Here is a 230,686-nt window from a genome sequence, read left to right on the forward strand (position 1 = left end):
CCTCGTACGACTCCTCGGCCGTCCCGGCCGCGGCCTTGGCGGCGGCCCAGTACCGCACCGTGACCTTTGCCATCTGCTGGTTCCTCAATGTTTGACAGTGGACACGGTCAGGCTAGCCCGCCCGGGCCGCGGCCCAGTCCCCTATCCGGTGCAGCAGTCCGTCGAGGGCCGCGTTCTCCGCGTGTCCCGTGCGCGATCACGAACACGAGGTCATGGGAGGGCGGCCGCGGGATGTTCTTCCCGGTCACCCTTTCGGCCGCGGCCGGGTTGTATGCAGAATTGATCCGCACGCCGTCCACCGTGCGCAAAAACGTCCGAAAAGACGTACCGCCCCAGGTAACTTCACGCCTCACACCGCGTATCTTGAAATGCGGACCATTGGTGGAAGGTGCCACATGACCTGACGGACCGGTGCTCATGTCGGCTATTCTGCTGGGAAGAGGACTCGGGCAGTGAAGCCCCCGGGTCCTTTTGTGCTTTCGGAAGCGTTGTATACGACGCGGGAAACCGCCGGTGTACGGGCCGTCGAAACGCACGAAGCAGTGCCGTAAACGTCCTCGCAGGGACCGAGGAGGAACCAGACGTTATGGGCGAGCGAACCGTGCACGTACGAATGACGACCCGGTCGTGGGCAGCACCACGACCCGAGCCCCGGGGCCAGGACCGCGTCCTCGACGGACTCGAAGGAGGGGTGCGATGAGTTCACTGCTCCTGCTGACCAACGCCCTCCAGCCGTCGGCGGAGGTACTCCCCGCCCTCGGCCTGCTGCTCCACCAGGTGCGCGTGGCTCCCGCCGAGGGCCCCGCCCTGGTCGACACCCCCGGCGCCGACGTCATCCTCGTCGACGGCCGGCGCGACCTCCCGCAGGTGCGCAACCTGTGCCAGCTGCTGCGGTCCACCGGCCCCGGCTGCCCCCTCGTCCTCGTGGTGACCGAGGGCGGCCTCGCCGCCGTCACCGCGGACTGGGGCATCGACGACGTCCTCCTCGACACCGCGGGACCGGCGGAGGTGGAAGCCCGGCTGCGGCTCGCCATGGGCCGGCAGCAGATCGTCGGCGACGACTCCCCCATGGAGATCCGCAACGGCGACCTGTCCGTCGACGAGGCGACCTACAGCGCCAAGCTCAAGGGGCGCGTCCTCGATCTCACGTTCAAGGAGTTCGAGCTCCTGAAGTACCTCGCCCAGCACCCCGGCCGCGTCTTCACCCGCGCCCAGCTGCTGCAGGAGGTCTGGGGCTACGACTACTTCGGCGGCACCCGGACGGTCGACGTCCACGTACGGCGGCTGCGTGCCAAGCTCGGCCCCGAGCACGAGTCGCTGATCGGCACCGTGCGGAACGTGGGTTACCGATTCGTTACCCCGGACAAGGGTGAGCGGGCCGCCGAGGACGCCAGGGCGAAGGGCGACCGGCGGCAGGCCGGGTCCGACCGCCAAAAGGCGGCGGATGCGGACGAGACGGTCACCCTGGACACCGCCGAGGCCCCGAGCCAGGCGTGAACGGCATCCGCACGAGCGCCGCGCCCGCACACGCGAGCCGTTTCCGTGCTGTTCACAAGGTCGTTCACGCTCTGCCCCGACCGGTTATATCCGCGTAGACTCCGCGCGTGGCCAAGGTGACTAGGGATGATGTGGCTCGGCTGGCGGGTACGTCCACCGCCGTCGTGAGCTATGTCATCAACAACGGACCGAGGCCGGTCGCCCCGGCCACGCGCGAACGCGTACTCGCCGCGATCAAGGAGCTGGGATACCGGCCGGACCGGGTCGCCCAGGCCATGGCGTCGCGGCGGACGGATCTCATAGGCCTGATCGTGCCGGACGCGCGCCAGCCCTTCTTCGGGGAGATGGCGCACGCGGTCGAACAGGCCGCCTCCGAGCGCGGAAAAATGGTGCTGGTCGGGAACTCCGACTACGTGGCCGAGCGCGAGGTCCACTACCTGCGGGCGTTCCTCGGCATGCGCGTCTCCGGCCTGATCCTGGTCAGCCACGCGCTGAACGACCTCGCCGCCGCGGAGATAGACGCCTGGGACGCCCGGATCGTCCTGCTGCACGAGCGCCCCGAGGCCATCGACGACGTCGCCGTCGTCACCGACGACCTCGGCGGCGCCCAGCTCGCCGTCCGCCACCTGCTGGAACACGGCAACGCGTACGTCGCCTGCGTCGGCGGCACCGCGGAGACCCCCGCGGTGGGCGACCCCGTCTCCGACCACGTCGAGGGCTGGCGGCGGGCCATGGAGGACGCGGGCATCCCGACCGAGGGCCGCCTCTTCGAGGCCCCGTACAACCGCTACGACGCCTACCGCGTCGGGCTCGACATCCTCTCCGGACCGGACCGCCCGCCCGCGATCTTCTGCTCCACCGACGACCAGGCGGTCGGCGTGCTGCGCGCGGCGCGCGAGCTGCGCATCGACGTGCCCGGCGAGCTGGCGGTCGTCGGGTTCGACGACATCAAGGAGGCGGCGCTCACCGACCCGCCGATGACGACGGTCGCCTCCGACCGCCCGGCGATGGCGCGTGCGGCGGTCGACCTCGTCCTCGACGACGGGCTGCGGGTGACCGGCTCGCAGCGCGAGCGGCTGAAGATCTTCCCGTCCGAACTGGTGATCCGCCGCTCCTGCGGCTGCGGGTAGCACCGGACCTCCGGCGGCCCCGTCGTCTCCACGGGGCGGCCCCGCCGTCTTTATATCGGGCATACGCGGTTCTGTCGGGCTTCTCAGCGAGCACTCAGGGTGCTCTCATCGTCGGGCGTCAGGCTCGTCGACATGACCGAGAGCCATCGCCGCAGCAGCGAGTACGAGAGCCCCCGGACGGGCGGCCACCAGCCCTACTCCTCCCCCGCGGACCCGCAGTGGCCGGCCCCGCCGGCCTACGCGCCGGGGCAGCCGATCACCGCCGCACACCCGGCGGGCCCTGCGGACCCGACGACGGCGACGCACCCGATCGCCGCCGCGCACCCGGCGACACCCGCGGACTCGCCCCACGCGTCCGAGCCGGCCGCTCCCCACCCCCGCCGGAAGCGGAACCGGGGCCCGGTCCCGCTGCTCGCCGCCGTGGCGATCGTGGCGGCGGCCGTGGGCGGCGGCACCGCGTACGGCGTCCAGGAGCTGACCGGCGGCACCACCGTCGCGTCCGCCGGCTCGGCCGCCACCGGCGTGGTGCCGACCGGCCAGAAGGGCACGGTGTCCGGCGTCGCCAAGGCGGTCGGCCCGAGCATCGTCGAGATCAACGCCACCTCCAACGCCGGATCGTCCACCGGCTCCGGCGTGATCATCACCAACGACGGCGAGATCATCACCAACAACCACGTCGTCGCCGGTGCCTCCTCGGTCAAGGTGCGGACCAGCGACGGCAAGACGTACACCGCGGACGTCGTCGGCACGGAGAGCTCGAAGGACCTCGCGCTGATCAAGCTGAACGACGCATCGGGCCTGACGCCGGCCACCCTCGGCAACTCCGACGGCGTTCAGGTCGGCGACGAGGTCGTGGCGATCGGCTCCCCCGAGGGCCTGACCGGCACCGTCACCAGCGGCATCGTCTCGGCGCTCAACCGTGACGTGACCGTCTCCACGGACGAGAGCCAGGGGCAGCAGCAACAACAGCAGGGGCAGCCCGGCGGCTGGCCGTTCGAGTTCGGCGGCCGGCAGTTCAACGGCGACACCGGCGGGTCCACGACGACGTACAAGGCGATCCAGACCGACGCGTCCCTGAACCCCGGGAACTCCGGCGGCGCGCTGATCGACATGAACGGCGCCATCATCGGCATCAACTCCGCGATGTACTCGGCGAGCGGCAGCGGCTCCTCCTCCTCGGCCGACGCCGGCAGCGTGGGCCTGGGCTTCGCCATCCCGGTCAACACGGTCAAGGCGGACCTCCCGACGCTGCGGGCCGGCTCCATGAACTGACGTGACGACGCGGCACTCACCCGAGGAGTCCGACATGATCCAGCAGATCCCGCAGGTCACCCACCGCGTACCCGACGCCGGTACCGACCCCGCCGGTCTCGCCCTCGCGTTGGAGGTCGCGGCCGAGCTGCGCGCGCCGGCCCGACGGGCCCCGGAAGTCACCCCGCCCCCGCCCCACCGGAAGCCCAGCCCCGGTCGCGGCGGCCACCGACGTGCCGTGCGCGGCTGATCCACGGCTGACCCGCGGCCGGCCGGGGCCGCCCGCGCCCCGGGGGATCGTGCGAGCCTGAGAGCTTGAGAGGCTGAAGCCCTCAGGCCCCAAGCCCTGCCCCCGCGCCCCCGCCCCATGCAGACAGAGGAACCCGAGCCATGAGCCCCGCAGAAGGCGACCGTGACCCCCAGCGCATCCTGATCGTCGACGACGAGCCGGCGGTGCGCGAAGCGCTTCAGCGCAGCCTCGCCTTCGAGGGATACGGCACCGAGGTCGCCGTCGACGGCGCGGACGCCCTGGAGAAGGCGGCGGCGTACCGGCCCGACCTGGTCGTCCTCGACATCCAGATGCCCCGGATGGACGGCCTGACCGCCGCCCGCCGCATCCGGGCCACCGGCGACACCACGCCCATCCTGATGCTGACCGCCCGGGACACGGTCGGCGACCGGGTGACGGGACTGGACGCCGGGGCGGACGACTACCTGGTCAAGCCGTTCGAGCTGGACGAGCTGTTCGCCCGTATCCGCGCGCTGCTGCGCCGCAGCTCGTACGCGGCCGCCGTGGCCGGTGCCGCCGAGCACAGCGACGTCCTCACCTTCGCCGACCTGCGCATGGACCTGTCGACCCGCGAGGTGACCCGGGGCACGCGCCAGGTGGAGCTGACCCGTACGGAGTTCACGCTGCTGGAGATGTTCATGGCGCACCCGCGCCAGGTCCTCACCCGGGAGCAGATCCTGAAGGCGGTCTGGGGCTTCGACTTCGAGCCGTCGTCGAACTCCCTCGACGTGTACGTCATGTACCTGCGCCGCAAGACCGAGGCGGGTGGCGAGCCGCGCCTGGTGCACACGGTGCGGGGCGTCGGCTACGCCCTGCGGCAGGGCGGCACGGAGTGAACAGGCTGGTCCGCAGGTTCCGCTCGCTCCCGATCCGGGCGCGGCTGTCGCTGCTGGTGGCGGCGGCGGTGGCGTTCGCGGTGGCGGCGGTGTCGGTGACCTGCTGGTTCATCGTGCAGGGGAAGCTGTACGCGGAGCTCGACGACGACCTGCGGTCCTCGGTCGTCGAGCTGGACGAGAACCAGCTCGCCAGAATCGTCGACACCTGCGGCCGGACGCCTTCGCAGACGGACGCCTTCGGCCCGCAGAGCGGAAGTTACGGCCAGTTGGTGAGCACGGACGGCACCGTGTGCCTGCTGCCCTTCGCCTCGGCCGCGGTCAAGGTCACCGGCGGCGACAAGGACATGGCGAAGGACCCGGACCCCCGCTCCGCGCACTTCCGCAACAGCGTCGACAGCGACGGCCACCAGGTGCGCGTGCTGACCACCGCGGTCACCGTCAAGGTGCCCCTGGGCCGGGGCGTGGCCAACGGCTACGCCTATGTCGCCGCCGTTCCCCTCGACAGCACCCGGTCGACGCTGGGCGACCTCGCCCTGATCCTGCTCCTCGTCTCCGGCGTCGGAGTACTGGGAGCGGCCGCCGCCGGCCTCGCGGTCGCCCGTGCGGGCCTGCGCCCCGTCGACGAACTCACCGAGGCCGTGGAACACGTGGCCCGTACGGAGGATCTGGGCATCCGCATCCCCGTCGAGGACGACGCCGAGGACGAGGTCGCCCGCCTCTCCCGCTCCTTCAACTCCATGACGTCCGCCCTGGCCAGCTCCCGCGACCTGCAACAGCAGCTCATCGCGGACGCCGGCCACGAGCTGCGCACCCCGCTCACCTCCCTGCGGACCAACATCGAACTCCTCACCCGCAGCGAGGAGACCGGCCGCCCGATCCCTCCCGACGACCGCAAGGCCCTCCTCGCCTCGGTGACGGCGCAGATGACCGAACTGGCGTCGCTCATCGGCGACCTGCAGGAACTGTCCCGCCCGGACACCGGCCAGCACGCCGACCGGGCGCAGATCGTCGCCTGGCAGGACGTCGTGGAGTCGGCGCTGCGCCGCGCCCGGCTGCGCGGCCCGGAACTGACCATCACGGCGGACGTCCGGCCGTGGTACGTCCGCGCGGAGCCCTCCGCGCTGGAGCGGGCCATGGTCAACGTCCTGGACAACGCGGTGAAGTTCAGCCCGGAGGGCGGCACCGTCGAGGTCCGCCTCGCCGACGGCGTCCTCACCGTCCGCGACCACGGCCCCGGCATCGCCGCCGACGAACTCCCCCACGTCTTCAACCGCTTCTGGCGCTCCCCCACCGCCCGCGCACTCCCCGGCTCGGGCCTCGGCCTGTCCATCGTGGCCCGCACGGTCCAACAGGCGGGCGGCACGGTCACCCTGACCCGCGCGGAGAACGGCGCCGGGGGCACGACGGTCACGATCCGCCTCCCGGGGGCGCCGACCCCGCCGCCCGAGGTGCCGTAACCGGAGGTTCCGTAACCGGAGGAGGAGCGGCAACTTTTCGGTACCGGGCGGCAACCGACCGGCGACTCATCCCCCACACGGATCGGATCGCCGTATGAGTGAGAACCCTCGCAGCGTCCGGCACCGCAGCGGTACCGGGGCACGGGCGGCCACCCTCCCGCTGGCCCTGGCCACCGCGGCCGCCGCCCTGGCCTACGGAGCCGCCCCGGGCGCGGCCGCCCCCGCCCCCGCTCCCGTCCCCGTCGCGGCTGCCGCTGCCCCCGCCTGGGCCACCGCCACCGCCGACGGCTTCGCCTCCGTCGACGCGCTGGGCCAGAACGGCACGTACGGCGGCCGGGACGGTGCGATCGTCACCGTCCGGACCCAGGCCGAGCTGGAGCGGTACGCGACCGCCGCCGAGCCGTACGTGATCGTCGTGGCCGGGACGATCACGATGAACCCGGTGGGCAAGGAGATCAAGGTCGCCTCCGACAAGACGATCGTGGGCTCGGGCACGTCCGGGCACATCGTCGGCGGCGGCTTCTTCCTCGGCCAGGGCGTGCACAACGTGATCATCCGCAACCTGACGATCCGGGACGCCTACCAGGGCATCTGGAACGACAAGGACCACGACTTCGACGCCGTGCAGATGGACGGCGCGCACCACGTCTGGATCGACCACAACGACCTGCGGAACATGGCGGACGGCCTGATCGACGTCCGCAAGGACAGCACGTACGTGACGGTCTCCTGGAACGAGATGAGTCACAACAACAAGACGTTCGGCATCGGCTGGACCGAGAACGTGCTGACCGACATCACGATCCACCACAACTGGATCCGCGAGACGGAACAGCGCAACCCGTCCACGGACAACTGCGCGCACGCGCACCTCTACAACAACTTCCTGGAGGACACCCCCGGCACGGACATCACCTCCTCCTACGGCACCTACTCACGCGGCGGCACGCGCATGGTGCTGGAGAACAGTTACTTCCAGGGCTTCAAGAACCCGGTCATCAAGGACGCGACGGCGACCGTGGTGCAGCGGGGCAACGTCTTCTCGGGGACGTCGGGCCGCAACGAGAGCGGGGGCACGGCGTTCGACCCGAGGGCGTACTACGCGTACACGCCGGACGCGGCGGCGAACGTCCCGTCGCTCCTCAAGTCGGGTACCGGCCCTCGCGGTTCCATCGGTACGACGGCCGCCGCGGGAGCCGCCACCCGGGCGGCCGCCGCGACGACCCTCACGGTCGCCAAGGACGGCACCGGCCAATACACCACGGTCCAGGCCGCGGTGAACGCCGTACCCGCGAACAACCCGTCCCGCGTGCTGATCTCCGTCAAGCCGGGCACGTACCGGGAGACGGTCCAGGTCCCGTCGAACAAGCCGCACATCACGGTGCAGGGCACCGGCGGCAGCCGCAAGGACACCGTGATCGTCTTCAACAACGCGGCGGGCACCCCGAAACCGGACGGTTCGGGGACCTACGGCACCTCGGGCAGCGCGACGGTCGCCGTGCAGGCCGACGACTTCCAGGCCCGCAACCTGACGATCGCCAACGACTTCGACGAGCGGGCCAACCAGTCCCTCGCCGGACACCAGGCCGTGGCCCTGCGCACCGCCGCCGACAAGGTCCTCCTGGACGGTGTCATCGTCGAGGGCGACCAGGACACCCTGCTCCTCGACACGGCCGCCAAGGAGCGCCTCGGCAGGGTGAAGGTCACCAACTCCTACGTCGTCGGCAACGTCGACTTCATCTTCGGCCGGGCGACGGCGCTGATCGACCGTTCCGTCATCACGCTGAAGAAGCGCTGGGACGGCAGTTCCGCGGGCTACGTCACCGCCCCGAGCACGGCCGCCGGCCGCAACGGCATCCTGATCGCCAACTCCACGGTGAACGGCGACGTCTCGGACCGCACCTTCCACCTCGGACGCCCCTGGCACGCGGGCGGCGACGCCTCCCTCGACCCGCAGGCCACGGTCCGCGACACCTACCTCAGCGCCGCCGTCCGCACCGCGCCCTGGACCGACATGAGCGGCTTCTCCTGGAAGGACGACCGCTTCGCCGAATACCGGAACACGGGCCCCGGCGCCGGCTCCGCCTCCACCGACCGCCCCCACCTGACCGACGCCCAGGCGACGGCCCAGGCCGTCAACACCTGGCTCGGCGACTGGACCCCCACGGCGTCCTGACCTGCTCGTCCGGGGCCTGGAGACGACGTGCCGGGCCCCGGCACCTCACCGAAGACTCGATTCGTCCCTGATCCCCGTCAGGAACAGCTCCCACGCAGCCGAGCCGAAGACGAGCACCCCGCCGTCCCGCACCTTGCTGTCGCGGACCGGGGCGATGCCGGCGCAGCCGTCGGCGACCTCGACGCAGTTGTTGGCTCCCCCGTCGCTGTGACTCGACTTGCGCCAGGCGGCGTTGCTGAGGTCAGGGGCCTGCTTCATGGTCTGTGCTCCTCCAGTACGTCCCGGATGAACGTCAGCGAGTCCGACGGGGTCAGCGCCAGATCCCGCAGTCGATCGTAGGACAAACGGTGGTGCAGTACGTCCTCCGGATCATCCATCAGTACACCGCTGCTGCCGCCCTCCGTATAGGCCACGGAGCTTCCGTCCTTCTGCCACAGCAGGGTCAGCGATCCCTTCCCCATGAGGTGATGGATCCCCGCGGAGAACGGCAGTACGTGAATCACGATGCTGGGCCACTGCGCGACCGCTTCGACGTGCCTCAACTGGCCCTCCCACGTCTCCGGGCCGGCTGCGGGCCGACGGAAGGCGAGTTCGTCGATGACGAAGCGGGCACTCGGCGCCGGGCTCTTACCCAGCAGGAGTTGTCGTCCCAGGCGAGCGGCCACCTGCTCCTCAACAGCCTCACGGTCCCGGCCCGTTGCCTCCGGCTCGGACAACACCTCGCGGGCGAAATCCTCGGTCTGCAACAGCCCCGGTACGTTCGGCGTGTACACGTGGATGACGCGTGCTGCCGCTTCCAGCCGCATGTACTCCTTGTACTTGTCCTTGAAGGCGTCGATCCGGGCCAGTTTCCAGAGGCTGACCAGCAGGTCGCCCGACCTGTAGTACCCGTCGAGATCCTCCATGACCGTCACCTTGGACAGTCGCTCGCCCGACTCCAGGCGGCACAGATAGCTCTTGTCGTACCCGGACTCGTCGGCCAGCCGCCCCAGCGACTTGCCCTCCTTCTCCCGCAGGAAACGAAGCGTCCGTCCCAGCACCACGCGTCCCGACTCCGTCTGCGTGTCCACCTGTTCGGCCATGTCGCTCCTGTCCGTGGTCCGGGGTGACGGACAACGCCGGCCCCCTTCCGCAGCGTACGTGCCGTAAGTGACGATCGAGGCACAAGCAGTAATCGCCGTCGGCCGCCATCCGGCCCTGCGGCCCGCACGGACAGGGGGCACTCCCACCATCGAGGACAGTCACCGGGCAGCTGTCGAGTACGCGCCCGTACGAGCGCGATGCGCACACCGCACGCCCTTGTGCGCTCACGCCAGAGGAACGACACCGTCGCCGCCAGAGAATGGACGTCTCCGCATGAGCAACACTCCGCTCCGCCTTCTCCCCTGGACCACTCCCGAAGGCAACCCCTGTTATCTGAGCACCGACAGGGACGACAGCAGGCTCTCCCGGCTCGCCGACGACGTCGAGGCGGACCAGCTGGACTCGGGCGAGCAGGTGCTCGCGGGCGCCAGGGCCGTGCTCGGCGACCCGAAGGCCGGTGAGCGGGCGATGCGCTTCGCCCTCACCAGGGCGACGGAGTCCCTGGAGGACGTGCTCCGTGTCGCGGTCAGCCGGGGAGGACGCGTCAGGGCGGGTGGCGGCGGGTGACACGTCCGACCGGCTCCGTCCGGCGTCTTCCGCGTTCTACCGTGGACCTCCGGCCCTCCCCCTGTCACACCCCGGCCGGAGATGAGGAGCCGACCATGGCCCACGAGGTGGATCCGAACTCCTGCGAAAGAACACCCGAGGCGATCCGGGCGGCCCTGCAACGGCGCCCGGACTGGCTGCGGGCCTTCGAGCAGGAGTGGCTGAGCGCTGCCGCCGACTTCGACCAGCCGGCCCTCGACGCCGCGATCGACAAGTGGTTCCCCTTCGCCTGCGCCTGCGCCACACCCGGGTATCTCGACGCCGTGGAGCAGACCGTCAAGCGCATGACGGAGGACGACACCGAAGGCCTCGTGTTCCGCGACGCGGAGGGCCACGCCTATGACGCGGACGGTCGGTCCGTCGATGCGGGCGGGCGTCGGTGAGCGCCTACCTCATCCGCTACGTGGACCGTGCGGCGGAGCGAAAGGCCGCCCTACCGGACTCCCGGCGGACGTCGCTCGAGAACCTCGAGAAGCTGCTCACCCTCAACCCGTTCGGTCCGCCGGCGCTCAGCAACCGCGACAACAGCTGGTCGGGGGCCTTCCGGGGCGGCTTCGTCACGTACGTCGTGTCCAACCGCCACGTGGTCGTCAACGTCATCGACCTCGTGGCCCTCTGACACCGAGGGCGCGTATGACACGCTGGGATCATGAAAACACCACCGGACGGACTGCCCGCGTACCGCGTACTGACCGGTCCTGATGATGTGGCGTTCTGTCATCGTGTGAGCGAGGCCCTGGCGATGGGGTACCGACTCCACGAAGGGCCGGCGGTCACGTTCAACGGCGACCGGGTGATCGTCGCGCAGGCAGTTGTGTGGCCCGGGGCAGGGAACGCCACTTCGGCGTGACGGGTCCGGGCCGGGCGTGCGGGAGGCCGTGGGCGTCGCTGATGGCGGTCGCCGCCTCCGTGACGTCCCAGTCGATCCCGGTCCCCGCACCGGCAGGCTCGAGCAAGCGCCCCCGCACCGGTTCGCTGCGCCCTACAGCCGTACGGAAAGGTTTCCCACGGTGGCAGTTATCGTCAGCTCGCCACCGATCGCGTTCAGGTATGCGGCCATGGTCGAGGTGTCCAAGTGGGCGGCGCCCCGCTCGATCTGACTCACCCGCCCCTGGGTGACCCCCATCGCTGCGGCGACCTGGACCTGCGTGAAGCCCTGAGCCTTACGGAGAACGGCCAGTTCATGGCCCCGCTCGGCATCGACCAGTTCGGCCTTGGCGGCGTCGATACGCTCGCGCTGCTCGGGAGTGATGTCGGCCGTCAGGTCGGCCATGGTGCCGAGTTTCATCTGTCCTGCCCTTCCTTCTTCTCCTGCTCCAGCGCTTCAAGGTAGGCCGCGTACTTTCCATCCGCTTCCCTGATCGCCCTGGGGTACCAGCTTGCCCACTGCCGTCCGGCAGCCTTGTTACCCGCCACCAGGAAGATTGCCCGGCGTTCGGGATCGAAGACGAACAACATCCGGATGCTCACCGTGCCGCCACTGCGTGGACGCAGCTCCCGCATGTTCCGATAGCGACTCTTCTCGATCGCACCAACCGTCGGACGACGTAACGCCGGACCCACTTCCTGGAGCCGCTCCAGAGCCGCTATCACATGGAGGTGGCTGTCCGAATCTTCTTTGGCAAGCCTCTTGATCCAGTCCAGCACGTCATCAAAGAACCGCAGCTCATAAGGTTCGGCCACATGAATAAATTAGCACGCACTAATATTTTGGCAAGTGGAGTCTGCCGAACCTCGGGCCTCCGGAACCCGGCTTGGTACGCCTCAGGGCCCGGAGGTCGCTTCCGGGCCCTGAGGGTGGGGCGTGCTACTGCACGATCGTGATGCGGTCCGCCGCCGGTGGTGCGAGCGGGTTCGAGGCCGAGGAGTTGGCCGTCAGGTACCGCTCCAGGGCCGTGAGGTCGTCCTCGCCGACCAGGTCGCCCGTGCCCTCGCCGAGGGTGGTGAAGCCGTCGCCGCCGCCCGCGAGGAAGCTGTTCGTGGCCACGCGGTAGGTGGCGGCCTCGTCGATCGGCTCGCCGTTCAGCTCGATGGAGTCCGTGACCACCCGGTCCGCGCCCGTCTTCGTCAGGTCCAGGGTGTAGGTCAGGCCGGAGGAGACCTGGAGGATCTTCATCGAGGCCTGGTTCGGGCCGCTCACCTGCTCCTTGAGGACCTGGATCAGCTGGGCGCCGGTGAAGTCCTGGAGGTTGACCGTGTTGGCGAAGGGCTGGACGGTGAAGCCCTCGGCGTAGGTGACCACGCCGTCGCCCTCGGCGGCGCTCGCCGCGTAGGTGAGGGAGGCGCGGATGCCGCCCGGGTTCATCAGGGCCAGGTCGGTCTCCGGGTCCAGCGTCCTGCCGTACTCCAGCTGGGCGTCGGCGATCAGGTCGCCGAGCGGGGACTCGGTGCCGTCCTTGACGATGTCACCGGAGAGGTGACCGATCGTGCGGTTGCCGATGGGGGCGGCGAGGGTGTTCCACCGGTCGATCAGCCGGGTCATGTCCGGTGCCTTCGGGACGTCCCGCGTCACCACGTGGTTCGCCGACTTCACGGCCGTACGGGCGATGTCACCCGTGCGGCGGTCGTACGTCAGCGTCGTGTCCGTGTAGAGGCGGCCGAAGGACGCGGCCGAGGTGACCATGCGGGGGTTGCCCGCCGGGTCCGGGATCGTGCAGACGTACGCCGCGTGGGTGTGGCCGGTGACCAGCGCGTCCACCTGGGGCGAGACGTTCTTGGCGATGTCCGCGATCGGGCCGGAGACGCCGTCGCCCGCGCCCGGGGAGTCGCAGTCGTAGTTGTACGCGGACGAGGCCGGGAAGCCGCCCTCGTGGACCAGGGCGACGATCGACTTCACGCCCTGGCGCTGGAGCTCCTTGGCGTACTTGTTGATCGTGTCGACCTCGTCCTTGAAGGACAGGCCCTTGACGCCCTCGGCCGAGACGATGTCCGGGGTGGCTTCCAGCGTCACGCCGATGAAGCCGACCTTGACGCCGTTCTGCTTCCACACCCAGTACGGCTTGAGGACGGGCTTCCCGGTCTTCTCGTTCAGGACGTTGGCCGCCAGGTACGGGAAGTCGGCGCCCTTGAACTTCTTGTCCGTGGAGCAGCCGTCGGTGGGGTGGCAGCCGCCGTTCTGCAGCCGGGCCAGTTCCCGCACGCCCTCGTCGAACTCGTGGTTGCCGACGGACGTGACGTCCAGGTCGAGCTTGTTCAGCGCCTCGATGGTGGGCTCGTCGTGGAACAGGCCCGAGATCAGCGGGGACGCGCCGACCATGTCGCCGCCGGCCGCGGTGACGGAGTACCGGTTGCCCTTGCGGGCCTCGCGCAGGTGCGTGGCGAGGTACTCCACACCACCCGCGTCGATGTTCTCCGTCGTCCCGTCCTCGTGGAGGTGGGTGACCCGGCCCGAGGAGCCCGTCGGGGGTTCGAGGTTGCCGTGCAGGTCGTTGAAGGACAGCAACTGCACGTCCTGGTAACGGCCCTTACCACCCTTACCGCCCTTTTCGCCCTTGCCGTCGTCGTGCCCCTTGTGCAGGCCGTGCGACGTGCCGCCCTTGCCCTCACCGGCGCTCGCCGCACCGGCGGGCAGGGTGGCCGCGGTCAGCGCGCCGACGGTGAGCACACCGGCCGCGGTCGCGAGAAGACGGTTCGTACGGCGTCTGCGGCGCTGTACCGACGAGGCCGGCGATGCGGGTGTGGCTGGCATGTGCCCCCCAGAGGGTCTGCGTGGGTCCGGGTGAGTGTGCGTGCGTGCTGCGAGATGCGTCGGGGTCGGTCGGGGCCGGTCCACATGGGTCCGAAGGGGATCCGGGTGAGGCACGCCGACCGCCCGGAAGCCTAAGGTCAACGCGCGTAGCGCGACAGGGGTTTCGCGGTTACATCCTGGTTATCTTTCCCGCCGCCGGTGGTGTCCGGGGCCGATCGGCTGGCACGGCGTGCTCCGTGTCCCGTCCGTTTTCGACGGGCTCGGCTTACCCTCGTACGCATGACCAGCGACGACACCGCACACTCCGGCCGCACCCGCTCGCTCCAGAGGTACGCCGCGCTCTCCCCGGAGCAGGTCGAGGCGGTTCTCGCCCTGCTCGGCGAGGCCGCCCGGACCGACGGACAGCAGGCGGTGTCCGAGCAGGGGCGGTTGCAGCTGCGCGGCGGGGAGCGGGCGGGCGTCTCGCATCTGCTGCTCTCCCTCACGGGCGAAGGAGACAGCGCCGACTCCGGTGAACTCGTCGGCTACGCCCAGTTGGAGGACACCGACCCGGTGGAGCCCCCGGCCGCCGAACTCGTCGTGCACCCCTCGCACCGGGGGCAGGGGCACGGGCGGGCGCTCGGGTCCGCGCTGCTCGCCGCCTCCGGCAAGCGGATGCGGGTGTGGGCGCACGGCGGTCACTCCGCCGCCCGGCACCTCGCCCAGGTCCTCGGCCTCACGCTTTTCCGCGAACTGCGGCAGATGCGGAGGTCGTTGACGGACCTGGACCTGCCCGACCCCGTCCTCCCCGAAGGCGTGACCGTACGCTCCTTCGTCCCCGGCCGGGACGACGCCGCCTGGCTCGCGCTGAACGCCTCCGCGTTCGCCCACCACCCCGAGCAGGGCTCCCTCACCCAGCGCGACCTCGACGACCGCAAAGCCGAACCCTGGTTCGACCCGAAGGGCTTCTTCCTCGCCGAGCGGGACGGCCGCCTCGTCGGCTTCCACTGGACCAAGGTGCACCGGACGGAGAACCTCGGCGAGGTGTACGTCCTCGGGGTGAGCCCGCAGGCCCAGGGCGGCGGGCTCGGCAAGTCCCTCACGACGATCGGGCTGCGGCACCTGGCGGGGCAGGGACTGCCGACCGTCATGCTGTACGTCGACGCCGACAACAAGGCGGCGGTGGCCGTCTACGAGCGACTGGGCTTCCTGACCCACGAGACGGACCTGATGTACCGCACCGAGACCTGAGACCCGAAGCCCGATCGGCCCCCGAGCCCCCGAGCCCGGGGCCGCGAGGCCCGCGTGCTCCGCTCCGGGCCCGGCCCCGATCCCGCGGACCTCAGGAGCGGGACCCGAGGCCTCCGCCGATCCGCCTCCGTACCGGCTCCGCCCCGCACACCGCCCACACCGCCAGGGCCGCGCACAGCAGTACCGTCCACCGGTCGTGGGCCGCCGCCCACCTCTCGTCGTCCGGCGCCACGAACAGGGCCCAGCGCTCCGGCCACAGCAGGGACGCCGGCACCGCCGTCGTGAACAGGGCGCTCGCGACGGCCTGGCCCGGCCGCGTGCTGTCCGACCGGCGGACGGCGAACGCCGCTCCGGCCAGGGCGAGGGCGAGGGCCGCCGCCGCTTCGAGGGTGACGCCGCCGACCGGGGGCCGTACGCCCGCGGGGACCAGCAGCAGCGCGACCGTCCACCCCAGGGCCGCGACCGGGACGACGGGGGCGAGGCGCAGGGTGTGCCGCACGGCACGCCGGGTCGGTACGGCGGCGGTGGTGTGCCGGGCCGGGTCGTCCAGCAGGAAGGCCGCGCCGAGCGCGAAGGCGAGGGCGGACATCCGCAGCGCGTTCAGCGCCAGCCGGCCGGTCGCGTCCTCCCCCAGCAGCCGGGGCGCGGCGGCGAACAGCAGCCCGAGGCCGCCCGCCACCCCGATCGCCCGCCACGGCAGCGTCCGTACGACCGGCCGCACCAGCGCGCGCCACGTCCCCGCGGCCCGGCTCGTGTCCCCGCTCGCGGCCCGGCTCGTGGCCCGGCTCGTGTCCCCGCTCACTCCTGGCATTCGTCCGCCTCCTCCGGCGCGTCCAGACCCAGCAGTTGCGCGGTCCGGTCCGTCGTCACCTCCGGGGTCGTCAGCTCGGCCCAGTGCGCCGTGACCTTCGCGCCGATCTCCTCCCGCGGCCGGTCCAGCAGTTCGCGGACGAGTTCGGTGTGCGCCGCGGTCATGGACAGCGGCTCCGTCTGCGAGACGACGACCGCCGAACCGGACGTGCTGTCGTCGACGCGGATGTCCCTCAGGTCGGACAGCGGGTCGGACCCGCCGGCCAGCGCCAGCCACATCACGGTGACGAGACGGCCGTCGCACAGGGTGCCCGCCACCGCCTCCTTCCCGGTGACCAGCACACCGGCCACGGCGACGGCGAACTCGGGGACGCGGTTGCCGCCCCACATCGTGCCGACGCTCACCTGGTCCGGGGCGGTGAGCGGGTCCATCGCCGCGTCGGTGGTCAGTCCGTACCGGGCCTCGACCCGCTGCCGTACGAGCAGCGACCGGTCCTGCACGGCGTCGCCCGCGAGGGAGTTCACCCGGTCCACGACCCCGGCCCAGTCGTCGGCGCGCGAGGTCCACTCCGGGAAGGCGCAGTAGGTCGTGCCGTCCCGTTCGACGCACTTCTGCAGCTCCTGCGGGGCGGTCGAGTACCGCGTACGGGCCTTCTCCGTCTCCGCCGGCACGCCGCCGGTCTGCATCACCGCACCCAGCAGCATCAGCGCCACCGCCCCGGCGAACCCGGCATGAACACCCCGGTTGCCGACGAACCGGCCCCGGAGGGCCCGCCCCGTGCCGGAAACGGAACCGGAACCGGGGCGGGCGCCGGCGCCCTCGCCGGAGACCAGCACCGCCGCCAGCGCCACGCTCAGCGCGAGCCCGGCGAGGTACAGGGCGTGCCAGGCGGCCGGACGGCCCAGCAGTTCGGACGGCAGGGTCCTGATGCTGTAATCGTCGACCACCGGCATCAGCCACCGGGTCGCGTCGCCTTCCTGGAACATCGCGGTGAACAGGGAGAAGAAGAGCAGCACGACGAGCAGCAGCGGCGCCGCCGCGAAGGCGGAGGCGAACAGGCGGGCGAACAGCACCCCGAGCGCCCCGAGCAGCAGCACGGACAGCGGCCCGGCGAGGAGTTCGCCCGGCGAACCGTTCCCGAGCGCACCGGGCTTGAGCGCCTCCCACCCGAACTGCCCTCCCACGCACACCGCGACGAGCAGCACCGCCGGTACGAGGGACAGCAGATGCGCGACGGTACGGCGCCACGGCGGCAGCACCAGCACGGCGAAGTGCCGCTCGGTGTCGTACCGCCGCGCCCGCAGCACGGCCTGGTTGACGGAGAGCAGCACCGCGAGTCCCACGAGCAGGGGGGCGGTCTGGGTGGCGCGGTCGGCGTCCTGAAGGGCGGGGAAGCCCTCGTAGGAGGTGCGCGTACGCCACACGGTCCAGCCGATGTACACGGCGAAGGCGAGGAGGACCGGCAGGCGCGTCAGCAGTATGCGGGCCTCGAAGCCGGCGAGGGCGAGCACGGCCGCCCAGGACGCGCGCGGTCCGGTCGGCGCGGTCTCCTCGGGCGGGGTCACGGTCGCGGTGGTCGTCGTGGTCATGCCGCCGCCTCCGCGCCGAAGCCGCCGCCCCTGCCGAGGCCACCGACGCCGCCGATGCCGTCGAGGGTGAGCAGGTAGCCGTCCTCCAGGGTGGGTTCGAGGAGAGCGGCGCCGTCGGGCGGATCGCCCACATTGCGGAAGGTGCCGAGGCCGGTGCGCCACCCCGCCTTCGCGCCGGGGTCGCGTTCGGCACTGCTCCACACCCGTCCGCCGGCCTGGGCGGTCAGCTCGGCGGGGGTGCCGTCGAAGTGGACGGTACCGGCGGCCATGACCACCACCCGGTTGCAGAGCATCGCCACGTCCTCGGTCTGGTGGGTGGACAGGAGGACGGTCCGCCCCTCACCGGCGTGGGCGATCAGCTCGCGGAACCGCATCCGCTGTTCGGGGTCCAGGCCGACGGTCGGCTCGTCGAGGACGAGGAAGGCGGGGTCGCCGACCAGGGCCGCGGCGAGGGCGGTCCGCTGGCGCATCCCGCCGGACAGCTTCCGCAGCCGCTTTCCGCGTACGCCGGTGAGCCCGACCTCGTCCAGTACGCGCCGCACCTCACGGTGGCGGGCGGTGCGGTCGGTGAGCTCCTTGAGGATCGCCACGTAGTCGACGAACTCGAAGGCGGTGAAGTCGGGGTGGAAACCGGGCGCCTGCGGCAGATAGCCGAGCCGGCGCCGGACCTCCTGACGGCCGCGCGAGGTGCCGGGGTCGTGGCCGAGCACCGTGAACACGCCCCGGTCGGCCGGAACCGCGGTGGCGAGCACCCTCAACAGGGTGGTCTTGCCCGCGCCGTTGGGCCCGAGCAGGCCGGTGACACCGGTGGACAGCCGCAGCGACACGTCGTCGAGGGCCCGGGTGCCACCGAAGTGGAGACTCAGCCCGGAGGCGGAAACGGTCGGGGTCATACAGAACTCCCGTACAGGTCGTGGAAGAAGCGGAAAAAGCAGAAGAAGTGGAAGAAGTGGTGGAGGAGGAGGAGCGGCGGCCTTCAGGCCATGCCGCCGCTGCCACCGCCCGTGCCCCTCGCCCGATTGAGGTCGAAACGGTCGCGGAGCAGGAAGAGCAGCCCGGCCGCCAGTACGGCGACCAGCGCCGACACCCCCTGCCCGGCCGCGGTGAACGGGGCGAGCGGGTCGGTCACGCCCTCCCGGCCCGTCCGCGCGACGAGCAGCAACGTGATCCAGGCGCCGCCGACGAGGGACGGCGCCAGCACCGGACCCAGGCGTGCCGTCAGGGCGAGGCCGGTGGCGCTGAGCGCGAGGGCGGGCAGCAGCCACGCCAGCGCTGCCGCCCCGTACCAGGGCAGGGCCAGCGTCGCCAGGCCGTTGAGGCCGAGCACGGCGCCGAGCACCGCCACCGTACGGATCATCAGCAGCCGGAACCCGGGCATCGGGGCGACGACCGCCATCTCGTACGTCGGGTCCAGCGCGGGCCCGTACGACAGCGCCACCCCGAGGAGCGGCAGCAGCGGCGCGAGGGCGAGGAAGAGGGTGGGCGAACCGGCGGTCGCGCCGGAGCGGCCCGCGACCACGGTCAGCAGCAGCACCGCGACGACCGCGCCCAGCCAGGAACGGCGCAGTACCGGCGTGGCCGCGAGGAGGCGCACGGTGTGATCGGCGACGCCGAGGCGCAGCAGCAGGGATTCCAGGAAGCCCGGCCGGGGTGCGTCCAGCTCGGCGTCGAGCCGTTCCCAGCCCGCGTCGAGCGCGACGGGGTCCGCGGCCTCGGCGAGGACGCCCCGGCAGTGCGCGCAGGCGGTGAGGTGGGTGTCGGCGGACCACAGCATCGGCGCCGCCAGCTCACCCCGCGCGTACGCCCGCAGGTCCTCCGCCGGCACGTGCCACCGCGAGCCGCCCCCCGGCCCCCCGGAACCACCGTTCGCGCCGTCCGTCGAGTCGTACGTCATGCCAGCGCCTCCCGCAGTTGCTTGCGGGCCCGCATCGCCCGCGTCTTGACCGTCCCCGGCGGTATGCCGAGCAGCACGGCCGCCTCACGGGTGGTCAGCCCGTCGACGACGGTGGCCTGGAGCACCGCGCGCAGTTCCGGCGACAGCCGGACCAGCGCACCGGCCAGGTCCCCGTGCTCCACCCCCGCGAGCACGCGTTCCTCCGCCGAGACCTCGTCCCGGTGCCGCAGCCGGGCCAGCGTCTGCCGCAGCCGGCCGCGTGCCCCGGCACCGCGCAGCGCGTCGATCAGCCGGCGCGAGGCGATCCGCCACAGCCACCCGGCAGCGTCCCCATGCGCCCCACGTGCCCCACGTGCCCCGCTCGCCCCGCTCGACGTGCCGGCGGCGGACACGGCGGGCGCCGCGTCCTCCCGGTACCGGGCCGTCCCCCGCCACACCGCGAGGAACGTCTCCTGCACGACGTCGTCGACGATCCCCGCATCGGCGCACCGGCTCCGCATCCGGGCGGTCAGCCACGGGGCGTAGCGCCGGTACAGCTCCTCGAAGGCACGCCGGTCAGCATCCTCGGCAACGGCACGCAGCAGCTCACCGTCGCTTCTCGTTTCGCTCACGTCCCCTCATCGGACGAGCCCAGCGGATCGGTTCACGCCCTCGCAGCCGTCCTCCGCCACCCGCCCAAGCCCTCGCCCCCTCACCCAGGCCCTCGCCGCCCCCGCCCCCGCCCCGCTCCGGGCCCCCGTCGCACCCCCACACCCGGCCCCTCCCCCGCCCAGCGCATACGGTCGCCCCGGGGACACCCGACCGGAGCGACACCCCACCGGCGTGGCCCCACCGGCGTGCGGGCGTCCGGTGCGCGCGCCGGGGTCCGGCCTCCGCGCGCCCGCCTCGGCCCCGGTGGGCCGCGCCCCGATAGCCCGCACGTCATGTCTCCGTAACCGGGGATTCAGACAGTCTTGCGACGCTCGGCGAATGCATCCCGTCGCGCCAGAGCCGCCCCCGCCCCCCAAGGGGAACGGGGCCGTCCCAGGGGCACGATCCTTCCCGCCCCCGCCGTCCGGCGCGCCTATAAGGCCCGTGGCGCGGAACAATGGATTCATGAGCCAGTCGAACGCCAAAATTGGCGCCACCGCCAAGGGTCAGGTACAAGCCACGGGCCAGGTACAACACACGCAGCCCTCCGTGGGCTCGATCGCCGCCCACCGGCCGCACACCGTGGCCGGGACGGTCTCCGATCTGGAACCGGACATCGACTCGGACCTGGACGTCTACGAGGACTCGGACACGGGCGGCGAGCCGCTCCCCCAGGGCAGGTTCCTCGACCGGGAGCGCAGCTGGCTCGCCTTCAACGAGCGCGTTCTGGAGCTCGCCGAGGACCCGAGCACCCCCCTCCTCGAGCGGGCCAACTTCCTCGCGATCTTCGCCAGCAACCTGGACGAGTTCTTCATGGTCCGGGTGGCCGGTCTCAAGCGCCGTATCGCCACCGGTGTCGCCACCCGCTCCGCGTCCGGCCTCCAGCCGCGCGAGGTGCTGGAGATGATCTGGTCCCGTTCGCGCGAGCTGATGGCACGGCACGCCGCCTGCTTCCACGAGGACGTCCTCCCCGGGCTGGCGGACGCGGGCATCCACCTGGTCCGCTGGAGCGAGCTGGCGGAGAAGGAGCAGGCCCGCCTGTTCACCCTCTTCCGGCACCAGATCTTCCCCGTGCTGACCCCCCTGGCGGTCGACCCGGTGCACCCCTTCCCGTACATATCGGGACTGTCGCTGAACCTGGCCGTGATCGTGCGCAACCCGGTCACCGGTCACCGGCACTTCGCCCGGGTCAAGGTGCCGCCGCTGCTGTCCCGCTTCCTGGAGAGCTCCCCGGGCCGTTACGTCCCCGTCGAGGACGTCATCGCCGCCCACCTGGAGGAGCTGTTCCCGGGCATGGAGGTGCTCCAGCACCACGCCTTCCGGCTCACCCGCAACGAGGACCTGGAGGTCGAGGAGGACGACACCGAGAACCTCCTCATCGCCCTGGAGAAGGAGCTCATGCGGCGCCGCTTCGGGCCGCCGGTGCGCCTCGAGGTCGAGGAGTCCATCGACCGTGACGTCCTGGACCTCCTGGTGCGCGAACTGAAGATCAGCGAGGCCGAGGTGTACCCGCTGCCGGGGCCGCTCGACCTCACCGGCCTCTTCCGCATCCACGGGCTCGACCGGCCGGAGCTGAAGTACCGCGCGTTCATCGCCGGCACGCACCGCGATCTCGCCGAGGTCGAGTCGGCGTCCGCGCCGGACGTCTTCGCCGCGCTCCGCAGCCGGGACGTGCTGCTGCACCACCCGTACGACTCGTTCTCCACTTCGGTGCAGGCCTTCCTGGAGCAGGCGGCGGCCGACCCGGACGTCCTGGCGATCAAGCAGACCCTGTACCGGACCTCCGGCGACTCCCCGATCGTCGACGCGCTCATCGACGCGGCCGAGTCCGGCAAGCAGGTCCTCGTCCTGGTCGAGATCAAGGCCCGCTTCGACGAGTCCGCCAACATCAAGTGGGCGCGCAAGCTGGAGGAGTCCGGCTGCCACGTCGTCTACGGCCTGGTCGGTCTGAAGACCCACTGCAAACTGTCCCTGGTGGTCCGCCAGGAGGGCGAGACGCTCCGGCGGTACAGCCACGTGGGCACCGGCAACTACCACCCGAAGACGGCCCGGCTCTACGAGGACCTCGGCCTGCTCACCGCCGACCCGCAGGTCGGCGCGGACCTCTCGGACCTGTTCAACCGCCTGTCCGGCTACTCCCGCCGCGAGACGTACCGGCGGCTGCTGGTCGCCCCCAAGTCCCTGCGCGACGGGTTGATCTCCCGGATCGACAAGGAGGCCCAGCACCACCGTGCCGGACGCCCCGCGTACGTCCGCATCAAGGTCAACTCGATGGTGGACGAGGCGATCATCGACGCCCTGTACCGGGCCTCGCAGGCGGGGGTGCCGGTGGACGTGTGGGTGCGTGGCATCTGCGCGATCCGGCCGGGCGTCGAAGGGCTGTCGGAGAACATCCGGGTCCGGTCCGTCCTCGGCCGCTTCCTCGAGCACTCCCGCGTCTTCTCCTTCGGCAACGGCGGCGAGCCCGAGGTGTGGTTCGGCAGCGCGGACATGATGCACCGCAACCTGGACCGCCGTATCGAGGCGCTGGTCAGGGTCGCCGACCCCGCCCACCGGGCGTCCCTGAACCGGCTGCTGGAGACCGGTATGTCCGACGCCACCACGTCCTGGCACCTCGGCCCGGACGGCGAGTGGACACGGCACGCGACGGACGCGGACGGCCGGCCCCTGCGACATATCCAGGAGATGCTCATAGACGCCCGGAGGCGCCGGCGTGGCACAGCAACACCTTGACCCGACGGACCCGAGAACCGGCTCAGGACCGGGCTCGGGCCCCGGCTCCGAGTCCGGCCCGAAGACCGGACTGACAACCGGACCGGACACCGGTCCGGTGCCCGGTCCGGTGGCCGCGGAGGCCCTGGCGGGTTATCTACGGGCCCAGGCCACCGAGTTCCTGCGCGCGCTGCGTCTCCACCGGGAGGCGGGGGCGGGCGCGGCGGCCTCCGAGGGTTCCGTCGAAGCGGCGCTCGCGCTGCGCCGGTCCGCCCGCCGGATCAGCGGCAGCCTGCACACCTTCCAGGCGGTCCTGGACCCCGACTGGTCCGAGGCGATGCGCCCGGAGCTGGCCTGGGTCTCCGGCACCCTGGCACTGGAACACGCCTGCTCGGCACGTCTGGAGCGGCTGCTCCAGGCACTGCACCGGCTGTCCGGCACGGCGGTGCTCCCGGCCCAGGGACCGGCCGGGGCCGGTCCGGCGGGCGGCCCCGGCGGCTCGGCCCGGTCCTCCGCCCCGGCCGCCGTCACCGCCACGGCCCCGGCCACCACCGCCGCCCCCGGGCGCGGCAGCCTCACCGTGGGCGCCGCCAAGGCCGGCGCCCTGCTGGACCGGCAGCTCACCCTGGCCCGGACCCGGGCGCACTCCACAGCGCTCCAGGCCCTCGGCTCCTCCCGGTTCCACGCCGTCGCCGACAAGGTCGCCGTGCTGGCCAGCGAGGTTCCGCTGACCCCGGCCGCCGACACCGCCGACCTGCGCCCGCCGGCCGAAGCCGCGCGGGAGCGGCTCGTCGACGCCGTCGCGGCGCTGCCCCTGATCACCGCGGGCAGCCCGTACAACGCGGAGGCGCTGGCCCACGGGCTGTCCCCGGACCCGGCTCCGCATCCGCAGGACGCCCCCTGGCACCAGGTCCGCCTGCTGCTGCGCCTGCACCGGTACGCCCTCGAGGTGCTGTACCGGGCCGCCGGAACCGCAGCGGCCGCAGAGCCCACCGCTCCCACCGCCGCCACCGTCCCCACCACCGCCTTCCCCACCACGACCCCCGCCGCCCCGCCCCCCGACCTCCTTCTGCTCGCCGCCGGCGAGGCCCTCGACCGGCACCGGGACGCGTCCGAGGCGTCGGCGGCCGCGGCGCACGCCGCCCGTACCCCGCGCATCGCCCCGGCCACGGCGTACGCGCTCGGGGTGCTCCACGCGGACCAGCGGCACGAGGTGGAGGCGGCACGGTACGCGTTCCAGCGCAGCTGGCAGAAGGACGTCCTCGGCTCGTTGTAGGGAGACCCCGGTGGACCCGACCCCGTCCGACCACGGCCACCGCGGCCCGCGCACGGCCTGCCGCCTGACCGTCCAGGCGGCGGGCTGCGTCCTGTGGCGCCGTTCGCCGGTCACGGGCACGCTCGAAGTGTGTCTCGTCCACCGCCCCAAGTACGACGACTGGTCCTGGCCCAAGGGAAAGCTGAAGCGCGGCGAGGACGCGCTCGCGGGCGCGCTGCGCGAGGTCGCCGAGGAGACGGGACACTCCGCCGTGACGGCCGCCGAGCTCCCGTCGGCGCACTATCTGGCGAACGGCCGCCCCAAGCGCGTCCGCTACTGGGCCGCCGAGGCGCTCTCCGGCACGTTCACCCCCAACGACGAGGTGGACCGCGTCCTGTGGCTCCCCCCGCACATGGCCCGCCGCCGGCTCACCGAGCCGAGGGACGCGGACCTGGTGGACGCCCTCCTCGCCACGTTCCGCCCGCCGGCATAACGGCTGCCGGCGCCTGCCGACGCCTCACCCGCGCACATGCCTTCCCCCACCGGACCACACCGGTGCCCGCACCGGTTCACCCCGTGTCCGCACTGTCCCACTGTCCCGCTCCTGCCCGACATCCGCCCGGTATCGTCCCGTGTCCTCGACGTAAGCGTTCCGTGACCTCACCGCACCGTCCATAGGGGTTCACCTCCCGTTCATGTACGACCACGGGCTGCTTCACCTCTTCTGCCTACTTTCGGCCTTACGGGATGCGAACCACCCGCCGAACGGGCACTCGCATCACTCGGACTGACTTCGTACTTCGCACGCCGCCGGAATTCAGGACGGCGGCTCCTGGAAGGAACTCAAGTGAAGCTTCAGCGCAAGAACCGGCGGGCCCTCGCTCTCGGTGCTCTCGCCGTCTCCGGCGCCCTGGCCCTCACGGCGTGCGGCTCGGACGACACCAGCGGTGGCACCGGCGGCGACGGCGGCAACAGCTCCGCCAGCGCTCAGGCCGGCAACATCGACTGCGCCGACGCCAAGGGCCAGCTCCAGGCCTCCGGCTCCTCCGCCCAGAAGAACGCGATCGACGCCTGGGTCAAGAACTACACGGCCGCCTGCAAGGACGTGCAGATCAACTACCGTCCCGACGGTTCCGGCGCCGGCATCACCGCCTTCCTCCAGGGTCAGACCGCGTTCGCCGGCTCCGACTCGGCCCTCAAGCCGGAGGAGATCGCGGACTCCAAGAAGATCTGCACCGACGGCCAGGCCATCGACCTGCCGATGGTCGGCGGCCCGATCGCGATCGGCTACAACGTCCCGGGGGTCGACGAGCTCGTCCTGGACGCCGCCACCATCTCGGAGATCTTCGACAGCAAGATCACCAACTGGAACGACGAGAAGATCGCGAAGCTGAACCCCGACGCGAAGCTTCCCGACCTGAAGATCCAGGCGTTCCACCGCTCGGACGAGTCCGGCACCACGGACAACTTCACCAAGTACCTGAAGGCCGCCGCGCCGAAGGCCTGGCCCTACGAGCCGGGCAAGTCGTGGGAGGCCAAGGGCGGCCAGTCCGCCCAGGGCTCCTCCGGTGTGGCGCAGCAGGTGAAGCAGACCGAGGGTGCGATCTCCTACTTCGAGCTCTCCTACGCCAAGGACATCAAGACCGTCGACGTGAAGACCGAGGCCGCCGAGCCGGTCAAGGCCACGATCGAGAACGCCACGGCCGCCATCGGCGCCGCCAAGGTCGTCGGCACCGGCAAGGACCTCGCGCTGGAGCTGGACTACACCCCCGAGGCCGAGGGCGCCTACCCCCTCGTCCTGGTGACCTACGAGATCGCCTGCGACAAGGGCAACAAGGCGGACACCCTGCCCGCCACGAAGTCCTTCCTGAACTACATGGCCTCCGAGGACGGTCAGGGCCTGCTGGCCGACGCCGGCTACGCCCCGATGCCCGAGGAGATCATCACCAAGGTTCGCGAGAACATCTCGAGCCTGAGCTGACCCGAGTGCGGTCCGGCTCCGCCACCCGGAGCCGGACCGCACCGTCCGGTGCACCGCCGCCAGGGGGATCCTCGAACAGCGAGGGATCCCGCAGACCGGAGACCCTGATGGACATATCCACACAGCAGACCGCCCCACCCCCCGCCCCCCTGCCCTCGCCGGCCGAGCGGAAGCGCGCCGCCCGCGGCGCCACCCGGCCCGGCGACCGGATCTTCCTCGGGCTCTCCCGGGGGTCCGGCATCCTCGTGCTCGCGATCATGGCCGCGATCGCGGGCTTCCTCACGTACCGCGCCGTCCTCGCGCTCGGCAACAACGAGGCCAACTTCTTCACGTCGTTCGACTGGAACCCCAGCGGCAACCCGCCGGAGTTCGGCATCGCGGTCCTGGTCTACGGCACCGTCGCGTCGTCGATCATCGCCATGGTCATCGCGGTCCCGGTCTCGGTGGGCATCGCGCTGTTCATCACGCACTACGCCCCGCGCAGGCTCGGCGGCCCCATCGCGTACGTGATCGACCTGCTCGCCGCCGTGCCGTCCATCGTCTACGGCCTGTGGGGCGCGCTCGTCCTGGTGCCGCACATGGACGGCCTCTACGGCTGGCTGAACGACTACCTCGGCTGGACCGGCATCTTCGAGTGGAACGGCGGCGCCGGGCGCTCGCTGTTCACCGTGGGCATCCTGCTCGCCCTGATGATCCTTCCGATCATCACCAGCGTCAGCCGTGAGGTCTTCCGGCAGGCGCCGCAGATGCACCAGGAGGCCGCCCTCGCGCTGGGCGCCACCCGCTGGGAGGTCATCCGCATGTCGGTGCTTCCCTTCGGCCGCTCCGGCGTGATCTCCGCCTCGATGCTGGGCCTCGGCCGCGCGCTCGGCGAGACGATGGCCGTGGCCATGATCCTCTCGCCGTCCTTCGACATCAACGCCAGCCTGCTCGACCCGGGCGGCGGCACGTTCGCGCAGAACATCGCCAGCAAGTTCAACGAGGCCACCGTGATGGGCCGGGACGCGCTGATCGCGTCCGGTCTGGTGCTCTTCGTGATCACCCTGCTGGTCAACGGCGGCGCCCGCCTGATCATCGCCCGTCGCAAGGAGTACTCGGGGGCCAACGCATGAGCCACGCAACGATCACCCCCAAGTCCGCGCACTCCCTGCACGGTGCCCGGCTCCCCAAGTGGTACGCCGTCGCCGTCGCCGCCGGCTCCGTCGCGCTGGGCCTCGGTATCAGCGCCGTGGCCGGCCTGGACAGCAGCATCCAGTGGGCACTGATCGCCGCGCTCCTCTTCGTCGTCGGCTCCTACGCCCTGTCGGCCACGGTCGAGGGCAAGCGCCAGGCCAAGGACCGCACCGCGACCAGCCTGGTCTGGGTCGCCTTCATCATCGCCGTCATCCCGCTGGCCTCCCTCATCTGGGAGACCCTCAAGCGCGGCGTGAAGGTCCTCGACGGCTACTTCCTCAGCCACTCCATGGGCGTCGTCGCCGACAGCGAGCCGGGCGGCGGTATCTACCACGCCATCCTCGGCACCCTGGAGCAGGTCGGAATCGCCTCCCTGATCTCGGTCCCGATCGGTGTGCTGACCGCGATCTACCTGGTCGAGTACGGGCGCGGCAAGCTCGCCCAGGCCGTCACCTTCTTCGTCGACGTCATGACGGGCATTCCGTCCATCGTCGCCGGTCTGTTCGTCCTCAGCCTGTGGATCATCATCCTGGACATGGGCTACTCCGGCTTCGCCGGGTCGCTCGCCCTGTGCATCCTGATGATCCCGGTGGTCGTCCGCTCCACGGAGGAGATGCTCAAGCTCGTTCCGAACGAGCTGCGCGAGGCGTCCCTGGCGCTCGGCATCCCGAAGTGGCGCACGATCCTGAAGGTCGTCCTGCCGACGTCCCTCGGCGGCATCACCACCGGCGTCATGCTGGCCATCGCCCGCATCACCGGTGAGACCGCTCCCGTGCTGCTGCTGGTCTGGGGTACGAGCGTGATCAACGCCAACCCCTTCCAGGACCCGCAGGCGTCACTGCCGATGTACATCTATCTGCAGTACCAGAACAGCGGCGGCGCCGGCGCGGCCTACGACCGCGCCTGGGCGGCGGCCCTGACGCTCATCGCGTTCATCATGATCCTCAACCTCGTGGCCCGCGGCATCGCCCGCTGGAAGGCCCCGAAGACCGGTCGCTGACGCGGCCATCAGCGACACGGACCCGAAAGAAGCAGTGATCCCCATGGCCAAGCGCATCGACATCAGCGGCCTCAACGCCTACTACAGCTCCTTCCTCGCCATCGAGGACATCTCGATGACCGTCGAGCCCCGCTCCGTGACCGCCTTCATCGGCCCGTCCGGCTGCGGCAAGTCGACCTTCCTGCGCACGCTCAACCGCATGCACGAGGTCACGCCCGGCGGCAGGGTCGAGGGCAAGGTCATGCTCGACGACGAGAACCTCTACGGCGCCGGCATCGACCCGGTCGCCGTGCGGCGCGAGGTCGGCATGGTCTTCCAGCGCCCCAACCCGTTCCCCACCATGTCGGTCTACGACAACGTGGCGGCCGGTCTGCGCCTGGCGGGCAAGTACAAGAAGTCCGAGCTGGACGGCATCGTCGAGAAGTCCCTCAAGGGCGCCAACCTCTGGAACGAGGTCAAGGACCGCCTGAACAAGCCCGGCTCGGGCCTCTCCGGCGGTCAGCAGCAGCGTCTGTGCATCGCCCGCGCGATCGCGGTCGAGCCGAAGGTGCTCCTGATGGACGAGCCCTGCTCCGCCCTGGACCCGATCTCCACCCTCGCCATCGAGGACCTGATCGGCCAGCTCAAGGAGCAGTTCACGATCGTCATCGTGACGCACAACATGCAGCAGGCCGCGCGCGTCTCGGACCGTACGGCCTTCTTCAACCTGTCTGCCGTCGGCCAGCCCGGCAAGCTGATCGAGATCGACGACACGGAGCGCATCTTCTCCAACCCGTCGGTCCAGGCCACCGAGGACTACATCTCCGGCCGCTTCGGCTGATCAGACCCCTCGCGGTGCTGCATGGCGGTGCCACCGCGAGGACGAGAAGGGCCCGCCCCCCACTACCGGGGGGCGGGCCCCTTCCTTGGTCCGTACGGTGCCGGACGCGAGGCGCGAGACGCCGGGCGCCGTCGGGCGCCGGCGCCGGCTACAGGAATGCCAGGTACACGAGCCCGTACGAGGCCGCCGCCACCAGGGCCGCCGCGGGCATGGTGATGAACCAGCCCAGGACGATGTTCTTGGCGACGCCCCAGCGCACCGCGTTCACCCGCTTCGTCGCGCCGACACCCATGATCGCCGAGGTGATCACGTGCGTCGTCGAGATCGGGGCGTGGAACAGGTACGCCGACCCGAACATGATGGTCGCGCCGGTGGCCTCCGCCGCGAAGCCCTGCGGCGGATCCAGCTCGATGATCTTCCGCCCGAGCGTCCGCATGATGCGCCAGCCGCCGGCGTAGGTACCCGCCGACAGCATCAGGGCGCAGGAGAGCTTCACCCACACCGGGATCGGGTCGCTGTACTCCTCGACGTCGGCGATGACGAGGGCCATCACCACGATGCCCATCGTCTTCTGCGCGTCCTGAAGACCGTGGCCGAGCGCCATGCCGGCCGCCGACACGGTCTGCGCGATGCGGAAGCCCCGCTTGGCCTTGTGCGGATTGGAGTTCCGGAAGATCCACATGATCGCCGTCATGACCAGGTAGCCCGCGAGCAGGCCCACGATCGGCGACACGAACATCGGGATGACGACCTTCTCGAGCACCCCGTCCCAGTACACCGTCGTCCCGCCGGCCAGCGCCGCTCCGACCATGCCGCCGAACAGGGCGTGCGAGGAGGAGGACGGAAGGCCGTAGTACCAGGTGATGAGGTTCCAGGTGATCGCGCCGACCAGCGCGGCGAACAGGATCCCCATGCCCGTCGAGCCCTCGGGGGTCTGGATCAGTCCCTCACTGACGGTCTTGGCGACCCCGGACCCCAGGAACGCGCCGGCCAGGTTCATGACGGCTGCCATCGCGAGCGCCACGCGCGGGGTGAGCGCACGGGTCGACACCGAGGTGGCGATGGCGTTCGCCGAATCGTGGAAGCCGTTCGTGTACGTGAAGAAGAGCGCGACCCCGATGGTCACGATCAGAGCGAAGGTGTCCATGAAGGGGTTCAGGACTCCTTGACGGCGATGGTCTCCACCGTGTTCGCCACATGCTCGAAGGCGTCGGCCGCCTCCTCGAGTACATCCACGATCTGCTTCAGCTTGAGCACCTCGATGGCGTCGTACTTGCCGCTGAAGAGGTGCGCCAGGAGCTTGCGGTGGATCTGGTCGGCCTGGTTCTCCAGGCGGTTGATCTCGATCCAGTACTCGGTGAGGCTGTCCATGGTGCGCAGGTTCGGCATGGCCTCGGCGGTGAGCTCGGCGGCTCGCACCAGGACCTCGATCTGCTGGTCGACGCCCTTGGGAAGTTCCTCGACCTTGTAGAGGACGACCAGGTCGACGGCCTCCTCCATGAAGTCCATGATGTCGTCGAGGGACGACGCGAGGGAGTAGATGTCCTCGCGGTCGAAGGGCGTGATGAACGAGGAGTTCAGCTGGTGGAAGATCGCATGGGTGGCGTCGTCACCCGCGTGTTCCGCAGCCCGCATACGCTCGGCGATCTCGCCCCGGTCAGGGGTGTCCGCCCCGAGCAGTTCCATGAGGAGTTTCGAGCCCGTGACGATGTTGTCCGCGGACGCGGCGAACATGTCGTAGAAGCTCGTCTCCCTGGGGGTCAGACGAAAGCGCACGTGGGGTCCTCGGGGTGCATCGGGTTCGGTGTGGCTGATGCTAGGCGCACCGTCCAGCCACGACTACGGGCCGCCCACCAGTGTCACTCATCGAGCAACACGGCGGACACGGGGGCGGCCCAGGCTGTGCCACGGCCGGTACCGACGGCACCGGCCACAGTCCCTATACCCAGCAAAGTTCGGTACCATATACCCACCAGGGGTATATGTCGCCCGCCATTGCACCAGGAGGACGCGATGACGACCACCGAGACCGGCGCGGACGTGCCCCCTTCTCCGGACGGGGCGGACGTGACGCGAGCAACGGCCGCAACCGGAACGAAAAGCATCGCCGATACCCCGGATGTGACCGATTCGACGGGCAGGTCCCCCGGTGCGTCGACCGCTTCCGCTCCCGACTCCGTGCCCGACTCCGCTCCCGGCATCGTGACCGATCACGACCGGGGCATCCACGGCTACCACCACGAGAAGCAGGAACACCTCAAGCGCCTGCGCCGCATCGAGGGCCAGATCCGGGGCCTCCAGCGGATGGTCGACGAGGACGTCTACTGCATCGACATACTCACGCAGGTGTCCGCCTCCACCAAGGCCCTGCAGTCCTTCGCGCTGCAACTGCTGGAGGAGCACCTGCGCCACTGCGTGGCGGACGCGGCCCTCAAGGGCGGCGACGAGATCGACGCCAAGGTGAAGGAAGCCACCCAGGCCATCGCCCGCATGCTCCGCACCTGACCCGCCGGCCCCGGACCCGACCGCTACGAACCGGACCGGTACGAGCCGAACCGCTACGAACCGGATCAGTACGAGCCGGACCGGTACGGACGACGCACACGCACCCCGACCACCGGCTCCGCACACACCTCGGCCACCCGCAACACCTTGTCGATACTCTCCAGGCTGAGCGGCCCCTGGGCTGCGGAAGCGGCGATGATCAGCTCTCCGCACAGTTCGATCTCGGCGAGGGCCACATGGTCCTGAACCATCCCACCCCTGAGCGGAGCCACGCCCGTCACCTCATCCATGCGGTCATGCGGTCATAGGCTCCCTAGCCTAGGCAGCCTCACGCTCCCCGCGCATGGCACGTAAGGACTAGGCACTTCCGTCCGGATGATCAGAAGGCCCGGACGAAGAAGCCGCCTCCCGACGGCTCTCACGGCCGTACTCCTTGTCCGGGTTCGTGTCGAAGTGCAGCGTCGAAGAGCGGCTCGACAGCCCCCTCGGTCCCCGTCGCCGGGAAGACTCCACTCCAGCTCACTCCCACGCCCTCCCACTCCGCAGCGCTTTCCCGGCCCGGGGCGCTCCTGACTCCGCGGCACTCCTGTTTCCGCGGCCCTGACTTCAGGGCGCTCGATTCCGCGCGACCGAATGGGGCCCCGTTGCGTTCGGGACCCCATTCGCCATTCGACCCCGGGTTCAATGACCAGAGATTCGTCACGGGAATCTTCTTCGGGTCTCCGTAAGCCGGCACCCTTCGAAGTCCGGTTCTCATCCCGTCGGCATCGATCCGATTCGATGCGCCTCGCCGCATCAACGGATCAGCGGCCCCGGGCCGGCGGATTCCGCCCTCGCTCACACCATCGGGCGACCACGGACCCATCTGAAAAGCCGCAAGCCGCCCCCCGGAACGACGAAGACGTCGGACGGGAGACGTCGTGTCCTACGGCTCCGGAAGTCGTTACCTGGTAATACGCGGAGCGCGCTGCCGCACAAGGCGGATCCTCCGACGGGCCCTGCGCACCTCACCACCGGAGCGGGGGTCGGGGCCGGCGGGACGGTTGGCGCCGGCCGGCCTCAGCGACAGGGAGGCGACGAGGAGAGCGGCCAGGTCGATCCAGCCGGAAGGGAGTTCCAGGAGGATGAGCGCCGCTCCGGCGACCAGGACAACGGCGGTGGTGACGAGTCGGCTGCGGGAAAGGAACGTGCCGCGGGCCTTCGGGCGGTTTCGCATATCGGTTGCCTTCCAGATGCGTGGAACAGGTGGAGGACCAGCGTGCGACGGTGATCCGATGTCCGTGCGCGTCCGTTCACGTCCACGTATGTCCGCGCACCTCACAGCAGTGAATCCGGACGAATTCCGAGGACACCACGGACAAGGACGACAGGAGAAGCGACGACATGCACGAAGAAGAGCGGCCCACCCAGCCACCGCGGCCCGTCCAACCACCGCGCTCCGCCCAACCGTCACGGTCCGCCCGGTCGTCGCACAAACGACTCGGCCCGGTCGAGGCGGATACACCCGAGGCCGCCGCGCTCGCGGAGTGGTTACGTAAACGCGTAAGCGGCTACTCGCTGCGCAGGCTGGAGAAGATCTTCCCTCACCACCCCCGCCGTACCCAGTGGAACCACTTCCTCAACGGCCACAAGCTGGTCCCCCTGTGGATTCTGAACGACGTCGTCTCCACTCTCGTGCCCCCACCGGAGCGGCAACTGCAGCGGGGTGTGGGGCAGCAGTTGCTGGCAGCGGCCGAAGCCGCGGAAGAAGCCAGGAACACCCAGCGGCCGGCCGGGTCCCCGGCCATCGCTTCCCCCGGGACCGTGCACGAACAGCAGATCCGGTTGAACGAGGCGCTCCAAGGCCAGCTCAAGGCACAGGAGACGGTGCAGAGCCTCACCCATCTCATCTACGCCTTCGTTACCGCGATGGCCGACCTGAACCAGCGCTGCCGGAACCTGGAAACCGAACGGGACGAAGCGCGCCTGCGGTTGACCCAGCAGGAAATGCAGACAACGACGACCAATCAGCAACGCGCGGCCGAGAACACGAGACGCGCGGCCCAGGACGCACAGCGTCTGGCCGAGACCGAACAGCGGCTGGCCGAGACCGAACAGCGGCTGGCCGAGTTCAAGGAACGACTCGCTCGTGCCCGCAGGGAGAAACAGAACGCCGAAGACCTTCGCATCGAGGCGTTCCGGCAAGCCGAGGAACGGCGTCTCGCGCTCGAGCAGCCTGTGCGGCCCGGTGCCTCTCCTGGTTCAGCCGACGAGGACATCGGCGAGCTGTCCGTGCCTCAGCCGTGGGAGTACGACCGCTTCCTCGAGGCCGCCGACGTACAACTCGACGCCCACGAAGCCGGGATGGAAGCCGTCCGCGAACAGCTCGGCAACCCCGCCCCGCCCCCGCCCGAGGGGCCGCCCACGGTCCCCGGCCGCGTCATCACCACCATGTCCACGGACAGCCCGGACAACGCCCCGACCAGCGGAAACCCTGTCCCCACAGCGTCCGCGGACATACCGGACAGGCTCGGCGGCAGCCCCGCCACCACGCCGGACGGCCCCCCTGCCAGGTCCGGGAACGCCAGCAGGCAGAGCCAGGGAGGCCCCTCCCCCAGGGGCGGAACCAAAGACCGTCCCCGACGCGGCCGCAAGGGCCTGCGCCTCGCGCTCGCAGGCGCCACCTGTCTGGCCGTCCTCGCCGGCGGAGGATGGCTCATCCAGAATTACACGGGCACCGACGGCGCCTCCTCATCCGCCGCCCCAGGCCCGTCCGGAACACCCGAGGACACCGCCCTGGAAAGACTCCAGAAAGCAAAGAGCGGCGGACCCAAGTGGAAAGTAGGCGTAAAAAGGGAACAACCAGGTCTGAGTGAATACAAGGACAAGGAGTGGGTCGGCGCAGAAATCAAGTACGCGAAGAAGCTCCTCGGCACCTTGGGCCTCAAAGAGGACCAATACGAGTTCGTAGGCGTAGCAACGAACAACCGGGCAGGTTCACTGAATGAAAAGGAGGTCGATATTTTCATCGGAACGTACGGGATCTCGGAGATCCGAAAGAAGGGCACCAGGAAAGGACAACCTGCCGTCATTTTCGCCGGACCATACCTCGAAACGCCTCAAAAAATAATGATGCAGAGGCATCCGGGCTCCAATAAAGCAATGATTCACGGAGAACCGGAAACCGTTCGTTCCTTCACGGATATTCCCCCCAGAGCCCGCGTATGCCTGGTCGATGGATCCAGTGCGGAGGCGTACGTCGAGGAAGAGGTGAAGCGAGGGAGATTCCAAAACAAAATCTCCAGGAAAAGCGACTACGATCTTTGTGTCGACGAGCTCACCGGGGACCAGGACGTGGTGATGACAGACGCCACCATCCTGCAGGGATTCCTCGAGGAGAATCCGGGGGAGTACATCCTCGCCGACGACAGTTTCGGCGAGCGCGAGAAGTACGGAATCGGCCTGAACAAGAACAGCCTGCTCCTCAAGGAGAAAGTCTGCGAAGCCATGAGGGAGACAATGGAAGAAAGGGATGAGATCTACGACACGCTGGTCGGCGGCAGGGAGGAGTTCCTGCCCAGGAAAATGACCGAGTGCTCCCCTTCCTGACGCAGGGAGCCACCGGCGTTTCACACCGGGCCGGGCCGGAGGGCCGGCACCGGAGCCAGTGGCGGTTCACTCCTTCGCGATCCGGCCCGCGTAGATGTCCTCGGCCTCCGGCAGGCGTACGTCGACCGGAGCGCCGAAGTCGTGGAGCAGGGTGGTGGAGGCGACCGCGACCGGGGCGGACCGCTCCTCGTTCACGAAGCTGAAGCGGTGCCGGACCTTGCGGATGCGTCCCTGGTCGTCGAGGTAGACGTCGAAGGGGACCTCGGAGGTGGCGAATTCGCTCGCCGCCGCGCCGAGCGTCCTCCTGTTCGCCTCCGAGGCGGCCTGCGCGGCCTCGTGCAGATCCGCGGTGCCCCGGTAGTGGCGCACCGGGACGCCCGCGAACTCCGTCCTCCCCACGTACGTCGCCGTCCGCGCCCCGCGCAGCAGCTCGGCGGCGGTGAACGGGTCGGTGACCCCGCCGGTGACGAGATTCCCGTCGGGCAGGGTCCCCGTGTCCACCCGCACCCACTTGTTGGCGGGCACTCCGGCGCCCCGGTTCTTCATGAACAAGGCGCCCGGCGCGAGCAGCTCGGTGATGGGCCGGCTCACCGGCGCCCCGGACGGGTCCTGCGGCAGCAGCACCTTCAGCCGGCCGATCCGCTTCCGGTAGTCGTAGACACCCTCCCCGCGGATGGTCACGCGGGTGCCGCCGGTGGCCATCTCCATGGACGTACGCGCCTTGGAGCTGCCCGCGTCCACCAGCGCGTCCGCGGCCTCCCGCACGGCCGCCGCCACCTCCCCGGCGGTCGTGCCGCCGCCCCCGCCGCCGGTCGCGGCCCCGCTGCGGCCGCACCCCGAGACACCCACGAGGGCCAGCCCGCAGGCCACCCCGAGAACAACGACCGCATCACCGATCCGCGTACGCCGCGGTTGCCGTCCAGCCATGGTCCGCCTACCCCCGCTACGTCCGACACGGGCTATCCCTTTTCCAGGGTTAACGACCGGTAGGGAGCCCCGTCACGGACCTCGTCACGGGCCGTGTCACGCGACCCCGCCCGGGCGGTACCTTGGTGAGGTGGAACAGCAGGACACCAAGGAGCGCTCCCCGGAGCACCGGATCACCACCGCCGAACTGGGACCTTTCTGCTTCGCCCGCTGCAGTTGCGGCTGGCGCGGCCCCGCGCGAAGAGCCAGGAGCCTCGCCCGTACCGAGGGCCGGAAACACGCGGTGGGGTGACCCCGGGTGCATACCCGGGGGTCACCCCACCGACCGATCCGCGCCCCGCGCCCCGCGTTCGGTGCGGGAGGAGGCGCGCCGCGCGGCCTACGCCGCCAGGTCCCGCCTCCCCGTCTCCGACGACCGGGCCCCTCCGTGCGTCACCCGTGCGTCGTCCTGTCGCCCTTTGATCAGCCACGCCCCCCGGCGCGACTGCTCGACCGACCGCATCAACGGGGTCAACAGCGCCATGGCGGGCGGCGAGAGCAGCAGCGCGACCGCCGTGCCGAGCGCGAGCCCGCCCACGACGTCGGTCGGGTAGTGCACGCCCATGTAGACCCGGATGAAGCCTCCCAGCACGCCGAACGCCAGGCCGATCATCCCGAGCCGCCGGTTGGCCAGGAACAACCCCACCGCCAGCGCCATGCAGAGCGTCGCGTGGTCGCTGACGAACGAGTAGTCGGTCTTGCCGTCGACCAGGACCTCGAGCCCCTCGTGGTCGAGGAAGGGTCTGCGCCGTTCCACGAACTCGCGGATCGGCACGTTGACCAGGACCGCGACACCTGCCGCGAGCGGGGCCCACACCAGGGCCGCCACGGTCGGGGCCGCGTCCTCGCCGCCCCGCTTCCTGACGCCCCACCAGCACCACATCACCATCGCGATCAGGGCGAACAGCAGGCCGAACTCGCCCACGAACTCCATGACATGGTCGAACCAGGGAGGCGCGGCCTTCGCCAGGCCGTTGATGTCGTACAGCAGGTCGACGTCGGGGTTCGACCCGGAATCGGCGAGTCCAGCCATTGGTGCTGAGGCCCCTTCATCATCTCTCTCGGCGCACCGTGCGATACGCCATTCCGCCACCCCCGTGGTGTGTAGATCCGCTGACTGTTCGGGCTACGACAACAGGAACGCACGGCTCCCGCATGTACGTTCCAGCTCCACCGAATGATCACGCAGACGTTATCGAAGAGAGATTCGTCATCGCAGCTCAGGGGGCCGGTTCAGCGGCCGCTCAGACCGTCGTGGGGAGTGCTTTCGCGCCATCTTCGGTGACACGGGTGGCACCAAAGTAATCAGGTGTGTCGATCGGGTCGAATCGGATCACCGCACCCGGACGCGGCGCATTGATCATGTACCCACCGCCGACATAAATGCCCACATGCCGGATCGCCCGTGAATCGGTGAGGTCGTCCGAGAAGAAGACCAGATCGCCGGGGAGCAGTTCGTCCCGCGCGGGATGCGGTCCCGCGTTGTACTGGTCGTTCGCCACCCGCGGCAGCGTGATCCCCACACTCTCGTACGCGGCCTTCGTCAACCCCGAGCAGTCGAAGCGTCCTCCCTGGTCAGCGGTACCGTTACCGCCCCAGAGATAGAGGGTGCCGAGCTTCTTCTGGGCGTAGGCGATGGCCCCGGCCGCCTGCTTGGACGGGTCGACCCGGCCGACCGGAGCGGCGAAGCTCTTCTCCAGGGAGAGGATGCGCTGGACGTAGTTCTGCGTCTCCTTGTACGGCGGCACCCCGCTGTACTTGATGACCGCGTACGCCCCGGCGTTGTAGGAGGCCAGCATGTTTTCGGTCGGATTCCCCGGGACGTCCTTCACGTAGCCCGCGAGGGCGCAGTCGTACGTCGCCGCCGACGGGATCGCGTCGTTCGGGTCCCATACGTCCCGGTCCCCGTCCCCGTCCCCGTCGACCCCGTGGGTGGCCCAGGTGCCGGGGATGAACTGGGCGATGCCCTGCGCCGCCGCGTGACTCTGCGCCTTCGGGTTGAACCCGCTCTCCTGGTAGAGCTGGGCGGCGAGCAGCGCCGGGTTGATCGCCGGGCAGAGATTGCCCCAGGTCTGCACGAGCTGCTGGTACGCGGCCGGCACGGCGCCCTTCGCCAGCGCCTTGGCGGCCCCGCCGCCGACCCCGCCCGCGAGGTTCCCCGCGACGACGTAGACCCCGACGGCGAGCAGCATGACGAAGGCGAGCACGGAGCCCCCGGCCACCCCTGCCGCGATCCAGGCCTTACGCACCGTCAACCGCCCCTCGTCGTACAGGAGTCCGCCGCTCACGTTCGTGGGTCAGTGTAGAGGCGGGCGCCCCTCTCCGGGGTGATCATGTGAAGGGAGCGACGAGCGCGTCGCGCGGGCCCGGACGCACGACGAGGTACGGCGAGGTACGGCGAGGTACGGCGAGGTACGGCGAGGTACGGCGTCAACCGCCGCACTCCGCCCACACCAACTTCCCTCCGCCCACGGCCCCCGCACCCCACGCAGACGCACACGCCCGCACCAGCGGCAGCCCCCGCCCGTTCTCGGAGTCGTCCGGCGGCGCGTCGAGCACCACCGCGCCGGTGAGACCCGGCGGCACCCACGGGTCCGTGTCCCACACCCCGACCCGCAGCCGCCCCGCCTCGGCGGCACGCACCCGCAGGGCGTAAGGACCGGTGGTGTGCAGGTGCGCGTTGGCCAGCAGCTCGGCGGCCACCAGCTCGGCCGTCGGCGCGAGCTCTCCGAGACCGTGCGCCCCCAGCACGGTCCGCAGGGTGACCCGGGCGATGCGCGGAGCGCGGGGGTCGTGCGGGAGCTGGAGGGTGTAGGACCAGGGCGGGGCTACGGTGGGCATGGAAGTCTCCGATCACTGAAGGCAGTTGATGGATTGCGTACGGTGGTGACCCAGTGGCGGTGTCGATCCGTCGATCGGTGCACTTCTGGGGCGAGGGCGCCGAAAATTAAAGTAGCGACGCTCCAGCTAACGCATTAGCCAGATGCTCGAATCTGCATTAGTTGCCACCCCTATGGGTGACAGGTGCGCCAGGGAGGCGTCAGGACCGTGAGAACCAGGCCGACCGGCCGTCAGCTCCGCTTGGGCGTGGAGCTGCGAAAACTCCGGGAGCGTGCAGGGCTCACCGCGACGGAGGCCGGTCAACTTCTCGGCGTGAAGCAAAACCAGGTCAGCAACACCGAGGCCGGACGCATCGGTGTGAGTCCCGAACGCGTGCGCACCCTGGCCCACCACTACAAGTGCGGCGATCCGGTTCTCATCCAGGCGCTCAGCGACATGACCGCCGACCGCAGACGCGGCTGGTGGGAGGAGTACCGGGAGATCTTGCCCGCCGCCCTGCTGGATCTGGCCGAAGTCGAGCATCATGCAGCCCGGCTGCGCGGTGCCGTGACCGTCCACATCCCAGGGCTGCTCCAGACCACCGAACACGCTCGCGCGCTGTTCCGTCACGTGGTGCCCGAGTTCCCGCCCCCGGACATCGAGCACCGGGTGTCGTTCCGCATCAAGCGCCAAGCCGTGCTGTACCGCGACTCGTCCACCCCCTACCAAGCCGTCATTCACGAAGCGGCCCTACGCATGCAGTTCGGCGGCCCCACGGTCGCCGCCGCACAACTGCGGCACCTGCTGGACATGAGCGAGCGGGACCACATCACCCTGAAGGTGCTGCCGTTCACCGCCGGGGGCTTCCCGGGTTCCGGGCAGTCGATCTTCTACTCGCACGGTCCCGTCCCCCAACTGGACACCGTCCATCTCGACCAGTCGCACGGTCCCGTCTTTCTCGACGCCGAGGCCCAACTGGACATGTATCGGGTGCTGCTGGAACGGCTGGATTCCACAGCACTCACCCCGGAAGGGTCCCGCAACGTGATCCACCACCTCATCCGAGACCTGTGAAAGGAAGCTCGATGTCCCACCTCAAGTGGCAGAGGTCGTCCCTGTGCGGCACGGGCGACTCATGCGTCCACGTGGCCGCCACCTCCCAGGCCATCCACATAACCGAGTCCGCCGATCCCAGCGGAGCGATACTCACCGCCACCCCTGACGACTTCCTGACCCTTGTTCAGGCACTCAAGGGGGAGCGGCAGACGGCGGAGGACCGGCGGACCGGCATCGAGGTGACCGTCGACGATGACACGGTCCGTATCCGCGCCACCGCTGCCCCCGACACCACGGTCACCACGGACCGCCGCAAGTGGGACACCTTCGTCCTGGGCGTGCGCGCGGGTGAGTTCGACCATTTTTTCGCCCGACCGTGATACACAGAGTGACGATACGACTCATCACCCACCTGCTCGCGCCCCTCCCGGCAACCGGCGCGCGCGGGTGACAGCGATTGTTCATACGAAACCCGCCAACTAATGACGCCGAGTCGGCATGCGACGACGTCATCGTCGGCGACAATGGGCCCTGACCTCTGCATGCCCGCAGAGGCACGGAACAACCCGACAGGGGCGGTGACTTACATGTTCTTCGCGGCCGACGAGGGAGACATCAACACCATCATCGGCGGGATCGCTCCCGACTGGGGTCCCTTCGGCAGCCTGGGCAACGAGGCCAAGGTCATGATCGAAGTGATCATGGCGCTCGCCATCCTCATCTGCCTCGGCATCGCCATCTGGGGCGCGGCGAAGCAGCGCATCGGTGCGACGGCCCTGCGGGACACGTTCAGCGCGGAGCAGGGCAAGGGCCTGATCATCGCCGGCCTCACCGGCGTCTTCATCATCGGTTCACTGGGCACGGTGTTCACCATCGTGTACGGAATGGCCGTGTAGGGCGCCGTCCCATGCCTCTGACCAGGCATGCCCGGCCTCCCCTCCACCCCACCCGCCCGTCGCGCCCACCGCCTGAGGTTGCGTTTCCCTGATGTCGACTCATAACACCGCGCCCGCGCGGGGACCAGCACGGCTACCGTCGTACCAGGAGTACGCGGAGTACGAGGTGTTTCCGCACGACGCTGAGGGGGCGCACGCGGTATGAGTCTCGGAGACGAGTACGAGAACACCAGTGGGTACGGCGGCACGGGCCAGACCCGCACCCGCATGCCGGAGAGCGGCGGCGGTCCGCACGGCGGCGGGCGCAGAGGCGGTCGCACGTCGTCCCGCAGCCTGGTCACGGTGGTCGGCGTGGTGGTGCTCCTGATCGCCGCGATCGCCTTCGCGAATCGTGGAGGAGACGATTCCTCAACGGACGAGGCCGACGACTCCCCGCAGGCGGCGGCAACGGCCCCCTCCGGGAAGAAGCCGGTCCGGTCGGCGAACGCCGGCATCCCCTCCGGCTTCGCCCACGACCGCCAGGGGGCGGAGAGCGCGGCGGCGAACTACTCCGTCGCACTTGGCTCAGCCGAGTTGTTCAACACTGAGCGTCGACGCGACATCGTCACGACCGTCTATGCCCCTGATGTCGCCACCGCTCGACAGGCGGACCTCGACCAGGCGTACTCCAACGCGGAGTTCCTGGCGAACATCGGCCTCGACAAGGACGGTAAAGCTCCTTCCGGACAGACCTTCATCTCTCGTGTCATCCCGGTGGGAACCAAGGTCACGAAGTCGACCGAGAACGATGCCACTGTCGAGGTCTGGTACACGTCCCTGTTCGGTCTCTCCGGCGAGGGCTCGACCAACCCTGTGACGGAGAGCTGGTACACCACCACGTACCAGCTGTCATGGGTCGAGAACGACTGGAAGATCACGGACTTCCAGCAGAAGGACGGTCCTGTCCCGGTTGGGCGCGACCAGCAAGCCTCCACCGCCGACGACATGACGAAGGCTGTCGAGGAATTCGGAGGGTTCACGTATGCGCGCTAACCACCGCTTCCTCAAGCTCACAGCAGCTGTCGTCAGCGTGCAAACCGCTGCGGTGCTGCTCGCTACCCGCGCCGTCGCCGCGCCCACGCCCACACCGGCCCCCGAAGAGAGCAACGACCCCTGCGACCTGATTCGCGGCCCCGCCAAGGACTACTGCGACCGAGGAGACGGCGGAGGCTCCGGCGGCGGCTCCGGCGGAGTTGACTCCCTCAACGACCCCACCTCCGTCCTCGACCCCCTCGGCTCCCTCGCCCAGGGCTGCGCCGATGCCGCCAGCTGGACGATCAAGAAGCTCAGTGCCGCCGTCGACGAGACGGCGACCGTGGACTTCACGAACCCGACGTTCCTGAAGCAGTACGCGGTCGTCTTCGCCGCGTCGACGATCCTGACGCTGATCCTGTGGCTGATGGCGGTCGCCAAGCGGGCCGTACGAGGCGTCCCCCTCACCACGGCCCTGTCCGAGGCGATCGGCTTCCTGTGGCTCACGGTGCTGGCCTCGGCGTTCACCCCGCTGATCCTCTACACCGTCGTGTCGGCCACGGACGGCGTGACGGACGTGCTGGCGAAGGCGACCGGCGACCAGACGAGCACGTTCTTCGGCACGTTCGCCGGCGCCCTGGAGAAGGGCGGGGACATCGGCGGCGGCCCGATCATGCTGATCGTCGTCTCGCTGGTGTCGATCGTCGCGGCCGGTGTGCTGTGGCTGGAGCTGGTCATCCGGGCGGCGCTGCTCTACGTGGGCGCGCTGCTGGGCACGGTCGTGTACGCGGGTCTGGTCGACAAGAACCTGTGGGGCCACGTCCGGCGCTGGGCGGGCATCATGATCGCGGTGATCCTGGTGAAGCCGGTCATCGTCATAGTGCTGGGTCTGGCGGGCGCGCTGTCCAACGAGGACGGCCCGAACGCGTTCTCCGCCGTGGTGTCCGGCCTGGCGATCATCCTGCTGGCCATTTTCGCCAGTGCGATGATCTACCGCTTCGTGCCGGGCTTCGGCGACGAGATCGCGAACTCGCGCAACAACCGCCTGATGCAGGGCGCCGAAGGCAAGGCGGCGGCCGTGATGAGCTCCCCGGCGACCATGGTCGCGCAGGGCATCAAGACCCACAGCACGCGCGCCGACAACAACGGCGGCGGGGGCGGCCAGTCCTCCGGCGGTGCCCGCCCGTCCAACCCCGTCTCCGGCGGGGTCGCCGCGCACAGCGCGCGCACCTCGAACGGCGGTGGCGGAGCCGTCCCCTCCGCCGCACCCGCCCCCCGGCAGGGCAGCCCGGTGAGCACGCCCCACGGGAACCGCAACAGCAGCAACAACAGCACGGGAGGTGAAGGGCGTTGACGACCGAAGCACACATGTCCCATCCGATCACGCCCCGCCGTACGTATCTGATCGGCCGGGCCCGGCCGAACGCGATCGTCGGCCGCAATCGCGAGACCGGTGAGATCGCGCTGATCGTCGTGGGCGCGTTCCTCGGCATGATGGCCGGTCTCCTCGTCCCCCTCCTGACCCTGCGGATCGTGCTGCTCGCGGGCCTCCCGATGATCGCGCTGGCGGCCGTGTACGTCCCGTACAAGGGCCGCACCTTCTACAAGTGGTTCGAGATCAACCGCAGTTACAAGCGGACCCTGCGCCAGGGCACGACGTACCGTTCGGGCGTCGTCGAGGCCGGCACCCGGCTCGACGGCCGGGAGGTCGAGATCGGCCCGCCGCCGGGGATCGGCCGGATCACCTGGCTCGCCGCCCCCTTCGGGCCCGACGAGATCGCCGTGCAGCTGCACGCGGACCGCAAGACGGTGACCGCCGCCATCGAGATCGAGGGCCCCGGCGTCGGCCTGCGCGACTCGGAGGACCAGGAGGCGCTCGTCGACCGCTTCGGCACGCTGCTCAAGCACGTGGCCAACGGCGACGGTTTCGTCACCCGCATCCAGATGCTCGCCCGCACGCTGCCCGCCGACCCCGACGCGCACGCCAAGGACGTCTCCCAGCGCGGGGACGAGAAGGCGCCGTACTGGCTCCAGCAGTCGTACGACCAGCTGCAGTCCATGGTGTCGACCAGCAGCGAGCAGCACCGCGCGTACCTCGTCGCCTGTATGCACTACACGCGCGAGCTGGCCTCCGAGGCCAACGCGATGGCGCGCGCGATCCGCACCCAGGGGCGCCGCAAGGTGGACCGGGACGCCGGGCTGGCCGTCGTCATGGCCCGTGAGCTGACCGACATCTGCTCCCGGCTCCAGGAGGCCGACATCCGCGTACGGCAGCCGCTCGGCCAGAGCCGCCTGTCCTCGCTGGTCCACTCCATGTACGACCCGGACCACCCGATCGACCACATCCAGGCGATGACCAAGCGCAACGCCTGGCCGGCCGAGCTCGACGCCATGGAGCCCACCTACCTCCAGGCCAAGACCCGCGAGTCCTCCACCCGCGCCCCCTGGTGCCACGCCACGGCCTGGATCAAGGAGTGGCCGATGACCCCGGTGGGCGTCAACTTCCTGGCGCCGCTCCTCGTCCACACCCCGGACGTGATCCGCACGGTCGCCGTGACGATGGACCTGGAACCCACCGAGGTCGCCATCGAGCGCATGCTGACGGAGAAGACCAACGACGAGGCCGAGGCGTCCCGCGCCGCGAAGATGAACCGCACGGTCGACCCGCGCGACATCGCCGCCCACGGCCGGCTCGACCAGCGCGGCGAGGACCTCGCCAGCGGCGCGGCCGGCGTCAACCTCGTCGGCTACATCACCGTCTCCTCCCGTAACCCCGAGGCCCTGGCCCGCGACAAGCGGACCATCAGGGCCTCGGCCGGAAAGTCGTACCTGAAGCTGGAGTGGTGCGACCGCGAGCACCACCGCGCCTTCGTGAACACACTCCCGTTCGCCACCGGCATTCGAAGGTAGGGGCTGAGTTCTGATGCGGGATCCGCTGTCCGTCGTCACCGACGCCTTCACGTCGTTCCTGTTCGGGAAGGTCGAGACGACACGGCTGCCGGTGCGCACCTCCACGGGCCAGGCACAGGCCGTCTACCTCCCGACCGCCGCCCCCGGCCTCGGCGACTCCGGCGTGATCATCGGCCGCGAGGTCTACTCCGGCAAGGGCTACATCTACGACCCGTTCCAGCTCTACGGCCAGCAGCTGCCCGCACCGCACTGGCTGGTCCTCGGCGAGTCCGGCAACGGCAAGTCGGCGCTGGAGAAGACGTACGTCCTGCGCCAGCTGCGCTTCCGCGACCGCCAGGTCGTCGTCCTGGACGCCCAGGGCGAGGACGGCGCCGGCGAGTGGAACCTCATCGCGCAGGAACTCGGCATCACCCCCATCCGGCTGGACCCGACGGCCGCCCTGGACCACGGCATCCGGCTCAACCCGCTCGACCCGTCGATCACCACGACCGGTCAGCTCGCCCTGCTGCGCACCATCATCGAGGTCGCGATGGGGCACGGCCTGGACGAGCGCGCCGGGTTCGCGCTGAAGGTCGCGCACGCCTTCGTCACCGAGACGATCGTCGAACGCCAGCCGGTCCTCACCGACATCGTCGAGCGGCTGCGCCACCCCGAGGCGGAGTCGGCGGAGGCCATGAACGTCGCCATAGACGACGTACGGGCCTGGGGCCTGGACGTCGCCCTGGTGCTGGACCGGCTCGTCGACGGTGACCTGCGCGGCATGTTCGACGGCCCGACGACGGTCGGCATCGACCTGGACGCGCCGCTGATCGTCTTCGACCTGTCCCACATCGACCGCAACTCCATCGCGATGCCGATCCTGATGGCGATCGTCGGCGTGTGGCTGGAGCACACCTGGATCCGCCCCGACCGGAAGAAGCGCATCTTCCTGGTCGAGGAGGCCTGGCACATCATCAACAGCCCGTTCGTGGCGCAGCTGTTCCAGCGACTGCTCAAGTTCGGCCGCCGGCTGGGCCTGTCGTTCGTCGCGGTCGTCCACCACCTGTCCGACGTCGTGGACGGGGCGGCGGCGAAGGAGGCGGCTGCCATCCTCAAGATGGCGTCCACCCGGACCATCTACGCCCAGAAGGCCGACGAGGCGCGGGCGACGGGCAGAGTGCTGGGCCTGCCCCGGTGGGCGGTGGAGATCATCCCCTCGCTCACCCCGGGCATCGCGGTCTGGGACGTCAACGGCAATGTGCAGGTGGTCAAACACCTCATCACCGACACCGAACGCCCCCTGGTCTTCACCGACCGCGCGATGACCGAGTCCTCCGTCGACCTGGCCGCCGGCGACGCCCTGCGCGCCGCCGAGCTGGAGGCGGAACAGCGGGCGGCGGCCTTCGTGGAACAGCACGTCGGCGACTCCGAATCGACGGTGGCGTAGAGGGAAGGGATTCCACGTGAGACCGGACGGGCACGGCGGCGGGCAGGGTGGCGGTCAGGGACGGGACGGCCAGGGCGGCATCCCGGACGGGCTGCTGGTCGGGCTGCTCGCGTTCCTGCTCGGCATCACCCTGCTGGTGTGGACGGCCACCGGCCTCGCGGGCCTCTTCGCCCGCGGCTCCTGGCCGTCCGGCGTCACCTTCACCAACACCCCGGTCGCCATGCGCCACCTCGTCGCCGAACCGCACGACATCCCGGGCGCCTGGCCGGACACCCCGGCCTCCGCCCTCTCGGGGTACGGGCTGTTCTGGGGCCTGTTCATCGGCCAGCTGATGCTGCTCGTCGTCCTCACCGTCTTCGTCCTGGGCACGGTGGCCCGCTGGCGGGCCGTACGAGCCCGGCAGAAGGCGGAGCGGGCGGCGGCCGCGACCGTCACCGCGGCACCGGAGCCGGAGCCGATCCGGCACGAGGTCCCGACCCCGAGAACGGCCCCCGGGCCCGGCCCCGAGCCCGTACGGGAGCGGAAAACGGCACCGCTGCCCGTCACCGCACCACCGCAGGAAGCCGCCCCCACCGAAACCCTCCCTCCCACGGCGAACTCGGCGAACTCGGCGGAGCTGCCGCACCCGGCACCTTCGACGCCCTTGGCGCCCTCGGCGAACTCGGCGTCCTCGACCCACCCGGTGTTCTACGGCTCCCCGGACACCCGTCGTGCCACCGCCGCCGCGGCCGTACGGGACGCGGAGGGCCCCGTCCTCGTCCTCACCTCGAACCCCGCCCTCTGGGAGGAGACGAAGGACGGGCGGGCCAAGCTCGGTCCCACCCACCTCTACGACCCGATCCACCGCTGCGACACCCCTGCCCGTCTCCACTGGTCGCCCATCAGCGGCTGCGAGGACAAGGACACGGCCGTCGCACGCGCCGCCGCCCTGCTGGCCCCGGTCCGCCCCGCCTCCCGGCTCGACCAGGCCGTCAGCGACACCGCCCAGACCCTCCTGCGGAGCTATCTGCACGCCGCCGCCATAGACGGCCGTACCGTCCGCCACCTCCACCGCTGGGCGCAGGGCACCCAGGTCCAGGACGCCGTACGCATCCTGCGCACCCACCCGAAGGCCGCCCCGGGCGCCGCGGGCGAACTCGAGGCGACCCTCACCGCGTACCCCGAACGCCGGGACATCGCGCAGCAGCTGACGACGCGTGCGCTGTCGGCCCTGTCCACGGTCAACGTCCGCGAAGCCTGCACGCCCGACCGAACCGATGCGCTCTCCCTGGATTCTTTTGTCCAGGAAGGGGGCACACTGTATGTGGTGGGTGAATCCATCGAGGATCCGCGCACCCGTCCGGGTGCGATGCCGTTGCTGACGGCCCTCACCTCAAGCGTGGTCGAGCACGGCCGACGCATGGCCGAACGGTCATCCTTCGGTCGGCTCGACCCACCATTCACCCTGATCCTGGACGACGTGGCGGCCGTGGCCCCCCTCCCCCAGCTCCCGGACCTCCTCACCACCGGCCCGGAGCGGGGCATGCCCACCCTGGCCCTCCTCCGCTCCCGAGAACAGTCCCGCTCCCGCTGGCCCCACGACGAACTCCCGGTGTGAACAGCGAAGACGGACCGAGCGGGAGCGTTCAGCGCTCGACCACCATCTCCAGCTCGTGCTCGTCGGGCTTCCCCTCCAACGGCACAGTCACCCCGCTCTCGGTGAACCCCGCCTTCCGGTAGAAGCCCGGAGCCCGCGTGTTCTCCGCGTGCACGATGAGCCGCACCCTCTCCAGGCTCTCCCCCACGCCCACTCCAGCGCGGCCTCGAACAGCGCCCCGCTGAGCCCGCTCCCCCGGTGCTCGAGCGCCACGTACACCCCGACGAGATGCCCCTGCCGGCGCTCGACGGGCACCCCCGCCCAGTCCGCCGTACCGGCCCCTCCTCGACCACCACGGCCACCGCGCCCACCAGGGCACCGTCCGCCGTCTCGGCGACGAACTGCCGCACTCCGCCCGCCCCTTCGGCCGCGTTCGCCGTCCGCTCCCGCCAGTACGTGTCGGGACGCACCGCCGCCACCTCGTAGGTGTCCAGGAACGCGATGTCCGCGACCGGATCCCGCAGCGCGGCCGGCCGCAACGCCTTCACCGCGGGCCACTCACCGGCCCGCACGGCCCGCACCACGTACTCCCCGAAGACGGTGCCGAGAGCTTCCCCGGACGACGTAGTACTACCGGCCACCGTAGTACCCGGGTACGACCGTCCTCACCCGGATCACTGCCCGTGGTCCGACGCTCTCGGCCCCCTCACGGAAGAGCTTCGATGCGGTGCGGCAGCCGTGCACGAGCGGCTGGAATGCCTGACGCGGCGGGAACGCGATGTCCTGGGGCTTGTCGCGCTGGGGCTGTCGAACGACGAGATCGCCGAGCGTCTGTTCGTCAGCCCGCTGACGGCTAAAACCCACGTCAACCGGGCGATGAGCAAGCTGGCCGCCCGCGACCGGGCCCAGCTGGTGGTCATCGCCTACCAGTGCGGCGTGGTCAGCCCGGCGACGCCGGCGACTCGTCCCCCGGGGGCCGGGTGAAGGCCGGCGTGGCCGCGGGGCGCGTCGTGGCCCTGTCGTAGGCCGGCCTGCCGGATACCGCGGCCGTGGTATCCGGGAATTGCTGCGCGGGGACGACGCGCAAGGGGCCGTTCCCGGGCGATGGTGGGGTCAGGAAACGGAGCCGTGTACCGGTGCACCAGCCGTACACCGGCCCCGTCGACGGCGCGATTCTCACCCCGCACGAAGGGACCCGCCATGTTCACTGCCTCCCAGGATTGCCGCACCATCGGCGACCTGCTCGAAGGACACGCCCTCAACGTCCTGGACCCCGGCGAGGCGAGCGCGGTCCGCGCCCACCTGGTGACCTGCCCCGACTGCCGGGACGAGCATCACTGCCTCGCGGTCGTGGCCGCCCACCTGTCCGCTCTGCGCACGGCCCTGGCGCACGACCTCGGCCGGCGGCAGCCGTCGTACCTGCCCGGGTTCGGGTGCCGCCATGGCTCGCGGCCCCGGCGCCGCCGGCACGGTGCGGCCCGGGGGGCCCTGGCCGCCTCGCTCACGCTGTCCCAATGGGTGAGCCGGCTTGCCTACGTCAGGTGAGCGACCGGACAGTGTGCTGATCCGTCCGGGCGGATCGTGCTGATCGGCCCGGGCGGCACCCGGGAAGTGCGCGCCGAGCGCGCCGATGGGGCCCGGCGCGAACCGCGGCGGACGCCGCCGGCGGCCCCTGACTGTGTGCACGACCAGCTGGTCCGGATGGCGAAGCGGATGGTCGTCCTGGTGCGGTGGTCGGGGGCCGTCCTCGGGTGGCGGCGTGGCCGGGTGGCTCCGTTCACCTCCAGGCACAGCGATGGCCGGTAGGTTCCGGAGGCGGTCGGTGATCACTCGCCTCGTGAATCTCGACGAAAGGTGACGGCACTTCGCAGGTGGTGTTCGTGGGCCTCGCGCAGCCCTACCGCCTGGTCGTCGCCGGCCGGGGCCGCGTTCGCCGGCGACGTCGCCGCGGTGGTGGTGCCGGCCGGATCGGCGGTCGGGGTCGGCTCCGGCCTGGGCGTGGGTACGGCGGGTCTGGTGCTCCAGGCTTCGGTGAGGAGGTCAGTGGGCGGCTTCTGCGGCCGCTCACCAAGATCTACGACAGCATGCCGCCTGCAGTCGACGGCGTGGAGGGCGGCATGTCCACGCCGCCCCCTTCGCCGGCCGGTGCAGAGGCCGGCGAAGGGGGCGGACGGGTGAGCAGGCAAGCGTGAAGGGGGCCGGCACCGGACACGCCGACCCCGTGTGTCCGCGATTCGCCCGCGGCGACAGGCATCATGTCCTTGGCCTGCTCGCGCGGTGGCGCGTGGGACCTGTTGACCCAGGACTCGAACACGGGATGGATCATGCTGGACAGTCCCGCCTCCACCCCGCGAGGCCGTGCGGAGCACGGCGGGGCGCGCGTTGTGGCCGCAGTCCTTCTCCTGGCCGATGCCGGGATCCACGCCTACGAGGCCATCGACGCGGACGTGCCCTTCCTCATCGGCGGTTTCCTCGCCACCGCGGTCGGCACCGCTACGGGCGCCCTTCTTCTTCTGACCCGCGGACCGCGGCTGGGCTGGGTCGTGGGAGGGCTCACCGCGTTGCTGACCACCATCGGCTACATCATCACCCGTGCCACGCCCGTTCCCACCGACGAGGACGACTACGGCAACTGGCTGGAACCCCTGGGCGTCTGCTCGTTGGTCATCCAGGGCATCGTCGTCGTCATGGCCGCCGTGGCGCTGAGCGGGCCCGCCCCGCTACGGCCGGGCCACCTCGTCCAGGAGGCGAAGTCGGTGACCCCCGGCCTCCGGCCCGACGACCCGGGTTCCGGTTCGCCCGACGAGCCGCCCCCGTCACCATGAACCACAGCCCGTCGCGGGCGGCGGGCACACGTCCAGGACGCTCACGTGGACCCGCCGGCCGGCCGCAGGTGCACAGTGATGGGGACCTGGGGCCGACGTCAGGTCTTCGCCCTCACCGGGACGTTCTGCAGGAACTTCACCCCGCGGACGGCAACGCGCCACGTCACCGGCCCGCCCGCGTGCTCGAAGGCCCCACCCGCCGCCCGGCAGCACAGCGGGAATACCGGTTTCACCTGCTGTGTCAACGAACGACACGCTGTGTCTGCGGGTGAACAGGCTCCGGCAAAGTCCCCCGGACAGCGTATCGGGGCATCAAGTCCACTACAGGAAAAGTCATCTGATTAACCGTCAGCACACCACGAAACGGCATGCAGGCGCCCCCTGTGACCCGATTGGAGTCAATCTACTGACCTCCCCCCATATCCCGATATGACAGACATGAGAATCGGTCAGTACGTTCATCACGAGTCGGCTGGCCAGCCGACCTCCCGAGACAGGAGAAGCGCGTGATGATCACACGTTCCAACGTCGTTACCGCGGCCGTCGCGGCCGCCGCGGCCCTGGCCGCCACCGGTATCACCTACGCCTCGGCGTCCGCCTACGAGCCGGCCCAGGCCGCCCCCGCGGTCCAGCAGGCGGCCGCCCCCGCATTCCAGCAGGCGCCCGCCCCCGCCGCGGCCCCCATGGGCGGCGACTCCGGCAAGGGCAACGAAGGCAAGGACAACGAAGGAAGGGACAACGAAGGAAGGGGCCACGAAGGAAGGGACCACGGAGGCCGAGACTTCGAAGACCGGATCCACATCAACGAGCGTTCGTTCTCCGCCCACCCGGACGGCTGCATCACCGTCGTGAGCGGCCTGGGCTCCAAGAGCTTCAACATCCGCAACGACAGCAAGAGGACCGTCGAGTTCTTCCGCGGGGCGACCTGCGACAACGGCGCCCCCGTCGCCACGGTCGGCCCCCACAGCGAAGCGAACGGCATCAAGGTGCACCACACCAAGGGGGTCAAGGTCAGGGACGGAGTGGTGGGCAGCTTCCGAGTCGTCCACCGCTTCGACGGACACGACAAGAACGACGGATTCGGCGGACGCTGACCGAACCGCCACCCCAGCACAACATGAAGACCCCGGCCCGCTGGAATCGGGCCGGGGTCCCCCCGTAACATCCCACTCCGGACACCCCGCTTTCACGCACCCACCCGGGCACCCCATCATAAATCCGGACAACGAAGCCCTGCCAGCCCAGCCGAGCCGTCGAGACGGCGCACGCCGACTTCGCCGCCCTCCAGCAGCGCGACCGCAGCCCCAAGCAGTTACTCAGCGCTACACGCCGCCTGGCGGTAGCTGTACGAGAACAGGGCCGAGTCCATTGCCCGGCTCGCCGCCGAGGCCGACGGACCTGGAGCCACGGCGTCCTCGCAGATCACGCACGGTGCCCCGCCCTCAGCGACGGATGCGAGAAGCCGGTCACGCAAGGCCCTTTCACCCCCGCAGGTACGCTCCCGTGCACGCCGAGGCCGCGGCGGCCTCGGCGAGGCGCTCGCCGCTGGTCAGCAGGCCGTGGTAGAGGGGGGCGGAGACAGCGCGGATCACCTTGTGGGCATCGGTTCCCTCAGCCGTCTCGCCCCGGTCGACGGCCTGCCGGACGCAGGGCGCCCGCTCCTTGACGCGCATATCCCACGAGGACGCCGGTTCGGGCAGCCGGAACGGGGGCGCGGAGACCGGCATGATCAGGTCGCTTCCAGTGATGCCCCATACCGGCCACCGTAGTACCCGGGTACGACCGCCCTCACCCGGAATACCGCCCGCGGTCCGACGCCCACCACCCCCTGCGCGGACGAGCATCGACGCATGATTACGGCACAGGAACTCACCAAACGCTACGGCGACCGGACCGTCGTCACCGACCTGTCCTTCACCGTCCGCCCCGGCACCGTCACCGGCTTCCTCGGCCCGAACGGCGCCGGCAAGTCCACCACCCTGCGCATGATCCTCGGCCTGGACGCCCCCACCCGCGGCCACGCCACCGTGTCCGGCCGCTCCTACGCCGCCCACCCCGCGCCGCTCACCGAGGTCGGCGCGTTGCTGGAGGCCCGCTCCGTCCACCCGGGTCGCACCGCCCACCACCACCTCCAGGCCCTCGCCCACACCCACGGCATCCCCCGGAGCCGCGTCGAGCACGTCCTCGCCCGGACCGGCCTCACCGAGGTCGCCCACCGCCGGGTCAAGGGCTTCTCCCTCGGCATGGGCCAGCGCCTCGGCATCGCCGCCGCGCTGCTCGGCGACCCGGCCGCCCTCGTCCTCGACGAACCGGTCAACGGCCTCGACCCCGAGGGCGTCCTGTGGATCCGCACCCTGCTCAAGTCCCTGGCCGCGGAGGGCCGTACGGTCCTCGTCTCGTCCCACCTCATGAGCGAGACGGCCCTCACCGCCGACCACCTCGTCATCATCGGGCGCGGCCGGCTCCTCGCCGACACCACCGTCACCGACTTCGTCCGCCGGTCCGGCACGGGCACAGTCCAGGTCGCCAGCCCGGACGCCGCCGCCCTGGCCGGCCTCCTCGCCGCCCCCGGCGTCACCCTCACCACCGACGCTCCCGGCAGCCTCACCGTGCGCGGCACGGACGCCGAACACATCGGCCGAACCGCCGCGGCCCACGGCATCCCCCTGTACGAACTCACCCCGAACACGGCCTCCCTCGAGGAGGCCTTCATGAACCTCACCCACGACACGGTCGAGTACACCGCCACCGTGGAAGGAGCGGCAGCATGACCACCACCGCCCCTGCCACCGTCGCCCCCGCATACCGGGTGACCCCGTACCGCGTCCTGCGCTCCGAATGGCACAAGCTGTGGACGCTCCGCTCCACCTGGATCAACCTCGCCGCCACCGCCGTCCTGACCCTCGGCATGGGCGCGGGCATCAGCGCCGCCTACGACGGCAGTGGCGAAGGCGGCCTCGACACGGTCGTCTTCGTCCTCCTCGGCACCCAGTTCGCCACCATCAACCTCGCCGTCCTCGGCGTGCTCGCCACCGCGGGCGAGTACTCCACCGGCCAGATCCGCGCCACGATGACCGCGGTCCCCCGCCGCCTGCCCGTCCTGTGGTCCAAGGCCGCCGTACTGGCCGCGGTCGCCTTCGTCCTCAGCCTGTGGACCAACCTGCTCACCTTCCCCCTGGCCCAGTCCTTCCTCACCGACACCGACCAGGCGGCCGCCCTCGGCGACGCGGGCGTCCTGCGCGGCCTGGTCGGCAACGCGGCCGGCCTCACCCTCCTCGCCGTCATAGCCCTCGGACTCGGCGCCGTCGCCCGCTCGATCCCCCTCGCGACCGGCGCCTACATCGGCCTCGTCATGATCGTCCCGGAGGTCCTGCGGATGCTCCCGTACGCCGTCGTCGACGACGCCGTCCGCTACTTCCCCGCCAAGGCCCTCGAGTCCCTCACCACCGCCCAGCACGGCCCGGGCGCGGCCACGCCCGGCGCCGCGCTGCTCGCCCTGACTCTGTGGGCGGCGGCCTCCCTCGCGGCAGCGGCGGTGACCATGCGCCGCCGGGACGTCTGACGCCGTGGCACCCGCCGTGTTCCGCCCGGTGTTCCACTCTGTGTCCCGCTCACTGTTCCGCCCGGCGAACGAACCGACCACCATGGACCGCGTGGCGACGGAAACAACGAGAACCACGGAGACGACAAAGACGGCGGAGGACAAGCGGACGGGCGAACGCACAGGCGCGGGCACCCGTGAGGTGGCGAGTGAACGCACCGGCGAGCGCACGGCGGAACCCCTCACCCAGTACGTCCAACGCGTCACCCGGCGGGTGCGCGCCTGGGACCGGCGCCACCCCCTGCCGTGGGACCTGCACATCACCGGCTTCTGGGTGACCGCCGCCCTCATCGACGTCCTCGGCGGTGGCTGGCTCACCACCACCCACAACCCCGACACGCCGGCCTGGCTCCTCCTGACGCTCAGCGTCGGCTTCTCCGTGCCCCTCCTGTGGCGGCGCACGCACCCCGCGGCGGCCCTGCTCGCTGTGGCCCCGTTCGCCTTCGTCAACGCATGGACCGGCACCGCCCTGCAGGCGTCCCTCCTCCAACTCGTCGTCATCTACCACATCGCCCTGCGCCTTCCGCTGCGCAACCTGTTGTGGGTGACCGCCCTCGTCCTCACCCCGGTCGCGGTCTCCGCGGCACGCCACGGGGAGGGCCGCTGGAGTCAGCAGATCGGCTCACAGCTGACGTCCGTCGTCGTGGTGGCCCTCATCGGCATCACGGTCCGCACCCGGCAGAACCACACGGAGGCCCTGGAGGACCGCGCCCGCCGCCTCGAGATCGAACGCGACCAGCAGGCCCAGCTCGCCACCGCCGCGGAACGCGCCCGTATCGCCCGCGAGATGCACGACATCATCGGCCACAACCTCTCCGTCATCACGGGCCTGGCCGACGGCGGCAAGTACGCGGCCGCCAAGTCACCGGAACGCGCCGCCCAGGCACTGGACGCCATCGGCACCACCAGCCGCCAGGCCATGAGCGAACTCCGCCGTCTCCTGAACGTCCTGCGGGACGACGAGACCAGCCATCACCCCGCCGAACTGACCCCCCAGCCCACCCTCACCGACCTCGAGCAGCTCATCAACGGCGTCTGCGCCGCGGGCCTCCCCGTCCACACCACGGTCGAAGGCCGGGCCGACCTCCCCGCCGGCCGCCAGCTCACCGTCTACCGCGTCATCCAGGAAGCCCTCACCAACACCCTCAAGCACGCCGGCCCGAACACCACCGCCGAGATCACCCTCGCCTACGGCGGCCGGGGCGCCGTCACGGCCACGATCACCGACACCGGCACAGCCGGAACGGGCACTCCCGCAGACGGCCGCGGCCTCCCGGGAATGCGTGAGCGAACCGCCCTGTACGGCGGCACGCTTGAGGCCGGCCCACGCCCCCACCCCGAACAGGGCTGGCGCGTCCACCTGTACCTCCCGGAGGAAACCCCGCAGTGACCACCGTCCTCATAGCCGACGACCAACCCCTCCAGCGCTTCGGCTTCCGCATGCTGCTGGAGAGCCAGGACGACATGACGGTCCTCGGCGAGGCGTCCGGCGGCAGCGAAGCGATCCGCATGACAGCCGAACTGCACCCCGACGTCGTCCTGATGGACATCCGCATGCCCGGCATGGACGGCATCGAGGCCACCCGCCGCATCGTCGCCGCCGGCGACCGCACCCGCGTCCTCATCCTCACGACGTTCGACCTCGACGAGTACGCCTACGCAGGCCTCCGCGCCGGTGCTTCCGGCTTCCTCGTCAAGGACGCCCAGCCGGAGGAACTCCTCTCCGGCATCCGCTCCGTGGCCACCGGCGACGCGGTCGTCGCACCCAGCCTGACCCGCCGTCTCCTGAACGCCTACGCCCACCACTTGCCGACGTCCACCCACCAGGACCCCTCCACGCCCACAGCCCCGCACAGCGACCCCCGACTGGAAGCCCTCACCGAGCGGGAACGCGAGATCCTCACCGTCATCGGCCAGGGCTGGACCAACACGGAGATCGCCACCCGCCTCCACCTCGCCGAATCGACGGTGAAGACCCACGTCAGCCGCGTCCTCGCGAAGACGGGCTCGAGGGACCGCATCCAGGCGGTGATCCTGGCCTACGACACCAAGCTGGTGGAGCCGTCATAAACACAACGGGAAACGCAGAAAGCCCCGTGCCAATGGCACGGGGCTTTCTCTGTAAGAATTGTTCGGCGGCGTCCTACTCTCCCACAGGGTCCCCCCTGCAGTACCATCGGCGCAATAAGGCTTAGCTTCCGGGTTCGGAATGTAACCGGGCGTTTCCCCTACGCTATGACCACCGAAACACTATGAAACAGACAACCGCACCATGTGTGGCACATGGGGTCGTTCGTGGTTTCAGAACCAACACAGTGGACGCGAGCAACTGAGGACAAGCCCTCGGCCTATTAGTACCGGTCAACTCCACACGTTACCGTGCTTCCATATCCGGCCTATCAACCCAGTCGTCTACTGGGAGCCTTACCCCATCAAGTGGGTGGGAGTCCTCATCTCGAAGCAGGCTTCCCGCTTAGATGCTTTCAGCGGTTATCCCTCCCGAACGTAGCCAACCAGCCATGCCCTTGGCAGGACAACTGGCACACCAGAGGTTCGTCCGTCCCGGTCCTCTCGTACTAGGGACAGCCCTTCTCAAGACTCCTGCGCGCGCAGCGGATAGGGACCGAACTGTCTCACGACGTTCTAAACCCAGCTCGCGTACCGCTTTAATGGGCGAACAGCCCAACCCTTGGGACCGACTCCAGCCCCAGGATGCGACGAGCCGACATCGAGGTGCCAAACCATCCCGTCGATATGGACTCTTGGGGAAGATCAGCCTGTTATCCCCGGGGTACCTTTTATCCGTTGAGCGACGGCGCTTCCACAAGCCACCGCCGGATCACTAGTCCCGACTTTCGTCCCTGCTCGACCCGTCGGTCTCACAGTCAAGCTCCCTTGTGCACTTACACTCAACACCTGATTACCAACCAGGCTGAGGGAACCTTTGGGCGCCTCCGTTACTCTTTAGGAGGCAACCGCCCCAGTTAAACTACCCATCAGACACTGTCCCTGATCCGGATCACGGACCCAGGTTAGACATCCAGCACGACCAGACTGGTATTTCAACGACGACTCCACCCGAACTGGCGTCCGAGTTTCACAGTCTCCCAGCTATCCTACACAAGCCGAACCGAACACCAATATCAAACTGTAGTAAAGGTCCCGGGGTCTTTCCGTCCTGCTGCGCGAAACGAGCATCTTTACTCGTAGTGCAATTTCACCGGGCCTATGGTTGAGACAGTCGAGAAGTCGTTACGCCATTCGTGCAGGTCGGAACTTACCCGACAAGGAATTTCGCTACCTTAGGATGGTTATAGTTACCACCGCCGTTTACTGGCGCTTAAGTTCTCAGCTTCGCCACCCCGAAGAGTGACTAACCGGTCCCCTTAACGTTCCAGCACCGGGCAGGCGTCAGTCCGTATACATCGCCTTACGGCTTCGCACGGACCTGTGTTTTTAGTAAACAGTCGCTTCTCGCTGGTCTCTGCGGCCACACCCAGCTCAGAGGGAAAACCTCATCACCGGACATGGCCCCCCTTCTCCCGAAGTTACGGGGGCATTTTGCCGAGTTCCTTAACCATAGTTCACCCGAACGCCTCGGTATTCTCTACCTGACCACCTGAGTCGGTTTAGGGTACGGGCCGCCATGAAACTCGCTAGAGGCTTTTCTCGACAGCATAGGATCATCCACTTCGCCACAATCGGCTCGGCATCGGGTCTCACCCTTATGCCATCCGGATTTACCTGGATGACGGGCTACACCCTTACCCCGGGACAACCACCGCCCGGGCTGGACTACCTTCCTGCGTCACCCCATCACTCACCTACTACGGGTTGGGTTCGTCGGCTCCACCACTTTCCTTTCCCCGAAGGGTCCGGAACGGCTTCACGGACTTAGCATCGCCCGATTCAATGTTTGACGCTTCACAGCGGGTACCGGAATATCAACCGGTTATCCATCGACTACGCCTGTCGGCCTCGCCTTAGGTCCCGACTTACCCTGGGCAGATCAGCTTGACCCAGGAACCCTTGGTCAATCGGCGCACACGTTTCTCACGTGTGTATCGCTACTCATGCCTGCATTCTCACTCGTCAACCGTCCACCACTGCCTTCCGGCGCGGCTTCACCCGGCAGACGACGCTCCCCTACCCATCACAGTCCCCGTTGGGGGTATGTACTGCAATGACACGACTTCGGCGGTACGCTTGAGCCCCGCTACATTGTCGGCGCGGAATCACTAGACCAGTGAGCTATTACGCACTCTTTCAAGGGTGGCTGCTTCTAAGCCAACCTCCTGGTTGTCTGTGCGACTCCACATCCTTTCCCACTTAGCGTACGCTTGGGGGCCTTAGTCGATGCTCTGGGCTGTTTCCCTCTCGACCATGGAGCTTATCCCCCACAGTCTCACTGCCGCGTTCTCACTTGCCGGCATTCGGAGTTTGGCTAAGGTCAGTAACCCGGTAGGGCCCATCGCCTATCCAGTGCTCTACCTCCGGCAAGAAACACGCGACGCTGCACCTAAATGCATTTCGGGGAGAACCAGCTATCACGGAGTTTGATTGGCCTTTCACCCCTAACCACAGGTCATCCCCCAGGTTTTCAACCCTGGTGGGTTCGGTCCTCCACGAAGTCTTACCTCCGCTTCAACCTGCCCATGGCTAGATCACTCCGCTTCGGGTCTTGGGCATGCTACTGCGTCGCCCTGTTCGGACTCGCTTTCGCTACGGCTTCCCCACACGGGTTAACCTCGCAACACACCGCAAACTCGCAGGCTCATTCTTCAAAAGGCACGCAGTCACGACGTTGAGTGCAAGCACTCAACGCGACGCTCCCACGGCTTGTAGGCACACGGTTTCAGGTACTATTTCACTCCCCTCCCGGGGTACTTTTCACCATTCCCTCACGGTACTATCCGCTATCGGTCACCAGGGAATATTTAGGCTTGGCGGGTGGTCCCGCCGGATTCACACGGGATTTCTCGGGCCCCGTGCTACTTGGGTGTCTCTTCAACGAGCCGTTGACGTTTCGGCTACGGGGGTCTTACCCTCTGCGCCGGACCTTTCGCATGTCCTTCGCCTACATCAACGGTTTCTGACTCGCCTCATGGCCGGCAGACCATGAAATAAGAGATCCCACAACCCCGCATGCGCAACCCCTGCCGGGTCTCACACGCCTGCGGTTTGGCCTCATCCGGTTTCGCTCGCCACTACTCCCGGAATCACGGTTGTTTTCTCTTCCTGCGGGTACTGAGATGTTTCACTTCCCCGCGTTCCCTCCGCATACCCTATGTGTTCAGGTATGGGTGACAGCCCATGACGACTGCCGGGTTTCCCCATTCGGACACCCCCGGATCAAAGTCTGGTTGACGACTCCCCGGGGACTATCGTGGCCTCCCACGTCCTTCATCGGTTCCTGGTGCCAAGGCATCCACCGTGCGCCCTTAAAAACTTGGCCACAGATGCTCGCGTCCACTGTGCAGTTCTCAAACAACGACCAACCACCCGTCACACACCGCTGACGCGATGCTGTACCGGGGTCGGCACTGAAGGCAGCCGATACGGCCGTGCCCTCAGACACCCAACAGCGTGCCCGGCGCTCCCTGCCGCGCTGCTCGTTCGTTCCATGCCCCGGGGGGCCGTACTGGAAAGAGCAGACGGTCGAGAGTGCCGACTAATCAACGTTCCACCCATGAGCCACCAGCACCGGACGTGCGCCGGTGTACTGGCCTCTGGCCGGGCGAACCCGGCGAGAAGTGCTCCTTAGAAAGGAGGTGATCCAGCCGCACCTTCCGGTACGGCTACCTTGTTACGACTTCGTCCCAATCGCCAGTCCCACCTTCGACGGCTCCCTCCCCACGAGGGGGTTGGGCCACCGGCTTCGGGTGTTACCGACTTTCGTGACGTGACGGGCGGTGTGTACAAGGCCCGGGAACGTATTCACCGCAGCGATGCTGATCTGCGATTACTAGCAACTCCGACTTCATGGGGTCGAGTTGCAGACCCCAATCCGAACTGAGACCGGCTTTTTGAGATTCGCTCCACCTCGCGGTATCGCAGCTCATTGTACCGGCCATTGTAGCACGTGTGCAGCCCAAGACATAAGGGGCATGATGACTTGACGTCGTCCCCACCTTCCTCCGAGTTGACCCCGGCGGTCTCCCGTGAGTCCCCAACACCCCCGAAGGGGCTTGCTGGCAACACGGGACAAGGGTTGCGCTCGTTGCGGGACTTAACCCAACATCTCACGACACGAGCTGACGACAGCCATGCACCACCTGTACACCGACCACAAGGGGGCGCCTGTCTCCAGACGTTTCCGGTGTATGTCAAGCCTTGGTAAGGTTCTTCGCGTTGCGTCGAATTAAGCCACATGCTCCGCTGCTTGTGCGGGCCCCCGTCAATTCCTTTGAGTTTTAGCCTTGCGGCCGTACTCCCCAGGCGGGGCACTTAATGCGTTAGCTGCGGCACCGACGACGTGGAATGTCGCCAACACCTAGTGCCCACCGTTTACGGCGTGGACTACCAGGGTATCTAATCCTGTTCGCTCCCCACGCTTTCGCTCCTCAGCGTCAGTAATGGCCCAGAGATCCGCCTTCGCCACCGGTGTTCCTCCTGATATCTGCGCATTTCACCGCTACACCAGGAATTCCGATCTCCCCTACCACACTCTAGCCTGCCCGTATCGACTGCAGACCCGGGGTTAAGCCCCGGGCTTTCACAATTGACGCGACAGGCCGCCTACGAGCTCTTTACGCCCAATAATTCCGGACAACGCTCGCGCCCTACGTATTACCGCGGCTGCTGGCACGTAGTTAGCCGGCGCTTCTTCTGCAGGTACCGTCACTTGCGCTTCTTCCCTGCTGAAAGAGGTTTACAACCCGAAGGCCGTCATCCCTCACGCGGCGTCGCTGCATCAGGCTTGCGCCCATTGTGCAATATTCCCCACTGCTGCCTCCCGTAGGAGTCTGGGCCGTGTCTCAGTCCCAGTGTGGCCGGTCGCCCTCTCAGGCCGGCTACCCGTCGTCGCCTTGGTGAGCCGTTACCTCACCAACAAGCTGATAGGCCGCGGGCTCATCCCTCACCGCCGGAGCTTTCAACCCCCACCCATGCGAGTGGAAGTATCATCCGGTATTAGACCCCGTTTCCAGGGCTTGTCCCGAAGTGAGGGGCAGATTGCCCACGTGTTACTCACCCGTTCGCCACTAATCCACCCCGAGGGGCTTCATCGTTCGACTTGCATGTGTTAAGCACGCCGCCAGCGTTCGTCCTGAGCCAGGATCAAACTCTCCGTGAATGCTTTCCCGTGATCGGGAGAACACCACGAGAGCGGAACGGTCGGGCGGAATAGGCCCCACCGTTCACAGCGTCCTCGCTGTGTTGTTCTTCAAAGGAACCTCGTCCCGGCCTGCTGGCCGAAGACGGGGTATCAACATATCTGGCGTTGATTTTTGGCACGCTGTTGAGTTCTCAAGGAACGGACGCTTCCTTTGTACTCACCCTCGCGGGCTTTCCTCCGGGCGCTTCCCTTCGGTCCTGCGTGTCCGACTCTATCAGATCTTTCCGATCCGATTTCCTCGGGCTGTTCGCCTTCCCGGTTCCCGCATTTCGCGTTTCCCTTTCCGGCGACTCCGACTCTATCAGATCTTCTTCTTCGACCTGACCCCCAGTCAGCGGGGTTTGTCTTTCCGGCCGTTGGGCCGTTCCGACGTCTCAAACCTTAGCGGACTCTCTCGCCGTTTCTCAAATCGGAGCCGTTCGGTTCCGATTCAGACGCCGGCGCCCCTGCGAATTGAATTCGAGCATGCCGAAATCAGTTCACTGGAGAGGTCGTGCTGGTGGTTTTGAGTGCCGCTCTCGCGGCGGAAGTGTTGCCGGAGAACCGTTACGTCCCGATGGCAACTTGACGAACTGTACGTATCGGGGAGGGGGAAGTCAAGCGCCCCCTGTCAAGATCTTTTCGGCCGTTCGTGGGGCGAGGCCGTCAGTCCAGGTCGGTGAGGCGGCCGCCGGCGTCGGGCTGGGCGTCCTCCACCCTGCGCAGGAGGCGGGTGAGCACCTCGCCCAGGGTGATCCGCTCGTCCGGGGACAGGTCCTGGAGCAGATCCTCCTCGAAGACCGTCGCCATGCGCATCACCTCGAGCCACTTCTCGCGGCCGGCGGATGTCGCCTCGACGATGACCCGGACCCGGTTCGTCTCGTCCCGTTCCCGGTTGACGAGGCCTTCGGCGACCATGCGGTCGATCCGGTGGGTCATGGCGGCCGGTGTGAGGCCGAGGCGCTTGGCCAGGTCGCTGGGGCCCATGCGGTACGGGGCGCCGGACAGGACGAGGGCCTTGAGGACCTCCCAGTCGGCGTTGGTGATGCCGAGCTCGGCGGTCTGGCGGCCGTAGGCGACGTTCATCCGGCGGTTCAGCCGGGACAGCGCGGAGACGATCTTCTCGACCTGGAGGTCGAGGCCCTGGAACTCGCGCTGGTACGCGGCGATCTGCTCTTCGAGTGTCGGCTCGTTGAGGCCGGAGGTGTCGCCCATGGCCGCAGTATGGCACGCCACCCTTCACCTTGAAGCCCTTCGCATTGAAGCCATTCGACGTGTACTCTTCACCTTCGAACTTTAGCTTCTAAGTCTTCACTCCTAACTTGTGAGAGAGGTGAACGTGACCAGGGCGATGGGCGCTGCGATGCGCCGGATCCACGTGGGCAACGCACTCAGTGCGTTCGGCCTCGGCTTCACCGTCCCCTACCTGTACGTCTACGTGGCGCAGGTACGAGGGCTCGGGGCCATGACGGCGGGGCTGGTGCTCGCCGTGTTCGCGGTGGCCGCACTGATCGTGCTGCCGTTCGCCGGACGGGCCATCGTCCGACGGGGTCCGCTGCCGGTGCTGCTCGTCGCCCTGGTCACAGCCGCCGTTGGAGCGCTGAGCCTCGGCCTGTCGAGCGGTGCGTCGAGCGTGCTGGCGTCGGCGGTGCTGCTCGGCGCCGGACAGGCCGTGATGCAGCCGGCGCTGGCGACGATGATCGTGGACTGCTCCACGGTGGAGACCCGGTCGCGTGCGTTCGCCATGCAGTTCTTCCTGCAGAACCTCGGGCTCGGGGTCGGCGGTCTCATCGGCGGACACCTCGTCGACACGACCAGGGCCTCCTCCTTCACCGTGCTGTTCTCGATCGAGGCGGCGATGTTCCTGCTGCTGGTCGTGGTGATGGCGACGGTGCGGATGCCGCGCTCGCCGCGTATCGAGGGTGCTCCGGCTCCGTCGGCCAAGGGCAGCTGGAAGCAGCTGATGGGCAACCGGGCCATGGTGCAGCTGTGCGTGCTGGGCTTCGTCCTGTTCTTCGCCTGCTACGGCCAGTTCGAGTCGGGACTGAGCGCGTACGGGGTCGAGGCGGCCGGTATCTCGCCGTCGACGCTGGGGACGGCGCTGGCGGCGAACACCCTGGTCATCGTTGTCGCGCAGTTCGTGGTGCTGCGGTTCGTGGAGCGCCGCAGCCGCACGCGCGTGATCGCGTCGGTGGGGCTGCTCTGGGCCGTGGCGTGGGCCGTGGCCGGGTACGCGGGCCTCGGGAACGGCAGCCAGGCGATGGCGACCGCCGCCTTCATCTCTACGTACGCCCTGTTCGGGCTCGGTGAGTCGATGCTGTCGCCGACGCTCGCGCCGATGGTCGCGGATCTCGCGCCGGAAGGGCTGGCGGGTCAGTACAACTCGGCGTTCGCCCTGGTGAAACAGCTCGCGCTGGCCATCGGTCCGGCGGTCGGCGGGCCGATGGGGGCCTCGCTGCACGGCCTCTACATCGTGGTCTTCGTGCTGTTCTCCCTGGCGATCACGGTGCTGGCGCTGCGGCTGGGCCGACAGCTCACGGAGGCGCAGGACCACCCGTCCGCGGCACGGAGCCGGGTGGTCACCCAGGGCGGCACCGCCCCGGCGGGCCAGTCCCCGGCACATGCCTGAGGCCGGCGCACACGTCTGAGGCCGGCGCTCCCACGGCGCACCGCTCCCCGGGGCCTGCCCCCTAGGGAGTGACCGGTTTCGGCAGGGCGAACTCGCACCAGACGGCCTTGCCGCCGCCCGGGGTGCGCCGGCTTCCCCAGTTGGAGGCGATCGTCGCGACGATGGCGATGCCCCGGCCGGACTCGTCGGCGGGTTCCGCACGGCGGCGCCTCGGCAGGTGGTCGTCGCCGTCGGTGACCTCGACGATCAGCCGGCGGTCGGTGCGGCGCAGGCGCAGGCGCATGGGCGGGGTGCCGTGCTGGAGGGAGTTGGCGACCAGTTCGCTGGCGGCCAGGACGCCCAGGTCGTGCAGGTCGGAGGGGAAGCGCCAGCTGGTGAGCACGCCGGAGGCGAAGGCACGCGCGCGGGGGGCCGCTTCGACGCCGCCCAGCAGCTCCAGGGCGGCGTTGTGGAACAGCTCGCTCTCCGGGCCCGTGCGGGCGGGGTGCTGGAGCACCAGGACGGCGACGTCGTCGTCGTGTTCCGGGGTCACACCCGCCGAGCGGACCAGGCGGTCGCAGATCACCTGGGGGGTGCCGGTCGCGCCGGCCAGGGCGCGCTCCAGGGCGGCGATGCCCTCGTCGAGGTCCTCGTTGCGGCGCTCGACCAGGCCGTCCGTGTAGAGGACGGCGGTGGAGCCGGGCCCCAGCGGGATCGAGCCGGAGGAGTGGATCCAGCCGCCGGTGCCGAGCGGGGGGCCGGTCGGTTCGTCGGCGCGCTGGACGGTGCCGTGCTCGTCGCGGACCAGGATGGGCAGGTGGCCGGCGGAGGCGTGGACGAGGGTGCCCTCGTTGGGGTCGTGGATGGCGTACGCGCAGGTGGCGATCTGGTTGGCGTCGATCTCCGTGGCGAGTCCGTCGAGCAGTTGGAGGACCTCGTGCGGGGGGAGGTCGAGGCGCGCGTAAGCGCGTACCGCCGTGCGGAGCTGGCCCATGACGGCCGCCGCGCGGACACCCCGGCCCATGACGTCGCCGATGACCAGGGCGGTGCGCCCGCCGCCGAGGGTGATCACGTCGTACCAGTCGCCGCCGACGGCGGCCTCGGTGCCGCCGGGGTGGTAGGTGGCGGCGACCCGCAGGTCGTCGGGCTCCTCGAGCTCCTGCGGGAGCAGGGAGCGCTGGAGGGTGACGGCGGTCTCGCGCTGGCGGCGCTCGCTCGCGCGCAGGCGTTCGGCGGCCTCGGCGTGGTCGGTGACGTCGGTGGCGAAGACCAGCACACCGCTGCCGTCGCCCTGGGTGACCGGGGTGCAGGTGAAGGTGTAGGAGCGGCCGTCGGGGGCCTTGCGGGACTTGACCGTGCGAGGCTTTCCGCTGCGCAGGACCTGGTCGAGGAGGGTCAGCAGGCCGAGTTCCTCGAGTTCCGGGAGCGCTCCCCGCGCGGGGGCTCCGAGCGGGCGGGCGCCGAAGGCGGCCGTGTAGGCGCCGTTGACGTAGGCGATGCGGTGGTCCGGGCCGTGCACCAGGGCGACGAGGGAGGGGACGTGGTCGAGGACCTCGCGCACTCTGAGGTCGTCGACGGCGGGCACGGGCCGTGCATGCTCGACGGCTTGTTCGGCGCGGGCCGTGGGCACGGAGCCCTCTCCCCGCCGGTCCGGGGAGACCGCGTGCTCGCCGCGCGCTGCGGCGCGGCGCTGCGTTCCGGGGAGCCGGGCGCTCCAGCGGGTGAAGTTCACGAATCCTTGCCTCGTGTAGGTGTCGGCGGCCGGGAAACGGGACCGGCCGGGGCCCCGGGGCCGCACCGGGAACGGACAGCCGCCCGCCCTCGGTGGTGGACCAGTCTGGCAGGCTGCCGACCGGGCCGACATCCGTCAGACGCCGGACCGGTCCGTGGAGTTCCTGGGTGCGGTCAGGACGACCCCTTCGGGTCGTCCGGGGGGTTCTGAGAAGGCTTTCCACCGGCCGCGAGTTCGAACTCGGCCCGCGGGTGTTCGAGTGATCCCAGGGAGACGATCTCCCGTTTGAAGAGCCCGGCGAGGGTCCATTCGGCGGCCACGCGCGCCTTGCGGTTGAAGGTGGGGACGCGGCTCAGGTGGTAGGTGCGGTGCATGAGCCAGGCGGGGTAGCCCTTGATCTTGCGCCCGTAGACGTGGGCGACGCCCTTGTGCAGTCCCAGGGAGGCGACCGACCCGGCGTACGAGTGGGCGTACGTCTCCAGGGGTTCGCCGCGCAGGGAGTGCGCGATGTTGTCGGCGAGGACCTTCGCCTGGCGGAGCGCGTGCTGGGCGTTGGGGGCGCATTCCCGGCCGGGGTCCTCGGCGGTGGTGTCGGGGACGGCGGCGGCGTCGCCCGCGGCCCACGCGTGCGGGGCGCCCTCGACGGCGAGTTCGGCGGTGCACCGCAGCCGTCCGCGTTCGTCGCGCGCCAGGTCGGTGGCGGCGAGGACGGGATGCGGTTTGACGCCGGCGGTCCACACGACGGTGCGGGTGGGGAAGCGGGCACCGTCACTGAGGACGGCAACGCGGTCGGCGCAGGACTCCAGGCGGGTCTCCAGGCGTACGTCGATGTTGCGGCGGCGCAGTTCGCTGACCGTGTAGCGGCCCATCTCCTCGCCGACCTCGGGCAGGATGCGGTCCGAGGCCTCGACGAGGATCCACTTCATGTCCTCGGGGCGGAGGTTGTGGTAGTACCGCGTGGCGTAGCGGGCCATGTCCTCCAGCTCGCCGAGCGCCTCGACGCCCGCGTAGCCGCCGCCGACGAAGACGAAGGTGAGGGCCGCGTCGCGGATCGCGGGGTCGCGGGTCGAGGAGGCGATGTCCATCTGTTCGAGGACGTGGTTGCGCAGCCCGATGGCCTCCTCGAGGGTCTTGAAGCCGATGGCGTGGTCGGCGAGACCGGGGACCGGCAGGGTGCGCGAGACGGAGCCGGGCGCGAGGACGAGTTCGTCGTACACCACCGCCCGGCCGCCGCCGCCCTTCTCACCGTCGGCGAGGGTGGTGACGGTGGCGACGCGGGCGGCGTGGTCGATGGCGGAGGCCTCGCCGATGACGATGTGGCACCGGTCCAGGACACGACGCAGCGGTACGACCACATGACGAGGGGAAATGGCACCGGCGGCCGCTTCGGGAAGGAACGGCTGGTACGTCATGTACGGGTCAGGAGTGACCACGGTGATCTCGGCCGCGCCCCGGGCGAGTTCCCGTTTCAGCTTCCGCTGCAGGCGCAGGGCCGTGTACATCCCGACATAGCCGCCACCGACAACGAGAATGCGCGCACGTTCCTTCACCCTCCCATGACGCACCCGCCGCTTGCGTTTGTCCACAGCCCCGACGAATTGTGTGACTGGAGGCGATGGGCGCGCCGAGCGGCCCGGGTCCCCGGAGCGAACGTCATGTACGCAGGTCAGCAGTGCTTTCCCGGTACTTCTTCCGGAGTGCATACGGGATCAATGTGCCCCGTACTCCGATCGGGGGGCGCTCCGTGCGGAACCTGCCCCTTCTGAATTGACTTCCTCTCAACTATGTTCGTACGTCGACGGGGTGTAGGGGGATGCGCTCATTCGGGTCCGCGACGGGCGGATCCGGCCACCGGGCATGTTTCTCGAGCCCCGGCCATCTGTGGCGGGGAGTCTCCGGGGGGAGACGTCATCACCGGGGGAAAACATATGCATGTTCAGAATTCTCATTGGTCTTCCGCGTCCGCCGTGGCGCCCGGCACCGCGCTGAGCGCGCCGTCGTCGGGCCACGGGCGTGCGGGAGGGCCGCGCACGACACCGCTGCGCGTGGACGCGCAGCGCAATCTGGAGCACGTGCTGCGCGCGGCACGCGAGGTCTTCGGCGAGCTGGGCTACGGCGCGCCGATGGAGGACGTGGCACGCCGGGCCCGCGTCGGTGTGGGCACGGTGTACCGGCGCTTCCCGAGCAAGGACGTCCTGGTCCGGCGGATAGCCGAGGAGGAGACCTCCCGGCTGACCGACCAGGCGCGTACGGCGCTCGGTCAGGAGGACGAGCCGTGGTCGGCGCTGTCCCGCTTCCTGCGCACGTCGGTCGCCTCGGGCGCCGGGCGGCTGCTGCCGCCGCAGGTGCTGCGGGTGGGCGTGGCGGACGAGCACGACCACGCGCGCGTGCCGCAGCAGCGGACGCAGCCGGCCGGCGCCGAACTGCGACTGGTGCCCGAGAAGGGGTCCGCCGCCGGGGAGGACGACGCCGGTGCGGCGCAGCTTCTCGACGTCGTCGGCCGGCTCGTGGAGCGGGCCCGCGAGGCGGGCGCGCTGCGGCCGGACGTGTCGGTGTCGGACGTGCTCCTGGTGATCGCCACGGCTGCTCCCTCACTGCCGGACCCGGCCCAGCAGGCGGCGGCCTCCGCCCGGCTGCTGGACATCCTGCTGGAGGGCCTGCGCTCACGCCCTGCGTGAGGGTGGTGGGTGCGGCCGATGGGGCCCGTCCGCACCGGGCGGGTTCCCTCCACTCCCCCAAAGGGTGACTGTCCACACGCATGTGCGACAGAAACCCTCGGACGGGTGGATGGGTCGCTCTGAGCTGTCCTGACCAAAAGCCGCTATGGCACCCTGACCCGTGATCAGGACTGTTGGGGCAGGTGGCGAGGGCTTCCGCGATGAGCGTTGACGGGCGGGACGAGTCGTACGGTGACGACGAGCCCGGGGCCGAGAGCCCACCGCAGGTGCCGAGTCAGGGGTGGCGCACGGGCGTGCCCCCCGACGACATGGACGACCCGGACGGCCTCGTCCCCGCCCAGCGCGACCGGCGCGAGGGGAGCGTCCTGCCTCCCCCGCGCGAACTGCCGCCGTCCGACGCCGCTCTCATCGCGCGCATGCGCGCGGGCGACGACTCGGCGTACGAGGAGCTGTACCGGCGTCACGCGGAAGCGGTGCGCCGGTACGCCGGTACGTGCTGCCGGGACGCCCACACCGCGGACGACCTGACCGCCGAGGTCTTCGCCCGCGTGCTCCAGGCGGTGCGCGGCGGTTCGGGCCCCGAGCACGCCGTACGCGCGTACCTGCTCACGACCGTACGACGGGTGGCGGCGTCCTGGACCCGGTCGGCGAAGCGCGAGCAACTGGTCGACGACTTCGCGGCCTTCGCCACCCAGGCCGCGCGCCTTCCGCACGTGTCCGACACCGATGCCCTGGACCTGGGCGCGGACGTACGGGCGATGCACGAGGCCGAGCAGTCCATGGCCATGCAGGCGTTCAGGTCGCTGCCGGAGCGCTGGCAGGCGGTGCTGTGGCACACCGAGGTCGAGGACGAGTCGCCGAGCACGGTCGCCGTGCTCTTCGGCCTGGACGCCAACGGCACCCGCGTCCTGGCCAGCCGCGCCCGCGAGGGCCTGAAGCAGGCGTACCTCCAGGCGCACGTCAGCGCGACCCTCACCGACGACGAGGAGTGCGCCCGCTACGCCGACCAGCTCGGCACGTACGCGCGCGGCCGGCTGCGCACCCGCGCCGAACGGGGACTGCGGGGACACCTGGACGCATGCGCGCGGTGCCGGCTGGCGGCCGTCCAGGTCCAGGAAGTCGCCGGCGGCATCCCCTCCCTGGTGCCCGTGGCCGTCATCGGCTGGTTCGGCGCCGCCGGGTACGCCAAGGCGGCCGGTCTCCTCGCCGGAGGCACGGCCGCCGCGGGCGCGGCGGGCGCGGCCGGTGCGGTCGGCACCGGTGGCTCGGGCGGAGCGGCCGGCGCGGTGGCCTCGGAAGGGCTGGCCGCGCCGGTGAAGGCGGGCCTGGCGGCCGGTGTGGTCGCGGTGGCGACGGCGGCGGCCCTCGCCTTCGCCCTCTCGGGCGACGAGAAACCCGCCGAGGAGCCGAAGGCCGCCCCGCCCGCCTCGTCCCCCGTGGTCCGCGAGGAGCCCTCGCCGCCCTCGGAGAAAAACCCGGAACCGGCACCCGCGCCTCCCGCGCCGCCCCTCGCGCCACCGACGCCCGCACCGACCCCGACCCCGACCCCGAAGCCCACCCCGACACCCACACCACCCCCCACCCCCGAGCCGGCCCCGCCCCCCAACCTCGCGCCGACCCCGAAACCCGCCCCCACGCCGACCCCCGCACCGGCCCCGGCTCCCACCCCGGTTCCACCGCCGCCGCCTCCCCCTCCGCCCGCCCCGACGGTCCACCAGTGGAGCGCACTCGTCTACGACATCAGCGGCGACGGTGACGCTCCCGAGATGCGCATCCGCGGGAGCAGCTGGGTCTGGCAGCGCTCGGCCCTGCCCATCGCCCGCCGGAGCTACTCCCCGGGCGTGACGGTCCACGGCCGTTCCTCCGTCACCATCGACCTGAACCGCCCGTGCACCGCCTACGACGCGATGATCGGCGTGGACGACCTGACGATGAAGCTGGGCAAGGTCGCCTTCTCCGTCCACGCGGACGGCGTCCCCCTGTGGAACTCCGGGCCGATCAAGGGCGGCGACCGAGCCGTCCCGGTCCACGTGGACCTGACGGGCCGCAAGACCGTACGCCTGGTGGTGGAACCTCGCAGCCCCTTCGACCGCCTGGCCCTGGCCGACTGGGCCGAGTCCCGCTTCACCTGTACGTAGGCCCTCTCAGACCCCCCGGGCCAACGCCCCCCGCTGCGGGGCGATCCCCCCGGGCACCGCCCGCTGCCGCCCGGGCGTCCCCGTCCAGCACGTCCCCCGCCGCGCCAGCAGCCGCCGCAGCCACAGCTCCAGCGCGACCAGATCCGCAAGCCCGTCCAGCGGCAGCGGCTCCCCCTCCGCCGCGGCCCGCAGCGCCTTGCGCACCACGCGGGCCTCGACCAGCCCCGCCTCCGCGAGCAGCGGCGTGTCGAACAACGTCATCAGCGTGCCGGCGGCGGCCCGCAGCCCGATCCGCGCCTCGGCAGCGGCGTTCGACTGGGTCGGCGCACCCCACCCGGTGGGCAGGTCCCGCACGCCGGACCCTTCCAGCACGCTCCGCAGGATGGAGGCCCGCGCCCCCGGCTTCACCCGCAGCGCCTCGGGCAGCCCCCGGCACGCGCGGACGACCTGGTTGTCGAGGAACGGTGTGTGCAGCCGCTGGAAGCGGATCTCGGCGGCCTGCTCCAGCACCCGTACACCGGCCGCGTGCCGGGTCAGTGCCGCACGCGCGCGGAAGTCACCGGGCCGCTGACCCGGCCCCACGTCGGACCGGCGGGTGGACGTCTGAAGGCGAACCGATACTTCAGCGAGCGCCTCCCCGGTCAGCCAGCGCGCCGCCGGACCGGGTCTTCCCCAGGTCAGCGCGGCCAGCGAGGCGTCCGCCGCACCCCAGGGGGTCCCGTCGTCCAGCTGGTGGCGCAGCAGCTGCTCCGCGAGGGTCTCGAGTCCCGTGCGGTACGGCGTACGGGCCAGGCGCCGGGCCGCGGCGTACACGCGCGCGGGCACCATCACAGACCCGTCGGCTTTCGCCAGCGCGGCGACGGGCCGTACGAGATGGCGCCGCTTGCGGTCCATGAGGAGGTCGGCGAGGCGCGCGGGATGCGCGTCGAGCACCTGCCGGGCCCCGTACCCCGTGAAGTGGTCGGCGCTGCCCGCGGCCAGCCGTGCCCGGTGCCGGGCGGCGGTGACCAGGGAGGGGGCCGGCTCGTCCGTGAGCGGCCCGTCGAGGTCGGCGTACGGCAGGGTGTCCTCGCCGCCGGGGACGACCACGTGGTGCAGCCGGGGGTTGGCGGCCAGCACCCCGGCGCGCGCGATTTCGTCGGCCCGGCCGCCGGCCGGACCGCTCCCCGCACCGGCCTGGCCCCCCGCGAGATCGTTGAACGTGACGGCGAGCAGCCGCTCGCCCGCGCCGGTGCCGTGCCCCAGCACGGTCCCCGGCATGCCCGGCAGCCCGGCGGCGAGCAGCGCCAGGGTCCCGGAGGCGGGCCCGCCGGAGAGGTCGGCCCCGATCCCGGGCACCGGCATCCCGCGCGCCGCGCGCCGTTCGGCGGGGCCCATGCCCGGCACCGGGCCGGGATCGATGTCGGCGCCAGGGACGTGCCGGGGCGCGGCGAGCCGGGTGCGTACGGCCTCGACCAGCGCGTCCCGGACGGCGTCCACCGCGCGGTCGGGGTCGGCGGGCGGCGCGGCGACGGCGAGTGAGGCGACGGGCTCGTACCCGGCGATCTCGCGCGCCCCGGCGCGCAGGATCAGCGCATGCCCCGGCGGAACGCGTTTCACGCCGTCGTACGGAGTGGAGTCGTGGAGCGCGGCCGGCACGTCGGGGGCGGCCAGGAGCGCGGCGAGGTGGCCGAAGTCGAGGTTGGCCTCGACGAGGTCGGCGAGCGGCAGCGCGGCGGTGGCGTAGGCGGTGCCGCCCTCCCACGGGGTGTGGAACACCGGCCGGGCGCCCGCGAGGTCGCCGCAGACGGTGACCCGGCGGCCCACCTGTACGACGGCGGTGTAGCTGCCCGGCCAGGCGGTCAGGTGGCGCAGCGCGCCGCCGCGCGCGGCGAACAGGGCGGCGCGCAGCTGCTCGTCGGAGGCTCCGCAGGTGCCGAGGACGGCGATCCGCGTCTCGGCGTCGCCGGTCACCACCCGCACCTCGTCGGGGCGCCAGTCGCCGACCGCCCACAGCGGATCGGGGTCGCCCCACAACGGATGGGAACCCACCGGTTGCAGTGTCTCGCCGTCGGGGCCGGTGGCGCCGGCGGAGCCGTACGCCAGGGCGCCCGCGGCGGCGCTGCTCCATCCCACCAACCACCGCATCGACGCCTCCACAGGCTGTGGACAACCGGCGCACCGCACGCACCGGTTCACCCATGCTGCCATGAAGGAGGCGCTCAGGCGGGGTGCCGGTGCCGCATGTGCTCCGTCGGATGCGCCCCGGCGGATACTCCTACCCCGATCCGAACACCCGCCCGAGGCAAGGAGATCGTCCGCTCGCGACCACCCGCCCACCTGCACCGCTGCGACGCGAATGCGCCCCCCAGCGCGCCCCAAGAACCACTAACGCGCCCTCAACTGCCAGGATAGATGGGCTGACAGCCCTGAAAGAGTGGGGTCGATTTTCGGCCAATTCGAAGAGGCGGGGACCACCTCGAACACGCTCCGTACAGGCTCTGCGCACCGCCGGGAAGCCGTGCGGTCCGGGAGACGGAGTGCGTCTCCCGGACCGTTCCGCCGCCCGCGGGGATGAAGGCGGCGGTGTCCCCCAGCCCACTGGATCCAGTACAGCGGGCCGACCCACGCAAGGACCATGGAATCGCCCCCGCCGTGGCCGGAGGAGAGCGCACGCACGGGCGCACGGCCACACGCCGGGAGCATGCAGCAACTGCGCGTATCGGACCCGTACTTCAGTACGGACCACAATCCCGCCATCCGGAAGAATGCCCCTTAACGCTTGGGATGCGGCGAACTACGCTGGGTTTACGAATGCCGCGCGGTTATGCCAGAGCGGCAGCCGTCTGTGTCGAGGGGTGGCGCATGTCCAGGGAGCTACGCGGGCCGAACGAAAAGCTCGGCACCGTCCTCGCCCTCGCGGGTATCTCCAACGCGGGCCTCGCGCGGCGCGTCAACGACCTTGGCGCCCAACGCGGGTTGACCTTGCGCTACGACAAGACGTCGGTGGCGCGCTGGGTGTCGAAGGGCATGGTGCCGCAGGGTGCGGCGCCCCACCTGATCGCCGCCGCCATCGGCCAGAAGCTCGGCCGCCCGGTGCCGCTCCACGAGATCGGCCTGGCGGACGCGGATCCCGCCCCCGAAGTGGGCCTGGCCTTCCCCCGGGACGTCGGACAGGCGGTGAAGTCCGCCACCGAGCTGTACCGGCTGGACCTGGCCGGCCGCCGCGCGGGGTCCGGCGGCATCTGGCAGTCGCTCGCCGGATCGTTCGCAGTGAGCGCATATGCAACGCCTGCCTCACGCTGGCTGATAACCCCGGCCGACAGTTCGGTCGCACGCGAGGTGAGCCCCGGAGAGGGCTCCGCCGCACCGGCCAGAGTCGGCCACAGCGATGTGCGCAAACTGCGCGAGGCCGCCGAGGACGCGCGCCGCTGGGATTCCAAATACGGAGGCGGCGACTGGCGTTCGTCGATGGTCCCCGAGTGCCTGCGGGTCGAGGCGGCGCCCCTGCTGCTGGGCTCCTACGCCGACGACGTGGGCCGTTCCCTGTTCGGCGCGTCGGCCGAACTCACCCGGCTCGCCGGCTGGATGGCCTTCGACACCGGCCAGCAGGAAGCCGCCCAGCGCTACTACATCCAGGCCCTGCGCCTGGCCCGCGCGGCGGCCGACGTCCCCCTGGGCGGATACGTACTGGCCTCCATGTCCCTCCAGGCCACCTACCGCGGCTTCGGCGACGAGGGCGTCGACCTCGCCCAGGCCGCGCTGGAGCGCAACCGCGGCCTGGCCACGGCCCGCACCATGAGCTTCTTCCGGCTCGTGGAGGCCCGCGCGCACGCACGCGCGGGCGACGCCCCGGCGGCCGGCGCGGCCCTGAAGGCGGCCGAGGGCTGGCTGGAACGTTCCCGCCCCGGTGACAGCGACCCGGTCTGGCTGGGCTTCTACTCCTACGACCGCTTCGCCGCCGACGCCGCCGAGTGCTACCGCGACCTGAAGGCGCCCCGCCAGGTCCGCCGCTTCACCGAGCAGGCGCTGTCGCGGCCGACGGAGGAGTTCGTCCGCTCCCACGGGCTGCGGCTCGTCGTCTCGGCGGTCGCCGAACTGGAGTCGGGCAACCTGGACGCCGCCTGCGAGCAGGGGGTGCGCGCGGTGGAGGTGGCCGGCCGCATCTCGTCCGCGCGCACCACGGAGTACGTCAGGGACCTCCTGCACCGCCTGGAGCCCTACGGCGACGAACCCCGCGTGGTAGAGCTGCGCGAGCGCGCCCGGCCCCTGCTGATGACTCCCGCCTGACACCCGCCCGATGCCCGTGCGCCCCGCCTGATCCGGGCCGCCGTCTGCCGGCAGCCTTCGGCAGCCCCTTGCCGCCTTCCGGGTTGTCCGGGGTTTACGGGCGTTGTCAGTGGCGCAGTGCACTATCGGGACCTGGAGGTGGTGCGGGTGGCACGGCGGGCGTACGACTGCGAGGTGCTGGTGATCGGCGGCGGCATCATCGGCCTGTCGACGGCGTACGCGATCACCCGCGCGGCACCGGGCACGCGGGTCACGGTGCTGGAGAAGGAACCCGGCCCCGCCCGGCACCAGACGGGCCGCAACAGCGGCGTCGTCCACAGCGGCATCTACTACCGCCCCGGCTCCCTGAAGGCGCGGTACGCGGTGCGGGGCGCGGCCGAGATGGTCAAGTTCTGCGCGGAGTACGGCATCCCGCACGCGGTGACGGGCAAGCTGATCGTCGCCACCCGCCGGGACGAGCTGCCCCGCCTGCACGCCCTGGTCCAGCGCGGCCGGGAGAACGGTCTGGCGGTCCGCGAACTGGGCGCCGCGCAGATCGCCGCGTACGAGCCGGAGGTCGAGGGCCTGGCCGCCATCCACGTCGGCACCACCGGTGTCTGCGACTACGCGGCGGTGGCCCGCCGGCTGGCGGCCGCCTCCGGCGCGGAGATCCGCTACGGCGCGCGGGTCACCCGGGTCGACCGCCGCCCGGACCTGGGCGTGGCCGTCCTGACCGCCGCCGGGGACGTCGTGCGCGGCCGGGTGCTGGTGAACTGCGCGGGGCTGTACTGCGACGAGATCGCCCGCCTGACCGGCGACGACCCCGGCATGCGCATCGTGCCGTTCCGCGGCGAGTACTACGAGCTGGCCCGCCCGGAGCTGATCCGCGGCCTGGTCTACCCGGTGCCCGACCCGGCGTTCCCGTTCCTCGGCGTCCACCTCACGCGCGGCATCGACTCGGGCGTCCACGTCGGGCCCAACGCCGTACCGGCGCTGGCGCGCGAGGGCTACGACTGGCGGACGGTCCGCCCGCGCGAGCTGGCGGCCACACTGGCCTGGCCGGGCTCCCGGCACCTGGCCCGCCGCCACTGGCGGCACGGCACCGGCGAGCTGCACCGTTCCCTGTCCCGGCGGGCCTTCACCGAGGCGGTCCGTCGGCTCGTGCCCGCGGTCCGGGAGGCCGACCTGGTCCCGGCCCCGGCGGGCGTACGGGCGCAGGCGGTGCTGCGTGACGGCACGCTCGCCGACGACTTCCTGATCCGGGAGACGCCCCGCGCGGTCCACGTCCTGAACGCCCCCTCGCCCGCGGCGACCGCGTCCCTGCCCATCGGCCGGGAGGTGGCCCGCCGGACCCTGGCCGCCCTGGGCGGCGCACCCCGCTGAGGCGACCGCTCCCGCGGCCGTCGGACGAATCCCTCGCGGCACCCCCGTAAAATCGTCAGCACTGTGTCTGACTCCGTGAACACCCCCGATGCACACACCCGGCCCTTCGAGCACACGCCCGGCGTGTCGGTCCGCCGTACCCGGGAGAAGGGGGAGCCCCGTTTCCCGGACGGCCCGAAGGCCGATCCCGCCGGGTCGCACTTCGAGCGGCGGATCCGGAGTTTCCAGCCGCGCCGGAGCCGGGTCACCGCCGGGCAGGCGGACGCGTTGCAGCGGCTGTGGCCCCGGTGGGGCTTCGACGTCGACGGCCGGCAGCGCCTCGACCTCGCCGCGTTCTTCGGCAACGACCGCCCGGTCGTCCTCGAGATCGGCTTCGGCATGGGCGAGGCCACCGCGCGCATGGCCGCCGCCGACCCCGGCACCAACATCCTCGCCGTGGACGTCCACACCCCCGGCCAGGGCCATCTGCTCGGCCTCGCCGACCAGCACGGCCTGGACAACGTGCGCGTCGGCAACGGCGACGCGATCATCCTGCTGCGCGAGATGCTCACCCCCGACGCGCTGGGCGGGCTGCGCGTCTACTTCCCCGACCCCTGGCCGAAGAAGCGGCACCACAAGCGCCGGCTGATCCAGCCGGCCTTCCTCGACCTCGCCGCGGCCCGTCTCGCCCCGGGCGCGACCGTGCACTGCGCCACCGACTGGGAGCCGTACGCCGAGCAGATGCTCGAGGTGCTGACCGCGCACCCCTGCTTCGAGAACACCGTGGCGGACGGCGGTTTCGCGCCGCGTCCGGAGTTCCGGCCGCTGACCCGTTTCGAGGGGCAGGGGCTGGACAAGGGACATGTGGTGAACGACCTGCTCTTCCGCCGCGTACACCACGACGACCGGCCCGGCACCCGGGCCGCCACCCGGTCCGAGGACCGGAACGCCGCCGGCGCCTGAGCCCACCTGGTGTTCCTGCGGGCAGCACCGCTCCCTCGTTAGGGTCAATGCTGTGGCCATCAGCCGTCCGTACCCGACACAGCCCGGCGCGGCCCCCGGCCCCGCAGGGCCGGCCGACGGGCCCGCCCCGCGGCACGCGCACTGGTGGCAGCGTCCCCGGGTGCGCCGCGGGGCGCTGGCGGCCCTCCTCGCGCTTTCGGGTCTGGTCATCCTGGGTCTGGTCCGCGAGCAGACCGGTACGGAGGGTTTCCTGGTCGGCCTCGGCCTCGCCGTCCTGCCGGTGCCGCTGCTCGTCGCCGCGTTCCGCTGGCTGGACCGGGTCGCGCCCGGCCCGTGGCGCAATCTCGTCTTCTCGTTCGCCTGGGGTGCCGGCGCCGCCGCGCTCATGGCGATCGTCGCCAACAGCTTCGCCACGCGGTGGATAGCGACGGAGACCGCCGACCCGTCCCGCGCGGACACGCTCGGCGCGACCGTGATAGCCCCGGTCGTGGAGGAGTCCGCGAAGGCCGCCGCCGTCCTGCTGGTCTTCCTGTTCCGCAGACGCGACTTCACCACGATCCTCGACGGCGTGGTGCTGGCCGGGATCACCGCCACCGGTTTCGCCTTCACCGAGAACATCCTCTACCTCGGCACCGACCAGCTCACCGGCGGCAGCGGCGTCTCCTCCGTCACCGCGGCGACGTTCTTCGTCCGCGTCGTCATGGCGCCGTTCGCGCACCCGCTCTTCACGGCCCTCACCGGCATCGGCTTCGGGGCGGCCGCGCTCGCCACCGGGCGGCGGCGCCCGGTGCGCTTCCTGCTCCCGCTCGGCGGCCTGCTGCTCGCGATGGGCCTGCACGCGCTGTGGAACGTCTCCTCGACCCTCGGCGAGTACGGCTTCTTCGCCGTGTACGCGGCGTTCATGGTGCCGTCGTTCGGCCTGCTGACCTGGCTGGTGGTGTGGACCCGGCAGCGCGGGCTGCGGACCGTACGGGAGGAGCTGCCCTCCTACGTCAGGGCCGGCTGGCTGACCCCGGCCCAGCCCTACGCGCTCGGCTCGATGCGGGCCCGGCGCGTCGCCCGGCGGTACGCGCGCGGGCACGGCGGCCGGGCCGCGTCCCGAGCGGTGGCGCAGTACGGGGCGTACGCGACGGCGCTGGCGTTCCTGCGGCGCCGGGGGCGCCGCGGCGGCGTGGGTACGGACTTCGCCGCGCGGGAGCACGAGCTGCTGCGGGAACTGTGGCGGCGCCGCGACACGGCCCGCCCGGCCCTGGAACACGCGGCCCGGGTCACCGCACCGCCCGTCCCGCCCTGGCCGGTGTACGGCCCGTACGGCTCGCCCTGGGCGTACGAGGGGTACGGGCCGTACGGGAGATACGGGCCGTACGGGAGGTACGGCGCCGTGGACCCCGCGCACTTCGCGCACCCCGGGTACCCGGCGTCCGGGCCGAACCCGTACGCATACCCGTACCGCCCCTGAAACGCCGAACCGGCAGTCCTGACGTCGGGGGGTCGTCGTCAGGACTGCCGGGGCTGTGGCTGCGAGAGCGCGCGAAGACCGGCCGGGGCCGGGTTCTCAGACGGTGAGGCCCTTCGACTGGAGCCAGGCCAGCGGGTCGATGCCCGAGCCGGCGCCACCGGTGTGGACCTCCAGGTGGAGGTGGGCACCGGTGGAGTTGCCGGTGGAGCCGACGCGGCCGATCACGTCGCCGGTGTTGACCTGCTGACCGACGCTGACGTTGATGGAGGACTGGTGGGCGTACCAGATCTCGGTGCCGTCGTCGAGGGTCAGCACGGTCTTGTAGCCGTAGGAGCCGTCCCAGCCGGCGGAGGTGATCGTGCCGGTGTGGACCGCCTTGATCAGCGTGCCCGTGGGGGCGGCGAAGTCCAGGCCGGTGTGCTGGCCGGAGGACCAGTAGGCGCCGGCCTGACCGAAGGTCGAGGAGATGGTGTACGAGGAGGTCGGCAGCGCGTACTGCGTGGCCAGCTCGGCGAGACGCTCGGCCTCGGCCTTCTTCGCGGCCTCCTCCTCCGCCTCCTTCTTCGCGGCGGCGGCCTGCTCCTCCGCCTCCTTCTTCGCGGCGGCGGCCTGCTCCTTGGCCTCCTTCTCCGCCTTCGCGGCGGCTTCGGCGGCGGCCTTGTCCTCGGCCTGGCTCTGCTGCTGCTCGACCTGAGCCATGATCCGGGCGCGCAGCACCTCGCCGGCGTCGGAGGTGCTGCCCTGCTCGACCTCGTCGGCGACCGTGCCGATGCTGCTGAGCGGGGTGGCGGAACCCTGGGGGGTTTCCTCGTCGGAGATGAGGGAACCGACGGAGGGAAGGTCCGGCATCGAGATCGAGACCGGCGGCTTGCCGGTCTGGGCGCTGGCCATGCCGCCACCGGCGACCGCGGCTATGACACCGACGCCCAGGACGGTGGAGCTACGGGCGAGGCCTCCGCCGCGCTGCTTGCCGACGCGATGCCGGCCGCGCACGGGAGGAAGGGACTCCGCAGTGGGGTTCCACTCCTCGAAGGGGCCCTCGTCGGTGCGGATGCTGCCGTAGCCGAAGGTGTCGCTGTCGCGCTGGCTCGGCATGAAGGGGGCCTCGGGGGCAGGCCGGTTCGACGCCACGTGGGCGCACTCCTTTCCTTCCTTCTCGCCTACCGGGTTAGCTGACGGGTTCGGAGCAGGAAGGTCTCCTACGCGCGTAACCGTCCGTGTCTCCACGGGGGCATCTACGCGATTCACCCCAAAATGTTGGTTCCCCGGTTCCCTTGCGGGATTCGGCGCGTGCGCACGGAGCCGACTCGTGTGACGGCTGGGACGACCGCGCTGCGTTATCGAACGTTAATAGACGGAGGGCTCTTATTCCAAGCCGTTCCTCTTGATCGTTAACGATTCCCGCACGGACTTAAGCATCACGACCGCCTCAAAACGGGCGAGTTGACTCTCCCTCATTCGTCACACCGCATCTGACAGTACATCAGTTGTTATGCGCAGCGGGGCGGCCCGATCACCCGGCGTGATATCGGCGGGGAGGGCCCGGAGAGCGCGTTCTCGAAACCTCCGCCGGAAGACGGGCCGGAGGACGGGAACGGGAACAGAAGCGGGAACGGGAACGACCGAGGGCCGGAACCCTTTCGGGTTCCGGCCCTCGGCCTTCAGTAGCGGGGACAGGATTTGAACCTGCGACCTCTGGGTTATGAGCCCAGCGAGCTACCGAGCTGCTCCACCCCGCGTCGTTGTGTAACCAGCATACGGCATGCGCAGGGCACTCCGCACACACATGATCCCCGCCCCTCCGTCACCGGCCGGTCAGATGGCGGTTCGGCGCCTCGGCGGCCTCCTTGTGCTCCGGCAGGACGACGACGGTGGCTCCCTCCGCGGCCAGCGCCCCACTGCCGTCGGCGCCCGCCACGAAGGTGTCCGGCTCCCGCCACGCGGTGACCACCCGCCGTACCCCCGCGTCCAGGATCAGCCGGGCGCAGGGCACCGGACGGGAGGTGCGGCGGGCACAGGGTTCCAGGCTGGAGTACACGGTGGCGGTCGCGAGCCGCGGGTCCGCGGGGTCGATCTTGGCGAGGGCGGCCTCCTCGGCGTGCACCACCGGGTCGCCGCCCTCCCGGGAGTGGCCGCGCGCCAGTTCGGTGCCGTCGGCCGCCACGACCACCGCGCCCACGCTGAACGCCGTCTCCGAGGGCGGGCACCGGTCCGCGAGTTCACAGGCGAGGGCCAGCCAGTGGTGGTCGGCGGCTACGGGGAGCGGGCCGGTGCCGGGGGCGGTGGGCTCGTAGCGCATGAGGACGACGTCACCGATGGGGCGGGTCTCCAACAGCCGCAGCCGACCGCCCTGGTAGGCGCCGGGGCCGAAGAGGCGGGCGGCGTCCGGGTCGCCGACGAAGAGCGGGGCGAGGACCAGCTGGAGCTCGTCGGCGAGCCCCTGGGTGAGGAGTTGGGTGTGGATCAGGCCACCGCCCTCGACCATGAGCCGCCGGACGCCGTACGCGTCGTACAGGTGCGTCAGGAGCCGCCGCCAGTCGAGCTCGGCGCCGAGCGGCACGATGTCGGCGGCGATGCCGTGCGCGCGGGCGCGTTCGGCGCCCTTGTCGGTCGTGCAGAGGACCTTCGCGCCGCCGGTGTGCCAGAAGTGTGCCGCCGGGTCCAGGTCGCCCGAGCCGCTGACGGTGACCTTCAGCGGGTATGCGGGGCGGCCCTCGGCGACCCGGGCGGCACGCCGCTCGGGCGCGTTGACCAGCAGCCGGGGGTTGTCGGCGCGGATCGTGCCGGCGCCGATCAGGATCGCGTCGACCGACGCCCGCACCTCGTCGACCCGGTCGAAGTCCTCCGGGCCGGAGAGCAGCAGCCGTTCGGGGCCGGTGTCGTCGAGATACCCGTCGAGCGAGACGGCGGCGGACAGCAGGACGTACGGGTGAGGCATCGACGGTGCTCCTGACGGGGACGGCGGGCCGGGCTGGGCAGAGCCAGAACTGGGCTGGGGCGGGCTGGGTCGGGCGAAGAGAGTCTTGCACCCGGTGTGTCCCCCTGCGGAGGGAAGCCGTACGGTGTGCCACCGCCACGTGGCGCGAAACCGTACGGCGCGAACCGTACGGCGTGGAAACGCGCGGTGGCTCCGCCGCATCCGGCGCCGGCCCGCGACGAGGGACCTTCCCCCATGCCCCGTGGGTGTCGTCCGCCATCTCGTTTGGGTGGTGTCACGGATGGCGAGTGCCGGGGGTCGGATGTGAGCGTGGAGAAACCCCCGGGCCGCGGTCCCGGGACGCACAGGCCGTAACCCCTCGGGACCCGTGGGTGCACCGGCCGCGGCCCCGTATGGCGGGGAACCCCCACCGACACGAAGGAGCGTTCCCCACTCGGGTCAGTCGATCAGTCCCCCCTCCGTTCCCGTGCTGTGGAAGGTGGTGACCCGTGGGACATGCCGACACCCTGCTCGCCATGGGCGGCGCGTTCCTCGCCGCGGCGTTCCTGGCCCGTCTCGGCAGCTGGATCGGACTGCCGACGATCCCGCTGTTCATGCTCGCCGGCATTCTGCTCGGCCCGCACACGCCCGGCCTGGTCCTGGTCGAGGACGCGCACGACTTCTCGATGCTGTCGGCGCTCGGTCTCGTCCTGCTGCTCTTCTACCTCGGCCTGGAGTTCCACCTCGACGACCTGAGACGGGGCGGCAAACAGCTCCTCAGCGCCGGTGGCATCTACCTGGCGCTCAACGTCGGCGCGGGGCTGGGGTTCGGGTTCGCCCTCGGCTGGGGAGCGCGGGAGGCCCTGGTGCTCGCCGGGGTGCTCGGCATCTCGTCCTCCGCGATCGTCACGAAGATCCTCATCGAGCTGGGCCACATCAGCCGGCCCGAGACCCGCCTCATCCTCGGTGTCACCGTCGTCGAGGACATCTTCCTCGCGCTGTACCTCGCAGCCCTGCAGCCCGTCCTCAGTGGCGCCCAGGGCCTCGGGGACATGGCTCTCCAGGCCTCCAAGGCGTTCGGCTTCCTGATGGTGCTCGCCGTCGCCGCCCGCTACGGAACCCGGCTGTTCGGCCGGATCATGGCCGTACGCGACAACGAGCTGCTGGTCGTCACCTTCCTCGGGACCTCGATCCTCGTCGCGGGAGTCTCCGAGGTGCTCGGGGTCGTCGACGCCATCGGTGCGTTCATGGTCGGTCTGATCGTGGCCGGTACCCCCGCGGCGCCCCGGATCCGCACTCTGGTGCACCCCCTGAGGGACGCCTTCGCGGCGATCTTCTTCTTCGCCTTCGGGCTGGCCATCGACCCGGGGGACATCGCCTCCGTCGCGGGTCCGGTGGCCGTCGCGGTGGCGCTCACCCTCGCGATGAACCTGATCGCGGGCCTCCTGGTGGCCCGCCTGTACCGGTACGGCGTCGACATCGCGGCCGACATCGCCACCACGCTCGTCTCCCGCGGCGAGTTCGCGCTGATCCTGGCCGCCATGGCCACCGGCGCGGGGCTCGACGACCGGCTCACGCCGTTCATCGCCGGATACGTCCTCGTCCTCGCCGTGCTCGGTCCGGTGCTCGCCAAGCAGTCCCCTCTGCTCGCGCGTGCCCTGCGCGCCGTCCAGGCCCGGCTGCCCGACCGCGGCTCGTCCCGGGACACCGGAACCGACCCGGACACCGGACCCTCATCGGGCACGGGGCTCCCCCCGGATCTGGACGCGGGGCCCGACGGAAGCCTGGACGCCGGGCCCGTGCCCGACCGGGAGCCCGCCGACGCCGAGCGCTAGCCGCACAGCAGCGGGCATCGGCCCCACGGAGAACGGCTGCACGGGAAACGCCTGCACGGGGAACGCCTACACGGGGAACGCCTGCCAGCAGCATGGAAACTGACGCTCGATCAGACTTCGGTGAGAGCCGGTCAGGGGCAGTCAGGGTTCGATCAGTCCCACCCGGATGGCGTACCGGGTGAGTTCCAGCCGGTCCTTCAGGTCGAGCTTGGCCAGCAGGTTCGCGCGGTGGCGCTCCACGGTCTTGGGGCTGATGACGAGGAGGTCGGCGATCTGCTGCGAGGTGTTCCCCTCGGCGACCAGCTTGAGGATCTCCTCCTCGCGGTCGGTGATGGCCTTCGCGGGCAGGTTCCGGCCGTCCCGGGCGAGTTCGAGGTAGTTGCGGATGAGGGCGTTGACGGCGCCCGGGTAGAGGAACGGTTCGCCGCGCATGGTGGCCCGGCAGGCCTCCACCAGGTCGCGGTCGGCGACGGACTTGAGCACGTAACCGGAGGCGCCGGCGCCCAGCGCCTCGAAGAAGAACTGCTCGTTGTCGTACATGGTCAGAATGAGGATCCGCGTCTGCGGCAGGGTGCGCGAGAGCTCACGGGCCGCCTGGAGGCCGGTCAGGCGGGGCATGGCGATGTCGAGGATGGCCAGGTCCGGTTCGTGGATACGGGCCTGTTCGAGGGCTTCGGCGCCGTTGTCGGCCTCGGCGACGACGGTCAGGTCCGGTTCGCCGTCGAGGATGAGACGTACTCCTCGGCGGACCAGCGCGTGGTCGTCGGCGAGGAGGATGCGCGTCAGGGCGCCGCCGCTCTCGGTGCCGGTGGGGGTGCTGGTGGGGCCGGGCTCGGTCATGTTCGGTGTTTCCGGTCGGGGACGGTGGTCACGGGCGGCGGGGTCCGCACGGGCGCGGGGCCCCGCACGGGAACGGGGACGGCGAGGCGCACCCGGGTCCCGCCGTCGGCGGCCGGGCCCACGTCGAGGTCGGCGCCGACGAGCAGGGCCCGCTCACGCATCCCGAGGATGCCGGCGCCCTCGGAGGCGGCGCCGATGCCCCGGCCGTCGTCCTGGACGCGCAGTTCCACTCCGGAGGGGGTGCGGCGCAGGGAGACCTCCGCGCGGCGGGCGTTCGCGTGCCGGGCGATGTTGGTGAGCCCCTCCTGGGCCACCCGGTAGAGGACCAGTTCGGCCTCCGGGCCCAGCTCGGGAAGGTCGGGGGCGAGGCGGTGCTGCACCGTCAGGCCGGGGCCGCCGAACTCGGCGGTGAGTGCCTTGAGGGCGCTGGCCAGGCCGAGTTCGTCCAGGACCCCTGGGCGCAGCCGGCGGGCGATGCGCCGGATCTCGTCCAGGCTGCCCCGGGTGGTCTCCTGCACCAGGCTCAGTTCCTCCCGCAGCTCCGGCGGGGAGTGGTCGGCGACCCTCTTGAGCTGGAGCAGGACGGCGGTGAGGCTCTGGCCGACCTCGTCGTGCAGTTCCTGGGCGATCCGGCGGCGTTCGTCCTCCTGCGCGGACAGGGCGCGGGCACTGCTCGTGGCGCGTTCGTCCTCGAGCCGGTCGAGCATCGTGTTGTACGTGCTGATCAACTCGGCGATCTCCCCGCGCCCGGTGACCTCGGGGCGCTGTCCCGGGCGGAGCAGATCGGTGGTGGACATGGCGCGGGTGACCCGCTGCAGCGGGGCGAGGCCGACACGCAGCAGCAGGGCGTTGGCACCGAGCATGGCGGCCAGTCCCACGGTGAGCACGAAGGCCTCGGTGAGCAGGACCGGCGTGGAGACGGTGACCGGTCCGAGCAGCAGGACGGTGGCCGTGATCAGCACGACGGCGTTCAGCAGAAAGATCCGCCAGAACAGTGGCACCCGGTACCACCTCCTCACCGTGCTTCTCCGGAGCCGTCCGTCGTCGCACGGCCGTCCTGCTGTACTTATGCCCCGGCACCGCCGTAGTGCTGCCCTGCCGCCCCCTGGTCTTTCCCTGATACCGCCGATACCGCCGTGACCCGGCCCTCTGTCCCCGGTCCTGCCCCCCCTGGAGGCTGCCTCCCGGGTCCTGCCCCCTGGAACAGCCTGGCGGACAGCACCCCCGCAGGGCGCTGCTCGGCAGGGGCGCAGCCCAGGGCGGCCCCGCTGTCGTAGGCTCCCGTGCCACGGAGCTTTTGACGGCCCGCGCTACCGGGGGCGCGGGCGCGGGCCGTCACGACCCAGCGTGAGCGCTGGTCCGACGGGGCGCCATCCGTGACAGCCCCCATTTTTCCCGTGGGTGTGCGGCGCCGGCCCGGTCCGCGTACAGCCTGGCCCCCCACGAAGATGAGGGCTGCCCCCGATGGTCGCGGGGCCCCCGGGCGGGCGATCCTTGACGTGGACGCGGGCCCGTGCCCGTCGAATCAGCCCGTACCGGGCGGGTGATGACCTCGGCGCACGGGCAAACTCCCAAGGTCGGCCCGATGGTGGAGTGTCGAGATTCCTGAGGGCCGGCGTTTCGCTTTTCCGCCCCGGCGTCGGTTGCCACGGCACCGACGCCCGGAGGCGTTGCTTCGGAGGTGGCGGTCGGCCGTCTCACCGTGCTGCCACCGTTCGGGAAGGAGGAGACGTGCCCCAGTCCGACGACAAGCGCCTCGTCGATCTCGCAGTCCGAATCGAGCAGGACGACCCGCATTTCGCCCGCTCGATGTCCAGCGGGCGGCCCACCCGGCCCCGCGAGTACCGGCACGCGCGCGCCTGGTGGGTGCTGGGGGTCGGCCTCGTCCTGCTGACCATCGGCCTGATCATGCCCGACGGGCTGCTCATCGCGACAGGTCTGGTGCTCAGCGGAATCGGTGTACAGCTGTTCGACCCGTACCCGCCGCAGAGGGGCGGTCGGGAGCGGCACTCGACCCGCTGAGGGCACAGGCCGCCGGGTAGTTCCACATTCCCGCACGTCGCTTTGTCATGCCGTGCGGCGTTCTTCCCAGCGCACCCCGGTTCGGGGTGCGCTAAAATCTTTACCAAGCGCTTACGCTCCGTTGAGCAGCGTTCCGCTCCTTCGTCGAGCGTTGAACTCTGCGCGTCGAGTACTGGGCACTGAGTGCGGCGTACCGAGTGCGCCGTGCCCCGGGTGCCGCGTACCGAGTGCCGAGCGTCGCCGACCGGTTGAACCGACGGGAAGAAGAACGGGGGCGTGACATGGGTCGAGTGATCCCCGTACGTGTCGACAACGCCGCCCGCGACGGCGTCCCTGATACCGACGGCGCCGTCTGCCGCCCGAGCAGCCGCCCCCGGCGCTGACGCGTCCCTCACCAGCCGCGAGCGCCGCCGGTTCCCGCCCCGGCCGCAGCCCGTGCCGTACCCGCCCCTTCGGCCCTCCCGGCCCCCTCGGTCCGGAACCCGGCGCGTGCTCCCCCGCCCCGTAGGGGCACACCCGGCTCGCGCCGAGACCCGTCCCCCGCCCTCTCGACACCCCCGCACCCCGGCATCCGACCCCGGAAACCTTCACCAGGCACCGCACCTGCCGTTCCGGCACCCGCTCATCAGGCACAGACGCCGACACCGCATCGATCCACGGAGGTCAGACGCCCGTGCACAACACCACCGCCATGCTCATCGAACTCGGAGCGATCATCCTCGCCCTCGGGCTGTTGGGCCGTCTCGCCGGACGGGTGGGTTTCTCCCCCATACCTCTCTACCTCCTCGCGGGGCTCGCCTTCGGCCATGGCGGCATCCTGCCCCTGCAGGCCAGCGAGGAGTTCGTGGCCACGGGCGCCGAGATCGGTGTCGTCCTCCTGCTGCTGATGCTGGGGCTGGAGTACAGCGCGTCGAGCCTCGTCACCACCCTCAAGACCCAGTACCCCTCGGGTGCCGTCGACTTCGTTCTCAACGCCGCCCCCGGCGCCGTCGCCGCGCTGCTCCTGGGCTGGGGGCCGGTCGCCGCCGTCGCCCTCGCCGGAGTCACCTGGATCTCCTCCTCCGGGGTCATCGCCAAGGTGCTCGGAGACCTCGGGCGCACGGGCAACCGCGAGACACCGGTCATCCTGTGCGTCCTGGTCATGGAAGACCTCGCCATGGCCGTCTACCTGCCGATCCTCACCGCCCTGCTGGCCGGCGTCAGCCTCGCGGGGGGCAGCATCACCCTGCTGATCTCCCTGGGCACCGTCGGCGCCGTCCTCTACATCGCCCTGCGCCACGGACGCATCGTCAGCCGCGCGGTCTCCTCCGACAACGCCGAGATGCTGCTGCTGGTGGTGCTGGGGCTGACCCTGCTGGTCGCGGGCGTCGCCCAGCACCTCCAGGTGTCGGCCGCGGTGGGCGCGTTCCTGGTCGGCATCGCCCTGTCCGAGGAGGTCGCCGAGGGTGCGCACGGGCTGCTGTCCCCGCTGCGGGACCTGTTCGCGGCGGTGTTCTTCGTCTTCTTCGGGCTGCACACCGACCCGGCGGACATCCCGCCGGTGCTGCTCCCGGCGCTCGCCCTGGCGGTCGTCACCATGCTGACGAAGATCGCCACCGGCTGGTGGGCCGCCCGCCGGGCGGGCATCCCGTCCAAGGGCCGCTGGCGTACCGGCGGCACGCTGGTGGCGCGCGGCGAGTTCTCGATCGTCATCGCCGGTCTCGCCGTCGGCACGGAACCCCGGATCGGTCCGCTGGCCACGGCGTACGTCCTGCTCCTGGTCGTCCTCGGCCCCCTCACCGCCCGCTGGACCGAACCGCTGGCAAGCCGCCTCACCCGCCGCTCGCCGGACAAGCCGCAGAACACCGCCCCGGCCGACCAGTCGGAACCGGTCCACGCGGGCGGCTGACCACCGGCCCGACGACGTCCGGGCAACCCGCCCGCGAGGAACGGATCGACCGCCGGGACGAGAACCTCACCACCTGGCCCTCACGCTCCGGCCCTCACACCCGACCCTCGTGACCCGACCGTCATCGCCCGGCCACCGGAATCCGGCCATCGGTGTCGATCCCCCGGTCCGATGACCCCGGTGGTGCGAAAATCGGCTCGGTATTCATTCCTCGCCCGCCGGGCGCCGGGCACGCCGACGACCGGCCGGCCCCACCCGCCGGGCCGGCACCGGGGAGCGCCGGAAGGGGAACGTCAGCATGGTCGAGTGGGTCGCCCTCGGCACCGGTCCGAGGCCGGTGCCGCAGCCCGTCGCCACCCCACTGGTGTGGGCCGGTGCCTTCGGCGGCGCGCCGGCGGTGGTGGTCCTGCTCAACACGGTCGTGGGCCCGGACCGCCCCGGGCTCACCCTGGCGGCCCTGTCCCTGCTCGCCGCCGTCCTCGGTGTGTGCGCGCGCTTCACCGCGGCCCCCGGCACGACGGTCCTGTGCTGGCTGTTCCTCAACGGCTTCGCCATACCGCCCGCCGGCACCCTCACCTGGACCGGCTCCAGGGACACGCTCTGGCTCGGCTGCCTGCTCACGGCCACCGTCGCCGGCACGACCGCCGCCCGCCTGGCCCACGCCCGCGCGGCCTACCGCCGCCTCACGACGTGACCCGGGAGGGGAGGCCCCCGGCCACCCGGCCCCTCATCCACCACCCGCCCGCCCTCTTCCGTCCACCCACTCATTAAAGAACGGTCGTTCTTGACCGATCGTTCTTTAATCCCGTACGGTCATGGACATGGGACGACCACGCGCCTTCGACACCGAGCAGGCCGTCCGTACCGCAGCCGTCCTCTTCGCCACCCACGGCTACGAGGGCACTTCGGTCGACGACCTGGTCACCGCCACCGGCATCCACCGGGGCAGCCTGTACAAGGTCTTCGGCTCCAAACGGAGCCTGCATCTGACCGCTCTCCGCACGCACCTCGACCACGAGATCCACCCGACCACCGCGGCCATCGCCACGCTCACCGACCCCGAGCAGGCCCTGACCACGGCCATCGCGTCGTACGACAACGGCCCGGCGGCCGGGCTCCTGCTCCTCTCCGCCGCCGAACGCGCACCCCACGACCCGGACGTCGCCGCGCTGGTCACGGAAGGGATCACGGCACTGGAGGACGCCCTGCGCCCCTCCCACGGCGACGACGCCCCTCAGCTCGCCTCCACCGTCCTCGGCACCCGCCTGCGGCTGCGAGCCCGGCCGACCCCCTCCAAGGAGCACTGACATGGCCCTGATCTCCATCGACCGTGAACGAGGCCTGCTGACCGCCGAGTTCCAGGGCCTCGACAAGCTCTGGACGCTGAGCAGCCGCCTGGAGGTCCCCCTCGCCCACGTGCGCGGCGCCACGCACGACCCCGGCATCGCCCGGGAACCCAAGGGTGTCCGGGTCGGCGGTACGTACTTTCCCGGACTGATCACCGCCGGCCGCTTCCGCCGCGGCGGTGAACGCCTGTTCTGGGGCGTGAAGAACCCGGAGAAGGCGATCGTCATCCAGCTCGCCGACGCCGAGCACTACGACCGGCTCATCCTCGAAGTCGACGACCCCCGCGCCACCGTGCGCCTCATCGAGGAGTCCATCGCCCGCCGCTGAACCGCACGGGCCATCAGCCGCCCCTCCGTGGCTCCGTGGCTCCCTGGCTCCGTGGCTCCGTCGGTTCACTGTCACAGCGACCGACCGGGCGGTGTCTCGAGATCGACCCACTGAAGAGGGTCGACCCCTTGAGACAACGGAGACACCATGACCGGGAACACCGATGTGGTCGTGATCGGCGGCGGATACGCCGGCGTCATGGCGGCCAACCGCCTGACGCGGCGCGACGACGTGACAGTGACCCTGATCAACCCGCGCCCGGACTTCGTCGAGCGGATCCGCCTGCACCAACTGGTGGGCGGATCCCACGACGCGGTCCTGGACTACCGGCGCGTCCTGGCCGAAGGCGTCCGGCTGGTGGTCGACAGCGTGACACACATCGACGCGGCCGGGCGCAGCGTGGCGTTGGCGGTCGGCGGCACGATCGGTTACGACTACCTGATCTACGCGGTGGGGAGCGGCGGCGCCGACCCGGGCGTGCCCGGAGCGACCGAATTCGCGTACCCGATCGCCACTCTGGAAGCGGCGGAGCGACTGCGGCCGGTCATCGACGCCGCTCCCGCGACAGCCGCGGTGACCGTGGTCGGAGCCGGTCCGACCGGCATCGAGACCGCCGCCGAACTGGCGGAGGCCGGCCGCACCGTGACCCTGGTGTGCGGTGAACCGCTCGGCCCGTACCTGCACCCTCGGGGCCGGCGCTCGGTGAGGAGGCGGCTGACCGCGCTCGGGGTGACCCTGCTCGAAGGCCCCGACGCCAGGGTGACAGCGGTGACCCGCGACTCCGTACGGCTCGGTGACGGCCGGGAGTCGGCGAGCGAGGTGACCGTCTGGACCGCCGGATTCGCCGTGCCGGACCTGGCCGCCCGCAGCGGGCTGAGCACCGACGCCGTGGGCCGCATGCTCACCGACGAGACGCTGACGAGCGTGGACGACGCGCGCATCGTGGCGGCCGGGGACTCGGCGGCACCGTCGAACCTGCCGCTGCGGATGAGCTGCCAGGCCGCGATGCCGCTGGGCGCCCGCGCCGCCGACACGGTGCTGAGCCGTATCGCGGGTGAACAGCCGTCACCCCTCAACCAGACGTTCGCCGGCCAGTGCATCAGCCTGGGCCGACGCAGCGGCGTCTTCCAGTTCGCCCACCGGTACGACGTCGCGGTGTGGTTCCACGTCGACGGCCGCCCCGGCGCGAAGCTCAAGGAGTTCGTGTGCAGGGGAATCGTCAAGCACCTGTCCGACGAGGCGCGCAAGCCCGGCTCGTACGCCTTGCACCGCGTCCCGGGAGGCTCCCACCGCCAACGACTCCTGCGGACCGGGCCCGACAGGACACCGGCCCTCCCCTGAACGGACCCGCGTCGGCTCGGCCGCCGCGCTACGGGTGGTGCGGGGGCGGTGCCGGGATGCCGGAGAGATCGGGGGCGGCCTCGGGCCAGACGAGCAGCAGCGGGCAGGGGGCGTGGTCGACGACGAACCGGCTGTGCGGGCCCAGGCTCCTGGGCCCGAGACGGCTGCGGTCACCGTCCCGGGCCAGAACGAGCAGGTCGGCGTCCTCGGCCGCGGCGACGACCTCGCGTTCGATCCGGCCCGAGCGTTCCACCCGGGTGCAGGGCCGGCCGAGCCGCTCGGCGGCCTCCTCCAGCAGCCGGTGAGCGGATTCGGCAGCCAGGCGCTCGATCAGGGACCCGGGGTCCTGCGTGGGGCTGCCCCGCCCGAGCAGCCCGGCGAAGGCGCCGTGCGCGACTCCCGGTTCCTCGTGCCCGGACACGTGCAACAGCACGATCTCCGATCCGTCGGGGACATGGGCGCGGGCGGCGTCCACGCACGCGGTCCAGGTGCCCTCGACGATCCAGACCACGACAGCCATACGGGTCGACCTCCGACCTTCGCTCCGGCTCGGTTCAGGTTCCGATCAGGTGCAGTGCGCCCCACAGTGCCACCACGGAGCCGGCCAGGGCCGCGGGCACCGTGTACAGGCCGAGCCGGGTGAACTCCCCGAGTTGCACGTCCGTGTCGTGCTCGCGCACGATCCGCCGCCACAGCAGCGTCGCCAAGCACCCGGCGTAGGTGAGGTTGGGACCGATGTTGACACCGAGCAGCACCGCCAGCACCGCGCCCGGCCCGGACGGAGCCGTGAGCGGCAGCAGCACCAGCACCGCCGGAAGGTTGTTGATCACGCTCGCCAGAACGGCGGCCAGGGCCGCGAGGCCCAGCAGCGCGGGCAGCGAGGCACCGCCCGGGATCAGGTGGCCCAAAGCCCTGTCGAGCCCGTTGTCGACGACCGCCCTCACCACGATCCCCAGGGCCAGGACGAAGGCGAGGAAGGGTACCGCCGCGGCGCGCACGATCCCGGCGGGACTGGTGCGGCGTCGGGCCAGCGCACGGCCGGCCAGCACCAGGGCACCGGCCGCGGCCGCCCAGGCCGGGTTGATCCCGAACGCCGAGGTCACGACGAACCCGGGCAACGTGCAGGCCACGGTGACCAGGGCGAACAGCGGCAGCTCGGGCGGCTCGGCGGCGGGCGGGGCCTGTGCCCCGGCGTCCAGGTCGGTGGCGAAGAAGCGGCGGAGGACAACGTATTCGACACCGATCGCGACCAGCCAGGGCAGCAGCATCAGGGCGGCGAACCGACTGAAGCTCAGCCCGCTGGCCGCGAACGCCAGCAGGTTCGTCAGGTTCGACACCGGCAGCAGCAGCGAGGCGGTGTTCGCCAGATGGGTGCAGGCGTACACGTGCGGTTTGGGACGGGCACCGAGCCGGGCGGCGGTGGCGAACACCACCGGGGTCAGCAGCACCACCGTGGCGTCCAGGCTCAGCACCGCCGTGATCGACGACGCGATCACGAACACCTGCGCCAGCAGCCGGCGCGGCCGACCCGCACCGCCGCGCGCCATCCAGGCCCCGCAGGCGTGGAACAAGCCCTCGTCGGCGCAGAGTCGGCCCAGCACCAGCACCGCCGCCAAGAACCCGACCACCGGGCCCAGCCGCTCCGCCTCCTCCCGCGCGGCGTCCAGCGACACCGCCCCGGTGGCGATCACCAGTGCGGCGGCCGGGACGGCGACCACCGCCTCCGGCCACCCCCAGGGGCGTACGACCGCGCAGGCCAGGACCACCACGAGGAGTGCGACGGGGAGCACTTCCGCCAGCGAGCCGTTCAGCGTCGGAGCCTTCCGATACGGGCTTCCCGCACGGCGGACCACCACACCGGAAGCGAGCCGACGGCATCGAGCATGCCACGCCGGCCGCCGGAGTTCCCGGAACCGCTCGCGAACGGCGCCCGCCGTCACATCCGCTCACGCAGAGGCCCGGAAACGAAGCAGCGCCCGGCCCGACCGAAGTCGACTCAGGCGCTGCAAGGCAGGTCAGAGGGCATTTCCCTCCCCCGCCACCGGTAGGCCCTGTGGGACTCGAACCCACAACCAATGGATTAAAAGTTCAGGTTCAGACGTGCCGCCGGGCGATGCCCGGTGACATTCCTTGCTTCCCTCGCAGGTCAGCAGGCTAGGGCTCCACCGCCCGGTACCGGCCCGTGTCGGCCCTCTACAGCGCGTCCGTGACCACTCCCGTGACCACGTGACCACCGCGCCGCCGACACAACGACGGCCCCGCCTCGGCGACTGCAACGCCGGACGGGGCCTTGATCCGGAACCCCTTCGGTACAAGGAGCCCAGACCCATGCAGGACCGTACCCCGGACGCCGTGCGCGACTTGCTCGCCGTCGTCCTCGACGCGCTCACCCTTCCCTACGACACCCCCGACTACAGTCGGCGCATCCTCGACCGCGCCGCCGAGGCCCGTACCGTCGCCGTTGCCGCCCTCGCCGAGGACCCCGCGGATATCGGCTGGAACGTCGACTACCTCCGGTCGAAGCTGGCCGCCGAGCAGGCCGACGCGGAGCGGCGGGACAACGGCCGGTGCCGGCGGTGCCTCCGGCCGTTCGACGCCGACGACACGATGTTCAACGGTCACGCCCGCCACGCGGACACGCCGTGGTGTCGGCGGTGCGTCGACAACTGCCACGGCGGTGGTGCCGAGCACGTGTGTGTGATCTGCGACCCGGCACGCTACGGCGGTGGCACCCGGTGAGTACGCCTCCGAAGCCGGGCAAGGCCCTGTCGGTGAAGGTCGACGCGCGCCTGTATGACGACCTGGCGGTGATGCTGCGGGCCGGCATGACGCTGTCGGACGCGGTCCGGCACGCGGTGGGCATCGTGGCGGACGGCTACCGCGGCGCATGGGAGTCGGGCCGGATTCCGGACGGGGTGGCGCCGGACATCACGCATGTGATGGTACGCCGGTATGACGCAGGTCAGCAGCCCTCTGGCACGCCCGGCGAGGGTCCGTCGGACGGCGTGCCGTATGCAGGTCATACGCCGACGAACACCGGTCATACCGGGGGTGACGAGGGCGGTATGACGCCACCGCGCCGAGCGCTCCAGCCGTAGCGTCCTGAACACGACGACAGCCCCCGAGGACCCGCCTCGGGGGCTGTCGTGTTGCCCGGTCCGGCCGCCGCGCCCGGGGGAAAGCTTCAGCGGCCGGACCGGAGTCTTACCGGCCGCGCGCGGCTTCCCGCAGGGTCCGCACCAGCGCCCGCCCGGTCGCGCACCCGCGGACGTCGTCCACGCACTGCTCACACATCTGCGTGTGCTCCAGCAGCGCCCGGTATGCCAGGCCGGCCGGCCCGGTCCGGTAGGTGCCGGTCACTGCTGCGGGGGCCGGCGGGCGGCGGCTCACCGGATTCACGGCCGGTCCGCGAACGGCACCAGGCCATGCGTCTCACGGCATGGGCCGCAGGCGTACAGCGCCCCGCCCGACCCGGACCCCTGCTCGATGACCTCGATCAGCCGCACCCCGCCCGCATGCTGGCGGTGCCAGGCGCACCATCCGTAGGCCGTGGGGGTGCCCTGCGTGGGCTCGGTCTGCGTACTCTCGGACACGTCGACTCCTTCACCAGTCGGCCGTGCCCCCGGACCGTTCCCGCGGTCGCGGGGGCCTTCTGTGTGGGACTGTACGGCAACTTAGTACGTCTTGGTACGTCCTCAGACGGATTAGCTCGATCTATGGCAGGTGAGGCTGTGCTCTTACGGTCACAGCATGATCGAGCTTGACCGGGACGCCATGACGCCGATGTATGTGCAGCTGGCGAACGTGCTGCGCGACCGCATCCGGCACGGGGAGATCCCGGTCGGCCGTCGCCTGCCCTCGCAGTCGGAGTTGGAGGCTGAAACCGGGGGCCTGGTGTCGCGTCGGACCATCAAAAGCGCGCTGGAAGTCCTCGCCGACGAGGGCCTCGTTCAGGGCGTCCAGGGGAAGGGCGTGTTCGTGATCGCGCTCCCCGGGGAGCCCGCGGACACATAGGGGCGCCGACGCCGACGACGCCCCTCGCGCGTGATCCTGCCGTGAGCACCCCGCATGTGACCTGCTGAAACGGCCCGTTTTTTGGGCAGGTTGATCAAAAGCCACTTCGGCAGTGAGCTCGAGAGCCACTTTCGATGTGGCGGAGGTGGGGGGGTGCGCGCCGGGTGTTGCGCCGTTTAGCCGGGGTGACGGGGGCGGTTGGGGGGTTTGACTGCGCGAGGCGGGGCGGTGGTTCTACGGTGTTCGCGTCGGGATGGCAGGTAGTCATCTGAGGAGGCGTGTTCTGTGGATATTCCGCTGGTGAAAGCGGTGGCCGCGGTACGGGACGAGCTGATCGCCGCGGCGGCGCTGGGCGGGGACCACCCGGACGTCGTGTTCGCGGTGGGGCCGGTGGAAATGGAGTTCGAGGTCGAGGTGCGCGCGGACGCGAAGGCCAAGGCCGGGTTCCGGCTGTGGGCGGTCGGCGCGGAGACCGCGGCCGGCATCTCCCGCGGGCGCACCCATCGAGTGTCGTTCACGCTCACCCCGCGCAGCACGCACGGTGGCGACCTGCTGGTCAGTGGCGACTCTGACCGGCCGGCCGGGCCGGGGGACACCTCGGGGCGCATCCCGGACTGAGCTGCCCGTCGGGGCCGGGAGCAGACGGTTTCCGGCCGGGTGGGCTCGCATGCGTGACTGGCTGAAAGGGGCGGGGAGTGGAGCGGTCGCGTCTGGTCGGGGTGACCGGGCCGGGTGGTCCGGGGTCGGGATACGCGGTCGGTGGGCGGCTGGTGCTGACCTCCGCTCATGTCGTCGCCTCCGGACAGGAGACCGCGGCCCCGGCCGGCAGGCAGGTGCAGGTGTTCCACCCCGGCGGCGGCGATCACACCCTGGGCGCCGCGGTGGTGTGGTGCGGCGCCCCGAGGGGCCGGAACGACGCCGCGCTCGTCCTCGTCGACGACGACCCGCATTGGACCGCCCCTATCGTCCCCGTGCGCTGGGGCCGCATGGTCACCGACCGGCCCGGCACCGACTGCGAGACCTGGGGCGTCCCCGATGTCGCCCAGCGCAAAGGCCGCGCGATGGAGGCCGCCCAACTGTGTGGCGCGCTGAACCCGGGCAGCGGGATCACCCACAACCAGTACGTGATGGACCTCCTGCAGCACCCGCCGCAGTGGTCCGGGCCCGGCACCTCACCGTGGGGCGGGCTGTCGGGCGCGGCGGTGTACTGCGACCGCCTGCTGGTGGGGGTGGTGGCCTCCGACCGCGCCCACTCCGGCAGCGGACAGCTGAACGTCGTGCCCGCCTACGTGCTGCACCACGATCCGGCCTTCCGTGCCACCCTGGCCGCGCATGGTGCCCGTCCGGCGGTTCTGGAGGCGGTGGAGCTGCAGCAGCTTGCCGACCCCGCCACCGCACCGGACCGCCGAGACGGCACGCTGCACTCTCCCGCCGCGCTGCTGCAGGCCGCACGTCAGACTGTCCCCTTCCACGGCCGCCGGCAACTGCTGGACGAGATGACGGCGTGGTGCGCCCGGGACGGGTTCGGGGCGTGGCTGCTCCACGGATCCGGAGGGCAGGGCAAGACCCGCCTCGCCCACCAGCTGGCCTCGCTGCTGGCCGCCGAGCGGTGGGCCGTGCTGTGGCCGAGGGCCGACGCCACCACGATCGAGTTAGGGGAGGTCCGGCACGCCGCCAAGCCGCTGCTGGTCGTCCTCGACTACGCCGAGACCCGCGTTCAGCAGCTGGCCGCCCTGATCGAGGCGGCAGACCACTCCGGCAGCACCCGGCTCAAGGTCCTGTTGCTGGCCCGCACCGGCGGCGACTGGTGGCACCAGGCCCTCACCGCCAACAGCCTCGTCCAGGACTACCTCGAGGCCGCCCCCACCCGCCTGCTGGCACCCCTGGAGGACGACCCCGACGCCCGCCCGGGCGCCTACCGCGATGCAGCCCGTGCCTTCGCCGCCGCTCTCCCCCGGATCGAGGGCTTGAGCGGCTACGACTGGGCGAGCACCGCGAACGGCCTGCCGCTGCCGGTACACCTGGGCCGGGCCGCCTTCGGCAACGCCCTCACCCTCCACATGACCGCCCTCGCCGACCTCCTCGACACCACCGGGCCGGCCGCCCGCCCGGACGGGCCCGGCCCGCACCGCACCGGGGGCGGCACGGCGCGCGAGCAGGCGGAAGGGGTGGAGGACCGGCTGCTCGGGCACGAGCGCCGCTACTGGCGCCACAGCGCCGCCACCCGCGGCCTGTCCCCGGGCCTGTCCACCGCCACGCTGGAGACCGCCCTGGCCGCCGCCCACCTGACCGGCGCAGCCGACCGCGAGCACGCGGACCTGCTGTGGCGGCGTCTGCCCGCGCTGGCCGACCAGCCCCGCGACCGGCGCGATGCGGTCACGGCCTGGCTCACCGCGCTCTACCCCGCCGCCGCCCCGCTGCCCTGGGGCACGCTCCAACCCGACCGCCTCGCCGAACGCCACATCGGCCGCACCCTGGACGCCGACCCCGCCCTCGCCGACCGACTCCTCGACGGCGCCGACGATCCCCAGGCCGGGCAGCTCCTGACCGTCTACAGCCGCGCCGCCGCCCATCCCGTCTTCCACGACCGCCTCGACGTCCACCTCACCGGCCTCTGCGTCCGCCGTCACCACCAACTGGCCCGCCAGATCATCACCACCGCCACCCGAACCCACCGCCCCGCCCCCCTCACCACCGCCCTCGCCACGATCACCACCGACCCCGCCACCGCCCTCCGCGACCTCACCACCCTCAACGCGCTGTTCCCCGACTCCAGCCGACGCCTCGCCCACGAAGCCGTCCGCCTCGCCCAGACGCTCACCGACCGCTACCGCGCCCTCGCCGAGGCGAACCCGGTTGCCCATCTGGCCGCCCTCGCCACGTCCCTGAACAACCTGTCCGTCCGGCTGGGTGAGGTGGGGCGGCGGGAGGAGGGTCTGACCGCGATCCAGGAGGCTGTCGACATCCGCCGCGCCCTCGCCGAGGCGAACCCGGATGCCTACCTGCCCGCCCTCGCCAGCTCCCTGAACAACCTGTCCAACCCGCTGGGTGAGGTGGGGCGGCGAGAGGAGGCCCTGGCCGCGGTCCAGGAGGCTGTCAACATCCGCCGCGCCCTCGCCAAGGCGAACCCGGCTGCCCATCTGGCCGACCTCGCCGGGTCCCTGAACAACCTGTCCGTCCGGCTGGGTGAGGTGGGGCGGCGGGAGGAGGGTCTGACCGCGATCCAGGAGGCTGTCGACCACTACCGCGCCCTCGCCGAGGCGAACCCGGATGCCTACCTGCCCAACCTCGCTGGGTCCCTGAGCAACCTGTCCGTCGATTTGGGTGACGTGGGGCGGCGGGAGGAGGGTCTGACCGCGATCCAGGAGGCTGTCGACCACTACCGCGCCCTCGCCGAGGCGAACCCGGATGCCTACCTGCCCGCCCTCGCCACGTTCCTGAACAACCTGTCCGTCCGGCTGGGTGAGGTGGAGCGGCGGGAGGAGGGTCTGACCGCGATCCAGGGGGCTGTCGACATTCGCCGCGCCCTCGCCGAGGCGAACCCGGCTGCCTACCTGCCCGACCTCGCCACGTCCCTGAACAACCTGTCCGTCGATTTGGGTGAGGTGGAGCGGCGAGAGGAGGCCCTGGCCGCGGTCCAGGAGGCTGTCAACATCCGCCGCGCCCTCGCCGAGGCGAACCCGGCTGCCCACCTGCCCGACCTCGCCACGTCCCTGAACAACCTGTCCGTCGATTTGGGTGAGGTGGAGCGGCGAGAGGAGGCCCTGGCCGCGGTCCAGGAGGCTGTCAACATCCGCCGCGCCCTCGCCGAGGCGAACCCGGCTGCCCACCTGCCCGACCTCGCCACGTTCCTGAGCAACCTGGCCATCCGGCTGGGTGAGGTGGAGCGGCGGGAGGAGGCCCTGGCCGCGGTCCAGGAGGCTGTCAACATCCGCCGCGCCCTCGCCAAGGCGAACCCGGCTGCCCACCTGCCCGCCCTCGCCACGTTCCTGAGCAACCTGGCCATCCGGCTGGGTGAGGTGGAGCGGCGGGAGGAGGCCCTGGCCGCGATCCGGGAGGCTGTCGATCTCCGCCGCGCCCTCGCCGAGGCGAATCCCGCAATCATCACGAATGACCTACAGCAGGTGATGGACGTCACGGCCTGGCTCGAAACACTGCCGCAGTAGGGACCGCTGCCGCAGCCAGCCAAGAATCGAGAGAGCCACCGTTTTACCGGGGTGTCTGGGGGCCACTGGCACGTCACGCATGAGACCCACGCGCTGTGTCCGTCAGCAAGACCGCCTCTCACGCGTCCGAGGGAACTGGGCCGCCGTTATTCACAAGGCCACGAATGGCTCTCAGTTGACTTGCTGCAGTGGCTCTCAAACAACCTGTCGAAGACAGGCCCGTGGAACGGATATGCAATCTGCTGGAACCGGATCGCTTCGAGTCAGTGCGCTTCCTGCGGTTCACCGCAGACGGTACACACGCCCGGCTGCATGAACCCGTCGTGGAAGTCGTGGTAGAAGCTGCCCGGCCCGTCGTAGTCGCGCATCGCTTTGTCCGCGCAGTCTCGGTCGTTCGCGATCCGGCACCGGCCGCAGCAGTCGTGACTCGTGATGAAATCCTTTGCTTTCTTGCTACACGCTCGGTGGCCGCACGCCCGGTACCCGCCGGACCCGCTGCTGAAGTGTGTGCCGAAGCTGCCCGGGTCGTCGCCAAACCTGCGGCGGACATCCTCGTCTGCCTCGGCGGTGTCGCGCGGCCGCGCGTTTACGATGAGTTGGCCGACAACTACGGCACCCAGTACGGCCCATCCCCATTTGCCACGCATGTGTTCCCCCCTTGTGGTTGGTTCAGCGACGACGGTATCGGGTGTCACCGCTGGCCGGGATGACAGCTCCTCACGCGCGTTAGGGATGTCGTACTGGTGCGGCGCGGGCCCTGACCCGGTGGTGGGGACGTGAGGGCCCTGGACCTTCCCTGAAGGAAGGGCTCCGGGGCTCTCGTCATGTCCGCGGTCACTCGCCGAGTATGAGCCGGTCGTACGTGGTGCGGTGCTCCTCGAATGTGCGCACCTGATCGGCGCTGTGCATCGCGAGCAACTGCTCGCGCGTCTCCGGCACCCGGTAGCGGTCGGCGGCGGCGAGGGCCTGCACCTCGGCGAACCTGCGCGCAGTGGGGGACACCCACCCGGTCTGCTCGGGCACGGTGCGGCGTGGTGCCGGGTCGCCGGCGGCGACGGTCTCGTGTACGTGGTCCCCGATCACGCGGCCTCACCCTCCTCGGCGGCGGCGAGCTGGTCGAGGCGCGGGCGCAGCCCGTGGCGGGCACCGCGGGCCTGATCCGTGATCGGCGCGTTCATGAACGCGGGCGCGGACTGCGAGGTGCGCACCCCCCGGGCGGCGTCGCGGCCCTCGGCGCGGTTCTGCTTGCGGCGGGCCGTGTCGGCGTCTTCGAGCAGGACGGCGAGGCGGTTGCCGGCGCCGTTCGCGGCCCGCATGTCCTCCCGTCCGAACGCCACCAACTGGTGCCCGTAGTCGTCCACCCATGCCGGGACCTTCGGCGTCCCGTACTCCTCGCCCCTCGCCTGCGGGGCCTGCGCCTTCTTGAGCAGGGCGACGGCCTCGGACACGGCGTCGTCGAACCCATCGGATACCGCGAGGAATTCCACGATCGCGGTGAGGGCGGCGCGGTAGGCGTCGGTGAGGCGCTGGGGGTCGCCTTGGTCGGCAAGCAGGGCGAGGGCCTGGCGATGGTGCTGCTGGCGCTGCTCCTCGGCGGCGCGCTCGGCGGCGCGTTCGGCCTTGCGTCGGGCGGCCTCGGCACGGAGGCGGGCGAAGCGGCCCAACTCGCGCTGTTCGGTGAGCTGCTGCGGGGTGATCTTGTCGTCGCCGTCGCGTACGCGCTCTTCGAGGGCGGCGAGCAGGTCGCCAGCCTCGCGTGCCTCGGCGTCGGCCTGGGCAACCTCGGGCGAGGTGTCGGTGTTGGTGTCGGTGGTCATGCTGCGTGTTCTCCGTGGCGGTAGGTGTCGAGTGAGGCCCGGTCGATTGCCCAGGTGCGGGTGCCAATGCGGCGGGCCTGGAAGGCGCCGTGTCGGGCGAGGCGCCGCACGTACCCGGCGGTGCAGCCGAGCAGTGCGGCGGCCTCGCTGACCGACACGTCCGTACCCGTGGTCACGGTGACAGTCGCGACAGGAGTAGTGCCGTTACCGGAACCGTGTTCGTTGTCGGCGCGCTGTGCGGCCGCATGAAGCGCGTACAGGAGTCGACGGACGCCGGGGGTCACCTCGCCCCCGTCGGCACGCACACGGGCCGTCAGGTCGCGCATGAGGGCGCGCAGTACGTCGCTTGCGACGGTGGGCGGGATAACGACCGTTCCATCGGGGCGGATGAGGTCGAGGTGCGCCTCGCCGGGGCTACTCCTACGGATTTGGTATCCGGCGGTGGGGGTGTCGTTGCTGGTCACGGTGGGGGTGCTCACGCGGTGGTCACGGGCGGGGCTACTCATTCGGCACCCCCTTGGGACGACTGTTCGATTTCGTCACCGCGCTGTTCGAGTGCGGCATGGTCCTGCTCGGCGAGGCGGCGCAGCTTGGCCGCGTGGCGGGCGGCTACGCCGTAGGCGCGCTGCTCGACCCGTGCGGCGCGGTCGGCGGCCTGCTGCTCCCGGCGGGCACGTACGGCGGCGATGTGGGCGGCTATGGCCTGCTCGACGTGGCTAACCACGGGCAGCCCCGTCCTGCTCGGCGGCACCTCGGGCAAGCCGTGCCGCGAGGGCCGGGTTCGAGCGGGACAACTTCCGCAGGGTGCGGGTCAGGTTCTCCTGCTCGCGGGCCAGTGCGGCGCGATGCCGAGCCGACTTCCCCTCGGCCTCGGCCTCGGCCGCGTCCTTGGCGAGCCGTTCGAGGTGGCCGGCGGCCTCGGTGGCGATGCGTTCCACCACGGGCAGCAACTCGGGGTCGTGCCGTCGCCCCTCGCGGGCGAGGCGGGCCAGGGCCCGGCGGAACCCGCGGTTCGCGTCGTCGAGCCGGTCACGGCCGGGATAGCCGCTCGGCTGCTGTTCGTCGGGGGTGGTGGTGCTGCTGTGCATGGGGTTGGTCCTCTCGTACATGTACGTGCGCCCGCGAGGCGATCCGGGGTGCGACCGGTCGCGGACGCGGTGTCTGTGGTTCGGGTGCGCATGCGAGGCACGACGTGCGGCGCGGCGACAGAGGGTGCGGGAGAGGGGCTTCGGTCTGTCCACCTGTCCCCCCTCCAAGGGGTGGGGACAGTGGGGACAGGTCGCCCGTAGGTGCCCTGTCCCCACTGTCCTGCGGCTGTCCGGGACAGGGTTGACCTGGGCTTTCGACTGTCCCTGTCCCGACGATCGGGACAGGGGGTTTGCCCTATTCCCCCTGTCCTGTCTGTGGGGTGTCTTCGAGGGTCTGCGGGGACAGGTGATCCAGGCTGTTCGTCCGGTTCTTGCGGTGCTTGGCTACGTCACTCAGGACCGCGTTTCCGGCCTGGATTCCGAGGCGGCTGCACTCGTTGCGGAGGCGGTCGCGTCCGGCGGTTGCGGGCACTCCTGCGGCGTCGAGGGCGGCGGCAATCTCTTCGACCTTGCCCGCGTAACCGGTGTGCGCCTGGGCCTGCCCGGCGGTGTTGAGGCGGACGAGGACGACGGACGTGACGGGGCTTCCGTCCTCGTTGGCCTCACCGTCGAGGGCAATCGAGTGGATACCGAACTCCATGTCGTCGAGTTCGGCGTCGTCCTTCTGCTTGCCGGTCTTCAGCGTGACCACGGGGCCGGTGCCGGGTGCGTCCTTGCGGGTGACGCCCAACTCGGTTTGCAGGGCGCCCTTGACGGCCGTGGCGCCGCGGCTGCGGCCCTCGTCGTGGCCGGTGTGGTGCACAAGCAGGAGGCAGGCGCCGGATGCCGCGCGGAGCTGCTCCATGCGGTCGACGATGATGCCCATCTCGCTGTTGCTGTTCTCTTCGACGCCGACCGTGACGCGGGCCTGCGTGTCGACGATGACCAGGGCGGGGGTAAGGCGACGGCACACCTCGATGAGCACGAGCCATTCGGGGTCGCGTGCCTGTACGGGGCGGGGCAGGAATTTGACGCCGGTCATCTTCCGGCCGTGGTGCTGCTCCCACGCCCGGACGCGCTTGCGGATGCCGCGCAGGCCCTCGGCGACGAGGTACACGACGGGTCCGGGTCGGGTGGCCTGGCCGTGCCATGTGGAGCCAGTGGCGACGCACGCGGCGATGTCGAGCGTCATGAACGACTTGAAGGTGCCGGACGGGCCGTAGATACGGGCGAGGGTGTCGCGGAACAGCATGTCGACGACGACCGGTTCAAGGGGCTCGATGCTGTCGAGGGCGTCCGTGTCGAGCAGTTCGCCGAGCATGCCGGTAACGCGCTGCTCGAAGTGCTCTTCGGACGACAGTCCGGGGTGTTCCGGGTCGTCGCCGGTGTCCTGTTCGGCGCGGGCCTCGGCGACGCTTTCCAGGTGGCTGATGAGCTTGAGGGCGTTCGTCGGCGCGGTCATGGCGTGCTCCGGGGGTGCTGGGCGCCGGCACGCATGCCGGATGTGACGGTGGCCTCGACCTCGCGGTACGGGAGACCTACGGACTGTCCGGCGGCGTACAGGGCTTCGACCGCCAGGGCGGCGGGGAGCTGCCCCCCGGCAGAGAGCTGGGCGAGGCTGAACGAAGCGCGTACGAGGGCGTCGTTGCGGGTGCCGGGGTGCGCGTCCAAAACCCGTTGGACCTCGTTGTGGAGCGCAGCGGCGACGTAGCCGGTGGTGTTCTTGACGGCCGCGGGCATGGCGACCGGACGGGCGGGCGTAGGCCGCCGCGTGGCGGCCTCGGCGAGCCACGTAGGCAGCGGCATGGGACTGGCCTCGCTGGGAGGCGTCAACCACACGTAGGCGCTACCGCGGTAGGTCGAGGGAGGGGCTACGACGTATCCGCCGGCGGCGCGTACGTCCACCTTCCAACCGACCTTGGATGCGCTGTTGCGCACCTCGTGCCCGTCGGGGGCGCGGTAGTAAAGGTGGGTGCCGCCCGACGTGGTGCGGACGGCGGGTGTGGTGCCGAACGGGTAGCGGTCGCCGTGGCGTTCGTACAGCAGGGCGAGGGCGTCCTCGCCGGACTCGACGCCGGAGGCGGGCGGGGTGTCGCCCTTGGCGGTGTCGAGGTCGACGACGACGAGACCAGATGGGCCGCAGGCAACGCCGACACCATACGGGGCGTGCGACCAGCAGCGCCGGATGCGGTCGGGGTCGGTGGTGGCGCGCTGCTCCCACTGCTCGACGGCCGGCCGCTTGTCGTTGGGGCGGAGGGGGAATACGTGCAGCCCGAGGCGGGCCAGGTCGAGAACCTGCTCAACACGGCCCGCCTCGGCGGTGGTGGTGCTGTTCACGCTGCGGCGTCACCCCGCAGGCACAGGCGGCGCCGAACCTCTCCCGGGGTCCATCCGGCGGCGCGGAGACGCCGGTACTCGGCCCACAGCTCGCGCGGGGTGAGTCCGTAGTCGGAGTGTCCGGCCGGGGCGGCGTCGCAGTCGAGCGGGTCGCTGTGGAAGGCGTGCGGGCATCCGCAGGTGCGGGGCGCGGTGCGGTATCCGGCGGCCCGACGGCTACGGAGCTGGGTGGGAATGGCCGAAGCCGGACCCGCCGTAGCGGGACCGGTCTCGACTTCCTTCAGGCGGTCGGTCACCGGGCGCCGCCGAGCGCGTCGACGAGGGCGGCCTCGATGACGTCCATGCCGGCGCCCATCTCGGTGGACGCGACCTCGTACAGGATGCCGACGGTGGCGAGGCTGGCCGCAGCGGCCTTGACGTCGCGGCGCATCATCGCGGCGCGGTACTTGTCCGCCTCCGACTTCATCAGCTCGGCGAGCCGGGCCACGCCCGACGGCACCTCGACGGCGCCGGGCACGGTCACGAATGTCACGGCGCGCTGAGCTGTGATCACCGGGGCAGCAGCGGCGCGGTCCGCGTCGAGTGGGTTCGACAGGTTGACGGGGGTGTCTGCAATGATGGACATGGCGTCCTCCAGGTAGATGGAGACGAGGGGTCCCGGTCGCTGGCGAGCGAATGAGCCGGGGCCCTCGTCGTTTGCGGGGGCGTTGTGGCCGTCAGCGGGGGCCGGTGGTGAGAGACCGGCGTTTTGCTGGCGGCCCGTTTCATGCGGCGGCGAGAGCGGTCCGAGCCTGCGAGTCCTCGATGGCGAGGGCTGCGAGGATGTCGGAGCGCCGGACACGGAGTGCGTTCCCGAGGCGGAGCGTCGGAACCGGCAGTTCACCGCGACGAGCGAGGTCGTAGGTCAGCGTGCGCCCGATGTTCAGGGCGCGGCCCGCGGTGACGAGGTCTACGGAAGCAGGCAGGGCGAGGATTTCCTCAGTACTCATCGGTTTACGCACCACGGCAAGCCTCCTTGTCGAAATTCAAAGTTCACTGTGCGAGGTGAACATGATCCGACTCTAGGCGTACGGAGTGGCACTATGCAATCCGACGCGATATTTTGTAGATATGCACACTCCCAGCGAAGTTGCCGCCGCCGAGGTCAAAGGGCATCGGGAGCGCCGCGGCCTAACCCGCGAGGCGCTCGCCGACGCCTGCGCCCAACACGGGGCGCCCCACCTCACGTACGCCGCCATCGTCAACATCGAGACGGGGCGCAAGGACAAGGACACAAAGCAGCGCCGGCGGAACATCACCGTCGACGAACTCGCGGTCCTCGCTAAGTGCCTCGGCGTGCCACCGGTCGCGCTGCTGTTTCCCGTCGGCCGTGTCGACGCGGTGCAGCCGCTCCCCGGCCGCACCGTTCCGACCTGGGATGCGCTTCGCTGGTTCACTGGGGAGGCCGCCCTCCCCGTAGACCAGGGTGAAGACGCACCGCGCCGTTGGGCGGTCGAACAAGACGACTTCGCCGAGTGGAGCGCCGACCGCGCCGGCCTCACCTCGTACCGGTGGCACGACCGCTATCTCGACGAGTGGCACCAGGACCAGCAGGCGGCCACCCAGGCCCGCAGCGAAGCCGACCGCGAAGAGGCGGAACAGCGGGCAACCTCGGCCGAAACGAAACTGTGGGAGCAGCGCACCCGTCTGCGCGGCCTCGGCCTTGAACTGCCCGAGCTGCCCACCGAGCTACGTCACATTGACGCAGCCGACTATCGGCCGAACTGGGGGAACCTGCGGTGAAGGGCAGCGTCTACAAGCGGTGCAAGTGCCCGGCGCAGTACGACGCCAAGGGTCGGCGGAAGAACTGCCGGAAGGATCACGGCGCCTGGTACTACGTGGCCGACGTCGGTTTCGGCCCGGACGGCAAGCGTCGGCAGGCCCGTAAGGGTGGGTTCCGCACCGCGGACGACGCTGAGACCGCGCTCGCCGAGCTGCTCGCCCGTGTCACCTCCGGCGGCTACACCCACGACGACGGGCAGACCGTCGCGCAGTGGCTCGCCACGTGGCTGGAGTCGAAGGAGCGGGCCGGACTGCGCCCCACGACGATCCGCGCGTACCGGCACCACATCGACGACTACCTCGTGCCCCAGCTCGGCCGCATGCGCCTGCGCGACCTGCGCCCGCCGCACGTCGACGCGCTCATACGTGCCGTGAGCGACGGCAAGCGCAAGGCCGCCACCGTTCGGCGGATTCACGCGACGCTCCGTTCAGCCCTGTCGACCGCGGTCAGGCAACGACTTGTGTCCTACAACGCCGCGAAGGACATCGAGTTGCCCAAGGCTCAGCGCCCCAAGGCCAAGCCGTGGGAGCCGGCCGAGCTGGGCGTCTTCCTCGACAGCATCGGCGGGCACCGGCTCGGCTCCATGTTCGAGGTGATCGCCGGTACCGGCATGCGCCGCGGCGAGGCCGTGGGCCTGCGCTGGGATGATGTCGACCTCGCCCGCCGGATCATCACGGTGCGGCAGCAAGTTGTACAGGAGTCCGGGCGGAAGAAGAACAAGCAGACCGCGGCACCGTGCCCCTACTGCGAAGCCGGACACCTCGGTGTCTCGTTCGGCAAGCCCAAGACCGCGTCCGGCGAGGATCGCGTGATTGACCTCGACGAGGTCACGGTCGGCGCCCTGCTCGCACACCAGCTACGGCAGCAGGCCGAGCGGCAGCAGTGGGGCGAGGCGTACGCCGATCACGGTCTCGTGTTCGCCCGCGAGGACGGCAACCCGTTGCGCCCCGACGACGTCACTAAGCTGTTCGGTGCCCTCGTCGACGCGGCCCGGTTCGAGGACGACGCCCACCTTCCCGACGAACAGCGTCGGCGACTGCGCCGGGTGCGGCTGCATGACCTGCGCCACGGTCAGGCGTCGCTCATGCTCGCCGCCGGCGTCGACCTGGCGATCGTGTCGAAGCGGCTCGGTCACAGCTCCATCTCGATCACGTCGGACACGTATTCGCATCTGCTCGGCGGAGTTGGGCGGGATGCCGCGGACCGCGCCTCAGCTCTCGTGCCGCGCGCCAGGAAGACGGCGCCGGTCGGGCCAGCAGCGGGCCAGCGTGACCACTCGGTGACCACCCCGGCTACGGATTCAGCCGACGGCCAGGCCCCGGAAAAGACGAAACCCCCGTCTGACCAGGTCAGCGGGGGTCACGACCCCGAGGGGTCCGGTAGGCCCTGTGGGACTCGAACCCACAACCAATGGATTAAAAGTCCACTGCTCTGCCAATTGAGCTAAGGGCCCCAGGCGATGTTGCCTCCACGAGCATAGCGGGACGTGGGCGCGTCGTTGATCGGGTATCGGCGCGACGGGTCCCGGACGTGTCCCCTCCGCATGCGGCAGGGCCCGCACGACGGGTGTCGTACGGGCCCTGCCACGTCAGTCCGGTGTGCCGGAATCAGCCGTTGCGCTTCCAGCGCGGCTTGTCCTCGCGGCGGCCGAAGGAGCCGCCGCCGCGGTGCTCGTCACGACGGCCGTACGGGCGGTCGTGGGAGGCGCCGGAGCGGAAGCCGGGGCGCTCGCCCTGGCGGTCGCGGTTGACCGGACGGTCGCTGCTGCCACGGTGGCCGGGGCGCTCGCCGCGCTCACCGCGGTCGTCGCGGCGGAAGCCGGGACGGTCGCCGCGGTCACGGTCGCGGTTGAAGCCACCGCGGTCGTCACGACGCTCGAACGGACGGCCGCCACGGTCGCCGTCACGGCGGTCGTCACGACGCTCGAACGGACGGCCGCCACGGTCGCCACCGCGGTCACCCCGGTCGTCACGACGGAAGCCGCCACGGTCACCACCGCGGTCACGGTCACGGTCGCGGTTGAAGCCACCGCGGTCGTCACGACGCTCGAACGAACGGCCCCCACGGTCGCCACCGCGGTCACCCCGGTCGTCACGACGGAAGCCGCCACGGTCACCACCGCGGTCACGGTCACGGTCGCGGTTGAAGCCACCGCGGTCGTCACGACGCTCGAACGAACGGCCCCCACGGTCGCCGTCACGGCGGTCGCCGCGGTCGTCGCGGCGGAAGCCGTCCCGGCGGTCGGAGCGCTCGGTGTCGCGCGCGGTCTGCTGCTCCGGCAGCGAGATCTCGGCCTGGGCCGACGCCTCGGTGGCCGCCTCGGCCACCGCCGTCTCCGGGTCCTCGCCCCGCTCGCGGGCGGCCCTGGCGACCAGCCGGTCCGCCTCCTCGCGCAGTTCGGAGGCCCGGCGCTGCGCCCGCTCCAGTTCCTTGGTGAGCTGGGTGACCTCGCGCTCGGCCTGCTGGGCCGACTTGCCCGCCGACTCGGCCTGGACCTCGGTCATCGACCGGGCGCCGGTGATCTCGGCGAGCTCCGGGTCGAAGGCCGCGCCGCCCTGGATGATGTGACGCGTGGCGTCCACGCCCGCGTCCTCCATCAGCCGGAAGATCTGGCGCCGCTGGTGCGGCAGGGACAGCGACACGACGGTGCCGGTGCGGCCGGCCCGCGCCGTACGGCCCGCCCGGTGCAGGTAGTCCTTGTGGTCGCCGGCCGGGTCCACGTTCAGCACCAGGTCGATGCCGTCGACGTGGATACCGCGCGCGGCGACGTCCGTGGCGACCAGGACGTTGACGTAGCCGTCCTTGAAGTCGGCCAGCGTCCGCGTCCGCGCGCCCTGGGTCATGCCGCCGTGCAGCGCGTCGGCCTTGGCGCCCGCCTCGCGCAGCTGGTCGGCGACCCGGTCCGCGCCCAGCTGGGTACGGACGAAGATGATGGTGCGGCCCTTGCGGGAGGCGATGGCCGCGGTGACCGGCGCCTTGTCCTTCGGCTTCACGACCAGGATGTGGTGCGACATCGTCGTGACGGCGCCCTGGGCGGCGTCGACCTCGTGGTGGACCGGGTCCTTCAGGTACCGGTCGACGAGGGTCTTGATCTCGTTCTCCATGGTCGCGGAGAACAGCATCCGCTGGCCGCCCGCCGGGATCTGGTCGAGCAGCTCGGTGACCTCGGGCAGGAAGCCCAGGTCGGACATCTGGTCGGCCTCGTCGAGGACGGCGATCTGCACGTTCTCCAGGGAGCACGCGCCGCGGTTGATGATGTCGCGCAGTCGGCCGGGGGTGGCGACCAGGACGTCGACACCGCGCTCGAGGGCGTAGATCTGGTTGCCCATGGAGGTGCCGCCGCAGACGACCTTCATCTTCAGCCCGAGGACGTCCCCGTACGGCTGGAGCGCGTCGGCCACCTGCATGGCGAGTTCACGCGTCGGCGTCAGGATGACGGCGCGCGGCTTGTGCTTCTCGGTCCGGCCGCCGGACAGCGTGGTCAGCGTCGGCAGACCGAAGGAGAGGGTCTTGCCGGAGCCGGTGCGGCCCCGTCCGAGGATGTCCTTGCCGGCCAGGGCGTCCGGGATGGTCGCCGCCTGGATCGGGAAGGGGCTGGTCACGCCGTTCTGCGCGAGCTTGCGCACGACGCCCTCGGGAAGACCGAGGGAGGCGAAGGTGAGCTCGGGGGTGCTGTCCGCGCTGACGCCGTCGTCGATGACGTCGAGGTCGGTGGTGACGTCCGCGACATCCGCGATGTCGGCGATGTCGGCGGCGACGTCAGGGGTGACGACGGTGGTGATGTCGGTGTCCTCGGTGTTCTCGGGCACGACGACGTGATCAGTACTGGCGATGGGCATACGAATGCGAAACCTTCCGGAGTCTCTTCGGCACGCGCCCGTCAACTCCGTGATTCGCAATTCGCAATATGACCGCCTCGATGCGGTCCACCACGGTAAGGGGAGAGTACGCGCCACACGGCGCGCTCTGCAGTGGCGCCGGGCAAATAGGATCAAACGATCTGCCACCATACGCACCCTGTACCCCCAAAAGCAAACCGGGAGCTCACAGCGGTGGGACGAGGCACGGAGCGGGTTCCTAGACCGGCGCCCCCGCCTCCGGTGCGGGCTCCCGGTGCACCAGTTGGACCTCCGGCGGCTCGTGCGCCGACGAGGACGGCTCCGCGGCCGTCGGCTCCGGCGGGACCGAGGGCTCCGGCGGCGCCTGTGTGGGCTCCGGATCCGCCGGCCGGGTGGGTTCCGGCAGTTCCGGCCGACTGTCAGGGGTCGGCCCCGCCGACGCACCCGGCCCGCCGTCGTCCGGCACCGGCCCACTCGTCCCCGGGGAGGGCGACACCCCGGCGGCGGACGAGGCTCCCGCCCCGCCCTTCTTCCGTTGGCCCCGCTCGCCCTTCCTGCCGCCGCCCTCGCGGTGCTCGCTCCCGCCCTCGGCCGCCGCGGCACCATGACCGCCCTTGCCGTCCGGCACCTCGGGCCCCCCGTCGGGCGCCTCGCCCTCCGAACGGCCCGCGGAAGACGTCGGCCCGGCCCCGGCCGGCCCCTCCCCACCGACACTCATGCAGCCGGCGGCAGCGACGACGGCCAGGACGGTGGCGGCCAGGCGGACAGGTACGTACAAGGGGCGCACGAGGCCACCTCCGGTCGGAATGCTGGGTCGGACTGCCCAACTCCCGCCACCCGCAAGAGGACACGCCGTCGGCACACCGGTGACACGCCGGTGACCTATCCGTAGCCGAGTGCGTGCAGCCGGGCGTCGTCGATTCCGAAGTGATGCGCGACCTCGTGCACCACGGTGATCTCCGCCTCGGCGACGACGTCCTCCCGGGACTCGCACATCCGCAGGGTCGGCCCCCGGTAGATGGTGATCCGGTCCGGCAGCACCCCCGCGTACCACTCGCCCCGCTCGGTCAGCGGAGTCCCCTCGTACAGCCCCAGCAGCTCGGGATCGTCCGCCGGCGGCTCGTCCTCGACGAACACCGCGACGTTGTCCATCAGCCGCGTCAGCTCCGGCGGGATCCGGTCGAGCGCCTCGGCGACCAGTTCCTCGAACTCCCCACGCGTCATCTCCAGCACAGGGCCATTGTCAGTCATGACCCATCCGTACGAGTGCCGCCGGACGTCCCGCATATCCGGCGCGCCGCATGGGCATACGGGACCAATGGCACGCGTCCCCTCCGCAGCAAGGAACCTCCGTCACCGCATCCGAAGGGTCCCGCGAGCCCTCACCCGCCGTCACCGCTCCCGCCGCCCCGCCGCCACGGCGACGGCCGTCACCACCACACTCGCCGCCCGGCCCCCCCGCCCCTGGAAACGCGTCGTCGGACTCTTCGCCGTCGTCCTGCTGGGCGCCTGGCTCGGCCTGCTGATCGTGGGCGATGTGCGCGTCCCCGTCGGCCCCATGGACACGACCATGACCCTGCGCCCGTCCCTCACGGGCGGTACGAAGATCAACGTGTCTCCCCTGGGAGCCCTCGAACTCGACAGCCACCACGCCCCCGTCCGCCTCGACGTGAACGTCGACCAGCTGGACCCCGCCCGCTCCCAGGCCCTCGTCGACCGCCCCGAGCGCCTCTCCGGGCTCCAGGACGAAGTCACCCAGGACATCGCCCGCGGCACCGCCGACCTCGCCGTGCGCTCCGTCGTCGCCGTCGTCACCGGCGCCACCGCTCTCGGCCTCGCCGTCTACCGCCGCCCGCGCCGGGCCCTGGCTGCGGGCGGCCTCGCCCTCACCCTCCTGGCCGCGTCCGGCGGCACCGCCTACGCCACCTGGAACCCGGACTCCGTCCTGGAACCGAGGTTCTCCGGGCTGCTCTCCTCGGCGCCCTCCCTGGTCGGCAACGCCCGCAGCATCGTCACGGAGTTCGACGTCTACCAGAAGGAGCTGGCCCGCCTGGTCACCAATGTGACGAAGCTCTACGACGCCACCTCCACGCTCCCCGCTTACCAGCCCGACCCGACCACCCTCCGGGTCCTGCACGTCTCCGACATCCACCTCAACCCCGCGAGCTGGGCGATCATCGCCTCGCTCGTCGAGCAGTACCAGGTGGACGTCATCGTCGACTCCGGCGACACCATGGACCACGGCACCGCCGCCGAGAACGGCTTCCTCGACCCCATCGAGGACCTCGGCGCCCCCTACGTCTGGGTCCGCGGCAACCACGACTCGCTCGTCACCCAGCGCTATCTCGAAGGCCTCGAGAACGTCCACGTCCTGGACGACGGACGGGCCAGGACCGTCGCGGGCCTGCGCTTCGCCGGCATCGGCGACCCGCAGTTCACCCCGGACCGCTCCACGAAACCCGGCGCCGCGCAGTCCCAGGAACTCGCGGGCGCCCGTCTGGCCTCCGCCCTGCGGGACCAGCGGGCCGCCGGCACCCCGGTCGACGTGGCGGTCGCCCATGAACCGGCGGCGGCCCGCGAGGTGGACGGCACGGTGCCCCTCGTCCTGGCCGGGCACGTCCACCGCCAGAAGACCGAGGTCATGAAGTACGGCACCCGGCTCCGCATCGAAGGCTCCACCGGCGGCAGCGGCCTGCGCGCGATCGAGGGCGAACACCCCGACCCGATCGAGACCTCGATCCTCTACTTCGACCGCGACACCCGCCGCCTCCAGGCCTGGGACGCGATCAGACTGGGCGGCCTGGGCCTGACCACGGCGGAGGTCAGCCGGCACCTCCCGGAGGAGAACCAGCCGGGCGCGTCCCGGTCCGGTGCTCCCTCCGGCTCTCCGTCGGGGTCACCCACGGGCTCACCTGCCGATTCCCCTTCCGGCTCCCCTTCCTCGCCGTCGTCCCCGCCGTCATCCCCGCCGCCCGCCCGGCTCCCCTCCCCCACCTCCTCGGCACCCGTGCCGTAAACCGTTTTGGCGATCCCTCCCGGCATCACATATGCTTCGGACGTCCCCGACGCGCTGAGAAGCGCCCAGGCGGGCCGATAGCCCTCATCGTCTAGCGGCCTAGGACGCCGCCCTTTCAAGGCGGTAGCACGGGTTCGAATCCCGTTGGGGGCACGCACCACCCTGTGCGACACTGTCGTACGGAGCTTGGTCCTGTGGAGCAGTTTGGAGTGCTCGCCACCCTGTCAAGGTGGAGGCCGCGGGTTCAAATCCCGTCAGGACCGCTGAGGTTTCCCAGGAAATCTCGTGGCTGGGTAGCTCAGTTGGTACGAGCGATCGCCTGAAAAGCGATAGGTCGCCGGTTCGACCCCGGCCCCAGCCACATCACACACCCCCTCCGGGTTCCGGAGGGGGTGTTCTCGTGCACTCATCGGTCCTGGTGGCTCAAGGTGCGGTGAGGGCCGCGGACCGGCGGGCCAAAACCGTTCGCCACAGAATTCTCGAGAATGAGATCCTGGTTCCCGTATGTCCACGCACCCTGCCTCCGCCCCCTCCTCCGGCGCCCCCTCCTCCGGCGCCCCCTCCTCCGGCGCCCCTTCCTTCGGCACTCTCGCTTCTCGCCTGACCGAGCTCTCGCTGCGCGACACGCAGCGGCTCGGGCGCAGGCTCGAAGGTGCGCGCACGATCCGCAAGCCGGAGGCCAAGGCTTCCGTGCTCGGCGAGATCGAGGCGGAGGTCGCCAAGGCCGAGGAGCGGATGGCCCGGCGGCGGGCGCGGGTGCCGGCGATCACGTATCCGGAGCAGTTGCCGGTCAGCCAGAAGAAGGACACGATCGCCGAGGCCATCCGCGACCACCAGGTGGTGATCGTCGCGGGTGAGACCGGTTCCGGCAAGACCACGCAGATCCCGAAGATCTGCATGGAACTGGGCCGGGGCGTCCGCGGGATGATCGGGCACACCCAGCCCCGCCGGATCGCCGCCCGCACGGTCGCGGAGCGGGTCGCGGAGGAACTGGACACCCCCCTCGGGGAGGCCGTCGGCTGGAAGGTGCGGTTCACCGACCAGGTGAGCCCGGAAGCCACCTTCGTGAAGCTGATGACCGACGGCATCCTGCTCGCCGAGATCCAGACGGACCGTGAGCTGCGCGCCTACGACACGATCATCATCGACGAGGCCCACGAGCGGTCGCTGAACATCGACTTCCTGCTGGGCTACCTCGCCCAGCTGCTGCCCAGGCGACCGGACCTGAAGGTCGTCATCACCTCGGCGACCATCGACCCGGAGCGGTTCTCCCGGCACTTCGGCGACGCGCCGATCATCGAGGTCAGCGGTCGCACGTATCCCGTCGAGGTGCGGTACCGGCCGCTGCTCGAGGAGGACTCGGAGGACGCCGACCGCGACCAGATCACCGCGATCACGGACGCGGTCGAGGAGCTGATGGCCGAGGGGCCCGGCGACATCCTGGTCTTCCTGTCCGGCGAGCGGGAGATCCGGGACACGGCGGACGCGCTGACGAAGAAGGCGTATCCCCGCGCCGGCGGCGCTGATCGGCACGGCATCGAAGTGCTGCCGCTCTACGCGCGGCTCTCGCACGCCGAGCAGCACCGTGTCTTCCAGCAGCACAGCGGCCGCAGGATCGTTCTGGCGACCAACGTCGCGGAGACGTCACTGACGGTGCCGGGCATCAAGTACGTCATCGACCCCGGGTTCGCGCGGATCTCCCGCTACAGCCACCGGACCAAGGTGCAGCGGCTGCCGATCGAGCCGGTGTCGCAGGCCAGCGCCAACCAGCGCAAGGGCCGCTGCGGACGTACGTCGGACGGCATCTGCATCCGGCTGTACAGCGAGGACGACTTCGTCACCCGCCCGGAGTTCACGGACGCGGAGATCCTCCGGACCAACCTGGCGTCGGTCATCCTGCAGATGACGGCGGCGGGCCTCGGCGAGATCGAGAAGTTCCCCTTCATCGACCCGCCGGACCATCGGAACATCCGCGACGGCGTGCAGCTGCTCCAGGAACTCAACGCGCTGGATCCGGCGCAGAAGGACCCCCGTAAGCGGCTGACGGAGACCGGGCGCAAGCTGGCCCAGCTGCCGGTCGACCCGCGGCTGGCGCGCATGGTGCTGGAGGCGGACCGCAACGGCTGCGTCCGCGAGGTCATGGTGATCGCGGCGGCGCTGTCCATCCAGGACCCGCGCGAGCGGCCGGCCGACAAGCAGACCCAGGCGGACCAGCAGCATGCCCGGTTCCGGGACGAGACCAGCGACTTCCTCGCCTACCTCAACCTGTGGCGCTATGTACGGGAGCAGCAGAAGGAGCGCGGCTCGTCGTCCTTCCGGCGCATGTGCAAGCAGGAGTACCTGAACTTCCTGCGGATCCGTGAGTGGCAGGACATCTACACGCAGCTGCGCACGGTCGCCAAGCAGATGGGCATCCACCTCAACGAGGAGGACGCCCCCGGCGACCGCATCCACATCTCCCTCCTCTCGGGCCTGCTCTCCCACATCGGGATGAAGGACGTGAAGGAGTCGAAGGACTCCGGTCAGAACGGGCGCAAGGACGGGAACGGCCGCAAGGACGGCGGCGGACGCGGCGAGTACGTGGGCGCGCGCAACGCCAAGTTCGCGATCTTCCCGGGTTCGGCGCTGTTCAAGAAGCAGCCGCGGTTCGTGATGTCGGCGGAGCTCGTCGAGACCTCCCGGCTGTGGGCACGGGTCAACGCGAAGGTCGAGCCGGAGTGGGTCGAGCCGCTCGCCGAGCACCTGCTGAAGCGCACGTACAGCGAGCCGCACTGGGAGAAGGACCAGGCCGCGGTGATGGCGTACGAGAAGGTCACGCTGTACGGCGTACCGATCGTCGTCCAGCGGAAGGTGAACTACGGCCGGATCGACGCCGAGGTGTCGCGCGAGCTGTTCCTCCGCAACGCGCTGGTCGAGGGCGACTGGCGCACGCATCACAAGTTCTTCGCGGACAACCGCAGGCTGCTCACCGAGGTCGAGGAGCTGGAGCACCGGGCGCGGCGCCGGAACATCCTGGTCGACGACGAGACCCTGTTCGACTTCTACGACCAGCGGGTGCCCGAGCACGTCGTGTCGGGGGCGCATTTCGACTCGTGGTGGAAGCACAAACGGCACGAGCAGCCGGATTTCCTCGATTTCGAGCGCGAGATGCTCATCCGGGAGTCGGCCGAGGCCGTCACCAAGGCCGACTATCCGGACTCCTGGCGGCAGGGCGCCCTCACGTTCCGGGTGACGTACCAGTTCGAGCCGGGTGCGGACGCGGACGGGGTGACGGTCCACGTGCCGCTCCAGGTGCTGAACCAGGTCACGGACGAGGGCTTCGACTGGCAGATCCCGGGGCTGAGGGAGGAGGTCGTCACGGAGCTGATCCGTTCCCTCCCCAAGCCGATCCGCCGCCACTACGTGCCGGCGCCGAACTACGCGAAGGCGTTCCTGGAGCGGTCGGTGCCCCTCCAGGAGCCGCTGACCGTGACGATGGCCCGCGAGCTGAAGCGCATGGTCGGGGTGCCGTTCGACGCGGACGACTTCGACTGGTCCAAGGTCCCCGACCACTTGAAGGTCACCTTCCGGATCGCCGACGAGCGGCGCCGGAAGATCGCCGAGGACAAGGACCTGGAGGCGCTCCGGATCCGGCTGAAGCCGAAGGCCCGCCAGGCGCTCTCCCAGGCGGCGGCCGCCACGGCCCAGCGCGAGGGCGGTGAGTCGCTGGAGCGGACGGGTCTGACCGACTGGACCGTCGGCACGCTGACCCGTGTCTTCGAGACACGGCGGGCCGGTCAGCCGGTGAAGGCGTTCCCCGCACTGGTCGACGACGGCGACACGGTCTCCGTACGCCTCTTCGACACGGAGGCGGAACAGCAGCCGGCGATGTGGAAGGGCATGCGTCGTCTGATCCTGCGCAACATCCCGGTGAACCCTGCGAAGTTCGCATCCGAGAAGTTGACGAACGCCCAGAAGCTCGCCCTGTCGGCGAATCCGCACGGTTCCATCCAGGCGCTGTTCGAAGACTGCGCGACGGCGGCGGCGGACCGGCTGATCGCGGACTTCGGCGGGCCCGTGTGGGACGAGGAGTCGTACCGCAAGCTGTACGACAAGGTGCGCGCCGAGATCGTCGACACGACCGTCCGCGCAGTGGGTCAGGTGCAGCAGGTGCTGGCCGCCTGGCAGGCGTGCGAGCGACGGCTGAAGGGCGTACGCAGCCCCGCGCTGCTGGCCAACCTCCAGGACGTGCGCGGACAGTTGGACGCCCTGGTGAAGCCGGGCTTCGTGACGGAGACGGGACTGCGCCGGCTGCCGGACCTGATGCGGTACCTGGTGGCCGTGGACCGTCGCCTCCAGCAGATGCCGGCGAACGTCCAGCGGGACACGACCCGCATGGAGAAGGTCCGCGAGATGCGGGACGAGTACGCCTGGCTGCTGGAACAGCTGCCCCAGGGCCGTCCGGTGCCGCAGCAGGTGCTGGACATCCGCTGGATGATCGAGGAGCTCCGGGTCAGCTATTTCGCCCACGCCCTGGGCACGGCGTACCCGGTCTCGGACAAGCGGATCGTGAAGGCGATCGACGCCGCCGTTCCGTGACACGGCGGCCACACAGGGTGAGTTCGACCAGCGGGCCGCGGCTCCTGTACAGTCTCTTTTCGCAGCGCAAGACAGCAATCGCACTGCGAAACTCCCCCAGTGCCTCAAGGGTCTGGGAGGGGCTCCAGGTCCTGTGGAGCAGTTTGGAGTGCTCGCCACCCTGTCAAGGTGGAGGCCGCGGGTTCAAATCCCGTCAGGACCGCACGATCGAAGGGCCCCGCCGTCAGGCGGGGCCCTTCTCGCGTTCCCCGGACCCTCACCCGAGACCCTGTCGAGGCGAGGGCCGCGCCCACCCTCACGGCGGGATCCGCCCCCTCCGTCCCGCGCCCCCTCCCCGTACCTTCACCCTCCCCCGTCGCCGACACCCGCGTTCAACGCCCCTCACCGGCCGCCTGAGGGCCTTTCAGGTGATCCTGAGGGTCCGGGAGTCCCGCGCTCCGCTTCGCGCGCCTCTGCGACCTCCTGGCGGGGTCCGCATGTCTTGACGGGGCGGGATTCCCTGGGTACCTCAGAGAGCAGGGCCGCCCTCGGCGCGGCCACGGGAGGTGGCACATGCCGACACCGGCCAGGCACGAGACACGGGCACTGCTCCGCGCACATCTTTCGGCCGCCTCGCCGTTCGGGCATCTCACCCGCCACTGCCCGGTCTGCCACCGCCTGCTGCGGCTGGCCATGGACTCCACGCCCCACACCGTCGAGTACGTCGAGTACGTCGAGTACGTCGAGCCGTCATCACGCACCGCCGAGCCCTCGCGGCCGGCCGAGTCCACGGAGCGCCCTCCGGAGCGCGTCGAAGGCGAGGGCGCCCCCACCGCCTAGCCCAGCACCCCCGGCCGCCCAGTCCCCGTGCCCTGCCACCGAGTTGCTCCCCACCGGGCCCGGCGCCCGCCGCTCTAACGCATATGCCGGTGGCCCAACAAGACGACCGGCATGTGACGGGTGTCACCCTGTGAGTTTTGGAAAGTCCGGCGCTTACCCACCCCCTACAACAAGTCAATTTAATATGTGCAATTGCACTACCCCCGGAGGCCCGCACAAACCTCCGCACAGGTGACCTCGCAGACGCCCCCCGGAGCCGGACGGGCCCGCGCACGGACACCGCACGCGCCCGCCCCCGGAGGCCGCGCCGACACATCTCCGGCGGCGCACCCCACGGCACCGCACAAAAAAATCGCGCTGGACTCGGCGGAGTCCAGCGCGATCGACGACGCACCCGGTTCAGCTGCCGGGAAAGCTCTGATCGGCTTGGGCGAGGGGCCTGTTGGGGCAGTCCCCACGTCGTGTGGAGCTAGGGGTCCGAACGTCTCGGCGAGTTGGGGGAGCAGCCGATTCGTCCGGTTTATTCAGTTGTTCAGGCCTCGCTGCGCTGCTGCGGAATGCCCGCGAGCAGGGCGCGAACCTCGGCTTCGCGGTAACGGCGATGCCCGCCGAGCGTGCGGATCGACGTGAGCTTGCCGGCCTTCGCCCAACGCGTGACCGTCTTCGGGTCGACGCGGAACATGGTGGCGACCTCAGCCGGGGTCAGCAGCGGCTCGGCATCAGGGGTGCGAGCGGTCATGAGCGGCCTCCTCGGGAGAACCGAACCTTCTCGGTTCTTTCCTCTAAATTCTGCACCTTGACCCGCGTTGCCCGAAATGGCGGACGCGAGTCGAGTCGGTTATAGGACGAACGGCTTGTCCTCGGCACTACAACTACACCATCCGTCCAGCCGCGTCGGCCAAACCGATGGAATTGCCCTCCCAGGTGTTCATCAGCCGCGGAAGCCGATGGACCATGCCATAGCGGACAGTCACGCGGTTGTGACGATCAGTCACACCCGCGATCAGGAGGCGCTGGTCCCCCAAAGCACGCAATACCGAGATTCCGCCCATAGTCGAGCACAGCAGGACGGAGGAGTCCTCCCCGGACTCCTTGTCCTATTTTGGCACGAGGGGGGGCAAGCGGCGCAAGGGCCGCGTACGTGCGGTCCGTCACCCTTGACCCGCTTGGGACATACGCCCGGATCGGCTGGTACGTCCGTTGTCCGGTCCAGGGTGACGAAACCTCAGGGCGAAGACAAAACCCCAAGAAGGGCGTTTGGTCAAACGCCAGTTCGTTATCGCGGCCGGGCGTCAGTTGGCCGACCGCAGGTCCCGGACCGAGCGCCAGCGCTCCACCAGCCGCCCGTAGGCCTCTCCCGCGGTCACCCCGTCGCCGCGGCGCAGCGCCGCGATCCCCTCGGCCACGTCCGCCGCGGAGTGGTCGTCCTCCAGCACACCGGCCGGCAGGGCGTGCACCAGGCCTCCGTAGTCCAGTTCGACCAGTGACCGCGGATGGAACTCCTCCAGCCAGCGCCCCACGTCCACCAGGCCGTCGATCAGCGGCCCCTCGTCCATGGCGGTCTTCAGCGCCCGCAGCCCGCGCGCCACCCGCCGGCGCGCCTCGACCATGGGGGTGCGGTAGCGCAGCACGGGGGCCTCACCGGTGGAACTCGCGGAGCCGACGGAACCGGGGGAGCTCCGGCAGCCCTCGTCGTACTCGCGCTCCTCGTCCGAGACCAGCACGAACCAGTTGATCGGCACCTGCCAGGTCGCGGTGCGGATCCACGGCCGGGCCTCGGGATGGGCGGTCATCCAGCGCTCGTAGTCCTCGGCAGCCTGGCGCCGCACGAACGGGGGCAGGAGCACGTCCAGGACCGGCAGGGGGAACTCCTCGGCGAGTTCTCCCAGTGCCTGCCAGCCGCGCAGCCGGGTGCGCCAGGGGCAGACGCAGACCACGCCGTCGACCTCCAGCACGAACGCGTCCTCACTCTCCCGCACCGGGACCGGGACCGGCGGTGTCGGCACGACGCCGGCCAGGGCCAGACGGAGTTCGTCCTGGTAGGAGGGAAGGTCGGGGCGGCGGGCGTAACGGGCCCAGTGACTGCGCTCCGGCTCGGGGAAGGCGGTCAGCGGTTCGTACACGCGCAGGTAGGTCGCGTAGGGGACGATCACCGAGGAGACCTTGGGCACGCCTGCTCCCTCCCCCGCGCACCGGCGCGAAAACCTGCGGGTCCGCCCGCGGACGCCCGGGCGACGGACGGATGGCGCGGACATACGGGCCATCCGGACAAATCGTCGCACGGCGCTCCCGCACGGGAAGCCGCGCGAAGGTGATCCTGGACACGTTGCCGCCCTCACCGGCGGCAGGCCCTAACCTCGTGCTCACAGCCTCCGCCACCGCCCCCACAGCCACAAGCGCGGGGGAGTTTCGGGAACTGTGTCCACCCGCCGCTACTTACTCAGGAGTCACCACCGTGACCGACGTATCTGACGGCGTCCTGCACACCCTGTTCCGTTCGGAGCAGGGCGGTCACGAGCAAGTTGTGCTCTGCCAGGACCGTGCCAGTGGCCTCAAGGCCGTCATCGCCCTTCATTCCACCGCCCTGGGCCCCGCCCTCGGCGGCACGCGCTTCTACCCGTACGCGACCGAGGAGGAGGCCGTCGCCGACGCGCTGAACCTCGCGCGCGGAATGTCGTACAAGAACGCCATGGCCGGTCTCGATCACGGCGGCGGCAAGGCAGTGATCATCGGCGACCCGAGAACGGACAAGAGCGAGGAGCTGCTGCTCGCCTACGGCCGGTTCGTCGCCTCGCTGGGCGGCCGGTACGTCACCGCCTGCGACGTCGGCACCTATGTCGCCGACATGGACGTCGTGGCCCGCGAGTGCCGCTGGACCACCGGCCGCTCCCCCGAGAACGGCGGCGCCGGCGACTCGTCCGTCCTCACCGCGTTCGGCGTCTACCAGGGGATGCGGGCCTCGGCCCAGCACCTGTGGGGCGACCCCTCGCTGCGCGGTCGCAGGATCGGTGTGGCGGGCGTCGGCAAGGTCGGCCACCACCTGGTCGAGCACCTGCGCAAGGAGAGCGCGGAGGTCGTGATCACCGACGTGCGCGAGGACGCCGTACGGCGGGTCCTGGACCGGCACCCGCAGGGCGTCACGGCCGTCGCCGACACCGAGGCGCTGATCCGCACCGAGGGTCTGGACGTGTACGCCCCGTGCGCACTGGGCGGCGCGCTGAACGACGACAGCGTGCCGGTGCTGACCGCTGCGGTGGTCTGCGGCGCAGCCAACAACCAGCTCGCCCACCCGGGCGTCGAGAAGGACCTCGCCGACCGCGGGATCCTCTACGCGCCGGACTACGTGGTGAACGCCGGCGGGGTCATCCAGGTCGCCGACGAGCTGCACGGCTTCGACTTCGACCGGTGCAGGGCGAAGGCGGCGAAGATCTTCGACACCACGCTCGCCATATTCGCACGTGCGAAGTCGGACGGGATTCCGCCGGCCGCGGCGGCCGACCGGATCGCCGAACAGCGGATGGCGGAGGCGCGCGCGTCACGCTGAACCCCGTACGGGAGCCGTACGGAAGCGGTACGGGAGCCGTACGGGGCAAGGCCATGACACGTACAGAGCGCGTACGGGCGCCCACATGACGCGTCAGGGCGCGTACGGGGCACGTGCGGTACGGCGTGCGGGGGCGGGCCGGCGGGTCCGCCCCCCCACGCCGTTCGCACATATGGCCGGTACCCGTGGAGTGCCACTTCGAGAGAACTCTCACTTCTCCCGGCGGGTCGCCCCCCGACAAGTGCTTGAAATCGCACGTGACCAGGGAGAACAGGGTGCTCCGAGGGTCCCGGAAGGGGGCACGTCATGCGGGCGACGTACCGTATGGGCGTGGGCTCAGGTACCGTGGGAGCCCTACGGACCGGCCTCTCCACGGAGAGTCCGTGCCGGACCATGAACGCGTGTCAAGACTCTGGGGCCGTCGAGCCCCGTCGTTGAGGGGGTCGAGCCATGGGGCGCGGCCGGGCCAAGGCCAAGCAGACAAAGGTCGCCCGCCAGCTGAAGTACAACAGCGGCGGCACGGACCTCGCACGTCTGGCCGAGGAGCTGGGTGCATCGCCTTCGAACACGTCACCGAATGTCATCGGTGACCCTGTGGAGGACGATGAGCAGGACGACGACCTGTACGCACGGTACGCCGACCTCTATGAGGACGACGACGATGACGAGGACGACAAGTCCCCGCCACAACGTCGTGGCGCTTGACCTTGCACTGAATCATCAGCCCGGTCGGTGGCTCCGGTCACCGACCGGGTTCTGTGCTGCCCGCCCGCGCGGGCCGGCTGCGTACCGGGTGTGCTCGGCATGCCCGGTGCCTTCGCATGCTCTGCGTGCGAAGGCACCGGGACGCCCGGCGCACCCGGTCGCCCGGCTCGCTCAGCCCGCGTAGTCACCCACCAGTTCCGCTCCCGTGGTCCGGTCGCCACGGCCGGTGATCTCGCCGGCCACCCAGGCGTCCAGCCCTCGGTCGGCCAGGGTCGTCAGCGCCACGTCCGTGGACTCCTCCGGCACGATCGCGACCATGCCGACGCCCATGTTGAGGGTCCGCTCCAGCTCCAGGCGCTCGACCGAACCGGTCCGGCCGACGAGGTCGAAGACCGGGCCCGGGGCCCAGCTGGAGCGGTCCACGACCGCGTGCAGCCCGTCGGGGACGACGCGGGCCAGGTTGGCCGCGAGGCCGCCGCCGGTGACGTGGCTGAAGGCGTGCACCTCGGTGGTGCGGATCAGGGCCAGGCAGTCCAGCGAGTAGATCCGGGTGGGCTCCAGGAGTTCCTCGCCGAGCGTGCGGCCCAGGTCGTCGATGTGGCTCTCCAGGGCGAGTCCGGCCTGGTTCAGCAGAACGTGCCGGACCAGCGAATACCCGTTCGAGTGGAGTCCGGAGGCGGCCATGGCGATGACCGTGTCGCCCTCGCGGATACGGTCCGCGCCGAGCAGCCGGTCGGCCTCCACGACGCCCGTGCCGGCGCCGGCGACGTCGAAGTCGTTCTCGCCCAGCAGGCCCGGGTGCTCGGCCGTCTCTCCCCCGACCAGGGCGCAGCCGGCCAGCACACAGCCCTCGGCGATGCCCTTGACGATCGCGGCGACCCGCTCGGGGTGGACCTTGCCGACGCAGATGTAGTCGGTCATGAACAGCGGCTCCGCGCCGCACACCACGATGTCGTCCATCACCATGGCGACCAGGTCGTGGCCGATGGTGTCGTAGACGCCCATCCGGCGGGCGATGTCGACCTTGGTGCCGACACCGTCCGTGGCGGAGGCGAGCAGGGGACGCTCGTAGTTCTTGAGCGCGGAGACGTCGAAGAGGCCGGCGAAGCCCCCGAGGCCGCCGAGGACCTCGGGACGCCGGGTCTTCCTGACCCATTCCTTCATCAGCTCGACCGCTCGGTCGCCCGCGTCGATGTCGACGCCCGCGGTCTTGTAGGACGCCGCCGCGGGGCCGGCGCCAGTGTTCTCGGACATGACGGTGAAAGCCTTCGTCTCGTTGCGGCAGGGCTTACGGGCGGCGGATCGCGTCGACCGCGGCCGGCTCGGCCGTACCGGCGGCCAGCTCGGTCTCCAGCAGTCGCTTGCCGAGGAGCTCCGGGTCGGGCAGATCCATCGGGTACTCGCCGTCGAAGCAGGCGCGGCACAGGTTCGGCTTGGCGATGGTCGTCGCCTCGATCATGCCGTCGAGGGAGATGTACGCCAGGGAGTCGGCGCCCAGCGTGGTGCCGATCTCCTCGACGGACATGCCGTTGGCGATGAGCTCGGCACGGGTCGCGAAGTCGATGCCGAAGAAGCAGGGCCACTTCACGGGCGGCGAGGAGATCCGGATGTGCACCTCGGCGGCGCCCGCCTCACGGAGCATGCGGACCAGGGCGCGCTGGGTGTTGCCGCGCACGATCGAGTCGTCGACGACGACCAGGCGCTTGCCCTTGATGACTTCCTTGAGCGGGTTCAGCTTCAGGCGGATGCCGAGCTGCCGGATGGTCTGCGACGGCTGGATGAACGTCCGTCCGACGTACGCGTTCTTGACCAGACCGGCGCCGAAGGGGATGCCGGACGCCTCCGCGTAGCCGATGGCGGCCGGGGTGCCGGACTCCGGCGTCGCTATCACCAGGTCGGCCTCGGCGGGCGCCTCCTTGGCGAGGCGGCGGCCCATCTCGACGCGCGAGAGGTAGACGTTACGGCCGGCGATGTCGGTGTCCGGACGGGCCAGGTACACGTACTCGAAGACACAACCCTTGGGCTTCGCTTCCGCGAATCGGGAGGAGCGCAGGCCGTTCTCGTCGATGGCGACGAACTCGCCCGGCTCGATCTCGCGCACATAGCTGGCGCCGCAGATGTCGAGGGCGGCGGACTCGGAGGCCACCACCCAGCCGCGCTCCAGCCGGCCGAGGACCAGCGGGCGGATGCCCTGCGCGTCGCGGGCCGCGTACAGCGTGTCCTCGTCCATGAAGACGAGGCTGAAGGCGCCCTTGACCTTCGGGAGGACCACGTGAGCGGCCTGCTCCACGGTTACCGGTTCGCCGTCGGCGGCGCGCTGGCCGGCCAGCAGGGCGGTGATCAGGTCGGTGTCGTTGGTGGCCGCCGCCTTCGGGACGCGGCCGTTCTCCTTGGGGAGTTCGGCGACCAGCTCGGCGAGCTCCGCCGTGTTGACCAGGTTGCCGTTGTGGCCGAGCGCGATCGATCCCTGCGCAGTGGCGCGGAAGGTGGGCTGGGCGTTCTCCCACACGGAGGCGCCGGTGGTCGAGTAGCGGGCGTGACCGACCGCGATATGACCCTGGAGCGAACCGAGCGAAGTCTCGTCGAAGACCTGGGACACCAGGCCCATGTCCTTGAAGACGAGGATCTGGGAGCCGTTGCTGACCGCGATACCCGCGGATTCCTGGCCCCGATGCTGGAGGGCGTAGAGCCCGAAGTACGTGAGCTTGGCGACCTCTTCGCCCGGAGCCCAGACACCGAAGACGCCACAAGCGTCCTGGGGGCCCTTCTCTCCGGGGAGCAGGTCGTGGTTGAGTCGTCCGTCACCACGTGGCACGCCACCGAGTGTAGGCGAGGTCGCGTGCTGGTCCGAATTGGGTACACCACCTCAGCCCCGGCTCACGTGGGGGCGAAGAATTCGACGGACGGACCGTTCTCCCTGGTCAGCGTCATCGTCCGGTGGTCGACCCGATAGCTGAGCGTGGTGTCGAAGAACTTCAGCAGCCGCTTCTCGGTCTCCATGAGTGAGTCTTCGCACACCATTCGGGTCGTGGTGGGCGTGCCGACGGTGATATGGCCGTCGCGGACGGTGGCGTCGGCGTTCACCTTGTTGCAGCCGAGGCTTCCGGAGACGGTGCCCTCCTCCTCGTCGAAGGTGAGGTGGGAGCCGCTCTCGGAGTCGGGGTTGGTGTTCTTCCACTTCGTGCCGTACAGGGGGGTGTCCCCGGTGCTCTCGCTGAGCCGGACGGTGGTGCCGTCGTCGGCGGTGAGGGTCACCCGGTCGTCGCTCACCCGGACCTTCAGAGCGCCGTCCGGGAGGGAGAGGGCGCGGGCGAGGGTGCGCTCGAAGGTTTTGCGCGGCTCGTCGTCGCAGGCCACCAGGGTGGTGGAGACGGAGAACCGGACGCGGTCTCCGTCGAATTCGGTCTCGCCGCGGAAGTGGTTGCAGGCGTACCGGCCGTCGGTCCGGCCGTCGTCCCCGACGGTGATGTGGGAGTCGACGGGGGCGGGGAGGGTGGTGCCGTTCGCGGTGATGCTGTCGACGTTCCAGCGGGAGCCGACGAGGGTCCGCTCCGCCGTGCCCGTCGTCGCACCGACCGCGCTCGCCCGCCCGGCGCCCGCTCCCGCGTCCGCCTGCTCACCCCCACAGGCCGCCACGAAGGGGACGGAGAGGGCTGCGGTGGCCGCCACGAGAACAGTGCGCCGTCCGCGCCGGTTGTTCCTTTGTGTGTACATGTCGCTTTGACGGAGACAGGGGACTTCCGGTTCCCCTCACGTCGACCGCCGTCGCCTCACGTCCACCGCCGTCGTCGCCTCACGTCGTCAGCGGCAGGTACGGCCCGAGGTCCGCCCGCCCCCCGCTCGCGCCGACCGTGCCGCCGGCCACCGCGTCCTGCCACGTCGTGCGCCCGGTGGCCAGGCGGAGCCAGGTCAGCGGGTCGGTCTCGACGACGTTGGGCGGGGTGCCCCGGGTGTGCCTCGGCCCCTGCACGCACTGGACGACCGCATACGGCGGGATCCGCACCTCCGTCGAGCCGCCGGGAGCCTTCGCGGCGAGCGTGTCGGCCAGCAGCCGGGTGCAGGCGGCGAGGGCCTGACGGTCGTGGGGGACGTCCAGGCCGGGCACCGCGGCGTTCAGGTCGTCGGTGTGGACGACGAGCTCGACGGCGCGGGTGACCAGGTGGTCGGTGAGGGTCATGGCGCCGGCGCGCGTCGCGAGGACGCGGGTGTGCGGGGCGGCGGCGAGGTGCCGGGCCAGGTCCTCCCCGGTGCGGGTGAGCAGGGCGTCGAGGTCGGGGGTCGCCCCGGCGAGGTCCCGGGAGCCCTCGGCGATGGCGCCGGCGTGGGCGGCGGTCGCGGAGAGGTAGTCCGGCAGCGTGAGGTCGGGCTTCGCCGGTTCGTCCCGCTCCAGGGCCCGGCCGACGCTCGCGACGGTCAGGGCCAGGTGTGCGATCAGGTCCCGCACGGTCCAGTCGCCGAGGCGGGTGGGCAGCGCGAGCTGCTCGGGAGTGAGGGTCCGGACGGCCGCGCGGACGTTCTCGAACTGGGCCAGTACGGCGGCCCGGGTCCTGGCGGGGTCGTAGGAGCGGGTGCGCTTCTTGGCCGGGGGCATGGCGGCAGCCTATGCGGGGGCGATCGGCGCCGATTCGGGGACGTCGAACACCTCGCCGCCCCGGGGGACGCCGACGCCGCTCCAGGTGAACGGGACGCCCCGGGCGGTGTCCGGGTCGGGGCCGTCCATCAGCTGGAAGTGCAGGTGCGGCTCCGAGGAGTTGCCCGAGTTGCCGCAGCGGGCGAGCACCTGTCCGGCCCGCACCCTGTCGCCCTCGTGGACGGTGAACGAGCCGCGCCGCACGTGCGCGTAGGCGGCATACGTTCCGCCGCCGAGGTCCAGCACCAGGTGGTTGCCGGTGATCCGGTGGACCCCGCCCATCTCGCGCACCGAGCCCTCGACGAGCATCAGGTACAGCAGTCCGGGCAGCGAGGTGCGGCTGAGGTGGTCGCGCTGCCCGTCCGAGACCCGGACGACCGTGGCGTCGGCGACCGCCCGCAGCGGGACGCCGAACGCGGGGAAGGCGTCGGGGCGGCGGGCGAGCGGCCACAGCGGGGAGAACGCGGGACGGGCGCCCGGCTCGGGCTCGGCGACGATGTCGATGGCGTACGTCTGGCCGTAGGCGTGGGTGCCGTGGCTCGGGGTGCGGTCGGCCGGGCTGTTCAGCGCGGACCAGCGGCCGGTCACGGGCGGGTCGACCTCGACCGGTTCACGCGCGAAGCGCGGGTGGTCCGGGGCGCCGCCGCCCCATCGGTTGACCACGGTGATCAGGACGTAGGCCAGAAGCAGCGGCAGGAAGTTCCACCACCGCGAGTAGCCCCAGCCGAGGCAGATGTGGGCGGTCACCAGGGCGATGAAGCCCAGCTGTAAACCGCGGAAGGTCCTCATGGCGAGTTTGCGTGCGGACATGGTTTCCCCTGGTCGTCATGGGCCCGGTGAGCGGGCCCGGTGAGCGGGCGTGGTCAGGGCCGCGCCGCGGACAGCAGCACCAGCAGTGGTACGACCCGGCCCGCCGGCACCTCGTGGCGGCCCCGGCCGGTGGTGTGCAGCCAGCCGGCTCCGGTGAGCTGGCGCAGATGGTGGTAGATCTGGCCGGTCGTGCCGACTCCGTCCAGCTCGGCGAGTTCGGCGGCGGTGCGCCGGCCGCCGAGGATCTCGCGGAGCAGCCGCAGCCGGACCGGATGGCCGAGGGCGGCGAGCGGCTCGGCGGCGGCCGGCCAGTCGTCCTCCAGCAGTCCTCCGGTGAGGGCGCCGTGCTGCCACTCGTACTGCTCGCCGGTCGGCAGCCGGACCGCGCCGGTGAACAGCACGCCCCCGTCGGCCGCCCTCAGCTCGGCGAGCTGGTTCTTCAGCCCTTCCAGCGCCCAGAAGTCGCCCTCCCCCAGGCGGGGGGCGCCGCGGCGCGCCGTCTCCGCCGCCCCGGCCGTCTCCAGTGCGGCGAGCCGGCGTTCGAGGTCGGCGACACGTTCTTCGAGTTCCACGATTTCGAGATTACGTAACTACGTAATCATCTGCAACCCCTTCCGCTGCGGGCCCGCTCAACGCCGAAGCCCCCGCCCTGACCCGGGCGGGGGCTTCGTGCAGAAAGGTCGTGCGGGAGGGCGGGAAGGGCGGAGCCGGTCAGGCCAGCAGCGCCGGGATCGTCGCCTCGTGGGTCTCGCGCAGTTCCTCGAGGGTGAGCGCGAACTCGCCCTGGAGCTCCACCGTGTCCCCGTCGACGACGCCGATGCGCGTCGCCGGGAGGCCGCGGACACCGCACATGTCGGTGAAGCGGAGCTCCTCCGAACGCGGTACGGCGACTACCGCACGGCCGGCCGACTCGGAGAACAGGAACGTGAACGCGTCCAGCCCGTCCGGTACGACGAGACGCGCGCCCTTGCCGCCCAGCAGCGCCGACTCAACCACGGCCTGGACCAGACCGCCGTCGGACAGGTCGTGCGCGGAGTCGATCATGCCGTCGCGGGAGGCGGAGATCAGGATCTCGCCGAGCAGCCGCTCGCGCTCCAGGTCGACCGCGGGCGGCAGGCCGCCGAGGTGGTCGTGGACGACCTGGGACCAGGCCGAGCCGCCGAACTCCTCACGCGTGTCGCCGAGGAGGTAGATCAGCTGGCCCTCCTCCCGGAAGGCGACCGGCGTGCGCCGGGCCACGTCGTCGATGACGCCGAGGACCGCGACCACCGGGGTCGGGTGGATGGCGGCCTCGCCGGTCTGGTTGTAGAGCGAGACGTTGCCGCCGGTCACCGGCGTGCCGAGCTGCAGGCAGCCGTCGGCCAGACCGCGCACGGCCTCGGCGAACTGCCACATGACGGCCGGGTCCTCGGGCGAGCCGAAGTTCAGGCAGTCGGAGACCGCGAGGGGCGTGGCGCCGGTCGTCGCCACGTTCCGGTAGGCCTCGGCGAGTGCGAGCTGCGCACCCGTGTACGGGTCGAGCTTGGCGTACCGGCCGTTGCCGTCGGTCGCGATGGCGACGCCGAGGCCGGTCTCCTCGTCGACGCGGATCATCCCGGAGTCCTCGGGCTGGGCGAGCACGGTGTTGCCCTGCACGAAGTGGTCGTACTGCTGGGTGATCCACTGCTTCGAGGCCTGGTTGGGCGAGCCCACCAGCTTCAGGACCTGGTCCTTCAGTTCCTCGGAGGTCGCCGGGCGGGGCAGCTTGCCGGCGTCGTCGGCCTGGAGCGCGTCCTGCCAGTCGGGGCGGGCGTAGGGACGCTCGTAGACCGGGCCGTCGTGGGCGACGGTGCGCGGGTCGACGTCGACGATCTTGCCGCCGTGCCAGTAGATCTCCAGGCGGTCGCCGTCGGTGACCTCACCGATGACGGTGGCGATGACGTCCCACTTCTCGCAGATCTCGAGGAAGCGGTCGACCTTCTCCGGCTCCACCACCGCGCACATGCGCTCCTGCGACTCGCTCATGAGGATTTCCTCGGGCGAGAGCGTGGAGTCGCGCAGCGGTACGTCGTCGAGGGTGACGCGCATGCCGCCGGAGCCGTTGGAGGCCAGCTCGGAGGTGGCGCAGGACAGGCCGGCCGCGCCGAGGTCCTGGATGCCGACGACCAGCTTCTCCCGGAACGCCTCCAGGGTGCACTCGATGAGGAGCTTCTCCTGGAAGGGGTCGCCGACCTGGACGGCGGGGCGCTTGGAGGGCTTGGCGTCGTCGAAGGTCTCGGAGGCCAGGATGGACGCGCCGCCGATGCCGTCGCCGCCGGTCCGGGCGCCGTACAGGATGACCTTGTTGCCCGGGCCGGAGGCCTTGGCGAGGTGGATGTCCTCGTGCCGCATGACGCCGATGGCGCCGGCGTTGACCAGCGGGTTGCCCTGGTAGCAGGCGTCGAAGACGACCTCGCCGCCGATGTTCGGCAGGCCCAGGCAGTTGCCGTAGCCGCCGATGCCGGCGACGACGCCGGGCAGCACGCGCTTGGTGTCCGGGTGGTCGGCGGCGCCGAAGCGCAGCGGGTCCACGACGGCGACCGGACGGGCGCCCATCGCGATGATGTCGCGGACGATGCCGCCGACGCCGGTCGCGGCGCCCTGGTAGGGCTCGACGTAGGACGGGTGGTTGTGCGACTCGACCTTGAAGGTCACCGCGTAGCCCTGGCCGACGTCGACCACACCGGCGTTCTCGCCGATGCCGACGAGCATCGCGTCGGACTCGGGGGCCTTCTCGCCGAACTGGCGGAGGTGGACCTTGGAGGACTTGTACGAGCAGTGCTCGGACCACATCACCGAGTACATGGCGAGCTCGGCGCCGGTCGGGCGGCGGCCGAGGATCTCCACCACGCGCTCGTACTCGTCCTTCTTCAGACCGAGTTCGGCCCACGGCAGCTCGACGTCGGGGGTCTCGGCCGCGTGCTCGACCGTGTCCAGAGGCGTCCTGCTCATGCGCTTACCAGCTTCTTGAGGATCGAGGTGAAGAACGGGAGGCCGTCGGTGCGGCCGGTGCCGATCAGCGGCTCGACGGCGTGCTCGGGGTGCGGCATCAGGCCGACGACGTTGCCCGCCGCGTTGGTGATGCCGGCGATGTCGTTGAGCGAGCCGTTGGGGTTGCCGTAGCCGTCGGCGGCCTCGCCGTCGGTGACGTAGCGGAAGGCGACCCGGCCCTCGGCCTCGAGTTCGTCCAGCGTGCGCGCGTCGGCGACGTAGCGGCCGTCCATGTTCTTCAGCGGGATGCTGATCTCCTGCCCGGCGGTGTAGTCGCCGGTCCAGGCGGTGTCCGCGTTCTCCACCCGCAGCTTCTGGTCGCGGCAGATGAAGTGCAGGTGGTCGTTGCCGAGCATGCCGCCGGGGAGCAGGTGCGCCTCGGTGAGGATCTGGAAGCCGTTGCAGATGCCGAGGACCGGCAGTCCCGCCTTCGCCTGCTCGATGACGGTGTCCATCACCGGCGAGAAACGGGCGATGGCCCCGGCGCGCAGATAGTCGCCGTAGGAGAATCCGCCGCAGAGCACCACGGCGTCGACCTGCTGGAGGTCCTTGTCCTTGTGCCACAGGGCGACCGGCTCGGCACCCGCGAGCCGGATAGCGCGCCGGCTGTCACGGTCGTCGAGGCTGCCGGGGAAAGTGACGACGCCAATACGAGCGGTCACTTCACGGCCTCCGTGACTTCCTCGACCCTGACGGTGAAGTCCTCGATCACGGTGTTGGCGAGGAAGGATTCCGCAAGATCGTGGATGCGGGCGAGCGCGGCCTCGTCGACCGGCCCGTCAACTTCCAGTTCGAATCGCTTTCCCTGGCGGACGTCCGAGATCCCTTCGAATCCCAACCGCGGCAGTGCGCGCTGCACCGCCTGGCCCTGGGGGTCGAGGATCTCCGGCTTGAGCATGACGTCGACTACGACGCGTGCCACTGGCACTCCCGGTGTGTGGTGCTGAGCAGGTTCCTTCAGACTACCCGCACAAAATTTCTACGCGAGTAGAGTTGGAGGAATCTACGTGACCGCGATCACGATTCGGCATCCCGGGGAGGCCTCCGGGAAAAGATCCGGGAAAGATCCACGTTCTGTCACGTATCGCTATTGCGCACAGGACGCGCGGACAGATTTAGTCGAGCTTCACAATGCAATGCCGGGCACTGTACAAATGAATTGTCATTAGCAGATACTTTGCCCGATTACAGGCAGACAGCCGACATCTCGGAGACGCTCCGGCACGTCATCACGGACGTCAACACAGAGGTGTCGCACGAAGGGACCGATATTCGTGGCGCAGAAGGTCGTGGTCACTCTCTTCGACGACATCGACGGCTCGGAAGCGGCGGAGACGATCGCCTTCGGACTCGACGGCAAGTCGTACGAGATCGACCTGAACGAGATCAACGCCGACGGGCTGCGGAAGGCGCTCGCGCCCTACATGGAGGCCGGCCGCAAGCGTTCCCGCTCGGGACGGACGTACAAGCAGACGGAGGTCGCCCCCGACCCGGCGGCCGTGCGCGCCTGGGCCCAGTCGAACCAGATGGACGTCCCCGCGCGGGGACGGATTCCCAAGCGGGTCTACGAGGCGTTCGCCGCGGCGCGCTGAAGGGACCCGCGGGCCGGGCGTCGTGGGACCGGCCGGGCGCGGGACCGGCCGGGCGGTCGTGGCGCGGCCCGCGCGGCGGGCCGGAGACGTCGACGGCCGCGTCCGCGGCCCGGCTCCCCGGCCACCGGCCCCTCGGAACAGCCGACTTGCGCAGCACCCCCATTGATCAGCTAGAGTCTGGAGCACGCCGAGGGGCAAGGCCGAAAGGCCCGGCTCACGGAGTACATGCGGGTGTAGTTCAGTAGTAGAACATCCCCCTTCCAGGGGGAAGGCGCAGTGTGCAATTCCTGTCACCCGCTCTGCGTAGCCGTACCGATCGACCGAGTCGATCAGGTAGGCTGGTGCTCGCACCGATCGGTGAAAGCCGGTCGGGAGCAATGCGGACGTAGCTCAGTTGGTAGAGCGCAACCTTGCCAAGGTTGAGGTCGCGAGTTCGAACCTCGTCGTCCGCTCGGGAATCAGACCCCGGTCCATCGGACCGGGGTCTTTTCGTGTGCTCGCACCTCTCCCGTGCACTCCGGCCTCACGCGCCGCTCCGGTCCCCTGTGCTCCGCGCACCGGATGCTCCCGGGCTTCTGACATTTGTCATGGGCGCTGATGACAGGGCGCACTGCTGCCCGGCCGGTACGACCGGGATGATCGAAGCATGCGAACGAACGAACACGAGCAGGTGATCGAGGTCACCGACCTGCGCCGTGTGTACACAGGCGGGTTCGAGGCCGTACGCGGGGTCAGCTTCTCCGCACGGCGCGGGGAGGTCTTCGCACTGCTGGGCACCAACGGCGCGGGCAAGACCTCCACCGTCGAACTGCTGGAGGGCCTCGCCGCCCCGACCGGCGGGCAGATCAGGATCTTCGGGCACGACCCGTACACCGACCGCGCCGCGGTACGGCCCCGCACCGGCGTGATGCTGCAGGAGGGCGGCTTCCCCTCCGACCTGACCGTCATGGAGACCACCCGGATGTGGGCCGGCTCCGTCAGCGGCGCCCGTCCGCCGCAGGAGGTGCTGCCGCTGGTCGGCCTGGCCGACAAGGGCGACGTACGGGTCAAGCAGCTGTCCGGGGGCGAGCGGCGCCGCCTCGACCTGGCCCTCGCGCTGCTCGGCGACCCCGAGGTGCTGTTCCTCGACGAGCCGACGACCGGCCTGGACGCCGAAGGGCGGCGCGACACCTGGCGGTTGGTGCGGGCCCTGCGCGACAACGGTACGACCGTGCTGCTGACCACCCACTACCTGGAAGAGGCCGAGGCGCTGGCCGACCGCCTCGCGATCATGCACAAGGGGCGCATCGCCACCACCGGCACGCCCGCCGAGGTGACCGCCGCGCAACCCTCCCGGATCACCTTCGAACTGCCCGAGGGCTACTTCCCCGGCGACCTGCCGCCGCTCGACGAACTGGGCGTGAGCGGGCACGAGCTGGACGGACGGACCGTCAAGCTGCACACCCGCGAGCTGCAGCGGGCGGCCACCCGCCTGCTGGTGTGGGCCGAGCAGGCCGGCATGGAGCTGAAGGGGCTGGACGTGCGCTCGGCCTCGCTGGAGGAGGCGTTCCTCGGCATAGCCCGCGAGGCCTCCGCGCACGAGACTCTCGAGCAGGGCGAGAGCACCACCACCGGACAGGAGTACGCGGCATGAGCGGGACGGTCAGCACGACCGAGGGTCCGGCCGGAGGAACGGCCGAGGCGGGGAGCGGGCGGAATACTGCGGCCAGCACCCCGATAGGGCGCATGCGGTCCCTCGCCCGCGCCGAGTTGACGCTGCTGGGGCGCAGCAGGGGCATGCTCTTCGCCGCGCTGTTCGTGCCGCTGGTGCTGCCGCTCAGCCTCTACTCGGCGGCCGGGGAGATGAACCTCGACGAGGTGGGGCTCAGCATCGGCGCCATGATCCTGCCCGGCGCGATCGGCTTCTCCCTGCTGTTCGCCGTCTACTCGGCACTCGTCGGCGTCTTCGTCACCCGGCGCGAGGAACTGGTGCTGAAGCGGCTGCGCACCGGCGAGCTGCGGGACGCCGAGATCCTGTGCGGGGCCTCACTGCCGTCCGTCGCGACCGGGCTGGTGCAGTCGTTGGTGCTGGCGGTGGGCTGCGCGCTGCTGCTGGACGTGGCCGCGCCGCAGGCCGTCCACCTGTCCGTGCTGGGGCTGCTGCTGGGCCTGGTGCTGTGCGCGGCGCTCGCCGCCGTCACCTCGGGCTTCACCCGGACCACCGAGAGCGCGCAGGTCACCGCGATGCCGGTGGTCATGGTCTCGATGCTGGGCTCCGGGATGGCGGTCCCGCTGGAGGTGCTGCCCGACCGGCTGGCCTCCTTCTGCGAACTGCTGCCCCTCACCCCCGCCGTGACCCTGCTGCGCGGCGGCTTCACGGGCAACCTGTCGGTCTCCGAGACACTGTTCGCCGTGGCGACCGGGGTGGCCTGGGTCCTGCTGGCGGTGTTCGCCGTCCGCCGGTGGTTCCGCTGGGAACCGAGGCGCTGACGTGCCGGCTGCGGGAGCCGGGCGCATGAGCAGGCCGGGCAGCTGGTGGGGGCGCAAGAGCACTCCGGCGAAGTTCGAGACGTACACACGGTGGTCGTTCCACTCCTTCCCGTTGATCGAGTTCGTGACGGTCGGCGGGCCGGTACTCGGGCGGGCGGGAAAGATCGGGCCGGGGCTGACGGCTCTGCTGGTGTTCCTGGTCGCCCTGCACTGCGCGCTCTGCGCCGTGTCCGCCTCGCACGCGCTGGACTGGCTGCGCGGGCAGCGGGAGCAGCCGCGTCGGCTGGTGTGGGCGCTCGGGGGCCTCACCGCGGTCGTCGCGGGGTCGGCCGTGGCGATCGCCGAGCACGGGCCGGCGGGCCGGGACGTCGATGAGGCGGTCGCCGGGATGCTGCTGGTCGTCCCGGCCTTCGGCGCCGGAATCGTCGCCCTGGGGGTGCGGCACCGGCTGCGGGTGCTCGCCTTCGCGGCGGGCGCGACTCTCGGGTCCCTGCCCTTCGGCACGCCGGCTCCGGCCACGCTGACCGTCGCCGCGGTGGTGCTGTTCGGCGGCGGGTTCGTGGCCTTCACCTCGGTGTTCTCGGTCCGGCTGCTCAACGCCGTGTACGAACTCGACGAGGCCCGCGAGACCCGCACCCGGCTCGCCGTCGCGGAGGAGCGGCTGCGGTTCGGCCGGGATCTGCACGACGTGATGGGCCGCAACCTCGCCGTGATCGCGCTGAAGAGCGAGCTGGCCGTCCAACTGGCGCAGCGGGAGCGGCCGGAGGCGGTGGCGCAGATGGTCGAGGTCCAGCGGCTGGCGCACGAGGCCCAGCGGGAGGTGCGCGAGGTCGTCCGCGGCTACCGCGAGGCCGACCTGAGCAGCGAGCTCGCGGGCGCGAAGGGCGTCCTGGACGCGGCCGGTATCGACTGCACGGTCACCGGCCCGACGACCGGGCTCCCGGCGCAGGTGCAGTCCGCGCTGGGCTGGGTCGTACGGGAGGCGGCGACCAACGTGCTGCGGCACGGGGACGCGCGGTGGTGCGCGGTGGGGGTACGGGTGCTGAAGGGGCGGACGGTGCTGACGGTGGAGAACGACGGGATGCCGGAGAACGGCGGCTCGGGCCAGGGATCCGGGCTCGTCGGACTGCGTGAGCGGCTGGCGGAGATCGGGGGGTCCCTGCGGGCGGGCCCGGCCGGGGACGGGCGGTTCCTGCTCACGGCCGAGGTCCCGTTGCCGTCGCCTTCCGGACCGTCCCCGTCGGGGGAGTCCACCGCGTCGCCCGCACCCCGAACGAACGTGAGTGAGGTCATGCCATGACGACACCTCGGCCCGTGCGCCCGCTCCGGCTGCTGCTCGCCGACGACGAGCATCTGATCCGGGGGGCGCTCGCCGCCCTGCTGTCGCTGGAGGACGACCTCCTGGTCGTCGCCGAGGCGGCCTCCGGTCCAGAGGCGCTGGCGATGGCGCGGGCGCACGCTCCCGACGTCGCCGTACTGGATCTGCAGATGCCCGGCGCCGACGGTGTGAAGGTCGCCACATCGCTGCGGGCGGAACTCCCCGGCTGCCGCGTGCTGATCGTGACCAGTCACGGGCGTCCCGGGCATCTGAAGCGGGCCCTCGCGGCGGGAGTGCGCGGCTTCGTCCCCAAGACCGTCAGCGCCCAGCACCTCGCGGAGATCATCCGTACCGTGCACGCGGGAAACCGTTACGTGGATCCCGAGTTGGCGGCCGACGCGATCGCCGCCGGTGACTCGCCGCTGACCGCGCGTGAGGCCGAGGTGCTGGAACTCGCGGCCGACGGAGCGCCGGTGACGGAGATCGCGGAGCGGGCCGCGCTGTCCCAGGGGACCGTGCGGAACTATCTGTCGTCGGCCGCCACGAAACTCGGTGCGGAGAACCGGCACGCCGCGGTGCGACTCGCCCGCGAGCGCGGTTGGGTATAGTTGCTTTCGCGCCCCGGCGCATGCGGACGTAGCTCAGCTGGTAGAGCGCAACCTTGCCAAGGTTGAGGTCGCGAGTTCGAACCTCGTCGTCCGCTCGGCAACGAAGAAGACCCCGGTCCATCGGACCGGGGTCTTCTTCGTGCGCGCCCGGTGAGGGGCCGGGGGCTGAGGGCCCGGCGCGCGCCGGGCCCTCAGCCCCGGGCTCGGGCCTCAGCTCCAGCCGAGGCCCGTCAGACGCTCGTACGCCTCCACGTACTTCGCCCGGGTCGCGTCCACGACGTACTGCGGCAGTGCCGGCGGGGGCTGCTCGCCCGCCCGGCCCCAGCCCGACTCTGCGGAGGTCAGCCAGTCCCGCACGTACTGCTTGTCGTACGACGGCTGCGCGCGGCCCGGCTCCCACTGCTCGGCCGGCCAGAAGCGGGAGGAGTCCGGGGTGAGCACCTCGTCCGCCACCACCAGCGTGTCGCCGTCGAAGCCGAACTCGAACTTGGTGTCCGCGAGGATGATGCCCCGTTCCCGGGCGATGTCGCGGGCCCGGGTGTACGCGGCGAGGGTGGCCTGCCGCAGCTGCGCCGCGGTGTCGGCGCCGACCTGGCGGGCGACCTCCTCGTAGGAGACGTTCTCGTCGTGCTCACCGACGGCGGCCTTGGTGGCCGGGGTGAAGATCGGGCCGGGCAGTTCCGATCCGTCCACCAGTCCCTCGGGGAGGGCCAGGCCGCAGACCGTACGGGACTCCTGGTACTCGGCGAGACCCGAGCCGGTGAGGTAGCCGCGGGCCACGCACTCCACGGGGGCCATCCGCAGCGACTTGCAGACGAGGGTGCGGCCCTCCCAGTCGGCGGGGGCGCCCGCGGGAAGTTCGGTGCTCAGGACGTGGTGCGGGACCAGGTCGGCGAGTTGGTCGAACCACCAGAGGGAGAGCTGGGTGAGGACCCTGCCCTTGTCCGGGATCTCGGTCGGCAGCACCCAGTCGTAGGCGGAGATGCGGTCACTGGCGACCATCACGAGGTCGCCCGCCTCGTTCCGGTACAGCTCGCGCACCTTCCCGGTGTGCAGATGCACCAGACCCGGAACCTGGATCGGCTCGGGCTTCTCGACGAATCCGGACACGGTTCCTCCGCGTGGTTCGGAACAACAGGGCGCCCGCGGGGCTCGCACAGGGTGGGGTGGGAGACGGCGGGACAAGTGCCTCCGATTGTCCCGTACGGGCGGCCGACTCCGCTGGTCGGGGCGGCCGCCGCGGGTCGGGACGACGGCGGCGCCGGGCCGGGGCCGGTGGCAGAGGCCGGTCGGGCGCGGTGGCGTGTGCCGAGCAGGCAGGATGGCGGCGGGCCTGGTCAGTCGTTCTTGCAGACGCGGTCGAGGAGGTTGGCGGTGGCGCGCTGGACGCGCGGGTCGGTCCGGCCGGGGCGGCCCAGGGCCGGGGGCCAGGCGAGCGTGCCCGACGCGAAGACCCAGGCGCCGGAGGGCGCCCGGTAGAGCGAGGTCTCCTGGTGCCGTCCGGCGCCCGCCCCGTCGGTGTACGGGGAGTGGGCGAGCAGCACCCGCTCCTCGTGCTCGGGCAGCGGGGTGCGCGGGAAGTAACGGTCGGCCCCGACCGCGACCAGCCCCTCGATCGCGTCACCCTCGAAGACCCCGGTCGCCTCCCACAGCCAGTGGCCGGCGTTGCGCACGATCAGCGGATGCGGCTCGGGCACCTGGCCTGCGTACTGGACGCCGATCAGCTGCTGCTCCGCGCGGTCCGCCTCCCGCCACAGCGCCGCCCTGCCCGGCGCCCCGCGGTCCTGAGCCCCGCGGTCCTGAGCCCTGCGCTCCGGGCCCCGGCGTCTGCCGCTGCGGCAGGTCAGCAGACGGTCGGGGACTCCGGACGGGGAAGGGGCGAGTTCCACCTGCCCGTACATCGTCCGGGCGGAGAGGAAGACCAGGGAGGTGCCGTACTCACGGGCGTGTTCCGCGGTACCGCGCATGGCCCGGGACCAGTACGCGTCGGGGCCGGGGAAGAGGAGGCCCCTGTACCGGGTGGGGTCGACCCGGCCGGCGTGCAGGTCGCGGGCGTCGGCGTAGGCGAGGTCGTAGCCGTAGCGCTCGGCCCAGCGGATGACGTCGTAGGCGTGCCCGGCGGACGGAGGCAGACCGGCGCCCGCGTACGGGCGGTCGAAGGAGACGGTGGCCGCGGAGTGGGAGGGGGAAGCGAGGTCGAAGAGGGGGTCGGTGCCGGCCTCGCCGGGCAGCCGGCCGTCCCCGCTCTCGCCCTCGTCCCCGTCGCCGTCCCTGCGCTGGTGGAGGATCCCGTCGGCCGTGTGGGCTCCGCCCGTCCCGTCGTCCTCCGGGTAGCGGTTGTGGAGTTGCCAGGTGATGTCGGGCAGGACGAGGAGCAGGTCGGCCGGGCGGTGGTCGCGGACCGTGAAGGGAATCCGGGCGCGGTTGCGGCCGTCGGCCGTGGTCAGAACGGCCACGTAGGCGCCGACGCTCCAGTCCGACGGGACCGCCAGCCGCCAGGACAGCCACCAGTGGTGGCAGGAGACCGTACGGTCGGCGGTGAGCGGCGGGGGCTGCGCGATGCCGGCGAGGCGGGGGCCGGACATGATCCGGGCGGCGCCCCGCCCGTCGTAGTGGCCGACGCGGTGGACGTCGACGCGGAACTCCTGGGGCGGGTCGACGGTGACGTGGAAGTCGATCGTCTCTCCGGGTGCCACCCCGCCGGTGGAGCTGAACCCCTCGATCCGGCAGTGCCCCTGCTGCGCACCCATGGTCGCTCCCCTCCCGCAGGCCCCGCCGCCGACGGTCAGCAGTGTGCTTGTCGTATGTCGCAAGCCCTGGTCAAGGAGCCCGAACAGCCCAAGCACATCACATTACGCATGCATCACATCACCCTTCGTCGTGAATCGACCATAAGCGGAAGGGCAGACTCCGGCTTCCGGCTTTCCCGGTCGTCCGGCTCAGACGAGCCGGACCGGCTTCTCCGGGCGTATGCCCTGCCGGGCCAGCCACAGGCGGAGGGCCGTGGGATCGCCGTCCTCGATCAGCATCATGACCTGGGCGGGCAGGTCCGTGACGCGTACGCCGCCCACGAGGAGAGTCGGTCCGTCGAGCCAGTCGAGCCCGGGGGTCGCGCCCAGGGTGTCCATGGCCGCGCAGCAGACCATCGCCGTGATGTGGTCGGCGAGCAGTTCACGCCCGGTGCGCGGGGGCTGGAGAGGGAGCAGGGGCAGCGCCCGGTCGTCCCAGGGAGAAGCGGGACCGGCCGACGCGGCCGTCGGAGCACTCGCGGTCGAGGCGGCTCGCGCGGTGGCCGCCGCTCCCTCGCGGGCCACTTCGGCGCTGATACGCGCGGCCAGGGCCGCGCTGCGCGGAGTGGTACCGACGAGGTCCTCGTCGTCGTCCGGGTCGGCTCCGGCGACGGGGGCGGGGGCAGGGGCAGGGGCGGGTGCGGGTGCGGCTTCTCGTTCCCCGCCCGCCCCGCGTCCTCCGTCGGCGGGCGGGGACACGGGCGGAGGCCGTTCCGCGCGGGAGTCCGGATCCGAGTGCGGGTCCGGGTGTGGGTGCGGGTCCGGGTGTGGGTGCGGGTCCGGGCCGGGATGCGTCAGATGGTCGAGCACGCGGGAGAGCGTCGGGCCGTCGGGACCCGGGCTCTCCGCGCCGGCTCCGGGGCGTACGCCGAGGGTGTCCAGGACGCGGTGGAGGCGGGCCGCGTCCGTACGCCACTTACGGTCGACGACCTCCTCCGGGTAGTCGCCCCAGTGGACCGGCGACCAGTCCGGTCCGCTCCCGGCGGGGCCGCCGTGGAAGAGGCGGGCGGCGAGGAGGGAGGTGGCCTCGTCCACCGTGCCGGGCTCCTCGAGCAGGTCGCAGGCGGGGCGCTCGCCGAGGCGGGAGGCGAATCCCTCGGCCAGCCGGTCCCGGCGGGAGAGCTCGGTGAGCGCGGCCCCCACCCCGGCGTTGAGCCGCGAGGGCCAGCGGCCCATCCGCCAGGCGGGCAGCGCGACCCGGGTGAGCAGCCGGTCCCAGCCCGCGTACGCCAGTCCCACCTGTTCCTGGGCGACGATGCGCAGTCCGTAGTCCACCGCCTGAGCGCGCTCGGCCGCCGCCGCGGCGACTCCGCGCTCCATCTCCGCGGCATGGACCCGGCAGCTGCGCAGCAGCACCCGCGCGATCCAGCCGAAGCCCGTGAACACCGTGCGGAACACCGGCCCGCGGCGGTGCTCCGAGGTCACGGCCACCGCCGCGTCGAGGCCGCGGACGAAGCGCCGGGCGGCGGCTATGTCCGGGTGCGCCGAAGGCCCCGTACCGGCGACGACCGGCGCGAGGACCGCGCGCAGCTCGCCGACGCGCATCCACCACAGGAACGGGGAGCCGATCACCAGCACGGGTGCGGCGACGGCCCGGCGGTGCGGATGCCGGCCCGCGTCCGCTATGTCGCCGTGCTCCTCGGCGGGCGGGGGGCGGCCGTGCGCCGGATGGGTGCGGTCCTCCAGCCAGCTGTCGCAGTCGGGGGTGAGCGCTATCGCGGACGGAACGGGGACGGCGAGCCGGTCGGCGAGGTCGCGGACCATCCGGTACAGGTCCGGGGCGGCCTCCTCGGCGATCGCGACCGTCGGACTCATGGCGGGTCGCGCACGGGCCACGACCAGGGCGACTCCGGCGGCGGTGAGCAGGACCAGCGCCGCGAGCGGCGTGAGCGTCCAGCGGGCGATGTCCCAGCCGGTGCCGGTGAAATGGCCGGTGGGAACGCCGACGAGCAGGATCACGGCGACGGCCGCGGGCAGCAGGGCGACGGCCAGTGCTCTGCCGCGCAGGCGCAGCACCGCGAGCGCCCGTGAACGCGCGGTCTGCACGCCCGCCTCACTGCTCATGCCGCCTCCGCTCATGACCCCGTCCTCACCCCCCTCCCGACGGTTCTGACGCTGTCCCGGCGTTGTCCACTCCCCCCACTGTGGCACCCGTCACTGACATCGCAATGCCGGTGGGCCAAGTGCCGGAACGCTTGCGCGGCACCCTAGTTGGGGGTCCGGCCCCCGTCAGCCGGATAGCGCATCGGTCACTCGATGGAATGGCTCAGGGGAAAGGTGGATGACGGACGGCAAGGATCGGGCCCCGGATCCTGAGACGGATCCGGGGCCCCTGGGGTTCAGTGCCGTTCGCGGTGCGGCCCGACGGCGCCCGCACGGCCGGGCCGGCCCACGCCTGCCCGCGCCGGGGCGCGCGGGAGCGCCTACGCGGTCCTCGCCGCCTCGGCCGCTTCCGCGGCGATGTCCGTACGGTGCTGGAAACCGTCGAGGCGGATGCGGGCCACCGCGCGGTAGGCGCGGTCGCGGGCCTCGGTGAGGTCCTCGCCGGTCGCCGTGACGGACAGCACCCGGCCTCCCGCGCTGACGGTCGCGTCGCCCTCGCGCTTCGTCCCCGCGTGCAGCACGTACGCGTGCGGGGCGTCCTGCGCGGCGATCTCGTCCAGGCCGGTGATGGGGTCGCCGGTGCGCGGGGTGCCGGGGTAGTTGTGCGAGGCGACGACGACCGTGACGGCGGCGTCGTCACTCCAGCGCAGCGGCTCCAGATCGGCGAGATCGCCGGTGGCGGCGGCCATCAGCACCCCGGCCAGCGGGGTCTTCAGACGGGCCAGCACGACCTGCGTCTCGGGGTCGCCGAAACGGGCGTTGAACTCGATCACGCGGACGCCGCGCGAGGTGATCGCGAGACCTGCGTAGAGCAGACCGGAGAACGGGGTTCCGCGCCGCCGCAGCTCGTCGACGGTCGGCTGGAGCACCGACTGCGTGACCTCGTCGACCAGCTTCGGATCGGCCCACGGCAGCGGGGAGTACGCACCCATGCCGCCGGTGTTGGGGCCCGCGTCGCCGTCCAGCGCGCGCTTGAAGTCCTGGGCGGGCTGGAGGGGCAGCACGGTGACGCCGTCGGTCACGGCGAAGAGGGAGACCTCGGGACCGTCCAGGTACTCCTCGATGACGACCTGCTTGCAGGCGCCGGCGTGCGCCTTGGCCGCCTCGATGTCGTCGGTGACGACCACGCCCTTGCCGGCGGCGAGCCCGTCGTCCTTGACGACGTACGGCGCGCCGAAGGCGTCGAGGGCGTCGGCGGCCTCGTCGGGAGTCGTGCAGACGTACGACCGTGCCGTGGGGACGCCGGCTCCCGCCATGACGTCCTTCGCGAAGGCCTTGGAGCCCTCGAGCTGCGCGGCCTCCTTCGAGGGGCCGAAGACGGGAATGCCCGCGTCGCGCACGGCGTCGGCGACACCGGCGACGAGGGGGGCCTCCGGGCCGACCACCACGAGGTCCGCGCCGAGCCGTGCGGCCAGCGCGGACACGGCCGCACCGTCCAGGGCGTCGACCCGGTGCAGCTCGGCGACCTCGGCGATACCGGCGTTGCCGGGGGCGCAGTGCAGCGCGGTGACGTCGGGATCGAGGGACAGAGAACGGCACAGGGCGTGTTCGCGGGCACCGCTGCCGATGACGAGGACCTTCACGGGGTCAGCCTAACGGGAGCCGGGGGTTCGCTTTGTACGGGCTTCCGAAGGACCGGGCCGAACCTGTTCGTGGCTTCCTCCAACCCGGACGCCGGACGGTCGGGCCCACCCGGGTCGCCGGGCCGGTGACACCGGGCCGGTGACACCGGGCTTCTGCCGCCGGGGCGCCCTCGCCGGGGCGTCCTACTCGTTCGTGATCTCCTCGACCACCGTCGCGCCGAGTTCCCGGACGATCAGTTCCTTCCCGGAGAGGGCGGATTCGTCCAGGTCGGGGTCGTCGTCCTCCGGGATGTCGTCCTCGGGGGAGACGGGAGGCGGCGGCTCCGGGGCGTAGGGCCGGGGCGCCGGGTCGGGAGCCGGTGCGGGGGCGGCCGCCGGGGCGCCGCCCGATGGCGCGGAGGCGGAAGGACCGGCCGGGGCAGCCGGGCCCGAGGTCCCCGAAGGGCCCGACGGCTGGGAGGCGCCGGGGCGCTGACCGGCACCGGCGCCCGCGCCCCCGTACCCACCACCCGTGCCCCCGGAGCCGTACCCCGCACCGCCGCCGCGGCCGCCGACGGGTCCGCCACCCAGGGCCGGAGCCGCCGCGCCGCCCCCGGAGGAGTCGATCACGGCCTCGATCTTCCACCGCACGTTGAACTGCTCGACCAGGGCCTGCCGCAGCACGTCCTCGCTGCCGCTGCTCAGGAAGTTGTCCCGCGCGCCGGAGCTCACGAAGCCGATCTGGAGGGTCGTCCCGTCGAACCCGGTCACCTGGGCGTTCTGGCTGAGCAGGATCCAGGTGAAGCGACGACGGTTCTTGACCACTTCCAGGATGTTCGGCCAGAGCATCCGGGGGTCGAGCCCGCTGCCGCCTCCTCCGGAGGGCGCGGGGGCCGACGGAGGCGCGGACGCGGAGACGGGTGCCGGGGTGGGGGCGGGGGCGCTCGGAGCGTGTCCTCCTCCCGCCGCGGCGGCGGTGGGCCAGCCGCCGGGCCGCCGCCCGCCCCCGGCGGAGGCGGCGGTGGGCCAGGCGCCGGGAGCCGGCGCGCCGGGCGGCGCGGGCTCACTCGGCACCGCGGCCGGAGCCTGAACCGAAGCCGCCGGAGCCGGTACAGCAGGTGCAGGAGGTACAGGAGGTGCAAACGCAGGTGCAGGTGCAGGCGCAGGTGCCGCAGCCGGAGGTTGCTGAGCCGCGGCAGCCGCCGCCCCCGGTGCCTGCACGGGCTGCTGAGGCTGCTCGGGCGCGGGCGCGCCCTGCCCCCGTACCGCCGCCCGAGCCGCGGCCGGACCGCCCCCAGGGGGAACCGGCGCTCCCCCACCACCGCCGTGCCCCTCGGCACCGGGCACGTACCCCATGGCGGGCACGCCGGCTGCGGAACCGCCCGCCGAGAAGTTCACACCGCGCTCGATCCGGTCCAGGCGGGCCATGACCGACCGCTCGTCGCCGTACGCGGCGGGCAGCAGCACGCGCGCGCAGATCAGCTCGAGCTGGAGCCGGGGCGAGGTGGCGCCCCGCATCTCGCTGAGCCCCTCGTTGACGAGGTCGGCGGCACGGCTGAGTTCGGCGGCGCCGAAGACCCCGGCCTGGGCCTGCATCCGCTCGATGACATCGGCGGGAACGTCGATGAGCCCCTTCTCCGCGGCGTCCGGAACCGCGGCGAGGATCACCAGGTCCCGGAGCCGCTCGAGCAGGTCGGTGACGAACCGCCGGGGGTCGTTGCCCCCCTCGATCACGTGGTCGACGACCTCGAAGGCCGCGGCGCCGTCACCCGTGGCGAAGGCCTCGACCACGGAGTCGAGCAGCGAGCCGTCCGTGTATCCGAGCAGGGAGGTGGCCATGGCGTACGTCACACCGTCGGGGCCGGCGCTCGCGAGCAGCTGGTCCATGACGGACATGGAGTCACGCACGGAGCCCGCACCGGCCCGCACGACGAGCGGCAGCACCCCCTCCTCGACGGGACTGTTCTCCCGTCCGCACACCTCGCCGAGGTATTCCCGCAGGACCCCGGGCGGCACCAGCCGGAACGGGTAGTGGTGCGTACGCGACCGGATCGTCCCGATGACCTTCTCGGGCTCGGTGGTCGCGAAGATGAACTTCAGGTGCTCCGGGGGCTCCTCGACGACCTTGAGCAGCGCGTTGAAGCCCTGCGGGGAGACCATGTGGGCCTCGTCGATGATGTAGATCTTGTACCGGCTGTGGGCGGGCCCGAAGAATGCCTTCTCGCGCAGGTCACGGGCATCGTCCACACCACCGTGGGAAGCGGCGTCGATCTCGATGACGTCGATCGAACCGGGCCCGTTGCGCGCGAGGTCCTGACAGGACTGGCACTCCCCGCACGGCGTCGGCGTAGGACCCTGCTCGCAGTTCAGGCACCGGGCGAGGATGCGCGCGCTGGTCGTCTTGCCACAGCCTCGCGGACCGCTGAACAGGTACGCGTGATTGACCCGGTTGTTCCGCAGCGCCTGCTGCAACGGGTCGGTGACATGCTCCTGCCCGATGACCTCGGCGAACGACTCCGGGCGATAGCGGCGGTACAGCGCGAGAGACGACACGCCTACGAGGTTATAGGCGCCCGCCGACAACCCACCCCGCCCCGCCCTGCGGCGGGGGGACGGCACACGAAAGCGCCCCCCACGCACCCGCCAGAGCCGACCTACCCTTGCTGCCTTCCGGCCCTGGGGGAGTTCAGTCAGATAGCGCCACGTGAGGGGCTGCGCACAGGTTACCCCATGTCGCGGGGGCGGAACGAGTTCGCAAGCACTCCTTCCGGTCATGTAATGTTCCTCCCGGAGGATTCGCCTAGTGGCCTAGGGCGCACGCTTGGAAAGCGTGTTGGGGGCAACCCCTCACGAGTTCGAATCTCGTATCCTCCGCCAGTGCCTCACCGGGCACGAAGTCGAAGGGCCCCACCGCTTGCGGTGGGGCCCTTCGACGTGTGGGGTTGCAGTTCACACCACGCCGGCGCAGCACCTGCGCCATAAGGAACCGCCACCAGCCACACCACGAACCGGCTGCCACGCCGAGGGCGCGCTTCTCCGGTCAGCTGATACCGATCGACTCGTCTCCGGCTGTCGGGCCGCCTGAGTGCAGTCCTGCACGCGCGCCAAGGGGGACCGCGTGTCCATCGAGAGCGATCAGTACGCACGCATCATGGCGCAGCTCAAGGAGGAGCTGGGGGATCCGGTGACCTGAGTCGGAGATGCGTCGTTGGTTCGGTACGAGTCGTCGTCGCACGACGGCCCAGGCTCCGGCCCAGCGCTCAAGGATCGTGCTGGAGTGCGCCGAAGGGCACTCGATCATGGAGGTGTCCCGGCGGCTGAGCATCTCGCCGGACACGGCCCGCACCTGGCGGCGGCGCTTTGTCGAACGGGGCCTGGACGGCCTGTCCGACGAGCCGCGGCCCGGTGCCCCGCGAAAAATCACCGACGCGGACGTCGAGCGGGTCATCGTCAAGACGCCGGAGGAGAAGCCGAAGAACGCCACCCACTGGTCGACGAGGTCGATGGCGGCGGCCACGGGCATGTCGCAGTCGGCGATCTCGCGGATCTGGCGGGCGTTCGCCCTGGCCCCGCACCGCTCACAGACGTCTCTGCTGTCCACCGACCCGTTGCTCATCGACAAGGTCCGTGACGTCGTCGGCCCCTGCCTCGACCCGCCGGAGAAAGCCCTGGTGCCGTGCGTGGACGAGAAGTCCCGGATCCAGGCCCTGGACCGGTCCCAGCCCGTGCTGCCGATGGTGCCCGGGGTGCCCGAACGCCGCAGCCCGACCAACGCTTCACGGTGGCCTACCCGGACAGGGCCGATCGGGTTCCTGATCAACATCCCCGCCGGTTCCGCACTGCCGGTTACACGGCGACGAGGCGCACCCTGTCGCCGCAGAGCTTCGTCATGTCGTCGATGTCCGAGGTGAGCATGACGACCGGACGGCGCTGCCGTAGCGCCATCTCAGCCACGGCGGCATCAATGGCGTACTTGTGACCATGCAGCCCCGTGCCGATCAATATGGCTGAGGCGGCCTTGGCCTCCTCGTCGCCGATGGGCACGATTCTCACGCCGGACAGAACCCAGGCGAGCCGCGCCTTGTCGGTCCGGCGATGCGCCGCTTCGATGATGGTGAGTGCACTGATGACCACCTCCATGCCCCGCTTGCGGGCTTCGGCGATGAGGGCGACGACGGGCTCGTGATCACTGACGAACTTCGACAGGCCCTCGCAGTCGAGAACGAGGGTGCCTTCGTGACTCAGCTTGCGGCGGGCCACTGCCCCTCCTCGGCGAACACCTCGTCGAAGACCCGGCGTGCCTGCTCCTGCTCGTGCCCGGAGAGCGGCCCCTGACGGCGTTCGTAGTCGGCCAGGTACTCATCCAAGATCTGACCGCGCAGCTCGCGCTCCACCGCTTCGGTGATGAACGCGGAGAACTCACGTTTGCCGACCCGTCGGCGGATCGCCTCCGCCGTCCCCTCGGGGAGGGAGAGGCTGACCCTGGTGGCCGGCCCTTCGCCGACGCTGTAAGGAATCTCGCTCATGGGACCTAAATTATCAAACGAGTAGGAATTCGGTCTGGGTTCAGTGCACACCGAACGGCGCGAGCCGACCACCCCTCACCTCTTGGTCTCAGTTCTGGTCTCATTCACCCACGTTCAGCTGTGTCCGGACACAGCTGAACAGTCCGCTCCACGGCTGGTCAGGATGCCAAGGATCAGGAGGACGGTCATGGCGGTGTGGCGAGCGCCACGAAGGCGGCCGTCTCGCACGCCGGCGTCCCGAAGCAGCCGCTTCCCTACACGGAAGTCGGTGTTCGGGCTCAGCGGCCCGCCGACCGACGGGGCGAACACGCCTCCCTCGCCCTCCCGGTCGGTACCGGCAGCGACCCGCTCCCGCTCTTGTGCTTCCTGGTGCCGGCCAAAGATCTTGATCAGCGGATCGGGCAGGCCGATGACGCGTCGTCCCGCTCGGGACTTGGTGAGTTTTGGGACTCCGCCGACCTCTGCCGTTCAAAGCCCGCAGCGGCAGGACCACCGAGTCTCCGTAGGCGTACAGCAGCGCAGTACCGCAACCCCAGTAACCGCCTCTCGCCCAATAGCGTCTTTCCAGAGCCACGAAGCGACCGGCATGACCGCCGGGGGCCGTTCTCACCGCTCATCGCGCGGAGGCGGCGGGATGTGAACCCGCGGTGACGTCGCCGCCATGACGGTTTTCAAGATCGATCCAGGTCTTGACTCGCCCCTCGAGACTCCACCGACCCTCACAGCTGGTCAGCCCAGCAGGCCTCTCCGCATCAACTCTTCCTCGATGGCCTCTCGCCCGGCCTTCCAGGAACGCCTCCCCTTGTTTGCGGCAGACTGCGCCTCTCCGGTCTGATACCTAAGCAATTCGGCACGAAGAGCATCATCCGACATCACGCGATACCTGTGCCGCTCGGCGGCATCCTTCTTCCAGCGCTGCACGAGGACCCCTCCTGAACAACTTCACCCTTGCCCTGTTGACCGCAGTACAGCAGCGGAGTACAGCAACCCGTCCGATCGCAGTCAATCGATTACGGCTTCCGGCACCTTGCCGAGTAACCGCGCGGACCTCGGCGCCCGCCCCACCCACAGTTCGCATCGAGGAGCAGGCTGACATCCACGGCCGACATCAACGACAGCGGACACGAACGGACGCCTCAGGGCTCCTACGGAGCGCTGGTGGCCCCACGGCCCGGGCCACCAGGGACGCAACCATCACGCGATCGAACTCCTGATGCGGTGTTCATCTCGGCGCAACGGTATGGAGCCAACCGGCGAGCGCGGAGAAGTCCGCGTCCACGAGGCCTCCGGCCGGTTCCACGCGATGGAGGAGCGACGGCCCGGGATGTTGGGCAGTGACCCAGAGACGGTCCATGGGGCCGATCTCGTCGTCGACCCAGATGAACGGCCGGCCGTCGGCCCACTCGACAAGGGGGCGGGTCTTCCAGTGCAGGCCGCGCGGGCCTTCCTCGGCACAGAGGTCCGGCCACTCCACCACGGGCAGCTTCGGCAGTCCGATACGTGGGGCAACAGCCTCGTTCGCCTCCTCCATCCAGGTCGTGGCCCATACGAGACGGCAGCCCAAGGCCATGAGACGCTCCCCGATCCCGGGGTCGAGCCGTTTCAGCAGCGGGTTCCCCTGATCGACAGGCGTCGAGGCGTCGGCCGTAGCGGCCTGCGGGTGACCGGACGACGCCCCGAACGGGATGAGCGGGCCGTCGACGTCGAGGAAGAGGAGGGGGCGCTCCGCTGCGCGTGCCACGGCGGCACGATAGCCCGACGCGGCAGGGAAGTGACACCCTCGGGCGGGCCGTCCGTGGGCCGTGCGAGGTCGACCCACGGCGACCGACAGCGACCGTCGATTCTCTGCCGTGCCGGGCGGACCGCGAGGGGGCATCCGCTCGGACTGATCGTGGAACGAGATCAGGAGATCTCTTCCTCGGACCCACCTGTCACGCTTTCGGCCCTGGTGAACCACTTGGGTGCCAACGACGCCGGCTCCGGCTTCCCTCAGTGGGCCAAGGAACTCCGACTGCCCCATGAGCGCGTCAGCAGACGAGAAGTCCGGCTTCCGGGTCAAGCAAGTGAAGCGACTCCACGAACGCCATGGAGCTGGTCCGGCGGTGGCCTGAGGCCGAAGCACCCTGGGTGTCCAACCGCTCAGCACGGCCCTCGGAATTCATGCGGGCAGGTATATGCCGTCTGCCGCGCGTGCCTCACAAGAATCCAGCGGACCGCAGGACGCACTCCGAGATACGCTCGCGGCCTTGATGTGGATCTGTCATCCAAATCGGGGGGACAAGTGGGGGTTTCAGCGTTCGGTTTCGTACCGCGCAGAGTGACGAGCGCGGTGTCCGCGGCCGTGCTGCTCACCGGGGGAACGGTTGCCTGCGGAGGGGGCATCGCGAGTGGTTCCGCGCATGATGACCCGCCCAAGGTGACGCCCGCGGCGGCCGTGGCGGAGGCGGCGACGAACACCGAAGACGTCACGTCGCTCCACTACCGGGTCACCGGGACCGTGCCGGAGAAAGGCCGCCTGGAGGCCGAGGCATCCATGAGCACGGAACCGCTGACCATGAGTATGAAGATGACCGCGGCCGACCAGGGCGAAGACGGCCGGCTGGAGATCCGGTTCGTCGACGAGGTGATGTACGTCGGCGGGAGTGCGATCGACTCCGAGGAACTGGACGGCAAGAGCTGGTTCAGCGCCGACCCTGCTGTATGGGGACGCGGCGCGGTGGACAACAGGTCCTACGGCATACTGCCGCGTCAGATCGAAGGTAACCCAGCCGTGCAGTCCACGATCCTGACCGCCTCCAAGGACGTGCGGAGGATCGGGACGGAGACGATCGACGGCAACCGGACCACTCACTACAGAGGAACAGTCACCGGTGACGGCATAAGTGCCGCCCGTAACGCTGCCGCGAACAGGGCGGATCGGGAGCGCCAGATCGACAGCCTTGATCAGTTCATGGCGCTGCGCATCGACGGCACACTCACCATGGATCTGTGGATCGGCGACGACAAGCACACCAAGCAGTTCCGCATGCGGGGCGACACGTTCGCCGCACAGGGCAGCACCGAGGGAAAGCCGCTCGAGCTCACCGACAGCGACCCCCTCGACTTGACCATCACCTTCCTCGACGTCAACCAGCCGGTGACCGTCGAGGCACCACCGTCCGAAGACACCGCCGACCTCGCCGCACAGGCGGCCGAGGCACAGGCAGGCTGAGCGACACCTGGGAAGACCTGAACGCCCGGCCCGGCGGCACCGTCTCACTTTCCGTCTCGTTCAGTCCCGTTCACGGCTGTTCAGGGGAGACTCAGAGCCGCGCCCGCCCCTCCGACCAACCGACCGTGGACGCAGGTGAACGGTCCTGGACAGGCCACAGCAGGCCACCGGCACAGTGGGAAAGCGCGTGGGGCGCCCCCTCACGAGTTCGCATCCCGTCTCCTCCGCCAGTGCCTCACCGGGCAACGTCACCGGCACGAGGGGTACCCGCGGACGGTGTCACTCGCGAAGCCGTGCCTCCTTCGGCCTCGACTGCGGCGGGGGACTCGCCGTGAGCGGCGCGACCGGGCGCGGGGCGGGCCGGGCCGCTCCTTCGAAGCGGCTCGGGAACGGGTACTTCCGCTCCAGGAAGACGCGGATGGCGGTCCGGGCCGCCGACCTGGCCTCCGGGGCGGTGTCCACGTCGTTGAGGCAGAAGAAGTCGATGTCCTCGCCGGCCGCGAGGCGGGCCAGGCGCCGCCGCATGTCCGGGGTGCCCAGTTGCACGTAGCGGAAGCGGTAGTCGGCCGGGACGGCCCGGCCGGTCGCGATCGCCCAGTGGTGGTGGAGCGTGGACGCCGGAGCGACGTCGGAGGTGGAGCGGAAGCGCGAGTAGGCGGTCCGCTCGAGTTCCTCGATGTCGAGGCTCTCCATCTCCCGCATGACCGAGCGCAGTTGGGGATGGGGAGTGTGTAACGACTTGTGGGTGATGTGTCTGCCGTGGAAGCGGTTGATCACCTCGCGGGCGTTCTTGCCGGCGGAGTTCGGGGCCGGTTCCAGGGGGTGCGGGGAACCGACGCCGAGCTTCAGCGGGGACAGCGGGATCCGGGCGATGCCGTTGCCGTGGAAGAAGTGCTCGGCCCGTACCGGCCGGTTGATGAAGACGTCGTCGTTGAAGTAGAGGTAGTGCTCCGACAGACCCGGTATGTGGTGCAGCCGGCTCTCGATCGCGTGCGAGTTGAAGACGGGGAGCGCGTCGGGCGGGAGGATGTCCCGGTGGTCGACCACGGTCAGGCCCTCCGCGTCCGGATCCAGCCAGTGGGGGATCTGGGAGTCGGTCACGAGGTAGACGTGCCGGACGAACCCGGCGTACATCTGCAGCGAGCGCAGTGCGTACCTCAGTTCGTCATGGCTGGTGTAGCGGGAGGCGCCGGTCTCGCGCGGAGCGATGGCACCGTCGGAGAGTGCCTGGTGGGCGCGGCGCTTCGCGGCCATGGCCGGGTCGTCGCCGTCGACCCAGGTGTACACGGCGTCGACGGGGAAGCAGACCTCGTCGATGCCCGGCTCGGCGAACGGGGCGAACGTCGGCACGCGGCGGCGGTGGCCCGCCGCGGTGGCGGGCCGCTGCGCCGTCACCGGAAGCACCTCCGACACGGGGTTGCGGCGCGGGGCGACGAGCGCCGGGCCGAAGACGTCCGGCAAGCTGCTGCCGGGCACGGTGAGCCAGGAGGGGTCCGTGGCCAAAGCCGTGCCGAGGTCCCGGCCGTGGCACCAGAACTCGATGTCGCACCCCGTTTCGAGGCCGGTGAGCACCTGTCCTCCCGGGCCGAGGCGGACCACGCCGGTGCGGAGCACCGCGGCCCGTCTCAGCGCCCGCGGCAGCTTCCCGTCGGCCCACAGCGCCGCTTTCGTCACGGCGCCGTCCGGTCCGACGGTGCCGACGTACCCGACGGTGCCGGTGAGGCGCTGGACGGCCTGCGAGAGGAGCATGCCGCGGTACGTCTTCTCGACCCCGACGACCTGCCGCGGCGCGCCGTGCCCGTGGTCGGCGGGGACCAGGAAATACGGAATGCCGAGCCCCTCCAGCAGGGCGCACACCCGCTCGAGATCGGCTTCGGCGGCGTCCTCGGCGGTGTAGTCGGCGACCGTACGGCCGTACAGCCGTACGGGTCCGAGGGTGACCCGGCGCAGTCCGGGGACGGTGGCCCGCAGGCGCCGTCGGGCCCGGACCGCACACAGCGCCCAGAGCCGGGCCGACAGCCGGAACCTCAGGCCCACCAGGAGGTCCCGGGCGGCCCGCATTCCCTCGAACGCTCCAGGACGGTGGCGGATGTCCATGCCCCCGGCCCCGTCACTTCTGCTTCTCGAAGGGGCTTGCGAAGGGAAAGTAGTGCTCCAGGAACCCGCTCATCCGGACGCCGACCCGCTCCCGCTCCTCGGGCCGCACATCGACGTCGTTGAGGCAGAAGAAGTCGAAGCGGCGGTTGCGGCGCAGATCGGCCAGGCGTTGCTCGGCGTCCGGGCGGCTGATGTTCACATACCGGTAGTGGTACTTCCCCGGCGTGCCGTGGCCGGTCATGAGCGCGTACTGGTAGAGCAGCGGGGCCGTCACGGCGATGTCCTGCGGCGAGCGGAAGCGGGACGCCGTGGTGCGGCGGATGTCCTCCGGGAAGAGCTCCTCGAGGGCCTGCAGTGTCCCGCGCCGCTGCGGCAGCGGGGTGTGCATGAAGTTGTTCGTCGTCATCCGCCCGAACTTCTCGAACAGCAGCCGGCGGACGTTCTTGCTCGCGGAGTTGGTGGCCGTCTCCTCGGCGTGCGGCTTGCCGACGCCTATCTTGAGCGGGGAGACCGGAATCTTCATCAGGCCACTGCCGTGGAAGAAGTGCTCCGCGGTCACCCGGCGGCCGACGAACACGTCGTCGTTGAAGTACAGGTAGTGCTCCGACAGGCCCGGTATGTGGTGCAGCCGGGTCTCGATCGCGTGTGAGTTGAACACCGGCAGGACGCCCTGCGGGAAGATGTCACGGTGGTCGACGACCGTGATCCCCGGGGCCCGGTCGTCGAGCCAGTGCGGCTTCTGGCCGTCGGTCACGAGGTAGACGTGCCGGACGAAGTCGGCGTACATCGCGAGCGAGCGCAGCGAGTACTTCAGCTCGTCGTGGCTGGTGTAGCGGGAGGCGTTGGTCTCCTTGTCCAGGATCTCGGCGATGCCGCGCTCCTGGTACCGGGCCCGCTTGGCCCGCATCTCCGGCTCCTCGCCGTCCACCCAGGTGTAGACGACGTCGACGGGGAAGGTCACGTCGCCCACGGTCGGCAGGGTCAGCGGGACGAAGCTCGGCAGCTCCCGGCCGCCGACCCGCACCGTGGCCGGCTTCTGCTCGGACGCCGGCAGTACGTCCGTGATGCCGTTGTTCCGCGGTGCGACGAGGGACTCGGCGAAGACGTCCTCGGACGCCTGCGGCTGCGCCTTGGCCAGTCGGCGAGGCCCGTCGTCGGTGGCGAGGAGCTGTGCCCCGTCCTCCCAGAACTCGACGTCGCAGGCGAGCTCCGGCCCGGCGAGCAGCTGGCCCGAGGGCCCGAGGTGGTTCTCCCCGATCCGCAGGATGGGGGCCGTGCGTAAAGCGGTCGGCAGTACACCGTCCATGAACAGTGCGGGGTGCTTGAGCCGTGCGCCGGGCAGCGGTCTGCCGATGAACACCGCCTTCCCCGCGTTCCGCGCCTCGAGGGTGGTGAGGAGACGCTCCCGGTCGACGACGTTCACGCCGACCGTGTGGCGCGTACGCGAGGCCGGTACCAGGAAGTAGGGGATGCCTTCCTGCTCCAGCGCGGCGACGACCAGACCGAGGTTGGTGGCGGCCGCCTCAGCGGCGCTGAACCGCGTCACGACCCGCCCGTAGAGCTGCTGGCCGCGCACCGCCACCGGGCGGAGCACCGGGTCCGTGACCGCTGCCCTGCGGCGCCGCCGCATGGTGCGCAGCCGCCACACACTTTCGGCGGCCTTCCGCTCGACTCGCGGTCGCATCCGCCGGGTGAAGGAACGCACGGTCACGTGATGAGCTCCTCTTCATACTCCCTTGAACATCTTTGCGCTAACCAGACAGACACACGTAACAAAAGGTTGCGGAAGATTTTTCCGGGGGTTCATGAAGGAAGGCGCGTACGAGCTCCTCCCCCACGCTGCGGTCTCCCTCGACGGGGTCGGCGTCGCGGCCGCTCTCAGTCCCGGGGCGAAGCATTGACGTGCTGCTCGAACAGCACGCCGCCGTCCTCGGCGTACGCCGTGACCGTGAAGCCGGTGTCCGCCGCCGAAGCGTCGCCGAAGGCGTAGTACGTTCCCCAGCCCGGGTCGCCCGGCAGGCTCAGCAGGGTGGCGGTGTGGCGCGCTCCGGAGTCGAGGGCGATGTCGATCCCGGCCGGTGGGGTGTCCGCGCGGAACGCTCCGTGGAAGAGGACGTGGTCGTCGGCGACGTGCGTGCCGAAGCTGAGGCTGTCGGGCCGGATGTTGTCGCCGGTGTGGTTCCGGGCCTGCTCGACCACCTCGGTGATGTCGCCGGCGCCCACGACGGAGTTCTGTTTGCCGTCGGGCAGCAGGGCCGTGCTGAGACCGTGGCCGATCGGCACGGGCTCGTAGGGGTCCACGGTCCGCGGGGGCCGCCAGGACTTCTCGGGTGCCGTGGGGGGCGGCGGAGCGGTGGCCGGTGGGGCCGGAGCGGGTGGGGCGGTCGGCGTGAGGTGTGCCGCGCCGAAGGCCAGCAGCGCCGTCGCCGCGGTGATCGCACCGGCCGCGGCGGCCGTACGGCGGCGGCGTGCGCCGCGTCGGCCCCTGTGCAGCACGTCGTCGACGGGAGCCGGGCCGACGGGGAACGCGTCCGCCTCGTCGTGGAGGAGCTCACCGAGTCGCTTGTCGTGGGTCACGGCTGCCGTGCCCCTTTCGTCCTGCGGTGCGCCGCGGGTGCGGCCGGTTCGGGCGCGAGCGACTCCTCACGGAGCTTGCGCAGCGCGCGGGCCGTGTGGCTGCGTACCGTACCGACCCCGGTACCGAGCAGTCGTGCCACCTCTGTCTCGCTGCGGTCCTCCAGGTAGCGCAGCACGACCACCGCGCGCTGTTTCGCCGACAGCCGGGCGAGCGCGTCGAGTACGGCGCTGCGCTCGGCGACGGTGTCGTCGTGGTCGGGGGCCGACGGTTCCGGGAAGCGGTTGGTCAGCCATTCGCGGACCTTCGCGCGGCGCAGCCGGTCCACATTGGCGTTGATCATGATGCGCCAGACGTAGGAATCGGGGTCGTCGGTGCGCTGTATGCGCTCCCACCTCACGTACGCCTTGGCCAGAGCGGCCTGGACCAGGTCCTCCGCGTCGTGGTGGTGTCCTGTCAGGAGGTGGGCGGAACGGAGCATTCTGGGCCATCGGCTGACCACGAACGCCTGGAAGTCCGCCTCCGTGCTCTTCTTCAATCGAGTCCTCGGGTTGCCGTCGGCGGGACACGGGCCCGCCGTCGTGCCGTCCCCCGATCGGCACGACGGCGTGGGCCCCGGTCCCGCCCCACGCGGAGGGGCCGTCAGCGGCCCGCGAAGAAGGGCTGGAACGTCAGGTCGGCGAGCACCGAGCCGTCCGGGCCGTACGCGGTGATCGTGACGGATTCCCGCGGCACGCCGGCACCGGCGGCGGCGTCGTAGTAGTACGTCCCCCAGCCCGGGTCGCCGGGCAGCCGCAGCATGCCCGCCTCCACCTCGGCGCCCCCGTCGATCCGGAGGGTGATGCGCGCCGGCACCGTCTCCGTACGGAAGGCGCCGGTGTACAGCGCGTCGTCCCCCTCGGTGTGCAGCCCGCCGCTGAGACTGTCGGGCCGGATGCTGTCACCGGCGTATCCCTTGGCCCGTTCGACGGACTCGGCGTAGTCCTCCCAGGCGACGACGTAGTTCTGCCGGCCTTCCGGCAGGAGCCCCATCTTCGCGCCCTGGCCGATCTCCACGGGCTGGTAGGGCCGCACGACGCGCGGCCCGGCGGTCAGGGAGGCGGCGGGCAGGTCGGGCGCCCGCACTGCCGCCGCTTCCCGCGCCCCGCCGCCGGCCGTCTCCCCGGCCGCGGCGGGCGGCTCCCCGCCGTTCACGGCGAGGGCCGTACCGCTCCCGCCGGCCAGGGCCAGGGCCGCGATTCCGACCAGAACGAGCCTCTTCGTTCTCATCCGTTCTCCAGTCATCGGTCGTCGGTGTGGCTGGTTACACCTCTCAGACGGTGTGAGGGCCCGGCACCTATGTCACCGCGCAGCATGTTTTTCTCCCGCGGCGGGCCGCTGCGCTCGCACGTCATCGACCGGTGGGAGCCTCGGCAGTCGCGCGGGCGGGCCGCGGACTGCGGGCGTCGGGGGCGGCCGGTGTCCCGCGCCGCCCGTGGCAACGGCAGCGAAGAGGAAAGGAGAACAGCCCGCCGGGGAGATTATCCTTTTCAAGAATGGGCAAAGTAAGAGTAAATTGTGAAATGGAAAATTGCGACGGGTGTTGCACCACCCCCCTCTTCGCCCGTTCGGCAGGATTTCCTCCCTCAGGGGTACCGCGATCCTCCCCTTTCAGGGTCCAATGGTGGGACCGAGCCCTCCGCGTCCGCGCCGGTCGGAAGAGGTACGCAATGGATCCGTGGCTGATCTGGTTGATCGTCGCAGCCGTGCTGGCTGTGGCGGAGATCTTCACCCTCACCGCCGCGCTCGGGATGCTGAGCGCCGCCGCACTGATCACGGCGGGGTGTGCCGCGCTCGGGCTTTCGCCGCCCTTCCAGTTCTTGGTGTTCGCCGTCGTCGCCACCGTCACCGTGCTGTTCGTACGCCCCCTCGCGGTGCGCCACGTGCTCCAGCCCCAGGTGGCGCGCTTCGGTATAGACGCACTGGTCGGCAAGGCCGCCTACGTCGTCTCGGAGGTGTCGGGCCTGGGCGGCAGGGTGCGTATCGACGGTGAGGAGTGGACGGCCCGCTCCTACGACGAGACGCTGGTGATTCCTCCCGGCAAGACCGTCGACGTCATAAAGATCAGCGGCACCACAGCCTTCGTCTACCCCCGGGACTGAAAACATGGAGACCTCTGCGTTTCTCATCGCCGGTCTGCTCGTCGCGCTGTTCGCGATCTTCACCGTGGTGCGGGCGGTGCGCATCGTTCCCCAGGCGCGCGCTCGTAATGTCGAGCGGCTCGGCCGTTACTATCGCACGCTGAATCCCGGCCTCAACCTCGTCATTCCTTACATCGATCGCGTTCACCCGCTGATCGACCTGCGGGAACAGGTCGTCTCCTTCAAACCGCAGCCGGTCATCACCGAGGACAACCTGGTCGTCGAGATCGACACCGTCCTGTACTTCCAGGTCACCGACGCGCGAGCGGCCTTCTACGAGATCGCGAACTTCCTCCAGGCCGTCGAGCAGCTGACCGTCACCACCCTGCGCAACGTCGTCGGCTCCATGGACCTGGAGAAGACGCTCACCTCGCGCGACACCATCAACAGCCAGCTCCGCGGCGTGCTGGACGAAGCCACCGGCAAGTGGGGGCTGCGAGTCAACCGGGTGGAGATCAAGGCCATCGACCCCCCGCAGACCATCAAGGACGCGATGCAGAAGCAGATGCGCGCCGAGCGGGACAAGCGGGCCGCGATCCTCGGGGCCGAGGGACAGCGCCAGTCCCAGATCCTCACCGCCGAAGGCGACAAACAGGCCGCCGTCCTCCGCGCGGAGGGCAACCGCACCGCCGCGATCCTGCAGGCCGAGGGCCAGTCCCGGGCCATCGACGAGGTCTTCCAGGCCGTGCACCGCAATGACCCCGACCCCAAGCTGCTCGCCTACCAGTACCTCCAGGCCCTGCCGCAGCTCGCGCAGGGGTCGGGCAACAACTTCTGGGTGATTCCGAGCGAGATCACCTCAGCGCTCCAGGGCGTCTCCAAGGCCTTCACCGAGCAGCTGCCCCGGTCGCCGGCCACCCGCGAGAAGCCCGTCGACGACGACATGACCGCCCAGGCCGCCAGCGACACGGCGCAGGCGGAGGAGGCCGCCGCCGAGGCCGTCGCCGACGCCGCCAAGACCGACCGCGCCGTCCCGAAGGTGCTCCCGTCCGAGCCGCCCCGCTGACCGACAGCGAGCGACCCGCGTCCTCACCTCGTCCTCTTCCGCGTTCGCGGTTCACGGCGTCGTGCCCGCGGGTCCTCGCCACGCCCCTCCGGGCACACGCGGATCGGTGATCGACGGGGCACCACTACGATCGCCGGTCATGGACTGGCTTGAGCGCGCGGCGGAGCTGAGACAGTGGACCAGGAGCGGGACACGCGCTCCGCACAAGCCGCTGCTCCTCCTGTACGCCCTCGGCCGGTTCCAGCGGGATGCCGACGGTGAACTGCGCTACAGCGCGGTGGAGGGTGACCTCAAGCGGCTGCTGGACGAGTACGGTCCGCCCCACAGGACCACTCCCGCCTACCCGTTCCACCATCTGGTGAGCGACGGCGTGTGGGAGGTACGTACCGACCGCGGCCCGGGCAGCCCCGGCAGCGGCGTACGGGAGCTGCGGGCCCTCGGAGCCGCGGGGCGGCTGGCGCCGGAACTGCGCGCGGCACTGCGGCGCGAGCCGTCGCTGCTCGGCCGGATGACACAGCTCCTGCTCGACCTGCACTTCCCGCCCTCGCTCCACGCCGAGCTGTGCGAATCCGTCGGCCTGGAGCCGGAGCCGGCGGAGCCCGGACGGCTCCGGGTCGTCGTGCGGAGGCGGCGGGACCCGGGCATGCGGGAGCGCGTCCTGACGGCCTACGAGTACCGGTGCGCCTTCTGCGGCTACGACGGCAGGATCGGCGCGCTCCCGGTCGGGCTGGAGGCCGCGCACGTGCGCTGGTGGGCGTTCGGCGGCCCCGACGACGTCGACAACGGACTGTGCCTGTGCTCACTGCACCACAAGCTCTTCGACAAGGGCGTCCTCGGCATCGGCGACCATCACCGCATCCTGGTCTCGCAGCGCTTCGTCGGCCACAGCCCCGCCGCCCGCGAACACGTCACCGCGCTCGCGGGCCGCCCGCTCGTCGGCCCCCAGCCGGGCACCCGCCCCGTCGCGGACGCCCACCGCTCCTGGCACACCGGCCAGGTCTTCCACGGCAGCCCGCGCCCCGCCACGGCCTCCTGATCACCCGCACCCCGGGCGCCGACGACCCGGCGAAGCCGGTTTCGGACACCGGCGCCCCATCCGTGTTATCGTGAAGAGTTGCAGTTTTGGTTACCAGAGGCTTGTGAGTGCTCTTCCGACCTTCCGTCGACGAGCACTCTTTTTCGTTCCTGAGAAGCTTCGCGGCTTTCCGGGAACAACAGCCAGGTAGATCATTGTTGCGACCACGGGCCCACAAGGTGTGGGCCCCGGGCACTGCCCAAAAGGAGATACAGCATGGCATCTGGCACCGTGAAGTGGTTCAACTCGGAAAAGGGCTTCGGCTTCATCGAGCAGGACGGCGGCGGCCCCGACGTGTTCGCCCACTACTCGAACATCGCCAGCTCCGGTTTCCGTGAGCTTCAGGAAGGCCAGAAGGTTACCTTCGACGTCACGCAGGGCCAGAAGGGCCCGCAGGCCGAGAACATCGTTCCCGCCTGACGCGTACGCTGACACCGGCGTCGGTATCCGACGCCGACGTGCAGTGCGTGGCCGGGACCCCGCACCCCTGTGGCGCGGGGTCCCGGCCCACTGCGTTCCCCGGCCCGGCAACGAAGCCGACGCCGCACTCGTGCTCGTGGCCCGCCACTCGCGGCCGCTTGCCGCTGTTCCACTGATCCGCTGATCTACTGATCCGCTGATGCAGTGATGCACTGATCCACCGTTTTTCGGCTCATTCTTGCGAATTCTCATTCGGCCAGCACCTCGCCGTTGGGCGGAATTCCTCGATACGTGCCGCATCGAGGAAGGTTCCGCATGAACCGCAATCACACAGCTCGTTCGAACAACAGCACCGGCGGCGCCGGTTCGTCCCGCTCCCGCACGGACAGGGCCGCGGGCTCCGCGGGTTCCGGGCGGGGAGGCCGTGCCCGTTCCCAGGGGTCGGGCGGCCGCCAGGGCGGTCCGTCCCGGGGCGCCGCCGCCAAGGGCGGACGCGGCAGCGGCCGCGGAGGCCGTCCCGCCGCGGCCGGCGGGGAGTTCGCGCCGCCGGTCACCCTCACCCCGGCGCTGCCGCCGGTCGAGACGTTCACCGAACTCGACATGCCCGAGCCGATGCTGACCGCCCTGACCGCCGAGGGCGTGACCACCCCGTTCCCGATCCAGGCCGCGACGCTGCCGAACTCGCTGGCCGGCCGGGACGTCCTGGGCCGCGGGCGCACCGGTTCGGGCAAGACGCTGGCTTTCGGCCTGGCGATGCTGGCGCGTACCGCCGGGCAGCGGGCCGAGCCCCGGCACCCGCTGGCGCTCGTCCTCGTCCCCACCCGGGAACTGGCCCAGCAGGTCACCGACGCTCTCACCCCCTACGCCCGAGCGCTGCGCCTGCGGACCGCCACGGTGGTCGGCGGAGTGTCGATCGGCCGGCAGGTGAGCGCCCTGCGCGGCGGCGCCGAGGTCGTCGTCGCGACGCCCGGCCGGCTCAAGGACCTCATAGACCGTGACGACTGCCGCCTGGACCAGGTCGCCATCACCGTCCTGGACGAGGCCGACCAGATGGCCGACATGGGCTTCATGCCGCAGGTGACCGCCCTGCTCGACCGGGTGCGCCCCGGCGGTCAGCGCATGCTGTTCTCCGCCACGCTGGACCGCAACGTCGACCGTCTGGTGCGCACCTACCTCCACGACCCCGTCGTCCACTCCGTCGACCCGTCCGCGGGCGCGGTCACCACGATGGATCACCACCTGCTGCACGTGGACGACGACGACAAGCACGCCACCACGACGGAGATCGCCGCCCGCGACGGACGCGTGATCATGTTCCTGGACACCAAGCACGCCGCCGACCGGCTGGCCAAGAAGCTCCTGGCCGTCGGCGTGCGGGCCTCGGCCCTGCACGGCGGGAAGTCCCAGTCCCAGCGCACCCGGACCCTGACCCAGTTCAAGGACGGGCACGTCACGGTCCTGGTGGCCACCAACGTCGCGGCCCGCGGCATCCACGTCGACAACCTGGACCTCGTCGTCAACGTCGACCCGCCCAGCGACCACAAGGACTACCTGCACCGCGGCGGACGCACCGCCCGCGCCGGTGAGTCCGGCACCGTCGTCACGCTGGTCCTGCCGCACCAGCGCCGGGAGATGTCCCGCCTGATGACCGACGCCGGCATCACCCCGCAGACCACCCGGGTACGTCCGGGCGGGGACGAACTGAACCGCATCACCGGAGCCCAGGCGCCGTCGGGCGTGCCCGTCGTCCTCACTCCGCCGCCCGCCCAGAACCAGCCCGCGCGCACGGGTTCCCCGTCCCGGAGCCGGCGCAGCCGCCGTCCCGGGCAGGCCGCCCGCCGCAGCGCGACCGGCAACAAGGGAAAGGGCGGCCGCTGAAGGGCCGTTGAGGGGCAGTTGAAAGGTCACTCCGTGGGCGCCGAGGGGCGCCCGTGAGTACCGCCATCATCACGAGGCCGGGGCGCGGACGCGCCCCGGCCTCGCGCGTTCGGAGAAGTCTTCGGCGTCCCTGAAGAGCGCCGACGGGCCGCCCTCTCCCCGGCTCCCGGCTCCCGGCTCCCGGCTCCCGGCTCCCGGAAGGCGAGGCTGTCGCCCTCCGGTGGTCCGGTGGCCCGGCGAGCAGGAAGCAGGAAGCGGGGGGCGGGTCGCAGGCGGCGGGCGGCACCGGACCGGCCGTCACATTACCGAACCGTAACCCTCCTACTGCTACCACGAGTAACTTACCCACAGGTAAGTTCAATGCGAACCGCTGCCGAGCGGCGTGGGCAAGCCCGTGGGACGCGTGTGCCCCACCTCGTCGCCGGACCGCCCTGCCGCTGTGCCGTCCCATCGCCCCACCGCCCCGCCGCCCCGCCGTCCCACCGCCGTGCCGCCCCACCGCCGTGCCGTCGTAGCTCCGAAGCCCCGACTCCCCCAGCTCAGCTCCGTAGCTCCGCCACCGCGCCTCCCCGTCCGGGCCAATCACGGGACGCCCCGGCACGGAGGCCGCTTCCTGACAGCCGCTTCACAGGAGGTTCGCCATGCCCGCACGCCCGCGCCCCAAGCTTCTGGCCGTCGCCGTCACCGCCGCGGCATGCCTCGGCGCCCAAGCCCTCGCAGCCGCCCCCGCCGCGGCGACGGACGAGGTCGTGTCCCGGGGTGTCACGATCCCCGCGTTCTACACCCCGCCCGCGTCCCTGCCCGACGCCAACGGCACCCTCCTCCGCAGCGAGCCCCTCCCGCTGGCCCTGAGCCTGCCCAGCCTCAAGGGCCCGCTGCCGGGAACCGCGACCCGGCTGATGTACAAGTCCACCGACTCGAACGGGCAGCCGGTCGCCGTCACCGGCGCGTACATCGAACCGTCCGCCGCCTGGAAGGGCGGCGGACCGCGTCCCCTGGTCGCGGTGGCGCCCGGCACCATGGGACAGGGCGACCAGTGCGCCGCGTCCATGGGGCTCGAGCATCCGCTGCGGTTCAACGGCGAGACCGTGTCCGTCGGTTACGAGGACCTGGCGATCTACCGCCTCCTCGCGAAGGGCGTCGCCGTGGTCGTCACCGACTACGCCGGCCTGGGCGCGACCGACCGCCTGCACACCTACGTGAACCGGGTCGACGAGGCCCACGCGGTCCTGGACGCCGTCCGCGCCGCCCGCTCGGTCCGCGGCGCGTCGATCACCACCGCCTCCCCGGTCGGGCTCTACGGGTACAGCCAGGGCGGCGGGGCGACCGCGGCGGCCGCCGAACTCCAGTCCACCTACGCCCCCGACCTCACCCTGTCCGGCACCTACTCCGGCGCGCCGCCCGCCGATCTGACCAAGGTCACCAAGGCCATCGACGGCAGCGAACTGGCGGGCGCGCTGGGCTGGTCGCTGAACGGCTTCCTCCAGTCCGACCCGGAGCTGAAGCCCCTCGCCGAGGCGCATCTGAACGCCGTCGGCAAGGCCGCGCTCACCGATCTCTCGACGATGTGCGTCGGCGATGCCCTCTTCACGTACGGCTTCGCCAAAAGCACCAAGTGGACCACGGCCGGAAAGTCCCTCGGTGACATCATCGCCGCCACTCCCGCCCTCCAGGCCTTCCTGGACAAGCAGCTCATCGGCACGATGAAGCCGTCCGGCCCGGTACGGCTGGTCACCGGCGTCAGCGACGACCTCGTGCCGCACGGGCAGTCCCGCCGGCTCGCCGTCGACTGGTGCGCCAAGGGCGCCGACGTCACGTACAAGGCCGTCGTCCTCCCCGACGTCGGCAGCGCGCTGCTCAACCACTTCGCCCCGCTGCTGACCGATCAGGGGGACGCCGTCGACTGGCTGACCGATCGGCTGTCCGGCAAGCGGGCCACTTCCAACTGCTGGAGCATGCCCCTGCAGCCCTGACGGCCGGCCCCGGCAACCGGCCCCGGCGTCGCGTGTTCTCCCGGCTCAGGCCCGCCCGACCCACCGGGCGGGCCGGAGCCGGCGCGGGGACCTGCGCGGGGGCCTGCGGCCGCCACGTCGGAGTGATCCGGACCCGCATCACCCGGCCGGGCCGGGGCTCGGCTAGGCTCTTCGACCATGTCACACCCTGACGATCTGCTCGTCGCCGTCGCCGCGATGGTCGAGACGGACCAGGACAGCCAGATGTCACTCACCGTAGTGATCCCCGGCGCCGTCATCACCGGCCGACTGGCCCCCGAAGCCCTGTGGCGGGAGCGCGTGGCGGAGGTGCTGCGCGACTCCGCTCGACTCGGCCACTTCGCCCTCCCCTTCGCGGAGGCCGGCCGGGACGAAGCGCCGTCGCACCCCTCCCACCTGCATTTCCACGTCGCCCGGATCCTCCAGGGGAGCTACGGCATCCCGGACACGGGGGGCATGTACCGGGTGGCGCTCGCCGACGTGAGCGCCTGGACGGTGGGAGGCATCGGGTACTCCGACCAGCAGTGAGCGGACCGGCGCCGTCCTGCCCACGGCGCCCGCGGTGCTTACGGTCCCCTACGGCGTGAGGCCGATCGACGCGCAGGCCGGCCGGTACTTCGCCGTGCAGATGTCCTCCACGTCGTAGACGCCGTCCCGGACCACCGTGTCCTCGATGTTGTCCTGCGTCAGGGCGACCACCGGCACCAGCATCGACGGGATGTCCTTCTGCGTCGGACTGTCGACCCGTTCACCGGTCAGCGAGTCGAACTGGATGTCGCGCCCCTGGACCCGGGCCACCGCCATCTCGGCGGCACCGCCGGCCTCCAGCAGGAACGACTTGTACACCGTCATGTGCTGCGTGCCCGCGACGATCCGCTGCACGGCTTCCAGATCGGCGTCCTGCCCGGTCACCGGCGGGATGTCGGAGACGCCCGCCTCCTCCATCGCCTCGATGACGGCTCCGGCCATGCCGTCGTTCGCCGCGTAGACGGCGGCGACGTCGTCGGCGCCGACGGCCTTCATCGCCTTCTTCATGTTCGCCTTGGCGACGGCGGGCAGCCACTTCTCGGTGTCGTACGACTCGGCTATGTCCACATTGCCGTTCAACTCGGTCATCGCGCCGTCCTTGAACAGCGCGGTGTTCGGGTCGGCGGGCTCACCGTTCATCATGACGACCTTGCGGTTCTCCGCCTCGGCGCCGAGCGCGTCGACGATCGCACGGCCCTGCACCTCGCCGACGAGCTCGTTGTCGTGCGACACGTACGCGTCGATCGGGCCCTCGGCCAGCCGGTCGTACGCGATGACGGGGATGTCCGCCTTCCTGGCCTTCTCCACGTCCGGTGCGACGGCCCTGGCGTCCACCGCGGCCACGATGATCACGTCGACCTCGTCGGCGACCATGCGGCCGAGCTGCTCGCTCTGCCTGGCCGTGCTGCCCTCGGCGTTGGCGTAGACGACCTTGCCCTCCTCGCCGGTGAGGACACCGACCCGTTCCTCGACGAGAGGACGGTCGAACTTCTCGAAGCGCGCCGTCTCCCTGTCGGGGAGAAGGAGGCCCACGGTGATGTCGTTGCGCCGGCCCGGCGACACGGAGCCGTCGTCCTCGCCCGGGGCGTCGACCGCACCGCACGCGGAGAGCGAGAGCACCGCCAGGGCCGAGAGGGTGGCGAGCGGAGCAGTGGTGCCCCGACGCCCCCGGATCGTGCGGGGTGAGGGGGTGGTGCGCGTGGTGCAGGGGTTCACATCAGGTGCCTTCCAAGCGAGAGTGCAGCGTGGCGACCAGGTGGTGGGCAAGCCAACGCCGCGCGGCCCGGCAGCGTCAAACCGCGCCTTTCATGGGAACAGCCCTGCCATTTCCGTGACGTGAGCAACTCCCGCCGATTCCGATTTCCGGTTTTGACGGCTCAAATCGACTTCGCACGCGGCCCTCAACTGCCTTTTCTCAAGGGATTTTGATTGAAGAACATTCATTCCGGGCCGCATTGCGCACCGATCGACGCACATGCTCACGGCATTCACGCGAAGCGGGCAGAGAATGTGCGCAGGAGTGACACACGGACTGCACACAGCGGCTCGCAGGTGTCGTTAGCGTTGCTGTCCTGCTCCACCCGCTCCCTCGTACACGACGCGAACGGGCCGTCCCCGGCCCGGCGGGTGCCTGCCAACCCGGGAAGACAGCGGATGGATTACTGCTCCACGTGTCGTCGGCATCTGAACGGCGCCCTCGTGTGCCCCGGATGCGGCGCCTACGCACCCGACATCGCGCCGAGCGTCATCGACGGTCACACCGCCCCGGGCACGGCGACCTCACCCGCACCCGCGGCAGGTCTCGGCACCACGGCCGGTACAGGGATCGGTGCTGGAGCCGGTACAGGGATCGGTACGGGAATCGGTACGGGGCCGCCGGTCCCTGCCGTGGAAGTCCCGGACCCGGTGCCCACGCCCGTGTCCGCGTCCACGGGGCGGGCGGCGCGGCGGCGGCAGTTGGCCCGCTGGAGGAAGACCCAGCGCCGCGCCCTGGTCGCCACGGCGGTGGCCTTCGTCGGCGGTGGACTCACCCTCGTCTCGATGGACCGGGATTCCGGCGACCGCGCCCGGGCCGCCACGGCACCCGAGGTGTCCGGCATGGGCGGCGCGGACGGGCCCGCGGACCAGTACGGCGGCCCGGCACCGTCCGTGGGCCCGCCCGGCACGCAGCGTTCCCAGGAGCGGCCCTCGCAGCCGGCCCCGGGCGACGGCGCACACCGGCAGCCGACCGGCACCGCGTCGGCGCCCGCCACCGCGTCGAGCACCCGGCCGGACGGCACCACGACGGCCACGTCCCCGTCACGGACCACACCCTCGTCCGACGGCTCGGGCACACGGACGGGCTCGGACTCCAACGGCGCCGGTTCCGCTTCCGGCTCCGGATCCGGTACGGCGACCCGTCCCACGACCCCGCCCAAGGACTCCTCGGGCAACGGTGGTGGCAGCGGAAACGACGGAGGCGGCGGCCCGGGCGGCCACAACGGATCGCCACCCGCCACCTCGGCCCCCTCGACACCCGCGCCCGAGTCACCGGGCTCGTCCGACTCCGGTTCTGGTTCCGGTTCTGGTTCTGAGCTCTGTCTCCTGGTGATCTGTCTCGGCTGACGGGGGCCGGCCCCGGTGTCCCCGCAGGTCCTCCCACAGGTCCTCCCGCAGGTCCTGGCCCGGGGCCGTCCGTCAGTGACCGCCGACGAGTTCCCCGCTGAGCTTGTCGTGGAGGCGGGCACTGGGTTCGTTCAGGCCCGTGATCTCGACGGTCTTCCCGCGCTGCGCGTACCGCGTCTCGACGGCGTCGAGGGCGGCGACGGAGGAGGCGTCCCAGACGTGGGCGGACGACAGGTCGATGACGACGTGGTCGGGGTCGCCCGAGTAGTCGAAGCGGCCGACGATGTCGTTGGACGAGGCGAAGAACAGCTCGCCGGTGACCCGGTAGACGACGGACGTGCCGTCGGGGTCGGCGACCGCAGTGACCTCGGCGAGGTGGGCGACCCGCCGGGCGAAGATCACCATGGCGGTGACCGTGCCGACGACGACGCCGACGGCGAGGTTGTGCGTGGTGAGCACGAACACGACGGTGATCACCATGACGCCGATCTCCCCGGCCGGCATCCGCCTGAGGGTCTTCGGCGCGATGGAGTGCCAGTCGAAGGTGGCGACCGACACCATGATCATGACGGCGACGAGCGCGGCCATGGGAATGTCGGAGACGACCGGACCGAAGACGATGCACAGCACCATCAGGAACGCGCCCGCGAGGAAGGTGGACAGGCGGGTCCGGGCGCCGGAGACCTTCACGTTGATCATCGTCTGGCCGATCATGGCGCAGCCGCCCATCCCGCCGAAGAACCCGGTGACGATGTTGGCGACGCCCTGGCCGATCGACTCCCGGGTCTTGGAGGAGTGCGTGTCGGTGATGTCGTCGACCAGCTTGGCCGTCATCAGCGACTCCATCAGGCCGACCAGCGCCATGGCGAGGGCGTAGGGGGCGACGGTGGTGAGGGTGTCCATCGTGAACGGCACGTCGGGCAGGCCGGGCACCGGCAGGGACGAGGGCAGTTCCCCCTTGTCCCCGACGGTGGGTACGGCGATCCCGGCGGCGACCGTGATCACGGTGAGGATCACGATGGAGACCAGGGGCGCGGGGATCACGGTGGTGACCTTCGGGAAGAACACCATCAGGGCCAGCCCCGCGACGATCATCGGATAGACCGGCCAGGGCACGTCCCGCATCTCGGGGACCTGGGCCATGAAGACCAGCAGGGCCAGCGAGTTGACGAAGCCGACCATCACCGAGCGCGGGACGAACCGCATCAGCTTCGCCACGCCCAGCGCGCCGAGGACGATCTGGAAGACACCGGCGAGGAGCACCGCGGCGACGAGGTACCCGAACCCGTGCTCACGGTTGAGCGGCGCGATGACGAGCGCCACGGCGCCGGTCGCCGCGGAGATCATCGCCCGGCGTCCGCCGACGAACGCGATGGTGACGGCCATGGTGAAGGACGCGAACAGACCGACGGCCGGGTCGACACCGGCGATGATCGAGAAGGAGATCGCCTCCGGGATCAGCGCGAGCGCGACGACGAGGCCGCCGAGGATCTCGGTCCGCCAGACCTTCGGATCGTTCAGCCAGTCGGGGCGCGCGGCGCGCAGCCGAGCGGCGGGGGACAGTGCGGGAGAGGACAAGGGGGCGTTACCTGTCGTGCTCGGGCGCGCTCCGGCCCGGCGGCGACGACGGCGCGGGGGCAGGGCGGGACGGGGCGGTTTCGTGCGGAGGCCGAGGCCGGTCGGGAGAAGGGCCGGGCGGTGACCCTACCCTAACGTTAGAGTAGGGATCGAGGTGCGTCCGACCGGTCACACCTCCGGGCTGACCAGCAGAGCGGTACATGGACGAGAAGGGCCGGATCAGGCACGTGGACGGCAAGCACATGCAGATCGGTGAGGTCGCCGCGCGCACCGAACTGTCCCTGCGCACCATCCGGCACTACGAGGAGGCCGGTCTCGTCGTTCCGTCGGCCCGCTCGCAGGGCGGCTTCCGGCTCTACACCGAGGGCGACGTGGCCCGCCTCATGGTGATCCGCCGGATGAAACCGCTGGGCTTCACCCTGGACCGGATGCGGGAACTGCTCGCGGCCACCGACCGCCTCGACGGGCACGCCGGGACCGGCCCGCCCGAGGGGGAGGAACGCGAGGAACTGCTCGAGTCGCTGCGCGGCTTCGAGGAAGCGGCACGCCGGCGGACGGCGGATCTTCGGACGCAGTTGGCACGGGCGGAGGAATTCGCCACCACCCTGCGCGAACGAATCGAACACATCGAACGAACCGAACGAGCCGAACCGATCAAGAGGGGCCGGACGGGTGAGGAAAGCGAAAGCGGACCCGACCCGGAACTCACCGCACCCGCCTGAATCCGGCACGGCGGGAAGGCCCCCGCCCGTGTTCCGCACCGGCACTGCGGAACAATCGGGGCATGAGCATCGTCAAGATCAACGTACTCACGGTCCCGGAAGAGCAGCGGGAGACGCTGGAGAAGCGGTTCGCCGCGCGGGCGGGCGCGGTGGAGGGTTCGGACGGATTCGAGTGGTTCGAGCTGCTCCGTCCCGTGGAGGGAACCGACACCTACCTCGTCTACACCCGCTGGCGGACCGAGGAGGACTTCCAGCGCTGGATGGCCGGCCGCGGCCAGGCCGCGCACGGCGGTGGCGGCGCGCAGGGCGGCGCGCAGGGCGACCGGCCGAAGCCCGCCGCCACGGACGCGACGCTGTGGTCGTTCGAGGTGGTCCAGCAGACCGGCCCGAAGCAGGCCTGAACCGTCCACCGGCGCCGCTGAAGCGCGCGCCACGAAAGGGCCGGGGCGTCCGCGCTCCGGCCCTTCCCCTCAGGACGAGTACCGGGAAACCCGGGCCGCGTTCAGGAACCCTGAACGCGTAGGGGGTCCGGCCCCCCGGACAACACGGAGCAGGGCCCCGCACCGAAGTGCGGGGCCCTGCTGCAATCCCTGCGTACTCGCGTACTACGGGTCAGGCGGGAACGATGTTCTCGGCCTGCGGGCCCTTCTGGCCCTGCGTGACGTCGAAGGTCACCTTCTGGCCTTCCTGGAGCTCACGGAAGCCCGAGGTGGCGATGTTCGAGTAGTGGGCGAAGACGTCGGCGCCGCCGCCGTCCTGCTCGATGAAGCCGAAGCCCTTTTCCGAGTTGAACCACTTCACGGTACCGGTGGCCATATCAAATCTCCTGAGACAGTGCCGGGAAATCGCACTTTACGAATTCCCTCATCGTCGCGATGATCACCTGCCCGGAGAACCGGTAGCAAACTGGCAACCACAACTGCAACTGACGTCAGCGTAGCACGAACCATATCCACGGCAAGCGAGGAAAATCACCAAGGAAAGGCATGGTCAACGCGTTTGAAGAAATAGATTTCTGCGACGGGCGCTAAATTTCTGTTCTGGCGGGGATAGATTTTCACCGATGCTGATGCGCGGCGCTCCCGCCCTGCCGGCGCAGCTCCTCGTAGTCACGCTCGACCTGCTCCAGCCGCTCCTCCAGGCCGACGATCCGGCACGCGGCGTCGGCCGGGGTCCCCTGGTCGACGAGTTCGCGCACCCGTGCGGCGAGCTTCAGCTGATGGCGCGAGTAGCGACGGTGGCCGCCGTCCGAGCGCGTCGGGGTGATCAGTCCCGTCCCGTCCAGGGCGCGGAGGAAAGCGGGTGTCACTCCGACCAGTTCGGCGGCCCTGCCCATGGTGTAGGCCGGGAAGTGGTTGTCGTCGAGCCGATCGGCGACGGGAGGCCGGCCACCGTCCGGCTGCCGGGCGCCGGCATTCGGCTGGCTCTCCGAGGGCATGCGGACCTTCCTGCGGACCGCCGGGACACGGACCGCTCCGGGGACGGGTTCCCCACACAGGAACTCTAACCGCCTCGAAGGAAAAGCTGTCGCGGCGCACACAGATGTCTGCCCTTGTTCACGGTGCCCGCAGTCGGCGCTCCTCCGTCCGGGCCTCGGAGCCGCCCTTCGTTCCCTCTCGGATCCGTGACCGGTGCGGACCCATCTCCCGGAGTACGTCACCGAGCTCGGCGCCGGTGAGTGCGCGGCCCGGCAGCGGCGACGGCGGGGCGGCGCGCAGGCCGTCGAGGAACAGGGCGAGGGGGCGACGCCAGGCGTCGGGGGTGGTGGCCGCGGTGAGAGGCGGGACGGCGCGACCGAGGGCGGCGAGGGCGAACAGGACGTCCTCCGTGGCGACGTCGGGACGCACGGTGCCCTCCTCGCGGCCCCGGCCGAGCAGCAGCTCCACCGTCCGTCGGTTGTGGGCGTGCACGGCCTGAAGGGCTTCGACGTCCGGCAGACGGGTGGTCATGAGGTCGTTGGTGCCGCGGTCGTCGGCCAGGGTGCCGAAGACCGCGCCGAGGTAGTCGTTCAGCCCCGTCCAGGCATCAGGGGCGGCTCGGGCCCGCTCTCCGGCCGCCATCGTGTCCGTCAACCGGTCGCGGAACACGGCGTCGACGAGTGCCGCGCGGGCGGGGAAATGCCGGTAGAGCGTCGCATTGCCGATGCCTGCCCGGCGGGCGATCACGTCGAGCGGCGCGTCGAGCCCCTGCTCCGAGAACACCTCGCGGGCCGCCGCCACCAGCCGGTCCCGGTTGCGCCGGGCGTCGCGCCTCCGTCGGGGCGCGGGCTCCGGCTCCGTGCCTGCGCCCGTGTTCGTGTTCGTGCCCGTGGGGTCTTCACCGGCGCTCATGGCCATCCGTTCACGCATCCGTCCGTCCCCGTACAAAGCGGGGAGCACTCCCCGGTGAGGATGCTACCGTCGGGCCACTAAGTGGGGAGCACTCCCCACTTGAGCTGCGTCGAAGCACCGGAGCGGATATGTCATGGATGGAACGGGCGGGACCGCACGGGGAAAGCCCAGGGAACGCCGTCGTCGACGCGACGGTCGACGCACGGTCCAGTCGATGAGCACCCCGACCGACGGAGGACGCAACCGACACGCAAAGGACGGTGGCATGCGAGCGCCCGCCCCGAAGGAGCCGGTCACCGAGGACCTCGACCCGGCGGCCGACCCGTACGCCGCCTACGCGGCGCTGCGCGCCAAAGGCCCTGTGCACCGCGTGCGTGCCCCCGGTACCGGGGACAGCTGGCTCGTGGTCACGCACGAGGCGGTACGGGCAGCACTGACCGACCCCCGGCTGCGCAACGACATCCGGCACTCCGCGAACTGGGAGACCGACGGCGGTCACGCCATCGGCCGCAACATGCTCCAGAGCGACCCACCGCAACACACGCGGCTGCGGCGGCTGGTGGCCGGCCACTTCGCGCCGGGCCGGATCGCCGGGCTGCGCCCGCGGATGGAGGCCGTCGCGCGGGAACTGCTCGCGCAGCTGCCCGAGCGAGGCACCACCGACCTGGTGAGCGGGTACGCGCTGCCGCTGCCCGTCACGGTGATCTGCGAGGTGCTGGGCGTGCCCGTCGCCGATCGGGCGGCCTTCCACACCTGGTCGAACGAGCTGGTCATGCCCACCAGCGAGGAGGCCGCCGCCGGTTCGGCGGGCGCGCTGACCGGTTACCTCACCGAGCTGATCGCCGAGAAGACCCGCTCCCCGGACGACTCCCTGCTCGCAACCCTGGCCACGACGACCGGCGACGCGAGCGCGGGCCCCCTCCCCGGGCCCGGAGCCGGAGGCCTCATGCCGGAGGAACTGCTCGGGATGGCCTTCCTCCTCCTCGTCGCCGGCCACGAAACGACGGTCAACCTGATCTCGGCGACCCTGCACAGCCTGCTGGCCCACCCGGACCAGCTCGCCCGGCTCCGCGCCGACCCGTCACTCACCGGCGGGGCGGTCGAGGAGTCCCTGCGCTACAACTCTCCCGTCCACGCGGGCGCGTTCCGCTTCGCAGCCGAACCACTGGACCTGGCCGGCACCCGCATCGGCGCCGGAGACGCGGTCCTGGTGTCGCTGGCGGCGGCCTCCCGCGACCCGCTGGCCTTCCCCGACCCCGACCGCTTCGACATCACCCGCCGCCCCCGGGGCCACCTGGGTTTCGGCCACGGCCCGCACCACTGCCTCGGCGCCCCGCTGGCCCGCGCGGAGGCCACGATCGCCCTTCGCCTCCTCCTGGACCGCTACCCCTTCCTCGCTTTCGCGACCGACCCGGCGGACCTCACCTGGCGGACGAGCACCCTGCTGCGCGGCCTGAGGGAACTGCCTCTGCGCCTGGGCCGACCGGGAGGCCGGGACAGCAGGGGGCCACCGGCCTGACTACCCCGGCGGCGCCGCTCACGCGGGCTTCGGCCGCAACGCGCGCACCCCACGCGGGCGGCGATCGCGATGTGTACGCCCCGGGCATACCAAAGGTTCGGGGCAGAGGTGGACCGATCGCCGCCTTCGCGACGGCCGGGAAGGCCGGGGTGGGCCCCGAGCTGCACACGTGGGGACGCGACGGCCCATCCCGGCCTTCCCTCCGGCCGCAATCTGCCATGGCGCGGGGAGGAGCGCCTGTCGGGACGACCGAACGAGAGATCAGGACATTCCGGGCGCTTTATCTTATTTCCTCGTCCATACTCAGAACATGAGTACGGCAACGTATGAACTACTGGCCGCAGGTCAGAACGTCCTGCACCTGGGCGCGGCCTTCATCGGCGGGCTCGTCGTGGCCGGCGCGCTGATCTGGGCTGTACGCGTCGGCATGAAGGTCATGGACCAGGAGGAACTCCGTCCACGCCCCGAGGAGCAGCCGAGACTGCCGGAGACCGGCGCGGTCCACGAGATGCGGGAGATGCGGGAGCCGGACGAGATGCCGACGGCACCGAGGGACGGCGAACGCCTCATGCCCTACCAACTCCACCACGCCTCCACCAAAACAGGGAAGGACCAGCAGCGGAAGCGCTGGCTGCCCGGGTCGAGCGGCGCCTTCGGCAGTGGGGGCCCGGGACACGTGTGACCGGTGGATCCGGAGCCGGTCCGGAGACGGACCGGCTCCGGGTTCGTCAGGGACTCAGCCAGGCCGTCGTGTCCGGGGCCAGGCGGCCGTCCGTCAGGGGTGCGCTGGTCAGCAGAACCTCGCCGGGAGGCAGGGGGACCGGGGCGGTCGACAGATTGGCCACGCAGCGCCAGCCGTCGTGGCGGTCGAACCGCAGCACCCCGGCGGGAGCATCCTGCCAGGTCAGCGTCTCGCCCTCCTGGAGTTTGCGGCGCAGGCGCAGGGCCGTGCGGTAGAACTCCAGGGTCGAGCCCGGCACGCCCTCGCGTGCCTCGACCCCGTCCTGCGCCTCGACGGCATACGCGGCGAAGCCGGGCGGCTGCGGCAGCCAGGCACCCCCCGCGCCGAAGCCGTACGACGGCCCGGTCGTCGTCCACGGCAGGGGCACCCGGCAGCCGTCGCGGCCCTTGCGGACATGGCCGGTCTGCTCCCAGACCGGGTCCTGGAGGACCTCCGTGGGCAGGTCGGCGACCTCGGGCAGGCCGAGTTCCTCGCCCTGGTACAGGTAGGCCGAGCCGGGCAGGGCCAGCATCAGCAGGGTCGCCGCGCGGGCCCGGCGCAGCCCGGCGGCGGTGTCGACGGCCGGAGCGCGGCCGCCGGACAGCAGCCAGGCGTCGGTGTCGGTGTCCGGTGGGAGCATCAGGCGCGAGGCGTGGCGTACGACGTCGTGGTTGGAGAGCACCCAGGTCGCCGAGGCACCGGCCGCGCGGGCCGTCTCCAGCGAGCCCGCGATGACCTCGCGGAGCGCCTCGGCATCCCAGGGGGCCTGCAGATACTCGAAGTTGAAGGCCTGGTCCAGTTCGCCCGGGCGGGCGTACAGGGCGCGCCGGGTGCCGGGCACCCAGGCCTCGGCGACGGCCGTGCGGGGCGGGGAGTAGGCGTCGAAGATCTTCCGCCAGTCCCGGTAGATCTCGTGCACCTCGTCGCGGTCGAAGAACGGATGGGTGCCGGGCGCGAACTCGGTCAGGGCGGCCTCGCCGCTCCGTCCCGGGGTGCCGAGGTCGCGCAGCGGCTCGCTCAGGTCCTTGGCGAGGGCGTGCGCGACATCGATGCGGAAGCCGTCCACCCCCCGGTCGGACCAGAACCGCAGGGTGGTGCGGAAGTCGTCTCGGACCTCCTGGTTCGTCCAGTTCAGGTCGGGCTGTTCGGTGGCGAAGAGGTGCAGGTACCACTGCCCGTCGGGCACCCGCTTCCAGGCGCTGCCGCCGAAGACGGACTGCCAGTCGGTGGGCGGGTGCTCGCCCCGCGGGCCGCGGCCCTCGCGGAAGACGTAGCGGTCGCGGGCCGCGGAGCCGGGGCCGGCCCGCAGCGCCTCCTGGAACCAGACGTGCCGGTGGGAGGTGTGGTTGGGGACGATGTCGACGATGACCTTCAGTCCGAGGCGGTGGGTCTCGGCGACCAGCGCGCCGAAGTCGTCGAGGGTGCCGAGGCGCGGGTCCACGTCCCGTGGATCGCCGACGTCGTAGCCGCCGTCGGCGAGCTCGGAGGGGTAGAAGGGGCTCAGCCAGAGGGCGTCCACGCCCAGGGCGGCGAGGTGGGTGAGGCGCTGGGTGAGGCCGCGCAGATCGCCGAGCCCGTCCCCGTCGGCGTCCGCGAAGCTGCGCGGGTAGACCTGGTAGACGACGGCCTGCCGCCACCAGTCGGGGTTCCGCGGGGAGAGGTCGGGCGGGGCGTCGGGTGTGGGGGTGGTCGGCCGGATGGCGGGATTGCTGGTGCGGTCGGTCACGCGGTCTCCTGCGGTGTCCGGTGCCTGCGGATGACAGCGTGAATCTGTCCAAAACGCCGCAGAAGTAGGCGGAGCGGTGTGGCCGACCCGTTCCCGGTGGCGGTGCTTCAGCGGGTTCCGCCCGCCTCCACGGTCTCCAGGTAGAGCTTCACGTAGCGCGGGACGTCCACCTCCAGCCCCACGTCCACCATGGCCTGCTCGCGTGTGCCCTCGTGGAGTTCGGACTCGCCGATGCGGGAGCGGCGGTCGACGACGGTCTGGCCACGGGCCGGGCCGGGGGCCAGGGAGACCTCCACGGGGAGCCGGTGGGTGGTCAGGCCTTCCGGGTCGACGACCGCGCACAGCGCGCCCGCGTCGCCGAGTCCGCCCGCCGCCTCGTCGGGGCCGTCGACGGTGGCGTGGACGGCGGTGCCGCCGGTGCCCCCGGCGGTGGTGCCCGGGGCCGCGGGGCGGTGGGCGAGCAGGTCACCGGCCAGTCGGGCGCCCGGTTCGGTGCTCGCGCGCAGCCTTCGCACCTCGGCCGCCGGGACGACGACCCGGTTGAACACGTCCAGGCCGTACATCGTGATCGGCACCCCGGCGGTGAGCAGGATCGCGGCGGCCTCCGGGTCGTGCCAGACGTTGAACTCGGCGACCGGGGTGGCGTTGCCGGCGCCCGCCGCGCCGCCCATGAACACGATCCGCTCGATGTTGCGGGTGACCTCGGGATGTGTCCGCAGCAACAGGGCGATGTTGGTGAGCGGGGCGGTGGGCACCAGGGTGACCGGGCGCGGGGAGGCGAGGATCTCGCGGCGCAGCAGGGTCACCGCGTCCACGTCGGCCGGGGTGCGCCGCGGAGCGGGCAGGCCGAGGTCGCCCATCCCGTCGTGGCCGTGCACGTGGGCCGCGGAGCGCGGGGCCTCGATCAGCGGGCGCTCGGCGCCCCGCGCGACGGGCACGGCGGGCGCGCCCGCCGTCTCCAGCACGGTGAGCGTGTTGCGTACCACGCCGTCCACGTCCGTGTTGCCGGCCACGCAGGTCACCGCGCGCAGGTCGATCCCGGGGTGGCGGACGGCGAACAGCAGGGCGAGGGCGTCGTCGACGCCCGTGTCGCAGTCGATGATCACCGGGATGGGCGGACCGTACGTCACGGCGATGACTCCTTCGGGGCGCGGGCTGCGGGACATGGGGGGTGGGGCGTGGAGGGCGTGGGATGTGGGGTTCGGAACGTGGGGGCGGGCCCGGGGACGAGGACATTTTCCCTCGTCGTACTCACCCGGACGGACCACCGCGCTGGTGGGGCGGACGGCGCGGTGGTGCCGTATGAGCACGTGTCGCTGTCCCGGTCCCGTTCCGGACGGCCGGCGCGCGGTCGCAGCCACATCCACAGCCCGGCCCCACCAGGAGACGCCCCGATGACGCATACCCCGGCCGCCGCCCGCGCCCTTCTCGCCTCCGTGCTGTCGGTGTCCGCGCTGCTGACCACGGCAGCCTGTTCCGTCCTCGGGAACGACACGGCCGGACCGGCGGCCCCGGCGTCCGCCACCGCCTCGTCCTCCGCCGCCACCCCGGCCGCCGAGCAGTCCTCGTCGGCGACGTCCGAGCCCGGGCTGAGCGAGGAGCAGCTGCGGGCCGCGCTGATCACGGAGACGGACCTGGGGCAGCCCTGGATACCGACGCGGGGGGTGGCGATCTGGCGGGACGGGCTGCTCAAGTCGAGCACGAAGAACGCCGACTGCCGGCGGCTGCTCGACGTCCTCTACACCGAGGAGCTGTTCGGCACACCGGCCGGGCCGCGGGCCGTGGTCGCCCTGGACGACGCCTACAGCGGCGCCCAGCTGCGGTACCAGGTGGCCGCGTACCGGCCCGCCGACGTGGACCGCACGCTGAAGTGGCTGGGCGGCCTGCCGAAGAAGTGCGGGGAGTTCACCGCCACGGCCAAGAAGGACGGCGTCCAGAAGGTCGAGGTCGACGCGCTGAAGCTGCCGGAGACCGGGGACGCCCGGCAGGCGCTGCGGGTCACCATGACCGGTGAGACGCCCGACCACCAGCTGACGCGCCTCACCCTGGACGTGGCGGTGGTCCGGGTCGGCGAGGACACCATCACCCTCACCAACGGCGGCTTCGGTGACGTCGCGTCCGAACTCGTTCAGGTGGTCGTGGAGTTCGGGGTGAACCGGCTGACGGAAATCCAGAAGCAGGGCCGGGTACGGGTCTGACCGCCATGGGGCGAACCGTCACGGCTGCACCCGTCACGGCTCCGGCCCGCACGGCTCCGGCCGTCACGTCAGACGGTCCACGGCCTGTTTGGCCTCGAGCAGGCCGGCCCCGGTGGCCTCACGGTAGGCCTTGACCGCCTGGACCGTCTTGCCCTCCCGCACGAGCGCGACGATCCCGTCCTTGCCCGGGATCTCCTCGTGCAGGTCCAAGTGCTGGAGCACCAGGTCGAGTTTGCGTTCGACGCGCGCGATGGTGCGCTCGGCCCGGGAGACGTGGCTCTGGAGGGTCAGGATTCCGAGGATCACGACGGAGGTGAGGAAAAGCACGGCTATGTCCATGGTCGGCAAGCGTAGGGAACCCGGCAGGGCTTGCCCACCCGCTCCTGATGGCCAACCCCCTTTGTGCCCCTTGCCGTTCGAGTCCGGCAGCCCTTAGGTTCAATCGCGGATTCACCGTGCCCCACCCATCGCCGTTGCGAGGTCGCCGTGCTGGAACGCATTCGCACCACCAGGGGTTACGGCACCGCCAGGCGTTACGCCAGAGGCTTCGTCGCGGCCGTCGTCGCGGTCGCCGCACTGGTCCTGGCAGCCAACGCGGGTCCGGCCAAGGCCGTCCACCCCGAGAAGCCGGGCCATCGCACCACGAGCCCGGTGGAAGCAGCCGTCCGCTAGGACCCGACCTGTCCGCAGCCCTCCCGCAGCCCCTTCGCGGTCACCGCGCGGTCGCTCCGCCGGGCCTAATGCGGGAGGGCCTTGCGCAGGGCTTTGTCCAGTTGTCCGGCCAGGGCCTCGTCCGACAGCGCGCCGTCGCCGTGCAGCGAGCCGAGCCGGGCGATGAACGTCTGGGTGAACGCGCCGTACAGCGGGGTCCTCGGCCGGTGGACCGCGTTCCGCAGGGCCGGCAGGAGGATGTCACGGGCGTAGGCGGGGCGGCCGCCCCCGTCCCGCGGGACCGGATCGGCGCCCTCGCCCGTGGGGGACGCCGAGGGACCGGGGCCGACCGCGGTGCACCGCTCGCCGTCCGCGTCGCCCTCGTAGGCCGAGGTGCGGGTCGCCGCGAAGCCCGCCTCCAGCAGGCAGCGCTCGCTCTCCTTCCCGGTGAGGAACCGGATCAGCTCGGCCGCCTTGCCCTTGCGCTGCGACGCCCCGGTGACCGCGAGGTTCTGTCCGCCGAGCACCGCCCGGCCGGGCAGCGGGGCGACCCCGAGCTGCCCCTCGGGGAAGGTCCGGTACAGGGTGCGGTACTCCGACGGCCAGTGCCGCAGGAACGCGGTGCGGCCCTCGACGAAGTCGCTCAGCGACGCGTTCTCGTCGGAGGAGTGGGCGTCCTGGAGGGTGTACGCCGTCTCCGTGCGGCGGCGCAGCTCCCTGATCCCCTCGGTCAGCTCGTCGACGTCGCCGGTGTAGCGGCCTTTCCCGTCGACCAGCTCGAGGCCCGGCACCGCGGACGCGAACGCCTCCACCGCGTTGACCGTACGGCCCTCGTAGGCGGCGAGCTGGGTGGTCCAGCCCTTCTCGTAGGTGTCCGGGAGGTGCCGGGCGTTCAGGTCGTCGACGAGGCCCCGCAGCTTGTTCCAGTCGAGGCCGGCGCCGAGGTCGGGCCGCTCGACTCCGGCCCGCTTCAGGTAGTCGCGCCGGTAGTACAGCAGACCGACGTCGCTGTTGAACGGCACCGCGTACACCTCACCGTCCCACCGGGCCGTGCCGGCCACGGACGGGATGATGTCGTCGTCGACCAGGTGGTGGGGCAGCGGTTCGATCAGGCCGGCGGTGGCGAACTCGGGCACCCAGGTCACGTCCAGGTTGACCACGTCATAGGCGGCGCTGCGGGACTGCAGGGCGCCGAGCAGCTGGCTGCGCTGTTCGTCGGCGCTGCCGGGAAGCTCGACCAGACGGGCCCGGAAGTCGGACTTCTTCCGCTTCTCGCGCAGGTTCCAGGCGTCGATGAGCTGCTGGCGTATGCCGTTCTTGCCGGTGACGTCCCGGCCGCTGGCGATCACGATGGGGCCGGTCACGTCGCCTGGGGCGGTGGATCCGGCGGAAGCACCGGTGTCGTCCTCGCCGCCTGTACCGCGGGAGCCTCCGCCGGTGCAGGCGGCGAGGACGACGACCAGCAGCAGGGCGAGCGCCAGGGCGAGCCGCGGGGCCGCCGGCCCGCCGGTGAGCCGTCGGGGCCGGGCCGTCGTCATTCATCCCCCGTTCCGGTGCGGGCGACCTCGTCGCGCAGGGCCGTGCCGGGATCGTCGCCGCTGTCCAGGCAGCGCCCCTTGCTGGCGTCGGTGATCTGACGGTCCGGTCTGCCCGGGTCGCAGCCGCCGTTCTTCAGGGACACCACGGTCACCGGCACCTCGGCCCGCCGCGCCCCGGAGAGGATGTCCCCCAGACGGTCCCGGGTGAGCTGGTCGCTGTCCTCGCTGTCGGTGATGTACACGATCAGCCGCCGGCGGTTGTCGCCCTCGGACCGTTCCATCTCCTCGAACGCGGCGTCCAGGGCGTCCCGCGGATCGGCCTCGGCGTCCTGCACCCGGGCACGGGCGTCGAGGGCGCGCTCGGTGTCGGCCCGCCGGTGCGAGCCGGACTTCAGCAGTTGCTCGTACGACCGGTCGCCGGTCTCCGCCACCGCCCACACGCCGTACTCGTCCTGTCCGCCGAGGCCGCCCAGCGACTGCTTCAGCAGTCCGGGGGCCCCGCTCGACCCCTTCCACACATTATCCATCGAGAGGGAACTGTCCAGCAGATAGAGCACCCGTCCCGGGCCGCCCGCCGCCCGGTACTCCTTCAGGGCCTCATCCATCTTGTCCTGCCGGGCGAACCGGTCGAGAGGGGGGGACGCGACCAGCACGCCGTCGACCTTCGTGTCCCGGTCCAGCAGATCCCACTTGTACGGATTGCGGAAACCGTTCTCGGCGAACACCGCCTGACCCTCCTCACCGGTCAGCCAGTCCTGGAAGGAGGCGGCCGACGCGTCGCGGGCTTCCTTGTCCCGGTCCGCGCCCTGCCAGGTGACCCGGACGAACACCGGGGCCACGCCGGGGACGTCCTTGGGGTACTGGGCCGTGCGGCGGGTGCGCGTGGTGCTGTCGCAGCCGACGCCGCTGCGCATCAGGAACTCGGGGACCAGGGCGGCCGTCTGGTTGTCCACATCGTCGTGGTCGGGCAGCGTGCACAGCAGTTCGGCGGCGGTGGGGGAGGGTGGGCCCGTCTGGTCGACCAGCAGTTCGGCGGCGGCGACGGACTCGTCACCGGCGTACAGACCGATCGTGGCGAGCAGCCCGACGTCGGTGAACTCCGGGTCGGGGCGCCGCACCTCGGCCTTCTCGTTCCGTTCGGACAGGTCCTCGATCATGCGGTTCAGGGTCAGGCCGGTACGGCTCTCCATGGTGTCGGCCGCGATGGCCCACGGAACGGCCAGTACGACCGGGGAGTAGGCGAGCGGCTTGTCGGCGGCCTTCAGGACGGCCCACGCGTCGGTGTCCCGCTCCTTCATGACCCGGGCGAAGTCGGCGCGGGAGGCGGGAATCCAGATGTCCGGCTGCGGACCGATGTCCCGCTGCGGGTTGGCGTCCTCGTCCGGGGGCTCCCGCCAGGCGGCGGTCTGCCTGTGCAGCGCGGTGACCACGTCGGAGGAGCCCGCGCTGTAGACGGTGATGCCGGTGCGGCGGCAGCCATCGTCCAGGGTGTTCGCCGCCGAGGTCAGATAGGCGTCGGCGGCGGCGCGGATCGTCGGCTCCAGGTCGGGGTCGGTCAGGACGCGCTGCTCCAGTGCCGGGGCACAGACGGTGGCGGTGTCGTCCCGGAAGTGCCCGACGAGCTCGATCATGCCGTAGGTGCCGGCGGTGAGGATGGTGAGGGAGAGGAGGCCGAGGAGGGGGACGGCCCAGGGGGCGCCCCGCCCCCCCGCTCCACCCGTCGTGCCTGATCGGCCCGTCCGGCCCCTCCCGCGGAGGCCGCGGAGACGGCCGAGGAGCCGGACCGCGAGCGAGGTCCGTGGCACGTCGGCGTCTGCATCGTCGGGCGGGTCCGGATCTGCGCCGGTTCCCTTCCGGTCCGGAGCCGGCTTCGCCGCCAGCAGGACGTCCTCGCCGGGCTCCGCGCGGCACAGCGGCTCCCACCCTTCGCCGCGCACGGTGCTGAGGTCGCGGACGGCCATCCGCTCCCGTATCCGCTCGGAGAGGTCCAGGAAACCCGTCTCGCCCTCCTCGTCGAGGAGCCGGACGAGTTCGGCGGTGTACGGCGTCGGCGTCCGCGGACCGCCCGCGTCGATACGGTGGTTGGCCTGGACGCTCATCATCAGCAGCAGGCGGTGCTTGTCGCTCAGGGTCTCCCGGACCCAGGCCGCGTTGCCCGCGAAGCAGCAGTCCAGGATCACCACGATCCGCCGGGCCGGGCTGGTGGCCAGCATCGTCAGCACGGTGGTGAAGGGCGCCGCACCCGGGAACACGGCTTGCCCGCCCGCGACCACGCGCGCGTTGCGCATCTGCAGGAACAACTCGTCGCCCGCGCTGGGGATGGCACCGTGCCCGGCGAAGTAGAGCAGCAGCACCCCCTCCGCCTCCGCGGCCAGGAGCAGCGCCTGCTCGAAGTGCTCCAGGGACGGTGAGTGGGCGACCGTGATCTCGTGCTCGTCGAACACCCGCCCGCGCGCCAGTACCTCGCGCAGGCGGTTCACGTTGTGCTCGGTCGCCGGGATGGGACCGGGCACGCCGTGCGGCGGCTTCGTGTGGTCGTACTCGGACACGCCGACCAGCAGCGCCCTGTTGGACTTCCCCCGGGGGTCGAAACGGATCACCGGCCTACCTGTCGTCGAGGTTCACCGATTCGACTCTGCCCTCGGGCGGGTCGCCGCTCTCGACGCCTTGCCGGTTGACCTGCCAGGCCGACACGGCCTTCTTGACCTGGTCCAGCAGCTCCGTGGCGATCGCGCCCGCGCCCGCACCGACCATCAGGACGACGATATCCATCCCGAGCCCCATCGGGGTGCCGGACTCGTCCGTCCTCGGCCGCTCCTGGATCCGCAGCTCGCCGGCGCGCACCCGTTCGTCGAGCGGTTTCTCCCGCTCCAGCCACTTGCGCAGCGCGCCGATGTCGCTCGTGCTCGCGGTGTCGTCCAGCCTGATCCGAATGCCCTGATTGGCCACACTGTCCCCCTCAGCAATAACTCAGCATCATGGCACCGCCGTTGCTCCACGGGGAGGGGTCGACAGCAGTCACTTCCTCTCGGTCGGAAACGGAAGGACACGGGCGGATCCGGTCGGGCGCCGGTTCAGTTCTGCATCTGCAACTGGTCGAGCTGCCGCCGCACATGGTCCAGGGCGCCCTCCCGCCGGCCGGGCACACGGCTGCGCAACTCCGCGAGCGACAAGCCGAGTTCGCGGGCCCGACCCGGGTCGCCGATCCGGCCCCACTGGTGGTGCGCCCGGTCCACGGCGGTCTCGACGGAGGAAGCGTCCGCCGCCTGGCCGGTGTCGAGCCGTGCGGCGGCCACCGCCAGCCAGATGTGGCAGCTGAGCGCCGCGTCCCCGGCCAGCATCGCCAGGTCCGCGCGGACCTCGGCCCAGTGCAACGCCTCCTCGGAGGCGGGCCCGTGGGCGAGGGCGGCACTCTGCTCGTGCTGTGCGGCGAGCGCATGGGCATCGGCGTGACGGCCGGACCGTACGGCCTCCGTGATGACCGTGTGCGGGTTTCCCGGCACGGGTCCGGTTCCGCGCCGCGCCAGGACGAATCCGGGGTACGCGCCCTCCGCGGCGGCCCGGACCAGCGCCTGCCGGTGCAACTCCTCGTCCGGCGGGCGCCGTCCACTGCGCAACAGCGTCCCGACCGCCTTCATGTACGCCGGTTCCCCGACCGTACGACGGGAGCGGGAGGGCGGCGGCGCGATGCGGCCGTAGACGGCGGTGTCGCGACCGGAGTCGAGCGCGGGCGGGAACATGGGCGGGGCCGGCGCCGAACCCGGTGGGCCCGGTGGACCTGGTGGGCCCGGCGGCTGCGCGATGCCCAGTGTCTGCCAGGTCTCCTGGTCCGCGTGCAGGTCGAGGATCAGCGTCGTGACACCCGGGGGACGCAGGCGCAGCTCGTCCCGGAGCCAGTGCCACGGGAACGCCGTGTAGCGCACGGTCGACGGGGTGGTGCGGGCCAGCGCCAGATGGGGCAGACGCTGGCGGCGGTCGAGCAGCAGTTGCCCCACGACGTACAGGGTGAGCGGTCCGGGGGCGGTCGCGGCGGCACGCAGCCGGGTCAGGACCGCCTGCGGCTCCAGCGGGTCGGCGAGCTCGACGACGTTCGCGGTGCCCGTACCGGACAGGACGGCGGGCGGCACGGCCGCGAGGACGGGAAGCACGGACGCCGCGTCCACCAGCCGTCCCCGCCCGGGCGGCGAGGCCGCCAGCAGCAGTACGGTTCCGGGCGCGGCCCCGGGCTCGCTTCCGGGTGTGGTCCCGGGCATGTTCCCTCCCCCTGTCGATCACGACCCAGAGCAGCACCGTAACCGCTGTGGCTCCGGCAAGGGGCCTCGGAGCAATGAACGTCCCTCTTCGGGGCGTTCACCCCGGCCCGCCGGTCCGGCGCACCGCGAAGGCCGTGGTGTCGTCGTCCAGGCGACCGCCGCTGTGCCGGAGTGTCCCGTCCCGTACGACGGCGGCCAGGCGGGCCGGTTCGGCGGCGCGCGCGTCCCGTGTGACTGCCCGCACCACGTCCTCGGTGAGCGGGTAGAACCTCCCGTCGGCGTCGCGCGCCTCGGTCACCCCGTCGGTGACCACCAGCAGCGTCTCGTCGGCGGCCAGCGGCAGCCGGTGCACGCACACCGGTGTGGGGTCCAGCTCGCGCAGACCCAGCGGAAGCCCCCCGGTCACCGGCAACGGCCGTACGCCGCCGGGGCCGACGGCCAGCGGCGGTTCATGACCGAAGACCACGACCTCCACCGTGGTGGGACCCGCCGTGCCGGGACCCACGGCATGGGGCCACTCCGGGCCGGGGCCCCTCGTGGCCGGCCACTCCGCCGGGAAGCCGAGCAGCACGGCGGTGGCGAAGCGGTCGCCCTCGGCCCGGCCGAGGGCCGCGGTGTAGCCCCGGTGTCTCAGCATCCGCTCCTCCAGGCGCTCGGCCACGACCGCCAGTTCCGGCTCGTGAAAGCCCGCCTCGCGGAACGTGCCGAGCAGGGTCGCCGCCGTCTCCACCGCGCCCAGTCCCTTGCCCTGCACGTCCCCGACCAGGACCCGGGTGCCGTACGGGCCCGGCTGGATGTCGTAGAAGTCGCCGCCGACCCGGGCACCGGCGTCCGCGGCGAGATAGAAGCCGGCGTGCTCCAGACCGCCCCAGGACGGCGGCAGGGGGCGCAGCACCGTACGGCGGACCGTGTCGGCGACGTTCCGCATGTGCAGCGCGCGGCTCTCGCCGCGGACCCGGACCGCGCACGCCAGCGTCGCCAGGAATCCGCCGACGGCGACGAGGATGAAGTCGGGCAGCCCTGTCTGGAACTCGTGGGGCCAGGCGTTGTCCACGACCGTGAAGGTGGCGATCGAGAGCGCCCCGAACACGGCCGTGCCCCACACCCCGCAGATCGCGGCCGCGATGCCCGGGACCAGCACGATCCAGGAGATGATCCGGAACTCGCCGATGGTGTGGTAGTCGATCACCGCGATGGCGACCAGCAGGAGGAGCGGCGGCACCCACGCGACACTGCGCCCTCTCACGTGCAGCATTTCGTGCCGGTACGTGACCTCCCGGCGGCCGGCCCGGAGGTACCGCCGGCCGTGCGGGCCGAGTCCCCTGTCGCCCTGGCGCACCGCCCCAGCGAAGCACGCGGGCGCACGGCCCGCATCCGGTCGGTACGGAATGCGGGCGGGTCCGGGGTGGGAACGGGGCGGACCGGGCGGACGGGAGGGGGACGGGAGGGGGACGGGAGGGGGACGGGGGGCGAATGCGGGAGGGAATCAAAAACGCGTTCGAAGCAAGTCCGGGTGGCCGAGTTGCCGGGCGCCCCGCACAGGTGTGCGCTGGAGGCGGGGGCGAGGAGAGAGGAAGTGCGCTCATGGCTCATGCGGCACCCAGACCCCAGATCATGCCCGGGCAGCGGCCGGAGGGGATCCGCGTCTTCGGCGAGCGGGCCCATGCCGTCGCCAAGCTGGCGGGGCCCATCGCCCTCGGACTCGTCTACGGCTACTGGGCGGCGGCCAACCAGCGCTACGGAGGCCCCCTCACCGGCTGGAACATCCTGTTCGGCTTCCTCACCGCGCTGGTGTTCGCCGCCTTGTGCATAGCCCTGCTGAACGTCGCGTCGAAGCTGCGGCGCGAGGTGCACGCCGTGCTGTGGGGCGCGTTCTCCGGCGCCGCGATCGGCTTCCTGGTCAACCAGTCCCACACGAGCGTGCTGCGGTCGGCCGCGCTGGGAGTGGCGGTGGCGGCGGGTGTCTCCGCTTTCCTGTTCTACCGGTACTACACGCACGAGGACGCGCAGGGCCACCACACCGAGTGACGTGGTCGTTCCGCCTGCCTGCCTGCCTGCCTGCCTGCCGGAACGACGGGCGCAGGGCCCCGGGCACTCCGGGCCCCTCGGATACTCCGGATGCCCGCCCTGCGCTCGCGTGCACGTCCCTCCGCGCCTTGGCTGAAGGGGTGCCGCCCCACGCCGTACCGCTGGAACCGCCGGAAGCGCCCCGCCGCGAGCGGACGCCCGCACGCCTGCGCAACGCCCTGTCGGCGGTGCTCGTCGCCCTGGCCTGCCTGCTCGTGCCCTGTGGCGTGCTCGCGGCCTGGGCGGTGCACGGGCTGGCCGACACCGGGCGGTACGTCGGCACCATGGCGCCGCTCTCCGCCGACCCCGCCGTGCGCGACGCGGTCGCCGATGCCGTCGGGGACGGGGTCGTACAGGAGCTGGAAGCGGGCCCGGTGCGCGACCTGTTCGGGCCGTTCGTCCGGGACGCCGTCCGCTCGTTCACCCGCACCGAGGCGTTCGGCACCGTGTGGGAGGCGGGGAACCGGGCCGTCCACGACGCGGTCCTGCACGCCCTGCGCGACGGCCGGGCGGACCCCGGCCCGGTCACCTTCGACCTCGCGCCCGTCACCGCCGAGGTGAAGCGGCAGCTCGTCGCCGACCGCATGCCGTTCGCCGACCGCATTCCGGTCGAGCACACCCGGGTCGCGGTGGTACCGGCCGAGAAGACGGCCGGGCTCCGGACGGGGTACCGGCTGCTGGACGCCGCGGCCTTCTGGCTGCCCCTCTCGGCCGTCGTCCTGGCCGTCGCCGGGATCGCCGTCGCCGTCCACCGCCGCCGCGCGCTCGCCGCGACCGGTCTCGGCGTCGCCCTGGGCGGCGGCCTGCTCGCCGTCGCCGTCGCGGTCGGCCGTCGGCTCACCCTGGCCGACGTGCCCGAACCGGTCCACCGTCCCGCGGTGGGCGTGGTCTACGACGCCCTCACCGCCACGCTGCGCACCGCGTCCTGGATGCTGCTCGCCCTGGGCCTGACGGTGGCCCTCGCCTGCCTGCTGACCGGTCTCCGCGGGCGCCGGCGCGGGCCCGCGGTACGGCGTTCGCGGAGGTGGCGGGCAAAGGCCCGGACCGTTGCCGGGGCTGCGTCACCGGCCTGTGACGAGGCGCGGAACGGATCGCCGCAACCTCCCGTCCTCGGCCCTCGTCTTTGAGGGAGGATCTCCACGGATCGATCCACCGTGAGCGGAAGGCCGGACGTTGGACACTGCGACTGCCGAGACGGCCGAGTGGGCGGACACCCGGGAAGGGGCCGGACGCCGCAGCGGAAAGCGGCGGTTCGGCGGCTGGTCGGCGGCACTGATCTTCGCCGGGGTGAGCGTGATCGTCGGCTGCCGGGCCGTCGGCACCGACGCGGTCACTCCCGTGCCCCAGCTGCTCGCGTTCCTGCCCTGGCTCCTCGTGCCGACCGCCTTCGGGCTGCTGTTCACCCTGCTCGCCCGGTGGTGGGCCGGCGCGGTCTGGGGCGTCGTCCTGCTCGGGCTGCTGGCCTGGTGCATCGAGCCGTACGGGAAGACCGGCGCACCCGCCGGGCCGCCCGTCGCCGAGTTCCGGGTGATGACGTCCAACGTCGAGTTCGGCCGGGCCACCGCCGGGCTGGTAGACGCCGTGCGCCGGCTGAAGCCGGACGTGGTGTTCGTCCAGGAGTGCGAGTACACCTGCGACGCACTGCTGCGGCGGGACCTGGCGGCGGACTACCCGCACCGCCGGGCCGTGGCGGGCGGCGGCTCCGATGGCTCCGTCATCCTCAGCCGCTTCCCGCTCAAGGGCACCGCCGGTGTCCCCGGCACCCTGGGCATGCCCGGCGCCGTCGCCGACGTCGACGGGCACGCCGTACGGCTCCAGCTCGCCCACCCCATGCCCCCGATCCCCGGCCAGGTGGACGTCTGGGAACGGGAGCTCCGCGGGCTGCGCGACGTCGTCACCGCGGACCCGACGGCCCCGACGGTGCTCGCCGGGGACTTCAACGCCTCCCAGGACCACGCCGCCTTCCGGCGCCTCCTCGACTCCGGGCTCAGCGACGCCGCCCGGCTGGGCGGCGCCTACCGGGTCCCGACCTGGCCGGCCAGGACCACGCCGACGTTCGGCGCCCAGATCGACCATGTGCTGGTGTCCCGGCAGTTCGCCGCGGACCGGCCCCGTTTCCTCGACCTCGCCGACACCGACCACCGCACCCTGGTCATCGACCTCGCGCTGCACCACGGCGGCTGACCCCGGGCCGGCGCCTTGCCGCACCCGGACACAGCGGACGGGGCACGGGCGCCCCGCAAGGAACCCGCACCCCGTCCGTGACCGGACCCGAACCCGAATCCGAACCCGTGTGGCTCCCGGTCCCGGTCCCGGTCTCGTGTCAGTGCCCTTGCCCGTCGACGTCAGACGCCGATGTCGCGGCCGTCGGTGCGCCACACGGCGACCACGGCGGGCCGGGGGTACGTGCCGGGTCCGTCGGGCCAGGTGCTGCCCGGGTTCTCCACCGACGCACCGTCCACCTCGCCGGGGTGCTGCACGGCGACGAGCACCCGCCGGTCCTGGACGATCGGACCACAGGTCTCCGCGCCCTTCGGCACGGTGAGGAACTGCTTCAGCTCACCGCGGCGGTCACCGCGGGTGGCGACACCGAAGAGCCCGTCGTGCGAACCGAGGGCGGCGCCGTCGGTGGAGATCCACAGGTTGCCGTGGTCGTCGAAGGCGACGTTGTCCGGGCAGGAGATCGGGCTCACGGAGTCCTTCGGGAAGCCGGCGAAGTACGTCGCCGGGTCCTTCGGGTCGCCCGCGACCAGGAACAGCGACCAGGCGAACTTCGTGCTCTCCGGCCGGTTCCAGCGCTCGGTCAGCTCGAGGACGTGGCCGTGCTTGTTGGCGTTGCGGGGGTTGGCCTCGTCCGCCTTGGGGTTCGAGCCGACACCGCGGTTGGAGTTGTTGGTCAGGGCGACGTAGACCTTGCCGGTGACCGGGTTGGGCTCGACGTCCTCGGGGCGGTCCATCTTGGTGGCGCCCACCTTGTCGCCGGCGAGCCGCGTGAAGACGAAGACCTCCTCGGCGGTCATCCCGTCGACGTGCGAGACGGCGCCCTTGGCGGTGGCGGTGGCCAGCGGGATCCACTGGCCGCTGCCGTCGAACTCGCCGTCCTTCGGAAGCTTGCCGGTGCCGTCGATCTCGATGGCCGGAGAGTCGCCGGTGATCCTGGCGACGTAGAGGGTGCCCTCGTCGAGCAGCGTGAGGTTGTGCTCGCGCGCGGAGCGGCTGTTGCCGTGCCGCATCCGCTTGCTGCCGACGAACTTGTAGAGGTAGTCGAACCGCTCGTCGTCACCGGAGTACACGACCGGGCGGCCGTCGTGCGTCAGGCGCACGGTCGCGCCCTCGTGCTTGAAGCGGCCGAGCGCGGTGCGCTTGCGCGGGACGGAGTCCGGGTCGTACGGGTCGAGTTCGACGACGTAGCCGAACCGGTGTGCCTCGTTGGGCTCCTGGGCGAGGTCGAACCGCTTGTCGAACCGCTCCCACTTGCGCTCGGTGGCGCCGGTGCCGATGCCGTACCGCTTGTCGGTGGCGCGGCTGCTGTGGGCGAAGTACTGGTTGAAGTTCTCCTCGCCGTGCAGGGTCGTGCCCCACGGGGTGGTGCCGCCGGCGCAGTTGTTGAGGGTGCCGAGCACCTTGCGGCCGGTCGGGTCGGCGGAGGTCTTCACCAGGTCGGACCCGGCGACGGGGCCGGTCAGCCGGAACTCGGAGGTGGCGGTGAGACGCCGGTTGAGGTGGTGCCGGGTGACGGGCGTGAGCTTGCCGCTCCTGCGGTCCTCCTCGACGACGACCACGCCCAGGCCGTGCGCGGCCCAGCCGATCTCCACCTGCTCGCGGGTGGGGTTGTCGGCGTCGTAGCCGCGGAACATCAGGACCTCGTCGGTGTACTCGTGGTTGGCCACGAGCAGCTGCCGGCCGCGCTCGTCCTTGAGGGGGAGCAGCGCGAGGAAGTCGACGTTGTACCCGAACTGACCGGCCTGCGCCTCGGCCGTCTGGTTCTCGGGATCGAAGGCGGGAGCGCCGCGCAGGATGGGCTCACCCCAGCGGATGACGACGTTCTGGTCGTAGCCCTCCGGCACGGTGACGACGTCGGCGGTGTTGGGCGCGACGGGCGTGAACCGCAGACCGCGGGCACCCTTCGGCTTCTGGTGCCCGTGGCCCTGGCCCTGGCCTCCCTTGCCCGCGACGGGGGTCGCCTGGGCCTCGGGAGCACCGGCGAGGCCGACCGCGCCGGCACCGGCCGCGACCACCGTGACAGCGGCGGCGGCCCGCATCATCGACCGGCGGCTGAGGGCGTCGGAGATGACGTCACCGACGTACGCGTTGGAGCTGGTGTTGGGCACCTCGTGGAAGCAGGCGTCACCACACCGGAAGCGGCAGGTCATGGCGGACCGGCCGCCAGGGTGCGAACTGGACGGCGTCCCGATCAACGGAAGCAGCTTGCGCACGTGTTCTCTCCTTGGAAACCCGGGGTGTCAGCGTGACCGTAGGGGCACATATGTGCGGCAGCCGGGCGTCAGGGTGAACGGAGAGTGAACCTGCGGCAGCACGAAGGGAGTTACCTGCTTCACTGCACTCCGGCCCTCAGGGGCCGAATGGCGCCCTTGACACCCTGCCCAAGATCACCCACAAGGGCCGCTAACCTTACGTGTCCGTCCTGGCCAGGGATCGACGGGCTACAACTCACGCGAAGGGTTGCGCACATGGGCATTCTCACTCTCCTGCGGAACGCGTTCGGCCGGTCACGCAAAGCGAGCACGGCAGAGGTAGAGGGTGCGACGCCGGTCGCGGAAACGGACGGTGCGGAACAAACCGCCCGTCCGGACGCCGCGACCGCGGCCACCCCGACGCCGCCCGAGCCGACCGACGAGTCCACGGCGGCCGCAGCTTCGGCCCCCCGGCTTCCGTCCCCTTCCCCCGAACCGACGCCGCAGGCCACCAAGGCCTCCGTCCCGGAACCCCGCACCGACGAACACGACCTCGTCTCCGCGGCCTTCAACAACGCGACGCCCTCCACCACCACCTCCCCGGAACCGACCCCGGAACCGAAGACAGAGACCCACCCCGACCCGGAGCCGACCCCCGAAGCCACGGCCGAACAGCCCGAGCCGAAGCCGGCGACAACCCCCGACACCCCACAGCCCGAGGCCGACGCCGCCCCCGAGGCTGAGGCTGAAGCCAAGCCCGAGGCTGACACCGCCCCCAAGGCTGAAGCTGAGGCCACCCCCGAGCCCGAGGCCAAGCCCGAGCCCGAGACTGAGCCGCAACCGGTGGCCGAGGCCGCCCCGAAGGCCCAGCCCGAGCAGCCGCAGGCCGAGCCGGTGACCGAGGCCGACACAGCCCCCGAAGCTGAGGCCGACACCACCCCCGAGGCCGAGACCGAAGCCGAGCCCGAGGCTGAGGCCAAGCTCGAGGCTGAGGCCAAGCTCGAGCCCGAAGCCGAGCTCGAGGCTGAGACCGAAGCCGAAGCTGAGGCCAAGCCCGAGGCTGAGGCCGACACCAAGGTCGAGCCCAAGCTCGAGGCCGACACAGCCCCCGAAGCCGAGCCCGAGGCCGACACCACCCCCGAGGCCGAAGCCAAGCCCGAGCCCGAGCCCGAGCCCCAGCCGGTGGCCGAGGCCGCCCCGAAGGCCCAGCCCGAGCAGTCGCAGGCCGAGCCGGTGACCGAGGCGGCACCAGAGCCGAAGCCGGAACCGGAACCCGCAGCCGAGGCCACCCCGAAGGCAGAGCCGGAACCGACGCCGGAGCCGGAGGAACAGTCCGCGGCAGCAACGACGCCGGAGCCGGAGTCGGAGCCGGAGGCAACCCCGGAATCCCAGCCCGAGGCCGCCGACGGCGAGGACACCCCCCAGGGGCCGCCCGCACCCGACGACGAAAGCCGCACAAGCGGTGCGGGTGAGAACACGACCAAGGCCGAAGGCGAGGCCGAGGCCGAGGTCAAGGTCGCGGCCGACGCCGAGGTCGAGGCCGACGCCGGCCCCACCACCCCCCTCAAAACGCCGGAGGCACTCCGCACCGCCTACGAAGCCGCAGGCCAGGCCCTCGCGGAGCGCGGCCTCGCCGACACCCGCGCCAAGGTCTACCTCGTCCTGGACCGCTCCGCGTCGATGCGCCCGTACTACAAGGACGGCTCCGCACAGGCGCTCGCCGAGCAGACCCTCGCTCTCGCGGCCCACCTCGACACGGACCCCGGGTCCGTCACGGTCAAGGTCGTCTTCTTCTCCACCGAGATCGACGGAACCGGCGAGCTGACCCTCGCCGACCACGAGAACAAGATCGACACCCTGCACGCGTCCCTCGGCCGTATGGGCCGGACCAGCTACCACGCGGCCGTGGCCGAGGTCCTCGCGCTGCACGACAAGGCGGCACCCGGCACGCCCGCCCTGGTGGTCTTCCAGACGGACGGCGCCCCCGACGCGAAGACCCCCGCGACCCAGGCCCTCACGGAGGCCGCGAAGACCCACTCCTCCGTCTTCTTCTCGTTCGTCGCCTTCGGAGACCCGGACAACAAGGCGTTCGACTACCTCCGCAAGCTGAAGACGCCGAACACGGCCCACTTCCTCGCCGGCGAGTCTCCCCTGGAGCTCACCGACAAGGAGCTCTACGAGGCCGTACTGGAGTCCTGGCGTCCCTGACCCGGGTGGGGCCTCCGGCCCCACGGGTGACAGACGGGCGCCAGCCCTCCCGCACACCCCCGCGCCGCCCGCTTCTCAGCCCATAAAACGAGAAGCGGGCGGCGTACCCATGTCGGCTACGATTTGGAGGTTCCGTACGTTTCAACCTGGGAGCAGCCCCCGATGGCTCGACACCTCATCACCAGCGCCCTTCCGTACATCAACGGGATCAAGCACCTGGGCAACATGGTGGGGTCCATGCTCCCGGCGGACGTCTACTCCCGCTATCTGCGTCAGCGCGGTCACGACGTCCTGTACATCTGCGCGACGGACGAGCACGGCACCCCGGCCGAGCTGGCCGCGAAGGACCAGGGCCTGCCCGTCGACGTGTTCTGCGCGCAGGCGCACGACGCGCAGAAGGCGGTCTACGACGGCTTCGCCCTCGCCTTCGACCACTTCGGCCGCAGTTCCTCGCAGCAGAACGTGGAGATCACGCAGCACTTCGCCCGCCGCCTCCGGGAGAACGGGTTCATCGAGGAGCGCGCGATCCGGCAGGTCTACAGCCCGGCCGACGGCCGCTTCCTCCCGGACCGCTATGTGGAGGGCACCTGCCCGCACTGCGGCTACGACAAGGCGCGCGGCGACCAGTGTGAGAACTGCACCCGTGTGCTGGACCCGACCGACCTGCTCGACCCGCGGTCGGCGATCTCCGGCTCCACGGAGCTGGAGGTCCGCGAGACCAAGCACCTCTTCCTCCTCCAGTCGAAGCTCCAGCAGGAGGTCGAGGAGTGGGTGGCCCGGCACGAGGAGGAGTGGCCCCAGCTGGCCGCGTCCATCGCGCGCAAGTGGCTGACCGAGGGCCTGCACGACCGCGCGATCACCCGCGACCTGGACTGGGGCGTCCCGGTGCCGGCCGACACCTGGCCGGAGCTGGCGGCCGAGGGCAAGGTCTTCTACGTCTGGTTCGACGCCCCGATCGAGTACATCGCCGCGACGAAGGAGTGGGCGGACTCCGCGCCCGACGGTGAGACGCGCGACTGGAAGTCGTGGTGGTACGAGGCGGACGACACCGTCCGCTACACGGAGTTCATGGCGAAGGACAACGTCCCGTTCCACACGGTGATGTTCCCGGCCACCCAGCTGGGCGTCCGCGAGCCGTGGAAGAAGGTCGACTACGTCAAGGCCTTCAACTGGCTGACGTACTACGGCGGCAAGTTCTCCACCTCCCAGAAGCGCGGTGTCTTCACCGACCAGGCGCTGGACATCCTCCCGGCCGACTACTGGCGGTACTTCCTGATCGCCAACGCGCCGGAGTCGGACGACGCGTCGTTCACCTGGGAGCACTTCACCGCCACGGTGAACAAGGACCTGGCCGACACCCTGGGCAACTTCGTCAACCGCGTCCTGTCCTTCTCCAAGAAGCGCTTCGGCGAGGAGGTCCCGGCGGGCGGCGAGCCCGGCGAGGCCGAGACCAGGCTCGGCGAGGAGATCGCCTCGCTCCTCGCGGAGTACGAGACCCAGATGGAGGCGCTGCAGTTCCGCAAGGCGGCCGCCGCGCTGCGCGCCCTGTGGTCCGCGGGCAACTCCTACCTGGAGGAGAAGGCCCCCTGGCTGGAGATCAAGACCGACCAGGACGGCGCCGCCCTCACCCTGCGTACGGCGATGAACCTGATCCGCCTGTACGCGGTGGTGTCGGAGCCGTTCATCCCGTCGACGTCGGCGGCGATGCGCCAGGTCTTCTCCCTGGCCGATGACACCGCGGTCTGGGTCTCCGCCGAGGAGGCCCGCGCCCTCACCTCCGTCCCGGCCGGCACGCCCTTCACCGTCCCGCCGGTCCTCTTCGCCAAGCTGACGGACGACGACCTGGACGCGTACAAGGAGCGCTTCGGCGGCGAGCCGCAGCCCGCGTAACGACCCCGCACCACCGACGTCAGGGCCCGGGAACAAAGGTTCCCGGGCCCTGACGCGTTCAGCAATGTCCGATAACGTCCAGGAAAGATCACTTCATGCGAAGACCACTTCACGCAGGGGACCTTTCATGGCACTGTTCGGCAACGCGCACAGCATCGACCCGGCGCAGGCGCAGCAGGAGTACGCCCGCCTCCTGGGCCACGGCGAGCAGGTGCACGCCGCCTACCTGCTGATCCGCGACACCATCCTCTTCACCGACCGCCGGCTGATCCTGATCGACAAGCAGGGCATCACCGGCAAGAAGACCGAGTACCACTCCATCCCGTACCGCAGCATCACCCACTTCGCCGTCGAGACGGCCGGCACCTTCGACCTCGACGCCGAGCTGAAGATCTGGCTCTCCGGCACCTCCACCCCGGTGCAGAAGACCTTCACCAAGGGCGTCGACATCTACGAGGTGCAGGCCATCCTCACCCAGTTCGTGGCCCGCTGACCCGCACGTCCGGGGAGCAAGTCAACGCCCTGTTTCCCTGGAACGTTTTTCCAGCTCCCGAACGGGTGAATGCCCCCGCATATGCCCCACGCCGGGATCATGGGCCCAGCAGGCTCACTCCCATGGTCACATCGACACACGAGGTCTCCCATCGGCTCCTCCAGGAGCACCCGGAAGCCCTCGCACCCGTCTTCGAGGCGCTGCGGCTTCCCCCGCCCGTGAAGCAGGACTTCGGCGAACTCTCCCCCGACACCACGGAGATCCGGCCACTCGAGCGTCGCGTCGACACGGTGCTCAAGTTCGAGCCCGACATGGGGGAGAGCTTCCTGCTCGCCGTCGAGTCCCAGACGAAGAAGGACCCGGACAAGGCCAGAAGCTGGTCCTACTACGTCGCCTATCTGAGCGCGAAATTCGACATGCCGGTGCTGCTGGTGATCGTCTGCCGGGACCGGGCCACGGCAGCCTGGGCGATGGGACCCTTCGAATGCGCCGTGGGTCCGTGGTCGACCCAGACCACACGCCCGTTCGTCCTGGGACCGCAGACCGTCCCGAAGGTCACCGACACGTCGATGGTGACCCGACAGCCGGCGCTGTCGGCACTCTCGGCCATCGTTCACAGCGGGGACCGCAGGGCGGACGCCATACTGGACACGGTGGCCCATGGATTCGCGTCCCTCGCTCCGCACACCATGTCGTACTGGTTCGAGCTGGTGGAAATCGGCCTGGAGAACACTCCGACCAAGCAGAAATGGAGAGATCTGATGAGCTTCGCCAGTCACTTCCCGGGAAGCGGAACCCTGATCGAGGAGACGTACCTGGAGGGAAAGGCCGAGGGAAAGGCCGAGGACATCCTGCGCGCACTGCAGGTACGCGGGCTCACGATCCCCGACAGCGTCCACGAGCGCATCACCACCTGCACCGACCTCGACACGCTCACCGCCTGGTTCGATCGCTCCTTGACGGCCACCACGGCCGAGGACGTTCTCAAGGAGGGCCCGACCGTGCCGACGGACGCCTCCGAACAACCCTGAAGACGTAGCGTCAAAGGCCGCTCATATCCGCGTGCGCAGCAGGATGTTGCGGTGCATGCGCTCGCGGCGCAGGTCCAGGAAGCGGGCCCCGTGGCTTGTTCAAGATCCGAGGGCGCGAAAAGAGCTGAAAACCCCCTGGTAGAGTCCGCTCACTTGTGCGAGGGCAGGGGACCCTCGCAGGGAGGGAACCTCACGTGGGCAGACACGCCCTGGGACGGGGCGGTCTGGCCGCCACCGTCGCCACGCTCGCGGTCGCGGCCGCGTCCGTCACCGTCCTCACCGGAAGCAGCGACCCCGCTCGGGCCGCGGGCGCGCAGAGCGCGGCCGGCACCACCAAGATCACGCTCACCGATCCGGCCTCGACCCAGCCGCGCGGCGAACGGCCGTTCGCCGCCGGTCCCAGTGGCTTCCTGCACCGGCAGTCGGGAGTCCCCGGACTGCTGTGGACGAGCTACGCGGACGGCACCACCGTCGGCGTGCGGACCCCGGACGGCGTCTTCACGCAGACGGCGCCGTGCGAGGACCTCGGCTCGACGTGCCGGCAGGCCTGGTACGGCTCGGACGGCGACCTCGTCGCCCTGCCGACGAGCACGTCCGCCACCGCCGTCACCCTGTGGGACCCGGCTACCCGCAAGACGTCGACCGTGACCTCCGCGTACCCCTACCGGGCGCTGGCCGGGACCACCGTCGTCACCAGTCGTACCCTCGTCGACACCGTGGCCGGCGAGCGCCGCGAGCGCCCCTTCACACCGGCCGACGTGGTGGTCAACGACGGCTACGTCCTGGCCGCCGACGCGGCCGGGGTGCTGGTCAGGTCGGGCACCGGCCTGTACTACATCGACATCGAGTCGGCCGCCGTCACCAAGGCGTTCAGCGGCGTCTCCGCCACCGCCCCCGCCGTCCTGAGCGAGGACAGGATCGGCTGGTACGGCGACGGCGGTCTGCACTTCAAGCCGCGCACCGAGCCGGGCGGCGAGGAGAAGTTCGTCGAGCTGCCGGGTCCCTACCAGAGTGCCAAGCCGGCCCTGATCGGTGACTGGCTGCTGCTGCCTCCGCAGACGGGCGCCAGCAGTCTGACGGCCCTCTCCCTCACCGACGGCTCGTCCCGCACCCTGCTGGAGAAGGCCGGCAGGTTCGCGGTACGCGGACCCGGCGACACCGCTCTCGTCAGCGGCGGCACGGGCGCCACCGACTGGTGGGTGCAGCGCGTGAGCACGGCCGCGGACGGCACGCCGAAGCTGACGAAGCTGTACCAGGTGCCCGCGGTCGAGAACGCCAAGACGGGCATCGCCCTCAGCCGCGGCAGCCTGCGGGTCGCACAGGTCGACCCCGGCAACGCCAACGGCCTCCACACCACCTCCGTACGGCCCCTGACGACCAACGGCGGTACGGTGCTCACCGCGTCCCCCGCCACCGAGAGCGCCAAGATCCACCCGAAGTGCCCCTACCCGGACACCACGTGCTCGGCCCTGTGGGGCAACACGGTCACCTCGCCCCGGGACGTCTACCTGGAGGGGGCCTCCGACGTCTACGAGGACGGCCCCGTGCCGGGCTCGGACCGGCTGGTCCCGATCGGCTACAACGCCCTGGGGTTCACCACCACGGGCGGCAGCATCGTCGACGTCTCCGACGACTACGCGGTCTACGACTCCGGCGGTTCCGCCCCGGCCCAGTACGTCGGCCGGTTCGGCCACGGCCAACTGCTGAAGCGCCCGGTCCAAGCCGCCGCCCTCAACGGCCCTGTGCTGTGGAGCGCCACCAGCACCGCCGGCCGGGTCACCTCCTACAGCCTGACGGAGAAGAAGACCCTCACCACGATCGCCGTCCCGGGCGCGCGCTGCGTCCCGAGCGAGCTGCAGGCGGCGGGCCGCTGGCTGTACTGGTCCTGCGGCACTTCCTCGGCGGGCGTGTACGACACCAAGGCCGGCACCTCCCGCGCCGTCACCCCGGGTGACGTACTGCTCGGCGACGGCTTCACGGTCCGCCACGACCACGCGGCCGGCACCCTCGTCCTGACCGACGCGGCCACCGGCGCCACCCGCGTACTGGCCTCCGAGCTACCGGACACCGGCCTGGCCGCCGACCGCCGCTACCGCTGGACCGTGGACGAGTACACGGGCCTGGTGGCCTGGTTCGACATCCACGAGCGCACCCATGTCGCCACGACCGGCTTCTCCCCGTCGGCCCCGACCGCGTTCACGACGGACGCCGCCGCCCAGGCGAACCTGACCGCCGCGAAGCCCTGGACCGGCACCTGGCTGCTGTCCCGCCCCGTCACCTCCTGGTCGCTGACGTTCACGTCCGTGGAGAGCGGCGAGACCGGCAAGGCCACCCGCACCCTCACCGGCGGCGCGGCCACCGCGCAGGTGACGGCGAACTGGGACGGCAGGACAGCGGGCGGTGTCCGCTTCCCCAACGGCCAGTTCAAGTGGAGCCTGAAGGCGACCGGCCTTGGCACCTCCACGGCCGTGACCATCGGCAGCGGCAGCGGCACGCTGACCGGAGGCTCGCCCGTACGCCACGACTACAGCGGTTCGGACGGCACCGGCGACCTGCTCACCATGAACTCCACGGGCTCCCTGACCATCCACCGGGGCACGGGCAAGGGCACCCTCTCGTCCAAGGTGGGCGGTACCGGCTGGCCGAAGGGGACCACGGTCGTGCCCTTCGGTGACCTGAGCGGCGACCGCTGCAACGATCTCGTCGTACGGCCGAGCAACGGCTCGCTGCGGCTCTACAAGCCGAAGTGCGGGGCCGCGCTGAAGGCGTCGACGCCGTACACCACGATCGGCAAGAGCGGCTGGAACCAGTACGACATCATGCTCTCGACCGGTGACATCACCGGGGACGGACGCCCGGACCTGATCGTCCGCAAGGCGTCCACCGGGGACATGTACCTCTACAAGGGCACCAGCGCGGGCAAGCTCTCCGCCCGTGTCAAGATCATGAGCAACTGGAAGACGTACAAGAAGATCGTCGCCGTCGGAGACATCACCGGTGACGGCATCGGCGACCTGCTCGCCCAGGACAAGTCCAACAACCTCTACCGCTACAACGGCACACGTACCGGCACCTTCAAGGCCCGCGTCAGGATCGCCACCAAGTGGGGCGGCTCCTACAACGCCGTCGTCGGCGTGGGCGACCTCAACCGCGACGGCATCGGCGACCTGATCTCCCGGGACACCTCCGGCAAGCTGTTCCGCAACTACGGCAACGGAAAGGGCGGCATCGGCGCACGGACCCAGATCGGCACCGGCTGGGGCGGATACAAGGCCCTGTACTGACCGCGTCCGAACAGAAAGCGGCTCGGAACCGGTGTCCGGTTCCGAGCCGCTTTCATGCTGTGCCTGTGGCCTACTTCGCCTGCGGCTTGCGCACCGTCAGGTGCAGTTCCTTCAGGCGGGCCTCGTCCAGCTCCGTCGGGGCGCCCATCATCAGGTCCTGGGCGTTGCCGTTGAGCGGGAAGGCGATGGTCTCGCGGATGTTGGGCTCGTCGGCGAGGAGCATGACGATGCGGTCGACGCCGGGCGCGATGCCGCCGTGCGGCGGGGCGCCGAAGCGGAAGGCGCGCAGCATGCCGGCGAACTTGTCCTCGACCGTCTCACGGTCGTAGCCCGCGATCTCGAAGGCCTTGATCATGATGTCCGGCTCGTGGTTCCGGATCGCGCCCGAGGACAGCTCGACGCCGTTGCAGACGATGTCGTACTGCCAGCCCAGGATGTCCAGCGGGTCCTGGGTCTCCAGGGCCTCCAGGCCGCCCTGCGGCATCGAGAAGGGGTTGTGCGAGAAGTCGATCCGCCCCGTCTCCTCGTCCTTCTCGTACATCGGGAAGTCGACGATCCAGCAGAAGCGGAAGACGTCCTCCTCGAACTGGCCGGCCCGCTTCGCGGCCTCGACCCGGACAGCGCCCATGATCTTGGAGACCTCGTCGAACTCGCCCGCGCCGAAGAACACCGCGTGGCCGGGGGCGAGGGACAGCCGCTTGGTCAGCTCCGCGATGTTCGCCTCGGTCAGGAACTTCGCGATCGGGCCGGTCAGCGAGCCGTCCTCGGCCACCCGCACCCACGCCAGGCCCTTGGCGCCCTGCGAGACCGCGTAGTCACCGAGCTGGTCGAAGAACTTGCGCGGCTGACCGGAGACGTCCGGCACCGGCAGCGCGCGCACGTGCTTGCCGGCGAACGCCTTGAACTCCGACCCCTCGAAGACGTCGGTGATGTCGACGAGCTCCAGCTTGGCGCGCAGGTCAGGCTTGTCGGAGCCGTACTTCAGCATCGCCTCGCGGAACGGGATCCGCGGGAACGGCGAGGTCACGTGACGGCCGTTGCCGAACTCCTCGAAGAGCTCGGTCATGAGCTTCTCGATGGGCTGGAAGACGTCCTCCTGCTCGACGAAGCTCATCTCCACGTCGAGCTGGTAGAACTCGCCCGGCGAGCGGTCCGCGCGGGCGTCCTCGTCGCGGAAGCAGGGCGCGATCTGGAAGTAGCGGTCGAAGCCGGAGACCATCAGCAGCTGCTTGAACTGCTGCGGAGCCTGCGGCAGCGCGTAGAACTTGCCCGCGTTGAGGCGCGACGGGACGACGAAGTCGCGGGCGCCCTCGGGCGAGGTCGCGCTGAGGATCGGCGTCGCCATCTCGTTGAAGCCCAGCGCCGTCATCTTGTGGCGGATGGCCGAGATCACCGACGTCCGCAGCAGGATGTTGCGGTGCATGCGCTCGCGGCGCAGGTCCAGGAAGCGGTACTCCAGGCGCCGCTCCTCGTTGACCCCGTCCTCGGCGTTGATCGTGAAGGGGAGCGGAGCCGCCGCGCCCAGCACCTCGACCTCGCCGACCTCGACCTCGACCTCACCGGTCGGCAGTTCGGGGTTGACGTTCTCCGTGCCGCGGGAGACGACCTTGCCGTCGATCCGGACGACGGTCTCCTTGGAGAGCCGGTCCAGGGCCTCGTAGGCGGGCGTGCCGGGACGGGCCACGAGCTGCGTGATGCCGTAGTGATCGCGCAGATCGATGAAAAGGATGCCGCCCAGGTCGCGCCGATTGTGCAGCCAGCCGCTCAACCGGACGTCGGTGCCGACGTCAGAGGCGCGGAGCTCGCCGCAGGTGTGGGACCTGTACCGATGCATCGTCGTTCATCCAGCCTTCGCGGATCGGGGTCTTTGTTTCACGTGAAACTCCCCCAAGCCTACCGGCCGGTCCAAGATCGCCGCCCCAGGATTGTCTGACGGTGCCACGGAGAACGCCGGTAGCATTTTTGTGCTGAAGCTCCATAAAGTGGGGCAATGCGCACAGGTGAGCCCCTGCCGTCCATGGAGGAGGTCCTCGCCCTCGTCGACACCGGCCGATGGCACTGGGACACGGCAGCCGGGCTGGTCACGGTCGACGAGGTGGCGGCACGGCTCCTGGGGCTGCCCGCCGAGCAGGCCACCCTCACCGAGGCCCAGGTCCGGGCCCGGCTGCACCCGGTCGACTGGAACGAGATCACCGGGGTGATCCGGCTCGCCGTCGCCGAAGGCACCCTCTCCGAGGTGCGCATCCGGATCATGGACGACCGGGGACGGATCGTACGGGTGGTGCGCAGCCGTTCCAAGCCGACCTTCGATCCCCTGCGCAATGCGTACCTGCTCACCGGAACCCTTCAGGAGGTCACCGACCCGGTGCCCTGCACGTCCGCGGACCGTGGGACGGTCACCGGCGACTGGCGCCGGTCCCGGGAGGCGTTCCTGCTGGACGCGGGCAGGGCGCTGGCCGAGGCGCGGTCGACGCAGGAAGTGCTGCGGGTCGTGGCGAACCTCTCGATGCCGGGCTTCTCACCCGACGGACTCGCGGTGTTCGGCGTGACGGGCGACCGGCTCACCATCATCGGCCACCACGGGCAGGAACCCGCTGCCGAGGACGCCTTCTACATGCCTCTGGACACGCCCTACCCGGCCGCCGAGGTGGTACGGACGGGCCGCGCGATCTACCTGTCCACCCCGCAGCAGTACCGGGCCCGCTATCCCCTCACCTGGCCGCTCGCCGAACGCTTCGGCCGCAGTTCCTGGGCATTCCTGCCACTGATCGTGTCCGGCCGCACGATGGGCACCTGGATGGCGGCCTTCGTCAACCCGGTCGCCTTCACCCCCGACGAGCGGTCGGTGCTGACCACCGTGGCACGGATGCTGGCCCAGGCGCTGAGCCGCGCGGGCACCGCGGAGAGCGAGCGGGCCCTCACCGACGGCCTGCAGCGCTCGATGCTGCCGAGGCTCGGCCCACAGCGCATCCCCGGCATGACCCTCGCCGCCCGGTACATCCCCACCGGCGGCGGCCTCCAGGTGGGCGGCGACTGGTACGACGTGATTCCCCTGCCGAACGGACGGTTCGCCCTGATCATCGGAGATGTCCAGGGCCACGACGTACGGGCCGCCGGGCTCATGGGCCAGCTGCGGATAGCCCTGCGGGCGTACGCCTCCGAAGGGCACCGGCCCGACGCCGTACTCTCCCGCGCCTCCCGCTTCCTGTACGGGATCAACGAGGTGGACCCCGTCGATCCGCGCTTCGCGACCTGCCTCTACGTGGAGGTCGACCCTGTCGGCGGAGTGCTGGACGTCGCCCGCGCGGGACACCCCGAGCCGGCGGTCCGCATGCCCGACACGACCGTGCTGACCCGGCAGACGGCCGGCGGGCTTCCGCTGGGCATCGACCCGGACGCCGACTACCCCACCACCCGCATGCCCCTGGAACCCGGTGAGACCCTGCTGGTCTGCACGGACGGTCTGATCGAGACCGGCGGCCATGACCTGGACACCGGCTGGCAGCGGCTGCGCGGCATCCTCGAACGCCACGAGGGCAACCTGGAGGAACTGGCGGACGCCCTGGTCCAGGCGGTCCACGGCCCCTCCTCGCACCACACCACCGGCCCTCTGATCGACCGCCGCGAGGACGACATCGCCCTGCTGCTGCTCTCCCGTCGGACCGAGGGCCACGGCGCCGGCACGGGCCTGGACGGGGTACGGGCGTCGCTGCGCCGCACCATGCTGACGGTGGAGCAGGCGGAACCGGAACGGGTCGCGGAAGCCCGGCGGCAACTGCGCGAGCTGCTGCACGACTGGTGCTCGACGGACCAGGTCGACTCGGCGGTCCTGCTCCTGTCGGAGGTGCTCACCAACGTCCTCGTGCACACCGACGCCGCCGCCCTGCTCGAAGCCGAGATCACCGACGGGCCCCGGGGCCGCCGGATGCGCATCGAGGTCACCGACTCGGGCGACGACCTCCCGCACCGGCGCACACCGGGCGAGCTGGCGTCCTCCGGCCGCGGCCTGCTGCTGATCGACCTCCTGGCCCACGCCTGGGGCGTCGCCCCGCGCGGCAAGGGCAAGAGCATCTGGTTCGAGCTGGACGAGTCGGAAGCCCCGCCGGACGGGACCGACAGGACCGACAGGGCCGACGGGACCGACAGGGCCGACGGGACCGACAGGACCGCTCCCTCAAGGCCTCCCGAGGGCCGCAAGCCCGCCGAGAGCCGCGCCGCCCCGTGAAGTCCCTCACGACGGCTCGGGCTCCGGGGGCGACTTCGAGGGCGGTTCCGCCGACGCGTTGTGGCGTTGGCGCAGTTCGTCCAGGACCCCGAAGACCGCCGCCGTCACCGGTACCGCCATCAGCATGCCGACGATCCCGGCGACCGAGGCACCGGCGGTGATGGCGATCATGACGACCGCCGGATGCATCTGCACGGTGCGGCTCTGGATCATCGGCTGGAGCACGTGCCCCTCCAGCGCCTGCACCGCGAGGACCACGCCGAGCACCCACAGCGCGATGAGGAACCCCCGGTCGGCCAGCGCCACCAGGACGGCCACCGCCCCGGAGATGAACGCCCCGAGGTAGGGGATGTACGCCCCGACGAAGACCAGCGCGCCCAGCCCGACGGCGCCCGGCACCTCGAGGATCAGCAGCCCGACGGTGATGCAGACGGCGTCGATGAAGGCGATGAAGGTGGTCCCCCGCATGAAGCCCTCGACCCCCCGGAAGGCTCGCCGGGCCATGGCCAGCACCGCGTCCCCGGAATCGCCCGGCACGAGCCCGCGCAGTTTCTCGGCGGCCCGGTCGGAGTCGCGCAGGAAGAAGAAGACGAGCAGCAGCGCGAGCACCGCCATGGCGATCGCCTGTCCCACCACGCCGACCCCGCTGATGACACCCGACGCGGCCGTGCCCCCGAACTTGGACAGCAGGTCGCGCGCGTTCCCCACGACGTCGTCCAGGGAGGTGTCGGCCGCCCCGAAATGCTTGCTGAGATCACGCGCCGCGGTCCTGAGCGAGGCGATGATCTGGTCCCCGGAATCGACCAGCGCGGACACGACGATGTACAGCGCCCCGCCGACCACCGCGACGACGGCGACGCAGGTCAGGCCCGCCGACAAGGACCGCTGCACCCCGACCCGCACCATCCGCCGGTGCAACGGCCGCAGCAGAGCCGTCCCGAGCAGGGCGAGCAGTACGGGAATCACGGCCGTCCGGAACTGCACGCACAGCAGCACCACGACGTAACCGACCCCGCAGGCGAGCAGGATGACGGCACACCAGGCGGCGAACCGCCGAACGGCTTCGGGCAGCAACGGAGATGACGAGGAGTCCTGCATCGTCTCAGCCGATCACGCCCGGCACACCCTGTCCACCCGCCGGCCGCCCGTCCCGGGCCACCGCACCGAAAGCAGCACGTCGTCTCCCCTCCTCCGCTCCCGGCCACCGCACCGGGAACGGCGGACGGCCCCGCCCGGAATCGGACGGGGCCGCCACACGCTCGGCCGCTCAGGACTCCCCTAGCTCCCGGGGCTCCCGGGTCAGGACTCCTGCGGTCCCGATGCCGACATGCCGTGCACGGCCGGGACGGAACCCAGACGGCCCTTCTGGAAGTCCTCGAAAGCCTGCTGGAGCTCCTCGCGGGTGTTCATGACGAACGGCCCGTAGTGCGCCATCGGCTCCCGGATCGGCTGTCCGCCGAGCAGGACGACCTCCAGGTCCGGCGTGTTCGAGTCCTGCTTCTCGTCCGCGCGGACGGTCAGCGAGCCACCGGCGCCGAAGACGGCCGTCTGCCCCACGTGCACCGGACGGCGGTCGGTGCCGACCGCGCCGCGGCCGGCCATCACGTAGGCCAGCCCGTTGAAGTCCTCGCGCCAGGGCAGGGTGATCTCGGCGCCCGGAGCCAGCGTCGCGTGGACCATCGTGATGGGCGTGTGCGTGATGCCGGGGCCCTCGTGGCCGTCCAGCTCACCGGCGATGACCCGCAGCAGCGCGCCGCCGTCGGGGGAGGTGAGCAGCTGGACGCTGCCGCTGCGGATGTCCTGGTAGCGCGGCGCCATCATCTTGTCCTTGGCCGGCAGGTTCACCCACAGCTGGAGGCCGTGGAAGAGGCCGCCGGACATGACCAGGGACTCCGGCGGCGCCTCGATGTGCAGCAGCCCGGAACCGGCCGTCATCCACTGGGTGTCGCCGTTGGTGATCGTGCCGCCACCGCCGTTGGAGTCCTGGTGGTCGAAGATCCCGTCGATGATGTAGGTGACGGTCTCGAATCCGCGGTGCGGGTGCCAGGGCGTTCCCTTGGGCTCGCCGGGCGCGTACTCCACCTCGCCCATCTGGTCCATCATGATGAACGGGTCGAGATGACGGTAGTTGATCCCGGCGAACGCCCGGCGCACCGGAAAGCCCTCGCCCTCGAAACCGCTCGGCGCGGTCGTGACGGTGAGCACGGGACGTGCCACGGCGTCGGCCGAAGCGGTCACACGGGGAAGCGTCAGCGGGTTCTCGACGGTCACTGCAGGCATGTCGGTACCTCTCTCTCGTGCGGCCATTTTAGTTGAGCGTTGAACTTTCCGCCAGCAGCAACGGAGAAAGCCCGGAGGGCATTCCCTCCGGGCTCGGCAGGTTCCGGGGCGGGCGGAGATCACCCGCCCGTCACGCGACGACGGCGACCCCGGCGACGGCACCGGGCGTGCCCGTGACCGGGGCGTCCGGGGCGGGCCCTAGCCGTACATGCGCCGCATCGCGAACTCGACCATCTGCTCCACTGCCTTCGCGTCGAACACCATCCGGTGCTCGCCCTCCATGTCCAGCACGAAGCCGTAGCCGGTCGGCAGCAGGTCGATCATCTCGGCGCCGGTGATCACGAAGTACTTGGACTCCTTGCCCGCGTACCGCCGCAGCTCCTTCAGCGAGGTGAACATCGGGATCACCGGCTGCTGGGTGTTGTGCAGGGCGAGGAACCCCGGATTGTCGCCGCGCGGGCAGTACACCTTGGACGTCGCGAAGACCTGCTGGAAGTCCTCGGCGGTCACCTGACCCGTGGTGAAGGCGCGCACCGCGTCCGCGAGCGACGGTGCGGACGGCTCCGGGTACAGCGGCGGCTGCTGTTGCTGCTGTTGCTGCTGCTGCTGCTGCCCGTAGCCGCCCGGCATCTGCTGCTGCGGCGGGACATACCCCTGCTGTGCCCCTACGTTCTGGTCGTAGCCGTACATGCGCGCAAGCGTACCGAGGGCACCGGAGGGGCGGGCGGGTACGGGCCGGTAAGGACCGACGGACCGAGGGCCGGCCCTTCCCGGCGATCCGCGGCCGGGCGCTCCGGAAAGTCCCCGGAGGCGGATCTCGTCACAGATGGCCGGATCGGGCTTGCTTCTTATTACTGGCGGGTAGCATCATCGTAGCCACTTGTTGGAATGCAAACCTGTGCGAGGAATCAAGTGCCTCGCCGATCTCTCTACGGACCGGGAGCCGTCACCATGGGGCACTACAAGTCCAACCTCCGCGACATCGAGTTCAACCTGTTCGAGGTCCTCGGGCGCGACAAGCTGTACGGCACCGGGCCGTTCGAAGAGATGGACGTCGACACCGCGAAGAGCGTCCTCGAGGAGCTGACCCGCCTCTCGGAGAACGAGCTGGCCGAGTCCTTCACCGACGCCGACCGCAACCCCCCGGTCTTCGACCCGGAGACCAACACCGCACCGGTTCCCGCGTCCTTCAAGAAGAGCTACCAGGCCTTCATGGACTCCGAGTACTGGCGGCTCGGCGTGCCCGAGGCCGTCGGCGGCACGACGGCGCCCCCGACGCTGATCTGGGCGTACGCCGAGCTGATCCTGGGCGCCAACCCGGCCGTGTGGATGTACTCGTCCGGTCCCGCCTTCGCCGGGGTCCTGCACGACGAGGGCAACGACACGCAGAAGAAGATCGCCCAGATCGCCGTCGAGAAGCAGTGGGGCTCCACCATGGTCCTCACCGAGCCGGACGCCGGCTCGGACGTGGGCGCCGGCCGCACCAAGGCCGTGCAGCAGGAGGACGGCTCCTGGCACATCGAGGGCGTGAAGCGGTTCATCACCTCGGGTGAGCACGACATGTCGGAGAACATCCTCCACTACGTGCTCGCGCGTCCCGAGGGCGCCGGGCCCGGCACCAAGGGCCTGTCCCTCTTCCTCGTCCCGAAGTACCTCTTCGACTTCGAGAGCGGCGAGCTGGGCGAGCGCAACGGCGTCTACGCCACGAACGTCGAGCACAAGATGGGCCTGAAGGCCTCCAACACCTGCGAGATGACCTTCGGCGACCGGCACCCCGCCAAGGGCTGGCTGATCGGCGACAAGCACGACGGCATCCGCCAGATGTTCCGCATCATCGAGTTCGCCCGCATGATGGTCGGCACGAAGGCGATCTCCACCCTCTCCACCGGCTACCTCAACGCGCTGGAGTACGCCAAGGAGCGCGTCCAGGGACCGGACCTCGCGAACTTCATGGACAAGTCCGCGCCCAAGGTCACCATCACCCACCACCCCGACGTGCGCCGCTCGCTGATGACGCAGAAGGCGTACGCGGAGGGCATGCGCGCGCTCGTCCTGCACACCGCCTCGGTGCAGGACACGATCGCGGTCAAGACGGCCGCGGGCGAGGACACCTCGGTCGACCACGCGCTCAACGACCTGCTCCTGCCCATCGTCAAGGGCTACGGCTCCGAGAAGGGCTACGAGCAGCTCGCCCAGTCGCTGCAGACGTTCGGCGGCTCCGGCTTCCTGCAGGAATACCCGATCGAGCAGTACATCCGCGACTCCAAGATCGACACCCTGTACGAGGGCACCACCGCGATCCAGGGGCAGGACTACTTCTTCCGGAAGATCGTCCGCAACCAGGGCGCGGCCCTGAACTCGATCGCCGAGGACATCAAGCAGTTCCTCGCCCTCGGCACCGGCGGCGAGGAGCTGGCGGGCGCCCGCGAGCACCTGGCCAAGGCCGCCGTCGAGCTGGAGGCCATCGTCGGCCTGATGCTCACCGACCTCGCGGCCACCGAGCAGGACGTCAAGAACATCTACAAGGTGGGCCTGAACACCACCCGCCTGCTGATGGCCTCCGGTGACGTGATCGTCGGCCACCTGCTCCTGCGGGGTGCCGCGGTCGCCGCCGAGAAGCTCCAGACGGCCTCCGCCAAGGACGTCCCCTTCTACACCGGCAAGATCGCCGCGGCGAAGTTCTTCGCGTCCAACGTCCTGCCCGGGGTCACCCTGGCCCGCAAGATCGCCGAGGGCGTCGAGCTGGACCTGATGGAGCTGGACGAGGCGGCCTTCTAGGCCTCCCGGCGCAGATCGCGCGCGAGCGGACAAGATCGCCCGGTCCCGTCCGCTGCTCTCCGAGTCCGTCCGAACCCGTACGAGGGCCCGCTTCCGCGCCAGGGAAGCGGGCCCTCGTCCTCGTTAAGGTGAACCCATGAGCGAACCCGTCCGCCCGTCTCCCGCCGCCGCCCCTCCACGGAGCGCCGAGCGCGCCCCTCTCAGCTTCGACCGCGGCCACACCGACGACCTCATGACCTTCCTCGCCGCCTCCCCCACGCCGTACCACGCGGTGGCGAACGTCGCCGAGCGGCTGGAGAAGGCGGGCTTCCGCCAGGTCATGGAGACGGACGCCTGGGACGCCGGGACATCGGCGGCTCCCGCCGCGGGCAGCGGCGGAAAGTACGTACTGCGCGGCGGCGCGATCATCGCCTGGTACGTCCCCGAGGGCACCGCGCACCACACGCCGTTCCGGATCGTCGGCGCCCACACCGACTCCCCCAACCTGCGGGTGAAGCCGCGGCCCGACAGCGGGACGCAGGGCTGGCGCCAGGTGGCCGTGGAGATCTACGGCGGGCCGCTGCTCAACTCCTGGCTCGACCGCGACCTCGGCCTGGCCGGCCGGCTGTCCCTGCGGGACGGTTCGACCCGGCTGGTGAACGTCGACCGGCCGCTGCTGCGCGTCCCGCAGCTCGCCATCCACCTGGACCGCTCGGTGAACGCCGACGGCCTCAAGCTCGACAAGCAGCGCCACATGCAGCCGGTCTGGGGCCTGGGCGAGGACGTGTGCGACGGCGACCTCATCGCCTTCCTGGAGGACACCGCCGGGGTCCCGTCCGGCGAGGTCACCGGCTGGGACCTGATGGTGCACTCCGTGGAGCCGCCGGCGTACCTGGGCCGCGACAAGGAGCTGCTGGCGGGCCCGCGCATGGACAACCTGCTGTCCGTGCACGCCGGTACGGCCGCGCTGACGGCGGCCGCCGCGGCCGGGGCCGGGCTGCCCCACATCCCCGTCCTGGCCGCCTTCGACCACGAGGAGAACGGCTCCCAGTCCGACACCGGTGCGGACGGGCCGCTGCTCGGCGGCGTGCTGGAGCGCTCGGTGTTCGCCCGCGGCGGCTCGTACGAGGACCGGGCGCGCGCCTTCGCCGGCACCGTCTGCCTCTCCTCGGACACCGGTCACGCCGTCCACCCCAACTACGCGGAGCGGCACGACCCGACGCACCACCCGCGCGTCGACGGCGGCCCGATCCTCAAGGTCAACGTCAACAACCGCTACGCGACGGACGGTTCGGGCCGGTCCGTGTTCGCGGCGGCCTGCGAGAAGGCGGGCGTGCCCTTCCAGTCGTTCGTCTCCAACAACTCCATGCCGTGCGGCACCACGATCGGCCCGATCACCGCGGCCCGGCACGGCATCAGGACCGTCGACATCGGCGTGGCCATCCTGTCGATGCACAGCGCGCGCGAACTGTGCGGTGCGAAGGACCCGTTCCTCCTGGCGAACGCGCTGACGGCGTTCCTGGAGGGATAGGGGCGCCCGCCCCGTCACCGGCCGCGTGCGTCGGGGGCGGGTCGACCTCCCGTCGGAGACCCGCTTCTCCCGACGGGAGGTCAACCCGCCCCCGACGCATGAGTGATGACCTTCCGGGTACCTGGAGGCAACCGGAAGGACCGGGGAAGAACCGGGAGAACCGGATAGGGAGGCGGCACTCATGGGACTCGGAGGGTGCATCATCCTGATCGCCGTAGGGGCGATCCTCACCTTCGCGACCGACTGGGACATGCAGGGAGTCAATCTGAACCTGGTCGGCGTCATCTTCATGATCGTCGGACTGATCGGCGTGGCGACCTTCAGCAGCATCGCCCGGCGCAGGCGCGTCGTCGTCCCACCGACCACGCCCGTCATCGACGACACCCGCCCGCGCAGCCGCGACGGATACAGCGACGGATACGGGGTCTGACCGAACGTCACCGGTGCGCGTACGCCGTGGGCGTGCCGTGTACCCCGCATGCGCCGGGCCCACCACATGCGCCATGTACACCGCAGGTGCCGGGTACGCCGTATGCCGACAATCGGCCTAGTGACGGCGTCGGGAGGCGGGCGGCGGGGCACCCGTGATGGCATGAGATTCCTCGTACGCGACCGGCTCCTCGGAATCGGTGACGACTACTGGATCGAGGACGACCAGGGCAACAAGGTCTTCCTCGTCGACGGCAAGGCCATGCGACTGCGGGACACCTTCGAGCTGAAGGACGTCCGGGGCCGTGTGCTCATCGACATCCGCAAGAAGATGTTCGCCCTGCGCGACACCATGGTGATCGAGCGGGACGGCGAGGCACTGGCGGCGATCCGGCGCAAGCGGCTGTCCCTGCTGCGCAACCACTACCGGGTCACTCTGGCCGACGGCACCGAACTGGACGTCAGCGGCAAGATCCTCGACCGCGAGTTCGCCGTGGAGTACGACGGCGAACTGCTCGCCGTGATCTCGCGGCGCTGGCGGCACATCCGGGAGACGTACGGCGTCGACGTCGTACGGGACGACGCGGACCCGGCGCTGCTGATCGCGGTGGCGGTGTGCGTGATCCACCTGGCGGAGAAGGAGCGGGAGGGCTAGGGCCCGCCCGGGGCCCTCTCCAGGGTCCCGCTCCGGAGCCCGCCCCGGGTCCGTTCCTCGGGGTCCTCGGGGTCCTCGGGGCGGAGGCTCAGCGGTGCGGGCGGTCCAGACCGAGGACGCGGTCCTTGAGGGCCGGGAACTGCTCGCGGGTCTTCGCCACCCTCGCCGGGTCGAAGTCCACCGTAAGGACCTGTTCCCCCGAGCCGGCCTCCGCCAGGACCTCCCCCCACGGATCGACCACGATCGAGTGACCCGCCTGCGGAACTCCGGCGTGGGTCCCGGCCGTTCCGCACGCGAGGACGTACGCCTGGTTCTCCACGGCCCGCGCCCGCGCCAGGAGCGTCCAGTGGGACCGCCGCCGGTCCGGCCAGCCCGCCGGGACGACCAGCGTCTCGGCACCGGCGTCGACGAGACCGCGGAAGAGTTCGGGGAAGCGGAGGTCGTAGCAGGTCGCGAGACCGAGCGTGGTGTGCGGCAGCGGCACCGTCACCAGCGCGTCGCCCGCGCTCATCAGGACGGCCTCCCCCTGATCGAAGCCGAAGCGGTGGATCTTGCGGTAGACGGCGGCCAGGTCTCCGGCGGGGGAGAGGACGAGCGAGGTGTTGTAGAGCGGCCCGTCACCCGTGGCGGAGCCGCCGTCGGCGGCGGCCCGCTCCGGGACGGAGCCCGCGTGCAGCCACACCCCCGCGTCGCGCGCGGCCGCGGCCATCGCCTCGAGGGTCGGCCCGTGGAGGGGTTCCGCCTCGCGCGCGAAGTCCTCGTGGGCGAACGCGCCGGTCGTCCACAGCTCCGGCAGGACGACGAGGTCCGCCCCGGCCTGTTCCCGTACCAGAGCGGCCACCCTGCGCCGACGGGATTCGACCGATTCGCCCTCGTTCACGTCGACTTGGAGCAACGAAGCGCGCACAATACCACCGTCCTGGCATTCGACTCGTCGGCACGGCCTACGATCGTCACACGAAAGCACTGCCGGGGTGCCTCACAGCAGCGTAACTTGGGGGCCCTCCCGGTTCGAGCGTAGTCAAGAACCGGGGGAGTCCCGAGACGCCCGCCGAGCGCAGCCACCGCCCACTGGCACCGCCGCCACAACCTGCCCGTGTACCGACCGCCGAGGGGTCCCGTTCCGTGAGTCTGCATCCCACCCTCCAGCCCTACGCCGACGCCTGGAACCATTCCGTCGAGGCGATATCCGAGCTGGTGCAGCCGCTCGTGGAGGCCGACTGGAACCGGCGGACGCCGTGCCCGGGGTGGTCGGTCCGCGACGTGGTCTCCCACGTCATCGGTCTGGACTGCGAGATGCTGGGCGACCCGCGCCCGATCCACACACTCCCGCGCGACCTGTTCCACGTCACCGACGACCAGCAGCGCTACATGGAGATACAGGTCGACGTGCGGCGCCACCACACGGCGCCGGAGATGACCTCCGAGCTGGAGTACACGATCATCCGCCGCAACCGCCAGCTGCGGAACGATGCGCGTGAGCCCGGCAGGACGGTGCGCGGCCCGCTCGGCTCGGAGCTCACGCTGGAGGAGTCCATGCGCCGGCACGCGTGCGACGTGTGGGTGCACGAGCAGGACCTGCGCGCGGCCCTCGGCCGCCCCGGCAACCTCGACTCCCCCGGCGCGCACGTCGCCCGCGACGTGCTGCTCGCGGAGCTGCCGCGGGTGGTCGCCGAGAAGGCGGAGGCACCACGCAGCTCGGCCGTGGTGATCGACGTCCACGGGCCCGTGGAGTTCCTGCGCACCATCCGCGTCGACATCCAGGGCCGCGGCACGCTGGAGACCGCCCCGGCGCTCGGCCCGGCCGTCACACTCGGCCTCGACTGGGAGACGTACGTCCGCCTGGCGTGCGGCCGGGTGACGCCGGAGGCGGTGTCGGACCGGGTGAAGACGGAGGGCGACCCGGACCTGGCGGCGGCGATCCTGCGGCACTTCGCGGTGACGCGGTAGAACCGACGGGAGCGGGGCGCCGGGGCTCCGGGGCGGCCCTGTACGGCGACCTCCTGGGCCCCGGCGGCCGCCCACGCCCCTACACCGGCTGCACCGGCACGTGCACGCTCTCCACCCGGCTGGCGACCAGCCGTTCCCGCTCCCTGCGCGCCGCCTGCCCGCGCAGCCGCAGGATCTGGGTGAGCCCGAAAGCCTGGAGGACGAAGACGGCGGCGAAGGCGACGCCGTAGTCCCCGCCGGTGGCGTCCAGGAGCACGCCGACGGCGAACAGGGTGGTCATGGACGCGATGAAGCCGCCCATGTTGGTGATGCCGGACGCCGTGCCCTGCCGCTCCGGCGGGTTCACCGGACGGGAGAAGTCGAAGCCGATCATCGAGGCCGGACCGCAGGCGCCCAGCACCGTGCACAGCACCACCAGCAGCCACATCGGCGCCGTCTCGCCCGGGTAGACCAGCGTGACCGCCCACAGCAGGGCCGTCACCCCCACGGTCCCGAGGACCAGCGGCAGCCGCGCGCCGTGCTGCCGGGCGATCAGCTGACCGTAGACGAGACCGAAGACCATGTTGGACAGCACCACGAGGGTGAGCAGCTCACCGGCGGTGGCCCGGGACAGCCCCTGCGCCTCGACGAGGAACGGCATGCCCCACAGCAGCAGGAACACCATCGCCGGGAACTGCGTGGTGAAGTGCACCCACATGCCGAGCCGGGTCCCCGGTTCGCGCCAGGAGGCGGCGATCTGCCGGCGCACGTAAGCGGCGCCCTGGTGCGGGACGGGGTCCGGCTCGTGGCCCTCGGGATGGTCCTTCAGGAACAGCAGGAGCAGGACGAACACCACGACGCCGGCGAGCGCGCTGCCCGCGAAGGCCGCCGTCCAGCCGATGCCGTGCAGCAGCCGGGCCAGGACCAGGGTGGAGACGAGGTTGCCCGCCATGCCGGCCAGCCCGGCGAGCTGCCCGATCAGCGGCCCGCGCCGGGCCGGGAACCACCGGCTGCCCAGCCGCAGCACGCTGATGAACGTCATGGCGTCCCCGCAGCCGAGCAGGGCACGGGAGGCGAGCGCCATGCCGTACGACGGGGAGAGGGCGAAGCCGAGCTGTCCGACCGTGAACAGCACGACACCGATGCCCAGCACCTTCTTGGTGCCGAGCCGGTCGACGAGCAGGCCGACGGGTATCTGCATGCCCGCGTAGACCAGCAGCTGGAGGATGGAGAAGGTGGACAGGGCGGAGGCGTTGACCCCGAAGCGGTCGGCCGCGTCGAGGCCGGCCACCCCCAGGGACGTACGGAAGATGACGGCGACGAAGTAGACCGAGACACCGATCCCCCACACCATCAGGGCCCGCCGCCCGCCCGGAGGATCCCCGGGCAGGGCGCTCCCGCCGTTCCTCGCACTCCCGCCGCTCATGGCCCTCCCGCCCCTCATCGCACCTCTCCCCGGGCCAGGTGGGAGAACCAGCCGACGTGCCGGTTGACGGCCCCGGCGGCCGCCTCCGGGTCGCCCGAGCGCAACGCTTCGAGGATCTCCTGGTGCTCGGAGAGGGTCTTCGCGATGCGGTCGGGGTGCGAGTGCATGACGGCGACTCCCATTCGCAGCTGACGGTCGCGGAGCTGGTCGTAGAGGCGGGAGAGGATCTCGTTGCCGCCGCTGCGGACGATCTCCGCGTGGAAACAGCGGTCGGTGACGGACGCGGCGGCCAAGTCACCGGCGGCGGCCTGCTCCTTCTGCCGGGCGAGCAGCGCCTCCAGGCGCTCGATGAGCCCGGGGGGCGCGGGGACGGCCTTGCGCACCGCGTGCTCCTCGACGAGCAGCCGGGTCTCGACGACGTCGGCGATCTCCTGCGCGGAGACGGGCAGGACGAGGGCGCCCTTCTTCGGGTAGAGCCGGATCAGGCCCTCGGCCTCCAGCCGCAGCAGCGCCTCACGCACCGGTGTGCGCGAGACCCCGGCGGCGTTGGCCAGCTCCCCCTCGGTCAGCAGCGTGCCGCCCTCGTAACGGCGCTCGAGGACACCCTGCTTGACGTGGACGTAGACGCGTTCGGCGGCGGGGGGTTGCTTCACGGGAGCCGGACTCATGCCGACAGGATAGATACAACACGTGTGCGTGGATGCATCCGTCCATCATCCGGACCGACCGCGCCACCCCGCCGCACCACCCCTGCCGCACCGCCCCTGCCGCACCGCCCTGCCACACCACCCCTGTCGCGCCGCCCCTGTCGCACGGACTGGAAAATCACCCCGCCCCGGCGCACAACCATCCGCGCCACCCATGCGTCAGACTCGTGCGGCCGCTCTCGGTCGCGCCTCAAGTCGGCCGCAGCAATGGGGCATTCAACGTAATCGGGGTACCTCACTTGAATATCGGCATTCAGGGCATCCGGGTCCGCAGAGCCGTCGGTGTCGCCGTGACCACCGGCGCCATGCTGGCCTCCGGCGCCCTCTACGCGGCGCCCGCGCAGGCCGCCGCCGCACCCACGATCGCCGCCAAGGGCGGCTTCTTGATGAACGACGCGAACGGCAAGTCGCTCTACACCAAGGCCGCGGACACCCGCCTTTCGACCGGTTCCACGACGAAGATCATGACCGCGAAGGTCGTGCTCGCGCAGAAGAACCTGAACCTCGACGCCAAGGTCACCATCCAGATGGCCTACAGCGACTACATCGTGGCGAACAACGCGTCGTCCGCGCGCCTGATCGTGGGCGACAAGGTGACCGTGCGCCAGCTGCTGTACGGGCTGATGCTGCCGTCCGGCTGCGACGCGGCGTACGCGCTGGCCGACAAGTTCGGTACGGGCACGACGCGGGCCGCGCGCGTGAAGTCCTTCATCGGGAAGATGAACGCCGACGCGAAGAAGCTGGGGCTGAAGAACACCAACTTCGACTCGTTCGACGGCATCGGCAAGGGCAAGAACTACTCCACGCCGCGCGATCTGACGAAGATCGCCAGCAGCGCGATGAAGAGCGCCAACTTCCGCGCGATCGTCAAGACGAAGACGTACACGGCGAAGACCGTCACGAAGACGGGCAGCACCCGCACGATGGCGCCGTGGACCAACACCAACGGTCTGCTCAGCAGCTACAGCGGCACGATCGGCGTGAAGACCGGTTCGGGCCCGACCGCCAAGTACTGCCTGGTCTTCGCCGCGACGAAGAACGGCAGGACGGTCATCGGCACGGTCCTCGCCTCGACCGGCTCCGCCCAGCGCGAGACGGACGCCAAGAAGATCATGAACTACGGCTTCGGCAAGATCTGACGCACGGCCGCACCACAGGGGCCCACCGTTCGCGGTGGGCCTCCGTCGTACGCGGGGCACCGTCCATCCGGCCCACCCCCGCGCGAAAGGCCGTACCCCCCATCCCCCGTCTACGGCCGTACGCCCTTCCCGTCTACGGTTGTACGCCCCGTCTCCCGGTACCGCTCCCGATCCCGTCGAGGTCGCTCATGTCCGCGCAGCAGCCGAGTCCCGCCGTCGCCGACGCGCCGTCCCCGGTCCGGCCCCGCCTCGACGGCGACGGCACGACGGGCGCCCCCGGCGGTGCCGTCCCGGCTCCGGGGGAGACCGACGCGTCGGTCTGGCGTGTCGTCGGTGACCCCTTGGTCGCGGCGCCCGGGAAAGGCGTGCTGTCCTGCTCCCGGGTCGCGGTGAAGGACGTCTTCGCCGTGACCGGCCACGCGATCGGGATGGGGAATCCGGCCTGGCTGCACGGGGCACCGGTCGAGCCGGCCCACTCCGCGACCGTCCGGGCCCTGCTGCGGGCAGGGGCGGACGTCACCGGGATCGCGCAGACCGATGAGCTGGCCTACGGCCTGTCCGGGCACAACTCGCACTACGGGACGCCCCCGAATCCCGCGGCGCCCGGACGGGTCCCCGGGGGATCCTCGAGCGGCCCGGCCAGTGCCGTCGCCCTGGGCCTGGCCGACATCGGCCTGGGCACCGACACGGCGGGCTCGACGCGGGTACCGGCCTCCTACTGCGGGCTGTACAGCCTGCGGCCGACCCACGGCCTGGTCCCGGACACCGGACAGACCGGTCTCGCGCCCTCGTTCGACACCCCGAGCTGGATCACCCGGACCCCACGGCTGCTCGACCGGGTGACCGACGTACTCCTTCCGCGGCAGCCCGCACAGCCGATCGAACGGTGGATCCTGGCCACGGACCTGTTCGCCCTCGTGGACCCGTCCCTGCGCCTTCCGCTGCAGGACGCGGCACACGCGTGGGCGGACCGGCTGGCCGTCCCGCTGCAGCCGAGGGAGAGCACCTGCGCCGCGCATCTCGAGGAGTGGGCGGAGGCAGTGGGCGTCGTCCAGGCCGTGGAGATGTGGCAGGTGCACGGCAGCTGGCTGCAGGCGCATCCCGAGGCCGTCTCGCCCGGAGTCGCGCACGCCGTCGCCGCGGGCGAGAACATGCCGGCCGAGTACCTGGAATGGGCCCGGGACATCCTGAGCCAGGCGCGGATCGCACTCGCCGAACTGATCCCGCCGGGGACCGCGCTCGTACAGCCGGCGGCCCCGACCGCGGCTCCCCCGCCCGGCCCGGCCGGTGCCGGCCTGGCGCTGCGCACCGCGACGGTGCGACTGGTCTGCGCCGCGAGCGCGGCGGGCCTGCCGGTGCTGACCATGCCCGGAGTGCGGAGCCCGGCCGGCCCCGTCGGACTCAGCCTCCTCGCGGCCGCCGGAAGCGACCGCGCCCTGACCGCCGCGTTCGCCCCTCACACCACCATGCCGCGCCACAGTTCCACCTAGGTTCCCTGCCCCGCGCCTCGACCGCCGTCTGCCCTACACCCTCCCACCAGCCGGTACAGCGAGTTTCGATCTTCTTCGCCCGTGTTCGTGAACATCCTCGACCCGGCTGGCATATGCCCTCCGGCTCGCCCTACGTTCCGCGACGGAGGTGGTTCACGTGAACGAACCCAGCAAACGAAAGAGCTCCACCGAGCGGCATGAGGCGATCGACGTCAGCGACTTCGTCTACGCGGCGACCGGCGCCCGGGTGCGGAGGCTGACGATGCCGGACGGGACGCATTGGTTTCCGGCGGTGGACGTCTGCAAGGAACTCGGCCACACCAACTCTCGGAAAGCTCTCGCAGATCATGTTCCCGACGAGCATCGAGAGATGCTCGAGACCGTAACTGGAGGTTACGGTCTCAGCATTCCCGCAGGTAGAGGGTGGCGTCGAGACTTGCACGTCATCTCTCTCCAAGGTCTCGTCCTCCTCGTCAACGCCTGCACCAAATCGGCCTGCGCCCCCTTCAAGCAGTGGGTCGCCGAAGTCATCGAGACCGTTCAGCGCGAGGGTTCCTACTCTCTCGACGAGGCCGAAGTGCAGCCCGCCGAACCCGGTGCCCCCATCGCCTATGCCATGCCGGAGCAGGTCGCCGAGGCCATCGTCCGGCTGGAGGCGCACAACCTTCAGCTGGATGAGGAGCTGGCCGGCGGGCAGCGCGAGTCGATCGCTTTGCAGAAGCAGATGCTGACCGCGCAACAGGACGCACTCGCCGTGCAACAGGCGACTCTCGCCGTGCAGCAGGCAACTCTCGCTGTCCAGCAGGCCATGGTGCGGGCGATGGAACGCATCGCGGACCGGTTCGACACCCTCGTCCTCGAACGTCGTCCGACCCGGGGACACCTGGCCACGCCGCCCACCACGGAGTCGGTACTGGCGGACTGGCGGGAGCGGTTGTCCGTGACCGAGGACGTGTGGACGGTGGCCGTGGTCATCGCCCCGGTACTCGTCGAGCAGGGTGAGATGCGCGAGCCACTGGAGTCGATCGCCGCCCGTACCGGGCTTTCCGTGCACCGTGTCAACGAATGCCTCCGGCTGCTGCGCAAGCACGCCTGCATTCGCTCGCGGGGCGGGACCGGGGACGGGGCTCCGGTGTACGTGCTCCATCAGACCTGAGGCCGGCGCAGCAGGAGGGGCGTCGCAATCCGAAGTTGCGGCGCCCCTCCTGTGATGAACCTAGTGGTTCGTCGGGCCTCACGCCCAGCTGATCAACCGTTTCGGCTGTTCCAGGATCGCGGCCACGTCGGCCAGGAACCTGGAGCCCAGTTCGCCGTCGATCAGGCGGTGGTCGAAGCTCAGGGCCAGGGTGGTGACCTGACGGGGCTTCACCTTGCCCTTGTGGACCCACGGCTGGAGCTTGATCGCGCCGACCGCCAGGATCGCGGACTCGCCGGGGTTGAGGATCGGCGTGCCCGTGTCGACGCCGAAGACGCCGACGTTGGTGATGGTGACCGTGCCGGCCTGCATCGCGGACGGGGAGGTCTTGCCGTCCCTCGCCGTGGACACCAGTTCACCCAGGGACTCGGCCAGTTGCGGCAGCGTCTTGGCGTGGGCGTCCTTGATGTTCGGGACGATCAGGCCACGCGGTGTGGCCGCCGCGATGCCCAGGTTCACGTAGTGCTTGACCACGATCTCCTGGGCCGCCTCGTCCCAGGACGCGTTGACGCCCGGGTTGCGCCTGATCGCGACCAGCAGGGCCTTGGCGATCAGGAGGAGCGGGTTCACGCGCAGGCCCGCGAACTCCTTGTCCTGCTTGAGCTCCTCGACCAGCTTCATCGTGCGCGTCACGTCGACCGTCACGAACTCGGTGACGTGCGGCGCGGTGAACGCCGAACCGACCATCGCCGCCGCCGTCGCCTTGCGCACGCCCTTGACCGGGATGCGGGTCTCGCGCGCGGTGTCGTACGACGCCGGAGCCGGAGCAGGAGTGGAGACGGGAGCGGCGGAGGGGACTTCCGGGGCGGGCGCCCCGGGCTCCGGCGCCGTGGGTCCGGCCTCGGGCGCGGCCACCGCCGCGTGGACGTCCTCGCGGGTGACGATGCCGTCCGGGCCGGTCGGGGTGACCGTCGCCAGGTCGACGCCGAGGTCCTTCGCCAGCTTGCGCACCGGCGGCTTGGCCAGCGGGCGCTGAGCACCGGCCACCGGACCGGCGGCGGGTGCCGGACCGGCGGCGGGTGCCGGGGCGGCCGGGGCGTGGCCGTTCAGCTCCGTCCGGACCCCTGCCACCGCCTGCTGGGCGAAGCCGTCCGGGGCGGTCTTGCGCGGGCGGCGGCGCGTCGCGGACGTCGCCACGCCGTAGCCGACCAGCACGGGCTGGCGGCCCGAACCCGCCGTCGTCGGTTCGGCTTCCGCCGGCTGCTCGGCGGGTACGGCAGCGGCGGGTACGGCTTCGGCGGCCGGGGCGGCCGCGGGAGCCTCCGCCTCCGGGGCGGCTCCGCCCGAGACGTCCACCGCGATGATGGACGTGCCCACGTCCACCGTGGTGCCCTCGGGGAAGTGCAGCGCGCGGACCACCCCGTCGTAGGGGATGGGGAGCTCCACGGCCGCCTTCGCCGTCTCGACCTCGCACACCACCTGGCCGTCGGTGACCGTGTCACCGGGCTGGACGTACCACTTGAGGATCTCGGCCTCGGTCAGCCCCTCGCCCACGTCGGGCATCTTGAACTCACGGACGGGCGCTTGCGTCATCGTCGTCACGACCCTCCCTTTCCCTCAGTAGGCCAGTGAGCGGTCGACGGCGTCCAGCACCCGGTCCAGGTCCGGGAGGTAGGACTCCTCCAGGCGGGCCGGCGGGTACGGGGCGTGGTAGCCGCCCACCCGCAGGACCGGGGCCTCCAGGTGGTAGAAGCAGCGCTCCGTGATCCGCGCGGCGATCTCCGCGCCCGAACCGAAGAACACCGGCGCCTCGTGGACGACGACCAGGCGGCGGGTCTTCTCCACCGACGCCTGGATCGCGTCGAAGTCGAGCGGGGAGACCGAGCGCAGGTCCAGGACCTCCAGGGAGCGGCCCTCCTCGGCGGCCGCGTCCGCGACCTCCTGGCAGAGCTTCACCATCGGGCCGTACGCCACCAGCGTCAGGTCGGTGCCCTCGCGGACCACGCGCGCGGTGTGCAGCGGGCCGGGGATCGCCTCGGTGTTGACCTCGGCCTTGTCCCAGTAGCGCCGCTTGGGCTCGAAGAAGATCACCGGGTCGTCGCTCTGGATGGCCTGCTGCATCATCCAGTACGCGTCCGACGCGTTCGACGGCGAGACCACCTTCAGGCCCGCCACGTGCGCGAACAGCGACTCCGGGGACTCGGAGTGGTGCTCCACCGCGCCGATGCCGCCGCCGTAGGGGATGCGCACGACGACCGGGAGTTTCACCTTGCCCAGCGACCGCGCGTGCATCTTCGCGAGCTGCGTGACGATCTGGTCGTACGCCGGGAAGACGAAGCCGTCGAACTGGATCTCGACCACCGGGCGGTAGCCGCGCAGGGCGAGGCCGATCGCCGTGCCGACGATGCCCGACTCGGCGAGCGGGGTGTCGATGACGCGGCTCTCGCCGAAGTCCTTCTGCAGCCCGTCCGTCACCCGGAACACGCCGCCGAGCTTGCCGACGTCCTCACCCATGACGAGGACCTTGGGGTCCGTGTCCAGAGCGCGGCGCAGCGACTCGTTGATCGCCTTGGCCAGGGCCATGTTTTTGAATGTCACGGTCTCCGCCATGTCACTTCCCCCCGTCCGTGTCGGCGAACGACGCCTGGTAGGCGGCGAACTGGGCCCGCTCCTCGTCGACGAGGGCGTGTCCGTCCGCGTACGCGTTCTCGAAGATGGCGAAGTGGTCCGGATCCTTCATGGCACGGACCGCTTCGCGCACTCGTTTGCCCAACGTCTCGCTCTCGATCTCCAGTTCCGCAAAAAATCCCTCGTCCGCGTGGTGGGCGGACTCCAGGTGGCGGCGAAGGCGCAGGATCGGGTCCTTGGCCTCCCAGGCGGCCCGCTCGTCGTCGTGGCGGTAGCGGGTCGGGTCGTCGGAGGTGGTGTGGGCGCCCATGCGGTAGGTGAACGCCTCGATCAGCGTCGGTCCCTCACCGGCGCGGGCCCGTTCCAGGGCCCACCGGGTCACGGCGAGGTTCGCCAGCACGTCGTTGCCGTCCACCCGCAGGCCCGGGAAGCCGAAGCCCTGCGCACGCTGGTACAGCGGGACGCGGGACTGCTTCTCGGTCGGTTCGGAGATCGCCCACTGGTTGTTCTGGCAGAAGAACACCACCGGGGCGTTGTAGACCGCGGAGAAGGTGAAGGCCTCGGCCACGTCGCCCTGGCTGGAGGCGCCGTCGCCGAAGTAGGCGATCACCGCGCTGTCCGCGCCGTCCTTGGCGACGCCCATCGCGTAGCCCGTGGCGTGCAGCGCCTGGGAGCCGATGACGATCGTGTACAGGTGGAAGTTGTTGCTGTTCGGGTCCCAGCCGCCGTTGTTGACGCCACGGAACATGCCGAGCAGGTTGGTCGGGTCCACCCCGCGGCACCAGGCGACGCCGTGCTCGCGGTAGGTGGGGAAGACGTAGTCGTCGTCGCGCAGCGCGCGCCCGGAGCCGATCTGCGCCGCTTCCTGGCCCAGCAGCGAGGCCCACAGGCCCAGCTCGCCCTGGCGCTGGAGCGCGGTGGCCTCGGCGTCGAAACGGCGGGTGAGCACCATGTCGCGGTACAGGCCGCGGAACTCCTCGGAGGTGACGCCGGAGACGTACGGGTCGAACTCGGCGTTCCGGACCCGCTCGCCCTCGGGCGTCAGCAGCTGTACGAGGTGGGGTTCGGCGCTCCGCGGCTTCGTGCCGCCGGTCTTCCTGGCCGCCGGGGCCTTCTTCGCGGCGGATGCCTTCTTGGCCGCGGATGCCTTCTTGGCCGCGGATGCCTTCTTGGCCACGGGTGCCTTCTTGGCCACGGGTGCCTTCTTGGCCACGGTCGCCTTCTTCGCCGGGACCGCCTTCTCGGCGGTGGTGCTGGTGGTGCGCTGGGCGCCGGTGGCGCCGGCGTCGCTTCCGGCGCTGCGTCGCGGTGTGCGCGCGGCAGTGCTCTCCACGGTCACGTGTGCTCCTCCGTCGGTCCGACCCCCGGGATTGCCGGTAGGTCTGGGGTCCCCCTCCAGCTCGTCGAAGCCTGGGGGAGGCTCACCTCTTCTCGACCACGGGCACGGGGTGGGTGCCGCTCGGCCGGGAACAGGCGTGACAGGTGCCCCGGCGAGCGACCTGCACATGGCACGTTACCCAGTGCGCCGCATTTCTGGGAAACCATTCCTGACCTGGGATTTTGCTTGGATTTCCAAGTAAATCGGAAAGGCTGGAAAGGCGCGCTGGTCACAGCCTTGCAGGAGGCCGGAGCAACGGCACGTTATCCCGCCGACCCCGGACTCGGGAAGGGTCGTGTCCCGCGCGCGCCCTGCGGCGGGCCGGCGTCCCGCCGCACTTCCACCGGACGCCTGCCCGGCACTCCGTCCGGCTCCCGCCCGAGGCGGATCAAGCACACAGCGCGACCGGAAATGACTGGCTGCGACAACGCGCAGTTCACGGGCCCGCGCGGTGCCCTAGCATCTGGCGCGTGTCGCCCTTACGTGTACTACCCCCCGTTCCTTGCGCGCCCCCTTTGGGCGCCCTGCTGCGCCGGTACGCCGCCGGTTCCGCGGTGACCTGCGAGCCCGTCGACGAGGGCCTGCTCAACCGTGGCTACCGCCTGCGTACGACCCGCGGCCGCTACTTCCTCAAGCACCACTTCGACCCCGAGACCGCCGATCCGGCCGCGATCGTCCGCCAGCACCGCGCCACCCGGCGCCTGGCCGACCTGGGCGTGCCGGTGGCCCCGCCGCTGCCCGCCCGGGACGGGCGCACGGTCGCCGTGGTCGGCGGGCACGCGTACGCCCTGCATCCCTGGATCGACGGCCGGCACCGGCACGGCGGGCAGCTCACGCCGGGACAGTGCGCACGGCTCGGGGCACTGCTCGGCGCGGTCCACGCCGGCCTGGAACGCGTGATGCCGGCCCACGCGCGGACCCACGGCGCTCCGGCGGAGAGCGCCGACCCGGCCGACACCCTCACCCTCATCGACGAGTTGCTCGGCCGCGTCCACCGGCACCGCCCCGCCGACTCCTTCGACGCCCTCGCCCGCCGCCGGCTCCAGGAACGACGGACCCTTCTGGAGCGGCACGCCGGCCGGCGTCCTCCGCGCGGGGACGCGGTGGGATGGGTGCACGGGGACTTCCACCCGTTCAACGTGCTGTACCGGGGGAGCGCGCCCGCGGCGATCGTCGACTGGGACCGGCTCGGGGTACAGCCCCGCGCGGAGGAGGCCGTACGCGCCGCGGCGATCTTCTTCGTGCGGCCCTCGGGCACCCTCGACCTGCCGCGCGTACGGTCCTACGCGCGCGCGTACCGGCGCGGCGCGGGGGCCACGCCCGCCCAGCTCGCCGCGGCGGTGCACCGAGTGTGGTGGGAACGCCTCAACGACTTCTGGATGCTCCGCTGGCACTACGAGCGCGACGACACCCGCGCGGACTCCCAGTTCCCGGCCACGGCCGCCCTGGTGGTGTGGTGGAGCCGGGAGTACGACGCGGTGCGCGCGGCGTTCACGGGGTGAGGCGGGCTTCCTCCGCGCCGGGCACGGCGCGGGCCCCGGCGGGCCCGCGCACGGCGTCGCCCCGCGCGGAGGTGCTCCGCGCGGGGCGGGACGGCGGGCTCAGGGCCCGCCCCGTGTTCCGTGCTCCGCGACTCGTGACGCGAGGTCCGTGGTCCGTCGTCGGTGGCCGGTGGTCAGCCGCCGGTGACCGCGGCGGTGTCGCCGCCGCCCACCACGCCGCCGTTCTCCGTGCCGCCCTCGTCGCCGCCCTCACCCGGGTCGGGCACCGACGGCGACTCCGGCGGGTTCTCCGGCTCGGTGTCCGTCGGCGTGGTCGGGACGTCCGTCGGCTCGCCCGTCGGCTCCTCGGGCTGCGGCTGACTCTGCGTCGGGGCCGGGTCCGGGTTGTACGGCGGGACGTAGCCTCCGCCTCCGGAGCCGGTGCCGGTGCCGGGGTTCGTGTTCGGCACCTCCGGTTCGTCGGTGGTGTCGTCCTCGTCCGGTGACGCGCTGGGCTTCTCCTTCTCGCTGGTCTGCGAGGAGGAGGGCGACTTGGACGGGTCCTTGTCATTCTCGGTGCCGTCGCTGCCGTTCAGCGCCAGCGCGACACCCGCGACGACGGCGATCACCGCGAGCACCGCGATGATCCACAGCTTTCCGCGGCCGTCACCCCGGTTGCCGCCGCCCTCGAAGCCTCCGTCGTCCCCGCCGCCGTACCGGTTGGGGAGAATCGGCTGCGGGATGGCCGCGGTGCTGGAGGCGTCCGGGTGCGGCATCGCCGTCGTGCCCGCGAAACCCGCCGCCGGGGTGCGCCCGCCGTCGTGCATGTCGACCGGACCGGTGTTCCAGGTGCCGGTGTGGCCGCCCTGGTCGTAGAGCATCTGCAGCCCGTACTGGATCAGCCCGCGCATCTCCTCCGCCGTCTGGAACCGGTCGTCCGGCTCCTTGGAGAGTGCGCGCATGACAAGCCCGTCCAGCTCCGGCGGGCTGGCGTCCGAGACCTCCGACGGGGGCGTGGGGATGTCCTGCACGTGCTGGTAGACCACGGACAGCGGCGTCTCACCGGTGAACGGGGGCCGCAGTGCCAGCAGTTCGTACAGCATGCAGCCGGTCGCGTACAGGTCGGACCGGTGGTCGACGGCCTTGCCGAGCGCCTGCTCCGGCGAGAGGTACTGGGGAGTGCCCATGACCATGCCGGTCTGGGTCATCGTCGTGGACGCGCCGTGCAGCGCGCGGGCGATGCCGAAGTCCATCACCTTCACGGCGCCGTTGTCCGTGATGATGACGTTGGCGGGCTTGATGTCACGGTGCACGATGCCGTGCTGGTGCGAGTAGGCCAGCGCCTCCAGGACGCCGGAGACGATGATCAGCGCCTGTTCGGGGCCGGGCGCCTCGGCGTTGATCAGGAGATCGCGGATCGTGTGGCCCTCGACGATCTCCATGATGATGTACGGCACGGCCTGGCCGCCCACGATGTCCTCACCGGAGTCGTACACGGCGACGATCGCGTGGTGGTTGAGACCGGCCACCGACTGCGCCTCGCGTGTGAAACGCGCTTTGGCGATCGGGTCCTCGGCGAGGTCGGAATGCATCAGTTTGACGGCGACCGTCCGCCCGAGCCGCACGTCCTCCGCGGCGAACACCTCGGCCATGCCACCCCGACCGAGCCTGTGTGTCAGCCGGTAACGGCCGTCGCCCACAAGTCCGCCGTTACCCCAGTTGTCCGGCGCGTCCGACATGCCGCCGCCAGCCGCCTCGGGGTCGGACGGGCCCTGAGCGCGCTGCTGCTGTGCCATCAGTCCTCGCCGTCGTTTCTGCCCGCGGTGCGCGCGGTGTTGTCACGGTCTCCGTCGGCCACGCTACAGCCTTCGCACCGACCTCCGGTCCGGGACGGGCTGCCAGGAACGGGCATGAGACGGACCGGCCATGAAACCCGCAATCCATATCGTCGTGCAAATTCCGTGCACCCGCCTCACGTCCCCTGTAACGCTTCCGCGACGCTTCTCTCCCGTACGGTCACGGAACGGGCCCCACGCTTGACGTGTCAGGGGCCTGGGGCAGACTTGGCCGGGTATAGCGCAGGTGATCCACGAGGAATCGGTCGCCGACGGCAGCAGCGCCGGAGAGGCCACGGGGGAAGCGGAACATGAGCCAGGACGGCGCACAGGGCCACAACACGGGGCGGGCGCTGGCCGGCGGCCGCTACCAACTGCGGGACCTGCTCGGCCAGGGCGGCATGGCCTCCGTCCATCTCGCGTACGACAGCGTGCTCGACCGTCAGGTCGCGATCAAGACCCTGCACACGGAACTCGGCAGGGAACAGGCCTTCCGCGAACGCTTCCGCCGCGAGGCCCAGTCCGTGGCGAAGCTCACGCACACCAACATCGTCTCGGTCTTCGACACCGGCGAGGACGAGGTGGACGGCATGACGACGCCGTACATCGTCATGGAGTACGTCGAGGGCCGCCCGCTGGGCTCCATCCTCGACGAGGACATACGGCAGCAGGGCGCGATGCCCGCCGACAAGGCGCTGAAGATCACCGCGGACGTGCTGGCCGCCCTGGAGATCAGCCACGAGATGGGCCTGGTCCACCGGGACATCAAGCCGGGCAACGTGATGACGACCAAGCGCGGCGTGGTCAAGGTGATGGACTTCGGCATCGCCCGCGCCATGCAGTCCGGCGTGACCTCGATGACGCAGACCGGCATGGTCGTCGGCACCCCGCAGTACCTCTCGCCCGAGCAGGCGCTCGGGCGGGGCGTCGACGCCCGCTCCGACCTGTACTCGGTCGGCATCATGCTCTTCCAACTGGTCACCGGACGGATCCCGTTCGACGCCGACTCGCCGCTGGCCATCGCGTACGCGCACGTGCAGGAGGAGCCGCCGCTCGCCTCCTCGGTCAACCGCTCGCTGCCCCCGGCCGTGGACGCGCTGATCACCCGCGCGCTGAAGAAGAACCCGAACGAGCGTTTCCCCAGCGCCGAAGCCATGCGCGGCGAGTGCCTGCGGGTGAGCCAGTCCTTCCAGGCGGTCCCGCCGAGCATCGTCCCCGGCACGCACGGGCAGAGCGGCTCGGGCGTCGGCTCCGCGGTCTTCCCGCCCGTCGACCAGTCGGCGCCGGCGGCCCCGGGCAGCATCCAGACGCCGTACACTCCGGGCCCGTCCCAGCAGCACACCCCGAACCCGTACGGCACCCCGCTCGCGCCGGGCCCCGCCTCGGCGTACGGCTATCCGCAGCAGGGCGCCCCGCAGGGCGGCTACGCGACACCCCACCCCCCGTACGGCACGCATCCGGGCGGCCCGTCGACGCCGCCGTACAACCTGTCGCCCCAGAGCGGACCGGGCGGCGGCAGGAACAACAAGCCGGTGGTCATCGGCTCGATCGCCGTCTCCGTCATGGCGGTCGGCGGCCTGATCGCCGCGCTGACGTTGAACGGGGGCGGGGCGGAAGACGATCCCAAGAGGGACAGCACCTCGGCGGCGCCGTCGCATCCGACGGAGTACCGCGCCGGCGACGAGAGCCGGGAGATCGAGAAGACCGAGTGCACCGAGCCTCGGGAGTCGAACAACGACCCTGAGGAGATCCAGCTCCCGAACTTCAAGTTCAAGCACATCAAGTCGGTCAAGGAGTGCTTCCAGGCGGCCGGCTGGCGGTACGAGGTCATCAATGTCGACGAGAACACCTACGGCGACGGCACGATCATGAAGCAGTACCCCGCGGCCGACACGGATGTCGAAGAGGACGACGTGCCCGAGATCCAGCTCTACGTCTCCACCGGGAAGCCGGCCTAGCAGGCCCTGGGGACCTAGCAGGCCCTGGAACACCGAAGAGGAGGGACCTCACCGTTCCGCCTCACCCCTTACCGCTGCGTGGTGGCGCCGTGGCCGAGGCCCAGCGGTGAGGTCCCCGGGGGAGCCGCCGGCGAGGCATCCACGGCTTCGTTCAGGGTGTTACACCCATCACACAATTACCGAACATCGCGTGACATGGACACGCCTTACCTAGGATTCCCGCAGAAAAGTCCCATCGCTCTTGGACATAGGGGATCCATTTGAAGAATCTTGGCCGTTTTCTCACCGTAGGCGCCGCAGCCCTCAGCGCCTTCGCCCTCTCTGCGAGCCCGGCGTTGGCCGGTGGAGTCTCCGAGACGATAACCGGGGCGTACGGCAGCGGGAATTTCTATTACGCGAGCAAGACCAACTCCAACGAGATCTACCTGAGGCTGGTCGACACCAGGGCTGACGGGCACCACGTCCGCATCCGGGTTCAGTCCCTCACCCCGAACCGCGTGGTCACCAACTACGCCTGGCGCTCAGTCACCACCGGCGCCGACACCGCCGGCGAATGGGTGACCTCACTGACGGACAGCCGTGGCATCTGGGCGCTGCGCGTCCAGGTCTGTGTCTTCGAGAAGGACACGGCGCTGGGCTGCGGTGAGTCCGCCTGGGACGGCAACACCTACTACTGAGCCCGATCAACCTGATGAACGACCCCTCGTGCCGTCGCCATGCCAGAAGTATCGGGTTCGGGAGCGACTGATCATCTGGGCATGAGCTCCGGTCGGCCCCCGCGTGCAGCGGGGGCCGACCGGTCGGGGCTCAAGAACAGCGCACTGTCTGAACGCAGTGACCAAACGGCCGGACAACAGCGGTATTCACTCGCACACCGCAATGACGACTACAGGTAAGGGCCGCCCGAGCGGCCGCCCAACGGGGGTTCCTCGGTTCCGCCGTCACCGGCGCCCGGCGGAAGGGCTCGGCGCATCTGCTCCAGCTGGGCGCGCGCGGCCATCTGCTGGGCGAAGAGCGTGGTCTGGATGCCGTGGAAGAGGCCCTCCAGCCAGCCCACCAACTGGGC

Annotated in this window: 199 protein-coding genes, 10 tRNA genes, 3 rRNA genes, 1 other RNA gene, 4 pseudogenes and 1 riboswitch (2 of these 218 running past the window's edge); of the genes and pseudogenes, 114 read left to right on the forward strand and 103 right to left on the reverse strand. The window is 70.9% G+C overall.

All coding sequences use genetic code 11. The annotated features are described in order from the left end of the window. Nucleotides 1-73 carry the 5' end (the start) of a MoaD/ThiS family protein gene (locus tag OHB56_RS19870; RefSeq protein WP_055597800.1) on the reverse strand. 182 nt of this gene lie to the left of the window's left edge, so 73 of the gene's 255 nt are visible here — the first part of the coding sequence; its start codon is at nt 71-73; the stop codon falls past the left edge of the window. A gap of 623 nt (nt 74-696) precedes the next feature. Here OHB56_RS19870 and OHB56_RS19875 point away from each other — a divergent pair. From OHB56_RS19875 to OHB56_RS19905, 7 genes are all read left to right on the forward strand, one after another. After that, complete coding sequence (locus OHB56_RS19875) at nt 697-1,497, forward strand: response regulator transcription factor (RefSeq protein WP_326753493.1); 801 nt, start codon at nt 697-699, stop codon at nt 1,495-1,497. Between the two features lie 107 nt (nt 1,498-1,604). After that, entirely contained in the window at nt 1,605-2,627 is a 1,023-nt protein-coding gene (locus tag OHB56_RS19880) for a LacI family DNA-binding transcriptional regulator (protein ID WP_326753494.1), read from the forward strand. A gap of 132 nt (nt 2,628-2,759) precedes the next feature. Next, on the forward strand, nt 2,760-3,899 hold the full coding sequence (locus OHB56_RS19885) for a trypsin-like peptidase domain-containing protein (protein ID WP_406354764.1): 1,140 nt from the start codon (nt 2,760-2,762) through the stop codon (nt 3,897-3,899). A 34-nt stretch (nt 3,900-3,933) separates the two neighbouring features. Further along, complete coding sequence (locus OHB56_RS19890) at nt 3,934-4,128, forward strand: hypothetical protein (protein WP_406354766.1); 195 nt, start codon at nt 3,934-3,936, stop codon at nt 4,126-4,128. A 140-nt stretch (nt 4,129-4,268) separates the two neighbouring features. Then, on the forward strand, nt 4,269-5,003 hold the full coding sequence (locus OHB56_RS19895; RefSeq protein ID WP_326753497.1) for a response regulator transcription factor: 735 nt from the start codon (nt 4,269-4,271) through the stop codon (nt 5,001-5,003). After that, nucleotides 5,000-6,460 carry a HAMP domain-containing sensor histidine kinase gene (locus tag OHB56_RS19900; RefSeq protein ID WP_326753498.1) on the forward strand — a complete coding sequence of 487 codons (1,461 nt, stop codon included), beginning with the start codon at nt 5,000-5,002 and terminating at the stop codon, nt 6,458-6,460. Before OHB56_RS19895 ends, OHB56_RS19900 begins: the two co-directional genes overlap by 4 nt. A 94-nt stretch (nt 6,461-6,554) precedes the next feature. Next, entirely contained in the window at nt 6,555-8,636 is a 2,082-nt protein-coding gene (locus OHB56_RS19905; protein ID WP_406354767.1) for a pectinesterase family protein, read from the forward strand. Nucleotides 8,637-8,681: 45 nt separating this feature from the next. Here the strand turns inward: OHB56_RS19905 and OHB56_RS19910 are convergent, their stop codons facing one another. Further along, complete coding sequence (locus OHB56_RS19910; RefSeq protein ID WP_406354769.1) at nt 8,682-8,894, reverse strand: DUF397 domain-containing protein; 213 nt, start codon at nt 8,892-8,894, stop codon at nt 8,682-8,684. After that, entirely contained in the window at nt 8,891-9,718 is an 828-nt protein-coding gene (locus OHB56_RS19915) for a helix-turn-helix domain-containing protein (protein WP_406354770.1), read from the reverse strand. The genes OHB56_RS19910 and OHB56_RS19915 overlap by 4 nt, the downstream gene beginning before the upstream one ends. A gap of 274 nt (nt 9,719-9,992) precedes the next feature. Between OHB56_RS19915 and OHB56_RS19920 the strand changes: the two genes are divergently transcribed. From OHB56_RS19920 to OHB56_RS19935, 4 genes are all read left to right on the forward strand, one after another. Further along, the gene (locus OHB56_RS19920; protein ID WP_406354771.1) at nt 9,993-10,286 is read left to right on the forward strand and encodes a hypothetical protein; all 294 of its coding nucleotides are present in this window, start codon (nt 9,993-9,995) and stop codon (nt 10,284-10,286) included. 95 nt (nt 10,287-10,381) lie between these two features. Next, nucleotides 10,382-10,708, forward strand: a complete 327-nt coding sequence (locus OHB56_RS19925) for a DUF6247 family protein (protein WP_326753503.1) — start codon at nt 10,382-10,384, stop codon at nt 10,706-10,708. Beyond that, nucleotides 10,705-10,944 (forward strand): hypothetical protein, encoded by a 240-nt coding sequence (locus tag OHB56_RS19930; RefSeq protein ID WP_326753504.1) that lies wholly within the window; start codon nt 10,705-10,707, stop codon nt 10,942-10,944. The genes OHB56_RS19925 and OHB56_RS19930 overlap by 4 nt, the downstream gene beginning before the upstream one ends. 30 nt (nt 10,945-10,974) lie before the next feature. Then, on the forward strand, nt 10,975-11,175 hold the full coding sequence (locus OHB56_RS19935; protein ID WP_406354773.1) for a DUF1737 domain-containing protein: 201 nt from the start codon (nt 10,975-10,977) through the stop codon (nt 11,173-11,175). A 132-nt stretch (nt 11,176-11,307) separates the two neighbouring features. Here the strand turns inward: OHB56_RS19935 and OHB56_RS19940 are convergent, their stop codons facing one another. From OHB56_RS19940 to OHB56_RS19950, 3 genes are all read right to left on the reverse strand, one after another. Beyond that, nucleotides 11,308-11,613, reverse strand: a complete 306-nt coding sequence (locus tag OHB56_RS19940; protein ID WP_326753506.1) for a helix-turn-helix transcriptional regulator — start codon at nt 11,611-11,613, stop codon at nt 11,308-11,310. Beyond that, nucleotides 11,610-12,008, reverse strand: coding sequence for a type II toxin-antitoxin system RelE/ParE family toxin (locus OHB56_RS19945; RefSeq protein ID WP_406354775.1), 399 nt, complete (start codon nt 12,006-12,008; stop codon nt 11,610-11,612). The genes OHB56_RS19940 and OHB56_RS19945 overlap by 4 nt, the downstream gene beginning before the upstream one ends. A 124-nt stretch (nt 12,009-12,132) precedes the next feature. Beyond that, nucleotides 12,133-14,013, reverse strand: a complete 1,881-nt coding sequence (locus OHB56_RS19950) for a bifunctional metallophosphatase/5'-nucleotidase (RefSeq protein WP_406354777.1) — start codon at nt 14,011-14,013, stop codon at nt 12,133-12,135. A gap of 279 nt (nt 14,014-14,292) precedes the next feature. Between OHB56_RS19950 and mshD the strand changes: the two genes are divergently transcribed. Beyond that, a complete protein-coding gene (mshD, locus tag OHB56_RS19955) occupies nt 14,293-15,243 on the forward strand; it encodes a mycothiol synthase (protein ID WP_406354779.1) in 951 nt (316 codons plus the stop codon). Between the two features lie 91 nt (nt 15,244-15,334). On the opposite strand, the gene OHB56_RS19960 is transcribed toward mshD, so the two are convergent. The 5 genes from OHB56_RS19960 to OHB56_RS19980 all read right to left on the reverse strand — a co-directional run bounded on the left by OHB56_RS19960 (nt 15,335) and on the right by OHB56_RS19980 (nt 20,148). After that, the gene (locus OHB56_RS19960) at nt 15,335-16,054 is read right to left on the reverse strand and encodes an ABC transporter (RefSeq protein WP_406354781.1); all 720 of its coding nucleotides are present in this window, start codon (nt 16,052-16,054) and stop codon (nt 15,335-15,337) included. After that, nucleotides 16,042-17,643, reverse strand: a complete 1,602-nt coding sequence (locus tag OHB56_RS19965; RefSeq protein ID WP_406354783.1) for an ABC transporter permease — start codon at nt 17,641-17,643, stop codon at nt 16,042-16,044. Before OHB56_RS19965 ends, OHB56_RS19960 begins: the two co-directional genes overlap by 13 nt. Further along, nucleotides 17,640-18,536 (reverse strand): ABC transporter ATP-binding protein, encoded by an 897-nt coding sequence (locus OHB56_RS19970; RefSeq protein ID WP_326753512.1) that lies wholly within the window; start codon nt 18,534-18,536, stop codon nt 17,640-17,642. The genes OHB56_RS19965 and OHB56_RS19970 overlap by 4 nt, the downstream gene beginning before the upstream one ends. A gap of 83 nt (nt 18,537-18,619) precedes the next feature. Beyond that, entirely contained in the window at nt 18,620-19,537 is a 918-nt protein-coding gene (locus tag OHB56_RS19975) for a zf-HC2 domain-containing protein (protein ID WP_326753513.1), read from the reverse strand. Beyond that, on the reverse strand, nt 19,534-20,148 hold the full coding sequence (locus tag OHB56_RS19980; RefSeq protein ID WP_326753514.1) for an RNA polymerase sigma factor: 615 nt from the start codon (nt 20,146-20,148) through the stop codon (nt 19,534-19,536). Before OHB56_RS19980 ends, OHB56_RS19975 begins: the two co-directional genes overlap by 4 nt. A gap of 358 nt (nt 20,149-20,506) precedes the next feature. Here OHB56_RS19980 and OHB56_RS19985 point away from each other — a divergent pair, with 358 nt between their 5' ends. The 7 genes from OHB56_RS19985 (at nt 20,507) to pstB (ending at nt 29,108) form a co-directional block, all read left to right on the forward strand. Next, on the forward strand, nt 20,507-22,900 hold the full coding sequence (locus OHB56_RS19985; protein ID WP_406354786.1) for an RNA degradosome polyphosphate kinase: 2,394 nt from the start codon (nt 20,507-20,509) through the stop codon (nt 22,898-22,900). Next, nucleotides 22,881-24,155 (forward strand): CHAD domain-containing protein, encoded by a 1,275-nt coding sequence (locus OHB56_RS19990; RefSeq protein WP_406354788.1) that lies wholly within the window; start codon nt 22,881-22,883, stop codon nt 24,153-24,155. Before OHB56_RS19985 ends, OHB56_RS19990 begins: the two co-directional genes overlap by 20 nt. A gap of 10 nt (nt 24,156-24,165) precedes the next feature. Continuing rightward, a complete protein-coding gene (locus tag OHB56_RS19995) occupies nt 24,166-24,627 on the forward strand; it encodes an NUDIX hydrolase (RefSeq protein WP_326753517.1) in 462 nt (153 codons plus the stop codon). A gap of 354 nt (nt 24,628-24,981) precedes the next feature. Next, nucleotides 24,982-26,115, forward strand: coding sequence for a phosphate ABC transporter substrate-binding protein PstS (gene pstS, locus OHB56_RS20000; protein WP_406354789.1), 1,134 nt, complete (start codon nt 24,982-24,984; stop codon nt 26,113-26,115). Between the two features lie 107 nt (nt 26,116-26,222). Then, nucleotides 26,223-27,227 carry a phosphate ABC transporter permease subunit PstC gene (pstC, locus tag OHB56_RS20005; protein WP_326753519.1) on the forward strand — a complete coding sequence of 335 codons (1,005 nt, stop codon included), beginning with the start codon at nt 26,223-26,225 and terminating at the stop codon, nt 27,225-27,227. After that, nucleotides 27,224-28,288, forward strand: a complete 1,065-nt coding sequence (pstA, locus tag OHB56_RS20010) for a phosphate ABC transporter permease PstA (RefSeq protein ID WP_326753520.1) — start codon at nt 27,224-27,226, stop codon at nt 28,286-28,288. The genes pstC and pstA overlap by 4 nt, the downstream gene beginning before the upstream one ends. Before the next feature lie 43 nt (nt 28,289-28,331). Next, nucleotides 28,332-29,108 (forward strand): phosphate ABC transporter ATP-binding protein PstB, encoded by a 777-nt coding sequence (pstB, locus tag OHB56_RS20015; RefSeq protein WP_326753521.1) that lies wholly within the window; start codon nt 28,332-28,334, stop codon nt 29,106-29,108. Nucleotides 29,109-29,256: 148 nt separating this feature from the next. Here pstB and OHB56_RS20020 read toward each other — a convergent pair whose 3' ends face one another. Both OHB56_RS20020 and OHB56_RS20025 read right to left on the reverse strand, forming a co-directional pair. Further along, the gene (locus OHB56_RS20020; RefSeq protein ID WP_326753522.1) at nt 29,257-30,255 is read right to left on the reverse strand and encodes an inorganic phosphate transporter; all 999 of its coding nucleotides are present in this window, start codon (nt 30,253-30,255) and stop codon (nt 29,257-29,259) included. 8 nt (nt 30,256-30,263) lie between these two features. Further along, a complete protein-coding gene (locus OHB56_RS20025) occupies nt 30,264-30,884 on the reverse strand; it encodes a DUF47 domain-containing protein (protein ID WP_055592143.1) in 621 nt (206 codons plus the stop codon). Nucleotides 30,885-31,121: 237 nt separating this feature from the next. Here OHB56_RS20025 and OHB56_RS20030 point away from each other — a divergent pair, with 237 nt between their 5' ends. Further along, entirely contained in the window at nt 31,122-31,613 is a 492-nt protein-coding gene (locus tag OHB56_RS20030; RefSeq protein WP_326753523.1) for a metal-sensitive transcriptional regulator, read from the forward strand. Nucleotides 31,614-31,678: 65 nt separating this feature from the next. Here the strand turns inward: OHB56_RS20030 and OHB56_RS20035 are convergent, their stop codons facing one another. Continuing rightward, the gene (locus tag OHB56_RS20035) at nt 31,679-31,894 is read right to left on the reverse strand and encodes a hypothetical protein (RefSeq protein WP_326757062.1); all 216 of its coding nucleotides are present in this window, start codon (nt 31,892-31,894) and stop codon (nt 31,679-31,681) included. 662 nt (nt 31,895-32,556) lie between these two features. Further along, a complete protein-coding gene (locus tag OHB56_RS20040) occupies nt 32,557-32,829 on the reverse strand; it encodes a hypothetical protein (RefSeq protein ID WP_326753524.1) in 273 nt (90 codons plus the stop codon). Between the two features lie 167 nt (nt 32,830-32,996). On the opposite strand from OHB56_RS20040, the gene OHB56_RS20045 reads away from it, so the two are divergent. Further along, nucleotides 32,997-35,201, forward strand: a complete 2,205-nt coding sequence (locus OHB56_RS20045; RefSeq protein WP_406354791.1) for a transporter substrate-binding domain-containing protein — start codon at nt 32,997-32,999, stop codon at nt 35,199-35,201. Nucleotides 35,202-35,267: 66 nt separating this feature from the next. Here OHB56_RS20045 and OHB56_RS20050 read toward each other — a convergent pair whose 3' ends face one another. Beyond that, nucleotides 35,268-36,128: a hypothetical protein gene (locus tag OHB56_RS20050; RefSeq protein ID WP_326753526.1), complete on the reverse strand. Its 861-nt coding sequence runs from the start codon at nt 36,126-36,128 to the stop codon at nt 35,268-35,270. Between the two features lie 130 nt (nt 36,129-36,258). Between OHB56_RS20050 and OHB56_RS20055 the strand changes: the two genes are divergently transcribed. Continuing rightward, nucleotides 36,259-36,420, forward strand: a complete 162-nt coding sequence (locus tag OHB56_RS20055; protein ID WP_326753527.1) for a hypothetical protein — start codon at nt 36,259-36,261, stop codon at nt 36,418-36,420. Nucleotides 36,421-36,507: 87 nt separating this feature from the next. Here the strand turns inward: OHB56_RS20055 and OHB56_RS20060 are convergent, their stop codons facing one another. From OHB56_RS20060 to OHB56_RS20070, 3 genes are all read right to left on the reverse strand, one after another. After that, on the reverse strand, nt 36,508-37,200 hold the full coding sequence (locus OHB56_RS20060; RefSeq protein ID WP_406354793.1) for a phosphatase PAP2 family protein: 693 nt from the start codon (nt 37,198-37,200) through the stop codon (nt 36,508-36,510). Between the two features lie 211 nt (nt 37,201-37,411). Then, nucleotides 37,412-38,422, reverse strand: coding sequence for an NlpC/P60 family protein (locus tag OHB56_RS20065; RefSeq protein ID WP_406359157.1), 1,011 nt, complete (start codon nt 38,420-38,422; stop codon nt 37,412-37,414). A gap of 175 nt (nt 38,423-38,597) precedes the next feature. Continuing rightward, nucleotides 38,598-39,008, reverse strand: a complete 411-nt coding sequence (locus tag OHB56_RS20070) for an ATP-binding protein (RefSeq protein WP_406354795.1) — start codon at nt 39,006-39,008, stop codon at nt 38,598-38,600. 207 nt (nt 39,009-39,215) lie between these two features. Here OHB56_RS20070 and OHB56_RS20075 point away from each other — a divergent pair, with 207 nt between their 5' ends. The 8 genes from OHB56_RS20075 to OHB56_RS20110 all read left to right on the forward strand — a co-directional run bounded on the left by OHB56_RS20075 (nt 39,216) and on the right by OHB56_RS20110 (nt 47,883). Then, nucleotides 39,216-40,061: a helix-turn-helix domain-containing protein gene (locus OHB56_RS20075; RefSeq protein ID WP_406354796.1), complete on the forward strand. Its 846-nt coding sequence runs from the start codon at nt 39,216-39,218 to the stop codon at nt 40,059-40,061. Between the two features lie 11 nt (nt 40,062-40,072). Beyond that, nucleotides 40,073-40,423: a DUF397 domain-containing protein gene (locus OHB56_RS20080; protein ID WP_406354798.1), complete on the forward strand. Its 351-nt coding sequence runs from the start codon at nt 40,073-40,075 to the stop codon at nt 40,421-40,423. Nucleotides 40,424-40,630: 207 nt separating this feature from the next. Beyond that, nucleotides 40,631-40,939, forward strand: a complete 309-nt coding sequence (locus tag OHB56_RS20085) for a hypothetical protein (RefSeq protein WP_326757064.1) — start codon at nt 40,631-40,633, stop codon at nt 40,937-40,939. Between the two features lie 201 nt (nt 40,940-41,140). Beyond that, nucleotides 41,141-41,971, forward strand: a complete 831-nt coding sequence (locus OHB56_RS20090) for a hypothetical protein (RefSeq protein WP_406354800.1) — start codon at nt 41,141-41,143, stop codon at nt 41,969-41,971. Next, nucleotides 41,961-43,304 carry a hypothetical protein gene (locus tag OHB56_RS20095; RefSeq protein WP_406354802.1) on the forward strand — a complete coding sequence of 448 codons (1,344 nt, stop codon included), beginning with the start codon at nt 41,961-41,963 and terminating at the stop codon, nt 43,302-43,304. The genes OHB56_RS20090 and OHB56_RS20095 overlap by 11 nt, the downstream gene beginning before the upstream one ends. A gap of 14 nt (nt 43,305-43,318) precedes the next feature. Beyond that, entirely contained in the window at nt 43,319-44,860 is a 1,542-nt protein-coding gene (locus OHB56_RS20100; protein WP_406354803.1) for an SCO6880 family protein, read from the forward strand. Nucleotides 44,861-44,873: 13 nt separating this feature from the next. Beyond that, nucleotides 44,874-46,286: an ATP-binding protein gene (locus tag OHB56_RS20105; protein ID WP_055592150.1), complete on the forward strand. Its 1,413-nt coding sequence runs from the start codon at nt 44,874-44,876 to the stop codon at nt 46,284-46,286. 16 nt (nt 46,287-46,302) lie between these two features. Beyond that, complete coding sequence (locus OHB56_RS20110; protein ID WP_326753534.1) at nt 46,303-47,883, forward strand: type VI secretion protein; 1,581 nt, start codon at nt 46,303-46,305, stop codon at nt 47,881-47,883. A 28-nt stretch (nt 47,884-47,911) separates the two neighbouring features. Here OHB56_RS20110 and OHB56_RS20115 read toward each other — a convergent pair. Further along, nucleotides 47,912-48,446 (reverse strand): annotated as a pseudogene (locus OHB56_RS20115) (GNAT family N-acetyltransferase). A 145-nt stretch (nt 48,447-48,591) separates the two neighbouring features. Here OHB56_RS20115 and OHB56_RS20120 point away from each other — a divergent pair. From OHB56_RS20120 to OHB56_RS20135, 4 genes and pseudogenes are all read left to right on the forward strand, one after another. Continuing rightward, nucleotides 48,592-48,846 (forward strand): annotated as a pseudogene (locus tag OHB56_RS20120) (response regulator transcription factor); the annotation flags it as partial. 216 nt (nt 48,847-49,062) lie between these two features. Continuing rightward, a complete protein-coding gene (locus tag OHB56_RS20125) occupies nt 49,063-49,407 on the forward strand; it encodes an anti-sigma factor family protein (RefSeq protein ID WP_406354806.1) in 345 nt (114 codons plus the stop codon). A gap of 779 nt (nt 49,408-50,186) precedes the next feature. After that, a complete protein-coding gene (locus OHB56_RS20130) occupies nt 50,187-50,687 on the forward strand; it encodes a hypothetical protein (RefSeq protein WP_406354808.1) in 501 nt (166 codons plus the stop codon). Nucleotides 50,688-51,196: 509 nt separating this feature from the next. Then, nucleotides 51,197-51,781 (forward strand): hypothetical protein, encoded by a 585-nt coding sequence (locus OHB56_RS20135; RefSeq protein ID WP_326757065.1) that lies wholly within the window; start codon nt 51,197-51,199, stop codon nt 51,779-51,781. A 387-nt stretch (nt 51,782-52,168) separates the two neighbouring features. Here the strand turns inward: OHB56_RS20135 and OHB56_RS20140 are convergent, their stop codons facing one another. Continuing rightward, nucleotides 52,169-52,414: a TetR/AcrR family transcriptional regulator C-terminal ligand-binding domain-containing protein gene (locus OHB56_RS20140; RefSeq protein ID WP_406354810.1), complete on the reverse strand. Its 246-nt coding sequence runs from the start codon at nt 52,412-52,414 to the stop codon at nt 52,169-52,171. A 123-nt stretch (nt 52,415-52,537) separates the two neighbouring features. Between OHB56_RS20140 and OHB56_RS20145 the strand changes: the two genes are divergently transcribed. The 4 genes from OHB56_RS20145 to OHB56_RS20160 all read left to right on the forward strand — a co-directional run bounded on the left by OHB56_RS20145 (nt 52,538) and on the right by OHB56_RS20160 (nt 56,358). Then, on the forward strand, nt 52,538-53,458 hold the full coding sequence (locus OHB56_RS20145) for an ABC transporter ATP-binding protein (RefSeq protein WP_326753537.1): 921 nt from the start codon (nt 52,538-52,540) through the stop codon (nt 53,456-53,458). After that, a complete protein-coding gene (locus tag OHB56_RS20150) occupies nt 53,455-54,249 on the forward strand; it encodes an ABC transporter permease (RefSeq protein WP_406354813.1) in 795 nt (264 codons plus the stop codon). Before OHB56_RS20145 ends, OHB56_RS20150 begins: the two co-directional genes overlap by 4 nt. 181 nt (nt 54,250-54,430) lie before the next feature. After that, nucleotides 54,431-55,678, forward strand: coding sequence for a sensor histidine kinase (locus OHB56_RS20155; protein ID WP_406359159.1), 1,248 nt, complete (start codon nt 54,431-54,433; stop codon nt 55,676-55,678). Next, on the forward strand, nt 55,675-56,358 hold the full coding sequence (locus OHB56_RS20160) for a response regulator transcription factor (protein WP_326753539.1): 684 nt from the start codon (nt 55,675-55,677) through the stop codon (nt 56,356-56,358). Before OHB56_RS20155 ends, OHB56_RS20160 begins: the two co-directional genes overlap by 4 nt. A 60-nt stretch (nt 56,359-56,418) precedes the next feature. Here the strand turns inward: OHB56_RS20160 and rrf are convergent. The 4 genes from rrf to OHB56_RS20180 all read right to left on the reverse strand — a co-directional run bounded on the left by rrf (nt 56,419) and on the right by OHB56_RS20180 (nt 62,818). Further along, nucleotides 56,419-56,535: ribosomal RNA gene (gene rrf / locus OHB56_RS20165) — 5S ribosomal RNA — on the reverse strand. Nucleotides 56,536-56,619: 84 nt separating this feature from the next. Beyond that, nucleotides 56,620-59,743: ribosomal RNA gene (locus OHB56_RS20170) — 23S ribosomal RNA — on the reverse strand. 309 nt (nt 59,744-60,052) lie between these two features. Next, nucleotides 60,053-61,582: ribosomal RNA gene (locus tag OHB56_RS20175) — 16S ribosomal RNA — on the reverse strand. Together the 16S, 23S and 5S rRNA genes form the textbook arrangement of a ribosomal RNA operon. 687 nt (nt 61,583-62,269) lie before the next feature. Next, on the reverse strand, nt 62,270-62,818 hold the full coding sequence (locus OHB56_RS20180; protein WP_326753540.1) for a MarR family transcriptional regulator: 549 nt from the start codon (nt 62,816-62,818) through the stop codon (nt 62,270-62,272). 136 nt (nt 62,819-62,954) lie between these two features. Here OHB56_RS20180 and OHB56_RS20185 point away from each other — a divergent pair, with 136 nt between their 5' ends. Further along, entirely contained in the window at nt 62,955-64,232 is a 1,278-nt protein-coding gene (locus OHB56_RS20185; protein ID WP_406359161.1) for an MFS transporter, read from the forward strand. A 61-nt stretch (nt 64,233-64,293) separates the two neighbouring features. Here the strand turns inward: OHB56_RS20185 and OHB56_RS20190 are convergent, their stop codons facing one another. Together OHB56_RS20190 and OHB56_RS20195 are read right to left on the reverse strand one after the other, a co-directional pair. Further along, nucleotides 64,294-65,943 carry a SpoIIE family protein phosphatase gene (locus tag OHB56_RS20190; RefSeq protein WP_055593433.1) on the reverse strand — a complete coding sequence of 550 codons (1,650 nt, stop codon included), beginning with the start codon at nt 65,941-65,943 and terminating at the stop codon, nt 64,294-64,296. 173 nt (nt 65,944-66,116) lie between these two features. Beyond that, complete coding sequence (locus OHB56_RS20195) at nt 66,117-67,493, reverse strand: NAD(P)/FAD-dependent oxidoreductase (RefSeq protein ID WP_326753541.1); 1,377 nt, start codon at nt 67,491-67,493, stop codon at nt 66,117-66,119. A gap of 378 nt (nt 67,494-67,871) precedes the next feature. On the opposite strand from OHB56_RS20195, the gene OHB56_RS20200 reads away from it, so the two are divergent. Then, nucleotides 67,872-68,621, forward strand: coding sequence for a TetR/AcrR family transcriptional regulator (locus OHB56_RS20200; protein ID WP_406354816.1), 750 nt, complete (start codon nt 67,872-67,874; stop codon nt 68,619-68,621). Nucleotides 68,622-68,821: 200 nt separating this feature from the next. After that, nucleotides 68,822-70,759 carry a sigma-70 family RNA polymerase sigma factor gene (locus OHB56_RS20205; RefSeq protein WP_406354818.1) on the forward strand — a complete coding sequence of 646 codons (1,938 nt, stop codon included), beginning with the start codon at nt 68,822-68,824 and terminating at the stop codon, nt 70,757-70,759. A 6-nt stretch (nt 70,760-70,765) separates the two neighbouring features. Here OHB56_RS20205 and OHB56_RS20210 read toward each other — a convergent pair whose 3' ends face one another. Further along, nucleotides 70,766-72,886, reverse strand: coding sequence for an asparagine synthase-related protein (locus tag OHB56_RS20210; protein ID WP_406354820.1), 2,121 nt, complete (start codon nt 72,884-72,886; stop codon nt 70,766-70,768). Nucleotides 72,887-73,603: 717 nt separating this feature from the next. On the opposite strand from OHB56_RS20210, the gene OHB56_RS20215 reads away from it, so the two are divergent. From OHB56_RS20215 to OHB56_RS20230, 4 genes are all read left to right on the forward strand, one after another. Further along, nucleotides 73,604-75,028: an MFS transporter gene (locus OHB56_RS20215; RefSeq protein WP_326753545.1), complete on the forward strand. Its 1,425-nt coding sequence runs from the start codon at nt 73,604-73,606 to the stop codon at nt 75,026-75,028. 117 nt (nt 75,029-75,145) lie between these two features. Beyond that, nucleotides 75,146-76,390 carry an L-2-hydroxyglutarate oxidase gene (gene lhgO, locus OHB56_RS20220; RefSeq protein WP_406354822.1) on the forward strand — a complete coding sequence of 415 codons (1,245 nt, stop codon included), beginning with the start codon at nt 75,146-75,148 and terminating at the stop codon, nt 76,388-76,390. Nucleotides 76,391-76,453: 63 nt separating this feature from the next. Beyond that, a complete protein-coding gene (gene trmB / locus OHB56_RS20225) occupies nt 76,454-77,332 on the forward strand; it encodes a tRNA (guanosine(46)-N7)-methyltransferase TrmB (protein WP_406354824.1) in 879 nt (292 codons plus the stop codon). 52 nt (nt 77,333-77,384) lie between these two features. Further along, complete coding sequence (locus tag OHB56_RS20230; protein WP_406354826.1) at nt 77,385-78,791, forward strand: PrsW family intramembrane metalloprotease; 1,407 nt, start codon at nt 77,385-77,387, stop codon at nt 78,789-78,791. A gap of 96 nt (nt 78,792-78,887) precedes the next feature. Here the strand turns inward: OHB56_RS20230 and OHB56_RS20235 are convergent, their stop codons facing one another. The 3 genes from OHB56_RS20235 to OHB56_RS20245 form a co-directional block, all read right to left on the reverse strand. Further along, entirely contained in the window at nt 78,888-79,922 is a 1,035-nt protein-coding gene (locus OHB56_RS20235) for a M23 family metallopeptidase (protein WP_326753548.1), read from the reverse strand. A gap of 11 nt (nt 79,923-79,933) precedes the next feature. Further along, nucleotides 79,934-80,090, reverse strand: a riboswitch (cyclic di-AMP (ydaO/yuaA leader). A 366-nt stretch (nt 80,091-80,456) separates the two neighbouring features. Next, nucleotides 80,457-80,530: transfer RNA gene (locus OHB56_RS20240), tRNA-Met, on the reverse strand. Nucleotides 80,531-80,595: 65 nt separating this feature from the next. Next, entirely contained in the window at nt 80,596-81,729 is a 1,134-nt protein-coding gene (locus OHB56_RS20245; protein WP_406354828.1) for a dihydrofolate reductase family protein, read from the reverse strand. 488 nt (nt 81,730-82,217) lie between these two features. Between OHB56_RS20245 and OHB56_RS20250 the strand changes: the two genes are divergently transcribed. Further along, complete coding sequence (locus OHB56_RS20250; protein ID WP_406354830.1) at nt 82,218-83,543, forward strand: cation:proton antiporter; 1,326 nt, start codon at nt 82,218-82,220, stop codon at nt 83,541-83,543. 141 nt (nt 83,544-83,684) lie between these two features. Here the strand turns inward: OHB56_RS20250 and OHB56_RS20255 are convergent, their stop codons facing one another. Then, nucleotides 83,685-84,383, reverse strand: a complete 699-nt coding sequence (locus OHB56_RS20255) for a response regulator transcription factor (protein WP_055597862.1) — start codon at nt 84,381-84,383, stop codon at nt 83,685-83,687. Continuing rightward, entirely contained in the window at nt 84,380-85,384 is a 1,005-nt protein-coding gene (locus OHB56_RS20260) for a HAMP domain-containing sensor histidine kinase (RefSeq protein WP_406354832.1), read from the reverse strand. Before OHB56_RS20260 ends, OHB56_RS20255 begins: the two co-directional genes overlap by 4 nt. A 730-nt stretch (nt 85,385-86,114) precedes the next feature. On the opposite strand from OHB56_RS20260, the gene OHB56_RS20265 reads away from it, so the two are divergent. From OHB56_RS20265 to OHB56_RS20290, 6 genes are all read left to right on the forward strand, one after another. Next, nucleotides 86,115-86,405 (forward strand): DUF3040 domain-containing protein, encoded by a 291-nt coding sequence (locus OHB56_RS20265; protein ID WP_406354833.1) that lies wholly within the window; start codon nt 86,115-86,117, stop codon nt 86,403-86,405. A gap of 673 nt (nt 86,406-87,078) precedes the next feature. Then, nucleotides 87,079-88,293, forward strand: a complete 1,215-nt coding sequence (locus tag OHB56_RS20270) for a cation:proton antiporter (protein WP_326753553.1) — start codon at nt 87,079-87,081, stop codon at nt 88,291-88,293. A 298-nt stretch (nt 88,294-88,591) separates the two neighbouring features. Next, nucleotides 88,592-88,987, forward strand: a complete 396-nt coding sequence (locus tag OHB56_RS20275; protein ID WP_406354834.1) for a hypothetical protein — start codon at nt 88,592-88,594, stop codon at nt 88,985-88,987. Nucleotides 88,988-89,114: 127 nt separating this feature from the next. Beyond that, on the forward strand, nt 89,115-89,600 hold the full coding sequence (locus tag OHB56_RS20280; RefSeq protein WP_326753555.1) for a TetR/AcrR family transcriptional regulator: 486 nt from the start codon (nt 89,115-89,117) through the stop codon (nt 89,598-89,600). Nucleotide 89,601: 1 nt separating this feature from the next. Then, nucleotides 89,602-89,967, forward strand: a complete 366-nt coding sequence (locus tag OHB56_RS20285) for a hypothetical protein (RefSeq protein ID WP_406354836.1) — start codon at nt 89,602-89,604, stop codon at nt 89,965-89,967. 147 nt (nt 89,968-90,114) lie between these two features. Further along, entirely contained in the window at nt 90,115-91,308 is a 1,194-nt protein-coding gene (locus OHB56_RS20290; protein ID WP_406354838.1) for an NAD(P)/FAD-dependent oxidoreductase, read from the forward strand. 28 nt (nt 91,309-91,336) lie between these two features. Here OHB56_RS20290 and OHB56_RS20295 read toward each other — a convergent pair whose 3' ends face one another. Continuing rightward, nucleotides 91,337-91,828, reverse strand: a complete 492-nt coding sequence (locus OHB56_RS20295; RefSeq protein WP_406354840.1) for a universal stress protein — start codon at nt 91,826-91,828, stop codon at nt 91,337-91,339. A 34-nt stretch (nt 91,829-91,862) separates the two neighbouring features. Then, nucleotides 91,863-93,107 (reverse strand): SLC13 family permease, encoded by a 1,245-nt coding sequence (locus tag OHB56_RS20300; protein WP_406359163.1) that lies wholly within the window; start codon nt 93,105-93,107, stop codon nt 91,863-91,865. 529 nt (nt 93,108-93,636) lie between these two features. On the opposite strand from OHB56_RS20300, the gene OHB56_RS20305 reads away from it, so the two are divergent. Both OHB56_RS20305 and OHB56_RS20310 read left to right on the forward strand, forming a co-directional pair. Next, nucleotides 93,637-94,047 carry a hypothetical protein gene (locus tag OHB56_RS20305; protein WP_406354842.1) on the forward strand — a complete coding sequence of 137 codons (411 nt, stop codon included), beginning with the start codon at nt 93,637-93,639 and terminating at the stop codon, nt 94,045-94,047. Next, nucleotides 94,044-94,406, forward strand: a complete 363-nt coding sequence (locus tag OHB56_RS20310; protein WP_406354844.1) for a hypothetical protein — start codon at nt 94,044-94,046, stop codon at nt 94,404-94,406. The genes OHB56_RS20305 and OHB56_RS20310 overlap by 4 nt, the downstream gene beginning before the upstream one ends. A gap of 106 nt (nt 94,407-94,512) precedes the next feature. Here the strand turns inward: OHB56_RS20310 and OHB56_RS20315 are convergent, their stop codons facing one another. After that, complete coding sequence (locus OHB56_RS20315; protein WP_406354846.1) at nt 94,513-94,707, reverse strand: hypothetical protein; 195 nt, start codon at nt 94,705-94,707, stop codon at nt 94,513-94,515. Further along, nucleotides 94,704-94,901: a hypothetical protein gene (locus OHB56_RS20320; RefSeq protein WP_406354848.1), complete on the reverse strand. Its 198-nt coding sequence runs from the start codon at nt 94,899-94,901 to the stop codon at nt 94,704-94,706. Before OHB56_RS20320 ends, OHB56_RS20315 begins: the two co-directional genes overlap by 4 nt. 157 nt (nt 94,902-95,058) lie before the next feature. Between OHB56_RS20320 and OHB56_RS20325 the strand changes: the two genes are divergently transcribed. From OHB56_RS20325 to OHB56_RS20340, 4 genes are all read left to right on the forward strand, one after another. Further along, entirely contained in the window at nt 95,059-95,322 is a 264-nt protein-coding gene (locus tag OHB56_RS20325; RefSeq protein ID WP_406354850.1) for a GntR family transcriptional regulator, read from the forward strand. Between the two features lie 285 nt (nt 95,323-95,607). Next, a complete protein-coding gene (locus tag OHB56_RS20330) occupies nt 95,608-95,940 on the forward strand; it encodes a trypco2 family protein (protein ID WP_406354852.1) in 333 nt (110 codons plus the stop codon). Between the two features lie 77 nt (nt 95,941-96,017). After that, complete coding sequence (locus OHB56_RS20335; protein WP_406354853.1) at nt 96,018-99,488, forward strand: tetratricopeptide repeat protein; 3,471 nt, start codon at nt 96,018-96,020, stop codon at nt 99,486-99,488. Between the two features lie 188 nt (nt 99,489-99,676). Next, on the forward strand, nt 99,677-100,198 hold the full coding sequence (locus tag OHB56_RS20340) for a hypothetical protein (protein ID WP_406354855.1): 522 nt from the start codon (nt 99,677-99,679) through the stop codon (nt 100,196-100,198). A 124-nt stretch (nt 100,199-100,322) separates the two neighbouring features. Here OHB56_RS20340 and OHB56_RS20345 read toward each other — a convergent pair whose 3' ends face one another. The 10 genes from OHB56_RS20345 to OHB56_RS20390 all read right to left on the reverse strand — a co-directional run bounded on the left by OHB56_RS20345 (nt 100,323) and on the right by OHB56_RS20390 (nt 105,698). Continuing rightward, entirely contained in the window at nt 100,323-100,571 is a 249-nt protein-coding gene (locus tag OHB56_RS20345) for a hypothetical protein (RefSeq protein WP_406354857.1), read from the reverse strand. Further along, a complete protein-coding gene (locus tag OHB56_RS20350; protein WP_406354858.1) occupies nt 100,568-101,305 on the reverse strand; it encodes a hypothetical protein in 738 nt (245 codons plus the stop codon). Before OHB56_RS20350 ends, OHB56_RS20345 begins: the two co-directional genes overlap by 4 nt. Further along, complete coding sequence (locus OHB56_RS20355; RefSeq protein ID WP_406354860.1) at nt 101,302-101,811, reverse strand: helix-turn-helix domain-containing protein; 510 nt, start codon at nt 101,809-101,811, stop codon at nt 101,302-101,304. The genes OHB56_RS20350 and OHB56_RS20355 overlap by 4 nt, the downstream gene beginning before the upstream one ends. Next, nucleotides 101,808-102,029: a hypothetical protein gene (locus OHB56_RS20360; RefSeq protein ID WP_406354862.1), complete on the reverse strand. Its 222-nt coding sequence runs from the start codon at nt 102,027-102,029 to the stop codon at nt 101,808-101,810. Before OHB56_RS20360 ends, OHB56_RS20355 begins: the two co-directional genes overlap by 4 nt. Beyond that, on the reverse strand, nt 102,022-102,393 hold the full coding sequence (locus tag OHB56_RS20365) for a hypothetical protein (RefSeq protein ID WP_406354864.1): 372 nt from the start codon (nt 102,391-102,393) through the stop codon (nt 102,022-102,024). The genes OHB56_RS20360 and OHB56_RS20365 overlap by 8 nt, the downstream gene beginning before the upstream one ends. Before the next feature lie 295 nt (nt 102,394-102,688). After that, nucleotides 102,689-103,834 carry an AAA family ATPase gene (locus OHB56_RS20370; protein ID WP_406354866.1) on the reverse strand — a complete coding sequence of 382 codons (1,146 nt, stop codon included), beginning with the start codon at nt 103,832-103,834 and terminating at the stop codon, nt 102,689-102,691. After that, on the reverse strand, nt 103,831-104,709 hold the full coding sequence (locus OHB56_RS20375; RefSeq protein ID WP_406354867.1) for a bifunctional DNA primase/polymerase: 879 nt from the start codon (nt 104,707-104,709) through the stop codon (nt 103,831-103,833). Before OHB56_RS20375 ends, OHB56_RS20370 begins: the two co-directional genes overlap by 4 nt. Then, complete coding sequence (locus OHB56_RS20380; RefSeq protein WP_406354869.1) at nt 104,706-105,005, reverse strand: hypothetical protein; 300 nt, start codon at nt 105,003-105,005, stop codon at nt 104,706-104,708. Before OHB56_RS20380 ends, OHB56_RS20375 begins: the two co-directional genes overlap by 4 nt. Then, nucleotides 105,002-105,334 (reverse strand): hypothetical protein, encoded by a 333-nt coding sequence (locus OHB56_RS20385; protein WP_406354871.1) that lies wholly within the window; start codon nt 105,332-105,334, stop codon nt 105,002-105,004. Before OHB56_RS20385 ends, OHB56_RS20380 begins: the two co-directional genes overlap by 4 nt. A gap of 139 nt (nt 105,335-105,473) precedes the next feature. Continuing rightward, entirely contained in the window at nt 105,474-105,698 is a 225-nt protein-coding gene (locus OHB56_RS20390; RefSeq protein ID WP_406354873.1) for a helix-turn-helix domain-containing protein, read from the reverse strand. Between the two features lie 121 nt (nt 105,699-105,819). Between OHB56_RS20390 and OHB56_RS20395 the strand changes: the two genes are divergently transcribed. Both OHB56_RS20395 and OHB56_RS20400 read left to right on the forward strand, forming a co-directional pair. Next, nucleotides 105,820-106,491, forward strand: a complete 672-nt coding sequence (locus tag OHB56_RS20395) for a helix-turn-helix domain-containing protein (protein WP_406354875.1) — start codon at nt 105,820-105,822, stop codon at nt 106,489-106,491. Nucleotides 106,492-106,586: 95 nt separating this feature from the next. After that, nucleotides 106,587-107,645, forward strand: a pseudogene (locus OHB56_RS20400) (tyrosine-type recombinase/integrase); the annotation flags it as partial. Nucleotides 107,646-107,911: 266 nt separating this feature from the next. Here OHB56_RS20400 and OHB56_RS20405 read toward each other — a convergent pair. From OHB56_RS20405 to OHB56_RS20420, 4 genes are all read right to left on the reverse strand, one after another. After that, nucleotides 107,912-107,984, reverse strand: a tRNA-Lys gene (locus OHB56_RS20405). 154 nt (nt 107,985-108,138) lie between these two features. Continuing rightward, complete coding sequence (locus OHB56_RS20410) at nt 108,139-110,370, reverse strand: DEAD/DEAH box helicase (RefSeq protein WP_406354877.1); 2,232 nt, start codon at nt 110,368-110,370, stop codon at nt 108,139-108,141. Between the two features lie 238 nt (nt 110,371-110,608). Continuing rightward, nucleotides 110,609-111,157, reverse strand: coding sequence for a hypothetical protein (locus OHB56_RS20415; RefSeq protein WP_326753573.1), 549 nt, complete (start codon nt 111,155-111,157; stop codon nt 110,609-110,611). A 95-nt stretch (nt 111,158-111,252) separates the two neighbouring features. Further along, nucleotides 111,253-111,603: a metallopeptidase family protein gene (locus tag OHB56_RS20420; protein ID WP_326757071.1), complete on the reverse strand. Its 351-nt coding sequence runs from the start codon at nt 111,601-111,603 to the stop codon at nt 111,253-111,255. Between the two features lie 85 nt (nt 111,604-111,688). On the opposite strand from OHB56_RS20420, the gene OHB56_RS20425 reads away from it, so the two are divergent. From OHB56_RS20425 to OHB56_RS20455, 7 genes are all read left to right on the forward strand, one after another. Next, a complete protein-coding gene (locus OHB56_RS20425) occupies nt 111,689-113,386 on the forward strand; it encodes a metallophosphoesterase (protein ID WP_406354878.1) in 1,698 nt (565 codons plus the stop codon). A gap of 80 nt (nt 113,387-113,466) precedes the next feature. Beyond that, nucleotides 113,467-113,539, forward strand: a tRNA-Glu gene (locus tag OHB56_RS20430). A 35-nt stretch (nt 113,540-113,574) separates the two neighbouring features. After that, nucleotides 113,575-113,649, forward strand: a tRNA-Asp gene (locus OHB56_RS20435). Between the two features lie 24 nt (nt 113,650-113,673). Then, nucleotides 113,674-113,747 (forward strand) — tRNA-Phe (locus OHB56_RS20440). A gap of 143 nt (nt 113,748-113,890) precedes the next feature. Then, nucleotides 113,891-117,964 carry an ATP-dependent RNA helicase HrpA gene (gene hrpA / locus OHB56_RS20445; protein ID WP_406354880.1) on the forward strand — a complete coding sequence of 1,358 codons (4,074 nt, stop codon included), beginning with the start codon at nt 113,891-113,893 and terminating at the stop codon, nt 117,962-117,964. A 127-nt stretch (nt 117,965-118,091) separates the two neighbouring features. Next, nucleotides 118,092-118,166 (forward strand) — tRNA-Asp (locus tag OHB56_RS20450). 350 nt (nt 118,167-118,516) lie between these two features. Beyond that, the gene (locus OHB56_RS20455; RefSeq protein WP_406354882.1) at nt 118,517-118,783 is read left to right on the forward strand and encodes a DUF6274 family protein; all 267 of its coding nucleotides are present in this window, start codon (nt 118,517-118,519) and stop codon (nt 118,781-118,783) included. A 532-nt stretch (nt 118,784-119,315) separates the two neighbouring features. On the opposite strand, the gene bldC is transcribed toward OHB56_RS20455, so the two are convergent. Together bldC and OHB56_RS20465 are read right to left on the reverse strand one after the other, a co-directional pair. Next, entirely contained in the window at nt 119,316-119,522 is a 207-nt protein-coding gene (gene bldC / locus OHB56_RS20460) for a developmental transcriptional regulator BldC (RefSeq protein WP_003949541.1), read from the reverse strand. 553 nt (nt 119,523-120,075) lie between these two features. Continuing rightward, complete coding sequence (locus tag OHB56_RS20465) at nt 120,076-120,954, reverse strand: hypothetical protein (protein ID WP_406354883.1); 879 nt, start codon at nt 120,952-120,954, stop codon at nt 120,076-120,078. A 284-nt stretch (nt 120,955-121,238) separates the two neighbouring features. Between OHB56_RS20465 and OHB56_RS20470 the strand changes: the two genes are divergently transcribed. Then, nucleotides 121,239-122,327: a Glu/Leu/Phe/Val dehydrogenase dimerization domain-containing protein gene (locus tag OHB56_RS20470; RefSeq protein ID WP_326753578.1), complete on the forward strand. Its 1,089-nt coding sequence runs from the start codon at nt 121,239-121,241 to the stop codon at nt 122,325-122,327. Nucleotides 122,328-122,777: 450 nt separating this feature from the next. Then, nucleotides 122,778-123,032 carry a DUF3073 domain-containing protein gene (locus OHB56_RS20475; RefSeq protein WP_326753579.1) on the forward strand — a complete coding sequence of 85 codons (255 nt, stop codon included), beginning with the start codon at nt 122,778-122,780 and terminating at the stop codon, nt 123,030-123,032. Between the two features lie 171 nt (nt 123,033-123,203). On the opposite strand, the gene purM is transcribed toward OHB56_RS20475, so the two are convergent. From purM to purS, 9 genes are all read right to left on the reverse strand, one after another. Continuing rightward, nucleotides 123,204-124,286, reverse strand: coding sequence for a phosphoribosylformylglycinamidine cyclo-ligase (gene purM / locus OHB56_RS20480; protein WP_326753580.1), 1,083 nt, complete (start codon nt 124,284-124,286; stop codon nt 123,204-123,206). A 34-nt stretch (nt 124,287-124,320) separates the two neighbouring features. Then, the gene (gene purF, locus OHB56_RS20485; RefSeq protein ID WP_326753581.1) at nt 124,321-125,847 is read right to left on the reverse strand and encodes an amidophosphoribosyltransferase; all 1,527 of its coding nucleotides are present in this window, start codon (nt 125,845-125,847) and stop codon (nt 124,321-124,323) included. A gap of 62 nt (nt 125,848-125,909) precedes the next feature. After that, on the reverse strand, nt 125,910-126,701 hold the full coding sequence (locus tag OHB56_RS20490) for an META domain-containing protein (RefSeq protein WP_406354885.1): 792 nt from the start codon (nt 126,699-126,701) through the stop codon (nt 125,910-125,912). 124 nt (nt 126,702-126,825) lie between these two features. Further along, nucleotides 126,826-127,623: a sterol carrier family protein gene (locus tag OHB56_RS20495; RefSeq protein ID WP_406354887.1), complete on the reverse strand. Its 798-nt coding sequence runs from the start codon at nt 127,621-127,623 to the stop codon at nt 126,826-126,828. Nucleotides 127,624-127,632: 9 nt separating this feature from the next. Next, nucleotides 127,633-128,472, reverse strand: coding sequence for a M23 family metallopeptidase (locus OHB56_RS20500; protein ID WP_406354889.1), 840 nt, complete (start codon nt 128,470-128,472; stop codon nt 127,633-127,635). A 53-nt stretch (nt 128,473-128,525) separates the two neighbouring features. Further along, nucleotides 128,526-129,044, reverse strand: coding sequence for a winged helix-turn-helix domain-containing protein (locus tag OHB56_RS20505; RefSeq protein ID WP_326753585.1), 519 nt, complete (start codon nt 129,042-129,044; stop codon nt 128,526-128,528). Between the two features lie 139 nt (nt 129,045-129,183). Then, complete coding sequence (gene purL / locus OHB56_RS20510; protein WP_055595980.1) at nt 129,184-131,442, reverse strand: phosphoribosylformylglycinamidine synthase subunit PurL; 2,259 nt, start codon at nt 131,440-131,442, stop codon at nt 129,184-129,186. Then, on the reverse strand, nt 131,439-132,143 hold the full coding sequence (purQ, locus tag OHB56_RS20515; RefSeq protein WP_406354892.1) for a phosphoribosylformylglycinamidine synthase subunit PurQ: 705 nt from the start codon (nt 132,141-132,143) through the stop codon (nt 131,439-131,441). Before purQ ends, purL begins: the two co-directional genes overlap by 4 nt. Beyond that, on the reverse strand, nt 132,140-132,403 hold the full coding sequence (purS, locus tag OHB56_RS20520; protein WP_406354893.1) for a phosphoribosylformylglycinamidine synthase subunit PurS: 264 nt from the start codon (nt 132,401-132,403) through the stop codon (nt 132,140-132,142). Before purS ends, purQ begins: the two co-directional genes overlap by 4 nt. A 352-nt stretch (nt 132,404-132,755) precedes the next feature. On the opposite strand from purS, the gene OHB56_RS20525 reads away from it, so the two are divergent. The 8 genes from OHB56_RS20525 to OHB56_RS20560 all read left to right on the forward strand — a co-directional run bounded on the left by OHB56_RS20525 (nt 132,756) and on the right by OHB56_RS20560 (nt 137,563). Further along, complete coding sequence (locus tag OHB56_RS20525; protein WP_326753588.1) at nt 132,756-133,073, forward strand: Lsr2 family protein; 318 nt, start codon at nt 132,756-132,758, stop codon at nt 133,071-133,073. A gap of 227 nt (nt 133,074-133,300) precedes the next feature. Further along, nucleotides 133,301-133,372: transfer RNA gene (locus OHB56_RS20530), tRNA-Gly, on the forward strand. Nucleotides 133,373-133,452: 80 nt separating this feature from the next. Continuing rightward, nucleotides 133,453-133,525, forward strand: a tRNA-Gly gene (locus OHB56_RS20535). 194 nt (nt 133,526-133,719) lie between these two features. Then, nucleotides 133,720-134,706: an ABC transporter ATP-binding protein gene (locus tag OHB56_RS20540; protein WP_326753589.1), complete on the forward strand. Its 987-nt coding sequence runs from the start codon at nt 133,720-133,722 to the stop codon at nt 134,704-134,706. Nucleotides 134,707-134,798: 92 nt separating this feature from the next. After that, nucleotides 134,799-135,542, forward strand: coding sequence for an ABC transporter permease (locus tag OHB56_RS20545; protein ID WP_326757072.1), 744 nt, complete (start codon nt 134,799-134,801; stop codon nt 135,540-135,542). 25 nt (nt 135,543-135,567) lie between these two features. After that, nucleotides 135,568-136,842 (forward strand): sensor histidine kinase, encoded by a 1,275-nt coding sequence (locus OHB56_RS20550; protein WP_406354896.1) that lies wholly within the window; start codon nt 135,568-135,570, stop codon nt 136,840-136,842. Continuing rightward, nucleotides 136,839-137,468 (forward strand): response regulator transcription factor, encoded by a 630-nt coding sequence (locus OHB56_RS20555; RefSeq protein WP_326753591.1) that lies wholly within the window; start codon nt 136,839-136,841, stop codon nt 137,466-137,468. The genes OHB56_RS20550 and OHB56_RS20555 overlap by 4 nt, the downstream gene beginning before the upstream one ends. 22 nt (nt 137,469-137,490) lie before the next feature. Continuing rightward, nucleotides 137,491-137,563, forward strand: a tRNA-Gly gene (locus OHB56_RS20560). Between the two features lie 115 nt (nt 137,564-137,678). Here OHB56_RS20560 and OHB56_RS20565 read toward each other — a convergent pair. From OHB56_RS20565 to ffs, 6 genes and pseudogenes are all read right to left on the reverse strand, one after another. Continuing rightward, the gene (locus OHB56_RS20565; protein ID WP_406354898.1) at nt 137,679-138,578 is read right to left on the reverse strand and encodes a phosphoribosylaminoimidazolesuccinocarboxamide synthase; all 900 of its coding nucleotides are present in this window, start codon (nt 138,576-138,578) and stop codon (nt 137,679-137,681) included. Between the two features lie 227 nt (nt 138,579-138,805). Then, nucleotides 138,806-140,191, reverse strand: a pseudogene (locus OHB56_RS20570) (N,N-dimethylformamidase beta subunit family domain-containing protein); the annotation flags it as partial. A 216-nt stretch (nt 140,192-140,407) separates the two neighbouring features. Next, the gene (locus tag OHB56_RS20575; protein ID WP_406354900.1) at nt 140,408-142,321 is read right to left on the reverse strand and encodes a hypothetical protein; all 1,914 of its coding nucleotides are present in this window, start codon (nt 142,319-142,321) and stop codon (nt 140,408-140,410) included. 359 nt (nt 142,322-142,680) lie between these two features. Beyond that, nucleotides 142,681-143,943 carry a phosphoribosylamine--glycine ligase gene (purD, locus tag OHB56_RS20580; protein WP_381028724.1) on the reverse strand — a complete coding sequence of 421 codons (1,263 nt, stop codon included), beginning with the start codon at nt 143,941-143,943 and terminating at the stop codon, nt 142,681-142,683. 183 nt (nt 143,944-144,126) lie between these two features. Further along, complete coding sequence (locus tag OHB56_RS20585; RefSeq protein ID WP_406354902.1) at nt 144,127-146,475, reverse strand: DNA polymerase III subunit gamma and tau; 2,349 nt, start codon at nt 146,473-146,475, stop codon at nt 144,127-144,129. A 65-nt stretch (nt 146,476-146,540) separates the two neighbouring features. Continuing rightward, an RNA gene (gene ffs, locus OHB56_RS20590) (signal recognition particle sRNA small type) lies at nt 146,541-146,639 on the reverse strand. A gap of 72 nt (nt 146,640-146,711) precedes the next feature. Between ffs and OHB56_RS20595 the strand changes: the two genes are divergently transcribed. Next, a tRNA-Ser gene (locus OHB56_RS20595) sits at nt 146,712-146,799 on the forward strand. A gap of 392 nt (nt 146,800-147,191) precedes the next feature. Next, nucleotides 147,192-147,833, forward strand: coding sequence for an IS630 family transposase (locus tag OHB56_RS20600; RefSeq protein ID WP_406354904.1), 642 nt, complete (start codon nt 147,192-147,194; stop codon nt 147,831-147,833). Here OHB56_RS20600 and OHB56_RS20605 read toward each other — a convergent pair. The 4 genes from OHB56_RS20605 to OHB56_RS20620 all read right to left on the reverse strand — a co-directional run bounded on the left by OHB56_RS20605 (nt 147,769) and on the right by OHB56_RS20620 (nt 150,189). Further along, nucleotides 147,769-148,182 carry a DNA-binding protein gene (locus tag OHB56_RS20605; RefSeq protein WP_350856171.1) on the reverse strand — a complete coding sequence of 138 codons (414 nt, stop codon included), beginning with the start codon at nt 148,180-148,182 and terminating at the stop codon, nt 147,769-147,771. The genes OHB56_RS20600 and OHB56_RS20605 overlap by 65 nt on opposite strands. After that, the gene (locus tag OHB56_RS20610) at nt 148,164-148,448 is read right to left on the reverse strand and encodes a hypothetical protein (RefSeq protein WP_326753603.1); all 285 of its coding nucleotides are present in this window, start codon (nt 148,446-148,448) and stop codon (nt 148,164-148,166) included. Before OHB56_RS20610 ends, OHB56_RS20605 begins: the two co-directional genes overlap by 19 nt. Before the next feature lie 729 nt (nt 148,449-149,177). Continuing rightward, the gene (locus tag OHB56_RS20615; RefSeq protein ID WP_406354906.1) at nt 149,178-149,369 is read right to left on the reverse strand and encodes a hypothetical protein; all 192 of its coding nucleotides are present in this window, start codon (nt 149,367-149,369) and stop codon (nt 149,178-149,180) included. A 301-nt stretch (nt 149,370-149,670) separates the two neighbouring features. Beyond that, nucleotides 149,671-150,189 (reverse strand): HAD domain-containing protein, encoded by a 519-nt coding sequence (locus OHB56_RS20620; protein WP_406354908.1) that lies wholly within the window; start codon nt 150,187-150,189, stop codon nt 149,671-149,673. 588 nt (nt 150,190-150,777) lie between these two features. Between OHB56_RS20620 and OHB56_RS20625 the strand changes: the two genes are divergently transcribed. Continuing rightward, complete coding sequence (locus OHB56_RS20625; protein ID WP_406354910.1) at nt 150,778-151,659, forward strand: hypothetical protein; 882 nt, start codon at nt 150,778-150,780, stop codon at nt 151,657-151,659. 279 nt (nt 151,660-151,938) lie between these two features. On the opposite strand, the gene OHB56_RS20630 is transcribed toward OHB56_RS20625, so the two are convergent. From OHB56_RS20630 to OHB56_RS20650, 5 genes are all read right to left on the reverse strand, one after another. Next, entirely contained in the window at nt 151,939-153,756 is a 1,818-nt protein-coding gene (locus OHB56_RS20630) for a stealth family protein (protein WP_406354911.1), read from the reverse strand. Between the two features lie 13 nt (nt 153,757-153,769). After that, nucleotides 153,770-155,467 (reverse strand): stealth family protein, encoded by a 1,698-nt coding sequence (locus OHB56_RS20635; RefSeq protein WP_406354913.1) that lies wholly within the window; start codon nt 155,465-155,467, stop codon nt 153,770-153,772. A gap of 167 nt (nt 155,468-155,634) precedes the next feature. Beyond that, nucleotides 155,635-156,333 (reverse strand): hypothetical protein, encoded by a 699-nt coding sequence (locus OHB56_RS20640; RefSeq protein WP_326753606.1) that lies wholly within the window; start codon nt 156,331-156,333, stop codon nt 155,635-155,637. Then, a complete protein-coding gene (locus OHB56_RS20645; RefSeq protein WP_326753607.1) occupies nt 156,330-156,869 on the reverse strand; it encodes a SigE family RNA polymerase sigma factor in 540 nt (179 codons plus the stop codon). Before OHB56_RS20645 ends, OHB56_RS20640 begins: the two co-directional genes overlap by 4 nt. Before the next feature lie 104 nt (nt 156,870-156,973). After that, nucleotides 156,974-157,600 (reverse strand): hypothetical protein, encoded by a 627-nt coding sequence (locus OHB56_RS20650; RefSeq protein ID WP_406354916.1) that lies wholly within the window; start codon nt 157,598-157,600, stop codon nt 156,974-156,976. Between the two features lie 440 nt (nt 157,601-158,040). Between OHB56_RS20650 and OHB56_RS20655 the strand changes: the two genes are divergently transcribed. The 7 genes from OHB56_RS20655 to OHB56_RS20685 all read left to right on the forward strand — a co-directional run bounded on the left by OHB56_RS20655 (nt 158,041) and on the right by OHB56_RS20685 (nt 165,409). Then, nucleotides 158,041-158,472 carry an NfeD family protein gene (locus OHB56_RS20655; protein WP_326753609.1) on the forward strand — a complete coding sequence of 144 codons (432 nt, stop codon included), beginning with the start codon at nt 158,041-158,043 and terminating at the stop codon, nt 158,470-158,472. Between the two features lie 4 nt (nt 158,473-158,476). Further along, nucleotides 158,477-159,517 carry an SPFH domain-containing protein gene (locus tag OHB56_RS20660; RefSeq protein WP_326753610.1) on the forward strand — a complete coding sequence of 347 codons (1,041 nt, stop codon included), beginning with the start codon at nt 158,477-158,479 and terminating at the stop codon, nt 159,515-159,517. 139 nt (nt 159,518-159,656) lie between these two features. Further along, the gene (locus tag OHB56_RS20665; protein ID WP_326753611.1) at nt 159,657-160,553 is read left to right on the forward strand and encodes a phosphorothioated DNA-binding restriction endonuclease; all 897 of its coding nucleotides are present in this window, start codon (nt 159,657-159,659) and stop codon (nt 160,551-160,553) included. A gap of 255 nt (nt 160,554-160,808) precedes the next feature. Continuing rightward, nucleotides 160,809-161,012, forward strand: a complete 204-nt coding sequence (locus OHB56_RS20670; protein WP_042163016.1) for a cold-shock protein — start codon at nt 160,809-160,811, stop codon at nt 161,010-161,012. A gap of 315 nt (nt 161,013-161,327) precedes the next feature. Next, entirely contained in the window at nt 161,328-162,890 is a 1,563-nt protein-coding gene (locus tag OHB56_RS20675) for a DEAD/DEAH box helicase (RefSeq protein WP_326753612.1), read from the forward strand. A 641-nt stretch (nt 162,891-163,531) separates the two neighbouring features. Next, nucleotides 163,532-164,863 (forward strand): lipase family protein, encoded by a 1,332-nt coding sequence (locus tag OHB56_RS20680; protein WP_406354919.1) that lies wholly within the window; start codon nt 163,532-163,534, stop codon nt 164,861-164,863. A gap of 177 nt (nt 164,864-165,040) precedes the next feature. Beyond that, nucleotides 165,041-165,409 (forward strand): hypothetical protein, encoded by a 369-nt coding sequence (locus tag OHB56_RS20685; RefSeq protein ID WP_406354921.1) that lies wholly within the window; start codon nt 165,041-165,043, stop codon nt 165,407-165,409. 48 nt (nt 165,410-165,457) lie between these two features. On the opposite strand, the gene OHB56_RS20690 is transcribed toward OHB56_RS20685, so the two are convergent. Beyond that, entirely contained in the window at nt 165,458-166,624 is a 1,167-nt protein-coding gene (locus tag OHB56_RS20690) for a sugar ABC transporter substrate-binding protein (protein ID WP_406354923.1), read from the reverse strand. Between the two features lie 690 nt (nt 166,625-167,314). On the opposite strand from OHB56_RS20690, the gene OHB56_RS20695 reads away from it, so the two are divergent. Further along, nucleotides 167,315-168,013 (forward strand): hypothetical protein, encoded by a 699-nt coding sequence (locus OHB56_RS20695; protein ID WP_406354925.1) that lies wholly within the window; start codon nt 167,315-167,317, stop codon nt 168,011-168,013. A 72-nt stretch (nt 168,014-168,085) separates the two neighbouring features. Here the strand turns inward: OHB56_RS20695 and OHB56_RS20700 are convergent, their stop codons facing one another. Further along, nucleotides 168,086-169,591, reverse strand: a complete 1,506-nt coding sequence (locus tag OHB56_RS20700; protein WP_406354927.1) for a SulP family inorganic anion transporter — start codon at nt 169,589-169,591, stop codon at nt 168,086-168,088. 242 nt (nt 169,592-169,833) lie between these two features. On the opposite strand from OHB56_RS20700, the gene OHB56_RS20705 reads away from it, so the two are divergent. Both OHB56_RS20705 and OHB56_RS20710 read left to right on the forward strand, forming a co-directional pair. Beyond that, nucleotides 169,834-170,313 (forward strand): MerR family transcriptional regulator, encoded by a 480-nt coding sequence (locus tag OHB56_RS20705; RefSeq protein WP_406359166.1) that lies wholly within the window; start codon nt 169,834-169,836, stop codon nt 170,311-170,313. 62 nt (nt 170,314-170,375) lie between these two features. Then, the gene (locus tag OHB56_RS20710) at nt 170,376-170,714 is read left to right on the forward strand and encodes an antibiotic biosynthesis monooxygenase (RefSeq protein ID WP_055629378.1); all 339 of its coding nucleotides are present in this window, start codon (nt 170,376-170,378) and stop codon (nt 170,712-170,714) included. Between the two features lie 211 nt (nt 170,715-170,925). Here OHB56_RS20710 and OHB56_RS20715 read toward each other — a convergent pair whose 3' ends face one another. The 3 genes from OHB56_RS20715 to OHB56_RS20725 form a co-directional block, all read right to left on the reverse strand. Continuing rightward, entirely contained in the window at nt 170,926-171,129 is a 204-nt protein-coding gene (locus OHB56_RS20715; RefSeq protein ID WP_004985680.1) for a cold-shock protein, read from the reverse strand. A 241-nt stretch (nt 171,130-171,370) separates the two neighbouring features. Then, on the reverse strand, nt 171,371-171,751 hold the full coding sequence (locus tag OHB56_RS20720) for a MerR family transcriptional regulator (protein WP_406354929.1): 381 nt from the start codon (nt 171,749-171,751) through the stop codon (nt 171,371-171,373). 118 nt (nt 171,752-171,869) lie between these two features. Next, nucleotides 171,870-172,643 (reverse strand): TetR/AcrR family transcriptional regulator, encoded by a 774-nt coding sequence (locus tag OHB56_RS20725; RefSeq protein ID WP_406354930.1) that lies wholly within the window; start codon nt 172,641-172,643, stop codon nt 171,870-171,872. 265 nt (nt 172,644-172,908) lie between these two features. Here OHB56_RS20725 and OHB56_RS20730 point away from each other — a divergent pair, with 265 nt between their 5' ends. Next, complete coding sequence (locus tag OHB56_RS20730) at nt 172,909-174,162, forward strand: cytochrome P450 (protein ID WP_406354932.1); 1,254 nt, start codon at nt 172,909-172,911, stop codon at nt 174,160-174,162. A 310-nt stretch (nt 174,163-174,472) separates the two neighbouring features. Next, nucleotides 174,473-174,844 (forward strand): DUF6479 family protein, encoded by a 372-nt coding sequence (locus tag OHB56_RS20735; protein WP_055594847.1) that lies wholly within the window; start codon nt 174,473-174,475, stop codon nt 174,842-174,844. Between the two features lie 46 nt (nt 174,845-174,890). Here OHB56_RS20735 and OHB56_RS20740 read toward each other — a convergent pair whose 3' ends face one another. Both OHB56_RS20740 and OHB56_RS20745 read right to left on the reverse strand, forming a co-directional pair. Then, nucleotides 174,891-176,609, reverse strand: a complete 1,719-nt coding sequence (locus OHB56_RS20740) for a glycoside hydrolase family 13 protein (RefSeq protein WP_406354934.1) — start codon at nt 176,607-176,609, stop codon at nt 174,891-174,893. A 107-nt stretch (nt 176,610-176,716) separates the two neighbouring features. Further along, nucleotides 176,717-177,739 (reverse strand): nucleoside hydrolase, encoded by a 1,023-nt coding sequence (locus OHB56_RS20745; RefSeq protein WP_055629382.1) that lies wholly within the window; start codon nt 177,737-177,739, stop codon nt 176,717-176,719. Between the two features lie 264 nt (nt 177,740-178,003). Here OHB56_RS20745 and OHB56_RS20750 point away from each other — a divergent pair, with 264 nt between their 5' ends. After that, nucleotides 178,004-178,807 carry a hypothetical protein gene (locus tag OHB56_RS20750; protein WP_326753621.1) on the forward strand — a complete coding sequence of 268 codons (804 nt, stop codon included), beginning with the start codon at nt 178,004-178,006 and terminating at the stop codon, nt 178,805-178,807. Between the two features lie 63 nt (nt 178,808-178,870). On the opposite strand, the gene OHB56_RS20755 is transcribed toward OHB56_RS20750, so the two are convergent. Then, on the reverse strand, nt 178,871-179,146 hold the full coding sequence (locus OHB56_RS20755) for a hypothetical protein (protein ID WP_055598246.1): 276 nt from the start codon (nt 179,144-179,146) through the stop codon (nt 178,871-178,873). 147 nt (nt 179,147-179,293) lie between these two features. On the opposite strand from OHB56_RS20755, the gene OHB56_RS20760 reads away from it, so the two are divergent. After that, nucleotides 179,294-179,479, forward strand: a complete 186-nt coding sequence (locus OHB56_RS20760; RefSeq protein WP_326753622.1) for a hypothetical protein — start codon at nt 179,294-179,296, stop codon at nt 179,477-179,479. Nucleotides 179,480-179,544: 65 nt separating this feature from the next. Here the strand turns inward: OHB56_RS20760 and OHB56_RS20765 are convergent, their stop codons facing one another. The 5 genes from OHB56_RS20765 to OHB56_RS20785 form a co-directional block, all read right to left on the reverse strand. Next, complete coding sequence (locus OHB56_RS20765; protein WP_406354937.1) at nt 179,545-180,996, reverse strand: extracellular solute-binding protein; 1,452 nt, start codon at nt 180,994-180,996, stop codon at nt 179,545-179,547. Beyond that, complete coding sequence (locus OHB56_RS20770) at nt 180,993-183,596, reverse strand: caspase family protein (RefSeq protein WP_406354939.1); 2,604 nt, start codon at nt 183,594-183,596, stop codon at nt 180,993-180,995. The genes OHB56_RS20765 and OHB56_RS20770 overlap by 4 nt, the downstream gene beginning before the upstream one ends. A gap of 4 nt (nt 183,597-183,600) precedes the next feature. Beyond that, complete coding sequence (locus OHB56_RS20775) at nt 183,601-183,945, reverse strand: effector-associated constant component EACC1 (RefSeq protein WP_406354941.1); 345 nt, start codon at nt 183,943-183,945, stop codon at nt 183,601-183,603. Nucleotides 183,946-184,070: 125 nt separating this feature from the next. Then, the gene (locus OHB56_RS20780; protein ID WP_406354942.1) at nt 184,071-185,249 is read right to left on the reverse strand and encodes a hypothetical protein; all 1,179 of its coding nucleotides are present in this window, start codon (nt 185,247-185,249) and stop codon (nt 184,071-184,073) included. 97 nt (nt 185,250-185,346) lie between these two features. Beyond that, a complete protein-coding gene (locus OHB56_RS20785) occupies nt 185,347-186,504 on the reverse strand; it encodes a PP2C family protein-serine/threonine phosphatase (protein WP_406354944.1) in 1,158 nt (385 codons plus the stop codon). Nucleotides 186,505-186,833: 329 nt separating this feature from the next. Here OHB56_RS20785 and OHB56_RS20790 point away from each other — a divergent pair, with 329 nt between their 5' ends. From OHB56_RS20790 to OHB56_RS20800, 3 genes are all read left to right on the forward strand, one after another. After that, nucleotides 186,834-187,277 carry a hypothetical protein gene (locus OHB56_RS20790; protein ID WP_326753627.1) on the forward strand — a complete coding sequence of 148 codons (444 nt, stop codon included), beginning with the start codon at nt 186,834-186,836 and terminating at the stop codon, nt 187,275-187,277. Nucleotides 187,278-187,483: 206 nt separating this feature from the next. Continuing rightward, nucleotides 187,484-188,443 carry a hypothetical protein gene (locus OHB56_RS20795; protein ID WP_406359168.1) on the forward strand — a complete coding sequence of 320 codons (960 nt, stop codon included), beginning with the start codon at nt 187,484-187,486 and terminating at the stop codon, nt 188,441-188,443. Between the two features lie 46 nt (nt 188,444-188,489). Beyond that, entirely contained in the window at nt 188,490-189,500 is a 1,011-nt protein-coding gene (locus OHB56_RS20800; protein ID WP_406354946.1) for an endonuclease/exonuclease/phosphatase family protein, read from the forward strand. Nucleotides 189,501-189,661: 161 nt separating this feature from the next. Here the strand turns inward: OHB56_RS20800 and OHB56_RS20805 are convergent, their stop codons facing one another. Continuing rightward, entirely contained in the window at nt 189,662-191,752 is a 2,091-nt protein-coding gene (locus OHB56_RS20805) for a PhoX family protein (RefSeq protein WP_406354948.1), read from the reverse strand. A gap of 255 nt (nt 191,753-192,007) precedes the next feature. On the opposite strand from OHB56_RS20805, the gene OHB56_RS20810 reads away from it, so the two are divergent. The 5 genes from OHB56_RS20810 (at nt 192,008) to OHB56_RS20830 (ending at nt 200,637) form a co-directional block, all read left to right on the forward strand. Continuing rightward, nucleotides 192,008-193,939 carry a VWA domain-containing protein gene (locus tag OHB56_RS20810; protein WP_406354950.1) on the forward strand — a complete coding sequence of 644 codons (1,932 nt, stop codon included), beginning with the start codon at nt 192,008-192,010 and terminating at the stop codon, nt 193,937-193,939. 162 nt (nt 193,940-194,101) lie between these two features. Then, on the forward strand, nt 194,102-195,829 hold the full coding sequence (gene metG / locus OHB56_RS20815; protein ID WP_406354952.1) for a methionine--tRNA ligase: 1,728 nt from the start codon (nt 194,102-194,104) through the stop codon (nt 195,827-195,829). Nucleotides 195,830-195,956: 127 nt separating this feature from the next. Continuing rightward, entirely contained in the window at nt 195,957-196,322 is a 366-nt protein-coding gene (locus OHB56_RS20820; protein WP_055592601.1) for a PH domain-containing protein, read from the forward strand. 122 nt (nt 196,323-196,444) lie between these two features. After that, nucleotides 196,445-197,353, forward strand: coding sequence for a hypothetical protein (locus tag OHB56_RS20825; RefSeq protein ID WP_350854147.1), 909 nt, complete (start codon nt 196,445-196,447; stop codon nt 197,351-197,353). A 194-nt stretch (nt 197,354-197,547) separates the two neighbouring features. Beyond that, the gene (locus OHB56_RS20830) at nt 197,548-200,637 is read left to right on the forward strand and encodes an FG-GAP repeat domain-containing protein (RefSeq protein WP_406354955.1); all 3,090 of its coding nucleotides are present in this window, start codon (nt 197,548-197,550) and stop codon (nt 200,635-200,637) included. Between the two features lie 70 nt (nt 200,638-200,707). Here the strand turns inward: OHB56_RS20830 and aspS are convergent, their stop codons facing one another. Then, entirely contained in the window at nt 200,708-202,471 is a 1,764-nt protein-coding gene (gene aspS / locus OHB56_RS20835; RefSeq protein WP_326753651.1) for an aspartate--tRNA ligase, read from the reverse strand. A 156-nt stretch (nt 202,472-202,627) separates the two neighbouring features. On the opposite strand from aspS, the gene OHB56_RS20840 reads away from it, so the two are divergent. Then, a complete protein-coding gene (locus tag OHB56_RS20840; protein ID WP_406354957.1) occupies nt 202,628-204,862 on the forward strand; it encodes a SpoIIE family protein phosphatase in 2,235 nt (744 codons plus the stop codon). A 6-nt stretch (nt 204,863-204,868) separates the two neighbouring features. Here OHB56_RS20840 and OHB56_RS20845 read toward each other — a convergent pair whose 3' ends face one another. The 3 genes from OHB56_RS20845 to OHB56_RS20855 form a co-directional block, all read right to left on the reverse strand. Continuing rightward, complete coding sequence (locus OHB56_RS20845) at nt 204,869-205,960, reverse strand: AI-2E family transporter (protein WP_326753653.1); 1,092 nt, start codon at nt 205,958-205,960, stop codon at nt 204,869-204,871. A gap of 201 nt (nt 205,961-206,161) precedes the next feature. Beyond that, entirely contained in the window at nt 206,162-207,142 is a 981-nt protein-coding gene (locus OHB56_RS20850; protein ID WP_055592596.1) for a pirin family protein, read from the reverse strand. 198 nt (nt 207,143-207,340) lie between these two features. Continuing rightward, nucleotides 207,341-207,832 (reverse strand): SseB family protein, encoded by a 492-nt coding sequence (locus OHB56_RS20855; protein ID WP_406354959.1) that lies wholly within the window; start codon nt 207,830-207,832, stop codon nt 207,341-207,343. A 261-nt stretch (nt 207,833-208,093) separates the two neighbouring features. Here OHB56_RS20855 and OHB56_RS20860 point away from each other — a divergent pair, with 261 nt between their 5' ends. The 4 genes from OHB56_RS20860 to OHB56_RS20875 all read left to right on the forward strand — a co-directional run bounded on the left by OHB56_RS20860 (nt 208,094) and on the right by OHB56_RS20875 (nt 212,514). Continuing rightward, complete coding sequence (locus OHB56_RS20860; RefSeq protein WP_406359170.1) at nt 208,094-209,920, forward strand: acyl-CoA dehydrogenase; 1,827 nt, start codon at nt 208,094-208,096, stop codon at nt 209,918-209,920. A gap of 136 nt (nt 209,921-210,056) precedes the next feature. After that, nucleotides 210,057-211,430, forward strand: coding sequence for a M18 family aminopeptidase (locus OHB56_RS20865; RefSeq protein ID WP_326753655.1), 1,374 nt, complete (start codon nt 210,057-210,059; stop codon nt 211,428-211,430). A 181-nt stretch (nt 211,431-211,611) separates the two neighbouring features. After that, on the forward strand, nt 211,612-211,860 hold the full coding sequence (locus OHB56_RS20870) for a DUF6458 family protein (RefSeq protein WP_055592593.1): 249 nt from the start codon (nt 211,612-211,614) through the stop codon (nt 211,858-211,860). A 162-nt stretch (nt 211,861-212,022) separates the two neighbouring features. Then, nucleotides 212,023-212,514: an LURP-one-related/scramblase family protein gene (locus OHB56_RS20875; RefSeq protein WP_055592592.1), complete on the forward strand. Its 492-nt coding sequence runs from the start codon at nt 212,023-212,025 to the stop codon at nt 212,512-212,514. Nucleotides 212,515-212,602: 88 nt separating this feature from the next. On the opposite strand, the gene OHB56_RS20880 is transcribed toward OHB56_RS20875, so the two are convergent. Next, nucleotides 212,603-213,421, reverse strand: coding sequence for a carbon-nitrogen family hydrolase (locus OHB56_RS20880; protein ID WP_326753656.1), 819 nt, complete (start codon nt 213,419-213,421; stop codon nt 212,603-212,605). Between the two features lie 218 nt (nt 213,422-213,639). Between OHB56_RS20880 and OHB56_RS20885 the strand changes: the two genes are divergently transcribed. Continuing rightward, nucleotides 213,640-214,464: a maleylpyruvate isomerase family mycothiol-dependent enzyme gene (locus tag OHB56_RS20885; RefSeq protein WP_326753657.1), complete on the forward strand. Its 825-nt coding sequence runs from the start codon at nt 213,640-213,642 to the stop codon at nt 214,462-214,464. 79 nt (nt 214,465-214,543) lie between these two features. On the opposite strand, the gene OHB56_RS20890 is transcribed toward OHB56_RS20885, so the two are convergent. Beyond that, the gene (locus OHB56_RS20890; RefSeq protein ID WP_406354962.1) at nt 214,544-215,869 is read right to left on the reverse strand and encodes a nitrate/nitrite transporter; all 1,326 of its coding nucleotides are present in this window, start codon (nt 215,867-215,869) and stop codon (nt 214,544-214,546) included. A 14-nt stretch (nt 215,870-215,883) separates the two neighbouring features. Then, nucleotides 215,884-216,537, reverse strand: a complete 654-nt coding sequence (locus OHB56_RS20895; RefSeq protein ID WP_406354964.1) for a GntR family transcriptional regulator — start codon at nt 216,535-216,537, stop codon at nt 215,884-215,886. A 278-nt stretch (nt 216,538-216,815) separates the two neighbouring features. Between OHB56_RS20895 and OHB56_RS20900 the strand changes: the two genes are divergently transcribed. The 3 genes from OHB56_RS20900 to OHB56_RS20910 all read left to right on the forward strand — a co-directional run bounded on the left by OHB56_RS20900 (nt 216,816) and on the right by OHB56_RS20910 (nt 220,361). After that, complete coding sequence (locus OHB56_RS20900) at nt 216,816-217,715, forward strand: D-alanyl-D-alanine carboxypeptidase family protein (protein ID WP_406354966.1); 900 nt, start codon at nt 216,816-216,818, stop codon at nt 217,713-217,715. Between the two features lie 188 nt (nt 217,716-217,903). Next, nucleotides 217,904-219,205: an amidase family protein gene (locus OHB56_RS20905; RefSeq protein ID WP_406354968.1), complete on the forward strand. Its 1,302-nt coding sequence runs from the start codon at nt 217,904-217,906 to the stop codon at nt 219,203-219,205. Between the two features lie 157 nt (nt 219,206-219,362). Next, the gene (locus tag OHB56_RS20910) at nt 219,363-220,361 is read left to right on the forward strand and encodes a Bro-N domain-containing protein (RefSeq protein WP_406354970.1); all 999 of its coding nucleotides are present in this window, start codon (nt 219,363-219,365) and stop codon (nt 220,359-220,361) included. Nucleotides 220,362-220,439: 78 nt separating this feature from the next. Here the strand turns inward: OHB56_RS20910 and OHB56_RS20915 are convergent, their stop codons facing one another. The 3 genes from OHB56_RS20915 to pdhA are packed head-to-tail and all read right to left on the reverse strand — an operon-like array spanning nt 220,440 to nt 224,307. After that, complete coding sequence (locus OHB56_RS20915) at nt 220,440-221,942, reverse strand: dihydrolipoamide acetyltransferase family protein (RefSeq protein ID WP_406354972.1); 1,503 nt, start codon at nt 221,940-221,942, stop codon at nt 220,440-220,442. A 15-nt stretch (nt 221,943-221,957) separates the two neighbouring features. Beyond that, entirely contained in the window at nt 221,958-222,950 is a 993-nt protein-coding gene (locus OHB56_RS20920; protein WP_055595347.1) for an alpha-ketoacid dehydrogenase subunit beta, read from the reverse strand. A gap of 1 nt (nt 222,951) precedes the next feature. Continuing rightward, entirely contained in the window at nt 222,952-224,307 is a 1,356-nt protein-coding gene (pdhA, locus tag OHB56_RS20925; RefSeq protein ID WP_406354974.1) for a pyruvate dehydrogenase (acetyl-transferring) E1 component subunit alpha, read from the reverse strand. Nucleotides 224,308-224,816: 509 nt separating this feature from the next. Here pdhA and OHB56_RS20930 point away from each other — a divergent pair. Beyond that, entirely contained in the window at nt 224,817-225,848 is a 1,032-nt protein-coding gene (locus OHB56_RS20930; RefSeq protein WP_326753669.1) for a phosphotransferase, read from the forward strand. Nucleotides 225,849-226,021: 173 nt separating this feature from the next. Here OHB56_RS20930 and OHB56_RS20935 read toward each other — a convergent pair whose 3' ends face one another. Then, on the reverse strand, nt 226,022-227,623 hold the full coding sequence (locus OHB56_RS20935) for a protein kinase domain-containing protein (RefSeq protein WP_406354976.1): 1,602 nt from the start codon (nt 227,621-227,623) through the stop codon (nt 226,022-226,024). 350 nt (nt 227,624-227,973) lie between these two features. On the opposite strand from OHB56_RS20935, the gene OHB56_RS20940 reads away from it, so the two are divergent. Continuing rightward, nucleotides 227,974-229,620, forward strand: coding sequence for a protein kinase domain-containing protein (locus OHB56_RS20940; protein WP_406354978.1), 1,647 nt, complete (start codon nt 227,974-227,976; stop codon nt 229,618-229,620). Nucleotides 229,621-229,880: 260 nt separating this feature from the next. Continuing rightward, nucleotides 229,881-230,297, forward strand: coding sequence for a hypothetical protein (locus OHB56_RS20945; RefSeq protein ID WP_141666039.1), 417 nt, complete (start codon nt 229,881-229,883; stop codon nt 230,295-230,297). Between the two features lie 209 nt (nt 230,298-230,506). On the opposite strand, the gene OHB56_RS20950 is transcribed toward OHB56_RS20945, so the two are convergent. Beyond that, nucleotides 230,507-230,686, reverse strand: partial view of a bacterial proteasome activator family protein gene (locus tag OHB56_RS20950; protein WP_326753672.1) — the 3' portion only. Its footprint extends 363 nt past the window's final position; the window shows 180 of its 543 coding nt (coding positions 364-543); its start codon lies off the right edge, out of view; its stop codon occupies nt 230,507-230,509.

This window comes from Streptomyces sp. NBC_01635 (assembly GCF_045209715.1).
In the GTDB taxonomy this organism is placed as follows: Bacteria; Actinomycetota; Actinomycetes; order Streptomycetales; family Streptomycetaceae; genus Streptomyces; species Streptomyces hirsutus.

Bases quoted from the DNA above. Each gene is read 5' to 3' on its own strand.
- OHB56_RS19875 (WP_326753493.1), top strand. From the start codon at position 697: ATGAGTTCACTGCTCCTGCTGACCAACGCCCTCCAGCCGTCGGCGGAG.
- OHB56_RS19885 (WP_406354764.1), top strand. From the start codon at position 2,760: ATGACCGAGAGCCATCGCCGCAGCAGCGAGTACGAGAGCCCCCGGACG.
- OHB56_RS19890 (WP_406354766.1), top strand. From the start codon at position 3,934: ATGATCCAGCAGATCCCGCAGGTCACCCACCGCGTACCCGACGCCGGT.
- OHB56_RS19895 (WP_326753497.1), top strand. From the start codon at position 4,269: ATGAGCCCCGCAGAAGGCGACCGTGACCCCCAGCGCATCCTGATCGTC.
- OHB56_RS19905 (WP_406354767.1), top strand. From the start codon at position 6,555: ATGAGTGAGAACCCTCGCAGCGTCCGGCACCGCAGCGGTACCGGGGCA.
- OHB56_RS19910 (WP_406354769.1), bottom strand. From the start codon at position 8,894: ATGAAGCAGGCCCCTGACCTCAGCAACGCCGCCTGGCGCAAGTCGAGT.
- OHB56_RS19915 (WP_406354770.1), bottom strand. From the start codon at position 9,718: ATGGCCGAACAGGTGGACACGCAGACGGAGTCGGGACGCGTGGTGCTG.
- OHB56_RS19920 (WP_406354771.1), top strand. From the start codon at position 9,993: ATGAGCAACACTCCGCTCCGCCTTCTCCCCTGGACCACTCCCGAAGGC.
- OHB56_RS19925 (WP_326753503.1), top strand. From the start codon at position 10,382: ATGGCCCACGAGGTGGATCCGAACTCCTGCGAAAGAACACCCGAGGCG.
- OHB56_RS19935 (WP_406354773.1), top strand. From the start codon at position 10,975: ATGAAAACACCACCGGACGGACTGCCCGCGTACCGCGTACTGACCGGT.
- OHB56_RS19940 (WP_326753506.1), bottom strand. From the start codon at position 11,613: ATGAAACTCGGCACCATGGCCGACCTGACGGCCGACATCACTCCCGAG.
- OHB56_RS19950 (WP_406354777.1), bottom strand. From the start codon at position 14,013: ATGCCAGCCACACCCGCATCGCCGGCCTCGTCGGTACAGCGCCGCAGA.
- mshD (WP_406354779.1), top strand. From the start codon at position 14,293: ATGACCAGCGACGACACCGCACACTCCGGCCGCACCCGCTCGCTCCAG.
- OHB56_RS19960 (WP_406354781.1), bottom strand. From the start codon at position 16,054: ATGCCAGGAGTGAGCGGGGACACGAGCCGGGCCACGAGCCGGGCCGCG.
- OHB56_RS19965 (WP_406354783.1), bottom strand. From the start codon at position 17,643: ATGACCACGACGACCACCGCGACCGTGACCCCGCCCGAGGAGACCGCG.
- OHB56_RS19970 (WP_326753512.1), bottom strand. From the start codon at position 18,536: ATGACCCCGACCGTTTCCGCCTCCGGGCTGAGTCTCCACTTCGGTGGC.
- OHB56_RS19975 (WP_326753513.1), bottom strand. From the start codon at position 19,537: ATGACGTACGACTCGACGGACGGCGCGAACGGTGGTTCCGGGGGGCCG.
- OHB56_RS19985 (WP_406354786.1), top strand. From the start codon at position 20,507: ATGCATCCCGTCGCGCCAGAGCCGCCCCCGCCCCCCAAGGGGAACGGG.
- pstC (WP_326753519.1), top strand. From the start codon at position 26,223: ATGGACATATCCACACAGCAGACCGCCCCACCCCCCGCCCCCCTGCCC.
- pstA (WP_326753520.1), top strand. From the start codon at position 27,224: ATGAGCCACGCAACGATCACCCCCAAGTCCGCGCACTCCCTGCACGGT.
- pstB (WP_326753521.1), top strand. From the start codon at position 28,332: ATGGCCAAGCGCATCGACATCAGCGGCCTCAACGCCTACTACAGCTCC.
- OHB56_RS20020 (WP_326753522.1), bottom strand. From the start codon at position 30,255: ATGGACACCTTCGCTCTGATCGTGACCATCGGGGTCGCGCTCTTCTTC.
- OHB56_RS20030 (WP_326753523.1), top strand. From the start codon at position 31,122: ATGACGACCACCGAGACCGGCGCGGACGTGCCCCCTTCTCCGGACGGG.
- OHB56_RS20040 (WP_326753524.1), bottom strand. From the start codon at position 32,829: ATGCGAAACCGCCCGAAGGCCCGCGGCACGTTCCTTTCCCGCAGCCGA.
- OHB56_RS20045 (WP_406354791.1), top strand. From the start codon at position 32,997: ATGCACGAAGAAGAGCGGCCCACCCAGCCACCGCGGCCCGTCCAACCA.
- OHB56_RS20050 (WP_326753526.1), bottom strand. From the start codon at position 36,128: ATGGCTGGACGGCAACCGCGGCGTACGCGGATCGGTGATGCGGTCGTT.
- OHB56_RS20060 (WP_406354793.1), bottom strand. From the start codon at position 37,200: ATGGCTGGACTCGCCGATTCCGGGTCGAACCCCGACGTCGACCTGCTG.
- OHB56_RS20070 (WP_406354795.1), bottom strand. From the start codon at position 39,008: ATGCCCACCGTAGCCCCGCCCTGGTCCTACACCCTCCAGCTCCCGCAC.
- OHB56_RS20080 (WP_406354798.1), top strand. From the start codon at position 40,073: ATGTCCCACCTCAAGTGGCAGAGGTCGTCCCTGTGCGGCACGGGCGAC.
- OHB56_RS20085 (WP_326757064.1), top strand. From the start codon at position 40,631: ATGTTCTTCGCGGCCGACGAGGGAGACATCAACACCATCATCGGCGGG.
- OHB56_RS20090 (WP_406354800.1), top strand. From the start codon at position 41,141: ATGAGTCTCGGAGACGAGTACGAGAACACCAGTGGGTACGGCGGCACG.
- OHB56_RS20095 (WP_406354802.1), top strand. From the start codon at position 41,961: ATGCGCGCTAACCACCGCTTCCTCAAGCTCACAGCAGCTGTCGTCAGC.
- OHB56_RS20100 (WP_406354803.1), top strand. From the start codon at position 43,319: ATGTCCCATCCGATCACGCCCCGCCGTACGTATCTGATCGGCCGGGCC.
- OHB56_RS20105 (WP_055592150.1), top strand. From the start codon at position 44,874: ATGCGGGATCCGCTGTCCGTCGTCACCGACGCCTTCACGTCGTTCCTG.
- OHB56_RS20125 (WP_406354806.1), top strand. From the start codon at position 49,063: ATGTTCACTGCCTCCCAGGATTGCCGCACCATCGGCGACCTGCTCGAA.
- OHB56_RS20130 (WP_406354808.1), top strand. From the start codon at position 50,187: ATGCTGGACAGTCCCGCCTCCACCCCGCGAGGCCGTGCGGAGCACGGC.
- OHB56_RS20135 (WP_326757065.1), top strand. From the start codon at position 51,197: ATGATCACACGTTCCAACGTCGTTACCGCGGCCGTCGCGGCCGCCGCG.
- OHB56_RS20140 (WP_406354810.1), bottom strand. From the start codon at position 52,414: ATGCCGGTCTCCGCGCCCCCGTTCCGGCTGCCCGAACCGGCGTCCTCG.
- OHB56_RS20145 (WP_326753537.1), top strand. From the start codon at position 52,538: ATGATTACGGCACAGGAACTCACCAAACGCTACGGCGACCGGACCGTC.
- OHB56_RS20150 (WP_406354813.1), top strand. From the start codon at position 53,455: ATGACCACCACCGCCCCTGCCACCGTCGCCCCCGCATACCGGGTGACC.
- OHB56_RS20180 (WP_326753540.1), bottom strand. From the start codon at position 62,818: ATGGGCGACACCTCCGGCCTCAACGAGCCGACACTCGAAGAGCAGATC.
- OHB56_RS20185 (WP_406359161.1), top strand. From the start codon at position 62,955: ATGGGCGCTGCGATGCGCCGGATCCACGTGGGCAACGCACTCAGTGCG.
- OHB56_RS20200 (WP_406354816.1), top strand. From the start codon at position 67,872: ATGCATGTTCAGAATTCTCATTGGTCTTCCGCGTCCGCCGTGGCGCCC.
- OHB56_RS20205 (WP_406354818.1), top strand. From the start codon at position 68,822: ATGAGCGTTGACGGGCGGGACGAGTCGTACGGTGACGACGAGCCCGGG.
- OHB56_RS20210 (WP_406354820.1), bottom strand. From the start codon at position 72,886: ATGCGGTGGTTGGTGGGATGGAGCAGCGCCGCCGCGGGCGCCCTGGCG.
- OHB56_RS20215 (WP_326753545.1), top strand. From the start codon at position 73,604: ATGTCCAGGGAGCTACGCGGGCCGAACGAAAAGCTCGGCACCGTCCTC.
- OHB56_RS20245 (WP_406354828.1), bottom strand. From the start codon at position 81,729: ATGCCTCACCCGTACGTCCTGCTGTCCGCCGCCGTCTCGCTCGACGGG.
- OHB56_RS20255 (WP_055597862.1), bottom strand. From the start codon at position 84,383: ATGACCGAGCCCGGCCCCACCAGCACCCCCACCGGCACCGAGAGCGGC.
- OHB56_RS20275 (WP_406354834.1), top strand. From the start codon at position 88,592: ATGGTCGAGTGGGTCGCCCTCGGCACCGGTCCGAGGCCGGTGCCGCAG.
- OHB56_RS20280 (WP_326753555.1), top strand. From the start codon at position 89,115: ATGGGACGACCACGCGCCTTCGACACCGAGCAGGCCGTCCGTACCGCA.
- OHB56_RS20285 (WP_406354836.1), top strand. From the start codon at position 89,602: ATGGCCCTGATCTCCATCGACCGTGAACGAGGCCTGCTGACCGCCGAG.
- OHB56_RS20290 (WP_406354838.1), top strand. From the start codon at position 90,115: ATGACCGGGAACACCGATGTGGTCGTGATCGGCGGCGGATACGCCGGC.
- OHB56_RS20295 (WP_406354840.1), bottom strand. From the start codon at position 91,828: ATGGCTGTCGTGGTCTGGATCGTCGAGGGCACCTGGACCGCGTGCGTG.
- OHB56_RS20305 (WP_406354842.1), top strand. From the start codon at position 93,637: ATGCAGGACCGTACCCCGGACGCCGTGCGCGACTTGCTCGCCGTCGTC.
- OHB56_RS20325 (WP_406354850.1), top strand. From the start codon at position 95,059: ATGATCGAGCTTGACCGGGACGCCATGACGCCGATGTATGTGCAGCTG.
- OHB56_RS20350 (WP_406354858.1), bottom strand. From the start codon at position 101,305: ATGACCACCGACACCAACACCGACACCTCGCCCGAGGTTGCCCAGGCC.
- OHB56_RS20355 (WP_406354860.1), bottom strand. From the start codon at position 101,811: ATGAGTAGCCCCGCCCGTGACCACCGCGTGAGCACCCCCACCGTGACC.
- OHB56_RS20365 (WP_406354864.1), bottom strand. From the start codon at position 102,393: ATGCACAGCAGCACCACCACCCCCGACGAACAGCAGCCGAGCGGCTAT.
- OHB56_RS20370 (WP_406354866.1), bottom strand. From the start codon at position 103,834: ATGACCGCGCCGACGAACGCCCTCAAGCTCATCAGCCACCTGGAAAGC.
- OHB56_RS20385 (WP_406354871.1), bottom strand. From the start codon at position 105,334: ATGTCCATCATTGCAGACACCCCCGTCAACCTGTCGAACCCACTCGAC.
- OHB56_RS20390 (WP_406354873.1), bottom strand. From the start codon at position 105,698: ATGAGTACTGAGGAAATCCTCGCCCTGCCTGCTTCCGTAGACCTCGTC.
- OHB56_RS20395 (WP_406354875.1), top strand. From the start codon at position 105,820: ATGCACACTCCCAGCGAAGTTGCCGCCGCCGAGGTCAAAGGGCATCGG.
- OHB56_RS20410 (WP_406354877.1), bottom strand. From the start codon at position 110,370: ATGCCCATCGCCAGTACTGATCACGTCGTCGTGCCCGAGAACACCGAG.
- OHB56_RS20425 (WP_406354878.1), top strand. From the start codon at position 111,689: ATGGCACGCGTCCCCTCCGCAGCAAGGAACCTCCGTCACCGCATCCGA.
- hrpA (WP_406354880.1), top strand. From the start codon at position 113,891: ATGTCCACGCACCCTGCCTCCGCCCCCTCCTCCGGCGCCCCCTCCTCC.
- OHB56_RS20455 (WP_406354882.1), top strand. From the start codon at position 118,517: ATGCCGACACCGGCCAGGCACGAGACACGGGCACTGCTCCGCGCACAT.
- bldC (WP_003949541.1), bottom strand. From the start codon at position 119,522: ATGACCGCTCGCACCCCTGATGCCGAGCCGCTGCTGACCCCGGCTGAG.
- OHB56_RS20475 (WP_326753579.1), top strand. From the start codon at position 122,778: ATGGGGCGCGGCCGGGCCAAGGCCAAGCAGACAAAGGTCGCCCGCCAG.
- purM (WP_326753580.1), bottom strand. From the start codon at position 124,286: ATGTCCGAGAACACTGGCGCCGGCCCCGCGGCGGCGTCCTACAAGACC.
- OHB56_RS20495 (WP_406354887.1), bottom strand. From the start codon at position 127,623: ATGCCCCCGGCCAAGAAGCGCACCCGCTCCTACGACCCCGCCAGGACC.
- OHB56_RS20500 (WP_406354889.1), bottom strand. From the start codon at position 128,472: ATGTCCGCACGCAAACTCGCCATGAGGACCTTCCGCGGTTTACAGCTG.
- purL (WP_055595980.1), bottom strand. From the start codon at position 131,442: ATGAGCAGGACGCCTCTGGACACGGTCGAGCACGCGGCCGAGACCCCC.
- OHB56_RS20540 (WP_326753589.1), top strand. From the start codon at position 133,720: ATGCGAACGAACGAACACGAGCAGGTGATCGAGGTCACCGACCTGCGC.
- OHB56_RS20545 (WP_326757072.1), top strand. From the start codon at position 134,799: ATGCGGTCCCTCGCCCGCGCCGAGTTGACGCTGCTGGGGCGCAGCAGG.
- OHB56_RS20550 (WP_406354896.1), top strand. From the start codon at position 135,568: ATGAGCAGGCCGGGCAGCTGGTGGGGGCGCAAGAGCACTCCGGCGAAG.
- OHB56_RS20555 (WP_326753591.1), top strand. From the start codon at position 136,839: ATGACGACACCTCGGCCCGTGCGCCCGCTCCGGCTGCTGCTCGCCGAC.
- OHB56_RS20575 (WP_406354900.1), bottom strand. From the start codon at position 142,321: ATGAGCAGTGAGGCGGGCGTGCAGACCGCGCGTTCACGGGCGCTCGCG.
- OHB56_RS20610 (WP_326753603.1), bottom strand. From the start codon at position 148,448: ATGAGCGAGATTCCTTACAGCGTCGGCGAAGGGCCGGCCACCAGGGTC.
- OHB56_RS20630 (WP_406354911.1), bottom strand. From the start codon at position 153,756: ATGGACATCCGCCACCGTCCTGGAGCGTTCGAGGGAATGCGGGCCGCC.
- OHB56_RS20650 (WP_406354916.1), bottom strand. From the start codon at position 157,600: ATGAGAACGAAGAGGCTCGTTCTGGTCGGAATCGCGGCCCTGGCCCTG.
- OHB56_RS20655 (WP_326753609.1), top strand. From the start codon at position 158,041: ATGGATCCGTGGCTGATCTGGTTGATCGTCGCAGCCGTGCTGGCTGTG.
- OHB56_RS20660 (WP_326753610.1), top strand. From the start codon at position 158,477: ATGGAGACCTCTGCGTTTCTCATCGCCGGTCTGCTCGTCGCGCTGTTC.
- OHB56_RS20665 (WP_326753611.1), top strand. From the start codon at position 159,657: ATGGACTGGCTTGAGCGCGCGGCGGAGCTGAGACAGTGGACCAGGAGC.
- OHB56_RS20670 (WP_042163016.1), top strand. From the start codon at position 160,809: ATGGCATCTGGCACCGTGAAGTGGTTCAACTCGGAAAAGGGCTTCGGC.
- OHB56_RS20675 (WP_326753612.1), top strand. From the start codon at position 161,328: ATGAACCGCAATCACACAGCTCGTTCGAACAACAGCACCGGCGGCGCC.
- OHB56_RS20680 (WP_406354919.1), top strand. From the start codon at position 163,532: ATGCCCGCACGCCCGCGCCCCAAGCTTCTGGCCGTCGCCGTCACCGCC.
- OHB56_RS20685 (WP_406354921.1), top strand. From the start codon at position 165,041: ATGTCACACCCTGACGATCTGCTCGTCGCCGTCGCCGCGATGGTCGAG.
- OHB56_RS20705 (WP_406359166.1), top strand. From the start codon at position 169,834: ATGCAGATCGGTGAGGTCGCCGCGCGCACCGAACTGTCCCTGCGCACC.
- OHB56_RS20710 (WP_055629378.1), top strand. From the start codon at position 170,376: ATGAGCATCGTCAAGATCAACGTACTCACGGTCCCGGAAGAGCAGCGG.
- OHB56_RS20715 (WP_004985680.1), bottom strand. From the start codon at position 171,129: ATGGCCACCGGTACCGTGAAGTGGTTCAACTCGGAAAAGGGCTTCGGC.
- OHB56_RS20720 (WP_406354929.1), bottom strand. From the start codon at position 171,751: ATGCCCTCGGAGAGCCAGCCGAATGCCGGCGCCCGGCAGCCGGACGGT.
- OHB56_RS20725 (WP_406354930.1), bottom strand. From the start codon at position 172,643: ATGAGCGCCGGTGAAGACCCCACGGGCACGAACACGAACACGGGCGCA.
- OHB56_RS20730 (WP_406354932.1), top strand. From the start codon at position 172,909: ATGCGAGCGCCCGCCCCGAAGGAGCCGGTCACCGAGGACCTCGACCCG.
- OHB56_RS20735 (WP_055594847.1), top strand. From the start codon at position 174,473: ATGAGTACGGCAACGTATGAACTACTGGCCGCAGGTCAGAACGTCCTG.
- OHB56_RS20750 (WP_326753621.1), top strand. From the start codon at position 178,004: ATGACGCATACCCCGGCCGCCGCCCGCGCCCTTCTCGCCTCCGTGCTG.
- OHB56_RS20755 (WP_055598246.1), bottom strand. From the start codon at position 179,146: ATGGACATAGCCGTGCTTTTCCTCACCTCCGTCGTGATCCTCGGAATC.
- OHB56_RS20765 (WP_406354937.1), bottom strand. From the start codon at position 180,996: ATGACGACGGCCCGGCCCCGACGGCTCACCGGCGGGCCGGCGGCCCCG.
- OHB56_RS20780 (WP_406354942.1), bottom strand. From the start codon at position 185,249: ATGCCCGGGACCACACCCGGAAGCGAGCCCGGGGCCGCGCCCGGAACC.
- OHB56_RS20785 (WP_406354944.1), bottom strand. From the start codon at position 186,504: ATGCTGCACGTGAGAGGGCGCAGTGTCGCGTGGGTGCCGCCGCTCCTC.
- OHB56_RS20790 (WP_326753627.1), top strand. From the start codon at position 186,834: ATGGCTCATGCGGCACCCAGACCCCAGATCATGCCCGGGCAGCGGCCG.
- OHB56_RS20810 (WP_406354950.1), top strand. From the start codon at position 192,008: ATGGGCATTCTCACTCTCCTGCGGAACGCGTTCGGCCGGTCACGCAAA.
- metG (WP_406354952.1), top strand. From the start codon at position 194,102: ATGGCTCGACACCTCATCACCAGCGCCCTTCCGTACATCAACGGGATC.
- OHB56_RS20820 (WP_055592601.1), top strand. From the start codon at position 195,957: ATGGCACTGTTCGGCAACGCGCACAGCATCGACCCGGCGCAGGCGCAG.
- OHB56_RS20825 (WP_350854147.1), top strand. From the start codon at position 196,445: ATGGTCACATCGACACACGAGGTCTCCCATCGGCTCCTCCAGGAGCAC.
- aspS (WP_326753651.1), bottom strand. From the start codon at position 202,471: ATGCATCGGTACAGGTCCCACACCTGCGGCGAGCTCCGCGCCTCTGAC.
- OHB56_RS20840 (WP_406354957.1), top strand. From the start codon at position 202,628: ATGCGCACAGGTGAGCCCCTGCCGTCCATGGAGGAGGTCCTCGCCCTC.
- OHB56_RS20845 (WP_326753653.1), bottom strand. From the start codon at position 205,960: ATGCAGGACTCCTCGTCATCTCCGTTGCTGCCCGAAGCCGTTCGGCGG.
- OHB56_RS20850 (WP_055592596.1), bottom strand. From the start codon at position 207,142: ATGCCTGCAGTGACCGTCGAGAACCCGCTGACGCTTCCCCGTGTGACC.
- OHB56_RS20855 (WP_406354959.1), bottom strand. From the start codon at position 207,832: ATGTACGGCTACGACCAGAACGTAGGGGCACAGCAGGGGTATGTCCCG.
- OHB56_RS20860 (WP_406359170.1), top strand. From the start codon at position 208,094: ATGGGGCACTACAAGTCCAACCTCCGCGACATCGAGTTCAACCTGTTC.
- OHB56_RS20865 (WP_326753655.1), top strand. From the start codon at position 210,057: ATGAGCGAACCCGTCCGCCCGTCTCCCGCCGCCGCCCCTCCACGGAGC.
- OHB56_RS20870 (WP_055592593.1), top strand. From the start codon at position 211,612: ATGGGACTCGGAGGGTGCATCATCCTGATCGCCGTAGGGGCGATCCTC.
- OHB56_RS20875 (WP_055592592.1), top strand. From the start codon at position 212,023: ATGAGATTCCTCGTACGCGACCGGCTCCTCGGAATCGGTGACGACTAC.
- OHB56_RS20890 (WP_406354962.1), bottom strand. From the start codon at position 215,869: ATGAGCGGCGGGAGTGCGAGGAACGGCGGGAGCGCCCTGCCCGGGGAT.
- OHB56_RS20895 (WP_406354964.1), bottom strand. From the start codon at position 216,537: ATGAGTCCGGCTCCCGTGAAGCAACCCCCCGCCGCCGAACGCGTCTAC.
- OHB56_RS20905 (WP_406354968.1), top strand. From the start codon at position 217,904: ATGTCCGCGCAGCAGCCGAGTCCCGCCGTCGCCGACGCGCCGTCCCCG.
- OHB56_RS20920 (WP_055595347.1), bottom strand. From the start codon at position 222,950: ATGGCGGAGACCGTGACATTCAAAAACATGGCCCTGGCCAAGGCGATC.
- OHB56_RS20935 (WP_406354976.1), bottom strand. From the start codon at position 227,623: ATGGCACAGCAGCAGCGCGCTCAGGGCCCGTCCGACCCCGAGGCGGCT.
- OHB56_RS20940 (WP_406354978.1), top strand. From the start codon at position 227,974: ATGAGCCAGGACGGCGCACAGGGCCACAACACGGGGCGGGCGCTGGCC.